This is a genomic window from Pseudomonas sp. SC11 (assembly GCF_047039205.1).
Lineage (GTDB): Bacteria > Pseudomonadota > Gammaproteobacteria > Pseudomonadales > Pseudomonadaceae > Aquipseudomonas > Aquipseudomonas boreofloridensis.
On record NZ_CP178183.1, the window covers coordinates 2,618,899 to 2,849,584 of the forward strand.

General features: G+C 59.1%; 189 protein-coding genes, 9 pseudogenes and 1 riboswitch (2 of these 199 running past the window's edge). Of the genes and pseudogenes, 88 read left to right on the forward strand and 110 right to left on the reverse strand.

Annotation, left to right across the window (positions count from 1 at the left end; genetic code table 11):
- Nucleotides 1-369, reverse strand: partial view of an efflux transporter outer membrane subunit gene (locus ACK2SD_RS11655; protein WP_412462201.1) — the 5' end (the start) only. It extends 1,050 nt beyond the left edge of the window; only the first 369 of its 1,419 coding nucleotides appear in the window; the start codon lies at nucleotides 367-369; its stop codon lies beyond the left edge, outside the window.
- A gap of 17 nt (nucleotides 370-386) precedes the next feature.
- Nucleotides 387-1,151, reverse strand: a complete 765-nt coding sequence (locus ACK2SD_RS11660; protein ID WP_412462202.1) for a helix-turn-helix transcriptional regulator — start codon at nucleotides 1,149-1,151, stop codon at nucleotides 387-389.
- Between the two features lie 412 nt (nucleotides 1,152-1,563).
- Between ACK2SD_RS11660 and ACK2SD_RS11665 the strand changes: the two genes are divergently transcribed.
- Nucleotides 1,564-7,917 (forward strand): amino acid adenylation domain-containing protein, encoded by a 6,354-nt coding sequence (locus ACK2SD_RS11665; protein ID WP_412462203.1) that lies wholly within the window; start codon nucleotides 1,564-1,566, stop codon nucleotides 7,915-7,917.
- A 105-nt stretch (nucleotides 7,918-8,022) separates the two neighbouring features.
- Nucleotides 8,023-8,649: a LysE family translocator gene (locus tag ACK2SD_RS11670; protein WP_412462204.1), complete on the forward strand. Its 627-nt coding sequence runs from the start codon at nucleotides 8,023-8,025 to the stop codon at nucleotides 8,647-8,649.
- Between the two features lie 21 nt (nucleotides 8,650-8,670).
- Here ACK2SD_RS11670 and ACK2SD_RS11675 read toward each other — a convergent pair whose 3' ends face one another.
- The 10 genes from ACK2SD_RS11675 to ACK2SD_RS11720 form a co-directional block, all read right to left on the reverse strand.
- Nucleotides 8,671-8,946, reverse strand: coding sequence for a peptidylprolyl isomerase (locus ACK2SD_RS11675; RefSeq protein WP_039577991.1), 276 nt, complete (start codon nucleotides 8,944-8,946; stop codon nucleotides 8,671-8,673).
- A gap of 85 nt (nucleotides 8,947-9,031) precedes the next feature.
- Complete coding sequence (gene hbdH / locus ACK2SD_RS11680) at nucleotides 9,032-9,799, reverse strand: 3-hydroxybutyrate dehydrogenase (RefSeq protein WP_412462205.1); 768 nt, start codon at nucleotides 9,797-9,799, stop codon at nucleotides 9,032-9,034.
- 39 nt (nucleotides 9,800-9,838) lie between these two features.
- Complete coding sequence (locus ACK2SD_RS11685; protein WP_412462206.1) at nucleotides 9,839-10,855, reverse strand: ABC transporter permease; 1,017 nt, start codon at nucleotides 10,853-10,855, stop codon at nucleotides 9,839-9,841.
- A complete protein-coding gene (locus ACK2SD_RS11690; RefSeq protein ID WP_412462207.1) occupies nucleotides 10,855-11,913 on the reverse strand; it encodes a microcin C ABC transporter permease YejB in 1,059 nt (352 codons plus the stop codon). Before ACK2SD_RS11690 ends, ACK2SD_RS11685 begins: the two co-directional genes overlap by 1 nt.
- Nucleotides 11,910-13,736 (reverse strand): extracellular solute-binding protein, encoded by a 1,827-nt coding sequence (locus ACK2SD_RS11695; RefSeq protein ID WP_412462306.1) that lies wholly within the window; start codon nucleotides 13,734-13,736, stop codon nucleotides 11,910-11,912. The genes ACK2SD_RS11690 and ACK2SD_RS11695 overlap by 4 nt, the downstream gene beginning before the upstream one ends.
- A 61-nt stretch (nucleotides 13,737-13,797) precedes the next feature.
- Nucleotides 13,798-14,079, reverse strand: a complete 282-nt coding sequence (locus ACK2SD_RS11700) for a peptidylprolyl isomerase (RefSeq protein WP_029615238.1) — start codon at nucleotides 14,077-14,079, stop codon at nucleotides 13,798-13,800.
- Nucleotides 14,080-14,191: 112 nt separating this feature from the next.
- Nucleotides 14,192-15,256 carry a 3-deoxy-7-phosphoheptulonate synthase gene (locus ACK2SD_RS11705; RefSeq protein WP_412462208.1) on the reverse strand — a complete coding sequence of 355 codons (1,065 nt, stop codon included), beginning with the start codon at nucleotides 15,254-15,256 and terminating at the stop codon, nucleotides 14,192-14,194.
- A 587-nt stretch (nucleotides 15,257-15,843) separates the two neighbouring features.
- Nucleotides 15,844-16,995 carry an acyl-CoA dehydrogenase family protein gene (locus tag ACK2SD_RS11710; protein ID WP_412462209.1) on the reverse strand — a complete coding sequence of 384 codons (1,152 nt, stop codon included), beginning with the start codon at nucleotides 16,993-16,995 and terminating at the stop codon, nucleotides 15,844-15,846.
- A 15-nt stretch (nucleotides 16,996-17,010) separates the two neighbouring features.
- The gene (locus ACK2SD_RS11715; RefSeq protein ID WP_412462210.1) at nucleotides 17,011-18,081 is read right to left on the reverse strand and encodes an enoyl-CoA hydratase/isomerase family protein; all 1,071 of its coding nucleotides are present in this window, start codon (nucleotides 18,079-18,081) and stop codon (nucleotides 17,011-17,013) included.
- 258 nt (nucleotides 18,082-18,339) lie between these two features.
- Entirely contained in the window at nucleotides 18,340-19,725 is a 1,386-nt protein-coding gene (locus tag ACK2SD_RS11720) for an aldehyde dehydrogenase family protein (RefSeq protein ID WP_412462211.1), read from the reverse strand.
- Between the two features lie 117 nt (nucleotides 19,726-19,842).
- Between ACK2SD_RS11720 and ptrR the strand changes: the two genes are divergently transcribed.
- Together ptrR and ACK2SD_RS11730 are read left to right on the forward strand one after the other, a co-directional pair.
- A complete protein-coding gene (gene ptrR / locus ACK2SD_RS11725; RefSeq protein ID WP_116888351.1) occupies nucleotides 19,843-20,709 on the forward strand; it encodes a putrescine utilization regulator PtrR in 867 nt (288 codons plus the stop codon).
- A 221-nt stretch (nucleotides 20,710-20,930) separates the two neighbouring features.
- The gene (locus tag ACK2SD_RS11730; protein WP_029614246.1) at nucleotides 20,931-21,452 is read left to right on the forward strand and encodes an acyloxyacyl hydrolase; all 522 of its coding nucleotides are present in this window, start codon (nucleotides 20,931-20,933) and stop codon (nucleotides 21,450-21,452) included.
- A gap of 76 nt (nucleotides 21,453-21,528) precedes the next feature.
- On the opposite strand, the gene ACK2SD_RS11735 is transcribed toward ACK2SD_RS11730, so the two are convergent.
- From ACK2SD_RS11735 to ACK2SD_RS11745, 3 genes are read right to left on the reverse strand one after another with little or no spacing between them, the layout of a single operon-like run.
- Entirely contained in the window at nucleotides 21,529-22,551 is a 1,023-nt protein-coding gene (locus ACK2SD_RS11735; protein WP_039577950.1) for a FecCD family ABC transporter permease, read from the reverse strand.
- A complete protein-coding gene (locus ACK2SD_RS11740) occupies nucleotides 22,551-23,519 on the reverse strand; it encodes an ABC transporter substrate-binding protein (RefSeq protein WP_317871134.1) in 969 nt (322 codons plus the stop codon). Before ACK2SD_RS11740 ends, ACK2SD_RS11735 begins: the two co-directional genes overlap by 1 nt.
- On the reverse strand, nucleotides 23,516-24,292 hold the full coding sequence (locus ACK2SD_RS11745) for an ABC transporter ATP-binding protein (RefSeq protein WP_412462212.1): 777 nt from the start codon (nucleotides 24,290-24,292) through the stop codon (nucleotides 23,516-23,518). The genes ACK2SD_RS11740 and ACK2SD_RS11745 overlap by 4 nt, the downstream gene beginning before the upstream one ends.
- Before the next feature lie 108 nt (nucleotides 24,293-24,400).
- A riboswitch (cobalamin riboswitch) is annotated at nucleotides 24,401-24,608 on the reverse strand.
- 111 nt (nucleotides 24,609-24,719) lie between these two features.
- On the opposite strand from ACK2SD_RS11745, the gene ACK2SD_RS11750 reads away from it, so the two are divergent.
- The 3 genes from ACK2SD_RS11750 to ACK2SD_RS11760 all read left to right on the forward strand — a co-directional run bounded on the left by ACK2SD_RS11750 (nucleotide 24,720) and on the right by ACK2SD_RS11760 (nucleotide 27,168).
- The gene (locus ACK2SD_RS11750; RefSeq protein ID WP_295481984.1) at nucleotides 24,720-25,124 is read left to right on the forward strand and encodes a DUF2251 domain-containing protein; all 405 of its coding nucleotides are present in this window, start codon (nucleotides 24,720-24,722) and stop codon (nucleotides 25,122-25,124) included.
- Between the two features lie 33 nt (nucleotides 25,125-25,157).
- Nucleotides 25,158-25,763, forward strand: a complete 606-nt coding sequence (locus ACK2SD_RS11755) for a DJ-1/PfpI family protein (protein WP_412462213.1) — start codon at nucleotides 25,158-25,160, stop codon at nucleotides 25,761-25,763.
- 112 nt (nucleotides 25,764-25,875) lie between these two features.
- Nucleotides 25,876-27,168: an MFS transporter gene (locus ACK2SD_RS11760; RefSeq protein WP_412462214.1), complete on the forward strand. Its 1,293-nt coding sequence runs from the start codon at nucleotides 25,876-25,878 to the stop codon at nucleotides 27,166-27,168.
- Nucleotides 27,169-27,190: 22 nt separating this feature from the next.
- On the opposite strand, the gene ACK2SD_RS11765 is transcribed toward ACK2SD_RS11760, so the two are convergent.
- Both ACK2SD_RS11765 and ACK2SD_RS11770 read right to left on the reverse strand, forming a co-directional pair.
- Nucleotides 27,191-28,459 (reverse strand): DUF2254 domain-containing protein, encoded by a 1,269-nt coding sequence (locus ACK2SD_RS11765; protein ID WP_412462215.1) that lies wholly within the window; start codon nucleotides 28,457-28,459, stop codon nucleotides 27,191-27,193.
- Nucleotides 28,460-28,586: 127 nt separating this feature from the next.
- Nucleotides 28,587-29,477 carry a LysR family transcriptional regulator gene (locus ACK2SD_RS11770; protein ID WP_412462216.1) on the reverse strand — a complete coding sequence of 297 codons (891 nt, stop codon included), beginning with the start codon at nucleotides 29,475-29,477 and terminating at the stop codon, nucleotides 28,587-28,589.
- An 89-nt stretch (nucleotides 29,478-29,566) separates the two neighbouring features.
- Between ACK2SD_RS11770 and ACK2SD_RS11775 the strand changes: the two genes are divergently transcribed.
- Nucleotides 29,567-30,313, forward strand: coding sequence for a sulfite exporter TauE/SafE family protein (locus ACK2SD_RS11775; RefSeq protein ID WP_412462217.1), 747 nt, complete (start codon nucleotides 29,567-29,569; stop codon nucleotides 30,311-30,313).
- A 21-nt stretch (nucleotides 30,314-30,334) separates the two neighbouring features.
- Here the strand turns inward: ACK2SD_RS11775 and ACK2SD_RS11780 are convergent, their stop codons facing one another.
- Entirely contained in the window at nucleotides 30,335-31,393 is a 1,059-nt protein-coding gene (locus tag ACK2SD_RS11780; protein ID WP_412462218.1) for a DUF1176 domain-containing protein, read from the reverse strand.
- Nucleotides 31,394-31,616: 223 nt separating this feature from the next.
- Here ACK2SD_RS11780 and arfB point away from each other — a divergent pair, with 223 nt between their 5' ends.
- On the forward strand, nucleotides 31,617-32,030 hold the full coding sequence (gene arfB / locus ACK2SD_RS11785) for an alternative ribosome rescue aminoacyl-tRNA hydrolase ArfB (RefSeq protein ID WP_412462219.1): 414 nt from the start codon (nucleotides 31,617-31,619) through the stop codon (nucleotides 32,028-32,030).
- Nucleotides 32,031-32,141: 111 nt separating this feature from the next.
- Here the strand turns inward: arfB and ACK2SD_RS11790 are convergent, their stop codons facing one another.
- From ACK2SD_RS11790 to ACK2SD_RS11805, 4 genes are read right to left on the reverse strand one after another with little or no spacing between them, the layout of a single operon-like run.
- Complete coding sequence (locus tag ACK2SD_RS11790; protein ID WP_412462220.1) at nucleotides 32,142-33,425, reverse strand: NAD(P)/FAD-dependent oxidoreductase; 1,284 nt, start codon at nucleotides 33,423-33,425, stop codon at nucleotides 32,142-32,144.
- Nucleotides 33,422-34,165 (reverse strand): amino acid ABC transporter ATP-binding protein, encoded by a 744-nt coding sequence (locus tag ACK2SD_RS11795; RefSeq protein WP_039577929.1) that lies wholly within the window; start codon nucleotides 34,163-34,165, stop codon nucleotides 33,422-33,424. Before ACK2SD_RS11795 ends, ACK2SD_RS11790 begins: the two co-directional genes overlap by 4 nt.
- Nucleotides 34,162-34,818: an ectoine/hydroxyectoine ABC transporter permease subunit EhuD gene (ehuD, locus tag ACK2SD_RS11800; RefSeq protein ID WP_029614807.1), complete on the reverse strand. Its 657-nt coding sequence runs from the start codon at nucleotides 34,816-34,818 to the stop codon at nucleotides 34,162-34,164. Before ehuD ends, ACK2SD_RS11795 begins: the two co-directional genes overlap by 4 nt.
- 45 nt (nucleotides 34,819-34,863) lie before the next feature.
- On the reverse strand, nucleotides 34,864-35,622 hold the full coding sequence (locus tag ACK2SD_RS11805; protein WP_029614806.1) for an ABC transporter substrate-binding protein: 759 nt from the start codon (nucleotides 35,620-35,622) through the stop codon (nucleotides 34,864-34,866).
- Nucleotides 35,623-35,774: 152 nt separating this feature from the next.
- Between ACK2SD_RS11805 and ACK2SD_RS11810 the strand changes: the two genes are divergently transcribed.
- Entirely contained in the window at nucleotides 35,775-36,557 is a 783-nt protein-coding gene (locus ACK2SD_RS11810) for an IclR family transcriptional regulator (RefSeq protein ID WP_039577928.1), read from the forward strand.
- Nucleotides 36,558-36,593: 36 nt separating this feature from the next.
- Here ACK2SD_RS11810 and ACK2SD_RS11815 read toward each other — a convergent pair whose 3' ends face one another.
- Nucleotides 36,594-37,511: a LysR family transcriptional regulator gene (locus tag ACK2SD_RS11815; RefSeq protein ID WP_412462221.1), complete on the reverse strand. Its 918-nt coding sequence runs from the start codon at nucleotides 37,509-37,511 to the stop codon at nucleotides 36,594-36,596.
- 94 nt (nucleotides 37,512-37,605) lie between these two features.
- Here ACK2SD_RS11815 and ACK2SD_RS11820 point away from each other — a divergent pair, with 94 nt between their 5' ends.
- The 9 genes and pseudogenes from ACK2SD_RS11820 to aepX all read left to right on the forward strand — a co-directional run bounded on the left by ACK2SD_RS11820 (nucleotide 37,606) and on the right by aepX (nucleotide 46,445).
- The gene (locus tag ACK2SD_RS11820) at nucleotides 37,606-38,793 is read left to right on the forward strand and encodes an MFS transporter (RefSeq protein ID WP_412462222.1); all 1,188 of its coding nucleotides are present in this window, start codon (nucleotides 37,606-37,608) and stop codon (nucleotides 38,791-38,793) included.
- A gap of 34 nt (nucleotides 38,794-38,827) precedes the next feature.
- Nucleotides 38,828-39,652: a hypothetical protein gene (locus tag ACK2SD_RS11825; protein ID WP_412462223.1), complete on the forward strand. Its 825-nt coding sequence runs from the start codon at nucleotides 38,828-38,830 to the stop codon at nucleotides 39,650-39,652.
- A 102-nt stretch (nucleotides 39,653-39,754) separates the two neighbouring features.
- Entirely contained in the window at nucleotides 39,755-40,975 is a 1,221-nt protein-coding gene (locus ACK2SD_RS11830) for an MFS transporter (RefSeq protein WP_412462224.1), read from the forward strand.
- A 228-nt stretch (nucleotides 40,976-41,203) separates the two neighbouring features.
- Nucleotides 41,204-42,433 carry a pyridoxal phosphate-dependent aminotransferase gene (locus tag ACK2SD_RS11835; RefSeq protein WP_412462225.1) on the forward strand — a complete coding sequence of 410 codons (1,230 nt, stop codon included), beginning with the start codon at nucleotides 41,204-41,206 and terminating at the stop codon, nucleotides 42,431-42,433.
- Nucleotides 42,434-42,552: 119 nt separating this feature from the next.
- Nucleotides 42,553-43,407: a hypothetical protein gene (locus ACK2SD_RS11840; protein WP_412462226.1), complete on the forward strand. Its 855-nt coding sequence runs from the start codon at nucleotides 42,553-42,555 to the stop codon at nucleotides 43,405-43,407.
- A 30-nt stretch (nucleotides 43,408-43,437) separates the two neighbouring features.
- A complete protein-coding gene (gene fumC, locus ACK2SD_RS11845) occupies nucleotides 43,438-44,823 on the forward strand; it encodes a class II fumarate hydratase (RefSeq protein WP_412462227.1) in 1,386 nt (461 codons plus the stop codon).
- 42 nt (nucleotides 44,824-44,865) lie between these two features.
- A pseudogene (locus ACK2SD_RS11850) lies at nucleotides 44,866-45,303 on the forward strand (isocitrate lyase/phosphoenolpyruvate mutase family protein); the annotation flags it as partial.
- On the forward strand, nucleotides 45,240-45,512 hold the full coding sequence (locus tag ACK2SD_RS11855) for a hypothetical protein (protein ID WP_412462307.1): 273 nt from the start codon (nucleotides 45,240-45,242) through the stop codon (nucleotides 45,510-45,512). The pseudogene ACK2SD_RS11850 and the gene ACK2SD_RS11855, both read left to right, overlap by 64 nt.
- Before the next feature lie 42 nt (nucleotides 45,513-45,554).
- Nucleotides 45,555-46,445, forward strand: a complete 891-nt coding sequence (aepX, locus tag ACK2SD_RS11860) for a phosphoenolpyruvate mutase (protein WP_342651444.1) — start codon at nucleotides 45,555-45,557, stop codon at nucleotides 46,443-46,445.
- 84 nt (nucleotides 46,446-46,529) lie between these two features.
- On the opposite strand, the gene ACK2SD_RS11865 is transcribed toward aepX, so the two are convergent.
- The 4 genes and pseudogenes from ACK2SD_RS11865 to ACK2SD_RS11880 form a co-directional block, all read right to left on the reverse strand.
- Nucleotides 46,530-47,165, reverse strand: a complete 636-nt coding sequence (locus tag ACK2SD_RS11865; protein ID WP_412462228.1) for a hypothetical protein — start codon at nucleotides 47,163-47,165, stop codon at nucleotides 46,530-46,532.
- A 452-nt stretch (nucleotides 47,166-47,617) separates the two neighbouring features.
- Nucleotides 47,618-47,959: pseudogene (locus ACK2SD_RS11870) on the reverse strand (transposase); the annotation flags it as partial.
- 124 nt (nucleotides 47,960-48,083) lie between these two features.
- Nucleotides 48,084-48,815: pseudogene (locus ACK2SD_RS11875) on the reverse strand (class I SAM-dependent methyltransferase).
- Nucleotides 48,816-48,901: 86 nt separating this feature from the next.
- Nucleotides 48,902-51,061, reverse strand: coding sequence for a TonB-dependent receptor family protein (locus tag ACK2SD_RS11880; RefSeq protein ID WP_412462229.1), 2,160 nt, complete (start codon nucleotides 51,059-51,061; stop codon nucleotides 48,902-48,904).
- A gap of 520 nt (nucleotides 51,062-51,581) precedes the next feature.
- On the opposite strand from ACK2SD_RS11880, the gene ACK2SD_RS11885 reads away from it, so the two are divergent.
- From ACK2SD_RS11885 to ACK2SD_RS11965, 17 genes and pseudogenes are all read left to right on the forward strand, one after another.
- Nucleotides 51,582-53,285, forward strand: a complete 1,704-nt coding sequence (locus ACK2SD_RS11885; RefSeq protein ID WP_304484190.1) for an ABC transporter substrate-binding protein — start codon at nucleotides 51,582-51,584, stop codon at nucleotides 53,283-53,285.
- Nucleotides 53,282-54,214: an ABC transporter permease gene (locus ACK2SD_RS11890; RefSeq protein ID WP_116888338.1), complete on the forward strand. Its 933-nt coding sequence runs from the start codon at nucleotides 53,282-53,284 to the stop codon at nucleotides 54,212-54,214. Before ACK2SD_RS11885 ends, ACK2SD_RS11890 begins: the two co-directional genes overlap by 4 nt.
- Nucleotides 54,215-54,254: 40 nt before the next feature.
- Nucleotides 54,255-55,529, forward strand: coding sequence for an acyl-CoA dehydrogenase family protein (locus ACK2SD_RS11895; RefSeq protein WP_116888337.1), 1,275 nt, complete (start codon nucleotides 54,255-54,257; stop codon nucleotides 55,527-55,529).
- On the forward strand, nucleotides 55,526-56,878 hold the full coding sequence (locus tag ACK2SD_RS11900) for an LLM class flavin-dependent oxidoreductase (protein WP_412462230.1): 1,353 nt from the start codon (nucleotides 55,526-55,528) through the stop codon (nucleotides 56,876-56,878). The genes ACK2SD_RS11895 and ACK2SD_RS11900 overlap by 4 nt, the downstream gene beginning before the upstream one ends.
- A gap of 37 nt (nucleotides 56,879-56,915) precedes the next feature.
- A complete protein-coding gene (locus ACK2SD_RS11905) occupies nucleotides 56,916-57,968 on the forward strand; it encodes an NADP(H)-dependent aldo-keto reductase (protein WP_116888335.1) in 1,053 nt (350 codons plus the stop codon).
- Nucleotides 57,969-58,155: 187 nt separating this feature from the next.
- Nucleotides 58,156-59,043 (forward strand): ABC transporter permease, encoded by an 888-nt coding sequence (locus ACK2SD_RS11910; RefSeq protein ID WP_412462231.1) that lies wholly within the window; start codon nucleotides 58,156-58,158, stop codon nucleotides 59,041-59,043.
- Complete coding sequence (locus tag ACK2SD_RS11915) at nucleotides 59,040-60,704, forward strand: dipeptide ABC transporter ATP-binding protein (RefSeq protein ID WP_412462232.1); 1,665 nt, start codon at nucleotides 59,040-59,042, stop codon at nucleotides 60,702-60,704. The genes ACK2SD_RS11910 and ACK2SD_RS11915 overlap by 4 nt, the downstream gene beginning before the upstream one ends.
- Nucleotides 60,705-60,737: 33 nt before the next feature.
- On the forward strand, nucleotides 60,738-62,141 hold the full coding sequence (locus ACK2SD_RS11920) for an LLM class flavin-dependent oxidoreductase (protein ID WP_205419323.1): 1,404 nt from the start codon (nucleotides 60,738-60,740) through the stop codon (nucleotides 62,139-62,141).
- Between the two features lie 40 nt (nucleotides 62,142-62,181).
- Nucleotides 62,182-62,721, forward strand: a complete 540-nt coding sequence (locus ACK2SD_RS11925) for a GNAT family N-acetyltransferase (RefSeq protein WP_037027336.1) — start codon at nucleotides 62,182-62,184, stop codon at nucleotides 62,719-62,721.
- A 427-nt stretch (nucleotides 62,722-63,148) separates the two neighbouring features.
- Nucleotides 63,149-64,783, forward strand: coding sequence for an ABC transporter substrate-binding protein (locus ACK2SD_RS11930; RefSeq protein WP_412462233.1), 1,635 nt, complete (start codon nucleotides 63,149-63,151; stop codon nucleotides 64,781-64,783).
- Nucleotides 64,780-65,772 carry an ABC transporter permease gene (locus tag ACK2SD_RS11935; protein WP_412462234.1) on the forward strand — a complete coding sequence of 331 codons (993 nt, stop codon included), beginning with the start codon at nucleotides 64,780-64,782 and terminating at the stop codon, nucleotides 65,770-65,772. Before ACK2SD_RS11930 ends, ACK2SD_RS11935 begins: the two co-directional genes overlap by 4 nt.
- Nucleotides 65,769-66,632, forward strand: coding sequence for an ABC transporter permease (locus ACK2SD_RS11940; RefSeq protein WP_412462235.1), 864 nt, complete (start codon nucleotides 65,769-65,771; stop codon nucleotides 66,630-66,632). Before ACK2SD_RS11935 ends, ACK2SD_RS11940 begins: the two co-directional genes overlap by 4 nt.
- Nucleotides 66,629-68,345, forward strand: a pseudogene (locus ACK2SD_RS11945) (dipeptide ABC transporter ATP-binding protein). Before ACK2SD_RS11940 ends, ACK2SD_RS11945 begins: the two are co-directional and overlap by 4 nt.
- 26 nt (nucleotides 68,346-68,371) lie before the next feature.
- The gene (locus tag ACK2SD_RS11950) at nucleotides 68,372-69,580 is read left to right on the forward strand and encodes an acyl-CoA dehydrogenase family protein (RefSeq protein WP_116888326.1); all 1,209 of its coding nucleotides are present in this window, start codon (nucleotides 68,372-68,374) and stop codon (nucleotides 69,578-69,580) included.
- 121 nt (nucleotides 69,581-69,701) lie between these two features.
- Complete coding sequence (locus ACK2SD_RS11955; RefSeq protein ID WP_412462308.1) at nucleotides 69,702-71,066, forward strand: MFS transporter; 1,365 nt, start codon at nucleotides 69,702-69,704, stop codon at nucleotides 71,064-71,066.
- A 151-nt stretch (nucleotides 71,067-71,217) separates the two neighbouring features.
- Nucleotides 71,218-71,730 (forward strand): GNAT family N-acetyltransferase, encoded by a 513-nt coding sequence (locus ACK2SD_RS11960; protein WP_029612008.1) that lies wholly within the window; start codon nucleotides 71,218-71,220, stop codon nucleotides 71,728-71,730.
- A gap of 83 nt (nucleotides 71,731-71,813) precedes the next feature.
- Nucleotides 71,814-73,637: an ATP-binding cassette domain-containing protein gene (locus tag ACK2SD_RS11965; protein WP_029612009.1), complete on the forward strand. Its 1,824-nt coding sequence runs from the start codon at nucleotides 71,814-71,816 to the stop codon at nucleotides 73,635-73,637.
- A 53-nt stretch (nucleotides 73,638-73,690) separates the two neighbouring features.
- Here ACK2SD_RS11965 and ACK2SD_RS11970 read toward each other — a convergent pair whose 3' ends face one another.
- The 5 genes from ACK2SD_RS11970 to ACK2SD_RS11990 all read right to left on the reverse strand — a co-directional run bounded on the left by ACK2SD_RS11970 (nucleotide 73,691) and on the right by ACK2SD_RS11990 (nucleotide 78,168).
- Nucleotides 73,691-74,791 (reverse strand): sigma-54 interaction domain-containing protein, encoded by a 1,101-nt coding sequence (locus ACK2SD_RS11970; protein ID WP_412462236.1) that lies wholly within the window; start codon nucleotides 74,789-74,791, stop codon nucleotides 73,691-73,693.
- An 8-nt stretch (nucleotides 74,792-74,799) separates the two neighbouring features.
- A complete protein-coding gene (locus ACK2SD_RS11975; RefSeq protein WP_116888323.1) occupies nucleotides 74,800-75,987 on the reverse strand; it encodes an acyl-CoA dehydrogenase family protein in 1,188 nt (395 codons plus the stop codon).
- Between the two features lie 152 nt (nucleotides 75,988-76,139).
- Nucleotides 76,140-76,541, reverse strand: a complete 402-nt coding sequence (locus ACK2SD_RS11980) for an ExbD/TolR family protein (protein ID WP_412462237.1) — start codon at nucleotides 76,539-76,541, stop codon at nucleotides 76,140-76,142.
- Between the two features lies 1 nt (nucleotide 76,542).
- Complete coding sequence (locus tag ACK2SD_RS11985; RefSeq protein WP_412462238.1) at nucleotides 76,543-77,265, reverse strand: MotA/TolQ/ExbB proton channel family protein; 723 nt, start codon at nucleotides 77,263-77,265, stop codon at nucleotides 76,543-76,545.
- Between the two features lie 87 nt (nucleotides 77,266-77,352).
- Entirely contained in the window at nucleotides 77,353-78,168 is an 816-nt protein-coding gene (locus ACK2SD_RS11990) for an energy transducer TonB (RefSeq protein ID WP_412462239.1), read from the reverse strand.
- Nucleotides 78,169-78,735: 567 nt separating this feature from the next.
- Between ACK2SD_RS11990 and ACK2SD_RS11995 the strand changes: the two genes are divergently transcribed.
- From ACK2SD_RS11995 to ACK2SD_RS12005, 3 genes are all read left to right on the forward strand, one after another.
- A complete protein-coding gene (locus ACK2SD_RS11995; protein WP_412462240.1) occupies nucleotides 78,736-80,859 on the forward strand; it encodes a TonB-dependent receptor family protein in 2,124 nt (707 codons plus the stop codon).
- A gap of 75 nt (nucleotides 80,860-80,934) precedes the next feature.
- Entirely contained in the window at nucleotides 80,935-81,303 is a 369-nt protein-coding gene (locus ACK2SD_RS12000; protein WP_412462241.1) for a histidine phosphatase family protein, read from the forward strand.
- Nucleotides 81,304-81,494: 191 nt separating this feature from the next.
- Nucleotides 81,495-82,043, forward strand: a complete 549-nt coding sequence (locus tag ACK2SD_RS12005; RefSeq protein WP_412462242.1) for a hypothetical protein — start codon at nucleotides 81,495-81,497, stop codon at nucleotides 82,041-82,043.
- Between the two features lie 367 nt (nucleotides 82,044-82,410).
- On the opposite strand, the gene ACK2SD_RS12010 is transcribed toward ACK2SD_RS12005, so the two are convergent.
- The gene (locus tag ACK2SD_RS12010) at nucleotides 82,411-82,563 is read right to left on the reverse strand and encodes a hypothetical protein (protein ID WP_412462243.1); all 153 of its coding nucleotides are present in this window, start codon (nucleotides 82,561-82,563) and stop codon (nucleotides 82,411-82,413) included.
- Between the two features lie 91 nt (nucleotides 82,564-82,654).
- Between ACK2SD_RS12010 and ACK2SD_RS12015 the strand changes: the two genes are divergently transcribed.
- A complete protein-coding gene (locus ACK2SD_RS12015) occupies nucleotides 82,655-84,232 on the forward strand; it encodes a hypothetical protein (RefSeq protein ID WP_412462244.1) in 1,578 nt (525 codons plus the stop codon).
- Nucleotides 84,233-85,471: 1,239 nt separating this feature from the next.
- On the opposite strand, the gene ACK2SD_RS12020 is transcribed toward ACK2SD_RS12015, so the two are convergent.
- A complete protein-coding gene (locus ACK2SD_RS12020) occupies nucleotides 85,472-86,632 on the reverse strand; it encodes a hypothetical protein (protein WP_412462245.1) in 1,161 nt (386 codons plus the stop codon).
- 1,069 nt (nucleotides 86,633-87,701) lie between these two features.
- Nucleotides 87,702-88,523: an NADPH-dependent oxidoreductase gene (locus ACK2SD_RS12025; RefSeq protein ID WP_412462246.1), complete on the reverse strand. Its 822-nt coding sequence runs from the start codon at nucleotides 88,521-88,523 to the stop codon at nucleotides 87,702-87,704.
- 137 nt (nucleotides 88,524-88,660) lie between these two features.
- On the opposite strand from ACK2SD_RS12025, the gene ACK2SD_RS12030 reads away from it, so the two are divergent.
- Complete coding sequence (locus ACK2SD_RS12030; protein ID WP_412462247.1) at nucleotides 88,661-88,975, forward strand: hypothetical protein; 315 nt, start codon at nucleotides 88,661-88,663, stop codon at nucleotides 88,973-88,975.
- Nucleotides 88,976-89,108: 133 nt separating this feature from the next.
- Here the strand turns inward: ACK2SD_RS12030 and ACK2SD_RS12035 are convergent, their stop codons facing one another.
- Complete coding sequence (locus tag ACK2SD_RS12035; RefSeq protein WP_412462248.1) at nucleotides 89,109-89,327, reverse strand: antitoxin Xre/MbcA/ParS toxin-binding domain-containing protein; 219 nt, start codon at nucleotides 89,325-89,327, stop codon at nucleotides 89,109-89,111.
- Between the two features lie 261 nt (nucleotides 89,328-89,588).
- Between ACK2SD_RS12035 and ACK2SD_RS12040 the strand changes: the two genes are divergently transcribed.
- The 4 genes from ACK2SD_RS12040 (at nucleotide 89,589) to ACK2SD_RS12055 (ending at nucleotide 95,874) form a co-directional block, all read left to right on the forward strand.
- A complete protein-coding gene (locus ACK2SD_RS12040) occupies nucleotides 89,589-91,595 on the forward strand; it encodes an ABC-three component system protein (protein WP_412462249.1) in 2,007 nt (668 codons plus the stop codon).
- Between the two features lie 2 nt (nucleotides 91,596-91,597).
- Nucleotides 91,598-92,185 carry an ABC-three component system middle component 1 gene (locus tag ACK2SD_RS12045; protein WP_412462309.1) on the forward strand — a complete coding sequence of 196 codons (588 nt, stop codon included), beginning with the start codon at nucleotides 91,598-91,600 and terminating at the stop codon, nucleotides 92,183-92,185.
- Entirely contained in the window at nucleotides 92,182-95,196 is a 3,015-nt protein-coding gene (locus ACK2SD_RS12050; protein WP_412462250.1) for an AAA family ATPase, read from the forward strand. Before ACK2SD_RS12045 ends, ACK2SD_RS12050 begins: the two co-directional genes overlap by 4 nt.
- Nucleotides 95,197-95,505: 309 nt before the next feature.
- Nucleotides 95,506-95,874, forward strand: coding sequence for a histone-like nucleoid-structuring protein, MvaT/MvaU family (locus ACK2SD_RS12055; RefSeq protein ID WP_053256026.1), 369 nt, complete (start codon nucleotides 95,506-95,508; stop codon nucleotides 95,872-95,874).
- Nucleotides 95,875-96,006: 132 nt separating this feature from the next.
- On the opposite strand, the gene ACK2SD_RS12060 is transcribed toward ACK2SD_RS12055, so the two are convergent.
- The 4 genes from ACK2SD_RS12060 to ACK2SD_RS12075 form a co-directional block, all read right to left on the reverse strand.
- Nucleotides 96,007-96,699 carry an ImmA/IrrE family metallo-endopeptidase gene (locus ACK2SD_RS12060; RefSeq protein WP_258693537.1) on the reverse strand — a complete coding sequence of 231 codons (693 nt, stop codon included), beginning with the start codon at nucleotides 96,697-96,699 and terminating at the stop codon, nucleotides 96,007-96,009.
- A gap of 181 nt (nucleotides 96,700-96,880) precedes the next feature.
- Nucleotides 96,881-98,227, reverse strand: a complete 1,347-nt coding sequence (locus ACK2SD_RS12065) for an RES domain-containing protein (protein WP_412462251.1) — start codon at nucleotides 98,225-98,227, stop codon at nucleotides 96,881-96,883.
- Nucleotides 98,228-98,354: 127 nt separating this feature from the next.
- Nucleotides 98,355-99,287, reverse strand: coding sequence for a hypothetical protein (locus ACK2SD_RS12070; protein WP_392504562.1), 933 nt, complete (start codon nucleotides 99,285-99,287; stop codon nucleotides 98,355-98,357).
- A 205-nt stretch (nucleotides 99,288-99,492) separates the two neighbouring features.
- Entirely contained in the window at nucleotides 99,493-101,418 is a 1,926-nt protein-coding gene (locus ACK2SD_RS12075; RefSeq protein ID WP_412462252.1) for a DUF4209 domain-containing protein, read from the reverse strand.
- Nucleotides 101,419-101,710: 292 nt separating this feature from the next.
- Here ACK2SD_RS12075 and ACK2SD_RS12080 point away from each other — a divergent pair.
- Together ACK2SD_RS12080 and ACK2SD_RS12085 are read left to right on the forward strand one after the other, a co-directional pair.
- Nucleotides 101,711-102,356, forward strand: a pseudogene (locus ACK2SD_RS12080) (Sir2 family NAD-dependent protein deacetylase).
- A gap of 86 nt (nucleotides 102,357-102,442) precedes the next feature.
- Complete coding sequence (locus tag ACK2SD_RS12085) at nucleotides 102,443-102,628, forward strand: hypothetical protein (protein WP_412462253.1); 186 nt, start codon at nucleotides 102,443-102,445, stop codon at nucleotides 102,626-102,628.
- Between the two features lie 192 nt (nucleotides 102,629-102,820).
- Here the strand turns inward: ACK2SD_RS12085 and ACK2SD_RS12090 are convergent, their stop codons facing one another.
- The 8 genes and pseudogenes from ACK2SD_RS12090 to ACK2SD_RS12125 form a co-directional block, all read right to left on the reverse strand.
- Complete coding sequence (locus tag ACK2SD_RS12090; RefSeq protein ID WP_230957551.1) at nucleotides 102,821-103,042, reverse strand: hypothetical protein; 222 nt, start codon at nucleotides 103,040-103,042, stop codon at nucleotides 102,821-102,823.
- Between the two features lie 148 nt (nucleotides 103,043-103,190).
- Nucleotides 103,191-103,319, reverse strand: a pseudogene (locus ACK2SD_RS12095) (IS66 family transposase); the annotation flags it as partial.
- A gap of 255 nt (nucleotides 103,320-103,574) precedes the next feature.
- Nucleotides 103,575-105,491 (reverse strand): methyl-accepting chemotaxis protein, encoded by a 1,917-nt coding sequence (locus ACK2SD_RS12100; RefSeq protein ID WP_043205934.1) that lies wholly within the window; start codon nucleotides 105,489-105,491, stop codon nucleotides 103,575-103,577.
- Between the two features lie 235 nt (nucleotides 105,492-105,726).
- Nucleotides 105,727-106,545: pseudogene (gene tnpC / locus ACK2SD_RS12105) on the reverse strand (IS66 family transposase); the annotation flags it as partial.
- Nucleotides 106,546-106,595: 50 nt separating this feature from the next.
- Nucleotides 106,596-106,931: an IS66 family insertion sequence element accessory protein TnpB gene (tnpB, locus tag ACK2SD_RS12110; RefSeq protein WP_015885960.1), complete on the reverse strand. Its 336-nt coding sequence runs from the start codon at nucleotides 106,929-106,931 to the stop codon at nucleotides 106,596-106,598.
- On the reverse strand, nucleotides 106,928-107,245 hold the full coding sequence (gene tnpA / locus ACK2SD_RS12115) for an IS66-like element accessory protein TnpA (protein ID WP_015885959.1): 318 nt from the start codon (nucleotides 107,243-107,245) through the stop codon (nucleotides 106,928-106,930). Before tnpA ends, tnpB begins: the two co-directional genes overlap by 4 nt.
- Before the next feature lie 219 nt (nucleotides 107,246-107,464).
- Nucleotides 107,465-108,535 carry a UvrD-helicase domain-containing protein gene (locus ACK2SD_RS12120; protein WP_412462254.1) on the reverse strand — a complete coding sequence of 357 codons (1,071 nt, stop codon included), beginning with the start codon at nucleotides 108,533-108,535 and terminating at the stop codon, nucleotides 107,465-107,467.
- Complete coding sequence (locus ACK2SD_RS12125) at nucleotides 108,528-110,126, reverse strand: ATP-dependent nuclease (protein WP_236171801.1); 1,599 nt, start codon at nucleotides 110,124-110,126, stop codon at nucleotides 108,528-108,530. The genes ACK2SD_RS12120 and ACK2SD_RS12125 overlap by 8 nt, the downstream gene beginning before the upstream one ends.
- Nucleotides 110,127-110,895: 769 nt before the next feature.
- Here ACK2SD_RS12125 and ACK2SD_RS12130 point away from each other — a divergent pair.
- Complete coding sequence (locus ACK2SD_RS12130) at nucleotides 110,896-111,297, forward strand: helix-turn-helix domain-containing protein (protein ID WP_412462255.1); 402 nt, start codon at nucleotides 110,896-110,898, stop codon at nucleotides 111,295-111,297.
- Between the two features lie 28 nt (nucleotides 111,298-111,325).
- On the opposite strand, the gene ACK2SD_RS12135 is transcribed toward ACK2SD_RS12130, so the two are convergent.
- On the reverse strand, nucleotides 111,326-111,733 hold the full coding sequence (locus ACK2SD_RS12135; protein WP_274138608.1) for a hypothetical protein: 408 nt from the start codon (nucleotides 111,731-111,733) through the stop codon (nucleotides 111,326-111,328).
- Nucleotides 111,734-111,769: 36 nt separating this feature from the next.
- On the opposite strand from ACK2SD_RS12135, the gene ACK2SD_RS12140 reads away from it, so the two are divergent.
- From ACK2SD_RS12140 to ACK2SD_RS12170, 7 genes are all read left to right on the forward strand, one after another.
- A complete protein-coding gene (locus ACK2SD_RS12140; RefSeq protein ID WP_274138610.1) occupies nucleotides 111,770-111,937 on the forward strand; it encodes a hypothetical protein in 168 nt (55 codons plus the stop codon).
- A 195-nt stretch (nucleotides 111,938-112,132) separates the two neighbouring features.
- Nucleotides 112,133-113,164 (forward strand): hypothetical protein, encoded by a 1,032-nt coding sequence (locus ACK2SD_RS12145; protein WP_412462256.1) that lies wholly within the window; start codon nucleotides 112,133-112,135, stop codon nucleotides 113,162-113,164.
- Nucleotides 113,142-116,216 carry a hypothetical protein gene (locus ACK2SD_RS12150; RefSeq protein ID WP_412462257.1) on the forward strand — a complete coding sequence of 1,025 codons (3,075 nt, stop codon included), beginning with the start codon at nucleotides 113,142-113,144 and terminating at the stop codon, nucleotides 116,214-116,216. Before ACK2SD_RS12145 ends, ACK2SD_RS12150 begins: the two co-directional genes overlap by 23 nt.
- 15 nt (nucleotides 116,217-116,231) lie before the next feature.
- Nucleotides 116,232-118,574, forward strand: a complete 2,343-nt coding sequence (locus tag ACK2SD_RS12155) for an RNaseH domain-containing protein (RefSeq protein ID WP_412462258.1) — start codon at nucleotides 116,232-116,234, stop codon at nucleotides 118,572-118,574.
- A 244-nt stretch (nucleotides 118,575-118,818) separates the two neighbouring features.
- Nucleotides 118,819-121,233 (forward strand): TerB N-terminal domain-containing protein, encoded by a 2,415-nt coding sequence (locus ACK2SD_RS12160; RefSeq protein ID WP_412462259.1) that lies wholly within the window; start codon nucleotides 118,819-118,821, stop codon nucleotides 121,231-121,233.
- Nucleotides 121,230-122,525 (forward strand): ATP-binding protein, encoded by a 1,296-nt coding sequence (locus ACK2SD_RS12165; RefSeq protein WP_412462260.1) that lies wholly within the window; start codon nucleotides 121,230-121,232, stop codon nucleotides 122,523-122,525. Before ACK2SD_RS12160 ends, ACK2SD_RS12165 begins: the two co-directional genes overlap by 4 nt.
- A complete protein-coding gene (locus ACK2SD_RS12170) occupies nucleotides 122,500-124,740 on the forward strand; it encodes a DEAD/DEAH box helicase (RefSeq protein WP_412459805.1) in 2,241 nt (746 codons plus the stop codon). The genes ACK2SD_RS12165 and ACK2SD_RS12170 overlap by 26 nt, the downstream gene beginning before the upstream one ends.
- 28 nt (nucleotides 124,741-124,768) lie before the next feature.
- Here ACK2SD_RS12170 and ACK2SD_RS12175 read toward each other — a convergent pair whose 3' ends face one another.
- Nucleotides 124,769-125,740, reverse strand: a complete 972-nt coding sequence (locus tag ACK2SD_RS12175) for a DNA-binding protein (RefSeq protein ID WP_412459806.1) — start codon at nucleotides 125,738-125,740, stop codon at nucleotides 124,769-124,771.
- A 205-nt stretch (nucleotides 125,741-125,945) separates the two neighbouring features.
- On the opposite strand from ACK2SD_RS12175, the gene ACK2SD_RS12180 reads away from it, so the two are divergent.
- Nucleotides 125,946-126,890, forward strand: coding sequence for a tyrosine-type recombinase/integrase (locus ACK2SD_RS12180; protein WP_412459807.1), 945 nt, complete (start codon nucleotides 125,946-125,948; stop codon nucleotides 126,888-126,890).
- Between the two features lie 819 nt (nucleotides 126,891-127,709).
- On the opposite strand, the pseudogene ACK2SD_RS12185 reads toward ACK2SD_RS12180, so the two are convergent.
- Nucleotides 127,710-128,472 (reverse strand): annotated as a pseudogene (locus ACK2SD_RS12185) (IS3 family transposase).
- A gap of 287 nt (nucleotides 128,473-128,759) precedes the next feature.
- Here ACK2SD_RS12185 and ACK2SD_RS12190 point away from each other — a divergent pair.
- Nucleotides 128,760-129,557, forward strand: a complete 798-nt coding sequence (locus ACK2SD_RS12190; RefSeq protein ID WP_412459808.1) for an HNH endonuclease — start codon at nucleotides 128,760-128,762, stop codon at nucleotides 129,555-129,557.
- A 261-nt stretch (nucleotides 129,558-129,818) separates the two neighbouring features.
- Here ACK2SD_RS12190 and ACK2SD_RS12195 read toward each other — a convergent pair whose 3' ends face one another.
- From ACK2SD_RS12195 to ACK2SD_RS12230, 8 genes are all read right to left on the reverse strand, one after another.
- Nucleotides 129,819-131,027 (reverse strand): hypothetical protein, encoded by a 1,209-nt coding sequence (locus ACK2SD_RS12195; RefSeq protein ID WP_412459809.1) that lies wholly within the window; start codon nucleotides 131,025-131,027, stop codon nucleotides 129,819-129,821.
- 139 nt (nucleotides 131,028-131,166) lie between these two features.
- Complete coding sequence (locus tag ACK2SD_RS12200) at nucleotides 131,167-132,315, reverse strand: hypothetical protein (RefSeq protein WP_412459810.1); 1,149 nt, start codon at nucleotides 132,313-132,315, stop codon at nucleotides 131,167-131,169.
- 109 nt (nucleotides 132,316-132,424) lie between these two features.
- Nucleotides 132,425-132,895: a hypothetical protein gene (locus tag ACK2SD_RS12205; protein ID WP_412459811.1), complete on the reverse strand. Its 471-nt coding sequence runs from the start codon at nucleotides 132,893-132,895 to the stop codon at nucleotides 132,425-132,427.
- A gap of 525 nt (nucleotides 132,896-133,420) precedes the next feature.
- Complete coding sequence (locus ACK2SD_RS12210; RefSeq protein WP_412459812.1) at nucleotides 133,421-133,831, reverse strand: hypothetical protein; 411 nt, start codon at nucleotides 133,829-133,831, stop codon at nucleotides 133,421-133,423.
- A gap of 234 nt (nucleotides 133,832-134,065) precedes the next feature.
- Complete coding sequence (locus ACK2SD_RS12215) at nucleotides 134,066-134,701, reverse strand: HAD family hydrolase (protein ID WP_392504429.1); 636 nt, start codon at nucleotides 134,699-134,701, stop codon at nucleotides 134,066-134,068.
- A 39-nt stretch (nucleotides 134,702-134,740) separates the two neighbouring features.
- Complete coding sequence (locus tag ACK2SD_RS12220; protein ID WP_412459813.1) at nucleotides 134,741-135,238, reverse strand: hypothetical protein; 498 nt, start codon at nucleotides 135,236-135,238, stop codon at nucleotides 134,741-134,743.
- 159 nt (nucleotides 135,239-135,397) lie between these two features.
- Nucleotides 135,398-135,721, reverse strand: a complete 324-nt coding sequence (locus tag ACK2SD_RS12225) for a hypothetical protein (RefSeq protein WP_392504426.1) — start codon at nucleotides 135,719-135,721, stop codon at nucleotides 135,398-135,400.
- Nucleotides 135,721-136,455, reverse strand: a complete 735-nt coding sequence (locus ACK2SD_RS12230; RefSeq protein WP_412459814.1) for a metallophosphoesterase family protein — start codon at nucleotides 136,453-136,455, stop codon at nucleotides 135,721-135,723. Before ACK2SD_RS12230 ends, ACK2SD_RS12225 begins: the two co-directional genes overlap by 1 nt.
- A gap of 292 nt (nucleotides 136,456-136,747) precedes the next feature.
- Between ACK2SD_RS12230 and ACK2SD_RS12235 the strand changes: the two genes are divergently transcribed.
- Complete coding sequence (locus tag ACK2SD_RS12235; protein WP_236171788.1) at nucleotides 136,748-137,122, forward strand: helix-turn-helix domain-containing protein; 375 nt, start codon at nucleotides 136,748-136,750, stop codon at nucleotides 137,120-137,122.
- Nucleotides 137,123-137,169: 47 nt separating this feature from the next.
- Here the strand turns inward: ACK2SD_RS12235 and qatD are convergent, their stop codons facing one another.
- From qatD to ACK2SD_RS12280, 9 genes are all read right to left on the reverse strand, one after another.
- Nucleotides 137,170-137,937 (reverse strand): Qat anti-phage system TatD family nuclease QatD, encoded by a 768-nt coding sequence (qatD, locus tag ACK2SD_RS12240; RefSeq protein ID WP_412459815.1) that lies wholly within the window; start codon nucleotides 137,935-137,937, stop codon nucleotides 137,170-137,172.
- Nucleotides 137,934-139,310 carry a Qat anti-phage system QueC-like protein QatC gene (gene qatC, locus ACK2SD_RS12245; RefSeq protein ID WP_412459816.1) on the reverse strand — a complete coding sequence of 459 codons (1,377 nt, stop codon included), beginning with the start codon at nucleotides 139,308-139,310 and terminating at the stop codon, nucleotides 137,934-137,936. The genes qatD and qatC overlap by 4 nt, the downstream gene beginning before the upstream one ends.
- Entirely contained in the window at nucleotides 139,307-139,852 is a 546-nt protein-coding gene (gene qatB / locus ACK2SD_RS12250; protein WP_122881088.1) for a Qat anti-phage system associated protein QatB, read from the reverse strand. Before qatB ends, qatC begins: the two co-directional genes overlap by 4 nt.
- A gap of 346 nt (nucleotides 139,853-140,198) precedes the next feature.
- Nucleotides 140,199-142,157, reverse strand: coding sequence for a Qat anti-phage system ATPase QatA (gene qatA, locus ACK2SD_RS12255; RefSeq protein WP_236171780.1), 1,959 nt, complete (start codon nucleotides 142,155-142,157; stop codon nucleotides 140,199-140,201).
- Between the two features lie 142 nt (nucleotides 142,158-142,299).
- Nucleotides 142,300-142,710: a hypothetical protein gene (locus ACK2SD_RS12260; protein ID WP_412459817.1), complete on the reverse strand. Its 411-nt coding sequence runs from the start codon at nucleotides 142,708-142,710 to the stop codon at nucleotides 142,300-142,302.
- An 18-nt stretch (nucleotides 142,711-142,728) separates the two neighbouring features.
- The gene (locus ACK2SD_RS12265) at nucleotides 142,729-143,715 is read right to left on the reverse strand and encodes a hypothetical protein (RefSeq protein ID WP_412459818.1); all 987 of its coding nucleotides are present in this window, start codon (nucleotides 143,713-143,715) and stop codon (nucleotides 142,729-142,731) included.
- A gap of 16 nt (nucleotides 143,716-143,731) precedes the next feature.
- Nucleotides 143,732-144,415 (reverse strand): hypothetical protein, encoded by a 684-nt coding sequence (locus ACK2SD_RS12270; protein WP_412459819.1) that lies wholly within the window; start codon nucleotides 144,413-144,415, stop codon nucleotides 143,732-143,734.
- Nucleotides 144,400-145,332 (reverse strand): TniB family NTP-binding protein, encoded by a 933-nt coding sequence (locus tag ACK2SD_RS12275; protein ID WP_412459820.1) that lies wholly within the window; start codon nucleotides 145,330-145,332, stop codon nucleotides 144,400-144,402. The genes ACK2SD_RS12270 and ACK2SD_RS12275 overlap by 16 nt, the downstream gene beginning before the upstream one ends.
- Entirely contained in the window at nucleotides 145,329-147,122 is a 1,794-nt protein-coding gene (locus ACK2SD_RS12280) for a transposase (protein WP_412459821.1), read from the reverse strand. The genes ACK2SD_RS12275 and ACK2SD_RS12280 overlap by 4 nt, the downstream gene beginning before the upstream one ends.
- Before the next feature lie 999 nt (nucleotides 147,123-148,121).
- Between ACK2SD_RS12280 and ACK2SD_RS12285 the strand changes: the two are divergent.
- Both ACK2SD_RS12285 and ACK2SD_RS12290 read left to right on the forward strand, forming a co-directional pair.
- Nucleotides 148,122-148,813: pseudogene (locus tag ACK2SD_RS12285) on the forward strand (tyrosine-type recombinase/integrase); the annotation flags it as partial.
- Nucleotides 148,814-149,096: 283 nt separating this feature from the next.
- On the forward strand, nucleotides 149,097-149,660 hold the full coding sequence (locus ACK2SD_RS12290; protein WP_412459822.1) for a hypothetical protein: 564 nt from the start codon (nucleotides 149,097-149,099) through the stop codon (nucleotides 149,658-149,660).
- A gap of 212 nt (nucleotides 149,661-149,872) precedes the next feature.
- Here ACK2SD_RS12290 and ACK2SD_RS12295 read toward each other — a convergent pair whose 3' ends face one another.
- The 8 genes from ACK2SD_RS12295 to ACK2SD_RS12330 all read right to left on the reverse strand — a co-directional run bounded on the left by ACK2SD_RS12295 (nucleotide 149,873) and on the right by ACK2SD_RS12330 (nucleotide 170,783).
- Nucleotides 149,873-150,304 carry a hypothetical protein gene (locus ACK2SD_RS12295; RefSeq protein ID WP_412459823.1) on the reverse strand — a complete coding sequence of 144 codons (432 nt, stop codon included), beginning with the start codon at nucleotides 150,302-150,304 and terminating at the stop codon, nucleotides 149,873-149,875.
- Between the two features lie 104 nt (nucleotides 150,305-150,408).
- Nucleotides 150,409-163,434, reverse strand: coding sequence for a LysM peptidoglycan-binding domain-containing protein (locus ACK2SD_RS12300; protein ID WP_412459824.1), 13,026 nt, complete (start codon nucleotides 163,432-163,434; stop codon nucleotides 150,409-150,411).
- A complete protein-coding gene (locus ACK2SD_RS12305; protein WP_412459825.1) occupies nucleotides 163,431-166,979 on the reverse strand; it encodes a hemagglutinin in 3,549 nt (1,182 codons plus the stop codon). The genes ACK2SD_RS12300 and ACK2SD_RS12305 overlap by 4 nt, the downstream gene beginning before the upstream one ends.
- 98 nt (nucleotides 166,980-167,077) lie before the next feature.
- On the reverse strand, nucleotides 167,078-167,713 hold the full coding sequence (locus ACK2SD_RS12310) for a hypothetical protein (RefSeq protein ID WP_412459826.1): 636 nt from the start codon (nucleotides 167,711-167,713) through the stop codon (nucleotides 167,078-167,080).
- Complete coding sequence (locus ACK2SD_RS12315) at nucleotides 167,710-168,576, reverse strand: deoxyribonuclease (RefSeq protein ID WP_412459827.1); 867 nt, start codon at nucleotides 168,574-168,576, stop codon at nucleotides 167,710-167,712. Before ACK2SD_RS12315 ends, ACK2SD_RS12310 begins: the two co-directional genes overlap by 4 nt.
- A gap of 12 nt (nucleotides 168,577-168,588) precedes the next feature.
- A complete protein-coding gene (locus tag ACK2SD_RS12320) occupies nucleotides 168,589-169,887 on the reverse strand; it encodes a hypothetical protein (protein WP_412459828.1) in 1,299 nt (432 codons plus the stop codon).
- A gap of 18 nt (nucleotides 169,888-169,905) precedes the next feature.
- Complete coding sequence (locus tag ACK2SD_RS12325) at nucleotides 169,906-170,304, reverse strand: hypothetical protein (RefSeq protein WP_260955655.1); 399 nt, start codon at nucleotides 170,302-170,304, stop codon at nucleotides 169,906-169,908.
- Between the two features lie 68 nt (nucleotides 170,305-170,372).
- Nucleotides 170,373-170,783: a hypothetical protein gene (locus tag ACK2SD_RS12330; RefSeq protein WP_412459829.1), complete on the reverse strand. Its 411-nt coding sequence runs from the start codon at nucleotides 170,781-170,783 to the stop codon at nucleotides 170,373-170,375.
- Nucleotides 170,784-171,702: 919 nt separating this feature from the next.
- Here ACK2SD_RS12330 and ACK2SD_RS12335 point away from each other — a divergent pair.
- The gene (locus tag ACK2SD_RS12335; RefSeq protein ID WP_412459830.1) at nucleotides 171,703-172,920 is read left to right on the forward strand and encodes a hypothetical protein; all 1,218 of its coding nucleotides are present in this window, start codon (nucleotides 171,703-171,705) and stop codon (nucleotides 172,918-172,920) included.
- 320 nt (nucleotides 172,921-173,240) lie between these two features.
- Complete coding sequence (locus tag ACK2SD_RS12340; protein ID WP_412459831.1) at nucleotides 173,241-173,576, forward strand: hypothetical protein; 336 nt, start codon at nucleotides 173,241-173,243, stop codon at nucleotides 173,574-173,576.
- On the opposite strand, the gene ACK2SD_RS12345 is transcribed toward ACK2SD_RS12340, so the two are convergent.
- The gene (locus ACK2SD_RS12345; RefSeq protein ID WP_412459832.1) at nucleotides 173,573-174,796 is read right to left on the reverse strand and encodes a Bcr/CflA family multidrug efflux MFS transporter; all 1,224 of its coding nucleotides are present in this window, start codon (nucleotides 174,794-174,796) and stop codon (nucleotides 173,573-173,575) included. The genes ACK2SD_RS12340 and ACK2SD_RS12345 overlap by 4 nt on opposite strands.
- Between ACK2SD_RS12345 and ACK2SD_RS12350 the strand changes: the two genes are divergently transcribed.
- Nucleotides 174,795-175,910 carry an MsnO8 family LLM class oxidoreductase gene (locus tag ACK2SD_RS12350; RefSeq protein ID WP_412459833.1) on the forward strand — a complete coding sequence of 372 codons (1,116 nt, stop codon included), beginning with the start codon at nucleotides 174,795-174,797 and terminating at the stop codon, nucleotides 175,908-175,910. The two genes, ACK2SD_RS12345 and ACK2SD_RS12350, sit on opposite strands and share 2 nt — an antisense overlap.
- Nucleotides 175,911-175,929: 19 nt before the next feature.
- On the opposite strand, the gene hpaR (ACK2SD_RS12355) is transcribed toward ACK2SD_RS12350, so the two are convergent.
- Complete coding sequence (hpaR, locus tag ACK2SD_RS12355; RefSeq protein WP_412459834.1) at nucleotides 175,930-176,352, reverse strand: homoprotocatechuate degradation operon regulator HpaR; 423 nt, start codon at nucleotides 176,350-176,352, stop codon at nucleotides 175,930-175,932.
- 182 nt (nucleotides 176,353-176,534) lie between these two features.
- Nucleotides 176,535-177,440: a 4-hydroxyphenylacetate catabolism regulatory protein HpaA gene (hpaA, locus tag ACK2SD_RS12360; RefSeq protein WP_412459835.1), complete on the reverse strand. Its 906-nt coding sequence runs from the start codon at nucleotides 177,438-177,440 to the stop codon at nucleotides 176,535-176,537.
- 169 nt (nucleotides 177,441-177,609) lie between these two features.
- On the opposite strand from hpaA, the gene ACK2SD_RS12365 reads away from it, so the two are divergent.
- The 8 genes from ACK2SD_RS12365 to hpaI all read left to right on the forward strand — a co-directional run bounded on the left by ACK2SD_RS12365 (nucleotide 177,610) and on the right by hpaI (nucleotide 184,965).
- Nucleotides 177,610-178,281 (forward strand): fumarylacetoacetate hydrolase family protein, encoded by a 672-nt coding sequence (locus tag ACK2SD_RS12365; RefSeq protein WP_412459836.1) that lies wholly within the window; start codon nucleotides 177,610-177,612, stop codon nucleotides 178,279-178,281.
- Nucleotides 178,278-179,045: a fumarylacetoacetate hydrolase family protein gene (locus ACK2SD_RS12370; RefSeq protein ID WP_412459837.1), complete on the forward strand. Its 768-nt coding sequence runs from the start codon at nucleotides 178,278-178,280 to the stop codon at nucleotides 179,043-179,045. Before ACK2SD_RS12365 ends, ACK2SD_RS12370 begins: the two co-directional genes overlap by 4 nt.
- Nucleotides 179,046-179,050: 5 nt before the next feature.
- On the forward strand, nucleotides 179,051-180,511 hold the full coding sequence (hpaE, locus tag ACK2SD_RS12375) for a 5-carboxymethyl-2-hydroxymuconate semialdehyde dehydrogenase (protein ID WP_412462310.1): 1,461 nt from the start codon (nucleotides 179,051-179,053) through the stop codon (nucleotides 180,509-180,511).
- 56 nt (nucleotides 180,512-180,567) lie between these two features.
- Nucleotides 180,568-181,491, forward strand: a complete 924-nt coding sequence (gene hpaD / locus ACK2SD_RS12380) for a 3,4-dihydroxyphenylacetate 2,3-dioxygenase (RefSeq protein ID WP_412459838.1) — start codon at nucleotides 180,568-180,570, stop codon at nucleotides 181,489-181,491.
- A gap of 56 nt (nucleotides 181,492-181,547) precedes the next feature.
- Nucleotides 181,548-181,958, forward strand: coding sequence for a 5-carboxymethyl-2-hydroxymuconate isomerase (locus ACK2SD_RS12385; RefSeq protein ID WP_412459839.1), 411 nt, complete (start codon nucleotides 181,548-181,550; stop codon nucleotides 181,956-181,958).
- A gap of 70 nt (nucleotides 181,959-182,028) precedes the next feature.
- Nucleotides 182,029-183,330, forward strand: a complete 1,302-nt coding sequence (locus tag ACK2SD_RS12390; RefSeq protein ID WP_412459840.1) for an MFS transporter — start codon at nucleotides 182,029-182,031, stop codon at nucleotides 183,328-183,330.
- A 17-nt stretch (nucleotides 183,331-183,347) separates the two neighbouring features.
- Nucleotides 183,348-184,151, forward strand: a complete 804-nt coding sequence (gene hpaH, locus ACK2SD_RS12395) for a 2-oxo-hept-4-ene-1,7-dioate hydratase (protein ID WP_412459841.1) — start codon at nucleotides 183,348-183,350, stop codon at nucleotides 184,149-184,151.
- Between the two features lie 10 nt (nucleotides 184,152-184,161).
- Nucleotides 184,162-184,965 carry a 4-hydroxy-2-oxoheptanedioate aldolase gene (hpaI, locus tag ACK2SD_RS12400; RefSeq protein ID WP_412459842.1) on the forward strand — a complete coding sequence of 268 codons (804 nt, stop codon included), beginning with the start codon at nucleotides 184,162-184,164 and terminating at the stop codon, nucleotides 184,963-184,965.
- Between the two features lie 64 nt (nucleotides 184,966-185,029).
- Here the strand turns inward: hpaI and ACK2SD_RS12405 are convergent, their stop codons facing one another.
- Nucleotides 185,030-185,971: a p-hydroxyphenylacetate 3-hydroxylase reductase component gene (locus ACK2SD_RS12405; protein ID WP_412459843.1), complete on the reverse strand. Its 942-nt coding sequence runs from the start codon at nucleotides 185,969-185,971 to the stop codon at nucleotides 185,030-185,032.
- 76 nt (nucleotides 185,972-186,047) lie between these two features.
- Nucleotides 186,048-187,217 (reverse strand): p-hydroxyphenylacetate 3-hydroxylase oxygenase component, encoded by a 1,170-nt coding sequence (locus ACK2SD_RS12410; RefSeq protein WP_412459844.1) that lies wholly within the window; start codon nucleotides 187,215-187,217, stop codon nucleotides 186,048-186,050.
- Between the two features lie 252 nt (nucleotides 187,218-187,469).
- Between ACK2SD_RS12410 and ACK2SD_RS12415 the strand changes: the two genes are divergently transcribed.
- A complete protein-coding gene (locus ACK2SD_RS12415) occupies nucleotides 187,470-188,063 on the forward strand; it encodes a TetR/AcrR family transcriptional regulator (protein ID WP_412459845.1) in 594 nt (197 codons plus the stop codon).
- Between the two features lie 14 nt (nucleotides 188,064-188,077).
- Here ACK2SD_RS12415 and hpaR (ACK2SD_RS12420) read toward each other — a convergent pair whose 3' ends face one another.
- Nucleotides 188,078-188,500 carry a homoprotocatechuate degradation operon regulator HpaR gene (hpaR, locus tag ACK2SD_RS12420; RefSeq protein WP_412462311.1) on the reverse strand — a complete coding sequence of 141 codons (423 nt, stop codon included), beginning with the start codon at nucleotides 188,498-188,500 and terminating at the stop codon, nucleotides 188,078-188,080.
- Between the two features lie 345 nt (nucleotides 188,501-188,845).
- Here hpaR (ACK2SD_RS12420) and ACK2SD_RS12425 point away from each other — a divergent pair, with 345 nt between their 5' ends.
- Nucleotides 188,846-190,144, forward strand: coding sequence for an NAD(P)/FAD-dependent oxidoreductase (locus ACK2SD_RS12425; protein WP_412459846.1), 1,299 nt, complete (start codon nucleotides 188,846-188,848; stop codon nucleotides 190,142-190,144).
- A gap of 30 nt (nucleotides 190,145-190,174) precedes the next feature.
- Nucleotides 190,175-190,540, forward strand: a complete 366-nt coding sequence (locus ACK2SD_RS12430) for a cupin domain-containing protein (protein ID WP_412459847.1) — start codon at nucleotides 190,175-190,177, stop codon at nucleotides 190,538-190,540.
- A gap of 64 nt (nucleotides 190,541-190,604) precedes the next feature.
- On the opposite strand, the gene feaR is transcribed toward ACK2SD_RS12430, so the two are convergent.
- From feaR to ACK2SD_RS12445, 3 genes are all read right to left on the reverse strand, one after another.
- A complete protein-coding gene (feaR, locus tag ACK2SD_RS12435) occupies nucleotides 190,605-191,558 on the reverse strand; it encodes a transcriptional regulator FeaR (RefSeq protein WP_412459848.1) in 954 nt (317 codons plus the stop codon).
- A 110-nt stretch (nucleotides 191,559-191,668) separates the two neighbouring features.
- Nucleotides 191,669-192,253 carry a DUF3156 family protein gene (locus tag ACK2SD_RS12440; RefSeq protein ID WP_412459849.1) on the reverse strand — a complete coding sequence of 195 codons (585 nt, stop codon included), beginning with the start codon at nucleotides 192,251-192,253 and terminating at the stop codon, nucleotides 191,669-191,671.
- Nucleotides 192,234-193,730 (reverse strand): APC family permease, encoded by a 1,497-nt coding sequence (locus ACK2SD_RS12445; RefSeq protein ID WP_412459850.1) that lies wholly within the window; start codon nucleotides 193,728-193,730, stop codon nucleotides 192,234-192,236. The genes ACK2SD_RS12440 and ACK2SD_RS12445 overlap by 20 nt, the downstream gene beginning before the upstream one ends.
- Nucleotides 193,731-194,010: 280 nt before the next feature.
- Between ACK2SD_RS12445 and ACK2SD_RS12450 the strand changes: the two genes are divergently transcribed.
- The 9 genes from ACK2SD_RS12450 to ACK2SD_RS12490 all read left to right on the forward strand — a co-directional run bounded on the left by ACK2SD_RS12450 (nucleotide 194,011) and on the right by ACK2SD_RS12490 (nucleotide 202,634).
- Entirely contained in the window at nucleotides 194,011-195,498 is a 1,488-nt protein-coding gene (locus ACK2SD_RS12450) for an aldehyde dehydrogenase family protein (RefSeq protein ID WP_412459851.1), read from the forward strand.
- A 2-nt stretch (nucleotides 195,499-195,500) separates the two neighbouring features.
- Entirely contained in the window at nucleotides 195,501-195,962 is a 462-nt protein-coding gene (locus tag ACK2SD_RS12455; protein WP_412459852.1) for a GlcG/HbpS family heme-binding protein, read from the forward strand.
- A gap of 176 nt (nucleotides 195,963-196,138) precedes the next feature.
- Entirely contained in the window at nucleotides 196,139-197,449 is a 1,311-nt protein-coding gene (locus ACK2SD_RS12460) for a hypothetical protein (protein WP_412459853.1), read from the forward strand.
- A gap of 240 nt (nucleotides 197,450-197,689) precedes the next feature.
- Entirely contained in the window at nucleotides 197,690-198,907 is a 1,218-nt protein-coding gene (locus tag ACK2SD_RS12465; protein WP_412459854.1) for a multidrug effflux MFS transporter, read from the forward strand.
- A gap of 318 nt (nucleotides 198,908-199,225) precedes the next feature.
- A complete protein-coding gene (locus ACK2SD_RS12470; protein ID WP_412459855.1) occupies nucleotides 199,226-200,365 on the forward strand; it encodes a tyramine oxidase subunit B in 1,140 nt (379 codons plus the stop codon).
- Nucleotides 200,366-200,396: 31 nt separating this feature from the next.
- Complete coding sequence (locus tag ACK2SD_RS12475; RefSeq protein ID WP_412459856.1) at nucleotides 200,397-200,819, forward strand: RidA family protein; 423 nt, start codon at nucleotides 200,397-200,399, stop codon at nucleotides 200,817-200,819.
- Between the two features lie 51 nt (nucleotides 200,820-200,870).
- Entirely contained in the window at nucleotides 200,871-202,166 is a 1,296-nt protein-coding gene (locus ACK2SD_RS12480; protein ID WP_412459857.1) for an NAD(P)/FAD-dependent oxidoreductase, read from the forward strand.
- 68 nt (nucleotides 202,167-202,234) lie between these two features.
- Entirely contained in the window at nucleotides 202,235-202,378 is a 144-nt protein-coding gene (locus ACK2SD_RS12485) for a hypothetical protein (RefSeq protein WP_412459858.1), read from the forward strand.
- A gap of 16 nt (nucleotides 202,379-202,394) precedes the next feature.
- Nucleotides 202,395-202,634: a co-regulatory protein PtrA N-terminal domain-containing protein gene (locus ACK2SD_RS12490; protein WP_412459859.1), complete on the forward strand. Its 240-nt coding sequence runs from the start codon at nucleotides 202,395-202,397 to the stop codon at nucleotides 202,632-202,634.
- Between the two features lie 486 nt (nucleotides 202,635-203,120).
- On the opposite strand, the gene ACK2SD_RS12495 is transcribed toward ACK2SD_RS12490, so the two are convergent.
- Nucleotides 203,121-203,483, reverse strand: coding sequence for a winged helix-turn-helix transcriptional regulator (locus ACK2SD_RS12495; protein WP_412459860.1), 363 nt, complete (start codon nucleotides 203,481-203,483; stop codon nucleotides 203,121-203,123).
- A 141-nt stretch (nucleotides 203,484-203,624) separates the two neighbouring features.
- Between ACK2SD_RS12495 and ACK2SD_RS12500 the strand changes: the two genes are divergently transcribed.
- The 3 genes from ACK2SD_RS12500 (at nucleotide 203,625) to ACK2SD_RS12510 (ending at nucleotide 205,147) form a co-directional block, all read left to right on the forward strand.
- Nucleotides 203,625-204,236, forward strand: a complete 612-nt coding sequence (locus tag ACK2SD_RS12500) for an NAD(P)-dependent oxidoreductase (RefSeq protein ID WP_412459861.1) — start codon at nucleotides 203,625-203,627, stop codon at nucleotides 204,234-204,236.
- A gap of 11 nt (nucleotides 204,237-204,247) precedes the next feature.
- Nucleotides 204,248-204,715, forward strand: a complete 468-nt coding sequence (locus ACK2SD_RS12505; protein ID WP_412459862.1) for an ester cyclase — start codon at nucleotides 204,248-204,250, stop codon at nucleotides 204,713-204,715.
- Nucleotides 204,716-204,847: 132 nt separating this feature from the next.
- A complete protein-coding gene (locus ACK2SD_RS12510) occupies nucleotides 204,848-205,147 on the forward strand; it encodes a DUF2218 domain-containing protein (protein ID WP_412459863.1) in 300 nt (99 codons plus the stop codon).
- A gap of 113 nt (nucleotides 205,148-205,260) precedes the next feature.
- Here ACK2SD_RS12510 and ACK2SD_RS12515 read toward each other — a convergent pair whose 3' ends face one another.
- From ACK2SD_RS12515 to ACK2SD_RS12625, 23 genes are all read right to left on the reverse strand, one after another.
- Complete coding sequence (locus ACK2SD_RS12515; RefSeq protein ID WP_412459864.1) at nucleotides 205,261-206,382, reverse strand: ABC transporter substrate-binding protein; 1,122 nt, start codon at nucleotides 206,380-206,382, stop codon at nucleotides 205,261-205,263.
- Nucleotides 206,383-206,449: 67 nt separating this feature from the next.
- Nucleotides 206,450-208,405 (reverse strand): methyl-accepting chemotaxis protein, encoded by a 1,956-nt coding sequence (locus ACK2SD_RS12520; protein WP_412459865.1) that lies wholly within the window; start codon nucleotides 208,403-208,405, stop codon nucleotides 206,450-206,452.
- Nucleotides 208,406-208,459: 54 nt separating this feature from the next.
- Nucleotides 208,460-209,740, reverse strand: a complete 1,281-nt coding sequence (locus ACK2SD_RS12525; protein WP_412459866.1) for a hypothetical protein — start codon at nucleotides 209,738-209,740, stop codon at nucleotides 208,460-208,462.
- A gap of 341 nt (nucleotides 209,741-210,081) precedes the next feature.
- Nucleotides 210,082-210,654 carry a flavin reductase family protein gene (locus tag ACK2SD_RS12530; protein ID WP_412459867.1) on the reverse strand — a complete coding sequence of 191 codons (573 nt, stop codon included), beginning with the start codon at nucleotides 210,652-210,654 and terminating at the stop codon, nucleotides 210,082-210,084.
- Nucleotides 210,651-212,117 (reverse strand): 4-hydroxyphenylacetate 3-hydroxylase family protein, encoded by a 1,467-nt coding sequence (locus ACK2SD_RS12535; protein WP_412459868.1) that lies wholly within the window; start codon nucleotides 212,115-212,117, stop codon nucleotides 210,651-210,653. Before ACK2SD_RS12535 ends, ACK2SD_RS12530 begins: the two co-directional genes overlap by 4 nt.
- A 48-nt stretch (nucleotides 212,118-212,165) precedes the next feature.
- A complete protein-coding gene (locus ACK2SD_RS12540; protein WP_412459869.1) occupies nucleotides 212,166-212,561 on the reverse strand; it encodes a nuclear transport factor 2 family protein in 396 nt (131 codons plus the stop codon).
- 30 nt (nucleotides 212,562-212,591) lie between these two features.
- The gene (locus tag ACK2SD_RS12545; RefSeq protein WP_412459870.1) at nucleotides 212,592-213,002 is read right to left on the reverse strand and encodes a cupin domain-containing protein; all 411 of its coding nucleotides are present in this window, start codon (nucleotides 213,000-213,002) and stop codon (nucleotides 212,592-212,594) included.
- Between the two features lie 131 nt (nucleotides 213,003-213,133).
- Complete coding sequence (locus tag ACK2SD_RS12550) at nucleotides 213,134-214,126, reverse strand: LysR substrate-binding domain-containing protein (protein ID WP_412459871.1); 993 nt, start codon at nucleotides 214,124-214,126, stop codon at nucleotides 213,134-213,136.
- A 30-nt stretch (nucleotides 214,127-214,156) separates the two neighbouring features.
- On the reverse strand, nucleotides 214,157-215,557 hold the full coding sequence (locus tag ACK2SD_RS12555) for a GMC oxidoreductase (RefSeq protein ID WP_412459872.1): 1,401 nt from the start codon (nucleotides 215,555-215,557) through the stop codon (nucleotides 214,157-214,159).
- 28 nt (nucleotides 215,558-215,585) lie between these two features.
- Nucleotides 215,586-215,966, reverse strand: a complete 381-nt coding sequence (locus tag ACK2SD_RS12560) for a hypothetical protein (protein WP_412459873.1) — start codon at nucleotides 215,964-215,966, stop codon at nucleotides 215,586-215,588.
- A 26-nt stretch (nucleotides 215,967-215,992) separates the two neighbouring features.
- The gene (locus ACK2SD_RS12565) at nucleotides 215,993-216,379 is read right to left on the reverse strand and encodes an ester cyclase (protein ID WP_412459874.1); all 387 of its coding nucleotides are present in this window, start codon (nucleotides 216,377-216,379) and stop codon (nucleotides 215,993-215,995) included.
- 11 nt (nucleotides 216,380-216,390) lie between these two features.
- Nucleotides 216,391-217,413, reverse strand: coding sequence for an ABC transporter permease (locus tag ACK2SD_RS12570; RefSeq protein WP_412459875.1), 1,023 nt, complete (start codon nucleotides 217,411-217,413; stop codon nucleotides 216,391-216,393).
- Nucleotides 217,406-218,998 carry a sugar ABC transporter ATP-binding protein gene (locus ACK2SD_RS12575; RefSeq protein WP_412459876.1) on the reverse strand — a complete coding sequence of 531 codons (1,593 nt, stop codon included), beginning with the start codon at nucleotides 218,996-218,998 and terminating at the stop codon, nucleotides 217,406-217,408. The genes ACK2SD_RS12570 and ACK2SD_RS12575 overlap by 8 nt, the downstream gene beginning before the upstream one ends.
- Before the next feature lie 67 nt (nucleotides 218,999-219,065).
- Nucleotides 219,066-219,650, reverse strand: coding sequence for a carboxymuconolactone decarboxylase family protein (locus tag ACK2SD_RS12580; RefSeq protein ID WP_412459877.1), 585 nt, complete (start codon nucleotides 219,648-219,650; stop codon nucleotides 219,066-219,068).
- A 43-nt stretch (nucleotides 219,651-219,693) separates the two neighbouring features.
- Nucleotides 219,694-220,779: a TMAO reductase system periplasmic protein TorT gene (torT, locus tag ACK2SD_RS12585; RefSeq protein WP_412459878.1), complete on the reverse strand. Its 1,086-nt coding sequence runs from the start codon at nucleotides 220,777-220,779 to the stop codon at nucleotides 219,694-219,696.
- Nucleotides 220,780-220,850: 71 nt separating this feature from the next.
- Nucleotides 220,851-221,135 carry a DUF1330 domain-containing protein gene (locus ACK2SD_RS12590; RefSeq protein WP_412459879.1) on the reverse strand — a complete coding sequence of 95 codons (285 nt, stop codon included), beginning with the start codon at nucleotides 221,133-221,135 and terminating at the stop codon, nucleotides 220,851-220,853.
- 25 nt (nucleotides 221,136-221,160) lie between these two features.
- Nucleotides 221,161-222,690, reverse strand: a complete 1,530-nt coding sequence (locus tag ACK2SD_RS12595) for an aldehyde dehydrogenase family protein (RefSeq protein ID WP_412459880.1) — start codon at nucleotides 222,688-222,690, stop codon at nucleotides 221,161-221,163.
- 3 nt (nucleotides 222,691-222,693) lie between these two features.
- Nucleotides 222,694-223,593 (reverse strand): fumarylacetoacetate hydrolase family protein, encoded by a 900-nt coding sequence (locus ACK2SD_RS12600; RefSeq protein WP_412459881.1) that lies wholly within the window; start codon nucleotides 223,591-223,593, stop codon nucleotides 222,694-222,696.
- 1 nt (nucleotide 223,594) lies between these two features.
- Nucleotides 223,595-223,993, reverse strand: coding sequence for a RidA family protein (locus ACK2SD_RS12605; protein WP_412459882.1), 399 nt, complete (start codon nucleotides 223,991-223,993; stop codon nucleotides 223,595-223,597).
- Between the two features lie 40 nt (nucleotides 223,994-224,033).
- Nucleotides 224,034-224,999 carry a VOC family protein gene (locus ACK2SD_RS12610; RefSeq protein WP_412459883.1) on the reverse strand — a complete coding sequence of 322 codons (966 nt, stop codon included), beginning with the start codon at nucleotides 224,997-224,999 and terminating at the stop codon, nucleotides 224,034-224,036.
- A 460-nt stretch (nucleotides 225,000-225,459) separates the two neighbouring features.
- Nucleotides 225,460-226,005, reverse strand: coding sequence for a flavin reductase family protein (locus tag ACK2SD_RS12615; protein ID WP_412459884.1), 546 nt, complete (start codon nucleotides 226,003-226,005; stop codon nucleotides 225,460-225,462).
- A gap of 19 nt (nucleotides 226,006-226,024) precedes the next feature.
- The gene (locus ACK2SD_RS12620; RefSeq protein WP_412459885.1) at nucleotides 226,025-226,801 is read right to left on the reverse strand and encodes a ribonuclease activity regulator RraA; all 777 of its coding nucleotides are present in this window, start codon (nucleotides 226,799-226,801) and stop codon (nucleotides 226,025-226,027) included.
- Between the two features lie 401 nt (nucleotides 226,802-227,202).
- Entirely contained in the window at nucleotides 227,203-227,487 is a 285-nt protein-coding gene (locus ACK2SD_RS12625; protein WP_412459886.1) for a hypothetical protein, read from the reverse strand.
- A 249-nt stretch (nucleotides 227,488-227,736) separates the two neighbouring features.
- Between ACK2SD_RS12625 and ACK2SD_RS12630 the strand changes: the two genes are divergently transcribed.
- Nucleotides 227,737-228,123, forward strand: a complete 387-nt coding sequence (locus tag ACK2SD_RS12630; protein WP_412459887.1) for a MoaF-related domain-containing protein — start codon at nucleotides 227,737-227,739, stop codon at nucleotides 228,121-228,123.
- A gap of 57 nt (nucleotides 228,124-228,180) precedes the next feature.
- On the opposite strand, the gene ACK2SD_RS12635 is transcribed toward ACK2SD_RS12630, so the two are convergent.
- Nucleotides 228,181-229,614 (reverse strand): NAD-dependent succinate-semialdehyde dehydrogenase, encoded by a 1,434-nt coding sequence (locus ACK2SD_RS12635; RefSeq protein WP_412459888.1) that lies wholly within the window; start codon nucleotides 229,612-229,614, stop codon nucleotides 228,181-228,183.
- Between the two features lie 153 nt (nucleotides 229,615-229,767).
- Between ACK2SD_RS12635 and ACK2SD_RS12640 the strand changes: the two genes are divergently transcribed.
- A protein-coding gene (locus ACK2SD_RS12640; protein WP_412459889.1) for a hydroxymethylglutaryl-CoA lyase crosses the window boundary here: on the forward strand, nucleotides 229,768-230,686 show its 5' portion. It continues 5 nt past the right edge of the window; only the first 919 of its 924 coding nucleotides appear in the window; the start codon lies at nucleotides 229,768-229,770; the stop codon falls past the right edge of the window.

The window sequence follows — 230,686 nt, forward strand, 5'->3', positions numbered from 1 at the left end:
GATGGCGCCGTCATCGCTGCCGGTCATCCGCCGTGGCAGGTACTGGCGCTGGCCTTGGGCATCGGCGGAGAGGTGCGGCAACTGCTCGGCGCGCTGGAGGCGAAATTGCGCGCGGTAGGCCTGGACGTTGAGCGCCGCCACGCGCAGGTCGCGGTTGTCGCGCAGGGCGCGTTCGATCAGTTCGCGCAGCAGCGGGTCGCGAAAGATCGTCTGGCCGCGCAGGCGGTCATCAGAAACGCCAGGCTCGACCGGGGCCGCCTCGGTCTGGGCGAAGCGCGCTGGCACGGGCGAGGGTGGCCGCTGGTAATCGGGCGTGAGGGTACAGCCGCTGAGCAGCAACACGAGCAGGGCGGCAGGGTATCTAAGCATGGTGTTCTCTGTCTGGCTCAAGCGCCGGCCATCCATCGGGCCAGGCCGTGGCGTCCACTGACGCCGAGCTTGGCGGTGGCGCGCTTGAGGTAGGTTTCCACCGAACTGTTCTTCACGTTCAGCCGCTGCGCCATTTCCGGCACGGTGCCTCCGGTCAGCACGCCCAGGCACACCTGCTGTTCGCGGCTGGAGAGCTGCACCGCTTCCTGCGCCAAACGCTCGTCGAAGCCCTGGCGCAATAGGTCGGCACTGTCCGAGTCCTCGTCGGCGCCGGGTGTCAGGCGCTGCGCGTGATACTCCAGCAAGGGCAGCAGTGTGTCGGCCAGACGCTTGAGCAGCGACAGCTCAGTGAGCGAAAAGGCGCGTTGGCTGGGCGATCGATGAAAGCCGATCACCCAGCGCCGGTCACCGCTGCGCGACACCAGCTTGCACTGATGCAGGTGCTGGTGTGCGCTGCCCTTGCGCTGTGAACGCTTGTGCTGGATCAGCAGCGGGTCCTTCATCTGCACGATGTCCTGCAGCAAGGCAAGGCCGGTGGGGGGTGTCGAGGAGAGCGCGTCGCTCGCCCCGGCACTGCCCAGCATCCTGGTCCGCTCGACGCAGCCCTGGCGGCTGTCGATCGTCCACTCACTCAGGTCGAGCCGGTGCACCGGCACCAGCCCGTCGACGAATCGCAGCATGTGGCCGGCGAAGTCAGGCTCGCTGGCACTGGCGATCAGTTCACCCAGTTGCAGATAGAGGCGCGCATCGTGCGGCCTCAGGCGGCGGGGGTCGAGCTTCATGTCTGTTCATCCTTGATTCGTGTACCACACCGAGAGGGCAGCGACCGGCGCAGAAGCTGCCCGAGCGAAGGCGGCGCTATTCAAGACCGCCGGTGCAGGTCGCGTCTGTAGTGGAAAACGGGGACAGAAAATGGCACCGATAAGCGGCGAATTGGCGAGCGGTTTCAGGTGGAGTAAAACGTTTGCGCGGTAATGGTCAGCAAATTGGCGTCAAAATGCCGATGATCGCAACACGTTTCCAGGCTAAGCGTTGACGGGTAAGTGATCTCGGCGGCGAACAAATAGCCAATGTCCTACAGAAGAATCCGCAAACTGCGCTTATCCCGCTGGTGTCCGGGTTTAATGGGCCATACGTCGCCGGGGCAGGGTGCTTGAATCGACCGATGAACAACGGAGAAGGACCTCCCAGCCCATGCCTGCCGCCGATACTTACCCTCTGACCAGTGCTCAACGCGACATCTGGCTCGACCAGTTGAGTCGAGGTGACTCGCCGCTCTACACCATCGGTGGGTACATCGACCTGCGCGGTGGCTTGCAACCGCACCAGCTGCACCAGGCCTTGCGGGCATTATTGGCAGCCCATCCGGTACTGCGTACCGAGTTGCTGCTCGACGCCGGTGCCGAGGGTTTGCCGCTACAGCGCTTCGCGCCCGCCGATGAAGCTCAAGCCATCGAGTTGCCAATGCTGGATCTGTCCGCAGAAACCGATCCCGACGCTGCTGCGGCCACGTGGGTACAGGCGCACATGCAGCACACTTATCGCTTCGATGGCAGCCCGCTGTTGACGTTCACCCTGTTGCGTCTGGCGCCCAACCGCCACTGGCTGGCCTGCCATGCACACCATTTGCTCGTCGATGGATGGGGCTTCGCGCAGTTGATCAAGACGCTGGGCGAACATTACACAGCGCTGGTCGAAGGCACCTCTCCGCCGGTCGCGCACACCTGTTACTCGGCGTTCATCGACGAGGATCACCACTATTGCCATTCGCCCCGCCTGGCACGCGACCGCGACTATTGGCTGGCCCGCTTCGCACAGGTGCCCGAACCCTTGCTGGCCGCGCGTCATCATCACCGCCGCGCCACCGACCAGGCCCCGGCACGCACCTGCGTGCAGGCGTTTCCCGCGAGCCTGCACGCACGCATGCAACAACTGGCGCAGACCCACAAGGCCTCGGCGTTTCATGTGTTGCTGGCGGCGCTGCATGTGCTGTTCACGCGCAGCGCCCAGCGCGAGGACTGGGTGGTGGGGCTGCCGATACTCAATCGGGGTGGGGCGCGGTTCAAGACCACTCTGGGCACCTTCGTTCAGGTCAGCGCGGTGCCGATGGCCTTTTCCGCGAGCCTGTCCTTCGCCGAGCTGATCGCGGCCATCCGCGATACCCTGCGCCAGGATTTCCGCCATCAGCGTCTGCCGGTCAGCGAACTGAATCGGGCGCTGGGTCTGCTGGGCGAAGAGCGCCGCCAGTTGTTCGAAGTGTCGGTGTCCTACGAACAGGACGACCATGATTACCGCTTTGGCGCCGCCAGCGGCCACACGGTCAAGGTGTCCAATAACCACGAATCCACGCCGCTGGCCATCCATCTGCGCAGCAATCGGCACACCGACAAAGCCTGGTTGCACCTGGTGCATCACCGTGCCTGGCTTTCGGCCGATGAGGCCCACGCCTTGGGCGAGCGCTTGATGCATGTGCTCGATCAAGGCCTGCGAACGCCCACGCTGACGGTTGCCGATTTCGACCTGCTCACCGCCCATGAACATGATCGGCTACGTCACTGGAACGCGACGCAGCAGCCGATAGGCGAACCCTGTGTCCATCGACGGATCGAAGTCCAGGCCGCACAGCGGCCGCACGCGTTGGCTGCGGTACATCAGGGGCAATCGCTGAGCTACGGCGAACTGAACCAGCGGGCCAACGCCCTGGCCTGGCGCTTGATCGCCCAAGGCGTGCAGCCCGAGCAGCGGGTGGCCGTGCTGGCGCGGCGCGGACTCGACACGCTGGTGGGGCTGTTGGCCGTGCTCAAGGCCGGAGCAGCCTACGTGCCGATCGATCCGGCGCATCCTCGCGAGCGCCTGGCTTATCTGCTCGAAGACAGCGCGCCGGTGGCGCTGCTGACCCAACGCCGACTGCTCGACCATCTGCCACGCCACGACGTACCGGTGATCGAGCTGGACGACTGCCCGCCGCCTGAGGGCGTACTGGATAACCCTAGCGTCGCCGGCCTTGATCCCCACAGCTTGGTCTATGTGATCTACACCTCCGGCTCGACCGGGCAGCCCAAGGGGGTGATGGTCGAACACCAGATGCTTGCCAATCTGGTCGATTGGCATTGCGGCGCCTTCGATGTGACGGTCGATACGCACACCTCGAGCTTGGCAGGCTTCGGCTTCGATGCGATGGCCTGGGAAGTCTGGCCCGCCCTGTGCGCGGGCGCCACCCTGCACTTGGCACCGGTCGGTGAAGCAGGCGAGGATCTCGACGCGCTGCTGCGCTGGTGGCGTGCCCAGCCGCTGCAGGTGAGCTTCCTGCCGACCCCCGTGGCCGAATACGCCTTCACGCAGCCAGATCATCCGACCCTGCGCACCCTGCTGATCGGCGGCGACCGCCTGCGCACGCTGTCGTGTGAGCGAACTTATGCAGTGATCAACAACTACGGACCCACCGAAGCAACGGTGGTCGCCAGTTCCGGGCGAGTCACCGCGGGGGCGGCGCTGCACATCGGCGGCCCGATCGCCAATACCCAGTTGTACGTCCTGGATGCTCAGCGACGGTTGCTGCCGATTGGCGTACCCGGAGAGCTGTACGTCGGCGGACTGGGTGTTGCTCGCGGCTATCTGGGACGCGAGCAGATGAGCGCCGAGCGTTTCCTGGTCGATCCGTTCAGCTCTCGAGCCGGAGCGCGAATGTACCGCACGGGGGACCTGGTGCGCTGGCGTGACGACGGCGCCCTGGAATACCTGGGACGCAACGACGATCAGGTGAAGATCCGTGGAGTGCGCGTGGAGCTTGGCGAGATCGAGGCCGCGCTGGCCAGCCATGAGCAGGTGCACGAAGCGGTGGTGCTGCTGCGCGACGAGCAGTTGCAGGCCTGGTTCATCGGCGATGCGCCAACCCCGGGCGACTTGCACGAGCACCTGCGCGCCATGCTGCCACCGGCCTTGCTACCCGCGGGTTATCAGCGTGTGGAGCAGTGGCCACTGACCGCCAATGGCAAGCTCGACCGTCGCGCGCTGCCGGCGTTGGGCCAGGACGCTTGGGTGCGCCGCGTCCACGAAGCGCCGCGCGGCGATGTGGAGGAGCGTCTGGCGGCGCTGTGGAGCGAACTGCTTGGCGTACCCGCTATCGGCCGACACGATCACTTCTTCGAGCTTGGCGGCCACTCGCTGCTGGCGGTGCAACTGGTCGAGCGCATGCGTCAGCAGGGCCTGCGCGCCGATGTCCAGGTGCTGTTCGGGCAGCCGACCTTGGCGAGCCTTGCAGCCGCCAGTCAGGCAGGTGTGATCGAGGTGGCCGGGAACCGCGTACCCCGCGGCTGCACCCGCATAACCCCGCAGTTGTTGAGCCTTGCCCGCCTGGATCAGGCCCAGATCGACCTGATCGTCGCCACCGTACCGGGAGGCGCCGCCAACGTTCAGGAGATCTACCCGCTGGCACCGCTGCAACAAGGCTTGCTCTATCACCACCTGCGTGGCGGCGACGATCCCTACCAGCAGCAGGCCTTGTTCACCTTCGCCGACCGCGCCGGCTTCGACGCGTTCGCCCAGGCGTTGCAGCATGTGGTCGACCGCCACGACATTCTGCGTACCAGCCTGTACTGGGACGGGTTGGAGCAGCCGCAGCAGGTGGTGTGGCGTGAGGCTCGCCTGCCCGTGGAAGTCCTGCAGATCGCCTCCCACGACGCGGCTGGGCAGTTGCGCGCGCATTTCGCCACCGCGCAACGTTCCCTGGACCTGCGCCACGCCCCGATGATGGCGCTGGCCGGCACCGAGGACGTCGAGCACGGCCGCTGGCTGGGCTTGCTGCGCTTCCACCATCTGGTCAACGACGCCGTCTCGGTACAGGTGCTGCTGGGCGAGTTGCGCGCCGTGCTGAGCGGCACACAACAGGCTTTGGCAACGCCCGTACCCTACCGCAACTACGTCGCGCTCAGCGGCGCCGAGGCGCGCCAGGCGCAGCACGAGGTGTTTCTGCGCGCGCTGCTGGCAGGGGTCGAGGCGCCGCCATCCTTGCCAGGCATGCCGACGCACGATGTGTCGCCGCAAACGTTGGAAAGCCTCGAACAGCCGCTGTCCGGCAGGCTGAACGAGAGCCTGCGACGCTTGGCCAGGCAGCACGACGTCGGGTTGCCCAGCCTGTTGCACCTGGCCTGGGCCCAGGTCCTCGGTGCGCTGGCCGGGCGTGACGAGGTGGTGACCGGCACGGTGCTGCTGGGCCGGATGATGGCCGGCGAGGGCGCCGATCGCGCGCTGGGTATGTTCGTCAACAGCTTGCCGCTGCGCCTGCACCTGGCCGGACGCAGCGTGGCCCAGGCGCTGGGTGACACTCAAGGTGCATTGGCTGCCTTGTTGGAGCACGAGGACGCACCGCTTTCGCTGGCCCAGCAGTGCAGTGGTCTGCCTGCGGGTGTGCCGCTGTTCAACAGCCTGATCAATTTCCGCCATGGACTGACCCGCGGACAGTCGACGCTGCCCGGTGCGCAACTCCTGGAGGCCAGCGAGGTGCACAGTCACGCCCTGGCGCTGTCGGTGGACGATCAGGGCGACAGCCTGCGTCTGGGCGTGCGTGCGCCCCAGGCGCTGGGCGCCAGCCGGGTGCTGACGTATGTGCAGCATGCCTTGGAGGTGCTGTGCGAGGCGCTCGACCAGGACAGTTCGCAACCCCTGGAGCGGCTGTGCTGCGTACCGCCGGGCGAACGGCGGGAGCTGCTGGAGGGCTTCAACGATACTGCGCAAGCCCACGCACTGCGGGGTCGAACCTTGCCGTCGCTGTTCGAGGCGCAAGTGCAGCGTACGCCTGAGGCAATCGCCTTGCAGACCGACGAGGCCACGCTGACTTACCGCGCGCTCGACGAGCAGGCCAACCAGTTGGCCCATCATCTGATTGGCCTCGGGGTGAAGCCCGACAGCCGTGTCGGTGTATGCCTGGAGCGCGGCCTGCCGTTGCTGGTAGGGCTGCTGGGCGTGCTCAAGGCTGGGGCGGCCTACGTGCCGCTCGATCCTGAATACCCGGACGAGCGCCTGCGCTATCTGGTGCAGGACAGTTCGCCTGTGGCCGTCCTGGTCCAGGCCGCGACCCGTGGCTTGTTCGAGGCGCAGGCGGTGGCGCTGGTCGATCTCGACCTGCCGGCCTGGCAGGCGCAGTCGAAGCAGGCGCCTGAGGTGGCCTTGAGCGCGTCGAATCTGGCCTATGTGATGTACACCTCAGGCTCCACCGGAACGCCAAAGGGGGTGATGGTCGAGCACCGCGGCCTGGGCAACCTGATGCACTGGAGCTCCACGCTGTGTCCGCCACGGCCAGGCGACGCGCTGCTGCAGCGGGCGCCGTTCAGCTTCGACGGCTCGGTCTGGGAGCTGTTCTGGCCGCTGTGCGCCGGGCTGCGCCTGGTGCTGCCGCGCCCGGACGGGCACCGCGACCCGCACTACCTGATGCAATTGATCCAGGACCGCCAGGTAACCACGGTCAAGTTCGTACCGGCGCTGCTGCATGTCTTCCTCGAACAAGCGGGCGTGGAGCGATGCACCAGCCTGAGGGACATCTTCTGCGGCGGCGGCGAGCTGACCCTGGCCTTGGCCACGCTGCTGCGCGAGCGCCTGCCCCAGGTGCGCCTGCACAACGTCTATGGCCCTACCGAGGCCACGGTGGACAGCACCGCCTGGACCTTGGAACCTGATCAACCCTTGCCGTCGGTGGCACCGCCCATTGGCCGTGCGATCGCCAATATCCGCCTCTACGTGGTCGATACCCATGGCCGGCCGGTGCCCAAGGGTGTTGTGGGAGAGCTGTTGATCGGGGGTATTGGGGTGGCCCGCGGCTACCTTGGGCTGCCAACGCTGGAAGCCGACCGCTTCATCGCCAGTCCTTTTGTCCAAGGCGACCGCCTGTACCGCACGGGCGACCTGGCGCGCTGGCGTGAAGACGGCGAGCTGGAGTTCATCGGTCGCAACGATTTTCAGGTCAAGCTGCGCGGATTGCGTGTGGAATTGGGCGAAATCGAGGCCCTGCTGGCGGCGCATCCGGCGCTGGGTCAAAGTGCGGTACGGGTGCGCGATGAGCGCCTGGTGGCCTACTTTACCTGCCGCGAAGGGCAGTGTGCGCCGTCGCTCGAAGTGCTGCGCAATCATTTGCTGGCACGGCTGCCGGCGTACATGGTGCCTGCGGCTTTCGTCGCGCTAGACGAAATGCCGTTGAGCCCCAACGGCAAGATCGACCGCAAGGCGCTGCCCGAACCCGGCCCGCAAGCCCTGATCACGCGTGCTTTCGAGGCACCACGCGGGGAGTTGGAGTGCACCCTGGCGCACATCTGGAGCGAGGTACTCAAGGTCGAACAGGTGGGCCGCGACGACAATTTCTTCGAGCTGGGCGGTCATTCCCTGTTGGCGGTGAATGTGGTGGCGCGGATGCGTCAAGCCGGGCTGCAGGCCGATGCCCGCCTGTTGTTCCGTCAGCCGACCTTGGCCGCACTGGCGGCCAGTGCCGGCCAGCCGCGTGCCGAGGTGCAGATCGCCGCCACCACGATCCCCGGCCTCAAGGCCAGGCGCAGGCTCTGATCGCCCCAGGTTAGCGCTACTGTGCCGGCCAAATGACGCGCCACTGTGCTTGACCGTGCGGGGGCTGCGGCGCGACGCTGCGGCCGTCCGCTACGGAGAACAACAATGGACGCGTCGAACCTGCTGCTATTCGTCCCCGCCTGTTTTGCCCTGAACATGGCGCCGGGCCCGAACAACCTGCTGTCGCTGCACAATGCCAGCCGTTATGGCCTGCGCACCGCCTGCCTGGCCGGAGGCGGGCGGCTGCTGGCCTTCGCCGCAATGATCGCCCTGGCGGCGATGGGGCTGACCGTGGTGTTGCACACCAGCGAGTACCTGTTCCTGGGCATCAAGCTGGCGGGGGCGGCGTATCTGTTCTACATCGCCTGGCAGCTGTGGCGCGCCCCGGTCGCAACCGGGCCGGTCGACGATAGCCCGCGCAGGGGGCTCTGGCGCCTGGCACGGCAAGAGTTCTGGGTGGCGGCGGGCAATCCCAAGGCGATCCTGTTGTTCACTGCGTTTCTGCCGCAGTTCGTGACGGTGGACAGCCGCACGCCGTTCGCTGAGCAGTTCCTTTGGCTGGGGTTGTGGTTCCTGCTGCTGGAGTGGATCGCTATTGCCGTCTACGCCGGACTGGGCGTGTTCCTGCAGCGTTGGTTCAACCATCCACGCGCGCGGCGACTGTTCAACCGGGTCAGTGCTTCGCTATTGGGGTGTGCCGGGATCGGCTTGCTGGTCGCGCGGCCGCGCTGAACCGCGCGTCGGTGAAGCCCCTCAATCGCGGTAGAACACCTGCACCAGGTGATAGCCGAACTTGCTCTTGATCGGGCCGTGCACCACCCGCAGCGGTTTCTTGAAAATCACCTGGTCGATGGCGCCCACCATCTGCCCTGGGCGCACTTCGCCCAGGTCGCCGCCGCGCTTGCCGGAAGGGCAGGTGGAGAACTTCTTGGCCAGCACGTCGAACGCCTCGCCCTTGGCCAGGCGCTGCTTGAGTTGCTCGGCTTCTTCGGCGGTCTTGACCAGGATGTGGCGGGCTTGTGCTTTCATGGCGTACCTGTAACTGCGGCGAAAAAAGGGGGGCATTATGCCTGATGACGTCGCTTCGGATCTGCCCAATACGCAGCGCTCCCTGTCACTGCGCCAACCACCCACCATCGACGTTCCAGGCCGCGCCACGCACCTGGCTGCCAGCCTCGCTGCACAGGAACAGGGCCAATTCGCCCAACTGCTGCGGGGTCACGAAGGCCAGTGAAGGCTGCTTCTCGGCCAGCAGTTCATGCTCGGCCTGCTGTGGATCGCCATCCCCAGCACGCGCGTCGATCTGTTGCTGCACCAGCGGGGTCAGCACGAAGCCTGGGCACAGGGCATTGCAGGTGATCGAGGTGGTCGCCGTCTCCAGCGCCACTACCTTGGTCAGCCCGACCACGCCGTGCTTGGCGGCGACGTAGGCGCTTTTGCCCGTGGAGCCGACCAGCCCGTGCACCGAGGCGATGTTGATGATGCGCCCCCAGCCACGCGCGCGCATGCCCGGTAGGGCCAGGCGAATGCCATGGAACACGGCCGACAGATTGAGCGCGATGATCTGGTCCCAGCGCTGTACCGGGAACGCCTCAACCGGTGCGACGTGCTGGATTCCGGCGTTGTTGACGAGAATGTCGATGCCGCCGAACTCATGCTCGGCGAAAGCGAACAGCGCTTCGATCTGCGCCACGTCGGCAAGGTCCGCTGCGTGATGGCCGACCTTCACGCCATGGCCGCGGATCGCGTCGAGGGCCGGCTGTGGATCGCCGAAGCCGTTGAGCACAATGTTCGCGCCCGCCCGCGCCAGCACTTGGGCGATGCCCAGGCCGATACCGCTGGTGGAACCGGTGATCAATGCTGTCTTGCCTGCGAGCGTCATGTGCAACTCCTGGTAGCGAACGGATGAACAGGGACCGGGTCAGCGTCGCGGGTCGAATGCCTCGCGCAGTGCATCGCCGATGAACACCAGCAGCGAAAGGATCGTCGCCAGTGCGAAGAATGCCGTGAAGCCCAGCCATGGTGCCTCCAGGTGCTGCTTGCCCTGGGTGACCAGCTCGCCCAAGGAGGCGCTGCCGGCGGGCATGCCGAAGCCGAGGAAGTCCAGGGCGGTGAGGGTGGTGATGGCGCCGGTGAGCATGAAGGGAATATAGGTCAGCGTCGCGTTCAGGGCATTGGGCAGGATGTGCCGGAGCATCACCTGGGTGTCGCTCAGGCCCAGGGCGCGGGCGGCCTTGACGTATTCCAGGCTGCGGCCGCGGAGAAATTCGGCGCGCACCACATCCACCAGCGTGAGCCAGGAAAACAGCGCCAGGATGCCCAGCAGCCACCAGAAGTCCGGTTCGACGAACCCGGAAAGGATGATCAGCAGGTACAGCACGGGCATCCCCGACCAGACCTCCAGCAGTCGCTGGCCGAGCAGGTCGACCCAACCCCCGTGGTAGCCCTGCAAGGCCCCGGCGCTGACGCCGATCAGCACGCTGAGCAGCGTCAGCGCGAAGGCAAACAGCAGCGACACCCGGGTGCCGTACAGTACCCGGGCGAGCACGTCGCGGCCCTGGTCGTCGGTCCCCAGCCAGTTCACCGTGCTCGGTGCACTGGGCGTGGGCACCTGCAGGTCGTAGTTGGGCGTATCGGCGCTGAAGGGGATGGGGGCGAACAGCATCCATCCGCCTTGGGCTTCGATCAGCCGGCGCACGTAGGTGCTGCGGTAATCGGGCTGGAAGGGCAGTTCACCGCCGAACTGCTGCTCGGTGTAGCGTTTGAGTGCCGGACTGTAGAGCTCGCCCTGGTAGCTGAGCAGCAGTGGTTTGTCGTTGGCGACCAGTTCGGCGCCCAGGCTCAGCAGCAGGATCGCGCCGAACAGCCACAGCGACGCCCAGCCCAGGCGGTTACGGCGAAAACGTTGCAGGCGACGTCGGGCGATAGGCGACAGCATCAGTGCGCCCTCGCGTCGAAGTCAATCCGCGGGTCGAGCAGCGTGTAGCAGAGGTCGCCGATCAGGCGAATCAGCAGGCCACCCAAGGTGAAGATGAACAAAGTGCCGAACACCACCGGATAATCCCGGGACACTGCCGCGTCGTAACTCAGGCGCCCGAGGCCGTCGAGGGAGAAGATCACTTCGATCAGCAGGGAGCCGGCGAAGAACACGCTGATCAAGGCCTGCGGCACGCCGGCCACCACCAGCAGCAGGGCGTTGCGCAGCACATGGCCGTACAGCACCCGGCGCTCGCTCACGCCCTTGGCCCTGGCAGTGACCACGTAGTGCCGGGAAATTTCCTCGAGAAACGCATTCTTGGTCAGCAGCGTCAGGGTGGCGAAACCGCCGATCACCAGGGCGCCGACCGGCAGTACCAGATGCCAGAAATAATCGGCGACTTTGCCCAGCAGGCTCAGTTGCTCGAAATCTTCGGAGACCAGCCCGCGCACGGGAAACCAGTTCAGCGAGGTGCCGCCGGCGAACAGGACGATCAGCAGCAGGGCGAACAGAAACGAGGGCAGGGCGTAGCCGACCACGATCAGCACACTGCTCCAGGCGTCGAAGCGGCTGCCATGGCGCACGGCCTTGGCAATGCCCAGTGGGATCGACACCAGGTAGGTAATGAGCGTGGCCCACAGGCCCAGCGACAGGGTGACTGGCAGCTTGTCGAGGATCAGGTCGGTGACCTTGGCGCCGCGAAAGAAGCTGTGGCCGAAGTCGAGCCTGGCGTACTGGCCGAGCATCAGCCAGAGCCGCTCGGGGGCACTCTTGTCGAAGCCGTACTGGTGTTTGATCTGCTCGATCATCTTCGGGTCCAGGCCCCGGCTGGCGCGAGACTGGCCTTGAAGCGCTTCGACCCGTGCCCCCGGCGCGCCGCCACCGATGCCCTGCAGGCGGGCCACGGCCTGTTCCACAGGCCCGCCGGGGGCGGCCTGGACGATGGCGAAATTCACCAGCAGTATCGCCAGCAGCGTGGGCACGATCAGCAGCAGACGCCGCAGCAGATAGCCGGTCATGGTGCCGCCTTCAAGCGCTCGGCCATCTGCGCTTCGGTCAGCGCAGTCGGGCTGACCTCCCACCAGGTGTCCAGCCCCTCGTCATACCTGGCCTGCACCTTGGGCAGCCCGAAGCGATTCCACCAGACGGTGGAGCTTCCCGGCGGGTAGTAGTTGGGGATCCAGTAATAATTCCATTGCAGCACCCGATCCAGCGCATGGGCGTAGCGCTGCATGTCGGCCTGGGTCGAGGCGTGGACCAGGCCGTCGAGTAGCCGGTCCACGGCAGGATCCTGGAGCACCATGAGGTTGTTCGAGCCGGGGTCGTGGGCGGCGGCGGAGCCGAAGTAGTTGTACTGCTCGGCCCCAGGCGACAGGGTGACGGGATAGCCGGTGATGACCATGTCGTAGTCGCGCGCCATGAGCCGGTTGATGTACTGGGCCGAGTCCACGTTGCGGATGTTCAGCTCGATGCCGATCTGCGCCAGGTTGCGCTTCCAGGGCAGCAGCAGGCGCTCCAGGCCGGCCTGGCCGTTGAGGAAGGTGAAACTCAACGGCGTGCCCTCGGCATCGACCAGGCGATCACCCTCGGGGCGCCAGCCAGCGGCTTGCAGCAGTTGCAGCGCGTGCAACTGTTGCGGGCGGATGATGCCCGAGCCATCGGTCACCGGTGCCTTGAACACCTGGGTGAACACGTGGTCGGGGATCTGCCCGCGCAAGGGTTCGAGGATCTTCAGTTCTTCGACATCGGGCAGTTCGCGGGCGGCCAAGGGCGTATTGGAGAACAGGCTCTGCTGGCGGATGTAGAGGTTGCGCATCATCTGCCGGTTGCTCCACTCGAAATCCCAGAGCAGGGCCAGGGCCTGGCGCACACGGCGGTCGGCGAACATCGGCCTGGACAGGTTGAACACGAAGCCTTGGGCGCTTTGCGGTTTGTCCGGCCCTAATTGCGCGCGCTGCAGGCGACCGTCGGCCAGCGGGGCACCGTTGTAGCCTTGGGTATACCCGGTGGCGGAAAACTCGCGGTTGTAGTCGTAACCGCCGCCTTTGAGCACTTGGCGGGCCACCTCGGTGTCGCCGAAGTACTCCACGCGAATGCGCTGGAAGTTGTAGTGTCCGCGGTTGACGGGCAGATCGCGGGCCCACCAGTTGGGATCGCGCTCGAAGGTGATGCTGCGGCCATTGTCCAGGCGCGCGATGCGGTAGGGGCCGCTGCCCAGCGGTGTATCGAAACCGCCACCGTGGGCGAAGTCGCGGGCCTTCCAGTCATGTTCAGGCAGCACCGGCAGGCTGGCCAGGTCCAGTGCCAGGGTTCGACCGTGAGGTTGGCGAAAATCGAAACGCACGCTGCGCGGACCTTCGACGCTGACGGCGGCCACGTCGGCGAACTGGGTGCGGTACTTGAGGCTGCCTTTGCTCATCAGCAGCTCGAAGGTGAAGCGCACGTCTTCGGCGCGTACCGGCTTACCGTCGGCAAAAGTCGCGCGGGGATCGATCTCCACCCGTAGCCAGGCATCGTCAGGGCCGCGCTCCAGGCGTCGGGCGATCAGTCCATAGACGGTGTACGGCTCATCCAGCGAGCGCACGGCCAAGGGCGCATAGAGCCAGCCATCGACTTGACTGACCCCGGTTCCTTCATCGATGAAGGGCAAGACATGGTCGTACTGGCCGATTTCGAGCGCCGAGCGGCGCAGACTGCCGCCCTTGGGCGCGTCCGGGTCAACGTAATCGAAGTGTGGGAAGTCGGCGCGGTAGCGAGGCGGTTCGCCGTAGACGGTCAACGCGTGCGAGGGTGCGGCGAGGCTGGCGGTGCTCAGCCACGCCCCGACCAGCAACACGGCCAGACGGGGGCAGGCGGTGCCCGCTCCCACAAGGGCACTGCAGGGGCGGGCGAACAAGAGCGGGTCAGTCCTGGCGGCTGGTCACTTCCAGCAGGTGATAGCCGAACTGGGTTTTCACCGGACCTTGCACGGTGTTGACCGGCGCGCTGAACACCACGGTATCGAATTCCTTGACCATCTGGCCTGGGCCGAACGAGCCCAGGTCGCCGCCCTGGCGGCTGGAGGGGCAGCTGGAGTTGGCCTTGGCAATTTCGCCGAAGTCGGCACCGGCTTCGATCTGGGCTTTGAGTTCGTTGCACTTGTCTTCGGTGCTGACGAGGATGTGACGGGCGGTGGCACGTGCCATGACAGGGATTCCTTGGATGAATGAAGATGCAAGCCTACAGCAAAGCTTGGGCATGTGTCTGCGCCCGCCGAGTCTAGCGATAACTGCTCCGGCGTGCGTGCGTTAGGCTATCTCAAGCCAGTCGCCGGGCAGCGTCGCGCAGTAGTTCGGCGGTGCTGTCCCAGCCCAGGCAGCCATCGGTGATCGACACCCCATACTTCAAAGCGCCCTTGCCCAATGCCTGGCAACCCTCGAACAGATGCCCCTCGATCATCACGCCGATGATCGAGGTGTCGCCGGCCAGGCGTTGATCCAGCACGTCCTCGAACACCGCCGGCTGCCGCGCAGGGTCCTTGCCGCTGTTGGCGTGGCTGCAATCGACCATGATCCGAGCCTGCACACCGGCTTTGGCCAGGCCTTGTCGGGCCAGTGCAAGGCTGTCGGCGTCGTAGTTCGGGCCTTGGTGCCCACCACGCAGTACCAGGTGCGTATCCGGATTGCCGAAGGTCTCGATGATCGCGGGATGACCCTGCGCGTCCATGCCGAAATGACGATGACCCGCGACGGCACTGCGCATGGCGTCGGTGGCGACGGCTATGCCGCCATCGGTGCCGTTCTTGAAACCGACTGGCAGTTCCAGGCCACTGACCATCTCCCGGTGAATCTGCGACTCAGTGGTGCGCGCGCCGATGGCCGCCCAGCTCAGCAGATCGTCGAAGTAGCCGGCAGCCATGGGCTGCAACAGTTCAGTGGCAATCGGCAGACCGCGTTCGAGCATGCCCAGCATCAAGCCCCGCGACAGGGCGATGCCGGCGTGCATGTCGTCGCTGCCGTCCAGGTGCGGATCGTAGGCCAGGCCTTTCCAGCCGACGGTGGTCCGTGGTTTCTCGACGTAGGCGCGCATCACCAGCAGCAACTGGTCGCTCACTTCACGGCTCAGGGCGGCTAGGCGGTCGGCGTACTCAAGGGCTGAGCGCGGGTCGTGGATCGAGCAGGGGCCGACTACCACCAGCAGACGTGAGTCGCGGCCGTCGAGAATGGCGCGCACGGCCTGGCGATGGTCATGGACCTGTTGCGCGAGTTCGCTGGAGAGCGGCATCTGCTGCTTGAGCAGGTGCGGGCTGGGTAAGCGTTGGCTGACGGCGGCGTTGGCCGCAACGGGTTGGGTCAGGGGCAGGGCGAGGTTCGAAGAATGCATGGCGAGGTTTTCCTTGGGCGGACGGCGGGTGTGGGCCCGCGCCGTCGGCCCTATCGAGGTGTTCGACAGGTTGTCGGATGAGCGTTGCGTGCAGCATTGCCACCGGTCAGGGTCCGTACGGAGGCGGCAGGCTGGCCCGAACGGGAATGGCTAAATCGCCAGGCGTGGGGAAAGGCGTAGGGATAGCTGACGTAGTTCATGGTGTTGTCCTCAGAAGTGCTGAACGAATGTAGAAGCCGTTAAACGCAAAACCCCCGGTCGGGAGGCCGACCGGGGGTTTGAGTAGTCTCATGTTCGGCGGCCCCTCGAAGGTGGGCGCCGGGTGGGTATCGGCGCCTAGTGGCTAAACCAATACCCAAAGTAGGAGCAGGCTGCGACGTCACGACCGGCAACGGCCAGCACAGGGCGCACGAGGCGTCCGGCGGTGATGGCGTGATTGCAGGTGTGTTTCGACATGTTGCTCTCCAATGAATGAAACCGAGCTTACTGCAGCGTCGCGCGGTGTTCAATCGGTAAATGCTATCGGGGTGATTGCACGTGGCGTTCAGGCACCCGCGTGTGCAACGGGTGCCGGAGATGAAGGGCTGTCAGACCGCATAGTGCTTGAGTTCCCGCGCGATCAGCATGCGCTGGATCTCGCTCGATCCTTCGTAGATCTGGGTGATTCGCGCATCCCGGTAGTACTTCTCGACCGGATAGTCCTCCAGATACCCGTACCCGCCATGCACCTGAATCGCCATTGAGCACACCCGTTCGGCCATTTCCGAGGCGAACAGCTTGGCTTGCGAAGCCTCCGACAGGCAGGGTTTGCCCGCACTGCGCAGGCGCGCTGCATGCAGGATCAGCAGCCGCGCGGCGTTGAGCTGCACCTGCATGTCGGCCAACAGGTTGGCGATGCTCTGGTGCTCGTTGATCGGCTTGCCGAACTGGATACGCTCGCGCGAATAGGTGAGCGCGGCTTCGAAGGCCGCGCGGGCGATGCCCAGGGCCTGGGCGGCGATGCCGATGCGTCCGCCTTCGAGGTTGGACAAGGCGATGGCCAGGCCCTTGCCGCGCTCGCCCAGCAGGTTGGCCTCGGGGATACGGCAGGCGTCGAGGGTCACGGCGCAGGTGTCGGAGGCGCGGATGCCCATCTTGTGTTCGCTGCGGTCGACCTTGAAGCCGGGGTTGTCGGTCTCCACCAGGAAGGCCGACAGGCCCTTCTTGCCCAACTGCGGGTCGGTGACGGCGAACACGATGGCCAGTCCGGCGCGCTTGGCGTTGCTGACGAACTGCTTGGCCCCGTCGATGACCCAGTGGCCGTCGACCAACTCGGCGCGGGTACGCAGGTTATGGGCTTCGGAGCCGGCCTGGGGCTCGGTCAGGCAGAAGCAGCCGATCACTTCGCCGCTGGCCAGGCGTGGCAGCCACTGCTGCTGTTGTTCGGGCGTGCCGTAGGCCAGCAGCGGACCGCAGCCCACCGAGTTGTGGATGCTCATCAGCGCGCCGATGGCGCCGTCGCCGGCAGAGATTTCCTCGACAGCCAGGGCGTAGGCCACGTAGTCGGTGTAGCTGCCGCCGAAGGTGTCGGGCACCACCATGCCCAGCAGGCCCAGCTCGCCCATGGCGCGTACCACGGCGTCATCGATCCAGCCGGCCTTCTCCCAGGCCTGTGCATGGGGTGCGATCTCGCCGCGCGCGAAGTCGCGGGCCATGTCGCGGATCATGATCTGCTCTTCGCTCAGTTCCAGGTCTTGCATGCTACGACTCCCGGCTCACAGGCCTTCGAAGAATTGATCGACCCGCTGGCTGGACAGCGCGGCGAGGGTCGGTGGGTTCCAGCGCGGCTGCTTGTCCTTGTCGACGATCAAGGCGCGCACCCCTTCAACGATGTCGCCGTGGGCGAACCACTGGCGGTCCAGGTGCAGCTCCATGGCGAAGCAGTCTTCCAGGCTGCGGTGGCGACCACGACGCAGCATCTCCAGCGTCACCGCCATGGCCAGTGGCGAGCGAGTTTCCAGCAGGTCGGCGGTGGCGTGCGCCCACTGCTGGCTATCACCGATGCGCACGCTGCGCAGTTGTTCCAGGATGCTGGGCAGGTCGGGCTGGCCGAAGTAGTGATCGATCACCGGGCGCAGGCGTGCCAGTGGCGCATCCTCAAGGGTTTGGGTGCCCAGTTTGGCCAGCAGACCTTGCAGGTCCTTGAGCGGATGACTGCCGAAATTCAACGCGTCCAGGCCCTGGTCCAGGGTGCTGAGCCGGTCGCTGGCCAGATACCAGTCCGCCAACCCGCAATACAGGGCATCAGCGGCCTGAACCTGCGTGCCGCTGACCCCCAGGTAGGTACCCAGCTCACCCGGAATGCGCGACAGGAAGTAGCTGCCGCCGACATCCGGGAAGTAACCGATACCGACTTCTGGCATGCCCAGCCGGCTGCGCTCGGTGACGATGCGCAGGTCGGCGCCTTGGGCCAGGCCCATGCCACCACCGAGGGTGAAACCGTCCATGATCACCAGGACCGGCTTGCGGTAGTGGTGAATGCACAGGTCGAGTGCGTATTCCTCGACGAAGAAGCGCTCGTGCAGGTCGCTGCCGGCCTTGTAGCTGTCATGCAGCGAGCGGATGTCGCCGCCGGCACAGAAGCCTTTCGGGCCTTCGCCGCGTAGCACCACCGCCTTGATCTGTGGGTCTTGCGCCCAGGTCTGGAGTTGCTGGTGGAGGCTGCGCACCATCTCCAAGGTCAGGGCGTTGAGGCCGCTGGGACGGTTGAGGGTGAGGTGGCCGATATGGTTGCGGACATCGGCCAGCACATGATCGGTGGACGGAAGTGGAGCGTGGACGGTCATCGCGTTCTCCCTGCTTTGTTATTGATTTTCCATGTGAAGTCTGGAAATACGCTGGAGGATCGAGGGATCCTGCCATGCATATTTACCCGGCACAATCGACAAATGTGCAGCAGTCGGGTGCATTTTTGCGTCAGGGGCGGGTTCTGGATAGGACCGCAAGGGCAGGGCAATGGTTTGCTTGAAAGGTACGCGCTAGTGAAGATGATGTGACGTCGCAGCGGCATTGCACCGGTGCGACGTCGCTCGCTCGAACAGGAATTAGTTACGGTCCAGCCACACGGTTTGTACGTTGCAGAACTCACGCACGCCGAAGTGCGACAGTTCACGGCCGAACCCGCTTTTCTTGACACCGCCGAACGCCACGCGGGGGTCGGAGGCGCAATAGCCGTTGATGAACACCGCGCCGGTGTCCAGCGCAGGAATCATGCGCTCGGCCAGGGCCAGATCAGCGGTGTAGATCGTCGAAGCCAGACCGAAATCGCTGTCGTTGGCCAGTTCTACCGCATGCTGCGCATCGCGAGCACGGATGATCGCGGCCACCGGGCCGAACAATTCCTGCCTGAAGGCCGTCATGTCCGGGGTGACGTCGCCGAGCACCGTGGGGGCGTAGAAGTTTGCCGCACCGTCGAGCTTGTGGCCGCCGAGCAGCAGTGTAGCGCCTTCGGCCAAGGTGGCCTGGACTTGCCCGTCGAGTTCGTCGCGCAGGTCGAAGCGCGCCATCGGGCCGATGTAGGTGTCGTCGTCCAGCGGATTGCCGAGCTGCAGCGCGCGGGTGGCGGCGACGAACTTCTCGCTGAACGCCTCGACGATGCTGTCTTCGATGATGAAGCGCTTGGCCGCCGCGCAGACTTGCCCGGTGTTCTGGTAGCGACCGATCACTGCGGCTTTGACCGCTTCGTCCAGGTCGGCATCGGCCAGCACGATGAAGGGGTCCGACCCACCGAGTTCCAGCACGCACTTCTTCAACGCGGCGCCGGCCTGGGCGCCGATGGCCATGCCGGCGCGCACGCTGCCGGTGAGGGTCACGGCGGCGATACGGGGGTCGTTGATCGCACGGGTCACGCCGTCGGGGGTGACGTTGATCACCTCGAACACGCCCTGCGGCAGACCCGCCAGATTGAACAGTTCAGCCAGCAGATAGGCGCTGCCCATGACGTTCGGTGCATGCTTGAGCACATAGGTGTTGCCCGCCAGCAAGGCCGGCACGGCGCCGCGCAAGACCTGCCAGATCGGGAAGTTCCAGGGCATCACCGCCAGAATCGGGCCCAACGGACGGTACTCGATGCGCGCCTTCTCCACTTGCGTGGCCTCAGGGGCGAGCATGGCCGGACCGTGCTCGGCATACCACAGGCACAGTCCGACGCACTTGCTCACTTCACCCCGCGCCTGGACGATCGGCTTGCCGATTTCGCGGGCAATCATCTGGGCGAAGGCTTCGTGACGGCTCTGCAAGGCCTCAGCCAGAGCACGCAGGTAAGCGCTGCGTTGCGCCAGCGATACTTGGCGCCAGTGAGTGTATCCGTGCCTGGCCCGCTGCAAGGCCGCGTCCAGTGCGGCCTCGTTGTCGTACGGGTAGACGCCGATCTGCTCACCGGTGAAGGGATCGACGGAAATGGCATGGGTCAGGCTACTAATGGCACTCATGGCTGTTCCTCTTGTTGTCCTGGACGGTGTCGTTTCGATTGAGGCCAGACTAAAAGCGTATCGATTTGATGAAAACTGAATAATACTGAGCGAATCATTCACGAATGGAGAAAGCCCGTGGACCTGGTGCAACTGGAAATGTTCAAGGCAGTCGCCGAGCACGGCAGCATCAGCGCCGCGGCTCAACAGATTCATCGAGTACCGTCGAACCTGACCACCCGCATCAAGCAATTGGAAGAAGACTTGGGCGTGGCGTTGTTCATCCGCGAGAAAAGCCGATTGCGGCTGTCACCGGCGGGCTGGAATTTTCTCGACTACACCCGGCGTATCCTGGATTTGGTACAGGAGGCCCGCGCCACGGTCGCCGGGGAGGATCCGCAGGGCACCTTCGCCCTCGGTTCTCTGGAAAGCACGGCGGCGGTGCGGATTCCGGCACTGCTGGCGGCCTACAACCAGCGCTATCCGAAGGTCGACCTGGACCTGTCCACCGGGCCGTCGGGGACCATGCTCGAAGGGGTATTGTCCGGACGCCTGGTGGCGGCCTTCGTCGATGGCCCGGTATTGCACCCGACGTTGGAAGGCATTGCGGTCTTCGAAGAGGAAATGATGGTCATCGCGCCGTTGAACCACGCGCCGATCGGTCGTGCTCAGGATGTCAACGGCCAGAACATCTATGCCTTTCGTGCCAACTGCTCCTATCGCCATCACTTCGAAAGCTGGTTCGTCAAAGACCACGCGGTGCCAGGCAAGATCCATGAGATGGAGTCCTACCACGGCATGCTCGCCTGCGTCAGTGCCGGGGCCGGTCTGGCGTTGATGCCGCGCAGCATGCTCGACAGCATGCCAGGGGCGAGCACCGTCAGCGCCTGGCCGTTGTGCGAGGATTTTCGCTACCTCAAGACCTGGCTGGTGTGGCGTCGCGGTACCGTATCGCGAAGCTTGAGCATGTTCATCCGGCTGTTGGAAGAGCAGACGAACAGGTGAAATTGGCCAAAATCGATGTCTTGCTAACATTTTTTTCACAAAATACTGGCAAATGACTTTCATCTTGGCGTCGGCGTGCTAATAATCGCCGATGTATTACTTCTTGTGTCCCAGATGGGATGTTGTGGGCACAGGCGCGAAATAGAGGGGCACAACCCCAATTGTTGCAGGCCGCCCACCATCGACTGCCTGCCCGTGAAGTCCACCTGGAGTAGTCATTGATGAAGAACCGTCTCGCCACCTCGTTGGCCGTGGCAGTGCTGGCGCTGGCCGGTACGCAATTGGCACAGGCCGCCCAAGTGTCGGGCGCCGTGGGCGTCACCAGTCAGGGCGACATGACCTATCGCCTGGGCATGTCCTTCGATTGGGACAAGAAATGGCTGCAAAGCAGCGTCGGCCACGTCAGCGGTTACTGGGACGCCGGCTACACCTACTGGGAAGGCGGTGACTACAGCGGCGCGCACTCGCTGTCGTTCAGCCCGGTGTTCACCTATGAATTCGGCGACTCGGGCTACGTGCCGTTCATCGAAGCCGGTGTCGGTGTCGCCGTGTTCTCCAAAACCGATGTGGGCGATCAGAAGCTGGGTTCAGCGTTCAACTTCGAAGACCGTATCGGCTTCGGCGTGAAGCTGCCGGGTCAGCAGAAGGTTGGCATCCGTGCTACGCACTACTCCAACGCCGGTATCAAGCAGCCTAACGACGGTATCGAGTCGTATGCGCTGTTCTACAGCGCCGCGTTCTAAGCGCTGAGCGCTGCACCGCCGGCGTCAAGTTGGCGGTGCAGTTCGGGCACGCGGCCTGTTTCTTCCTCACGCAGGCTCAGTGCTTGCGCCGCAACAGCAGGATGAAGAACACGCCACCGATGGCCGCTGTGGCGATGCCGATCGGCAAGTCCTGCGGGGCGATCAGCGTCCGCGCGCCCACATCCACCCAGATCATGAACAGCGCGCCGAGCAGGGCGCAGGCGGGCAGTAGCCGCCGATGTTCTGCCCCTACCAGACGCCGCGCCATGTGCGGCAGCATCAGGCCGACGAAGCCAATGGCGCCGGACAGCGACACTAGTACTCCGGTCAGCAGCGCCGTGCCGACGAACACCCGAGCACGCACCGCGCGGGTATCGAAACCCAGGCTCACGGCGGTTTGCTCGCCGCTCATCAGCGCATTGAGCGCCCGCGCCTGGCTCATCAGCAGCGCGAACCCGGCCAGCACGCAGAGCGCCGGCAGCCACAGCAACGACCACTGCGCCAAGCCCAGCCCGCCGAGCATCCAGAACATCACCGACGCTGCGGCATGCGGATCACCGGTGTACAGCAGCAAGTTGGCCGTGGCCATCACGACGAACGACACCGCGACCCCCGCCAACAGTAGGCGATCACTTTCCAGTCGGCCGCCCCGGCTGGCTACCCCGAGCACCAGCAGCATGCTGCCCAGTGCGCCAATGAACGCTGCCAGCGGCAAGCTGAAGACCCCGGCAAAAGGGCCGAGAAACAGCACCACCAGGACCGCGCCGAACACCGCGCCGGCACTCACGCCCAGCAGGTGCGGGTCGGCCAGCGGATTGCGGGTCACCGCCTGCAGTGCGCCGCCCACCAGCGCCAGGCCTGCGCCGACCAACGCGCCCAACAGCACGCGTGGCGCGCGAATCTGCCAGACGATCTGCGCCTGGCCACGGCTCCAGTCTCCCGACTCGGCCAAGCCGACGTGGTGCAGGACGATACCCAGCACCTTGCCCAGTGCCACCTGGGCCGAGCCAAAGCCCAGCGACAGCAGACACGACAGCAGCAGCATGGCCAGCAGCGCCAGCATCAGCAGGCGATAGCGTGCGCTGTTGCGAATCGGCATCACCGCTGGGCCTCGGCGAACAACTCAGGATGCAGGGCCTTGGCCAAGATCTCGATCGCCTCGGCGTTTTGAACCGACGGCGTGACCTGCAGGTAGGAGAGCACGACGAAGCGCTGTTTGCGGATCGCCTCGACGCTGGCCAGCGCTGGCTGGGCGAGCAGGAAGTCGCGTTTCTGCTGCCAGGTCGTCGGGCCATAGTCGACGATGACGATCACCTGAGGGTCGCGCTCTACCACACTCTCCCAATTCACATGGGTCCAACTGGCGGCCAGATCGTCCATGACGTTGTCCCCTCCCGCGGCATCGATCAGCGCCTGCGGCATTCCCAGGCGACCGGACGTCATCGGCCGGTCCTCGCCGCTGTCATAGAGGAACACCCGCGCACGCTGAGGTGCGTGGGCGGTACGTTGCGCCACCTGCTCAATGCGCTGGCGCATGTGCTGCACCAGGGCAGCGGCGCGCTCGCGGACATCGAAAATCCGTCCCAGGTTGTCCAGGTCACGGTAAAGGTCATCGAGACTGGCGTGACGCTGAGGCATGATCCAGGAGCAGGACTCGCTCAGCTCGTACACCGGTATATCGAAAGGCGCCAGGGTCTGTGGCGTGACCGGACCGCCGATGCGCATGCCGTAGGCCCAGCCGGCGAAGAAGAAGTCGGTATCGGCATCGAGCAGGTTTTCGACCGAGACATAGCGCGGGGCAAGTTCCGGCAGGCCGTCGAGCGCCTGGCGCAGGCTCGGATCCAGCGTCTTCCAGCCGCTGATGCCGCTGTAGCCGGCCATGTGGTCGCGCAGTCCCAGTGCCAGCAGCATGCCGGTGAGGTTGATGTCATGGCTGACCGCGCGTTGCGGTGCGTGATCGAAGGTCACGTCGCGGTCGCAACTGCGAACGGTCACCGGGTAAGGCGCCGCCTGAGCGGCGAGGGGCAGGGCGGCCAGCAGGGCCAGGCAGGCGAACAACGCTTTCATGCGGGACTGATCCAAGTGATGCGTGGATGGGGCGCCAAGGGGTGGCAGTCGACCAGCGCGCGCACACCGAAGACCTCGGCCAGGCACTGCTCGGTGAGCACCTGCTGCGGCGTGCCGTGGGCCACTACGCGACCGGCGTCGAGCACGTACAACCGATCGCAGAAGGCGGCAGCCAGATTCAGGTCGTGGAAACTGGCCAGCAGGCTCAGGCCGGTGCCGCGCAGTTGTTGCAGCAGGGCCAGTTGGAAGCGGGGATCCAGGTGATTGGTGGGCTCGTCGAGGATCAGCAGCCTCGGCTGCTGCACCAGTGCGCGGGCCAGCAATACCCGTTGTTTTTCACCACCGGACAGGCACGTGAAGGCGTCCAATGCGCGGGGCAGCAGGCCCAGGCGCTCCAGCGTGGTGTCGATCAGCGCGGTATCGGCGTCGCCATCGAACCAGCCCTGGTGCGGTGTTCGGCCCATGGCCACCACGTCGCGCACGCTAAGCCCAAAGTCTTCGGGAAATTCCTGCAGCATCACGGCGATGCGCTGGGCAGCCCAGCGCGGCGTGCGCTGCCAGATGTCTTCACCTTCGAGTCGTACCTGGCCGGCATCGGGTCGGCTGAAGCGGTAGGCACACCGCAGCAGGCTGGTCTTACCGCTGCCGTTGGGGCCGATCAGGCCGACGAACTCGCCAGGACCAACGTGCAGATCGATGTTGTCCAGCAATGGCCGTGGCGCGCCGTGAGGCGACCAGTGCAGCGCGTGGAGATGCAGGGTAGGGCAGGACATGCACGAGCCGACCATCGCGGAATTGAAGATTCCCCTACGGCGCAGATGCACGCGGGTGACGCGCGCAGATGCTCGCGAAAACCGGCCAGTGCCCGCCCGCCGCGGGAGTTGCCAATAGCTGCAGCAGGCCGGTCTCCGGGCTTGCGAGGAACCTGAGACATTCACCTTCCCATGCCCTGGGCACAGTGGTGTATCGAATGTCTCGCTCGCCTACCGTTGCGGGGGCAGCGCCGGACTGCTCGCCAAGGGCGAGGCACCGGCTTCCCGTTTAATCCCCGACGCGGCGGCCGGGGACACCTGAAACAAGGGGCGCATCTGAGCATTTATGTCGGCCATGCGTCAACCGATCCGGCGCGCCTGGCCGCTTGCAGTGATTGGCGAACCTGAACCATGATCGAGGTCTTTATCGACAGCAAGGATGGGACTGATGCCAATCTATCTAGCAGCAGACAGCGAATTGTTTCCCGGCACCGAGTTGGTCGCTGAAGCCCCCGCGCAGCAGGGCGCCTATGTCGTGGTCTTTGAAGATGATGGCGAGACGGGTTATTTCTACGCCCTGGACACGTCGTGCGCTGAAAACCCGATTCAGGACGCGCTGCACATCTATAACGTCGAGCAGATTTCCGACCGCGACAAAGCCTCGCAGGTCAAGATCGGCTGGTCCGAGGATCACCTCAAAGCCGTGCTGCTGATCAACGACTTCCCCCACGCCATTTTCGACTTCCAGGCCAAACGGGGTTACTGCCGCACCGGCTTCCCGCCTGCCGTCGGCAAAGGTTGGTCCGAGCAAGGGCATGAGTGGACGGACGACGCCTTGCAACTGTTCGCCTGAGCCTTTGTCCGCCGTGTAGTGGAGTGATCTTGAATGTCGCTGAATATCGGTATCTACGTCTTCGATGACGTCGAAGTGCTGGACTTTGCAGGACCGTACGAAGTCTTCACCACGGCTACACGCATGCACGAACGCAGCGCTGCCTGCGAGCAGCCGCTGTTCTGCGTCTTCACCCTCGGCCGCACGCGGACGGCCGTTCATGCCCGGGCAGGTTTGAAGATCGATCCCGACTACAGCATCAACGACCACCCGGCGCTGGATTGCCTGATCGTGCCGGGCGGTGTGGTCACTGCTGAGCTGGCCAAAGCCGAGGTGATCGACTGGATCCGTGAACAGTGCCGACCTGATCGCACGGTGGCGTCGGTGTGCACCGGCGCGTTCCTGCTGGCCCGCACCGGCAAGCTCGATGGCCTGCAGGCGACCACTCACTGGGAAGACATCGCTGATCTGAAGGCCATGTTCCCGGCATTGGACGTGCTCGAGGGCGTGCGCTGGGTCGACCAAGGCGCCTTGGTCACCTCGGCCGGCATCAGCGCCGGTATCGACATGAGCCTGCACTTGGTCGAGCGTCTTCACAGCCGAGCCTTGGCCGAGCGCACGGCCCGGCAGATGGCGTTCGACTGGACCGAGAACCCCTGAACAGCGCCAGGGGTGGCATGAACAGATTTCATTAATCGTTTCAGGATGTGTCCGGCATACTCCAGACGGTGAAGTGCACAACACCAAGAAGATTTACGCTGGAGAACCGTCTATGCCTGCGTCACCTCACGCCGCTCGGTCCAAAGCCGCTGCGGTGTTTCGCGTCACCTCGGGTAACTTCCTCGAACAATTCGACTTTTTCCTGTTCGGCTTCTATGCCACCCAGATCGCGGGGGCCTTCTTCCCGGCCTCCAGTGAGTTTGCGTCCTTGATGATGACCTTCGCCGTCTTCGGTGCAGGCTTTCTCATGCGCCCGCTGGGCGCCATCGTCCTGGGGGCCTACATCGACGACGTCGGTCGGCGCAAAGGCCTGATCGTGACGCTGTCGATCATGGCCAGTGGCACGCTGCTGATCGTGCTGGTGCCCGGCTTTGCCACCATTGGCTACTGGGCGCCGCTGCTGGTGCTGATCGGGCGGTTGCTGCAAGGCTTCTCCGCCGGGGCTGAGCTGGGCGGTGTCTCGGTTTATCTCGCCGAAATGGCCACACCTGGCAAAAAGGGCTTCTACACCAGCTGGCAGTCTGGCAGTCAGCAGGTGGCAATCATCGTTGCCGCCGCCTTGGGTTATGCCTTGAACCAGTCGCTGCAGCCCTTGCAGATCAGCGAGTGGGGCTGGCGCATACCGTTCGCCGTGGCGTGCCTGATCATTCCGTTCATCTTTTTCCTGCGCCGCAACCTGCAAGAAACGCAAGCCTTCGAAAACCGCAGCCATCGCCCGACCATGAAGCAGGTGATCGCTACACTCGGCCAGAACTGGGGCGTGGTGGTGGGCGGCATGCTGATGGTGGCGATGACCACCAGCGCGTTCTACCTCATCACGGTGTATGCGCCGACCTTCGGCAAGACCGTCCTCAACCTGAGCACCACCGATGCCTTGTTGGTGACGCTGCTGGTCGGGGTGTCGAACTTCTTCTGGCTGCCGATCGGCGGCACGCTCAGCGACCGCTTCGGACGCAAGCCGATGCTCATCGCCATGACCGTACTGACCGTGTTCACGGCTTATCCGGCGCTTTCCTACCTGGCGCAAGCGGCGAGCTTCGCGCACATGCTGGAAGTGCTGCTGTGGTTCTCGTTCCTGTACGCGATGTACAACGGCGCGATGATCCCCGCGCTGACCGAGCTCATGCCGGCAGATGTCAAGGTCGCGGGGTTCTCGCTAGCCTACAGCCTGGCGACGGCATTGTTCGGCGGCTTCACTCCGGTGATGTCAACCTGGCTGATTCATGAGACCGGCGACAAGGCCGCGCCCGCGTACTGGGTGACCTTCGCCGCGCTGTGCGCGTTGAGCGCAACGCTGGTGCTGTACCGCAAGATGGCGGTGCGCGGCCGGGTCGCCGCGCCGTAAGTGCCGATGCTGGCTGAGCCGGTCACTCAGTCAGCAAGGGGGCGGCCACGGCCCTGAGCCGTGTCTTCTCCTCCTCCAAGACCAGCGCTGTCTCGGCGCGTTTGACCAGCAGTGCCGCGTGCAACCGGCACTGCGTGCCAAACCGGGCGGAGTCGATTTCGGTCAAGCTGATCAAGGCCTTGACCATGCGGATGTCGATTTCCAGCAGGCCCGCGCCGTCACGAGCGATCAAGGTGAAGAAGTCGTCGAACAGGTCGTGTACCTCAACGCAGCGTACATGCACGCGCCGGCAGTGTTCGTCGATATCATCGGTGTCGGCGGGCTGACGTGCCCATTTAGAGAAACAGCGCACCCCGCGCCCCATCACATCGATGACCGTACCGGAGTCATTGGTGGCCGGGGACAGGGCGCGCGAGGCGATCTCTGCCAGCACCGACAGGCCGAAACGCGGGTCTTGATCGAAGGTGCGGCGCAGCCCCACGGTGATCGCGTGGCGCAGTTCAGTTTCCAGGTCGCTGCTGGCTGAGGACGTGTTGAGCAGGCGTGCCAGGGGCGCACCCAGGTGGACAAAGCTGCCAGGCAGTACCTCAAGGTAGATCTCGACGTCATGCCGCTTGGCAACCACCGCGAGCGCGCTCACATCGATGTGCTGGACATAGCCGGTGTCCACGCTGACGATCGTCATTGCCTGCGCGGGGAGGGCGACGTCGACGGGGTAAGGGGCGGCCCCCATGAACGGCCAGCGGGCACGCTGCTCAAGGGCTGCGAGGGTCGCGCTCTCGACCCGGTCGATGGTTTCACCGACTCTGCCGAGCGTGGACAAGTGGTCGATCCAGCGCAGCAGGGTGTAGATGATCAACACGATCATGACCAGGGTCACGGCGAACAACACGACCCGGCCTTGCGCGCCGTAAGCACCGGTACTCAGCGCGATGATGCCGACCAGACTGAACAGGAACGATCCAATGAACGTCGCAAGGGCGTTCTGGGTGGTGGAGTCCTCCATCACCAGGGTGGTCGCCCGGGGTGTGACGCCGTTGCTGGCGGCGCCGTAGGCGGAGACCACGGTGCTCAGTGAAAAGGTGGTGACCGCCAGCATGCTCGAAGCGATGATGCCCAGGATCTTGTCGACCGAATCGGCGCCGATTTTCGCCGGTAGCGTGGGGGGTACGAAATCGCGCAAGGTGATGGCGAGCAGCGCGGTGATCACGCCGGTCAACGAGAACAACGTGGCACGGAACCACAGTCGCTTGGTCATTTGACCCAAGGCCCAGCGCCATCGAGCGATCATCGTTTTTTCCTACGCAGTTGAAGAATGGCGCGCCCTGTACAGAGATTGGCGCAGTGCCTGGTTGAGTGGTGCGGGAGGCTGAAAGTTTTATTGGGGATGGGCTGTTCTTCATGCTGAAACGATGGGGTCAATCGGCACAGGCACCCAAGTGCTCCAGCAAGCTTTGCATGGCTGGCGACAATGTCATCCACTCTCGATAGACCACACACAATTGGCGGCGTGCCCACTCATCCTCGATAGCCAAGGTCGAGTATGAGTGGCGTCGTCGATGTCGGGCAGCGATGCACTGAGGCAAGATTGCCACTCCGATCCCCCGGTTGACCATCGTGCACAGTCCATCGAAGGTCTTCATCTGGATGCGCAGCGTCAATCGACGGCCAAGGGCCTTGGCTTGATCCTCAAGGTGATCCTGCAGGGCATTACCCGAAGCCAAGCCGACAAATATCTCATTGACCACTTCAAAAAAATGCACTGCTTTGCGCGTGGCGAGCGGGTGAGTGGCGGGCACGATGAGCACGAGGTGGTCCCGTGCAATTGGGCGAACACACAGGTCCGCAGCGTTGGATGAATCAGACACGATGCCCGCTTCGATCAACCCAGCGGCGACCCCTTGCACGATCTCTGCGCTGGTTCGCTCGCGCAAGTCCATATGCAGGTGTGGCCGGGCAGCCAGCCAATCGGCAAGTCTCGAGGGAAGGAAATGGGTCAGTGCTGCCGTGTTCGCGTACAAGGCCAGTGTGCCGTGAGCACCCGATGCAAACCCCCTGAGTTCACCTTTCAGAACGGCTTGTTGTTGCAGTATGAGCCGAGCATGGTGGGCAACCGCTTCGCCCGCCTGGGTTGCGGTGACGCCGCGTGAATGCCGCTCTAGGAGAGCAACCCCTGCATCGGCCTCCATGCTACGCAGTCGCTCACTGGCCGATGCCAAGGCCAGGTTGGCCGACAGCGCGCCTTGCGTGATGCTGCCGGCGTCGAGCACACAGAGAAAAAGACGTAGGTCGGCTAGATCGAATCGCATCAACGTCTCCTCAACCCTTCGGACTGCCCGAAGGGTAGCGGAAAAAGTCCTGATTGTGCGCACCGGGTGCGATGGCCTTCAATCGAGGGATGAACGAGACCTATTTTTTAGTGGTGATGCTGACGTTGACGTTCATCGCCGCAGGGGCAGTGAAAGGCGTCACAGGTATGGGGTTGCCCACTGTCGCGATGGCATTGCTCGGCACCGCGATGCCACCGTCCGCCGCTGCCGCACTGTTGATCATTCCGTCATTGGTGACCAATGTCTGGCAGTGCGTATCCGGGCCAGGCACCTACCACTTGATACGTCGCTTATGGCCCATGCAGGCTGCCATTGCCGTGGCAACGCTGCCGGCAGCGGCATTGCTTGTCTCCGTCAATCCGGCATGGTCTGGGTTTGCCTTGGGTATTGCGCTGCTCGTCTACGCGCTTTATGCCCTGTTCGCCACACCCTTCGTTGTTTCCCAGCCTGCCGAACGCTATCTCTCGCCGGTCATAGGACTGGTAACGGGCGCCATCACCGGCGCTACTGGTGTGTTCGTAATGCCGGCGGTTCCGTATTTGCAGTCGTTGCGGTTGGAAAGGGACGAGTTGGTGCAGGCGCTGGGGTTGTCCTTTACAACCTCGACGGTGGCATTGGCTGCAGGGTTGCTGCTGCATGGCGGTCTGAAATTCGAACAGGTGGGGCTTTCGACGCTGGCTGTCATTCCTGCGATGGTGGGCATGTTCGTTGGGCACTCCATTAGAACGCGGATCAGTCCGAAGCGTTTCAAGCAGTGCTTTTTGCTTTTTCTGGCAGTGCTGGGTCTGGAGTTGGCCTCGCGGCCTTTTTTGTGATGCCAACGAGGCCGGTCGCGATCACGGCTGTACGGCGGTCTCCCACAGCACCGGCCAATCGGCATCGTTCAGGCCCATGCAGGCACTCATCTGCGCGGCATGACTGAGCACGAAACGTTCACCGTCATAGCGCCAGCGTGTCGTTACGCCGCAGCCACCCATGCCGTTGGCCAACTGCAGACTGGTCAACTCGCCCGTTGCCCTATCGAATTGGACGCTGCCGTCGGGAGCCAGGTCAGGCAACTGGGCGATCGTCTGGAAGGGGGCTGGACGAACCTGTTCCGGGTGCGCCAGGGGCATCAGGTACAGCCGATAATCGCAGTTGTAGGCGCTGCAGCCGGTCTGCACGATCAATAGCGCTTGTTCGTCCGTCAGCGCATAAACCTTCCCGGTGGGCTCGTCGCCTTCGATGACATCTTGCTGCCAGTCGGCGCGGCTCGCAGCCATGGCAGTGTCCAGTAGCTGCTGCGTCTGCGTGGCACTCAGGGAGGACGGAGCGGTCCAGGCCGGCAACGTGGGCGTGGGCGGGGCCGGCGGCACGTCGCTGGCCGGCGCGTCTCCCGGCCGCGCGAGCGCGGTGACCGTACCGATCCGGCCCTGCACCTCATCCATCAACAACAGCGCAGCGGTCATGCCGATCAGTGAGGCGCTCGAGGGGCCATCCGAGGTGCTGAAGGCCAACTGCTTGGCGTTGCGCAGTGCGTGGATGAAGGTCAGGGCTTCCGCACCGCTCGCACTGCGCAGTTCAGGTACCTCGGTCACGTCGAAGTCTGCGCGCTTGCGCTCGACCAGCGGCATGCGCAGCGATTCGTAGTCGATCAGCGGATCGCCATGCAGGTCGTTGTAGCTGAAGACGCTGATGTGCAACGCGTCATCAGGCCCGGCCTTGCGCACGATGCGCAGTGGAAAATACAACTCACCGAGCTCGGCGCTGGCAGGCCGGGTGGAGACGGCGGTGCAGGTGCGCACGTTGTCGCAGGTGACGTTCCAGTCCTTGATGTCTCGAGACAGCGGCGGCGAGTCGGCAGCATGGCCGGTAGAGGCGATCAGGCAGGTCAGCAGGGCGAGAAGACGGCGCATGGTCGGGGCGTGCGAATGGAGTGGGGAGCAGGGATTAACGCATGAACCGGTGTGGCAAGCAGCCTGGGTGAGCGATTGGCACAAGAATGAGGGGAGGGGTCACAGTCAAAATAGTCGCAGCCCGTCGACCGGATGGGTCTCGGTGTTTTCACGCCCTCGGCTCTCCAGGCTATGGGCTAGCCCCGGAGGCTGTGATAATGGTGGCAATCACGAGGACTCTGCGATGCTGACCATTTCGAATACCGTGCATCTGCCCGATGCCGACATCGAACTCACTTATATTCGTGCACAAGGCGCCGGTGGGCAGAACGTCAACAAGGTGTCCAGTGCCGTACACCTGCGTTTCGACATCCGCGCCTCGTCCTTGCCCGAATTCTACAAGGAGCGCCTGCTGGCACTGCGTGACAGTCGCATCACCGGCGAGGGCGTGTTGATCATCAAGGCCCAGCAGTACCGAACCCAAGAGCAGAACCGTGCGGATGCATTGACGCGTCTTGCCGAGCTGATCGTGTCTGCGGGCAAGACCGAGAAGAAACGCCGTCCCACCAAGCCGACGCTGGGTTCCAAGACCCGTCGCCTGGATGGCAAGGCCAGACGCAGTACGGTCAAGGCGGGTCGGGGCAAAGTGGATTTCTAACCCTGCGCACGGCAGATCGGGTTTCAGTGCGCGCTCGGGATCGCCCGGCACGCGATACAGGCAACGCCCGCGCAAGCCCTGCTTTTCACCGCCACACGGATGCCCGCCTCATCAAGCGATGGCATCCAGCATCCGATACCAGGCTATCCCCGCGCCCAGGTACAAACGCTGGAGGTTGTGGAAGGGGATCGGATCCACATGGGTAATGGGAAACGGTAAAGCTTGGGTCGTGCCGAGAATGCGTTGCGACAGGTGCTTGGCCAGCGTGGTGGACATGGCGATCCCCCGGCCGTTGTAACCCAGCAGAATGCTCAAACCCGGCTCGGGTTCATGCACGTGCGGGAGGAAGTCCCGGGTCAGGCCCACCCTTCCACTCCAGTGATGCTCGAACCCAACACCCTGGAGCTGAGGGAATATCGAGGTCACCGCACGCTTGAGCGGGTTGAAATCGTTGGGGGATTTCGGTTCTGAGAAAGGCCCGCGCCCGCCAAGCAGGAAACGTCCTGCCGCATCCTTCTTGTAGTACAGCAGGAGCCTGCGTGAATCCGAGCAGACCTCGCCTTGCGGCAGAATCTGCTGGGCGATGTCCTCGGGCAGCGGCGGGGTAGACACGATGAAGCTGTTGGCCGCGATCACGGTTTGCTTGAGACCCGGCCATAGATCGTCGGAGTAGCCATCCGTCGCAAGCACGACGCGCTGCGCAGTGACGCGATTGCCCCGAGCCGTGGTCAGCGTCCAGCGCTCGCCTTCGCGCTTGAGCCCGACCACGCGGGTCTGGCCATGGATCTGCGCACCGTGCTGGAGGGCGGCGCGGGTCAGGCCTCTGATGAAATTCAACGGATGAACGCTGCCAGCCCGAGGATCGACCCACGCGCCCAGGTAGGCTTGGCTACCAATCCTCTTCGCAGTGGCCGGTGCATCGAGGATCTCCACCGGCACACCGCGTCGCTGCCACTGTCGCGCGCGGTTTTCGATCGCACGCATGGCCGTGGGGGTGAACGCGGGTTGTATCCAGCCGTTGCGCACGGCATCGCACTCGATACCGTAGTGATCGATCAAGCGAAACACCTCATCTGCCGCATGCCCGGCCACCTCGATGATGGCTTCGGCACGCGCACCGAACATTTTGGCCAGGTCGTCGGGATCGTATTTGAGGCCGGGAATCACTTGGCCACCGTTACGTCCGGACGCCCCCCATCCAGGCTCCCCCGCATCGAGCACGCACACCGTCGTGCCCGCCGCAGCCAGGTGCAGCGCGGTGGTGATACCGGTATAGCCGGCACCCACGATCGCGACATCCACGCGGGTGTCGCTGGCGAGCGCAGGAGTGGCCGGTGCAGGCGCGCCTGTGGCGGCCCACAGGGACTTCGGCATTGCAAGAGTGTTCGCACTCATCCCGTCGACTCCCCGGTGTTCAGAATCCGGCGCAGGAACTCCTGGGTGCGCGGGTGAGAGGGCCTGCCGAACACGTCCTGCGGCGCACCGGATTCCACGATGTTGCCGCCGTACAGGAAGCACACTTTGTCGGACACCTCTTTGGCGAACGCCATCTCATGGGTTACGACCACCATGGTCATACCCTCCTTGGCCAGTGCCCGCATGACGCTCAACACTTCACCCACCAGTTCCGGATCGAGGGCGGAGGTCGGTTCATCGAACAAAATGGCTTGGGGTCGCATGGCCAGTGCTCGTGCGATCGCCACGCGCTGTTGCTGGCCCCCCGAAAGCTGATCCGGATACGCATCGACACGGTGTGACAGGCCCACTTTCTCAAGGAGCGCCAAGGCATGCTCGCGCGCTGCACTGACGCTTTCCTTCTTCACGTACACCGGGCCTTCCATGACATTTTCCAGCGCCGTGCGGTGCGGGAACAGGTTGAAGCGCTGGAACACCATGCCCACTTCGGTGCGGATGGTGTGGATGGCCTTGCCGTGCCTGTCCACGCGCGCTCCGGAAACGAAGATATCGCCACCTTCATAGGTTTCCAGGCCGTTGATGCAGCGCAGCAACGTTGACTTCCCGGAGCCCGAAGGCCCGATCAGGCAGACGACTTCGCCGTTGTCGACCTCCAGATCGATGCCTTCCAGCACCCGAGTCGAGCCGTAGCTCTTGTGCAGCGACTTGATGCTGATCATGCGTTCTTCCTCGTTCCCAAGCGGGCTTCCAGGCGGCGCAGTCCGTAAGACAGCGGCAAGCTGAAGGCCAGGTAGAGCACGGCCACCAGGGTATAAACCGTCATGTTTTCGAAGGTCGAGGAGGCGATCAGCTGACCCGCACGGGTCATTTCCGCGACCGTGATGGTTGACACCAGCGAGGAGTCCTTGAGCATCATCACCAGCGTATTGCCGTAGGGGGGCAGGGCGATCCTGAACGCCTGCGGGAGCACCACTCGGCGCATGATCATCGCGCCGCGCATGCCGATCGATTCGGCTGCTTCGATCTGTCCTTGCTGAACGGCCTGGATGCCCGCCCTGAAGTTTTCAGCCTGGTAGGCCGAGTAGGCGATACCGAGGCCCAGGACACCGGCCTGGAAGGCGCTGAGTTGCACGCCAAAATCGGGCAGTACGAAGTAGATGTAGAACAGCTGCACGATGATGGGCAGCCCGCGGATGATATTGACGACTGTGTAGCCCGTCCGAGAGATCGCCTTGCTTTGAGACACCATCATCAAGGCGAAGACAAGCCCGATCACCGAACTGAGCACGAAGGAAAGCACCGTGACCTTGAGCGTGACGACCGCCCCTTCCAGGAGAATGGGGAGGAAGTCCAGAACGTTCTGCAGAAGCATGGGAATACCTGCCGTTTCTAGAGGCGCCTGGGGAGGGTCATCGCGTCAGTTGATGTGCCATTTGGCGATGATCGAATCCAGCGTGCCATCAGCCTTGATGGCATCGATACCGCGGTTGACCTGCTCCAGCAGTTGCTCATCGCCTTTGCGCACGATCAAGCACACCTCGCCTTTGAGGCTCGGCTGATAACTGTCGACCAGGCGAACGTTCTTCAGCACGCCTTGGGAGGCCTGATACGTGAGAATGGGTTTGTCGGCGAAGGCCGCCTTGATGCGTCCGAGTGCCAGGTCACGCAACAGGTCGGAAATCGAGTCGTAACCCCGGACTTCCTTGTAGAGGCCGCGACGCTTGAGTTCGTCGATGAACACCGTGCCGACCTGCGCCCCAACGACTTCGTCCTTGAAATCATCCATGCTGGTGTAGCGCGTCGTGTCATCAGCGCGTACGACCAATGCTTCACCGTATTCATAGACGGGCTTGGAGTACTGGACGACCTTTTCCCGTTCTGGGGTCTTGAGCATCGCCGCGGAAATGATGTCGATCTTCTTGGCTGTCAGGGAGGGGATCAGTGCCGAGAAGTTGGTTTGCAAGACACTGACGTCGAAACCACCCGCCTTGGCGACGGCCTGTGCCGAGTCGATCATCATGCCTTGGATCGTGTTGGTCTTCACATCGAGGAACGTGAACGGGACGCCTGTTGCTGTTGCACCCACTTTATACGCGTCGGCGCTGTGGGCATTGCTTGCAAGAACAGTGGCCGCGACGGCCATGGCGCAACTGAAAGCACGAAGGGATGAACGCATGGACTGCACTCCTGACTGAATGATTTTTATCGTTATTGGTGGAAAGGGGCCTCGGGATCAGGGCAGGGGCCTTGGTCGCACTATAAGCGATTTACAAAAATCGTAAAGAGATTTATAAGTATCGAATATCGATATGCAAAGGGTGAAAAATAATGAGTGAAGACGAAAATATTCTTTTCAATCACTCGCTTGGAAAAGGGCTCGCTGTGCTGAAGGCGTTCAACGCCCGGCGCCGGACGATGAATCTGAGTGAGGTTGCCCAGGCGGCCGGTATCAACAAGAGTTCGGCCCAGCGCATGATCCACACCCTCGAAGCGCTCGGTTACGTGAGAAAGAACGCCGTCACCAAGCGATTCCAGCTCACTGCCGAGATCATGGAGATCGGTTACAACTACCTCGCCTCCAACACCCTGGTGGATGTCGCCAATCCCTTCCTCGCAGAGTTGGCCCAGGTCACCGGTGAAACCACCAACCTCACGGAGCCGGTCGGGCAGGACATGATCTACGTGGCGCGCTTCGTGGGCCCGAAGTTCATTCCTATCCATCTGCCGCTGGGCAGCCGCATCCCGATGTACTGCACGGCCTCGGGCAGGGCTTACCTGAGCGCGCTCGACCAGGCGCAGATGCTCGAGCGCCTCGAGGGCTGCGAGCTTGTCCAGCACACCCACCAGACCTTGACCACCCTTGAGCAGATCTTCGAGCGGATCGAGCAAGCCCGCAGAAATGGTTTCGCCACCAACTGTGAGGAGCTGTTCCTCGGGGACATGGCGCTGGCGGCGCCAGTGCGCAACAGCGACGGTATTCCGGTGGCAGCCGTGCACGTGGTAGCGCCCACCAGCCGCTGGACGGTGGAGGACGCCGAGCGGCGCCTGGCACCGGCCGTGCTGGAGTGCGCGCGCGCGATCACCACGTCGATTCGAGCGTTGCAGCTTTGAGCAGGCATCAGCTTGTTTAGCGCCCCACTGCTCAGCCTATAACCCGACTGCTGGGGCTCTAGCCTTCAGCAGTTCGTCGAGCACGCCCATGAAGGCGTCCACGAGCTGGCTGCGGCCCTGCTTGCGCGTCAGTACCAGCAACGGCGCGGTGGCGGAGGGGTCGGCGAGCGGGCGATAAGTGACGCCTTGTTTCGCCAAGGCCTGGGCACAGCGTGGCACCAGGGCAACGCCCTGGCCGGCGGCGACCAAGGCGATGATCGAGGTGATTTGCCGGCCGCTGGGCCCCGGGCGCACGGGTAGGCGGTCGCGTCGGTAGAGTTGCTCGATGGCTTCGTTGAGCCCTGAGCCGTAGTCGGCGGGAAACAGAATCAGCGGATGCTCACTGAGCTCGGCCAACGTCACCTGTGCCTGCGCGGCCAGCGGGCTGTCGCTGGAGATCGCCGCCACCAGCGGTTCGTCCCCCAACGAAAGGGACTGGATATCGCTCTGCTCGCACGGCGGCTGCATGCGGCTCATGCCGATGTCGATGCGTCCGTCGGCGATCTGCGACCACTGGCTGACCGAAGCACCTTCCACCAAGGTCAATTGCACGTCCGCAAAGCGCTGGGCAAAGGCCTGAAGTGCCTGGCTGAACAGGTCCGAGAGTGCAATGGAACTGGCGTAGCCCAAGGCCAGTTGCCCGGCACGCCCTGCCGCCAGCTTGTCGGCCATGACCTGGGCCAGCTCCACCTGCTCCAGCACGGCCCGGGCATACGGCAGGAAAGACCGGCCCTGAGGGGTGAGGGTCACGGTGCGGCTGGTGCGGTCGAACAAGCGGAACCCCAGTTCGGCCTCCATGGCCGAAATCTGCCGGGTCAGCGGCGGTTGCGCCAGGTGCAGGCGCAGTGCGGCACGACCGAAATGCAACTCTTCGGCGACCGTCAGAAAATAACGCAACTTGCGTAGATCGAGCATCCTGTTCCCTAGGTATTGATCGGTCCGAATTCGGTATTGGTCCTGGTCTGTCGACATATCTTATAAAGCCCGCTGGCCATGAACGAGATGTTGCATGAATTCGCGTCAACAGTGTGCGCGCCTCGCCTTGTTTCTGTGTGGCTGTGCGGCATTTCTCAACCTGTATGCAACCCAGGGCATTCTCCATGAATTGGCCCAGAGTTTTCACGTGAGCGTCCGGCACGCCGGCTGGAGCATCACCGTCACCACCCTGGCGGTGGCGGTCACCGCGCCCTTTGTCAGCCGTTTTACCAAGCGTTTCGATCAGCGCCAGGTGATTGCGCTGGCCGCGCTGGCGCTGGCGTTGCCGGCTGGCATGGCGGCCTACGCCGGCAGCTTTTCCCAACTGCTGGTCTGGCGACTGCTGGAGGGCGTGCTGATTCCAGTGGTGTTCGCCACCAGCGTGGCCTACATCGGCGACCGTTGGCGAGGTGGCAGCGTGACCGAAGTGACCAGCCTGTATGTGGCCGGCACCGTGCTGGGCGGCTTCGCCGGACGCTTCATCACCGGACTTATGACCGAATACGTAGGCTGGCGCGAAGCCTTTGCCTTGCTCGCGGGCCTGAGTCTGCTGATCGGGGTGGCCATTCATCTGCTGCTGCCGGCCAATCCGCCCCTCGCAGCCCCCCGCGCCACCGCAGGCCTCAGCGCCTTGCGCGAGCTGTGCCGGCGCCCTTTGCTGGCGGCTTATGGTGTGGGTTTCTGTGTGCTGTTCTCGCAAGTGGCGACGTTTACCTATGCCGGTCTGTACCTGAGCCAGCCGCCGTTCGAACTGGGCGCCGCGGCGCTGGGTGCGATCTACAGCGTGTTCCTGGTGGCCTTGGTGGTGACACCGATCGCCGGACGCCTGAGCAAGTCGCGGCCACAGGCCGAGTTGCTGGTGGTTGCTGCGCTGCTCGGGGTCTGCGGTTCAGCCCTGACCCTGCTGCCGTCGTTATGGCTGATCGTGCTGGGCCTGGCCTTGAGTTCCACTGGGGTGTTCCTGGCCCAGGCCGCCGCCAACGCGTTCACCACCGCCACGGCCCGCCACAACAAGGCCGGCGCCGTGGGCCTGTACCTGACCTGCTACTACCTGGGCGGCAGCTTCGGTGCCGTGGTTCCGGCGTTGCTCTGGAGCCGTTGGGGCTGGCAGGGCTGTGTCGTGCTGATCGTGGTGTTCCAACTGCTGTCGCTGCTGATCGCCTGGACCGGCTGGAAGCCGCTGGTGCCGCAAACCCCGCCCCCCGAACCGTCGACCCCCTAGATTCATCATCCAACAATAAATGCGCGAGGTGACCATGAATAACGTACTGACCCGGCAGAGCCAGTTGCTGAAGATCGTCGAACCCGTTTTGAACGACATGCCGGCCGGTGTCTTGAAGCATGCGCTGTTCGAAGCGTTTTGGAGCGAAGAGGGCGCCCTGGTGGACATCGAGCAGGCCTTCGAGGCGCTCACCTCGCGTCGCCACCCGCCGGCGGTGCTGCGCATGTTCTTCGCCAGTTGGTCGAAGACCAACAACTCCGCCACCAGCGTGTCAGGGCTGGCCAACCGCATCACCTTGCTGGCCCGCTCCGATCAGGGCTCGCAAGCCGCCGACGGCCTGTACCGGGCCTGCGGCAGCCTTCAGCGCATCACCGATGAAGACCTGGGCGCTCTGGGCAATACCCTGCATTCTGACCTGTTCTACAACATGGCCACGCCGATCTGCGGGGATGACCAGTGGCTGCTCAAGGAAAACTGCCTGCCCTCGGCCCAGCACTTCAAGGACTGGACGGATTTTCGCCGCCTACGTGATCGCGACCTCCTGCAGGGCTTGCTGACGACACTGATCCACGAGGTCTATACCCACGGCGAAGTGGAGTTCATCCACCCACTGTACAAACAGTGGTTCGTCCGCGACATGGGAGTGCCAGCTGAGAAAGCGCGCGCCACCGTGGCCTGGGTCACGGTGCATACCGGCGGCACGGAGAGCAATCACTTCGCCCATGCGGTGGCGGCAGTCAACGAGTTCGTCGAGGCCATGCAGGTGCAGGTCGATCCGCAGGCCGCGCGGCACATATTCGCCGAATACCTGCAGCACAAGGCTCAAGTCATGCGCGACTGTGCCCAGCTGTTGCATTGATGGCTACGGCCGGGCCCTGGCAACGGGGCTTCTGGCAGAGCCCGGCTCGCCTATCCTGTCGGTGATTGGTTCTTCCTTTTCCTTTTGCAGTCTGTCTTGACCATGAATGAGCTGAAATCTATTGCCTCCCCCGAGGCATTGCCTGCGGCCGATGTGTCGGTGCGCCGCCGTTCCCTGGTGGCAGGGTGCGGTGCCCACGCTGTGCATGACGGCCTGACTGACGTGATCTATGTGCTGCTGCCGATCTGGCAGTCGCAGTTCGCTTTGAGCTACGCCCAGATCGGCCTGCTGCGCGGTGCCTATTCCGGGATGATGGCCGGCTTCCAGTTGCTGGCCAGCCGCGGCGCCAAGCGTTGGGGGCGCGAGCGCCTGCTGGTGGGCGGCACTGCCCTGGCCGGGCTGGCGTACGTGCTGGCGGGACAGGCCGGGGGGCTAGGCGTGCTGCTCTTGGCGCTGCTGCTGGGTGGCCTGGGGGCCAGCACCCAGCACCCGCTGGCGTCCTCGATCATCACCGACACCCACGAGGCTGGCGGCGGTGTCAAGCAAGCGCTGTCCCAGTACAACTTCGCCGGAGACATCGGCAAAACCCTGATTCCTGGGTTGGTGGGTCTGCTGCTGACCGTGATCAGCTGGCGTACCAGCGTGACGCTGATCGGCCTTCTGGGGCTGGCCGCTGCGCTGGCGCTGTGGTGGCTGATTCCATCGCGCGCGGTGACCCTGGCCATGCAGCAAAAGGCGCCCAAGACGGTCAAGGGCCAGGGCTCGGTCGGCGGCCTGCGCGCACTGATCCTCACCGGCACCCTCGACAGTGCGGTACGCATGGGTTTCCTGACGTTCCTGCCGTTCCTGCTCAAGACCAAGGGTGCTGGCACCGCCGGTATCGGCCTGGCACTGACCCTGCTGTTCGTCGGTGGCGCTTTCGGCAAGCTGCTGTGCGGTTACCTCGGGGCGCGCATCGGCATGATGAAAACCGTATGGATCACCGAATTCACCACCGCCAGCCTGATCGTGCTGGCGGTATTCCTGCCCTACGTGGGGTTGATGGTGATGCTGCCGCTGCTGGGATTGGCGCTGAACGGTACCTCGTCGGTGCTCTATGGCGCGGTGCCGGACCTGGCGGGGGCGGGCAAGCGCGAGCAGGCATTCTCGTTGTTCTACACCGGCACAATCGGCGGCGGTGCACTGGCCCCTATGCTGTTCGGCAGCCTTGGCGACGTCACCGGAATTCCTTTGGCAGTGATGGCCCTGGCCGCGACCCTGCTGCTGACTTTACCGCTGTCCTGGTACGTGCAGCGGGGCCTGGACGCCGACGCGCGGTCTTAGGCTGAGGTTCGGCCAATGGACCGACGTGCAGGCTCGGCACTGGCGTGGTCGGGCCTGCTGCAGGGTGTGTTTTTCCAGTATCAATCACGACACAAACGGTATTGGCGCTTTTTGCGGCTGTCATCAGACTGTAAGACGACCAGCCTGGACCCGCTTTTCAGGTTGCCGGGGTCGCAGGGGTACAGGCTTGGGTCACTCTGTCTTCCGATTGATTTCGCAGGTACAAAAATGACAAGCAGCGAAGCCACGGTCAGCCGTTTTTCCTTGTCCCAGCGTGCGCTGGGCCTCAGTGCTCCAGGCACCTCGAGCATGCGCAGCAAAGCCAACGCCTTGAAGGAGAGTGGCATCAAGGTGATCAATTTCGCCGCCGGCGAATTGTCCTTCGATGCCTGCGAAGACATGCGCGCCGGGGCCACCGAAGCCATCGCCAATGCGCGCAACCGCTACACCCCGCCCATCGGTCTGCCGGCCCTGCGCGAGAAGCTCGCACAACGGGTCAGCCAGCGCACAGGCGTGACGTTCACGGCTCATGAAGTGGCGGTCACGGCTGGAGCCAAGCAGGCGCTCTATAACGCCTGCATGGTGCTGCTCAACCCCGGCGACGAAGTCATAGTGCCGACGCCATACTGGGAAACCTTTCCCACGCAGATCCGTCTGGCCGGCGCCACCCCGGTGTGCGTACAGACCCGCGCCGACCACTACCGACTGACGCTGGACGCGGTGCGTGGCGCGCTCACCGAGCGCACCCGGATGATCGTCATCAACACCCCCAACAACCCCACCGGCACCGTCTATGAACGCGAGCAACTACTGGCCATCGCCCAGTTGGCTCGGGAGCGACAACTGTGGGTGATGTTCGATGAGTGCTATCGCGGCCTGGTACGCGAAGGCCATGAGCACTCCAACATCCTGGCGCTGTGTCCGGCCTTGAAAGGGCAGACGGTGCTGGTCGATTCCTTCTCCAAGAGCCAGGCGGTGACCGGCTGGCGCGTCGGCTATGCCTGCGCCCCGGCGCCAGTGATCGCGGCCATGCACAACCTGCAGGGGCACACCACCTCCAACCCGAGCAGCCTGTCGCAATACGCAGCGCTCAATACCCTGAATGCCGATTCGTCGCACTTCGCCGACCTGGTCAACCCTTTCCTGCAGCGCCAACTGCAAGCCGCACGTACCTTTCTGGACCGCCTGGAAGGGGTGAGCTATGTGCCGCCGGAGGGCGCGTTCTACCTGTACATCGATGTCTCCTCCAAGCTCGGCGGTTACTACCACGGCGAACCGGTGCGCGATGTGGATCACCTGGCGGATCTGTTGCTGACTGAGGCGCATATCGCCGTGGTACCCGGCTCCGGTTGTGGTGACCCCCACTGCATCCGTATTTCCTACGCCGTGGACTATGAGGAATTGATCGAAGGCCTGGGCCGTTTCGCCCAGTTTATTTCGATGATCGTCATCGACTGAAGCGATTGGCGCCAACCCGTTCCCAGTGGGACCGAACCCGCTCCCGAGCCACCAAGACCCGGGCTGGTGTCGTGCATCTTGTTGTCCGTGAAGTGAAAACAATGACAGGAGAGAACAACATGGAGAGTTCCCGCAAAGCGTTCATCGGCTATGTGCACCAGGCTCTGGTGGATGTCGAGGACCGCAACTTGGTGGAGGCCCTGCTGACGGGCTTTGAAAACCATCCCGACGAGCTGGACGGCTACTGCTTGACCTACCAGCACATGACCTCGCGCACGTGGTCCGAGGACTCGCTATGCACCTTCTTCTGTGGCTGGCGCAGCCCGGATGGCGCAGCCCACGCGGTGTCCAGCATCATCGTGCGGCTACTGCAGGCGGGCGAGGAGCTGTCTGGGGAGGACAACAAACTCAAGCTGCTGGAGGCGGCCCGCCACTGCGGCGAGATCATCGTCGAAGACGTGGGACTGGGTGAGATGCATGGCCATCCCCATCATTCCAAGCTCTACCACCGCATGGCCTCGGCGATCTGCGGCTCGGACAACTGGCGCTTGCAGGACAAGTACCTGAACCCCATCACCAAGGAGTTCTCCACTTGGGTTGGCGAAAAGCGCCCGCTGGCTCCCAACCTGGTGGAGGCCCTGGAGATGATGGCCCTGACCGAGCTCTTCAACACCGGCGAATACAACCTGATGACGCCGCTGTGGAAGAACTGGCTGCGCGAGTGCCGCGGTTACCCTGCCGGGGAGGCCAACCGCATCGCCAGTTTCCTCAGCGTTCACTGCGGCCCCGTCGAAGCCCGGCATTTCCGCCACGCCACCGAGGCCCTGAAGCTGTACACCCAGGCCATCGGCCAGCAGATCGACTACCGGCGTATCGCAGCCCTGTCCGATGAGTACGTGCTGCGTGCTTGTCAGCACCTGGAGAAGATGGCCAGCGTACTCAGGGAACAAGCGCCGGCCGAGCAGGGCGCCTGATCTTCAATCATCTATTGGAGTACCACCCACATGCGCGTTGAATCCGATTCCATGGGTTCCATTTCGGTACCGTCCAACAGGTACTGGGGAGCCCAGACCGAGCGCTCCATCCACAACTTCCCCATTGGCCGTGCACGCTTCCAATGGAGCGCACCGATGATCCGCAGCCTGGGCATCCTGAAGAAGGCCGCAGCCCTGGCCAATCTCAAGCTCGGCGAGTTGCCGCAGGCCATTGCGCTGCCCATCGTCCAGGCGGCCGATGAAGTCATCAGCGGGCGATTGGACGCGCATTTCCCACTGGTAGTGTTCCAGACCGGCTCCGGCACCCAGTCCAACATGAACGCCAACGAAGTGATCGCCAACCGGGCCATCGAGCTGCTCGGCGGCGAGCTGGGCAGCAAGCAGCCGATCCACCCCAACGACCACGTCAACCGTGGCCAGTCGTCCAACGACACCTTCCCCACGGCGATGTACATGGTGGTGGTGACGGAGGTCTTCGAAACCCTGCTGCCAGGTGTGTCGGTGCTGCGCGACACGCTGTCCGAGAAGGCCGAGCAGTATCGCGATGTGGTCAAGGTCGGGCGCACTCACCTGCAGGATGCCACCCCCATCACCCTAGGCCAGGAGATCGGTGGTTGGGTCGAGCAGATCGACTATGCCCTGGCGGCCATCGAGCGCAACCTCACCGGACTCTACGATCTGGCCATCGGCGGCACGGCAGTGGGGACCGGGCTCAACGCTCATCCGCAGTTCGGCGAGGAATGCGCCCAGGCCATCGCCGAGCTCACCGGCTACCCCTTCAGGTCCTGTGCCAACAAGTTTTTCGCTTTGTCGGCACACGATGCCCTCGTCAACACCTCGGCGGCGATCCGCACCTTGTCCATGGCCCTGATGAAGATCGCCAACGATGTGCGCTGGCTGGCCAGTGGGCCGCGCTGCGGCATCGGCGAAATCGACATTCCGGAGAACGAGCCGGGCTCCTCGATCATGCCGGGCAAGGTCAATCCGACCCAGTGCGAGGCGTTGACCATGGTCTGCACGCAAGTGTTCGGCAACGATGCCACCGTGGCCTTCGCCGGCAGCCAGGGCAATTTCCAGCTCAACGTCTACAAGCCGGTGATGGTGCACAACGTGTTGGAAAGCATCACCTTGCTGGCCGAGTCATGCCGGGCTTTCAACGACCACTGCGCAGTAGGCATCGAGCCGAACCGCGCGCGCATCGAGGCCAACATCGAGAAGAACCTGATGCTGGTGACAGCCCTCAACCGGCACATCGGCTATGACAAGGCCGCGATCATCGCCAAGACCGCTCATCACGAGGGCAAGTCGCTGCGGGAAGTGGCCCAGCAGTTGGGCTATGTCTGTGCGGCGGATTTCGACCGCTACGTGGTGGCCCTGGACATGACCCACCCCTGAGCGAAGCCGGTGTTCCCCAACCACAAGAGGCGTGTGAATCCCATGCAGGAAGCTGATAATCGCCGAACCCTCCTGAGCCAGCTGCTGCGCCGCAAGCGCTGCCTTCGTGTGCTCGAGGCCCACAGCCCCATTTCCGCCTTGCTGGCAGAACAATCCAGGCTGGAGCAGGGCAGCGGACCGAGTCTGGTCTACGACGCCATCTGGTCGAGTTCCCTCACCGACTCGACCCACAAAGGCCTGCCGGACATCGAGATCCTCTCGCCGAGCAACCGCTTGCACGGCATCCGCGAAATTTTCGATGTGTGCTCGCTGCCGATGATTTTCGACGGCGATACCGGGGGCAAGGCCGAGCATTTCGCCATCCACGTGAAGATGCTGGATCGGGCCGGGGTATCGGCGGTGGTGATCGAGGACAAGTGCGGATTGAAGAAGAACTCGCTGTTCGGCAACGCGGTGAGCCAGTCGCAGGACTCCATCGACGAGTTCTGCGAAAAGATCCGCGTAGGCTGCGCCAATCGCAGCCACGAGGATCTACTGATCATCACATCGGCTATGACAAGGCCGCGATCATCGCCAAGACCGCTCATCACGAGGGCAAGTCGCTGCGGGAAGTGGCCCAGCAGTTGGGCTATGTCTGTGCGGCGGATTTCGACCGCTACGTGGTGGCCCTGGACATGACCCACCCCTGAGCGAAGCCGGTGTTCCCCAACCACAAGAGGCGTGTGAATCCCATGCAGGAAGCTGATAATCGCCGAACCCTCCTGAGCCAGCTGCTGCGCCGCAAGCGCTGCCTTCGTGTGCTCGAGGCCCACAGCCCCATTTCCGCCTTGCTGGCAGAACAATCCAGGCTGGAGCAGGGCAGCGGACCGAGTCTGGTCTACGACGCCATCTGGTCGAGTTCCCTCACCGACTCGACCCACAAAGGCCTGCCGGACATCGAGATCCTCTCGCCGAGCAACCGCTTGCACGGCATCCGCGAAATTTTCGATGTGTGCTCGCTGCCGATGATTTTCGACGGCGATACCGGGGGCAAGGCCGAGCATTTCGCCATCCACGTGAAGATGCTGGATCGGGCCGGGGTATCGGCGGTGGTGATCGAGGACAAGTGCGGATTGAAGAAGAACTCGCTGTTCGGCAACGCGGTGAGCCAGTCGCAGGACTCCATCGACGAGTTCTGCGAAAAGATCCGCGTAGGCTGCGCCAATCGCAGCCACGAGGATCTACTGATCATCGCCCGTTGTGAAAGTCTGATCCTCGACAAGGGCATGGACGACGCCATCGAGCGCAGCCTCGCCTATGTCGCGGCCGGCGCCGACGGCATCATGATTCACAGCCGCAAGCAGGACGGCCTGGAGGTCCTCGAGTTCGCCCGACTGTTCCGCCGCCAGTGCCCACGAGTACCGCTGATTTGTGTGCCCACCAGCTACGCGCACTTGAGCTTCGACCAACTGGAGGAGGCTGGCTTCAACGCGGTGATCTACGCCAACCACATGCTGCGCAGTGCCTACATGGCCATGCGTGATGTGGCGGCAGGGATTCTCGAACATGGGCGGACGCTGGAAGTGGAACCGCGGTGCCTGGGGATCGACGAGATTCTTGATTTGGTGCCGGGGACGCGTTAGGTCGTGTGGGCGTAGTGATGTTGCAGGAAGTGGGGAAGGGCGACGCCCCCTATAGGGGGGCGTCGCAGCCTGCACTGACGCCCGTTACTCGCGGAACAGCCGCTCGTGAATCCAGCCATTGTTCGTCAATACGAAGGCGCGCTTTTCGCGGATGGGTTTTTCCTGGCTGGCAACCATGCGTTTGACGTCGCTATTGACGTCCATCAACGCCGGGGTGGAGGCCCACTTGGGCAGATCGTCGACCTTGTAGGTGTAGGTCACCTCAGAAATCCGGTGGCCCATCATGTCCCCAGGCTCGCTGAACTGCTCAATCTTGTCGACCTTTGCGCGGCCGATGCACAGGCCTGGGATGACGGTGCCATCAGGCTTCGTACGCGCGTCATCTTTGAGGTACTTGCGGCCTTCGTCAGTGAGTTCGTACCGATATTTGATTTCGGTACGGGCTTTCTGAAAGATGTTTTCGGGATAGTCTTTGCGAGACGTCTCCACGGCTGTCAGCACGCCGACCTCGGCCAAGGCATTCAAGGTCTTGTTAGTGCCGTAGACGTCGAACTCCTGGGTGTTCATCGGGAACGTCGATGTGACCAGGCACTCTGGATAGGCCTTGTCGAGCCAGGCCTGCGCGGCTTTTTCGAAGTTTTCTTCGGAGGCTTTCTTGGGGTCCGAGCAGCCGACGAGTGCGGTGGTGAGGATGGCTAAAGGGAGTAGCATGGTGCGCATTGCGGAGCGTCCTTGTCAGTTGGGGTGGACCGGCATCCTGCCAGTGACTGGAATACCGGATGCGGGGTTGGAGAGATTTGGGCGGTGATGGTTCCGTGGGGACGGGAAAGATCTGGTTCTAGGCACAGTTGAGCGGAAACTTGTTTACTTCGTGCCGCCGCGCTTGGTTGACGCTGGTAGATAACTAAACTAAATGAATATTTAGTGTAGTTATTCAATTTTTCTCATTTTATAGGGGTAGGGTAGCTCAGGACTTATGGAGAGTTTTGATGCAGCAGCCCCTTACGCCTTTGATGATCGAAAGCACTTACTGCTATTTATTGGGAGGCCGCCAAATATTTACTAACCAGGCACGACATGAGGGCTGTCGCCTAGGAAAATGCCGCAATTGGAGAGTGTCAGATTTTTTGTGTGCGGGCCGATAACGGCCTGCCGTCAGGCTGGCCATGCTTTTACCAGGTCGGCCTGATAAATCGATCTCCGTACAGCATCGCGAATTGATTCATCGCATTTTTCCAGTCATGGGCCGCTGAGCCCCAGTTTGCCGTGATGTTCCGCAGCCCCAGCCAGATCAGCTTGGTGGCGGCCTCATCCGTTGGGAAGTGACCACGCGTTTTGATGATCTTGCGTAGCTGGGCGTTGATGCTTTCGATCGCATTGGTCGTATAGATCACTTTTCGAATGCCTGACGGGAAGACAAAGAATGGAATCACTCGATCCCAGGCTCTTCTCCATGCCGCAACTACCGTTGGGTACTGTTTGCCCCAAGGGCCGTTTTCAAACGCATCCAGTGCGTTGGCCAACTGTTCGCCCAAGGTGCTTTTGCCTGCCGCGCTGGTGCCCACGACGAGGATGCGCGAGTGTTGATGCAAAGAAGGATTCATGGTGTGTCTGTTCAGTGAGGTCAGTAAAAGAGCGTCAGCCGCGGCCGGCGGCGACGATCAGCATCATCGGTCGGTGGACTTCATCGACCAGGGCCGGATGCGCGGTCAGGTCTTGTGGTGAGGGGCCCCACTCGTTGAGGTGGTCAAGACGAAAGCCGCTGGCGATCAGCAGGTTGACCAGTGTTCCAAGGGTGCGGTGCTGTTTGATCACGCCATCGGCGAGCCAGTTCGTCTCGCGTGGACCTTCCACCTGATAGTGATCCACCGGCCAGTGCCTACGGCCTTCGCCGTCGACGATCCAGTCCGGGTGCAGCGACGCCATGTAGATCGGGTGCTCGAGGGTGAACACCAGTTTGCCGCCCGGTCGCAGCGCGTCGTGAATGCGCTGCAACAAACCGCTGAGGTCGCTCACGTAATGCAGCGCTAACGAGCTGTAGGCAAGCGTGAACGCTGCCGTGGGCAATGCCACGTTCTCCAGGTCGCCACGTCGATAGTCGATGCGCGCGTCGGCATTGATCGAGGCCGCGCGGGCAAGCATCTTTTCCGAGACGTCCAGCGCCAGTACGCTATCGGCGCCTTGCTCGATGGCTCAGCGGCTGAACCAGCCGTAGCCACAGCCCAGGTCCAGCACCGTTTGCCCTGAGAAGTCGGGCAGCAGCGCACGCACGCTTGGCCACTCCGGCGCACCCGCCAGGCCTTCGCGGGAGCGGGGTAACTGGCTGTAGCCGTCGAAGAAAGCCTGGGTGTCGTAAATGTTCTGGGTCATGGTGAATTCCTTGTAAGGCCAGGGCCTGAACGACAAACAGGGCCAACTGCCGAAAGCAGAGGCCCTGTCGTCAAACGTGCAGATCCTCAGTAGCGCATTTCCACCGCCACGTAAGCGCCGATGCCGTCACCCGGATACAACGACGCGGTGTCCTGACCGTTGGCGTTGTAGATCGGTTGCACAGCGGTCACGTACTTCTTGTTCGCCAGGTTTTTCAAGTCCAGCGAGACTTTCCAGTTTTTATTCGGCGTTTCGTAGCCCACGTTTGCACCGAATATGGTGTAGGACGGGGCGTAGAAGGTGTTGGCGTAGTCAACGGCCGTGCGTGAGGCCGATTGTACGTTCACGCCGGTGTAAAAGCCCGCCGGGTGCTGATACTGCAGCTCGCCCTGATAGATGTGTTTGGGAATGCCCGGCAACTGGTTGTCACCGAAAGTCGGGTCATGCCGGTAGTAGAAGTCGTTGTAGGTGTAAACCTGACGCCAGTTGATCTGCTCGCCGGACGCGTTCTCCCACAAGCGAGTGTTCAATCCGGCTTCGATGCCCTGGTGGATGGTCGGGGTCGCGTTGAATGCACCCGTCACTGCGGCGGTGGTCGCGGTCGGGGCAACGATCTGCACGTTGAGCAGTTCATCACGCACCCAAGAGCGATACAGCGCCAGGCTGCCATCGAAAATGCCTGAAGCGCCTTTCACGCCGATCTCGACGGTGTTGGCTTTTTGTTCCACCAACGGACGCACATACGGCGTGGTCGGGCCCGAGCCTGAGTATTCCCACGACGCTGGCGGGTCGATGGAGCGGCTGATGTTGGCAAAGACCTGCAACTGCGGGGTGAACTCGTAGCGCACACCGATTCGCGGCGCCAGGCTCCAATTGTCGTAAGTCACGTCGGTCGGGTAGGTGGTGGTGTTGGCTTGCAGCGCTTGTTTGACGTCGGCGTGACGGCGCACGTTGATCGCTGACAGGCCGCTGGTCAGCCACAGGTTGTCGACCAGTTCCAGGTCGTTTCCAAAGGAAAACACGTGGTCGAACGATGAGCCGTAATCGACGAACTTGCGCGTCTGCTTGTTGGCGAACGTGGAGTTGACTTCACCCTTGAGGTGTTCGGTGGAGGTGAATGCCAGGTTGGTCCGGCTTTCATGGCCAAACAGCTTGTCGGTGCGGTCGTAACCCAGAACGAACGACAGGTCATGCCAGTCCCAGTAGCTGGGGTTGGCCGGGCTGTTCGGGCTGTTGTTGTGGGCGTACTCGTAGTAGGAGGCGCCGAAGGTCAGCTTCGAGTCGTCGTCGAAGGTGTAGGTGGTCTTGCTGCCCACCCACACGCTGCCGGGACGACGGCTGCCCGCGCCGCTGGTGGCCGCCGTGGCGCTGGCATCCCGGGTGTGGTGTTTGACTGCGTCCAGCGTCGTAGCGCTCGGGTCGTTGTGGTACTCGTCGCGGTAGCGCAGCAGCAACTGGGTTTCCAGTTTGGGGCTGAACTTGTAGCCGAAGTTGGCCACGATGCCCTGGCTCTTCGACAGGCTGTAGTCCCGGTAACCGTCGTTGCGGTAGTTGTCGGCGTTGAGGTAGTAGTCGAAATTGCCTTCGACCCCACCAATGCTCACGCTTTGTTTCTGGTAGCCGTAGCTGCCCGCTTCGGCACGCAGGCGCAGGCCGGGGGCGGTGTAACCGGTCTGGTTGACGAAGTTGATCGCACCGCCCAAGGTCAGGGCGCCGTACTGAAACGCGTTGGCGCCGCGCAGGATTTCGGTGTAATTGACCCCGGAGGCGTTGAGAAACTCGTAGGGGGTGCCCCCCGGCCCGGTGATCGGCAAGCCGTCGAAGAGGAATTTGATCCCCTCGCGGAAATACCCTGGCGAGGTGTTGGCTCCCGAGCCGCGAATGGAAATCTTCGCCGCGTCGTTGCCGCCGGTGGACTGCACGAACACCCCCGGCTGGTAGGCCAGAGTGTCTTGCAGGGTAGCGGTTCGCCCCTTGGCGACCTGTTCGCTGTCCACCACGCTGGTGCCGCCGGGCACTTCGGCGAGTTGGCTTTTCGCCGCTTCCACCTCGGTGATCTTCTGCGCCTGCACGGTCACGGTGTTGAGCCTGGGCGTGGTGGTCTGCTGGGCATCACTGGCAGGCTGCGCAGTGTCGTCGGCGTACACACCGGGTGATAGCAGCAACGCCGATCCCAGTGTCAGCCAACTGGCCCTGCGAATGGCCAGTGATAATGTCTGTAACTCTCTCCGGAAAGCTGAATGCATCTAAGGTGTTCCTTATGAATAGATAAAAGAGTTTCAGCTTTCTATTCGTATAGTCATGCCTGTGAGGGGTTCAGCAGTTTCTATGCCAAGGTTTGTGCCGTGAGATTTCGTGTGTTTGAAGTACCTGTTCGGCTGTAAGACCTGCTGAGTGCCGCGCTTTGTTTTGAAGGGGTGTTTAAAACTCAACAGTTCAGGTGTTTTTAATGAAGTGTCGAAAAAGCAACAGAAGATAAACACTCTGTAAGTTGCGCAGCAGGGCGTTAATCGATTTGCTTCTATGCATAGAATCAGTCTGCAGGCCCTTTAGTAAAAGGGGCTTGGTGCGACCGACTTTTTAATCGCTTTGCCAATCGACGCGAACAAGCCTGGCGCCATTTGTTGTGCGGGCTAACAAGCGGGTGTGGGCAGTTGGCAATAATCTCCTTCTAACAAGTTGCCCGTGGCATGGCATGTTCCCTGCATAGCAAGTGAACTTATCGATGCTGGATGTCGATGAGCTTGTTTATTTAAGGAATGCACTTTGTCTGCTCTCTATAAACTGACCGCTGTGATGTCGTTATCGCTGGCCATCAGTGCGTGCTCGCCAGCAACCCCCCCGGTATCGGGGGCTGTCCATGCGGATGGCACACTGACTAATGGTGTGGTCACTTACCCGGCATCGGACTTTCATGAGCAATCACCGGGGCGTAGCGGCGGCACCCTTCGTGTGTCAGCGGCGTCGGACGCGGGCAGTTTCGACATTCACGCGTTGTCCAACGGCAACATGCAGTGGATGGGGCGCATTCTGTTCGACTGCCTGGTGGCGCAGGACGAGCAGGGCAACATTTCACCCTGGCTGGCAAAGTCGTGGGACATTTCCGACGACGGCAAGACCTACACCTTTCACCTGCGCGACGACGTGACCTTCAGCGACGGCGAAAAATTCAACGCCGCCGCGTTGCAGGTCAATCTTGACCATATGCGCGATCCAGCCACCAAATCGCCGCTGGCAGCCGCCTATATCGCGCCGTACACCGGAGGTCGGATCATTGACGAGTACACCTTCGAAGCACATTTGCGTGAACCATACACGCCGTTTCTGGACGTGCTGGCACAGTCCTGGTTGGGCATGATTTCGCCGAAGCAGATTCGCGAGGCACCGAAAAGCATTGCCGAGCACCCTGTCGGCAGCGGCCCGTTCACACTCTTGAGCTACACCCGCGATCAGGGTGCGGTGTTCGTCAAGCGCAAGGGCTACCACTGGGCACCGCCGGTGACTCGTCATCAGGGCGAGGCCTATCTGGACCGGATCGAGTTGAGCTACGTGCCCGAGGCCATGATTCGCTTCACGTCGCTGGAGTCCGGTCAATCGGACTTCGCACTGGACGCACCGCCGCAGAACGCCGCCGCGATTCGGGCCAACCCGGATCTGGTGTTGCGCAGTCGTATCCGCAAGGGCAACCCCAGCCGCAGCATGACCTTCAACGTCGAGCAGCCGCCGTTTGACGATGTGCTGATTCGACGCGCAGTGGCCAAGGCCATTGACCGTGAAGGGCTGGCGTGGATTTCCGGCTTCGGCGAATTCATCGCCAAGGCGGATTTTCTGGCCGCCAACACCCGTTTTTATCAGCCCAACAACGATGCCCTGGCATACGACGTCAACGCGGCCAACGCCTTGCTCGATCAGGCAGGCTGGACCGGGCGCGATGCCCAGGGCTACCGGACCAAAAACGGCCAGCGCTTGAAAGCCACTTTGCTGACCTACGACAACCCGGCCTTCCCGGCCAGCGTGTCGGTGGCCATTCAAGCGGACCTGAAAAAGGTCGGCTTCGACATGCCCATCGAAATGCTGCCGCTGACCCGCGTCACCGAGCGGCGCTATGCAGGCAAGTTTCAGGCGCTGGCGGCGGGTTACTGGCACACCAATACGCCAGACGGGCTCTTCGTGCTTTACCACAGTCAGTCCATCAGCACGGCCAAACTGATCGGGCAGAACGCGGGCAAATTCCGCGATGCCGAGCTGGACCGCGTGCTCAGTGCCGCACGCCAGTCCCGAGATCCCGTTGAGCTGCAGCACCTGTACAGCATCGCCCAGCAACGCCTGACTGAGACCGTACCGGCGGTGCCGTCGGTGGAAAGCCAGGTACTCGCCGCTTACCGACGCGATGTCAAAGGCGTGATCTTCGACACCTCGCATAACGTGCCGTACTTCACCAGCGTCTGGCTAGACCGGGGACAACCATGAGCCTGTTCAAACAAATTGGCCAGCGCCTGCTGGCGGGGCTTGGAGTGTTGTGGGGCGCGGCCACGCTGACGTTCCTGGCAGTCAGCCTCAGTGGTGGCGACACCGCGCTGGCGATTCTCGGCGGCCCGGAAGCGCTGCCAACGCCGGAATTGCTGGCACGGGTGCGCGCTGAATACGGTCTGGATCAGCCGCTGATTGTCCAGTACGGGCATTATCTCGGCCGCTTGTTGCAAGGGGATCTGGGCGAGTCCTATCGTTTGCGAATCCCGGTGGCTCAGGCCATCGGCGAGCAGATTGGCGCCACCGTGCAGCTGTCGATCAGTGCCGCGATCGTGGCGATCGTTCTGGCGCTGACCTGCGCGATTCTCACCGCCAATCGTGCGTCGTGGGTCCGTTCACTGGCCTCAGGCAGCGAACTGGTGATTTCGTCGTCGCCTTCGTTCGTGATCGGCATCGTGCTGTTGCTGGTGTTCTCCTTTCACTGGCACTGGCTGCCGCCTTCGGGTTCGGTGGGCTGGCGCTCGCTGATTCTGCCGACCGTCGCGTTGGCACTGCCCCTGGCAGCGGTCTTGACCCAACTGTTGCGCCAGTCGCTGGAAGACACCCTCGAACACTCCTTCATCGCCATGGCCCGTGCACGCGGGCTGTCCGAGACCGCCGTGCGTCTGCGCCATGCCTTGCGCCATGCGCTGGTGCCGCTGGTGACCCTGGCCGGGTTCATTTTCGCCAGTCTGCTGGGCGGCGCGGTGGTCATCGAGCTGCTGTTCGCCCGCCAGGGCCTGGGCCGCCTGATGCTCGACGCCACCAGCAACAAGGACGTGCCCATGGTGCTGGGGGTGACCCTGCTGGCCGCTGCGGTGTACGTGGTGGTGAACCTGGCCGTCGACCTGATCAACCGCTGGATCGACCCGCGAGGCGCTCACGAATGAGTCGCCGGGCGGGCGCAATGTCCCTGAACAAGGAAAAATCATGAGTGCTCCGACTGTCCCCGAAGTGACCTACGAAGACCTGCACCGGCGTTTCGCCGAGGTGTTCGCGCGAATCACCGACACCGCCGTGGCCCGCGAGCAAGAGCGCGAGCTGGCCTTTGAGGCCGTGCAATGGCTGCGCGATGCGGGGTTTGGCGCGTTGCGCGTCCCCCAGGCCCTTGGCGGGCTGGGCGCCAGCCTGCCGCAACTGTTCCGTCTGCTGATCGATCTGGGTGAAGCCGATTCGAATTTGCCGCAGATCGTGCGTGCGCATTTCGGTTTCGTGGAAGGGCGACTGTCCAGCCGCGATGAGGCGTCGCAGGACTACTGGCTGCCCAAGGTGGTGGCGGGCCAGTTGTGGGGAGCGGCCATGGCCGAGCGCACGGACACCACCCGTAACTCCGTGACCCTAGACCCGCTGGAACCGGGCAACGCCGATGCCGGCTGGACGCTCAATGGCGAAAAGTATTACTGCACCGGCACCCTGTACGCCGACTGGATCGCCGCCGTGGCACTGGACGGTGAGGATTTCGTCAGCCTGGCGGTGCCCACCGATGCCGACGGGGTGTCGGTGGAGGATGACTGGGACGGTTTCGGCCAGCGCCTGACCGGCAGCGGCACCACGCGTTTTTCAGCGGTGAAGGTGCCCCAGGAACACATCGTGCGGCGTTTCAAGAAGGACGAACTGCGCGCTGAATCCTACCTGAGTGCGTTCTACCAACTGTTCCATCTGGCGACTTTGGCGGGCATCGCCAACGCCGTGTTGCGCGATGCAACCACCTTCGTCAAAGCCCGTACGCGGGGGTTCGGCATTCCGGGGCAGTCCAGCCCTAAAGATGATCCGCTGGTGCAGCGCGTCATCGGGCGACTGTCGAGTCTGGCCTATGCCGCCCGCACGCAAGTGCTGGCGGTGGCGCAGGTGCTGCAGGAGGTGCATGAGGCGGAGCAGGGCGGGTATGCCCAGGAGTCGCATTACACCGAGGCGGAAATCCGCGCCTACCAGGCCCAGCAGATTGTGCTGGAACAGGTGCTGGAAGCCACCACGCTGCTGTTCGAAGTGGGCGGGGCATCCGCCACCAGCGTCACCCGGCGCTTCGACCGCCACTGGCGCAATGCCCGGACCCTGGCCTCGCACAACCCGGCGATCTACCGCGAGCGGGCGCTGGGTAACTACTACCTCAACGACATCACCCCCAACGCGGCGTGGCGCAGTCTGCAGGCAGCCGATGCCGAGAAGCAGGCCGCAGGCGCCCGTGACGAAGCGAGCGCAGCATGAGCACGAGCCAACACAGCAACCTGCGTGACGGGCAGATGAGCCTGGGCATGAACATCCTCGGTTTTGGCGCGCATTCCGGGGCCTGGCGGCAGGCTGAAGTCCACGCCAACGCCTATCTGGATGTGGACTATTACCGCAACATCGCGCGCATTTCCGAGCGGGGCTGTCTGGACGCGATTTTCCTCGCCGACGGCCCGGCGCTGGCAGGGGATGTATCGAAACACCCAGGTGGCCGGCTGGAACCCACCGTGCTGCTCACCGCTGTTGCGCTGGCGACGCAGCGCATCGGGGTGATTGCCACGGCATCCAGCACCTACAACGACCCCTTCAACATCGCCCGCCGGTTCGCCTCGTTGGATCACATCAGCGGTGGACGGGCTGCGTGGAACGTGGTGACCAACGCCGGTGACGCCGCCGCGCAGAACTTCGGTCTGGCCGGAGCACCGCTGCATGTTGACCGCTATGCCCGCGCCGACGAATTTCTCGACGTGGCCCTCAAGCTGTGGGACAGCTGGGAAGACGACGCCATCATCGGCGATGCCCGCAGTGGCCATTTCGCCGACCCGCGCAAGGTGCACAGCATCGATTTCGTCGGTCAGCACTTTTCGGTCAAGGGTCCGCTGAACGTGCCGCGCTCGCCCCAAGGGCGACCGGTGCTGGTTCAGGCGGGCTCTTCGGAAGGCGGCAAGGCACTGGGTTCACGCTACGCCGATGCGATCTTCACCACCCAGACCACGCTTGAGGACGGGCAGCAGTTCTATCGCGAAATGAAGGCGCGTGCAGCGGGATGGGGGCGCAACCCCGAGTACCTGAAGATCATGCCGGGGCTATCCACCGTGATCGGCAGCACCGAAGCCGAAGCCCATGCCCGCTTCGACGCGCTCAATGCCTGGCACGGTGAACATGGCCTGCTGGAACAAGTGGCAGGGCGCATTGGCATTCCAGCGAAAGAGCTAGACTCGGATGCGCCGCTGCCATGGGAACGCATCGGCGCAGTGGCGGAGTTTGAGCGCGGTTCGCAGGGTTTTCTCGAAGCCCAGCTGAACCTCGCTCGCCGGGAAAACCTGAGCATTCGTCAGTTGTCGCGGCGCATTCTGGTTGGCCACCGTCTGCTGGTCGGCACGCCCGAGCAAGTGGCCGACACCTTGAGCCACTGGTACCTGGCTCATGCCGCCGACGGCTTCAACATCATGCCGGACATGTTCCCGTCCGGCGTCGAGATCTTCGTTGACGAGGTGGTGCCGTTGCTGCAGCGGCGCGGCCTGTTCCGCCATGAGTACACCGGCAGCACGCTGCGCGAACACCTGGGGCTGCCATTCCCGACCAATCAATACGCGCTGCGGGCTTGAGCCACGGCGTTCATTTTTGCCACTGCAAGGAATCACCATGCGTTATCGCCAATTGGGCAACACCGACATCAAGGTCAGCGTGCTGGGTCTGGGCACCATGACCTGGGGCCACCAGAACAGCGAAAGCGATGCTCATCAGCAAATTGACCTGGCGCTGGCCGAAGGCGTCAACCTGATCGACACCGCCGAGATGTACCCCACACCCACCAAGGCCGAGACATGGCGCACCACTGAGCGCTACATCGGCACCTGGCTGGCCGCCAGCGGACGCCGCGCCGACGTGGTGCTGGCAAGCAAAGTCGTGGGGCCAGCGCGGGATGCCAACAGCCAGCGGCACATCCGCGACGGGTTGAGCCGCCACGACCGGCGCAACATCGTCGAAGCACTGGACGGCAGCCTCAAGCGCCTGCAAACGGATTATCTGGACCTTTACCAACTGCACTGGCCAGACCGCACCACCAATATTTTTGGCCAGCGCGAGTACCCGTATCAGGACGACACCGGCAGCGTAGCCATCGAGGAGACCCTGTCGGTGCTGGCCGATCAGGTCAAGGCAGGCAAGGTTCGCCACATTGGCGTGTCCAATGAAACGCCGTGGGGTGTCGCGGAATTTCTCAAGCAGAGCGAACGCCTGGGGTTGCCGCGCATTGTCAGCATTCAGAATCCGTACAGCCTGCTCAACCGGCTGTACGAGGGCGGGCTGTCGGAATTCAGCCACCGCGAAGGCGTGGGCCTGCTGGCCTATTCGCCACTGGCGTTCGGCGCGCTGACCGGCAAATACCTCAATGGCGCCCGCCCGGAAGGGTCGCGGCTGTCGGCGGTGTATCGCACCTTCAATCGCTACGATAGCCCCTCGGCTCAGGAGGCCATTGCCGGTTACGTCGAAATCGCACGCCAGCACGGTCTGACCCCGGCGCAGTTGGCGTTGGCGTACCTCATCGACAAACCCTTCGTCACCAGCGCTCTGACCGGGCAAACCACGCTGGCGCAACTGCGGGACAACCTCAGCGCGCTGAACGTCGAACTTAGCGAAGACATCAAGGCGCAGGTTCAGGCTGTTCATCAGCGTGTTCCCAACCCGGCGCCTTAGACACCCATCCGGTGGGCGCCATGGATTCATGACCGACACACCCCCTGTAGCAGCACGGCTTGCCGGCGGTGGCGGTTGTGAAATGGCTACCGTCGGCAAGCCGGACTGCTACAGGCGTTGGCGCCCTCAAGACCGCCTCCGCCGGCAAGCCGTGCTGCTACAGAGGTGTATGGAGAGGACGACACAAATGTCTCAAACCGTTGAAACCGTGATCACCGGTCCGGCCATCGGCACCGGTGGCACCCGTCCGCTGAGGCTCGGCAATTGGGCGCACGTGCGACCCGGCTTGTGGCTCGCAGGGTTGTTCGTGCTGATGCTGCTGCTGGCTGCCGCCGTGCCGCATTGGCTGGCGCCATTCGACCCGCTGGACGCCACGGCGCGACAGGCGTTTCAACCGCCGAACACGCTGCATTGGCTGGGCACCGACGAGAACGGGCGGGACGTGCTGAGCCGCTTGATCTTCGGCGTGCGCTCTTCGTTGTTCATGGGCCTGGCCGCAATGGCGCTGGGCCTGGCCTGGGGCACGCTGGTGGGGCTGCTGTCCGGGCTAGGCCCGCGCTGGCTGGACGCCTCCCTGATGCGCGGAATCGATGTGCTGCTGGCGTTCCCGGACCTGTTGCTGGCGCTGGTGATCATCACCTTCTTCGGCCAGGGCACCGCCAACCTGATTCTCGCAGTGGGCATCGCTGGGGTTCCACGCTACGCCCGGCTGGTGCGTGCCCAGACCCTCAACGTGCGCCAGGCCGGTTACGTCGAAGCCGCCGTGACCCTCGGTCAGCCGCAATGGGGCGTGGTGCTGCGACACATCTTGCCCAATGCCATCAAACCGGTGCTGATCCTCGCCACCATCGGTATCGGCGGCACCATCACCGCAGGCGCCGCGTTGAGCTTTCTTGGCTTTGGCGCGCCACCACCGGCGCCAGAGTGGGGCGGGATGATGGCCATCGGTCGCAGTTTTCTGGCCAACGCGCCCTGGCTGGTGGCCTGGCCTGCGCTGATCATCACCCTGACTGTCGTTTCCATCAGTGCCATTGGCCGTGAATTGCTGCGTCGCAGCGAAGGAAAACCGCTATGAATACGAATGTTCATGCCCTTGGGCCTTTGGTCGATATCCGTGACTTGAGCGTACGCTTCGGCCATGCCCAACCGGTGCTGCATGGCGTGAGCCTGCGCATCGAACACGGCGAATGCCTGGCGATCGTCGGCGAGTCCGGTTCAGGCAAGAGCGTTACCGCACGCACCCTGGCCGGTCTGGCGGGCAAAGGTGCGCAGATCGACGCCGCGAAACTGGCGTTTCAGGGCATCGATCTGCGCTCATTGAACGAGCGCTCGTGGCAGCGTCTGCGCGGGGCCAGCATCGGTTTTGTCATGCAGGACGCCTTGGGCGCGTTGGACCCCTTGCGTCGGGTCGGCTCGGAAGTCGAAGAGCCGCTGCATCTGCATACTCGGCTCGGCGCAGAAGCCCGCCGCTTACGGGTGCTGGAGCTGCTGCGTGCAGTCGGCATTCCCGAGCCTGAACTGCGTGCCAGCCAGTATCCGTGGCAATTGTCCGGGGGGCTGCGTCAGCGGGCGCTGATTGCCTCGGCGATTGCTTGCAACCCGCAATTGATCATCGCGGACGAACCGACCACCGCCCTCGACGCCACCGTGCAGGCGCAAGTGATCGCGCTGCTGGAAAGCCTGCGCGGAGAAAACAATGCGCTGTTGATGGTCAGCCATGACCTGTCAGTGGTGTCGCGGCTCGCTGACCGGGTGGCGGTGATGCGTCACGGGGTGATCGTCGAGCAAGGCAGCACCGAGCAAATCCTCCACGACCCGCGCCATGCCTATACCCAATCGCTGCTCCGGGCAGCCCGTGCCGTGCACTTTCAGCCGACGCACAGCCCATTGACGCTGGTCGAAACACCGACAGCCGTGCCGCCGGAGGGCGACGTGCTGCTGGAAGCCCGCGATCTGACTAAATCTTTCATCGGCCCGGACGGCCATCGTCGCACGGTGCTCAAACAGGCGTCACTGCACCTGCGCCGTGGCGAAACACTGGGCGTCGTGGGTGAATCAGGTTCAGGCAAGACCACCTTGACGCGTCTGATCCTGGGCCTGGAAACCGCCGACAGCGGCGAGGTGTGGATTGCCGGACAACAATGGTCCGCGCTGGACGCCGCACAGAAACGTCAGGCCCGGCGTGCCGTACAGGTGGTGTTTCAAGACCCGCAGAATTCCTTCGATCCGCGTTATACCGTGCAGCGGGTGCTGTTCGAAGCACTGTCCGTGGCAGGCTTGCCGCGTCAGGCCTGGCGAGACCGGGCGCTGCAACTGCTGGAGCTGGTCCGGCTGACGCCATCGGTGTTGTCCCGTCGGCCCATCGAGTTGTCGGGCGGTCAGCGCCAACGCATCGCCATCGCCCGGGCGCTGGCGTCCGAACCGCAGATCCTGATTTGCGACGAACCGGTCTCCGCACTGGACGTGTCCGTGCAGGCGCAGATTCTCGAACTGCTGGACGACCTCAAGCGGCGTCTGGGATTGGCCTGTCTGTTCATCTCCCACGACCTGGGTGTCATCAACCATGTCAGCGAGCGGGTGCTGGTGATGAAGGACGGCGAGGTGGTGGAGTCCGGCCCGGTGCGCGCGGTATTTGACCGACCGGTCCACGCGTACACCCGGTCGTTGATTGCCGCCATCCCGACCCTCGACGCGGAATACCCGCCGAGCGAGTTCTACCTGCAGATCGCCATTTAAGGAGCGGCCATGAGCGTAAAAGCAGAGGCCGGAGTGCCCAAGCAACTGCACGTCAATCTGTTCGAGATGAACTGCGTCAGCCACATCGTGCATGGCCTGTGGGTGCACCCCGAGAATAACCGGCACCGCTTCAACGACCTGGATTACTGGACCGAGCTGGCGCAACTGCTGGAGTACGGCACGTTCGACGGCGTATTCCTCGCCGACGTCATCGGCACCTATGACGCCTTTCGCGGCAGTCCGGAAACCTCGCTGCGCGAAGGCATGCAGATCCCCAGCAACGACCCGCTTCTGGTGATTCCGGCGATGGCCGCAGTGACCAGGAACCTGGGCTTCGGCGCCACTTTTTCCACCACGTACGAGCCGCCGTTCGCCTTTGCCCGGCGCATGAGCACGCTGGATCACCTGACCAAGGGCCGAGTGGGCTGGAACATCGTCACCTCGTACCTGCCCAACGCGGCGCGCAACTTCGGCCATGACACGGAGGTGGTGCATGACCACCGCTACGAAATCGCCGACGAGTATCTGGACGTGCTGTACAAGCTGTGGGAAGGCTCGTGGGACGACGATGCGGTGATTCAGGACCGCGAAAAACGGGTGTACACCGACCCGGCAAAAGTGCGTTACATCGATCACATCGGCGAGCATTTCAAAGTGGCCGGTCCACACCTGTGCCAGCCTTCGCGGCAGCGCACGCCGGTGTTGTTCCAGGCCACCGGCTCACCGGCGGGTATCGAGTTCGCCGGGCGTCACGCTGAGGTGGTGTTTACGGGTGGCATCGATACCGCTGCGGTCAGGACCAATATTCAGGCGATGCGCAACAAGGCCATCGCCCATGAGCGCGATCCTGCGGGGCTTAAATTCATCGTCATGGCGGGGGTGATCGTCGGACGTACCGATGAGGAAGTCAGTCGCAAGCTGGACAGCTACCGCAAGCTGATGAGTGTCGAAGCCTCGCTGGCCCACGCTCAGGCGAAAATCGATCTCACCGCCTGGCCACGGGATACGTTGATCCGCGAGCTGATCGAGCGTCGGGTCGCAGGATGGGAAAGCCTGTCACGCTACAAGCCTGAATGGACGGTGGGCACGGTGCTCGCGCAGCTGGAAGGCTTTAACCGTGAACGTTTTTTCGTGGCGGGCACGCCGACCGTGGTGGCCGACGAAATCGAGAAATGGCTGGATGTCGATGGCATTGATGGCATCAACCTGCGCCAATACCTGAGCTTCGAAACAGCCCGTGACTTCATCGAACTGGTGATTCCTGAGCTGCGCCGTCGCGGGCGTTTCCGGGAGGGGTATCGCGACGGCGAAACCCTGCGCGAGCGCCTGTTCGGCGCCGGTCAGGCGCGCTTGCCAAACGACCACTACGGTGCCCGTTACCGCGACCCGGCTGCGTTGCATCTACCGGCGAAGCCGTTGCGCTTTCCGTCCGTGTAAGGGACGGTGTTCAGCATGAAAGGAGGCTCATCGAACCGGTATGACGGATCAACGTTTATTTGACGCTGCGCGTATACGTCCGGCGACACCGGACGATGCGCCGGCCCTGGCACAGGTTAACCTTCATACCTGGCAGGCGACGTACCGCAACCTGCTGTCGGATGGCTATCTCGATGCGTTGACCGCGCAAGTGGCAGAGCGCGCCGAAGTACTGCGTGACGCCATCGCACGCCACGCGTATTCGGTGTGGGTGGTGGAGCAGGGCGGCCGAGTGGTGGCGTGGGCGTCTTTTGGTCTCAGTCGCGATAAAGGAACGGCAGCCGATAGCGGGGAATTGCGTGCGATCAACCTGTTGCCGGAGGTCTGGGCGCAAGGGCTGGGCCGTCGTCTGTGGGAAACCGTGCGCGATCAGTTGCAGGCCGCCGGGTTCAATACAGTCACCGTGTGGGTGATTCCCGGTAACGCCCGGGCGGTCGGTTTTTATGAGGCGGTCGGGTTTGTCGAAGAGCCTGACACGGCCACCACAGTGATTGACCGGGGAGAGCCTTTGCCGTTGGTTCGTTATCGGATCGCGTTGTAACCGCCGCCCGACGGTTTTCCGCTTTCCAATCTGAGCAGGACGCTGTGGGAGCGTGGCTTGTCCCGCGATCTGCCGCGCAGCGGCAGCGAAACCAGAACATGTGGTGTGTCAGGTCAGCACAGTCGTCAGGGTTTACTGCCGCTACGCGCCAGATCGCGGGACAAGCCACGCTCCTACGCCTTCGGCAGAAGCGAATTGCGCAGCAAAGCCAGTCGCCTCGGTGTTTCGTGTTGATCACGACACTGTTGGCCACCCAACAGCAGCCTCACAGTTTGTCGCTTGCGCGCCGCACTTATCCCCCTAAAACCCCGTATCTACGGGCTGAAAAAACCGGCATGGCCTGTGCAATGGTCCTTGTCCCAGGACGAGAGGCATCAGGACCCATGCGAGAACCCGCTCTGTTTTTACGACCAGTAGCACGAGGTCGTTGTTCAAACCTTCATACCTGGCGAGCGTCGTTGCGGTGTGCAGCCTGTTGCTGGGCTGCGGACAAAACACCGCCTCGGTCACCCGCAGCGATCAACCGGTCAAAGGCGGCACCCTGGTATACGCCACTGACCGCGAACCGACTTGCCTTGACCCCCACGTAGCTGGGGACATGCCCCAAGTGTTCATCGGCCAGCAGTATCTGGACTCGCTGGTCTCGATGGATGCCGATGGACGCATTGGCCCATGGCTGGCAAAAAGCTGGGAGGTCTCGGCGGATGGTTTGTCCTACACCTTCCACTTGCGCAATGACGTCCACTTCACCGATGGCACGCCGTTCAACGCGGCGGCGGTCAAGGCCAACCTCGACCACATGGCCAACCCGAAAACCCAGTCCAGCACCGCTGGTGGTTACATTCGTCAGTACCGCAGCACCGAGGTGATCGACAACGACACCGCCGTGGTCCATCTGGCCACGCCTTACGCGGCGTTTCTCGAAGTGTTGGCCCAAGGGTTTTTGGGGATCGAATCGCCCACCGCGTTGCAGCGACCACGGGATGTCAACTGCGAAAGCCCGGTGGGCAGCGGCCCGTTCAAGGTGGTGCGCTGGGACCGGCAGAGCCAGGTCGAGCTGGTGCGCAATCCCGATTACCACTGGGCTCCACCGACCGCTAAACATCAGGGCCCGGCCTGGCTGGACCGGGTGATCTGGAAATTCATTCAAGAGCCGTCGGTGCGTTTCGCGTCACTGCAAGCCGGTGAGGTGGACGTGATCGAAGCCTTGCCGCCCGAGTCCCACGAAGCGGCCCGGCGCAACCCTGACCTGCAATTGCTTATTGCGCAGCGCCCCGGCAACCCCACCAATGGCACGCTGAACATCACCCGTGCGCCATTCAACGATATCAAGGTCCGCGAAGCGTTCGTGCGCAGCGCCGATATCGAGGGCGCGCTGAAGAGTGTCTATTTCAACGAGTTCCCCCGTGCTGGCGGTCCGCTCAGCCCGGCGACGCGCTTTTACAGCCCGGACTTCCAGCATGCGCAAGATTACGACCCTGCCAAGGCTGCACAGCTGCTCGACGAAGCCGGCTGGACCCAGCGCGACAGCGAGGGCTATCGGACCAAGGATGGCAAACGCCTGCGTGTCTACGTGGTCATGGGCAACCGCACACCGCCTTCGGAATACACGCTGTGGGAGCAAGTGCAGGCCACCACGCGGCAGGCGGGGTTCGAGTTGATCATCGATCAGATGAGCGACGTGTTGGCCACCAAGCGTCAGGCGGACTGGGATTACGACATTCGCTTGGGTTACTGGAACACCAACACCGCCGACGTGCTGCGCATCATCTTCGGCGCCGACTTCATCCAGCCCGCAGGCGTCGGTGGCTATCACCAGAACACCGCAGGTTACACCGACCCGGTATTCGAGGCGGCCGTGCAGCAGGCGCTGGTCACTCAAGATCCCGAGCAGCGCAAGGCCTTGTACTACAAGGTGCAGCAGATCGCCTCGAGCCAGTACCTGCAGTTGACGACGTACCCGCAAAGCACCCGATTGGGCATCTACAAGACCACTCAGGGGGTGCGCCTTGAACCGTCGCTGGCGGTGACTTACCTCTATGACGCATGGGTGAACAAATGAGCAGTGCTGCGTTGATCGATACGGCGGCCAATCCGCGCCGCGAGCGTTTACAGCAATTGGGACGCCGCGCCCTGTGGCGCCTGGGGGGCGGCATCCTGGTGCTGTGGGCAGTGGCAACACTGACCTTCTTTGCCTTGCGCCTGATGCCGGGCGATCCGGTGCAGGCCATTCTCGGCGGCCCCAGCGGGAACCCGACGCCAGAAACCATCGCCGAGGCAACCCGTGAATACGGTCTGGACAAACAGCTGGCGGTGCAATACGCGCTGTATCTGGGGCGCTTGTTGCAGGGAGATTTGGGGGTGTCCTATTCCCAACACCTGCCGGTCACCCGCGTGCTGGCCGAGCAGTCATGGCCGACGCTGGAATTGACGTTCTCGGCGCTGGCGCTGTCGTGGCTGTTGGTGCTGGCGTTGACCGTGCTCACGGCTGGCCGTCGTCGGCGCTTGAGCAGCCTGGCGTCGCTGGCCGAGACGGTGTCCGCTGCGTTGCCGCATTTCTGGCTGGGCATTCTGCTTCTGGCGGTGTTTGCGTTTGGCCTGCGCTGGTTCCCGCCCGCGGGCAGCGATGGCTGGCGCACGCTGGTGCTGCCATCGTTTGCCTTGGCGATCCCGCTGGCGGGATTCATCGCGCAGGTCACCCGTGAATCGCTGGACCTCACCCTGGAGCAACCGTTTGTGCTGACCGCGCGGACACGGGGACTGTCTGACGTCGCCGTGCGTTTCAAGCACGCGTTGCGCCACGCCGTGCTCCCCGGCATTTCGTTGTCGGGCTGGGCCATTGGCGCGCTGATCAGCGGCGCGGTGGTCATCGAAGTGATCTTTTCCCGCAAAGGGTTGGGCCGTCAGTTGTTCCAGGCCGTGCAGGCTCAGGATCTGCCACTGACCATCGGCATCAGTCTGGTGGTCGCCGCCGGGTATGTGCTGGCCAACATCGTCGTCGACCTGCTGTACCACTGGGTCGACCCTCGCCAACAGGGGAATGCGGCATGAGTGATTTGACCTTGAACACCCCGTTGCCCGCGCTGCGCGTGCAACGGACATCGCGTCGCCTGCGTGTGGGGCCGTTGCTGGCGGTGATCTTATTGTTGCTGGTGATCGTGGCCGCCATTGCGCCGCAGTGGTTCGCCCACAGCGACCCGCTGGCGATCGTCCCCCGCGATGCCTTCCACCCGCCGGGTTGGGCGCATTGGTTCGGCACCGACCAGTCGGGGCGTGACATCTTTTCGAGGGTGATTTACGGCACGCGACAGTCGCTGTTCATCGGTCTGGCGGCCACGGCCATCGCGATGAGCATCGCCATCGTGCTCGGCCTGCTCAGTGGCCTGGGCGGAGCCCGGATTGACCGCGCCGTGGGCTGGCTGCTGGAAGTGCTGTTCGCCTTTCCCAGCCTGATTCTGGCGCTGCTGTTCGTGGCGGTGTTCGGCAGCGGCATCGGCCCGTTGATCGTTGCGACCGGGCTGGGTGGCGCCCCCGGTTATGCACGCATGGTGCGTGGCCAGGTGCTGGCCGTGCGCAACGCCGGTTACATCGAGTCGGCGCGGGCGCTGGGCCATCCGCCGCTGCGCATCATTGCCCGGCAACTGCTGCCCAACGCCATGCGTCCGCTGATCGTGACCCTGACCATGGGCGTCGGCCAGGCGATCGTCTGGGCTTCGGCGTTGAGCTTTCTGGGGTTGGGTGCGCGGCCACCGGCGCCGGAGTGGGGAACCATGTTGTCCATGGGGCGTGACTTCATCGCCAACGCCTGGTGGCTGACGTTCTTCCCCGGCCTGTTCATCGTGCTGACCACGCTGTCGACCACCGTCGTCGGCCGTTACCTGCAACAACGCCTGGAGGGTCGCCTGTCATGAGTGCGGCGAAGCAATTGATCGTTGAAGGCTTGTCCATCGAATTCGCCGGGCAGTCAGTGGTGCGCAACCTGTCGTTCACCCTGGAACCGGGCAAGACGCTGGCGTTGGTCGGCGAGTCCGGTTCGGGCAAAAGTGTGACCGCCCGCAGTCTGATCGGGCTGGCTGGGGAGGGCGCCCGCGTCACGGCGCGCCGCTTGAGTTACGCGGGGCAGGACTTGCTGAGTTTGTCCGAACGTGGCTGGCGCGACCTGCGCGGCAAGGACATCGGTTTTGTGTTGCAGGATGCGCTGGTGTCGCTGGATCCGTTGCGTCCGGTGGGCAAAGAAATTCTGGAGGTGCTGGAAACCCACCGCTGGGGGGGATCGCGTCAGCTGCGCCGAACGCGTGATCGAGCTGCTGGAAACCGTGGGCGTCCCCGAACCACAACTGCGTGCCCGGCAACGCCCGGACCAGTTGTCGGGTGGTTTACGTCAGCGTGCCCTGATCGCCAGCGCGCTGGCGCTGAACCCGGGGCTGGTGATCGCCGACGAGCCCACCACTGCGCTGGATGCCACTGTGCAGGCACAGATTCTGGAGGTGCTGCAACAGATCAAGGCGCGTGGCGATTCGCTGCTGATCATCAGCCATGACCTGGCAGTGGTCGCGCAACTGGCCGATGAAGTGCTGGTGCTGCGCCACGGCGATGTGGTCGAACAAGGGCCGACAGATCAGGTCCTGCGCCATCCTCGTCATGCCTACACCCGGTCCCTGCTGGACGCCGTGCCCGCCGAACACGCGAGGGGCACGCGGCTTTCGCCGGACAGCGGGAGTGAGCCACTGACGCGGCTGTCACATCCCGATGCGCCCGTACTGCTGAAGGCGTCCGGGCTGGGCAAACGTTATATCGGTCCGGATCAGCAGGTTCGCCAAGTGGTCAATGGCGTCAGCTTCGAACTGCGCGCCGGACGCACGCTGGGCATTGTCGGCGAGTCTGGCTCCGGGAAAACCACTGTGGCACGCATTGCCTTGGGCCTGTTGGAGCCGGATGCCGGTGCCGTGCAGTTTCTCGACATCCCGTGGTCAGTGGCGGGCAAAGGGCGCATCGAGGAGCGAACCCGCCGTCTGCATCGTCGGGACATCAGCGTGATTTATCAGGACCCGCTCAGTTCATTCGATCCGCGCTGGAGCGTGGGACAGATTCTGGCGGATGCACTGGATGTCGCGGGCGTGCCGTTCGATCAGCAGCGGCCCCGTATCGCGCAACTGCTGCACCAGGTGCGCTTGCCGGTAGAGGTGTCGACACGTCGCCCGTTGCAATTGTCCGGCGGTCAGCGGCAGCGCGTGGCCATTGCCCGCGCCATCGCCAGTAACCCGAAAGTGATCATCTGCGACGAGCCGGTGTCGGCTTTGGACGTGTCGGTTCAGGCGCAAGTGCTGGACCTGCTGGCAGACCTGCAAGCCTCACTGGGCCTGGCCTATCTGTTCATCTCCCACGATCTGGGGGTGATTCGTCACGTCAGCGATGACGTGCTGGTGATGCGCCACGGTCAGGTGGTGGAGAGCGCTCCGGTCGACACGCTGTTCGATCACCCACAACACGAATACACCCGTCGCCTGCTTGGTGCGGTGCCACGGCTGCCGGGCGCGGGCAACGCACTGGTGGTGCCGCCGCTGGAACCGGAAAACCCGGCCTGGCTGTTCGACGAATCCCGTCTCTGGAAAATCGCTATCTAGCGCTGAATGCTGATGAAGGACTTCTCATGACTACGCTGTCTGCTGTCGCCAAACCCGCCGTGATCTCGGTGGAAGAACTCAACGCACGGCTCGATCGCCTGTTGCCGCAGATCGCGGCAGGCGCTGCGCAACGTGAGCGCGAGCGCCAATTGCCCTACGAAGCCGTGGCGCAACTGGCCAAGGCCGGGATATTCACCACGCGCATACCCACCCGTTACGGCGGAGCGGGTGGTGCGGTCAAGGACGTGATCGGGCTGCTGATTCGCATCGCCTCAGCGGACTCCAACGTCGCGCAGGCGCTGCGTCCCGGGTTTGGTTTTGTCGAAGGACTGCTGGCCTCTCGTGCCGAAGGCGCCGAGGCCGAGCGCGAGCGCTGGTTTGCCCGTTATCTGCAAGGTGCGGTGGTGGGCAATGCCGGTTGGGAGATTGGGGGTGCCAACGGTTCGGTCAGTGCGCGCATCGTACGCGACGGCGAAAACTATCGGGCCACAGGCAGCAAGTATTACAGCACCGGCTCGCTGTACGCCGACTGGGTCAGCGCGGTGGCGCTGGACGAAAATGAGCAACCGGTATCGTTCATTCTGCCCCGCGACCGTCAAGGGCTGGAGTTGCTGGACGATTTCGATGCCATGGGACAGCGCTTGACCGCCAGTGGCACCACGCACCTGCGCGATGTGCTGGTCAAACCCGAGGAAATCCGCACCCGCACCGTGGAGGAAGGCAAGCGCACCATCGTTACGCCGTTTCTGCAGGTGTTCCTGGCGGCCGTCGAGGCCGGGATTGCCCGCAATGCGTTGAACGACGCCGTGGACTTTGCCAACCACCATGCGCGACCGATCAAACACAGCACGGCCAGCCGTTCGGTGGATGATCCCTATGTGGAGCTGAGCGTGGGCGATGTCTCGGCCCGTGCATTCACCGCCGAAGCCGTGGTGCTGCGGGCTGCGGAATCCATTGACCGCGCCTGGGCGGCGGATCTGGATGCACAGGCGGTGGATCAAGCCGCCGTTGATGTGGCGCAAGCCCAGTACATCGCGGCCGAGTCGGCGTTGAAAGCGGCCGAGCTGGTGTTTGACGTGGGCGGTGCATCCACGACCGGTCGCAGCCATAACCTGGATCGCCACTGGCGCAATGCCCGCACCGTGGCCAACCACAACCCGCGTCAATGGAAGGCCGCTGCGGTAGGCGCCTGGCAGTTGAAAGGCACGCCACCGCCGACCTCCGGATTGTTCTGACGAGAGAGGCGGCATGGGCATCAATCAAAGGCTCGACACACGGGCCGACAATAACAGTGCCAACAGTGCCGAAGCGCTGCACGATCGGACTCAGAACGGCGCCCACCTGCGGCGGATTCCGATGATCATCGGGTGTGCGCTGTTCATGGAGCTGATCGACGCGACAGCGGTGCTCACAGCACTGCCACAGATGGCCCATGAGTTTGGCGAACCTAGCGTGCGCATGAACCTGGTGGTGTCGCTGTACCTGCTGGCGGCAGCGTTGTTCGTGCCGGTCAGCGGTTGGGCGGCAGACCGCTTCGGCCCGCGCCGGGTCTTCGTCAGCGCGATTGCGTTGTTCACCGCGGCGTCGGTGGCCTGTGCGTGTGCCGGGTCGCTGTTGCAGTTGTCACTGGCACGGCTGGTTCAAGGCGCGGCGGGCGCGATGATGGTGCCGGTGGGGCAGGTGATTTTGTTGCGCTGGTCATCGCGGGACAACCTGTTGCGGGCGATGTCTTACCTGACGATTCCGGCCCTGATCGGCCCGGTGCTCGGCCCGCCGCTGGGCGGGTTACTGGTGACGCTGCTGTCATGGCAATGGATCTTCCTGATCAATGTGCCGATTGGCGTGCTGGGTGTCTGGCTGGTGCGGCGTCACATCCCGGATTACCCCGGGGTGCGTGGTCAGCCGCTGGACGCTCCGGGCCTGTTGCTCAGCGGTCTGGGACTGGCAGGACTGGTATTCGGCTGTGAAGCCTTTGGCCACGGCCTGATGCCGCGTCCTTGGGCACTGTGCTTGGTTGCACTGGGCGGTATAAGTGCGGTCGGCTATGTTCTGCATGCCCGGCGCAGCGCGCACCCGTTGATCGATCTTTCACTGCTACGCATTCCCACATTCGGCATCACCTTCTGGGGCGGCAATCTGATGCGCATCGGCAGTGCGGCGCAACCCTTCTTGCTGGTGCTGCTGTTTCAACTGTGTTTCGGGCTCAACCCGCTGCAAGCGGGGCTGTTGAGCTTCGTCGGCGGCGCCGGGGCGTTCGTGATGAAACTGCTGGCGGTGCGCATCGTCAGCCGGTTCGGCTTCAAGCGCACCTTGATCGGCAATGCCTTGCTGACGGGGCTGACCCTCGCCGCCACGGGCCAGTTCGACGTCTCGACGCCGTATTGGGTCATCGTACTGGTGCTGTTCGTCAGCGGGGTCATTCGCTCGTTGCAGTTCAGCACCCTCGGCGCGCTGACCTACGCTGACGTTCCACCCGAACAGTCCAGCGGCGCCAGCAGCCTGTCGGCCATGAGCATTCAGCTGACCATGAGCGTTTCAGTGGGGCTGGCAGCCGCCTTGCTCAGCCTGATCATGGCGCTGCGTGGACATGCCACTGTCGTGCAAAGCGATGTGGCCTGGGTCATGGCGCTGGCAGGCGCGTTGTGCGTCGCGTCAGCCTTGGTCTATCAGCGCTTGTCGACCAGTGCGGGCAGTGCTGTGGTCGCCCGACGCCCGCGCTGAACTGTCGGCGTGACGACAGTGGTTGCACAGCCACTGTCCAGATTCCAGCTTTTCCGCGCCGTATTGGTGGGAAAACCCCGGAATACGGCCTTCTCAGGCTGGCACGATTCCTGATAACTGACAGTCTCTATCCCGTTCAGGAGCTTGTCCGATGATCCGTCCCGCCGTTCCGGAGGACGCTGCGGCGATTGCCCGTGTGCACATCCGCAGCTGGCAGCAGGCTTACCACGCCCTCATGCCCGAGGATTACCTGCGATCGCTGGACGACACGCTGGTACGGCGTACCGGCTACTGGCGCAGCACCCTCGACGAGGGTCGCGAGCAAGTGCTGGTCGCCATCGTCGAGGGACAAGTGGTGGGCTGGATCGCTTACGGCGCGAGTCGAGATGAGGATGCGATACCAGGCCACACCGGCGAAATCACCGCCGTGTACCTGCTGGCCGAACATTGGGGCACGGGAGTGGGTCGCGCGCTATGGATCGACGCTCGGGCCGCATTGATTGCCCGGGAATTTTCCACGCTGACCCTCTGGGTGCTCGCAGCCAACACGCGCGCCATCACGTTCTATCGCAAGGTCGGCCTGACTGCGGAGCCTGAATCGGCACGCAAGCTGAGCCGAGGCGGCCGCACACTGGAGGAAGTGCGCTACCACACGCCGCTCTGAGACCGCTTTACCACCGGGCAAGCCTGTCCATTCCTGCCTGAAAGCTGCGCGGCCACAGGCGTCATTCAGGAACGTTTACCGTCATGAGTTCGTCCTTTTCTTCCTTCGCGCCTCGAGACGTTCGGCTGCGCAACTGGAACGTCCGACAGTTGCCGGCAACCCCCGGCGCGTTCGTGCGCTTTTTTATCAACAACTTCAAAGCCTGGTATTTGGCGATTCTGGTGTTCCAGACCGCGGCGGTGGTCTGCGCGATTCTCATCCCCTACGGCTTGGGACAAATCACTCGCACCGTCAGCAACGGCCTGGATGCCGAGCAGGCATTCGCGGTCCTGCAATGGCCCCTGACCCTGTTCGGCGCCTTGCTGGTGTGCGAAGTGCTGTTCACCCGGGCGGCGGCAGGCTGTCATATTCACGTGCTGCCGTTGCAGCGGCGCACCGTGACCCATGTGGTGTACGCCTACCTGCAGCAACATTCCCACCGCTTCATCAGCAACGAATTCGCCGGTGCGTTGGCCCATCGGGTCTCCGAAGTCGCGCTAGGGGTGAACCAGACCCTGAGCATCTTGCTGTTCGACCTGATTCCGTTGTTGGTGACGTTGAGCCTGGCCACCGTGTTGCTGTGGACCGCGTCGCCTTTGATGGCGGCGTTCATGGCGGGCTGGTCAGCGCTGTTCATCATCGTGTGCTACCTGCTGGCCCGACGCAGCCATCCGTTGGCGCAGCAGTATTCGGCGGCGCGCAGCACCAGCTCGGGCAAGGTGGTGGACGCGGTATCGAACCTGGCCAACATCCGTCTCTTCGCCCGTCATGCGTTCGAACACAGTTATCTGGGCAGCTTTCTCGACAAGGAGGTCGCTGCGGCCTATCGATCGCTGGGCTACATGGAAAAGATCCGCTGGTTCCAGACCGGCTGCGGCGTACTGCTCAAGTTGGGCCTGCTGTTGCTGGCCCTGTACCTGTGGCGCACCCAGCGCATCGATATCGCCGCGTTTGTGATGTCCACCACCCTGTCGCTGCTGATCATCAGCGACGTCGGCAACCTGTCGCGGCGTTTTCTGGAGTTTTTCGAGGCCACCGGCAACATCTCCAACGGGGTGCGTACGCTGATCCGGCCTCATGAAGTGATCGACCGCCCCGGTGCCAAGCTGCTGCAGGTCAAGCACGGCGCCATTGAGTTTCGTGATGTGGGCTTCAGCTACGGCGGGGACCAGGCAATTTTCGAGCACTTGAACATCGTCATCCCGGTGGGGCAAAAAGTCGGTCTGGTCGGCTCATCCGGCTCAGGCAAATCGACGCTGCTCAGCCTGTTACTGCGTTTGTACGACGTGCAGAAAGGTGAAGTGCTGATCGACGGCGTGGACGTGCGCAGCGTCACTCAGCATTCGCTGCATCAACAGATTGGCCTCATTCCACAAGAACCGGGGCTGTTTCACCGCAGCATCCGCGAGAACATTCATTACGGCCGTCTGGACGCGAGCATGGATGAAGTCGCCGAAGCGATCCACCGCGCCGGTGCCAGCGAGTTCATCGAGGGCATGGAACAGGGCTATGAGTCGCTGGTGGGCGAGCGAGGCGTCAAGCTCTCGGGCGGCCAGCGGCAGCGGATCGCCATTGCTCGCGTGCTGCTGAAGAACGCGCCAATTCTGGTGATGGACGAGGCCACGTCGAGCCTCGACTCGATCACTGAGCGCTTCATTCAAGACAAGCTGGACGAAATCATGGAGGACAAAACCGTGCTGGTGGTGGCCCATCGGCTGTCGACGGTCGCGCACCTGGATCGGATTCTGGTCTTCGACAAGGGGCGTGTGGTGGAGGACGGCAGCCACGCGCAGCTGTTACGACAGGGCGGGCACTACGCACGGTTGTGGAATCAGCAGTTCAGTGACGAGTTGGGCGAAGCGGTGTGAAGAAAGCGTGGCCTTGAGTCGATGTCGAGACTCAAGGCCACGCGATGAGGCGTTCAGATCGACAGGTGCAAAGGGCGCTCGTCGAGCAGGGCCTTGGACGGACGGCGTTTGTTGACCTTCAGCTCGCCCAGGTTGATCAGCAAAGTGCGGGTCACATTGCGGCTCAGGCCCAGCAGTTCGGCGGTGTGCACCTGATTGTGGTGGCATAAACGGTAGGCCGCGCCGAGCAGAGTGCGTTCGACCTGCTCATGCAAATTGTCCACTTGCTCTTCGAACAGCCGTTGCATGGCCTGCTCCAGCAGATCCAGTGCCGACAGGTCCTGACTGGTCGGATCGTCTTGCCGTTCGATGCGCAGGTTGGACATGCGTAGATCGTCGCTGCGAATCACTCCATCCTTGCAGATCAGCAGGGTGTGATGGATCACGTTTTCCAGCTCGCGAATGTTGCCGGGCCAGCTGTAGCCGACCAGTTTGCGCTCGGCATCGGGGCTCAGCACGATTTCGCCGTAGTTCAGGCGCCGGCTGTAGCTATCGATGAAGTGACGCACCAGCGGGATGATGTCGCCGGGCCGTTCCCGCAGTGGGCTGAGGTCGAGATTGACCACGTTCAAGCGATAGAACAGGTCTTCACGAAAATGCCCGGCATTGATGGCCTTTTCCAGCTGCACGTTGGTGGCCGCCAGCACCCTGACGTTGATCGGGATGCTCTTGCGCGAGCCGAGCCTGACCACCTCTCGCTCCTGCAGCACGCGCAGCAGCTTGACCTGGATTTGCATCGGGAGGTCACCGATTTCATCGAGAAACAGGGTGCCGCCGTTCGCCTCTTCGAACCAGCCGGCCTTGGCACTCAGTGCGCCGGTAAAGGCGCCTTTTTCATGGCCAAACAGTTCGGCCTCGACCAGCGATTCGGAAAAGGCGCCGCAGTTCACCGCCACGAACGGCTGGCTTTTGCGGGCGCTGAGGTTATGGATATGGCGGGCGACCAATTCCTTGCCGGTACCGGTTTCGCCAATGATCAACACCCTGGCTTCGCTGGGCGCAACCTGCTGCAGGTGCTTGAGCAGCGCTTTGGACTTGGGGTCTTCAAAGACTTGCGCGGTGGCGCGGATCGACGTCGCCAGCGCGGGGGAGGGGGGGAGTGTCAGAAGATGCATGATGATCCCTATGAATAAAAGGTCGGGATGGGTGGGGTGCCGTTCAGTGCCCAGTCACCCAGCTCATGGAGTTTGTAATCCAGCGGGTCGTGCAGGCTCTGGGTGCGCAGGTTGCGCCAGTGCCTGTCCAGCGCCACTGAGGCGTGGGTGGCCCGGGCGCCGGTAACCTCGAAAACCTTGCTACAGAGTTCCAGGCCATTGCGGCTGGCGGCGACCTTGGCCGTGGCAATGGCGATGGCCACGGCGCCACGTTCTTCGCTGGTCAGCGCCGGACCTTTGGCCCAGGCATCGTCCAGCACCTGACCGGCACGTTCGACGAGCATGCGAGTGCTTTCCAGCCCGACCCAGAAGTCACCGTAATGGCTGAGCACGTAAGGGTCCTGCGTGTTGTTCTCCACGCCAGAGCGAAACCAGGGCCGGGTTTCCTTGAGCGTGTACTGGCGAGCTTCTTCAAAAGCGCCTTCGGCGATGCCGAGGAAAATGTTGGCGAAGTGCAGTTGAGCGATCAATGGACGCAAACAGGCGAAGGGCGTGCTCAGCGGGCCGGGATCGAGCAACAGATCGGACTCTTCAACGCGCACTCGCTTGAAGGTCACGCTGCCGCTGTCGGTCTGGCGCTGGCCCATGTTATGCCAGTCGTTGTGCAGGGTGATGCCCGTGCGGCCGCTGGGAATGGCCGCGATCAGCAGCTTGCCATCTGCCGCTTCATCGACTGCCGAAGCGATCAGCATTTCAGAATCATTGGCACCGGAGCAGAAGCTTTTCTGCCCGGAAAACTCGCGCCAGCCGTTGCGTCCTTTTGAGACGGTCCGGGTGTCCAGCGGGTTCAGGGTGTTGCCCCAGAACCAGTTGTGACTGGCGGTGAGCTTGAACCACGTCTGCCATTGTTCTGGCCGCGCGAACAGACGCACCGTGGCCAGCATCAAGTGATGGAAACCGAACACGTGACCGATGGAGCTGTCGACCCTGGCAAATTCCCGCACAACTTCGAACGTCTCCGACCATGACGCGCCCAGCCCACCCAGCGCAGCGGGAATGCTCAAGGCCAGAAGGCCACTTTGGCGCAGCCGGTCGCGTTCGGCCTTGGGCGTCCCCCCTTGGGCATCGCGGTCGACCGCGGTGCGGGCAAATTCACTCGCCAGTTCCCGAGCAATGTCCAATGGCGCTTTGCGAGCGTTTAAATAAGTGACAGTCACAGGGGATACCTCTTCCTTGGAGGCTAATGCAGATGCTTGATCAAGCGCATCCCTGTAGAAGCGCGCTTGCCGGTGTCAGGCGCCGCAGCAGCGTCTGATTGAACGCAATCGCGGGCAAGCGCGCTCCTACAATGGGAATACCCAGTGGCGCGCTACTTCGCCGTAATCACCGACAGCTTGGTAATCCCGGCCTTTTCAATCGAAGCCATGGCCCGCGCCACCTCGCCGTAATTCACGCCGTTGTCCGCCTGCAACTGCACGCGCACGTCAGCGTTTTTGTCCTTAGCGGCCTTGAGGTTGGTTTCCAGCAGGTCCGGCTGGACCTCGTCCTTGTTGATGAACAGCTTGCCCTTGTCGTCGATGCTCACCACCAGCGGGTCTTTCTGCTCGACCGGGGCGACGGATTCTGTCTTGGGCAGGTTGATCGGGATCGAGTTGGTCAGCAGCGGCGCGGTGACGATGAACACCACCAGCAGCACGAGCATCACGTCCACCAGCGGCGTGACGTTGATTTCGCTGAGCACCTCATCGCTGTCTTGGGTCGAGAAGGCCATATCAGGACGCCTCCTTCACTTTCTGACCGGCTGCGGTGGCGCCGGATTTGAGCACCGGATGCAGCAGCACGCGGAAGGCGTTTTTCTGCGCCAGGCTGTAGAAGTCATGGGCGAAGTCGTCGAGGTCGGCAGCGGTCAGTTTCAGGCGACGCAGAAAGTAGTTGTAAACCAGCACCGCAGGCACCGCGACGGCGATCCCGACGCCCGTTGCCACTAGCGCTGCACCAATGGGACCGGCCACGGTTTCCAGGCTCGCCGAGCCCGCCGCGCTGATGCCCTTGAGCGCCGACATGATGCCCCAGACCGTACCGAACAGGCCGATGAAAGGGGAAGTGCTGCCGATACTGGCGAGGATCGCGAGACCGGCTTCTAGCGATCGACGTTCGCGCACGATCTGCTGGCGCAGCGCGCGCTCCAGACGGTCCTGATGGTTGATCGAATGCGCCAGGTCGGTGGCTTGAGCACCTTCCGGCACCTGAATGGCGGCATAGCCTGCCAGCGCTACCCGCGCTGCGGCGCCGGGCCGGGTCTGTGCCAGTTCAGCGGCGGAATCAAGGCTTGAAGCCGCCCAGAATTGCTTGTGAAACTTTTTATCCTGCCCTTTGAGGCGGGCGAACTGTACGCCTTTGAGCAGGGCCAGGCCCCAGGTGGCGACGGAAAATACGATCAGCAACCAAATGACCGCGTGTTCAATGGATTCGAAAGGCGAAGCGATAAGGTTCATGTGAGGCACTCCAACAAGGCATGAAAATCGGTGTAGCGATGCGCCTTTTGTCAGGTAGCCCGCGGTGTAGCGAATCGGGTAAAGCGTTTAGTTCAGTTTGAAATCGATGGGTACGCTGACCCAGCCATCAATCGGGTCATTGCCCTGTTTGGCCGGGACGAAGCTCCAGCGCTTGACCGCTGCCAGCGCGGCGTCGTCGAGCTGATCGCGGCCGCTGCTTTTCTGGATCTGGATTTCACCCGGCTTACCGGTGGCCAGCACGTGAACCCGCAGTAACACGCTGCCTTCCCAGTTGCGGCGCATGGCCAGGGCCGGGTATTCCGGTGCCGGGTTGTGCAGGTAACCGGCGTTGGCCGAAGCGGGCGTCACCGGAGCAGGCGCGGGCGGTGCGGCCGGTGCCGGTGCCGGTGCGGCGACAGGTTGTGGCGGCGGTGGGGCCGGGGGCTGCGGCACAGGCTTGGCCACGGGTTTAGGTGGCGGTTTGATCACCGGTTTGGGCTTGGGAATCGGCTTGGGCGGCGGCGGCTTGGTGGCCAGTTCGTCCTCCACGGGAGGTGGTGGCTCCTCCGGTTGCACCACGGGTTCTGGCGGAGGAGGGGGTGGTTCCACCACGGGCGGCGCAGGCTGGGAAAACTCGATCGTCATCGGTGGGATTTCCGGCGGTACGACCGGCAAAACAGGCGTGTGCGAACTGTTGATCCAATAGATCACTGCGCCGTGCAATACCAGCGCGAAAATCCCCAGCAATGTCGCTTCACGACGACTAAGGACCCGCCCCGGTGAGGTGTGCAACTTCGACAGCGCCAAAGGGCCTCGATAGACCCGGCCCAGGTCGAGCAACTCGCCGCCCGGCGCCTGGCGCCAGAGCACATCCAGTGCGCTCGCTGTTTGGGCATTGGCCATTGATTAACTCCTGGCTGTTTAAAGAAACGAAAAAGCGGCGCTTTCCGTCATTCATGTTCATGCAGTGACATAAACGCAATTCACACTGCAACGGTGTACGTGAGTGTGAGAGCAAGAGCCGTACCACAATCAACATACCCGTAAAAAGTGGATGTTTCAGTAGTCCACGCAGCCGGACTGTTGTGTCAGTGCCACTTTTTGTCGAATAACTGTTGTGCTGGATACAGTGTGCGTTATGAATGAATGCTTTTCTGGAATAAGGCGGCATGGCGTCTAGCGCAGTAGCTGCGCTGCATCGCTATGCCATTGTCTAATAAGTATATTCCCGATTGTTTCGTTCCGATTACGGTCGAGACTGATGATGAGCAGATAACAACATTAAAAGCACCGCGCTGACTGTTGGCAATCGAACACTGCGCAAACAAAGTGTCGAACCGACGGGTGTCTATGGCTGCATGCCCCCAGCAATATCGTTATAAAACACGTGGCATGAACCCTGCAAAGTTGCCCGAGAGCCAGAAAAACAATAAGTCACGCTCACACTTATTATTTGATCGGGGAGTAGGGATGTTTAGGTTGCAACGCTTTAATAAAAACACACGTCGTCTGGACCCGTTGGCCACCGCTTCAAGCCTGGGCCTGTTATTGATGGCGGTACATGGCGCGTCTTTGGCTGCGGAACCGGACACCGCGCAAGATCCTCGTCTGGCCACCGTCACGGTCACCGGTGCTCAGGCGACCGAGGCTCAGAAGGCTGAAAAACAATTGGCCAAGGTGCCTGGCAAGACCGCCGTGATCGACAACCGGGAAATTGAAAAAGGTCGCGCTTCCAACGCCGAGGACGTGCTGGCGCTGCAACCGGGCGTATTTGCTCAAGCCACCAGCGGCTCGGCGGCGAACAAGATTTCGATTCGTGGTTCCGGTTTGAATACCTTCTATCAAGGGTATGTATTGGGTATCAAATTCCTGTTCGACGGTTTGCCGCTGACAGGACCTGGCGGTACGCAGGAAGATATGCTCGACATGGCTGGCGTGGATCACACTGAAGTCTTGTACGGCGCCAATGCCTTTAACTATTCGGCATTGTCGCTAGGCGGTGCGATCAACTTCGTCAGCAAGACAGGCCGCACCGATCCGGGCAACTACGCTCGCTTCGAGGCCGGTAGCTACGGTTACCGCAAGCAGGTGCTGAGTACCGGTGGGGTGGTCGACAATGCCGATTACTACGTGAGCGTTCAGCACAACGAACGTGACGGTTATCAGCACGACACTTCCAACGAAGGGCAGGGGATCGTGGCCAATTTCGGCTACGTGTTTAACCCGAAACTGGAAACCCGGTTCTTCCTGCGTTATCGCGAAGAAACCCTGACCCAAGGCAACACCCTGACCAAGTACCAGCTCAAACACGACCCGCGTAGCAACAACGTGCCGTTCGGCCGCAAGAAAGATGGCTCGACATTGGTGGGCAGCAAAACCACGTACACCTTCGATGACAACGCCAAGCTGGAAGTCGGGCTGGGCTACAACGACTACCCGTTGTTGAACGGCTGGCGATACTCGGCAACACCTCAGGACTGGCGTTCCAAGGACCTCAACCTGACCCTGCGCTACCTGCGCACCGGCGACACATTCCTGGGCCTGAACAGCGACAGCACAGTGACGTTCAGCAACACCCGCGCAGACCTGGCTGACGTGAAGTCCCACTTCAGGGCCACGCGACTCAAACAGCAGGAAACTAACTACACCGGCTCGCGGGACACCGTGTTCTCGTTGGGCAACGAACTGCAACTGAGCGACAACGTATGGCTGTCCAGCGGCCTGTCGTTCATTGACGTCAAGCGCAAAGCAGAAATCGAATACACCAGTGGCACCAACACCACAGCGTTTCCCAACGGTGTGGAATATGAAGAACACGACATCGCGCCGCGCATAGGACTGCGCTACAAACTGACCCCGGAATTCGAAGTGTTCGGCAACGTCAGCCGCTCCATCGACCCGCCGGTCACCTGGCAGTTGGGCAGCACGGGCACACCCTACATTCGCGATGTGCGTCCGCAAAAAGCCAATACGGTCGAGTTCGGCATTCGCGGTGGGCACGGCATCTTCGACGGCAGCCTGACACTGTACCGTTCGTGGGTGCAGAAAGAGCTGTTGTCGGTGGTGGTGCGTCAGGCCACGGCCACACAGGATCAGTTGGTGGCGACGTCCAATGGCAGTCCAACCATCCACCAGGGCGTCGAGGCGGGCCTGAATGCCTTGCTGTGGGAAGGTGCGTCGGGCGATACGGTGACCTTGCGTCAGGCCTACACCCTCAACGACTTCCATTACCGTCATGACGCGACCTTTGGTGACAACGAACTGCCGGGGCTGCCGCGACAGGTCTACCAAGCAGAACTTGAGTACCGTCAGACAGGAGGCTTCTATGCCCAGCTCAACGCTCGGGCAGCTTCCAGTTACTACGTCGATTTTGCGAACAGTTGGAGTGCGCCTTCTTACACCCTCTGGGGCGCCAAGTTTGGCTACGAAGCGCCAAGCAAGAAGTGGGAAGTGTTCGTCGACGCACGCAACCTGACCAACGAACGTTATGCCACCGCCACCAATACCGCCTACGACGCGAATGGCCAGGACTCGGCCAACTTCTATCCGGGCGATCCGATCAACGTCACCACGGGTGTTGCGTTTCGCTTTTAAGCCCGACGGTTGCCCGCGCCAAAGGCAGGCAACCGTACCGTTGTCTGCCGCAATGACCTGAAAAGGAGAACAGGAATGCAACTGTATGTCGTGCGCCATGGCCAGACCCAAGCCAATCTCGAACATCGCTATCTGGGGGCTCTGGACCCTGGATTGACGGACACCGGTCGTGAGCAGGCCGTCAACTTGCGCATGGAGCTTCCTTCAGCGATAGACAGCATCGTGGTCTCGCCGTCGCTGACGTCGCGTGTGTTCTCGGGTTTTGGGAAGACGGTTGCGTTGGGAGGTGTCTATTCGGACGCTGACAGCATCGTTGTGCGCAGCGTGCCGTTCTTTGGACAGATCCCGGGTTTGAAGTGGTTGTTCAACAGCACGTCGACGGTGAAGACGCAGACCGAGCTGGTTTTGTTCCTGACGCCGCGGCTGGTCGATGCCGATATATAACTATTCTAAATATTCATTTAGTTTAGTTATTCCTTTCAGTCATATTGCGAGGGTAGGGTAGCTCATCTGGTGAGCTAGGCGTAGCTCATCCATGATCGCTAACGTTCATGCATGCACGCTAGCGTTCAAGAATGAGCTAGGGGTAGCTCAAATGACGGAGAATTTTTATACAGCAGCACCTTACGCCTTGGATGATCGAAAGCGCTTACCGCTATTGCGAAGCCGCCAAACACCTGCTTACTGGGCACGATATGATGGCTGTTGCGCAGGTAAATGCTGCGATCGGCATGGAGATTTTGCTGAAAAGCTTCGTTGCCGTGCCCAATGGCAACCACGGCCAGGTCGATGAAACCTACGACCTTGACGCCGATTTGATTAAGAACGCGCATCGCGAGTTGCAGTACGCAGGCAAGATTGCGGCTGACAAGCGCGTCGACAAGCACGATTTGCTCACGCTTTTCCATGCAGTGCCTGCTGATATCCGGTCGCGACTTCGATTCGACCAGGAGGAAGAATGGATTGAGCGTTATCGCAATGTTTTCACAAACGCTCGCTATCCATATGAGGCCAACTCGCCGAAAGGCTACAGCGACACGCTGGTTTACGTGCTTGGTCAGATGATCGAGAAAGTCGTGAAGTGGTACCGCGAGCAAGGGTGCCGTGACCCGTTCATTGTTTACTACGGAATGACGCCGGCTGAATTCCAGCCTGAGGCGGCCAAGCAGGCCGATCCGTCATGAGCCTGACGCCCAATTTGGCCAACCCACGCCCCGGCAGCTCCATATGAAGATACGCATAATGTATATTATGTTAAATTAGATTAGTATTTTCTGAACGCCCGATTGTCACCGGCCCCCGAAAATCAGACTTTGCCTGAATTGTGACCCCCACTGGTTAATCGGAAACGTGGACGACTTAATCGGAAAACATTCCACGCCAACCAGTTAGGTTGCACAACTGACGTATTATCTCAACCCGGTTACGCCTTTTCTGTCAGTACTAAATTGGAAAAAACCGCTCTGTAGCCCCTGATTTTTGGTGCCCGCCGTCTGCGACCAAATCTCTCCCTGGCGTGCCGCGTGGCGAAAGTAAATTGGAAAATGGAACTCAGCCATACCGGCCCCAGCGCAAATCCTTGTTCTCAATAAACTTATTTTCGTGAAAATGCCCAAGCTGCTCCTGTACTCTGGGCGATTGACGAAAGTTAATCGGACAAAAATTCGCCTGCACGGCTGGTGCCGGCCAGATGTTTGCTTTCATAGCACCTGCTGTATAGATTCAGATGCTGAGATCTTTAAGGCTCAAGGCTGTTAGCCTTCGCAATTGCCGGCCTGCATTTGGGATGCATATTATGGTTCTGAGGTTTCATGGACTGCTGACGCAGCCTGACTCGCCTGCCGAGGGCGCCAGCGAACGGTCTTGTGCAGAAAAAGAGCTGGTACGTGATTATCTCCAAAGTCTTTCGTCGGCTTTGCGTGCTCAGGAAAGCTATGCGTTGATGACTGATTATGCGCTGGCTACCAGGGCTACGCCCGCTCAGGCGCGCTGGGATCAATCAGTTTTAGAAAAGTTTTTGCTTTGGAGCTTCATTGTTAAAACTAGGCCCCTGGCGGAACTAAACAATAGCGATGTGCAGGATTTTTTGAGTTTCTGCAATACACCTCCTGAGTCATGGATATCGAAGAGCAACCACAGATTTGTAAAAGAATTTGGGCTTCTAAAAGCGAACCCAGAATGGCGTCCATTTCACTCCCCCTTACGCTCGCATGGGGTCAGGCGCGTTATTAATCGATTTTTTGGTTTTAACTCTGAAACCATCGGTCTTGTCCTATGCCCTCCTAGTCGACCCGGAACTCCTCATGTGAATACATGCAGTTGCACTGATGCAGAGTCGTTGTGCTGCGAATACCTGGGTGCGCTAAAAGAAATCACGAAAGGAAAGAAGGGGCTAGAGCTCGGCTTGTTTATGTTCGCCACCTCGTTCTATCTCAAAATACCATTGAGAGATTGCCTTAACTATCTCTCTTTCGATTGCTTTGATTTTTCGGACGAAACCAATGGAAGATTCAAAGTCAACACAGGCACGGGATCGATTTCCGGTAGAGTTCCTGAACATTATATGGAGTATTTTTTTCGATGGAGGCAGATTTCTCAACTATTACCCTACCCTACGCCTGATGAAATGCAACTATTGTTTCACCGGCGAGCAAAAAATTACCCGACAGCTTATCTTCCAAAACTTGATGTAAACTGTGTGCTTCCCACGAAAATTTTAAGAGCTTTTAATGAGGGTTGTGCACGGTGTCGTAAGTTGGAAGGTCAACTCCTGAGCAGTTTTGATAGAAGCAGAAAATACAGAAATAAAGTCATTAATAAGCAAGAGGCTTTTTCTACTATCGAACGGCTCTACCAAGAGTCTAATAACGTCAATCATGATATCTCTGCTACGGCAGTCCCTTTGTATCTCATAAAAGAAGGAGTCACGGCGCAATTGCCTGAAAAAGTAATAACTTACTTTTTGACCTCATTTAATCCATCAGGTAGTAAGGAGGCTTACTCGGCTGGAGCGTCACTGTTTTGTTTATTTGTTCAAATGGAGCCGAACTATCTGAATCTTCGCGCGTTTGAAAAGCTTACTCTCTGGTCGATCCTAGTAGCTGGTAAGAGCCCGGCAGATCTAGATGTGTCAGATGCTAAATCGTTCTATCTATTCTGCTTGAATCCTCCAGTGCAGTGGGTCAGCACGAGGATATATTCCCGATCAAGCATATTGTGGCGGCCGTTTCTTAAGCTTCGGCCGGGCAAAGCTAACAACGTGCCCCGCGCCGGCATGATCGTGAGATGGTGCAATGCTTGCTACATCCAGCTGGTGCAGGCTGGTATTTTGCGCTCAAACCCATTTCAGCGATTAAACAAATATATTAACTAAAAAGCCAATGGGTATGGAATGTTGTGCGGCTGTCGTGAACCAAGCCTAGTTTGATATCAGACTACCCTGCCCCCTGGTTTGGTTGGTACGGAACAACGAGCGATTGCCAAGCAGTTTGTGAACGACGATGCACACAATTTTTGGCCTGACAGGCAATTCTGTAGTCCTGGTTGGGACGAGTATGTTCAAGCGAGGATCGTAGCCATCAACGCAGGCGAGACGAAGCCCTCTCAGTTTGATATCGTCAGTTTTGTTGGTCAGCCTGCCCGTGACCGCCTCGATTTTGCGCAGTAGCAAGTAATGCCAGTGATCTTGCTGGCATGTCGCCCCTCTTGATAATGGGCAGCCGTTCTGACTGCCCTCCCTGGCGTCGTTAAGCTAACGTAGCTGGTCGCGCACAGAGCAATTCCCTGTCCTAGCCACTTCACCACAGCTGCTGCCTACCCAGCTCAACTCAAGTTGTTCATCAATCATTCGTACAACTCGATCTGCTGGGGAAAACCAGCCGTTGGGATTCCCTAAAACGACAAAAGCCCCGAGAGGGGCTTTTGTGTACGTGCAAAAAATCATCCGTATTAATGCACGAGTCTGAGAAGGCGCATCGTGAGAGTTAGTACCACACCTATTGATGAGAGCACTGCCCAGATGTGATTACTGTATATAAATACAGCATGGAAGTCAACCCCCGATACCAGTCATCTTCGACCCTAGTCACGAGTCGGCTCCATGAACGTGGCATTTACCTACCGCGCCGGCTCTCGCATGAACGTCATGATGCGAACGCAGCGCGTGGCATATTTCACCATGCGGTCGACCAGGTCGGAGGAATGACAAGCCAACAGCATCCCGACACACACAGGTACCTTTCTTTTGGCAGCAAAACCACTAACAGCCTGCGAGGCCTATCAGATCCTGCGGAAGATCGCCTTGGTGCAGCTGGGAAAAAACTAAGCCATAGCTTAGATTCTCTAGCCAACCGTCACAAAAACCGCAAAAACTAAGGTAAACCTTAGTTTTTAGATCCCGATCTTAGGCAGTGGGTTGCCCTGCCGATTGCGTACGATGCTCTCCAAGAACTCAACATTTGCTCCGTGGTGGGGAGTCCTTGAAGACCGCAGTTGTAGTCCAGGGCCCAATTCGACGCATTCCCCGCCTACCCTCGCTTGCGAAGGATGGGCTTTACTGTCCGCATACAGCAACCCAGGACTTACGGAAAATGTGAGTCCTGGGAGTAGGCTGCTATCTTGCTTGAAACGTTATGTCATGATCCGCAAGTACATACCCGAACCGTTCAATAATATCACCTCTTGGATGAGATACAGTCATTTTCACATGCGCAGGCAACCGCTCGCGCATACTGAGGAAAAAACCGAAGCATCCGCTTCCGTTTGGACTTTTCCCCACCGTGAGAACTACTTCTTTCACCCCGGCAGGAATCACCAATGAGTGTGCGTATTGCTCAGATGCCCGCCTACTGAAAATCTCATGCAGCTCCACTTGGATATCAATTATTTCGGATGGCGGCAGCAGGTGCACTTCACTGCTTAATGACATGGAAACTTTATTTTTCCATATGCCGTCTTTTTTTATCCTTTCATAGGTTATGCTAATCTCCCCCTGGTAATCAGTTTGAAAGGCCGAGAATATAAGAGAGCCGAGATGGCTTCGTGCGGAAGCCTTATCTGGATCCAGTTGTGTAAGAGGATTGAACTCTACCCCATCATCCTCAATTGTAAAAACGTTTCCGGATAGAGTGAGATTTACGTGCCTTGCCCTTCCGTGAGTGAACGCATTGTCACTCAGCTCGTACGACACCTGCGAAATAGAATCTTTAATTCTCTCTCCAAGAAAATCATGAAATGCAGGGCGGGAGAAAAAAGCCCTGAATTGATCTTTCGGAGAGCTTATAGCAATGGTGGTACTTTGGTGCCCGTCTAGCTCATGGTAATTTGGTAGTCCACTGTAAAAGCTCTTGAGGAGGCTTGGGCGAGCTAAAATTTCTGCCGCAATATCATCCCAAGACCAAACATGAACATCAAATGGATAGGTGTTGTTCGCATTCAACACCCTAGCGTGCTCTTGTATTGATTTGTCTCTGGCGGCAGTCGTCGCTACAGAAAAACTTTTAAGTTTGGGCTCAAATGATGCGGCCTTATTGCACTCGATGCTGAGCTCCGATGGTTTTAATTTGCTTCCTAGATTAGCGTCCTTATCCTTACACTGAACCCCCGCCCAGATCTCTGTGTATATCGGCTTGCCATAAACATCAACGCCGCTTTGAGGCTGCCCAGCTCGGCCGTTCAGCTGAGTATTAGCATCGCACCAAATTTCTTTCCAAAGTCTTTGGCATATCTGCTCAAAGTCTTGCCAGTTGTCCGGGGCTGGAAGTCTTACTTTCACGTGCCTTGGTCTCTATTTGCTGATGTGAAGGAATGTCGAGCTTTTATAGCTAGGTTATCCATGAATTTGCATCTTATTGATGATCGCCTCGCGCACGTATTCATGACTGACCATCGATCCGTTCCTTTCCTTGTTTTCAAGAGTCATCGTATCGCCAGCGTTGCGTGCCTGATGCGGTGCGCTTTTCCATAACGATATCAAATGGCTATGCCCAGGGGTAGATCTTGGGCATCATGCCTTCTTGTTACTTTGGGGGCCCGCAAGTGTGAGTAAGTAGGGATACCAAGTCCGCGTTGATGAAAGGCCCCCATTCCTGCAAAGCTCAGTCTTGCCTAGTCAACCACGCACTGCCAGCCGTATCTTGAAGCGGCACGGTGCAACCTCTTAACCTCTGTAAAGTCAACCCCTGGTTCAAATCAGTGTCGACCTTGATTACGGGGCGGATCAATTAACGCGACAGTCTCCTTCTGAACACGCTCCGGCTTTCGCGTGAATGTCAAGATGCGAGGGCAATACGACAAGGGCGGCATCTTTCATTGACCATGCGGTCTACCAAGCCTGGGAAATGACTACCCGACATCATCTCAGCACACAGAGGTACCTTTCGTTTGGCAGCAAAACCACTAACAGCCCGCAAGGCCTATCAAATGCTGCGGGAGATCGCCTTGGTGCAGCCGGGGAAAAACTAAGCCATAGCTTATATTCTCTAGCCAACCGTCACAAAAACCGCAAAAACTAAGGTAAACCTTAGTTTTTAGATCCCGATCTTAGGCAGTGGGTTGCCCAGCCGGCTGCGTGCGAGGCTCTCCCAGAACTCAACATTTGCTCCGTGGTGGGGAGTCCTTCAACACATTACCCACCTACCCTCGCTTGCGGATGCCGCCAGGCTCGGATCGCGAGCTACGAATCCTCGGAGGAGTACAAAAGTATTCAATGCTGCACTACTGGTTGAAGGTTCTCAGCGCTACGCCTCTGAGGCATCCACCTCGCTCGATGCACGCAACGGTATGAGTTCTGCTTCTGCGCTGACGAGCTTGTGTGCCATACCCTCCTCCCTCAGACTCGCGCATCAGCGAAGCCCAAAGCCCATTCGCGCCAGCTCACCCAGAAGCTCCTCACGCCCATGCAGACTCGACACATTCCGGAGTCTGCTGATCACTTGCTCCGACCAGCCGGAAGCATTCATTCCTTCGCGCTGATAGAACGCACTCAGGCGCGCATCGTATTCCGAGAGGACGCCCTCCTCGCCAGCGATCGTATAGGTTTCGTGATGCAGTACGGCTTGCTGCGGTAGCCGCGGTTTTACCTTTGCAGGTCGGTCAGGTGATGGATAACCGACGCATAGGCCGAAGACGGGATAGACCTCGGGAGGCAGACCCAGCTCATTTGCAACCCCTTCGATATCGTTACGGATGCCACCGATGTATACGCTGCCAAGCCCCAACGACTCCAGAGCGACAACAGCGTTCTGAGCGGCCAACGCTGCATCGATCGTGCCTAGCAGCAAGCTTTCCAGGTACGGTAGTGCTTCCAGCTCTACCCCCGCCTGCTCCGCTATGCGCGAAATCCGGGACAGGTCTGCGAGCCAGACCAGGAACAGTGGGGCTTGATGGATATAGGCCTGATTACCGGCCAGGCCGGACAGGCGCTTCTTGCGATCGACATCTTGAACTGCGACGACACTCCAGACCTGGAGATTGGAAGATGTCGATGCGGACTGGGCAGCTGCGACCAGGGTCTCGATCGTGCCGTCAGGCAAGGGTTGATCAGTGAACGCCCGGACACTCCGATGATCAAGGAGTTGCTCGATGACCTCATTCCATTGCGTGGGCGATGAGATGTTGGTCGCGCCGTAGCGGGCACTGAGCTTGGACTGTGCGTTGGCTGTCATCGATGTGCTCCAAAAGGGCCGAAGGCTACCAAATTGATGCCCGCGTAACACGCCCGCCATGCCAAGTTTCATTTACCATGCGGTCAGCCGAGCTCGGACACGGACAGTTCGACAACATCCAGATATAGGTACTTCTTTTGGAAGCAAAACCGCTCACGGCCCGCGAGGCTTATCAGATCCTGCGGGACATCGCTCTCGGGGTTCGTAGCATGCGCCGTCTAGGTGAGCAGTCTTGGGCTGAGATCTACTGCGGTTTGATGACGGTGGAGGCCGATGGCTGGGTGCTCACGTTCTACAACGACTGTGACACGCTCGACTATTGCGACAGCTGCTACAGCCCGGAGGGACGTGCCTACATTTTCGACTCGCTGCAGTCGTACAGTACTGACCCCGTAGAGCTGCTGAGCACTTGGGAGCATGCGCAGCTGGAAAAGCTGTTGGGTATCGCGTAGCCGGCCACCGGGGAGCGGCAGGGGTTTGGTTTGGTAGACGGTCGGCTTACGTTTGGGGTTCGAAGCGAGCCCTTTCTGGCGCCGCCCCGGCTCAATGTCCAAACTTCCACCTAAAGACCATCGTCTAGGCAACTCACGCAACAAACCCATGCTCCAAGCGCCTGATAAAATCGATCACGGTGTCCGTTTCCTGCCTAGTTGTGACCATGGCTGCAGGAGCTTTGCGCCCAAATGCTGCGACTGGGCGTGACATCCATTGCAAGGTCGCATCAAGATCGCCGCCGAATAAGCTCATAGCTGCCTTGAGCACCTCCGAATAGCGGGCGTGTCGATCAGGAGGCAAAGTGCTCATGTGTAGGTTTTTTCCTGCGGCTACTGTGGTTAAACGACAGGTTAGCATTTACTAGCCCGCGGCGGGCCCCGCCGATCAAGCTACTGCTGCGACCTCGTCTTCATACCTTAACGTCCAGGTGTGCCAAGTATCCCGGTGAAATCAAGCACGTAAGGTATCAATTTATAGAAAAACCCACAGTTCCTTGAGCGAAGCCGTCTCGCTACTATATGGCCTACTGCCAGTGGTGCCCCATGCACCTACCGCTTGAAGGGATTCTCTATGATAAAAAGGTTCCGGCTTGAGCAAAAGGGCCGCTACGAAAAGCTGGTAATTGCCCGGCGTCTATCCGATATGCTGGACAAGTACCTGGACGGACGTCCTGCCCCCATGTTCATAGGTGCCGAACAGGGTGGGATCCCTCAGTGGGACGACGTAGTTGTTCAGCACACGGAGGAACATTGGGAACACCTACAAATCAAGCGGCAGACGACTTGCTTCAGCGACAAGCACGTCGACAAAGAAGCCTTCCTGAAATCCCGCGAGAAAAGCGCAAAGGGCGATAAAGCTGGAAAGGGCTCACAGGCGTCTGATCCAGTCGTTGAAGCCGAGAAGGCTGGCGATACTGACGCAGCCAAGGATCCTGCTGACGACGACTTCGATTCGGAGCTCGAAAAGGTAATGAAGAGCTTAGCGTCCTGGCAGGCACCAGCGAGTGGCGCAAAACCTTCGAAACGTACCTTCACCCTGCACCTCCCCGGCCTTGACGTAGCGATCAAAGGGCATAGCAAGGCACATGTCACAACCATTAACCATTTGCGTGAGTTTTGGGACTCATGCAACAAAGACGGGCTTAGCGTCGGTGATTTATCCCAGCGTGATGACAACCCAACCCAGAGGGTCTACACATGGCTTACTACTTGGTGCGGATTCAGGGACTGGTCGCACGTCGTAGAAAAAATGCAGATACTCAGCATCGAATCTCTCGGGGATGAGACCGAGCTGGAAAGGGCTGCACTTGCTTCTCTTGACAGGCATTTTCTAGATTCGCGCACGACCCTAAGCCTTCTTATCGACTACATCTCTGATAACACCACTGACACCAACGTAATTAGCTGCTACTCAGCTGCGAAGCAGCTACAGAAAATGCTTCGTCCCAGCTTTCAAACCTGGACTCAATACCTACTGAATCCCGACGGTCAAGATTGGACAGTGATGGGCACGCACGACCTCAACGGCCCAGATACAGAAGGTTCTGTAAATCCTGCAAGCCAGGTCGTGGGTCATCATTGGAAGGAGGGTACATCCAACAGGCAGTTTCGGTTGCATGCCGGCTACAGCTCTCCCTCCCCCGGGGTCAACGCCCTACCCTCTGCCATCCTCCGGTTGGCTCTGCACCTAAAAGCCGGCAGCCACGGCCTGCTGCTCGGTGAGCCTGTATGGCGTCACGGCGTAGGCCAAGAGCTAGGCAGTACACTCGGAATCGGGGAGACCGACCTCGATGACCTGCCGTGGCTCCAGAATACTGAATCACTCTCCTGCGGGCTCGGTCGTTCCATTACATCGCAATTAGACAATCGCCGAGAATCAGCGGCACTCCACGACGCGATGAACGATATGGTATGGCAGCAGTTGCAGAACCGTGTCGATAAAAAAATGGCCAAGATCAGTGACCTGGATTTACTCGCTGCCATGGAAGCTATGTGGCGGGAATGGAAGGTCGAGCTATCGGCAGACCAAACGGCCCGGCAATCGCTTTTCGAGCAACTGATGTATCCACAAACAGAGGGGTTGGACGCAAAACATGCATTGCGCATCGGCCCTCGTACGCTGGAACTCATTGAAGTAGCCATCCTGATGCTGTTGCTGACATGCGTCGGGCTTGGTGGCGCTGATGCGCACTGGCGCGCAATCCCACCGATAGGAGAAATTCTTAGCATCGCTTTGCGCCATTGGTCTGGCGGCGCTACAGACCGTGGCGCCCCGCGACTATTAAGTGAGGACAGCTTGCGAGTGGTGCTAGGTCAGTCTCCCGCTCCCGTGGTCATTCTGTCTGGAGTGGAGGCTTCTGCAACCTGTTTACGCGATTCAGGAATGGCTGACGATAGAGCAGCAGAAAGTAGTATGGCAGCGGAGCGTCAGCCCCGCCTGCTGATTACGCGTTTCCAGGTCTATAACCAACTACAAAGAGGCACGCTGGCGTCGTTGCAGGACTATTTCAAAAAACAATGGAATGAATGGCGTATTGAGCGCGATGCGGCAATTAACGCTTGTGGGAAGGGGCAGTGATTATGATGACGCTTGAAGATTTGACGGCGGCGATAAGCCAGCGCGCTGAAAACAGATATCAGGTGCAGGTTGCTGAGGCATTTGAACTGCCGGAGGTCGACTATCCTTCAACAATTTTACGGCTTAGGCGCCAACGAAGTACGACCGCCGGCTGGCGTACCGTTTTGTTGATTGAGGTACCTTCAAGCTCGCTTCAAGCGGCCTATCAATGGTCTGCTGATGTCCGGGATGTTTTACCAGAACCTGAGACATCCGATCTTTATATGTTCATGTTGATCGGCGACATCTCTGACAACGAAGCGGCTCGTATTGAAACCGATGATCGTTTCTGTCGCAAAGTAGTGCCGCGCCAGTCAGAGGGCGCTCCGGATTTCCTTGATCGAACCTTCTTGGCCGCGCTAGATCCGCCTGGCAATGTGGAAACCTTGAGTGATCCTCTGATTTCAGCATTTAAGGCAATGGTCAAATCCCACCCTTGGACAGGTCGCCACATGGTTGCTTGGAAGGCAGAGCTACTGTCTACAGCCAACGGAGTTGATGTGGTGCAAATCATGAGCGATTCAGTGGTCAGCAGCGAGAATCCGCAATGAGCAAACTTGAATCCATTACCCTAACGAACCTGCGCAAATTTGGCCCCAACGTCACCATCGAATTGAGTCCTGGAGCAACCATTCTGCTCGCCCCCAACGGCACCGGGAAAACTACCGTTTTCGAAGCTATAGAATTGGGGCTCACTGGCAACATCTCTCGACTGGGAGACAATATTCTCCATGCCGTGCGTGATAGCGCGTCGTGTGCCGACGTTAGTTTGAATTTCGCTGGGCTGACGGTGAGTTCTAGCATCAGTGAGTCGGGTGAGGTCAGCCAGGATGGTGACCTCAGCGCCCTATTTCCTAACATTCCGCCTACTGATATACCTTTTCTCCTACGGCTAACTCACCTGCTAGACCAGCGAGAAAACGGTTGGATTGTACAGGCAGAAGAAAAGGAAGCAGGCTCGCAGCTGGCTCGTCTGCCACTTGGCCGGGACGGCGCGTTAGCTCGTTCCTCCCTTCCGGCGGTACGACGGTCACTAACAGAGCAGAAAAACCGTGAAGAGGAAAATCTGCGTGTCTTTGAACAAAAGCAAATCGAATGGAATGCCGTTATCCAGGAGCGTAATGTCGCCACAGTTGGCGCAGTGGGCGCCTTACGACCTCGCGATGATCTGGCAAAAGCCATTTCTCAAGTCGCGGTAAAAACTGAGAGTCATGATCAGCTCCCTTCAGGTTTACTAGTCCTGCCGGCGAATCAGGACAATCTGGCAGTCGCTCACTCCGCGCTCATCGAGGTTCTGCGTCAAAAGGTAGAGCGTACGCAAGAACAGATCGCCGGCTTAGCAGAGACGGGTAATCTAGTCGAAAGCTTTGGCTTGCTGCAGGCCCGCTTGGCAGCACTAAATGAAGAGCTCAAATCTTCCGATCTGACCTTGGAGGCACACTCTAAACTCCGCTCTGATAATGCCACCCTTCTCCACGAACATCAGGCTGGAATGCTGGTTGCACAACAGGAGCGAATCAGAGTTGAGCAAGCTCTGGAGCGCCTGGTCAATGAAGCAAGCGCACGCCAACAGATAGAGCATCGCAATGGAGCGTTGACCCAGGCCGGTATTGCCGTAACTGCGGCGGAACAGCAATGTCGGACATTGCGTGAGCGCCACGAAAGCAACCAATTGGTTCGCAACCAACATAGCCAATTCGATAACCAGCTTGTATCGCTTGATCAGGCAGAGCGACGCCTCCGTGACGGTGAACGACTGGTTGTCGAGTGGGAGCTGTCGGAACAGCGTTTGAGGGCAAATCGCAACGAGGCAGACCAACTGGAAGAAGACTTGGAGCGTTTGAGCGCGGAGCTGGCTGAGCAACGTGCTGCGCTGGAAAGGTTCAAGGTAATCGAGGTGACCGCCAGGGCGGAGTATCAAGCCTTGAGTTCTTCTGCCGACACGATTCGTCAGGCAGTGGCCTCGATTGCCCAGCATCTGCCGCCCGACCTACAAGATTGTCCGCTTTGCTTGGAGCATCATGGGGCCGCGAAGCTGCAAGATCAGGTTGCCAAAGCGTTGAAGGCTATCGATCCTAGTCTGAAGGTCGCCGAACAGAAGTTACGGGCCGCCGCGCAGGATGTAAATTCCAACGAATCCGTGGTAACAACTGCGCTTGAGGCATTTCAGGCCTGCCAAACTGCACTTGCCCACGTGGAAGAAAGCCGCCAAGAGTTTGAGAAGGAAATTCAAGCGTTCCGTATTGATCCGATTCTGGCCAGCGATTCGATTCCCTTGGCCAAAGAGTCTCTGAGGGTGCAGTTGGAAGGTGTCTCTGCGAGTCGACGTAGCCTCGTGGAGCGCCGCGCCGACCTTGCGCTTTTGATCCCGCAAGAAGAGTTTGACCAGGCCCGCGCCGAATTCGAAGGTTCAGTCCTTGCGCTTGATGAGGCACGCATCCAGTACAGCGACGCCTTGACCCGACGCGACCAGGCAGTCGCCACGCTTTCTAATCTGACAGCAGGTGCCCCTCTCGCTCGTACGCTAGAGGAGCTCACCATTGAAAAGAACCAGCTAGATCTCCGTATTAGCGATCTCAACGGCAAAGTGGGCACACTTCAATCAATACTCGACACCCAGCAAAGCCAGTTGCTTGAATTAAGTAGCGTGGTTCGACTGAATGAGGAAGCCATACGGCAAGTCCAGAGTCAGATCACGTCGGTGCGCGCCAGCTGGAACGCACTGGCACTTGTAGGCGATCCTCTGGTTGAGGCCGCTCAAGCCAGGGAGGACAGATTGCGATCCGCGATCAGTGAGCTTCACGGTCACGTCGCCGAGCTGGAAATCGTCGGCGTTGAAATAGCATCATGGGCCAAATTAAATGACTCGCAGATGGCGCAGCGTTTTATCGATGGCCTACGTCTGGATCGCACGGAAGAGGCATACGAGGCCTATCTCAAAGGGGCTATCGAAAACGCTCAGGGAGCCTTCAACCGGTTGTCCAAGCTCGCAGATGCCATGGACACCCTTGATGGTTCTCTGAAAAAAGAGATCGCCAATGTGCAAAAACATGTCAGGAAAGTCGAACCAAGATGGCGGGCCCTGCTAAAGCGTGTCGTCCGTGAGTCCAGATTCCATGACGCGAGCCTAAAATTCGTAAACACCTATAACCGAGATCGAGCTGGCGTATCGGTGCCATTGGGTAGGATGTCGGCGCCAGTGCCCAACATTGCAAGCGAAGCTCAGCTTACGGATCTCCAGCTGACGTTCCTCCTTTCGATGGCCATGAGTCATCAGTGGTCGCCATGGAAAGCACTATTGCTCGATGACCCAACACAGCACCACGACTTGGTGCATGCATCCGCAGTCTTCGACCTATTGCGTGATTATATTGTTGACCACGGTTTCCAAGTCGTCATTGCGACCCACGACGCTTTGCAAGCTCGCTACTTCCTGCGCAAGCTCCAGAACGACGGAATCGAAGCAAAGATCTGGTCGCTTGTGCCTACGGACAGCGGCGTGATTGCTGAGGAGGGACAGCGCAGGCAGTCGGTGGGCGTAGCTCCGCCTACGGCGGGTTAGCTTGCGCTAGCTGGTCAAAACCAGGTTAAGAAGTTCGGCCTAGGAACGGACTGACAATGAGAGCGTCACTGGATTGCGTTTATCGCTGGTAATGCCAACTGCTCAGCTAATCGAAGCAAAGATATTGTCGCCCCCACGCCGGTCACCGGCGAGTGGGCGGCTATTGCACCCTATCGCCGGTATTAGACCGTTTTCGGAGCTTATGCTTGGTGTCGTTGCTCTATCGGTCTAAAACGCCGGCGTGAACCTACGCATTGATGGCCTGTAGCCCCACCCCTATACTCGACGCACCATATAGAGGAGCATCAAATGTCCAGACTCGCCGAATTCCGTAAGTTGGAGCAACAACTGGCTGCTCAGCTTGCCGAACTTGAGACCCTCAAAAACGATGATGGCCTGAAGCGCGAAATCGAATTTGAACAAAAGCTCCGTAGCCTGCTCTCGGAGTACGGCTACAGCCTGCGGGATATCATAGCCATTCTTGACCCACAATCTGTCAGTCGACGTGCACCAGCCGCTGTGGCTGAAAAGTCCACCCGCAAGCCCCGTCAGCTTAAGGTCTACAAGAACCCACATACAGGCGAGCGCGTCGAGACCAAGGGTGGTAACCACAAGACCTTGAAAGAGTGGAAAAGCCAGCATGGTGCCGACGAAGTCGAGAGCTGGTTAGCTAAGTAACCCTTCAGAAGCATAGATTAGGGGCCTCGTGAAGGCCCCTTTTTATTTCCCCAGAACAGTGTGCCTCTCTGGGCGATCCAACAACTCCCGCCGACTGCGCGCTCCAGGTATAGTCAGAACGCCCTGCCCGCTCTAAGGCCACCGCACCAACTCCAGCTCCTTGAGCCGGATGGCCATCGCCGAGTCCGAGACCCCGAATTGCTGGGCCAGTGATACTAGGTGCTGGTTGTTAAATCGGGTGCATCGCGCCAGTGCCAGCTCGCGCTCTCCCGACTCTTTCGGGGAGTAGAGAAGCCGATCCGGATTGTTGGGGTCGAGGTGATAGGCAATCACGTCGCTGAAGCGCAATTGGCCCTTGCAGCAGAACATGAACTCGAACCGTTCCCTCACCAGTTTTTGAGGCATGAGGAAGCAGGCGGCGAAGCGATCGGCTTGTCGCTCTGCAGGTGCACGTGGTGCTTGCAGAGGACTGCCGTCAAAAGCGCGGTCGCGGTGCATGACAGTGTCTTCGTGGAGCACAAGATGGCCTATCTCATGCGCGCCGGTGAAGAGCTGGACTTTGTCACCAAATTCAGTCGCGACGGCGATCTTGTTCGATTGACGGTCAATCAGGCCCGCGATACGAGTACCGGTGTTGTGCCGATTGAACTGGGTGTCTCCCAGGGTGGGATGCTCATGGTAGTCGTAGCCGCAGACCATGGCAGCGATCCGGGGGCTGCGCATCATCATCGGCGGAATATCTTGATCTGGCCACAGGTAACGGCGATCACGGTAAATCTGCATGAGCAGATCGGTCGCTGCTTTCTCGATATGGGCTTCGTTCATGGCAAAACACCAGATGTAGGCTCTCAAGCACAATCTAGCCCAATATGTAGTGCTTTCAATATGTGCCTAACCCAATATATAGGTTTTGCCGATGAACGGTACGGCTGGTAATAGCCCGCCAAACTCCGATGGGTTTAGAGATCTCTTACAAGATCCGAGCTTTCGTTAGAAAGCAGCCAGGCTATCGAAACCCATGGTATTTCCTATCCTTCGACCAAGGAACGTAGCGGACTGGGTCGATCTCGGTGCTGAACCGAACTCCCTGGATTTTGTGGATCACGATGCCGTCTCGAGCTAGACGCAGGCTTGGCTCCGGCGGCGGTACCAGAGGGACGTACTGGGAGGACTGATCTGAGTCTTTAGGTTCCGCTTCCCAGAACTCTGGGTAATACACCCACCTATCCTCATCCGGCTCCCAGAGACTCACATACTCAGCCTTTTGTGTGTCCTCGAGCCTTTCTACCCCGCTGGCCTTGTGGAAAAGAATGACGTTCTGCCCTGGTGACGTATCCTGTTGCACCTGCGCAGAGGGGAATAAGATACCGTCAAGATTCAGCTTTTCATGGGTTGCTAGGAAATCGGCAATGGCTTGCGTGATCAGATACCCGCTTTCCGCCGAGTCCGGCATGACTGGCATTGTCAGCTGGCGCTGTAAGTCTTTCAGAAACGCGCAGCGTTCGGTAAGGCTCCTGCGAATCGGATTGAAATAGCTCAACCCCCGGTGCGGACGCATTGAAGCCAGGTCGTTCAGGTTGAGAAGCCTCAGAGGCCGGATTACGTCGAACCGCGCAGTAACCACCGTGCTGCCAACGGGTGGGCGCACCTCCGCAATTGCCGTGTGGTCATCTGTTGCGCCGTAAAAAACCGAAATTCCCTTGGCGTTCATTCGGCCAGGAGATCCCTTGCCTCCTGGTACCGGGCCGAGATGCTTTTCAGGGTGACTCAGCGCTTCCTCCATGCTTTGCTCATCCTGGAACACCCTACCCCGTTGGAATGATGATATTTGATGCCCTTGGCCTGCGATCACAATGGCTGACCTGTCATCCTTCGAGCGCAAATCTTCTATGCCGTCGAAGACCATAGTCAGAATTGACCCCACTAAGGGATTTGCTAGGCGGGATTCAAACTGCAGGCTGTGCTCCATTTTTCGCCAGCCTACCGTCAGCTTCGACGATGCCTCCGTCTCTTCGACAAAATAGGGGTCGTCATCGCCCCCCGTGTAGCTCCAGGAGTCGAGCAGGCGTTCATGGATATCAGAAATTAGGGCCTGATCGGCACCTAGCATGAGCTCCAGAATGTCATACAAACTGACACCGACTGGAGGATAGCCGTGATGTATCACTGAACCGGGTTGTTGGATAGCCCGGAACGAGGCATGGATTGCTGTTTCGCAGAGTTCTACCAGCTCTTCCATGTCCATGACAGGGAGCTCTCGGTCGCAGTAGTCACACTCGCTGATATCGTTCTCCGAAGCATGATCCTGCAGGAAGGTTTCGGTAAGGCAATCGGTACACACTACTTGACGCATCACTTGCTCCTTGGCTGCATTACCTGGCACCTATCTACGTCTAGGCGAAGGCCTCTCGCTGATTTAAGCATTTACCCACCAGGTGCCGCCCTTGCCAATGGTTAGGAGCTGCCATCTCTACTGAAGCTCAGCTCCTCAACGGGCCCAAGTCAATCGCCAGGCAGCGAAGGTCAGTAACCTGTGCAACCATGGTGTCGCTGGCCTCGTCATAGGTGAAGGTGCCCAGGAAATAGAGCGTGAAGTACCTTACCAGTCGTGCCTGATCGAGAAGTTCATTCACATAGCGCCTTGATCGGTGCTGAGTCATGACCTCATCAGAGACCTGGAGAGAGGCATCTTTGTCCGAAACCTTGTCATAGAAGTTGAATACGAAGCCGGCCCCTACCCGCGGCTCAATCCGCCCACCGCCGTTGTAGACGTATCCTGCAGTGTCAGGCCTGGCCCAAGCCACCTTCTTGAAGTACGAACGCAACGGTATCTCACCACGCCCTGTCACGTTGATCGTTACCTCGGGAAAGAGGTCTTTCAAGGCTTCGCGTGTGTCGTGGTAGTAATCCACTAGTTCACGCAGGTCACCGCTTCGATGCTTCCGATCGGATCGGGTGCCTTCTGCGCCGCCACCGCCCCGTCGACGAATAGCTCCCACCTCGTCCTCGTCGCCTGGTGCTGCTCGAGGTGGACGTAACACGGGTTGCTCTGGCTGTGTCGGGGGAACAAAGATATCGATTACCGAAGTGAGTTGGCGTTTTGCCAAGCGTGTGCGCGTCTGTACTTCCGTCTCTCCGGGCAACGGCGCATCGCTACCTTCGTCCTCATCGGGCAGCATCCACTCGCAGTCCACATGATGGTCATAGTGCTCGTTGTCTTTGTAATGCGGAGATTTGACGCGCGCTTTTTCGGTCGGGTGGATGTAGTAATTGACGGCTGTGATTTTTGGCACCACCTTGAGCGCCCTGCATTCCGGCGATGAGCACTGGAACAGAAAACGGCTACGTGGCTGGTTTTGGTTGAAATAGGCCTGATGTGCACCGCCTATGGTTAACTCCTGGCCCAACTCCACACAGTACGCCCGGGTAATCCTTCGCTTCGTTCGCATCTCCAGCCTCAACGCAAAAGCTCGAGACTAACTCGCTCGGGTTAGAGCGCCAAGGCCCGAGCTAGAGCTGTCAGCTAATACCTTGGTCGAAGACGGTGTCATCGAAAAGGTGGCGTTGGTCGAGGGTTTGGTCTGTTTGCTGACCAAACCCTCGCCTAGGGTTCGCAGATTAAGAAGCGTCTGTTTCAGGTTCGCCTGTCACTGCCGGCGCGCCTTTTACCGTAGAGACTAGATCCTCGGCAACGGCTTGACGGTTTGAGGCTGACTGGGCCCAGTACACCAAAGCCACCCATTTCAACATGAACCACCAGGCGTAAACCGCATCCGCCGAGTAGAAATCATCGTCGTCCATCAGGCCATGAGCAAACGCGTTGCGCAGGTTCGGCCCGAATGCGCTGCAGAACAGGGCTTTCATCTCGAACACGATGTCGGCGCCGAAGACAGCATCGACCCCCTCGACGTCCAGAAGCGTGCTCAGGCCATTCTCATTCTCGATACCCTCTGGATCAGTGTTGGAGGTTTTCAGTTCCGCGCCTTTCATGTGGAACCGAACGATGTTCTCCAGCTGTGGGATGAGGAAATGCACTGCCATGCCAAAATCACCCACCATCCCCCAATACAGACCTTTGCCGACCATGAGCGCCCGCTCGGGCGGAACCAGAGCCGACGCCTTGGCAAGTTCAACCAGATCCTGCTCTTTGTAGCAGTGTTCCCTCTGCATAACGCCCAATGCTGGAATCACTCCGCCTTGCACGGTGAGATTGCGTGTAAAGGCGTGGTTTTTGACCATCTCTGCCCAAATGCGCTCCTCGTTATCTTGCGAGGGCTCAGCGCCTAATGACATAGGTTTGGTCTTGGCGATCACACGCCCACCCTTGTCGAGGTACGTCGCGCCACTAAGCGCCCCGATCAAGCCTACACGCAGCGTGTTCAAAGCTGCCTGCCGAGCGCCCTCTTTCTTGGCAAATGGATACAGCGTGGCTAACGCATGGAGTGCTTCAACCGGGGACTTGCCCGAAACCTTTTCCAAGGCATCATTGACCAGGTCTGATATATCCGTAGGCGGCGATGAGAGCATGCGCATCATCCCCACCGAACGATTGCCCGCATCTGCGATGCGTTGAGGCAAGCGAATCAGTAGCTCGGTCACGCCAAGCTGATCCCTCAGTCTCTGCGGTACCTTTCTGTAGATCTGCAACGCCTTCTCGAGGTTGTTCAAGGCGATCAGCGGCTGCGCCCCTTCTCCATCACCAAGCACCTCCGCTTCTGCCACCCACGTATTAGCGAGGGCTGCTGTCATGCGAGCCGATGAAACAAGGTCTTTAGCCGCACGATACGCGTCCATGCTCAACTCATAGCAACGTCGAGCCCGTAAAATATTACCGGTGCGCTCTGAGTTCCGGCCGGCCTCCTCCAACCTGGACGGCAGATCAGCTGCTTGGCTGTGCACCACGCGATTCTCGAGTACCAAGGCCGCTATTGGCGCCAGCATGGGGGACGGAGCTTCAAATTCTTTGTCGAGTGCCTCGAACAAACGATTCGATAGTTGATCGGCGATGTCCTTGCCGGCCTTCCCTAGCCTTGGCGCCAGCATTAGTGCACGGCCCCAGCAATCTTCCCCACCTCGCCACCAGGTGTCTTCATTCAAGGGGACTGTCTGATACCCTGCCAAAGCCGCCTGGGCCTGCTTGATATGACGTCGTCCTTGGGTGATCCATAGGACTTCTGCAACGCGGGCATTCACGAGACCAGTACTGAGCTCATCCATTGCGGATTCGAGGAAATCGAACTCGTCTTCCGTTACATCGGTGATGGCCAGTGACCGCTTGTCTTCCAGGATGGCGAAGGGCCTGAAGAGCTCGTTCGGATCAGAGGGGTTAAGCATCATGGAGCAAAGGTCGGACAGGAGCCAAAGTACCCGGGCTTGGGCGAATTCTTCGATGGCTAGCTTTGCTCGCGCTGCGTCAGCCAGAGCGCGCCAAATGTCCTCGTAGCTAGCTGACACACCGTTGAGCGCAGTGGCTAGATCAATGGCGTTTAGTGCATCTAGAGTCAGTGGCGTAGTTTCAGGGTAACGGTAGAACTCTTTTGACACAGCGAATCCTCATGAGGCGGCGACTTAGAGCGGCTCACGCGCTCGGACGTCATCATAGTCGCTATTCTTGGATGCTGTGGCTAACAAACGCAGGCTAGACAGTGATCGCCATATGCAGTCACGGGCGGAGACATCGCCTCGCTCATTTAGCCTCTAGGTATACGACTTCAAGGAGGCCACACCAATGCCCATTAGCTCCATAGTGGATAGGCTGCGCCAGTCAAACCATGTGACTGTTTTCACCGGCGCCGGCGTATCAGCGGAGAGTGGCATCCCTACATTCCGTGATGCACTGACTGGGTTATGGGAGCGATTTAATCCTGCCCAGTTGGCGACAGCGGATGCCTTCCGAGCGGATCCAGGCCTATGCTGGGGGCTGGTATGAATGGCGCAGGTCGAAGGTGCTTCAGGCCGCACCGAATGCGGCGCACCAGGCAATCGTTCAGCTTGCGAGTCTCGTCCCGAAGCTGACGGTCGTAACGCAGAATGTCGACGACTTACATGAGCGCGCTGGCAGTAAGGGTGTGATTCATTTGCATGGTAGCCTGCACTCACCGCGATGTATCGACTGTGGTGTTGCATATCAATCACCACTGGCGATCCTCGATCTGCCTCAAGGTGGTCAGCGAATCGAGCCGCCGCATTGCGGTGCGTGCAACGGCCTTATTCGGCCTGGCGTAGTGTGGTTCGGCGAGATGCTTCCAGAGATCGCCTGGAGCGCTGGGCTTGCAGCAGCGGAAAACTGCGACGTGTTCTTATCAATAGGGACATCTGGCATAGTCTACCCCGCCGCGGAACTGCCGTTGCGCGCCTTGGGTAGGGGTTCGACGGTAGTGCACATCAATCCAGTACCGTTTGAGGTCAGCGAGGATGAACATTTTCTGCAAGGGCCAGCCACTCAAGTGATGGACGAGCTGATTGCTGCAGCTTTTAGTTGATCTGGGCTGCGTGAAGCCTTCGCGCCTGAGGTAGAGGGTCGGAGTCTACTCAGCTATCTCTCCATGCTTCATGGAGTCTAAGAGCAATGAAGTCTTTCATCGATAGAAACCCGAAGGAAAAAGCTGTGGAGGAGGCATTCAATTCTCTAGCACGCAATGGCTATAGGAGTGAGCGCGCTGATCCCGCAGATAGGGTGTTCTCAGTCGTTGAGCGCTTGAAGCGTCAGCGAGCTGAAGAAAAAGCATCGCCGAGCGAGCCTGAAGTGCCCTGAAGGTGATCAAGGTTCGCGATGCGTCGGTGGTACCGCGACTCAGGCGTGTCTGCCTGAGGGCCACTGTTAGACTCAAGCGCAGTAGCCGCTACGGTGAGTTGCTCAGCAAGCGCATTGGCCTGAGCTCGTAGCTCGGTGAGTTCCATAGGATGAGGCCTGTGCACCTTTAGCAGGCCTCAGGTCGGGATTGAGCTACTCACCAATATGTTGAAGCACTATCTCGATTTTTTCCTGCGCCCAGAGCATCACCCTGCCATTTTCTCTTGAAGCGTTGAGTATCTGCCCAGAGTTCATGTGCTTTACCCGGCGCATGACGCTTGCAACCGTGGCTTGGTGCACCTTGGTTGCGATATCAAGGTCGTGAGCCTTGAGCTGCTCGCTGGTGAAAAAGTGAAGATCAAGGTTGTGTGTCATTGCAGGCCCTCCTCTGTCATCACAGATGGGAATGCCGTTTACTCTACTCCGCCTGCTTCGACCTTCAACGTAAGCGTCCGGCCATCACGCCTTAGGTGATTGAGCCGGTTGCCACTTATGCGGCAGCAACTGGTCGATTTCACACGCCCGCTGAACCGGCAACTTCCTGCAGGCCTCCAACCGAGTGTAGGACTGGTTCGGCCAACTGACTTTTATTCGCGACGTGTAGATCAAAAAACTTTCGGCGGGCATGGGCCATGCAGCCAATTTCGGTAATGGCCGAGCCTGACCGGTGTAAATCAACCCGAAGCTGCCGTTCACGAAGGACAGAAATCGGTATAAGCAGTCCTTCAGAAAGCCGTAGGACGGCTGATAATCCATGGCCTGACCTCATCCGGCGTCATGAAAAGCCTCGTTTATCGCGTTGAGCAAAGTAGCCCTTATAGGCGCGTCACCCTCTCACCTACCAATCCTCAAATACCCGAAAGTCGTTCTCTCGGGCATTTGAGCATCCGGTAAAAAAACTTGTAACTCAGTTCACCTTGAACCGTCCCACCAGCCCCTGCTGTTGCTCGGCCAAGCGGGCTAACTCGCGGCTGGTGACGGCGGTTTGTTCAGCACCGGCGCTGACCTGGATAACCAGAGTGTTGATGTCGTTTACGTTGCGGTGGATCTCCTCGGCAACCTGACTCTGTTGTTCTGCCGCCGAGGCGACCTGTATGTTGCTGTCGCTGATGGTCGCGATGCCCTCGGCTATTTCTTCTAGCAACTCCCCTGCGCGCACTACGTTGCTCGCGCCTTCTTGAGCCTTCCCTAGAGTTTCCTGCATGGAAGTGGCGGCACGGTCGGAGCCGGATTGCAGATTGGCGATCATCTTCTGGATACTGACGGTGGAATCCTGAGTCTTTTTGGCCAGATTCCGCACCTCATCGGCGACCACGGCAAATCCACGACCCTGCTCACCGGCACGGGCAGCCTCAATGGCAGCGTTCAAAGCTAGCAGATTGGTTTGCTCTGCTACACCACGAATCACATCCAAAACCGAGGAGATGGAATAGCTTTCACCCTTGAGCTCCTCAATGATTCGGGATGTTTGTTCGGCCTGAACCTCAAGCCCTTTGATCAAGCTGATGGTGTTCTCGATTTCAGCCTTGCCCTGCATAGTGCTGGCATTAACGCGCTGCGACATCTCTGCGGCGTCGGTAGTGCTGCGCGCCACGTCTTTGACCGTGGCGCTCATCTCGCTGATGGCAGTGACCACCTGATCGGTGCCTTGACGCTGCTGGACGACGTTATTGCTAGTTTGCAGGGCCACAGCCGAAGACTGCTCGGCGGCGGTCGCGACCTGCGCCGTGGCACTCCCGATCTCACGGATCACTTCACCGATCTGTATGGCCATGTTATCCAGGTTACGCGAGATCTCGCCAAACTCGTCTCTGCCGGTGTAACGGGTTCTGGCAGTTAGGTCACGCGTGGATAGCGAAATAAGGGTGCGGTTCACGTCGACCACAGCGATTTTGATATTGCGAATAATCACCGAAGCGAGCCACAGCACCGCAATCAACATCAGAATGACGGTGGCTATTGCGACATACAGACTGCGCTGGGCATCGGTACGCGCGACATTGGCTAGGCTCACGACCGTCTGGCCCAGTTCAGCCTCGACCTGAGCCATCATGTCGATACGGCTGGTGGAAAGGTTGAACCAGTCTTCGGGTTTGATATTAAGCGGATCGCCTAGAGGCGTATCAAATCCGAGTTTTTGCAGGCGAGCTACATCGACGGATGCGGGCTGTTGTAGAACCGCATCCAGCTTATTTTTGAACACGGCAGGAGCCCAGCGTTGAAAGGCCTCGAAATAGCCGGAGAACTCGCCCATGTTGCGGCTGAAACGTGACAACAGCGGCGCATCAAAACGGTTTTGGTTGAATGCCAGGCCAAGCAGTACACGCTCTCGACCAGAGCGCTCTTTCATGTCTACGAACTGATTGAGTGAACTCAGCCCACGCAGGATTTCCGGATCCTCAATGCTGGTTTCCAGTGAGTAAGAGAAGCCGATCAAATTTTTGATAAGATCGGTGAATCGGGTGCCGGACTCGCCGTTATTGATTGCGAGCGTGTCCACCTGCTGACGCAGTCCGGCCAAACCATCAATTGCGCGCAGCATCTTGTCAGGCGCGATAAGACCCTCGGTCGATTGCGCATGCATCGCGCTCACCGCACGGTCGGTTTCTTGGCGTAAGACTTTCAACTTGTCCTGCATCGTCTTACCACCGCTGCCCAGAAACACGCCGCTTGCGCCGCGCTCACGCTGGATAGTGGTTACTACGTCACTGAGTTTCTGCGCGGTGCCGGTAGCGGTGACCGCTCGGTTCATCTCGCTCAGTGTCTCTCGTTTGTCAGCTACAAAAATCCCGGCGAAGACCAGAAAGCCCAACAGGGGAAACATCAAAATAAGCAGTAGCTTTGTACTCAAAGGAGCATTTCTAAGCATGGCAGGCCTCAGGGCTTGAAGATGTTGTTTAAAGCTATCCAAGGCGAACGTTCTATGAAGTCGACGTCTGATAGAGCCCAGGATGGTTCAGTAGTAGCCTGCCGTAGCCAGTTTTTTCTCCGTTCGGAATGTTTCGGCTGAAACCAGCAAAGCTTTACCTGTACCCGTGTATCGATAGGGGCCTAGGTACCGAGTAGGCCCAGACGTAAGCGCGGTGGGTTTTCTTCTCTCCTGGAGCCAGCATTTGTACCGGTGTTTCATCGGCGTGGACTACGCGCTGGGCCAGCACTGCTTCGCGCAGCGCATCGACCAGCGGCTGAAGCTGCACGCCGGTTTGACCCATCCACTGCGCTAGTGTCGAGCGCGGGATGGCAAGGCCGGCACGGCCGAAGATCTTTTCCTGTCGATAGAGCGGCAGGTGGTCGGCGAATTTGGCCACCATCACTTGCGCCAGCAGGCCGGCAGTGGGGATGCCCTTGTCGATCACCTGCGGCGGCACCGGGGCCTGGGTCAGTGTTTCGCACTGCCGGCAGGCCCATTTCCCACGAACGTGCTGTTCGACGGTGAACACGCCCGGCGTGTAGTCCAGCTTCTCGCTGACGTCTTCACCGATGCGCTGAAGCTGACAGCCGCAAGCGCACTGAGTGTTGTCCGGCTCGTGATGGATCACAGTGCGCGGGAACTGCGGCGGCAACGGCGCACGCTTGGGTTGCTGGCGTGGTTCTATCTGCGCGGGTGCGGGATGAAGTGCTTTTAAGTCGGCCTCGATGGCTTCGAGGTCGGTATTAAGCAGGTCATCGAGCAAGCTGCCTTACGCCGGGCTGATCTGCTCGCTGCGCTTAGCAAACTTGTGTCGCTTGAGAATGGCGATTTCGTGGGTGAGCTGCTCGATGATCGTCTCATCACGATGGATCTTTCTGCCCATGGTGTCGACCTTGGACATCAGCTGCGCAGCCAGCGCGCGCAGTTGTTCAGGGGGCATTTGATCGAGATCGGGCAAAGAAGTCATGCCGTGGATTTTACCAAAGCAGTCCTCCGGTCACAGCTATAAGCCAGGTATTAGAGCAATGTAATTGCGCCGCCTGCACCTACTCGCTGCCAAGGCAATCCAAGTACCAGCGCCTGGAGTTGTTCGGGGTCGAGTTCGACCTCCGCGCCAAGATGGATGCCCGGCCAATGAAACTTGCCCTGATTCAAGCGTCGCGCCGCTAGCCAAATACCAACGCCGTCATGCACCAGCACCTTTATGCGGTTGGCCCGGCGGTTGGCAAAGAGGTAGGCGCAGTGCGGCTTCGCCGCACCGAACACGGCAACCACCCGGGCCAGTGCAGTGTCAGTGCCGGCCCGCATGTCCATGGGCTGGGTGGCGAGCCAGATGGAGTCGATACGAATCATTGGGCCAGGCCACGGATAAAACACGCGCAGCCGTCCGGATCTGAGGCTGGCCATTTTACGGTGACGGATTTATCGCCCAGAACCAGTGAGATGATCACCGTCTCTTCTGTTGCGCGCTTGGGTGCAGCTTGTACGGGGATGAAGGCCGGCAGAGTTGCGGGTGATTGATCCCGGTAAATCGGTAGCCACTTGCGGATCACGTTGGCGTTGATGCCGTGATGGATGGCTACGCTGGAAATCGTCGCTCCAGGTTGCAAGCATTCCTGGACGACCTGGGCTTTAAATGGTTTGGGGTAAGAGCTGCGTTGGCGCATGGAAATCCTGGCGATAAGGGTGATCGCGTCCGCTTAAAATACGCGGACACCATCGCCCTAAATACTGGAGTTCGGTAGGTGTGTTCGCCATCCGCTTACCCTTCAACGCTCTGGCTACCAGGTGGCACGCAAACGGACAGGTGGTCGACAAGGTTGAGGTATGGATTCATAGGCATTCCACGCGACCACCACTCTCTCCCCTTGGCTGCCTCTATTGCCTCACTGTTCCCAGTATGGAATGAGGGATTGCCCTGGACGATCCAGCACAATAGCTACGCTTTGCTGCGCCCGGGTAACGGCTACGTAGAAACTCGCTGCGGGGCCAGGATCAAGCGACTTGCCTCGCTGCAGAAAGGTTGAGATTGGGCCAGTTGCGATGATCAGGACGCGCTCGTACGTTGCACCTTTGGCGACCTTGAAGTTGATGTAATTCAGGTCGAATGCGGTGCCTGACCTTACGTTCACGCGCAGGCACTGGGGTCGAAATCTCTCCACATATGCAAGAACATTACGGTTGGCGAGCAGGAATACACCGTCGTGATCAGTCGTAACCTCGTTGAGCGACTCCGTTTCAGGGAAACCCCATGCTGGGTTGAAGATGGTGTCAGAGAATCTCGCAATACCTGGGGAGCAGCGCCAGGTCGTGTTTCTGTATTCAATCTCGAGTTCGCCTCGCCTCTGCTTGGTTTGGAACCACGCCAGGGCCTTTGCGTAGGCATATTGCTTGTTCTTCCTGCTTCGCGGGCTTGTCGAAAGCACTGATTGCCGAATGTCACCAACCATCCTGATGTCGATACGGGACGCAAACAGCTTCTCCAACAGCTCCCAGTCCCAGCCACTGAGATCCTGAGCCTCATCCACCAGGATTTCGTCATACAGACTCTCCAGTCTGTAGAGCAGCGCTCCTTGGCTTTGCTCCACCAGAAGGTTGGCTAGTTTGCCGAGCTCAGCTGCATACAACGCACCAGCAGGGTTGAAAAAACGTTCTTCGTTCGTTGCAAAGCGGTTGGGGAGCCCGTCATAGTCGAAGCCCTGGACGCGCCGCCCAGGGAAGACAAAGGGCAGGAAAGGCCGGGCAAAATGCCGGATGAGTAGCGTGTACCACCCCATGACCTCCACATTGGTCTGCAGGCCAATTGCTTTCGCCAGGCGCTCTGAAAGCTCGTGTTGATTCCGCTGAGTGAACGTCACAACCAATACCCGATGAGTAGGCGCCAATGCGGCGCAATGCTCGACCAAGCCTTGAGTTTTGCGAGATCCCGCGACAGCGAGGGTCAGATGGTTAGCCATGGATAAAGGCTGCCGCGGCTGCCATGTACGCCGGCGCGACGATGCGTTGCCTACTCTCAGCGATTCGAATGGCGGCTTCAGTTTTCTCTCTGGTCATCCATACATCGACACGAGCATCAGCACGAATGCCCAGAATGTCCCGCAGTGCGGCCTCGCCATTGTGATGGATCAGTTGAGGCTCCAATGTGTGCCCATGATCCACATCGCCGATGAAGAGTTCTCTGTGCTCTCCATCTAGCCAATCCTCAAGTGATTCTCGAAGAGATGCGGGATCCTGACCGTCATTGTCCCTCAAAACTGCAACCCTCTTGCCAAGCCGGGCACAAAGCTCCAGGCATCGGGCCAGGGAGAGGCTGCGCATGCTGAGGACATCAATGCCACAAGCCATCGGTGTCATCTGATAGCGATCATGGAAGATCCGCTCAAAAATGATTTCGTCGGACGGCCCCTCGACGAGAACCAGCCTGTCCGCGAGCGCCATTCGAAGCGTATCGTAGCCCGGAAGCTTCTTGTAATACCCTACAGTTTCCGGAGTTAGCCCAGTGATCGTTGTGACTGCATCACGATTGATCAGCATCAGCGAATCCAGCCCCAGCCTATTGAGCACGTAAGTACTGTGAGTGCTGATGAACAACTGTTGTTCTTCGCCGGCCAGCCGCTCAATGCGGTTTAGAAGTATGACCATACTGGTGTGGGAAAGGTGGTTCTCCGGTTCCTCAATCATAACCACACTAGTGCGATCGGCATGCCGGCCCATTGCCAGGGAGATTTTGATGGTGGCCTGCTGGCCTTGCCCGGCCATAGAGAACGGCACATTGTCTATGTGCGGTGCGACGGCCGAGTCCCAAGATGTCCTGGACGTCTGATCCATGGCCACTTTAAGGGGTTGTTGGTCGAGCGATGCTTCCACCTGCCCCAGTCGCTGGTTGAGCGCGGCCAATGCTCCATCTGACATAGATGATTTTGCCTGCCTGTACTCCAAGGAGATCAAGGCCTTCTCGGAAGGCTCCAAGTGGTCATTCAATATCTGTCTAAGGTGGTAATCGACACCACCAAACGTCCTGATCGTGCGCGAGTCGATGATTGCAATGGAGAGATCCCGCGGACGGCGGGTGAGCTCTGAATCGCCGAAATGGCGCCACTCGATCTTGTAATACTCCACAGGGAGCAGCATCGACGGGTTTTCAGTCCACGCTTGAAGCTCTGCATCGTACTCAGGATTGGGTATGACGCGGAACACCACGCCAGGGCAAGCATGTGCAGGAATCGCGCTGTTATGCACGCCGCACAAAGCTTGCAGGTCAGGTCGGTTTTGCAGGAACAGCTCGATTTCGATTGTGGGCCAAACCGCCTCTCCAATCAGGAGACTGTCCAAAAATTCCGAGACTACCGCGGTGTTGAACCAGTAGGGATTGAGCTCTTCCGCTGCAGGTCTTCCCCCGATGCGTCCCGTCATCGCCAGAGCGATAGCCTCCATCAAGGAAGATTTACCTGCGTCGTTTCCACCAACAAGCAGATTGATCCTTGGGTTGGGCTCAAGCTCGAAGTCCCGATGGATTCTGTACCCTTTCACCTTGATCTTCGTGATCATTGTCTTTCCTTGCTAGAGGAATCCCGCTCAAGTGGCCGGGTGGTTGTGAGGAGTGTACAGCGGCTTGTGGATGGCGCCACCTTGGGTACTACGAGTGATCAGGTTCATGAATTTCCCGCGCCAGCGATCGGGGCGAGTGGCTTTTTCGTCTGTACTTAAGGCAACCAGCAACAGCCAAGAGAACCCGCGGCTATGTGTTTCCGAGAACGGCGAGCCCTAGCGGAAAACCAATTTTCTCAAAAATTGGCTTGGTTGTTTGTATTCAAAGCATAAGCGCAGCCTTCGGCTGCGAAGAAGGCGAATCCCCCTCAGCCCCTGCGGGGCTATGCAGGTGCAAGCCAGACAACAAAGGACAAATCTAGAAACCATCAAGAGCGAAAAACGAACCGGCAAAACCGTGTGTGATCCTTGCAGATCACCGGCGCCTGAACATCACTCGCTTTTTTCTTGTCCTCAAATATAGAACTCCGTCTCGCGAAAAAAATTCCAAGGGTGCATGCAGGAAAATAATTAGAATACAGTGAAAAACACCATAACAATTAGCCTAATCAGTGAAAAGCACTGCATTTGTGAGTCGCTGGACATGGGCGCATTGCCTGCAAAAGGGGGGGCAGGATGTCAGGGACAAGCATCTGCTGTACCCAGAATGATCCCCTCAGGTTAGTAGGCGAGCTGAGTGCCTGTGGTACTCTCTGGCGCTCTAGGTCGGGTCTTTCCGCTGCAACAGATGTGCGTGGGCCCCTCCAACTCTCCTTGGCCAGGAGCATCAATGTCGCTTAAAACAGGATTCGCCACTGTACTGAAAGCCATCCGGACTAGCCGCGGGCTTACCCATAAGAACATGTCGGGTGCTAGCAGCCGTGGCTACATGCTGAAGCTCGAGCATGGGCGTTCAAGCCCAACTGTCGACAAGCTGATAGCCATCAGTGATGCGATGGGGGTGAGTCCTCTGACACTGTTCACATTGACGTTGAGCGTCGATAGCGGTCAGCCCATTGATGCCCTCGTGCAGCGACTCAAAGCTGACATTGCAGACCTCGAAACCAACGATGCGCTCAAAAGCCTGGGCGTTTCATCGCTTCCACATGAACGCCCGATATGGCCTGCTTCATCCCGCCGGCGCAAAGTTGCCAGCTGCTCCACTCAGGCTGAACTGTGTTTCGCTGAGTAGCGGAAGGAACCAACCGTCGCTTCGAAGGTTAAATCCCAAGATCAATCGAGAACAGGGTGTCCCTGAGCTCAGTGGGCACGGCTTGGTCACGTACAAGGCGTTTGAGTACGTGATAGCTCACATGAGACCGTAATCGCTGCCGGACAGGGATGTAACTGGTATCCGTGCACGGCACATTCGCGCTAGGGAGCACGCGCTCTAGCACTGCGAAGGCTATGGCGCCAACGTCTTGCTTGTAGATGCGAGTCAAGCTGTCCAGGCCAGGGCTTCTGCGGTAGCTGATCACTGCATCAGTCACTATCGACGTGAGAGAATCGTGGTAATACGCCGCGGCGCAAGTCCACACCTGCGCTTCCTGTTCAACCTTCAATGCCCTGCTCTCATGGCTTTCATTCGGCGCGCAATATTCTGCTAAAGCGTGCTTGAGCGCCAGCATGCCAGTTGCACCTCAACCATCCCGGAACCCTCGAACATGCACATTCAACTGGATCTGAACCACAACGATCGCGACGCGTTGCTGCACCACTGCCAGGAGTTTGTTCCTGCGAGCGGGGACGCCCGCGAGGATGCCCGGCTGGCCGATGCCTTGGAAGCGCTAGCCGTTGCGCTGGAAGAAGCCCTGCTCATGAAGGATGAGTGAAATCCTGAAGCACTGAATCAGGAGGCTCAATCTGACGGGCTACTGGCGTGGGCTCATCACGCTCCACGGTCAGTCAATATCTGGCAAAAACGAATGAATGAGCCAGTATTGAACGACGGGCTCCAATCGTCGCGTGTAAAAAGGCAGCGATTAGCGGGGCGCTAGCGACTCCTGGGATTACAGGAGCATCACCACTTGGATAAAGAAGCATACCGGAGAAATCTCCTGTGGCGGCTTGCCGACGCAGCGTCCAAGTGTGCGCGCAATCGTGTTGAGGGATTCGAGCTGCTCAGGCAGGCCAGCGCCCACTTACACCGACTGCACCCTGACCATGTAGTGATGACGGCACAAGAGTTGGAAGCCAATTTTCGTCGTCCACTGGAGACCTGGCTGCCAGATGAGATTCGCGGGGAACTCACCGGTGTGCTCCTCGCCCCCTCCAATGCCCCTACCCGCACGTGCACAGAGCTGTTGTTGGAGTTCAACGCCCGGGAGCAGTACGAGCAGACCCAGCAGCTGATTCGTCGCGTGAGGGACATTTGTAAGGCAATCCCTGAGGGCGATGAGCTGTACCGAAGCTTCCGGGAGTTCCTGGTACTGAATGGCAAGACAACCCGCCACCCACTTCGTGTGTTGTTTCAACCTCTCGACCTTTCCGTGGAAGACCTCTACAGGCAGCCGGAACGCCATGAGATTCTCGCTGGCAAGATGTACCTGTGCCCTTCGTGCCGCTGGCCAATGACGATCACTCAGTCCCACATAGCGTGCCCCTCCCAGTGGTGCGAGCACGCCGGGAGCATTTTCGACCTTCATCGTCGCCAGGTCATCAACCGGCTGGATGGCAATAGCCTGAAGGGCCAAGTGGTCGACGATGAGACCTTGGTGCTGCAAGACGCCTACTGGAAGTTCACCTTGCTGCCCGGATTGCTGGAGATCCAGCTTGCTAGAGGCCTACGCGTGATGGGCTTTCTTCCAACGCTGTGGCCGGATGTCGATGAGGCGGACGTGCGCATCGACGTCGCTGGCATGCCCCTCGATCTGGACGCCAAAGTGTGGCGCTACCCTGAAGCCCTTGAGGCACACCTTCAGCCCGCCAGCCGTGGGCCAAATCGTTGGATTGTCATTCCCGACTACCAGGCTCGATCCCTGCCTAACCTGAGAGAACGTTTGGGGCCATACATCCACACCTACAGTAGCTGTCTCAATGAACTCAAGCGCCGAGCGTGATCGTGTCGAGGCCGGCTGCATCCTCTTTTTGGCCATCGCATGCCGTGATGCGGGCAATACACCGACCATTGGGGATGCGGCGGCGCTGGCTTCTGGCCAATTGGCTCACTGGGGGGGACTTCATGGTCTGACGAGGGAGGAGCTGGCGTCCCTCGGCATTGCGCTGCGCTTCGTACATCCAGAAATTACGGAGCCTCGGGTGTTTCTGTACACCGCCCAGAGCGTGATGCTGCTGCCTCACAGCTACTTCATGCTTGTCGACGAGCCAGACTTCGTCAGACTCACATTTGGCCATCGCTACCAGCTGACTCAGGTCTTAGACGCTAGGGATCTGATTCAGGATTACCTGCAAATTGTCTGTCGGCACCACCCCCCAACTCGCAAGAAGATTCCTGTCGACAGGGGGTTTGACCTGCGAGCTAAGTTTGGTGAGCGCTACCAATACTATTCGTTTGATGAAAGTGATCTCTCAGCATTACCCCCACCGGATCAAACACTGCCGATTCCCGTCCGGCCGGAAGCTCACGAGGCTCGCTGGAGCTACTCGGCGCTCAAGGCCATCGCTGAGCAACTGGATGATGCGCCTCGCTTACATGGCAGCCATCTGAAGAGCTTGCAGAACATCTTGCGGCGCGAGCGCAGCATGGAGGCAGCCGCGGGAGTTTTTTATCGGGTTAATGCACCCACCGGCTCAGGCAAAACAGTGCTGGTGGTCATGATGGCCATCGATGCTGCCCGCCGGGGTGAGTCCGTCGTGCTCGTGGTGCCAGGGCTGCTAGAGGTCGAAGGATTGACGGCCGAGTTGAGAAACTCGCTCAGTATCGTCGCCCCACACCTGACAGCGGCTCCTCTGCACGGCGAACGTCGCCTAGCTGAGATTGCCGCGCGGCAATTCGATATAGGTGGCCAATCTCCACCGTACGAACACATTTGCCTGCTTCAGGCGCATGCCAGTGATGGCGTACCGATCCCCTCTTCCAGGGAGCCTTGTTTTGGACTTCGATTAGTGGAATCGACAGGCCAGGGCAATGAGCGAATCTCAAAAATTGCGCACTGCCCATTCCTCTTCAAATGCGGGAAGACATCGATGCTGGCCGGCGCACTAAAAGCAGACATCGTGGTGGTGAATCACGATGCACTGCTTGCGGCCTCGACCAGCATCCCGCTAGAGGACAGCGACCGTCTTGGCACAAGGCGCAGCTATCTAGAGCTTTTGCTTCGGACTAAATCAATTTTCCTGGTGGATGAGATCGATGGGTTGCTAAGCCGCACGATCAAGAACTGCACCACGACCTTGGAGCTAGGAGGTAAACGCCACGACACGGCGCTTGCTCGCCTGCGGGCGGAGGTCGATAACCTCCCCGGCATTCAAGGGATGAAGCAGAGCAAATTCAACGTCTTGAAGTGGGCGCTGACCTTCATGGCTCAAACCCCGGATGAAATCCTGGACTTGTGCGATGAAAAGCATTTTCGGTGGCCCAGCCATGGTATGCGATGGCCTCAGTCCGAGGACAGGATGTTGCAGCATACGCTCCAGGTCGACGCCGACATGCTTGAAGCCCTTTACCGCCTGAATGATCGATCAGTGCCGATGGAGCTGCATGACTTGCATGACAATCTGACCTACTGGGCGATCAAGGAAGCCCGAGCTCCGGCAGATGTAATTCGCCAACTCACCAATATCCTCAAACGGCTTTCTGATTCAGGACACATTCACAAAGCTGGTACCAAAGCAGGAGACATGAAGGCGGCGCTGATCCTGCGCGGGTCTCTGGGCCTTATCCAGGAGCAAATAGCCATACTCCACCGCCACATGCGTGATTTGCTCTGGGCTGACATCCCTAACGCCCGCGAGGTGGAGAATGCTTTGGAGGGAACTCCCTCGTTAACACTTGTTCGTAACGGGCCGCTCCAGCACCCCATCTGCGGATTCAAATACCAGGTTGGGGATCATGGCCCTGCGACGCTGCATGTGGAAACGCTGAAGGGCGACCCGCACGCTACTTTGCAGTTTCTGCCCAACCTCACCTCCCTGGCCTTTTCAAACGCACAGCGCGTTTTCATTGGGCTTTCGGCCACCGCGCACTTTCCAGGTGCGAGCCGTTATGACCTACCTGCGACCGACCTCATCGATGTTCCTGATGCCGCAGGACAGATTTCTTTCTGCAACCTGTCAACGACAGCTCAAATTTCCGGAAGCCGACCCAGGGTACGAAAGCGCAAGGTGAGAGAACTGGCCGAAGAGCTTGCCTTGTGTTTGCCGCCAATGCTGCTGGCCCAATTGAAGGAAGATGCCACCCGGGGGCGATTTGTCCTGATAACCAACAGCGATTCAGATGCTGAGGTGCTCGCGATAGCGCTGCGTCATGCATTTAGCAAACTAGAGCCATCAGAGGATTTGGGGCGTCTGGGTGAGCAGGTTCTATGGGTTCGGGGTAAGAGTGCAGCGGCCCGGCCAACGGAAATGCCGGCAGATTGCGCCATGTTGCATCATGACTTGCCTACTTTGCTGACCGGGGAGCATCAGGCCAAGCGCTTTCTGGTGAGTTCGCTGTCACCGATTGCACGTGGCCACAACATTGTTCACCCCAATGGTCGTTCTGCCATCGGCGCCATCATTGTGTGCGTTCGCCCGCTTCCACCCTCTGACAATCCTACTGACACCCTGGGACATGTGGCATACGACAACAGTAAAAGCCTCGGCGTCTACAGAACGCCCGGAGAGGCCATGGTCGCGTCCAGATCATTGGCTTACCGTAACCTCAATGCGATTCGGTACGCCTTGCCCAATTTTTCCAGCCAGCCGGAGAACATCCGCCATTTCACGATCATGAACATTTTGGTCGACCTAGCGCAGCTGGCAGGTAGGGGGCGCCGTGGTGAAACGCCAATCACTTGCTATTTTGGTGATGCGGCGTTTGTCGATGGCAAAACATCCTGGGCTGATTTGCTGAGGGCTAGCATCCAGCATATGAAGAAAGATGGGGAATGGGATGACTTCTGCCGGGAGCACGCAGGCATGGCGGGTGCAATGGAGCAATACATTCTATAAGGGGAGCATGCGTCAATGAGCACAAAGCACCTTCGCACTAATCTGTTTCGGTTCGACCCTGCTCAGTTGGGGCATGTCTACCAGTCCGTGGTTGATCCGGAGTTCTATGGGGCCTGGCGAGCGATCGAAGCGGTTGTTCCGTTCAAGGAGAGAAACCTCCCGACTCGAGGCTTGCAAGAACTGCTTGCCGTGATTTCCAAGGGGCCGGTGAAGGCCAACCCCAGGCCGTCGCCCCGGGCTGATGCTGCGGCGTTGCTCATGCTCAATGAGATCCCCCTCTCCATACTCAACGAAGCATTGGAGATCTGGGGGGAGGAAGTGTTGAAGTCCTACCGCCATAGCCTTCCTGGTATCGCCAAGCGCCTAGTGGTCAAAGAGCTGATTCCGCTGGAGGCCGAGACGCTATTCACGCCAAGTGCTACCAAGGGCGGTGCCTACGCTGTCATACCATGGCTCGTAGGGCAGCGCATGGCCGCCAAGCCCATGAAGACCCAGCCAGGCGCACCGGTGAAACTGTTTGAGACTGCGGACTATCGGCACAACAGAGACGGGATGACGCTTCTGACATGGGATACCCCCATATTGGCTGCCGAGCAGGGAGAGATTGCCCACCATGCGCTCGACCTGAAGCTGTCCATGCTCCCCGGGCATCAAAAGCCCTACCTCGACCTGAGGGTGCATATCAACCGAGTGATGCCTAACTGGGTTGGGAAAAAGCTACATGCCTGGGTGAGCTCGAATAACGGGATCGTCTGCTGTAGAGTCAAAACGCCCCCAGCTGTTGATGGAAAATGGGTGACCCATTACGTGCATCCCACCAGTCGCATCTTGGGCTACCTTGGGTTTGATCCCCTGCCCGCCATCGTTGAGGGTGACATTCCCCCAGATAGCAGCATCCGTCCCATTTTTGCGACAACCCCCTCAAACGCTGCGATTGGGGCGGGCGCCGGCCCACTGTTCTTTGATGAAGCCAGTTTTCATCTTACCGAATGCGTACCTGGTACTGAGCCAATGCTGGCGCAACGAGTGATTTCCGGTTTCCGGCAAAAACGACCAGTCGGTGAATCAACTTTGCCAGCCCTACCGGTCATGGTGCTTGCCTCTTCTGCTGACCTTGTCATGCGGCTTCATGAGGCCACTCAAGATCTCGCGACTCAGGCCAAGCTGTTCAAGCGGCTTGAGACCCCAGCGTTTGAGCTCAAACGCCTCTCGGTGCCGGAGATGGCAACGCACGTACTCCAGCCTTGTGAGAGCGATGCCAATATGGAGGCCTGGTTCAAATCGGAGGCGCTTCCTGAAATTCAGCGTACTTCGGCGCAAGTGGTCATCATCGAAACCACACCAGAACTGGCGAGGAAAAAACTGAGCGATCCCAAGCACAAATTGCGTGATCTGTTCGCTCGCCACGGCGTGCGTACCCAGTTCATCTTCCATCCTCCCATCAAATCCAGGCGAGTGCGCCGGGGGAAGCTCGATGCAGATCATCCGGCGCTGAACGCATTGATCGAGTGCATTCGCCTGCATGGGCTGATTCCAATGCCTCTTCCGGAAGCACCGCGGTTGGCCCCGAATACCATGATCCTGTCCGTGTATCTGGAGCGCATTTCAGAGGAAGGCGGGTATGTTCACCTGCCGGTCATCACACGCATTGAAACCGGCAGTCAGAGAGCGGAGGTTTTCTGGGGAAGCAATGGGGATGGCTCGGTTGGCCGTTGGTATCCGTATGGCGATGCCGCTGCCCTCATCCATAGCACCAGGACGCTTCTCAGCGAGCAGGAGGTCATGCGCCTGGTCAATCAAGCTTTCCTTGCGCCAAGACGTGCTCCGGAGCAACCGTTGATTGTATGCCTCGACAAGGGGCTGGCTCGAATCTACAAAGCGCTGCAGGACGCTCCTGCCGGGGATCTTCCTCCTATACCAGCTGATGCGGCCGTCGTCAGGGTACGTTGCGATGAGAACAGCGCGCTGGTGACTGGCAACCATTCGAAATCGCCAGCTACTCCGGCGCATATCGGCAATCGCATCGGGCTCTACAGCGCAGAGGACGACCACCGCGTTCATTACTTTGTTTCGCCATCCAGGCACTACAACAAAGAATCCTCTCATCGCAATGCCAATCGATACAGTGCAGATGAAGGGCTGGATAAGCCGTGGCATCAACTCGGTGTGACTGAACTGGTTGTCCTCCATCCTGGCGCTTTCCAGAGTGAAGCCGTTGTGGCGGAAGGCATCGGTCTTCTGTGCCGTCATGCTCCGCTCTGGGACTGGTACATCCGGTTGCCGGGCCCCATGCACCTTGGGAAGAAGATCGCTGCCGACCATCCCTATGTTGAATCACAGAGGAGCTCGTTCGCTTGAAATCCCCAGGAGTACATTTGTACTCCTGGGTGATAACGCTCCGGATTATGGCCTACGAAGACCAGCACCGAGATCTCTTATGCCGTCATTGCACAACCGTCCGTAGGCTCTTAGGCAAGCGGTTCTCCACGCGATCCAGTTCAGGGATTTTGTCAGTAAGCTCCCTTCGTCTGTTCCGCTTGGCCGGCCCTGAAAAATCCGTAAGAATGTCATTTGGCCATTACCAACAGTACGGAACACTCATATGCCACGGAAGCGAAAAGGGAGCGGCGGCGGGCCGATCGCTCTGTATGCCTTGTTATTCGTCGTTGCCCTCTTGGCCCAAGTTCCCAAACAGGTGTGGATTGCCCTCGGGGTGATCCTGGGAATAGGCGTACTGGTATGGGCACTCAGACGCGCTACCCAAGCAAAGGCTGACGTTCGTGAATATGATATTCCTGCTCAGACTGTTGCATCCTCTCCACAAACACCCGCTGTAACCGCCCAGTTCAGCGCCAGCACTCACGAGCGAGACTTCCATACCGTTCAGGTTGGCTCGACCAGAGATAGTCAGACCTACGCCATCCCACAGCCAAGCGCGAAGCCCATGGGAGTCCGTTGGCTGGCAGAAAATGATTCCATCAACGTGGCTGGCTTGGCCATCCCCGGCGGACTGCTCTACATCACCGAGCGAGCGACACAATTCGGCCAATCTGAACCGTCCCTGATTGATGCCACGCTTCGTGTCGCGCGCTCACCGATGAACCTCACCGAGCGACAGATGCCCTACTGGCCAAGCTACCGGAGCATCACGCCCGAGGCGCGGCGAGCGTACCTGCAATGGTTGGCAGGAGGTCGTTGCCAGCCTGCTGATGCGGGTTACGTATTCCTGTTTTTCTATGGGCTTGAACGCCGCACGCTGATCGATGCACCAAGCGACCCTCAGGCCAAGGCTGAAATCCCGGCCATCAAGGCCGAAGTCGAGCGTTTACTTGGCCTTTACGGCGACAACAATTCCTTCCGCGGATACGCCACTCGCTTCCTCGCTCATGTCGACGCGGGTTCTGTTCAACCTCAGAGCTACATGAGTGAACCCACCGCCAGCGCCACAGATGGGTATGAGCTGCCCATGTCCCTACGCGTTGCGCTGGGCCAGATGGCAGTGGACAAACATCCGCTCAACCCGGGCTGGGCATTGGCCTGGGCGCTTGCAGAACCCAACATTTCCAGGCGTACACCCGTGACCAGGTGCCCGGAACAATTCGCAGCGCTCTTCAAAAACGAATTCGCGAAACGCTATCCCAACGGCATTGCGCTCCCCCAGAACAAGACCAAGCTCAAGATTGCCTATCGCCCCGCCTCTGCCGGATTGAACATTCCGGCAGTGGCCGTAGGTGACCTTCCTGATGTCGCGGCAACCTCAGGAACGCGTAACAAGCTGCAGGTCATTGTAGAGGACTGCACCACCGTACTCGATGCTTACAGTCGGTATCTGGGGCGCAATCCAGACGCCGGGGATAGCCTGGAAGCCATCCTCCAGTTGCCAACCGAACTCTGGCCTGCTGATGCGAAATCGGAACTCGAACAGTTGGAGCAACGCGTCGGGGGCGAAACCCTCTGCATGAGTTTCGGTGAGCTGGCAGGCCGATTCAAATCCGCCGGCGCCCTCTCTCGCGACAAAGTCGTAGCACTAGCCCGCGCTCTGGAAAGCAAGCGAATTGGACTGGAGCCCGATGTCCTTTCCGGCAGCCGTACGCCCAAGGCAGAAGACACCATCGCGCTGTTCGCCTCGGACTCTGACGAAGGCACGCTTCGCGCTACGGATGCCTACAGCGCCGCAGCAGTGACGTTAGACCTGGCCAGTGCAGTCGCAGCTGCAGACGGTGACACCTCGCTTGAGGAAATCAGCCTACTATCTGGGCACATTGACTCGTGGGATCACCTTTGCGTCGCGCATCGCAAACGCCTGAAAGCGCACCTCCAAATTCAGCTGAAGCAACCGCCCACGCTGGCCAGCCTCAAGAAGAAGCTTGAACCCTTGACCCTCGAGGCCAAACGAAAAATTGCCAGCTTCCTGGCCCATTTGGCACATGCGGATGGCGAGGTGACGCCGCAGGAAGTGAAGCTGCTTGAGCGCGTTTACAAAACGCTCGCCCTCGATCCGCAGTGCGTCTACAGGGATCTCCATAGTGCAGCCGTTCGCCCTTCCCAGGTTGTGGAGGCAATGACTTCGACCGCCACGTCGGCGACTGCGGCCGAAGCTTCAGAAGGCATGGGTTCAGGCTTCGCACTGGACATGGGCAAGGTCGCTCGTTTGCAACAAGAAACGGCAGAGGTGTCGGCGCTTCTGGCCAGCGTCTTCAATGAAGAGTCTCCCACCGAAACATCTGGCGCCTTGGAACCAGAAGCGCCCCAAGAACAGGAAGGCAGCAGCGCCGAACAGCTTGCTACCGTTCATGGTTTGGACGTCGAGCATTCTGCGCTCCTCCGCCTGTTGGTTTCTCGGACTGAATGGAGCCGCGCTGAGCTGGAAGACGCAGCCAGCGATATGGAACTGATGCTGGATGGCGCTCTGGAACGGATCAACGACACAGCGTTTGAGCTGTTCGACATGCCTGTGACTGAAGGTGATGATCCCATCGAAATCAACCCCGAAATTCTGGATGAATTAGCCCTATGAGCAAAATACGAGCAAAGGATCGCGACGCGGTCATTCAATCGCTGCGTGCGGGTGTTGTGCCCCGTGTAGGGCAGCATCTGATCCAGGTAGGTCGGGCGGGTGAACTCGACTCGCTGCTCAAGGATGTGGATCGTCTCGCGGATGGCGGCTCCGCATTCCGCGTCGTCGTTGGCGAGTATGGCGCGGGTAAAACCTTCTTCCTCAACCTGGTTCGCGGCATCGCAATGGAGCGCAAGCTCGTCACCATGCACGCCGATTTGAATCCTGATCGTCGTCTTCATGCTTCGGGCGGTCAGGCGCGCTCACTTTACTCCGAACTGGCCAAGAACATGGCCACGCGCACCAAATCCGATGGCGGCGCGCTCCAGGGTATCGTTGAGAAATTCATCTCACAGGCTAAAACAGAAGCCAAGAGTAAAGGTGTCGAAAGCGAGGTGGTCATTCGTGAGTACCTGGCGGAGCTCACCGAGATGGTCAGCGGCTATGACTTTGCCGACGTCATTGCTGCCTATTGTCGCGGTTTTGAGGAAGGCAATGAGCAGCTCAAGGCTGATGCCATCCGCTGGCTGCGCGGCGAATTTTCCACCAAGACCGATGCCCGGGCTGCGCTGGGCGTGCGTACGATCGTCGAAGATGCATCCGTCTACGACCAGTTGAAATTGCTGTCACGGTTTGTGCGCCTGGCCGGCTTCGGCGGCTTGATGGTCTGCCTGGATGAATTGGTCAACCTGTACAAACTGGCAAACACGCAAGCCCGCAACGCCAACTACGAACAGATTCTGCGGATACTCAATGATTCGCTGCAGGGTTCGGCTGAAGGCCTGGGCTTTGTCCTGGGCGGCACACCAGAGTTTCTGATGGACACGCGTAGGGGACTCTACAGCTACCCTGCCCTGCAATCGCGTCTCGCGGAAAACAGCTTTGCGAAGTCTGGCCTGGTTGACCTTTCTGGGCCTGTCATTCGGCTCAGCAGCCTGACCCCTGAAGACTTCTACGTGCTGCTGCAGAAGCTGCGCAATGTCTATGCCTTCGGCGAACCTGAGAAGTTCTTGCTGCCGGACGAAGCCATCCCAGCGTTTATGGCGCACTGCAACCAGCGCTTGGGCGAGGCCTATTTCCGGACGCCGCGCACGACCATTACGGCTTTCATCAACCTGCTCGCGGTAATCGAGCAGAACCCTACAGCGGACTGGCGCACTTTGCTCGGCGCCGTGGAGCTGGCCAAGGATGAGGCTGGGCAACAGGATCTTGAAGTTGAGGCCGACGATGAGCTCGCCAGCTTCAAGCTCTGACTCTTCTTCGTTTGAACGTCTACACCCCGAGGTTCAGCAATGGGTCTGGTCACAGGGGTGGACGTCGTTACGTGATGCTCAGGAGTGGGCGGTACCAGCATTGGTGGCCTCTGATCGCGATGTGATCATTGCAGCGTCCACCGCCGCCGGTAAAACAGAGGCCGCATTCCTACCTATCCTGACCAACCTGCTCAATAACAGTGAGCCCGCCGGCGCAGTGCTGTATATCAGCCCGCTCAAGGCACTGATCAACGATCAATGGGATAGGCTTAGCCGGCTATGTGAGAGGCTCGAGCTGCCCGTGGTTGCGTGGCATGGTGATGTGGCTGCAAGCAAGAAACAACGGTTTCTGAAATCGCCTGAGGGCATCTTGCTGATCACACCGGAGTCCCTTGAGGCTCTCTTCGTAAACAGAGGATCGGGTTTACCTGGGGCTTTTCAGAACCTGCGCTACATCGTCGTCGATGAGCTTCATGCCTTCATTGGCAGTGAGCGCGGCAAGCAACTGCAATCGCTCATGCAGCGGGTTGAGATTGTTGTAGGCAGAGACCTGCCTCGTGTAGGGCTATCTGCAACGCTTGGTGAGATGTCACTGGCCCGAAAATTCCTGAGGCCCGCTCGCCCCGATGACATCACCGTCATCGAGTCGAAATCCTCTGGCCAGGAGCTCCAGGTGCAGGTACGCGGCTACATTGAACAGCCGATGCAGCAGCTGGTGGCTCAACACCCCGGGAGTGCTTCAACAGATGAAGGCGCCGAGGAGGAAGACACCTCAGGTACCAAGGTGGCAATCGCAGGTCATCTGTATAAGGTACTAAGGGGGCATAACAACCTGATCTTCCCCAATAGGCGCCAAGACGTTGAATGGTTTGCAGACCGGCTGCGTTCCCTGTGCGAGAACGATGGAGTGCCAAACGAGTTCTGGCCACACCACGGGAGCTTGTCCAAGGAATTGCGCCAGGATGCCGAGCGGGCGTTGAAAGCGGGTGATCCTCCAGCGTCTGCCGTATGCACTACCACCCTGGAGCTGGGTATCGACATCGGGAACATCAGGACAGTCGCTCAGATCGGCTGTCCGCCCTCCGTAGCAAGTCTGAGGCAACGGCTGGGCCGCTCAGGTCGTCGCTCCGGTGAGCCCGCCATGCTCCGAGCGTACTGCCGAGAGCGCCCCCTAACGGATCAGTCTGATCTCTCCGATCAATTACGTGAGGGACTTGTTCAAACCGTCGCCATGATCCGCTTGCTGATCAGTGGCTGGTTTGAACCGCCTCGGTCGGGAGGCCTGCACGCCTCTACACTGGTGCAGCAGTGCTTGTCCTCGATTGCACAGCTCGGCGGTGCCTCGGCGGCGCAATTATGGGGAAATCTCATAGCAAGCGGCAGTTTTGCGAGCGTCACCAAGCCTGATTTTCTGTCTTTGCTCAAAGGTATGGGTGAGAAGGAGTTGATCGTCCAGGACAGTTCAGGGCTACTGCTGCCAGGCGAGCTCGGGGAGCGCTTGATCAACCACTATGAGTTCTACTCCGCATTCACGAGCGATGAAGAGTTTCGTTTGCTCCGGGATGGCAAACCACTTGGCTCGCTACCCATCAGCAAACCCCTAACCAAGGGGCAGCGCATCATTTTCGGCGGCAGACGCTGGCAGGTTCAGGATGTCGACCTTGAAGCGAAGGTAATCGTGGTCACGCCGGCGCTGGGCGGTGAACCCCCTCAGTTTGATGGGTTAGGCGCGCAGGTGGATGATCGCGTCAGGCTTGAAATGCGGAATGTGCTGAGCGAAACCACCCCCTGTCCGTTCCTGGACAAACACGCTCAAGCTCTACTGGAAGAGGCTCGGAGTAACTTCCGTGCCCTCGGCTTAAGTGGCACGGCGATTGTTGGCTCTGCCAGCGTAAGTCACGTGGCGACTTGGCGGGGGGACTACACCAACGATGCGCTAGCATTGCTGCTTAGGCATGTGGGCATTCAGTGCGAAAACAACGGGCTCTTCCTGGAGGTTGCTTTCGGTGAGGAAGACACGTTGCGAGCGTTGCGCGTGGTCGGTCAAATGGACGTTTCGGATGTGGAGCCCATCCTGGAAAACGTTGAAAACATGATCCGAGAAAAATGGGATTGGGCCCTTCCCCGCTCACTGCTAATGAAGTCGTTTGCCTCAAGCCATCTTGATCTCAAAGCCGCGGTCGCCACCGCTCGACTTCTTGCTCTGGAATCGTAGAGAGAGGAATGCCCATAGCACGACTCTTCTACGATCCGTCGCTCATTTTTTCGAGGTCGGCTTCTAAATTGGCAAGCTTTTGGATCAATGCAGCTTCTCTCAACTTCCCTGCGGCGGCCTCGGACAGGGCTTCACTAGCCTCTTTAGCCTTTGCTTCCAATTGCTGAGAAAGTAGTTCCTTAGCTCCTTCTGCTCGAGCAGCCGCAGCATTGGCAATCCCGAGCTCGCCACGCATGGCCTCTAAGTCCTCACGACGTTGCGAGGCTTCCCTGGCATGCTGGCGATTCTCGGCAATGAAGCGCTCGTTATCCCTGATCAGACGGGAGATCTCTTCCTGCTTGACCATCAATGTCTGCTGCAGGACGGTCACCTCTTGCTGCATCTGGTAGACCTGGGATTCATGGCGGCTCAGATCTTGGTCTCGCTGTTCCTTGACAGAGGCACGATAGTGTTCGAGGGCCTCCCGGGCGTGCGTATGCTTTTGCTCCAGCGACTGAATCTGCCCATCCTTCTCTTGCACCCGAACCTCAAGATCAGTGCAGCTCTGGCTGAGCCTGGCATTCCTCGTGATCTCGGTCTGCAGCGTGGAATGAGTAGTTTTGAGCTCTTCATCCTGGGTTTGCAGGGCTGATTGCAGTTTTGCAGTCTCTTCTTTCGCTTGGTCTAGCTGACTTTGAAGTGTACTGACCTCCTGGTTCATCGCCCTGCGCTCTAGGTCAAAAGCTGCGCGTTCATGTGCCAGGGCCTCGTTCCCCTCCTCCAGCAAACGCTCCAACATTTTGCCCACCAGCTCAGTCAGCTCATCGCTTAGTCTCGCAGGGGAAGCTGATGGGCGAGGGTCGTGAGCATCTATTTCCTTCAAATAGCGCTGAATTGTCGTCTTTGAGCCGGTATTTCCAAGCTCTATCCGAATCGCGTCAATGCTTGGATTTAGGCCTCGGGCAACCAGCGCTTCACGAGCTTTGCGCACAAGCGCCAGGTTAATACCGCCTCTAGCCATGATCTCTCCTACGATTTCGTACTGTTTTACGTTTCATGTAATAACGTGCCACTTTAGCACGTAGAAAATAATTTTCTACCCAGAATTATGGAAAGACATAATCAAGAGTTATGGCTTGCCAGGTACTCGAAGGGGGGTAAAATGGGCTGTAAGGCGGTACAAATGGCCAAGGCTAGCCACCGAAGGCTGATATCGGGGAAATGACGTGGTTGATGGGGTCAGCAAGGCAGACAGGTATTTGGAGGCGAGTGTTCGTCAGAACACGTCGAAGAGCTATGCTGCCGCCCTCTCCCATTTTGAAGTAGCCTGGGGCGGCTTCCTGCCCACCACCACTGAATCTGTTGTGCGCTATATCGCGGAATACGCTGACCAGCTGGCGCTGAGCACGCTGAAGCAACGCCTGGCTGCCCTTGCGAATTGGCACCAAAGCAACGGCTTCCCCGACCCCACCAAAGCCCCCAAGGTCAGGCAGTTGTTGAAAGGCATCCGGGCAGTACATCCCGCGCAGCAGAAGCAAGCAGCTCCTCTAGCGTTACTGCACCTCGAAAAAGCAGTGGCGCACCTGGAGGATGAGGTTGCTCAGGCAAGAGCCGCCGGCAACATGATCGCTCTTCTCAGGGCGACCCGCGACATTGCTTTGCTCACAATCGGCTTTTGGAGGGGATTCCGCGGGGACGAACTGGCTAGGCTTACGATCGAGAACACGCACGCGGAGCGATACGTCGGGATCAGGTTCTATCTGGGGTCTTCCAAGGGAGACAGGCACAACACTGGCCGTGAGTACAAGACACCATCACTCAGCAAGCTGTGCCCGGTCGAGGCGTACCTGAACTGGATCGAAGCTGCTGGCCTCACTCGTGGCGGGGTATTCAGGGGGATTGATCGCTGGGGCAACATCAGCGATCGCCCGCTTGCGGCCCACAGTCTGATTCCCCTGCTTCGCGATACCCTGAATCGGTGTGGCTTGCCGTCCGAGATCTACAGCGCCCACTCGATCCGGCGGGGATTTGCCACATGGGCAGCAAGCTCAGGCTGGGACATCAAGACACTAATGGAGTACGTCGGCTGGAGCGATATGAAGTCCGCACTACGCTATGTTGAGCCTGCACAGCAATTTGGCGGGCTAATTAGGAAGCTTGAAGGCCGATAGAGAGAGGCCACGCAATCCCCCTCATGCCATTGCGCAGCTCCATATCGATCTAATGCTCGCCTTAGGAGGTTGCATGGTAAAGCTCGCGCCTGAAAAGCGTAAAATGCTTCGTGAGTTTCTGAAAACTTACGATCAACGGATGTGGTTTCTAGTTTCGTATGCTCGAGAGTCCGAACTACTGAAATATGATCCATAGTACGCGACTACCAATGAAAGCATTCGGCAGCTTGGAGCCAAAGCACTGAGAGAGCTTCAGGCTCAGATATTAGCCAACGATCTAGAAATCCCAGTCTTTGGGAAAGCAATAGCGATGGGCGAGTTGAATCTCAAAAAGATAATCGCCCACCAACCTCGGGATAATGTCCGGTGGCATCTCAACAACGCGCGCCACGGAGTGTTGAGTGAGATGAGGAAGGATTGGGCAAATGTGCGAATCACCATCCAATACATCCATCCAGATGCATGAGCAAGTGTTCGTATGCTGGCATGCGAAATGGCCAGCGATGAACAAACCGTACCCGTCGCTTGTGGCTTAACCCGCGAAACGTCTGCCTTTTCAGGATCAGCGAAAGAGCTATTGCAACTCGGTCAGGCAAAACCTTAAGCCTGCGCGGATTGATCTCTCAAGGGAGGGGGTATTTCGTCGACGCATTCAGATTGCCTAACGCCGAATCTCGAATCTCACGGTTATAGCCTGAAAAAACCTTTTTATCAAAGACTTAAAGAATTCAACCCCCGTGACGATAAACCCTTAGAATCATCACGTGGAGAGAAATGATATGGCCGGAAAGCTTACCCCTGGGGATTACCTTGTAGTGGTTAACAATTCCCGGACACAGAATTGAGTTTGTCTTCCGCAACCGCCGGCGGTACGAAACCGTTGTGCTGATGCGGCCTAGTCCAGTTGTACCGCTGCATGAGGTAGCGGCCGATGTCCTGCTCGGCCAACGCTGTCGTCTGTAACCCGCCGCCGGCACCCACTCCGTTTCCAAGCTATGAAACAGCCGCTCCATGGAGGCGTTGTCGTAACAATTTCCTCGTCGGGTCATGCTTTGGGTCATCCGATAGCGCCAGAGCCGCTGGCGGAAACTGCGGCTGCCATATTGACTACCTTGGTCGATATGAAACAGGACGCCCCGTGGCCTGCCACGCATCTCGTAAGCCCTATCGAGTGCTTTGATAACCAGCTCGGCATCAGGCTTGGTGGACATCGCCCAGCCCACCACTCTGCGGCTGTACAAGTCCAGGACGACAGCCAGGTAACTCCATCGACCCTGTGCCCACATATATGTGATGTCACCGCACCAGACCGTGTTCAGCGCTGCTGCGTTGAACTGCCGATCAAGGACATTGGGAGTTCCTCGGCCATCAAGAGTGCAGTGGCCTCCTCTAAGATTTTCTTCTAAAGCTCCAGCCGGTTGATGCGGGCCTGAAGCTCCTGGATATTCTGCTGCTCCGGCGTGAGCGCCTTGGCAGTCGGCGTAACGCCTCCGCGCTGGGCGACCCAGTGGCGCAATAAACTCTCACCCACGTCGAGGGATCTGGCGGCCTCGGGGCAACTGTCGCCTTGATCGAGCACCAAGCTGGCAGCCTCACGCTTGAAGGTGGTGGTGAAGGTACGTCGTTGCTACTCATCGAACACCTCTGTATGGCGATCATTCTCGCCTAAAAAAGTGTCCGGGGTTAGCAGACCACTACAAGGATGAAATTTGATGTGCCAGGATTTGAGATAATCGCGGGCTTTCCAAAACAAACTCAGTGATTACATAGCGCGCTTCGCCATGCCATTCCTCAAGCCTATAATTGCAGTCTTAGCTCGCATGTCCCGCCGAGGCCAGCGCATTAACGATCTGCAAAGAGGTTCTGAAATTGGCATTCACCCAACCCCACTCCAACGAAGCGCTAAGCACCGCTGACGCAATACGCTGCCGCATAACTGGAGCCTACGACGAGAAATATGGCCCTGATGGCTACTATTTTGAAGACCTGCTAGGCGTAGACAGAGACCTCTTCGAAATTGCTTACAAGCCAGGAAAGTGGACGCTGCTTCATCGGTTCACCTTGAGTCATCTGTGGGAGCAGTGGAACTACTATCGGAAGAAGTCGGATGAGGAATTTATCAAGGACGCCTACCGACTGATATTTCACTACAGAACTCCAGTTAGCATTCGGGCTCATCCTGACCTGTCGGCTCACAAGGATTACCTCTTCGAGCAGCTCCTGCAGCCCATGAAGCAGATTGCTCACGAGGTCTTCTGCATACTCTTCAGCGACAAAGAACTGATGCGCGCTTTTTCGATCAAGGTGTCTGAGGCCATCGCTGACGCCTGTCCATCAGAATACCCAGATTACCTGGAGGCCACCGGAATAATGAAGCGCGCCAGCTTCTGGCCAACGTGGCTTAGAGAGGCGCTTTTCTACAGAGAGAATGGTCGCTGCGCCAAGTGCTCATCGAGCTTGACAGGGGTGTTTGACTCAACGCTGAAGCCACAGGTTGACCACATTGTGCCCATCAGCAATGGAGGCACTACTGACCCGACCAACCTCCAGTACCTCTGCGAGCCTTGCAACAAGAAAAAAGGCAATCGCAGCAACGAAGCTGGCGGGTTCATCTATGTTCCCTGGGAATACAGCCACAGCAAGCTTTCAAGAATCAGAATCGATTAGGGGCAAATGCAGTACGAAGGATGCTACGCTGGGGAGCTCTTGATAGGGCAGCCTGGACGCCACTTCGAGCGCCAGGTCAACCAGCTTGCCTTACTAAAAACCGCCTGGCCCGAAAGGCATGACAGCTCCGATTCAACAGCGATCGCGCTACCCATTACGGGGATGTGCGACCTAAGTCGCGCTATTTGCCGGCTTTGTCGGCCCAGCCCCCCGTGATCGGTCTGGGAGCATGACTGAGGTGACGAGCGTCCCTGTCCCGGGTCACGTATACGCCACTCGCTTGAATATCGCTCCAACCCCATCACGGCTTTGGAGTATCACCTGGTCACTGGATGTCATTTTTCCGTCTCCGGAGCTCGTCGCATTGTCAGGCGATTGGTTCAGTATCGGCGGAGTTTCAGCAACTGCCGGGGCATTATCTGTGAGGAGGTTTTCAAAGGCGTCCTCCAGTATGTCGAGCCTACAGAACGGCTGCATTGTCCACGCACCTTGACCGCCCAAATCTACAATTCGGCGTCCGCCCGCGTACACGGCGCCAAAATCATCGATGTTTACTGCACTTAGACGAGCATCATCCATCTCGGCTCTCGCCAGCCCCGGAGGCCCGCCAATGAAGTGGCTTGCCATTGAGTTCAACCCTAAGAGGTAGAAAGCATTGGTGAAATTGATTTTCTGAACAGCCTTTATCGCTTTGCTGGTGGTGCTCACTCGGGTCGAACCCCCAGTACTGGACGGAAGTGTGGAGCCTGGAAATCGTCCGTGGGCGGTTACTAGGCCGACACCATTCGGATTTGCCAGCGAGGCCGCGATAATACGCCCCTCGGTAGCCATGCCCCCGCCAGCTAGCTTGACCAGTCTGTTTGAGTAGATTTGGCGCTTCCACTCATTCTTGGCGATGAGCCGGACTTCCTTCATCGTTCGAGCAGACCCCTTAGCATCGACTAAACATACGTTGCTCGAAGAAGCAAACACAAAGTCAGGTGCAGGGGCTTTAGCTGGGGCTGAGCCAGAAGCTTTAGGCATCGACGCTGAAGTGCTTGTGGTCGAAACTCCGGGAGACGTGCAGTCTTCCCAATGACCGCACCACGCATAGCCAAGATCTTGCATTTCCAAGTAAGCTAAAGATGCACCGATTGTTCCTTTGATGCTTGAACCAATGAAGTCTTTCGCATGAGCAAAGTTATGATGAAGGAAAATATTATTAATGGGCTTCACACTCGCACTGTGAAAGCTCGGTGTAAGGTAGCATAGAGCAGCTGCGCCCAACCCTTGCCCTGCTAACTGCCCTCTTAGCCCAATTTTTTGCCCGAGAATTGAAGATCGGGTGGACGCATAAATAAAACGCAGAGGATCAACGGCTAATGGTGGCCCAGGAGGAACAACTGGCTTATCCCATGAAGCTTTCTTTCGAACTTTTTTCAATCTATGAAGTTCGTAACGTGGAATATCCTTGATTCCGTGGAACCACATTGGGCCATCTCCAGTCGTCTGTACATGGTTATGTAATGAATACGGATGATATCATAGCGCCATCCCGCAGTATTCCGAGACAGAAGCCGTGTCGTCATTTCGTTGTAATACAGCCCCCGTTTGGACGGCCAGCCGAGGTTCAGCTGGGCAACCCTGCACGCCTCTTCATTTCGGCAACCTCAAATGCGATTTCCTCTTTGACGCCCATTAAAGGGATCTGTATTGCAGGCAGCTCTTGGAAGCTTTTGAGCATGGCCCATGCCGCGAAGTCATGGAAAGGGTTAAGCCCCATCACATTGCCTAACGTTTCATCCGGCTGCAGCTTACTGGAGACAATTTGCGCAAAGCGGCTGACCGCAGCGTCCAGGTGCCAGTCGGAAATGAACAATAGCAACGCCGAAAACGCCAACAGCGGTTTGACATTTTTCAGCCCATTCAAGGGGTAGTGAGCTTTCGACAATCGTCTCAACGGGCTATGGTTTGAGCACATGAATGCTGCAAGCCGGTTAGTAAGCTGGAAGTGGTTTTGCAGAACGGTAGGGTCATAGACCGATTTTCCATGATAGTCAGTGGCCAGCTTTTCGAGGCGCTCAACCATTGCACCTGGGTACAGGCGTTTCTCTCGGATGATGTCTAGCGTGGCGCGATGGCGCTGAGAAACCTCTCGCGTTGCTGCTGCCTCGAAATTAAAACCGGGAATGCCCAGCACCTCTGTCGTCAGCTCAATAGGCACAGCATCCAAATCTTGTGGCCATGAGGCACTACGATGCAGTCCATCCAGCCATCCAGGCAGTTTGGGATCCAGCGTAATGGTGAACTGCGACTGTAGCTTGGTCTGGAAGAACCACTCGCGCATCCGCCGAATATCCCACTGCGTGAATACCTCTAGCTGAATGCCTTTGCATACGAGCTCCCGCACAACCCTGGAGACGCCATCCTTCGCGGACGAAAACTGGACAAGGTTTTCCGGGATGAACGCAGCTGAGACATTGCCCGAAAAGTCACAGAATGGATGGTGTCCTGCTGAGCTATCGCTTTGAGGGAACCGGAAGTAGGCCTGCCGCACATCGTGACCATCGACCTTGGACTTGCTCGCCCTTACCACCTCCGCACCTGTGCAGAAGCACGAGGGGCACTCGAGATCCGTCGAACAATGCACCTTCCAGCTTTCCGGAATGGGCGTACTCTTCGACGGCATGACATAACCAGTCTCAGCCCCTAGCTGTGTTAATAGCTGCTGAACGTCCAATTCCATCCGGCGGGATGCGGAAAAAACGGTTAAGGGCATGGCGACTCCATTCACGCGAGGGTTGATCCATCATGCTCGAGCTTAACCACATTTCGCCTACTACGCTAAGGGGCGAGCTGGCTCACTCGCTACTGTTGATGATCACAAGTCAATAAAACCTTTCGTAGTCGCCTCGGAAATCACCGAGCACCACCAAATCCTCCAGCACAGCTGCACTCAATGTGAGGAGAGACTGCGTACGCTGAGGGCTATCCCAGCCCGCGGCGCCATGCTTGCCACCATGGAATAGATTGTTGCGAACTGTTTTCACCGTTCGGACAACCTTTGCTAGGTCAGATCTACAGTTTTGAAATTCAACTGGTGCCCACTCCAAAACCAATCCGACCCCGACCACTTGCCGATCAGGTGGAGCAGCAAGCAGCTCTGCCGCTTCAGCTGTCAGCACATAGGTTTCGGCATGGCGCTCTACAAATTTGTACCAACCTGGTTCAGCTTTCTGCCCAGGGGTTTCGGATTTTAGGTAACCGTTCTCTTTGAGACAGAACTCAAATCGTGAAAACCAGTAGAAGAAGTCAAACGCGAGCAATGAGAGCTCGGTCGGTATCTCACCTTTACGCATAGCACCCTCTCGAACGGCCTGAACACAAGGGTGAAGAATAACTCTACGAGCGCGGTAGCGCAGTCACTGGCCGAGCACCTAGGAACAAACCACGCGCCACTTCAGCCTTCTAACCCTTTGGAGGTCAAGGCAGCGAATCCGCCCGAGGGGCGAAACACCGAACTCCTTGATGGAATACTCCAAGGTCGCAGGTCAGCGAGCCAGGTGGAGCCCTCTGCTGCAGAGTAGAGCGCCCCCACCAAGTCAGTGGGGGCACGCTATCAGTGCTTGAACAGTCCGAGGATCAAGTTGGCCAGGCCAATCACGATTTTCAGGATGTCCAGCAATCGGGTGACCCACTTCCGCTCAGGCGTCTGGGGCGTCTGGGGCTCCTGAGGCTTCTCAGGAGCGGGATTCGAAGGCGACACGGGTACCGGACGCCCCTGTTTGCCCGTGTGCGGGCATTCGGAGCAGGCATAGCGTTTTTTTTCAGGCACAAGCAAATCTCCCAATCGAACAAGGAAAATGAACAATTCGAAGGAAGAGTTAGCGAAGGCGGTGCTTGTAGCCGTTGAGCTCAGGGCCGTCAGCGAACAGCGGAAGCTTCAGGAAGGAGCACCGAGAATACGCAAAAAGGATAAGGAGCTTCGCCACAGTGGCCCGGGCGAACGCCAAGACTTCGAGCCAGTACTTGACCTCCCGTTCAAGAGAGGGTGTGAGTTCGATAAATCGACAGTACGAGGCAATGAAATCCAATGCCTTGCGCGCTTGCTCAGCCTCATCCAATGCTTTGGATAAAGCATTCATCCAGACAGAGCCCAAAATCGTTTTCCCCGACCCACAGCCAACATAGATTGGGGTTCCGCTATCTACGGGCAGGCTATTTGCGATGCCATGCTCAGCATCGTCTCTGAAGTCAGAGTCCCGCACGATGCTCTGCAGCTCAGCCGTGAACAAGCTGAGCAGGCTTTCAGCAATCTACACCTTCATCCTGATCGTCAGGTTTGTGTGCTTCGTTGAAGATTGATCGTCCATATGGATTCTCGTATTTGCCACCCAACCAACATAGCCACGTTGCTGAATACCAGCAACCCCCTAAGTACCGCTGTGAGGGTCGGGCGCCTGAATTGACGCACCCTAGAGAGTGTCAATACTCTTCAAAGGCCGAACGCGAAAGGCTGGCTGTGGGCATCAGCCTCTGCTGGTGTTGATGCCTGTGACAAACTCAAGCAGGTCACAAAAGCGACCCGCCCCACTACGATCCAAATGGTAACCTTCGATGCCGACTACTCGGGGGCCATCAGCATCACATCGCCGGGAGTCTCCGATCATCAAAACGTGAGGCGCGTTCGATCCTGGGAGTTTGCTGGGTGCTACCTCGAGCTGGGTGCAGATGTGTTGGTAAATGGCGACATCAGGCTTCATCAGCCCAACCTCGGCACTGAGCGCATAGCCATCGAGCCCCGGCAGCAAATTCCGGGCTACCGAACAGTACGGGCCACCCAAGTTCGAGCACACGCCAATTCTTATTGGGTGGTGTCGCAGCAGAGCGAGCGCCGGCAGCGCATCCTCAAAGAGTGTGATCGATTCAAGCTCGAGCTCTAGGCAGCTCTGAAGCTCCGCGAGCTGAGGTGGTGAGAGTTTGATTCCAAATTCAGCCGCGGCGCCCTCGATCCCGTGGTCATGAGTCATGATCCAGCGAATGTCATCTGTTGACGCGGCACGCCCCTGCTGTGAGCCCAGGTGGAGAAGCCGTCGATAGGGATTCTGCCGGTTCCGAATTTCCAAGAGCGTACCGAAGAGATCAAAAATTACCGCTACTGTCATTCGTTGCTCCTCATCGGTACGCAGCCTCGCAGCTGCTCGCTACCGCACAACCACTCCATGCGCTGCGAGATCGTTTACCAACGTGTCGCGACGCAGCATCCGGGGGATTTTAAAGAGACTTCTGTATGCATAGAAGAGGCACACAGGCGTAAACAGTAGCCCGATACCAAACGTCGCTGTTGCGATGATCAAGCCCGCAGGAATTGCCGCCACAGCGAAAACGATCCCTTTGAGAATGCTGGATTTAGCAACCTGCCGCAGGTGATCAAGGTCATATTCAATCTTTCCATCTGCTTTTTGGAACGCCACTAGAACGATGGTTTTTTTGTTCAAATGCTTGTAGTACCACGTACGTGGCTTGTCAGTAAGAATCGCCCCGTGCCTTTTCAAGTAGTCGAGCATGCAAACTTCTTTGAAATAGAAGGTTTTCCCTTCACCGTCTTCACACCGAACTTGGCTGTAGAGCGTATCAATGTCAGCAGAGTTTTTAACATTGTAGTTCTTGACGGTAAGCTCAATTCTTTTCAGATCAGACATGCATTTTCCTTAGTGCACTTAAAGGCCACGTGAATACGAGCGCACACGAAGCCGTCCAGCGGGATACGTAAAGCTTTAAATTCAAGACGCTCGCCGCCTTGCCAGGTACTGCAGCTTGAAAGCGGCCGTCAGGCTGGGTCAGCCACCCCAAGTGGGTGCTCACCGCGGTTCGCTGAGCTCGCTAGCGATAACGTAGTGGTCTTTGCCGCTTAGGCTGCGCATTAGCTTGAACCCCGCCCTTGTCTCAACCAGCTGAAGTGGAGGTGTAGCAACCGTCATCCCATTCGAGCTCACGTTTGACTGATCGTTGTAAACGAGCGCCGCATAGCTCTGCCCTGCCCTCGCTGCGTTGACAAGGTAAGCATCGACCCTCACACCCCAGGAAATACCCTGTGCCTGAATGACTTCTGAGGGGAGATCCCGCTCGAGCTCTATCGGCTCGACGGCGTGATCAAAAAGGTGCTTCATCGCCGAAGTGGCCATTAGATTTGGATCTCAAAATAAGGGTCAAAACCAGTGCTCTCTCCCGGGTAGCCACCAGGGTTTGAGACCACTCTGCAGCCGTCAAGCTCAACATCTGTAGCTTCATGCGTGTGACCAAACACCCACACATGGGCCTTCTCGAGCAAATGCGGCCAGTCGTTGGTGTACGCTGCCGTAAGATGCCCATCATGCTGCTCACCAATCACCATGGGAGATGGTGAGTGATGGGTTACCACTACCGTTTTGCCGTCAAACGGTTGAGCAAGCTCTTGGGTGAGCCAGTCCTTGGCGATGCGGTTCCGGTTAATCAGGTCGTCCGTTCGAAGTCGTCTGTAGTTGGAATCACACCGAATGTACTTAAAGTCGTTCATGCACTGCCTAGCGGCACTGCTAGCCGCGACCCAATTCCCTGTTGACGTGAAGTCAGTCCACGCTGTGCTGCCGAGGATTCTGACATTCCCCAGAATCAGCGATTCGTTTTCCAGCACATGCACGTGGCCGGCCGCAGCGTCCTTCATCTTCTGCAAGGTACGATCGAGGTGCCCGTCGTAATATTCGTGGTTTCCTGTGACGTACACGACCTGGCTGGCGAACGTCTCATTGGCCCATTGGACGCCCCTCGCCTTTTTGTTGATGTCGCCGGCGAGGATTACCAAGTCAACCCCAGGGTCGAGGGGCGGCGGGTCGAAACGGCGGAACTCGGCATGGAGGTCTGAGTAAATTCTGATTCGCAAACGCTGGCCTTGAGGATTTAGCGGTAAATTGACGGAGGCCGGATCTATAAGCGCGGCAAGCGCTAGCGCGCTCCAGCGTGATGGAGCGAGCCCAGCAAGAAATAGTGAGGCACCATCAGTTGCTTTTCACGCACTATATTGCATGGAGAACAACTGCGCAATATGGCTTTATCCTCGGCTTTGGGTGCTCCAAATGTCGCTGAGAGAACCGTTGGCCGCAGTATTGAGGCTGTCACGCGCAGCTCGGAACCTGTCCCAAGAAGATTTCCATGGTCGAGTCGAGGCTCGGCAAATGAGTAACATTGAGCACGCCAAGAGCAATCCCACCCTGTCAACGATGGAGGAATTTTCCTCAGTACTCGATATTGATCTTGTCGCCCTACTGGCGGTGGCTTCGTCCTATACGCGTCACCAAACACCCAAGGAGTTCTTGAAAGGCGTGGCTGCTGAGATCGCGAAGCTCGAAAAGCTGGGTGTGCTCGACAAGCTCCATCATGAATTCGAGGACGGCAAGCTTCACTCAGTCCATCCCCGTATCAGATCTGGAGAGGCCAATCGGCAGGCAGTGCTCAAGTGCAAGGCTGAAGGAAAAAGCCAGAAAGAGACGGCGGAACTGTTGGGGCTCGACAAGTCTAGGGTTAGCAGGCTTTGGAAAGACGACCATTAAACGTCGGTACACGCTTGGAATAGGTACGCGTGATCATCTGGGCAGCACTAGCAACCACGCAGGAGGCTACCCAGGTTGCTGACAATCTGATTCGCGACCATTTCCTGATCGAGCTCCTTGAGCGAAGCGATCGCCTGAATCACATCGCTCACATCTCGAGGCGCTAATGGCCTTCCACCCGCCAGCACGAATGGCCCATCGGTTTCGGTGAGCATACGATCAAGTGGCAGCGATGCTACAAGCGCCCGGTGCTTCGTGGACTTCAACATCTCGATGTTGATCGAGAAGTAGCATCCGAGATCCAAAGCCCGCCTAGCCTCTGCCGCACTGCCAGTGAACCAGTGCAGCACGACCCTACCGCGATCAGGTGGAAGGATGCGCTCGATATGTCCCAGTACCTTTGCAGCAGTGCGGACGCTGTGCACCGTGAGGATCTTGCCACCCTGCTCAGAACAAGCTGACAGGATCCGGGAAAAGATCCGCTCTTGCGCCTCGAAGCTGGAGTAGAACCGAGGGCCAGCATCGAGACCAATCTCTCCGACGTATCGCGTCCCGTCCAGCAAGCGCTCGAACAGCGCGAGCTCCCCTTCACGCTCCGCCACGAGCTGCGGGTGCAAACCCAAGGCGACCCGCACGTGCTTAGAAGTACTAGCCAGCTCCTGATTTCGAGCCCAGGCCTTTGGCGTGGTGGTAACAGCGAGCGTGGCTACCCCTTCCCTATCGCACTCACGAATCAAGGCTTCGTGGTTGGGATAGAGATCCAGGTGGCAGTGAAAATCCACCCATTTCGGACGCTCGCGCACTGTTTGGTTCATAGGGGCTGCGCCCTGACTCCACTCAAATATCGATGGACTTCATTGAGGCCGTCCACATACACCTGCTCGTACGCCTGATGGTCGTCCGGATGGTCGATCAAGGGGCCAGGGATGTGGATGTCGAACCTCGGACTGTTCGGCGCCCGCTGCAGTCGGCGGATGGCCATCTGGAATGATCGCACATGTGCCCCGTCAGCCTTGTTCGTGTTCAAGACATTCGCGTGCAAATCGGGAATCACATACGGGGTTATATCATCGCCGCATCCATGAGCAATGGAGGCTCGCCGGATAATACAAGGAACGCAGAAGCCGCAGTGCTTGGGTTGCCGGTTGGTCGGATCCTTTTGGTATCGTGCCTTGCCCGGTGAGGAGCACGACATGGTTTTGTGGACGTTCGCACGGAGAAACTCACCATCAGCGCACTGCTTGGCCATCTGCCCTTTAGTGCGATGTCCATACATGTTGTGCAACCGCATCCGAAGCCCAAGGCCAGCAAAGAGCTCATTCACACGAGCCATGTAGTAGGGGTGTGTTGTCCGTGTGCTCAGAGCGCCCAACCGCAGCGGATCCAGAGGGACATTCAGGGAGATCAGGCCGTTCTCAGGAACATGGATCACCATCTCCTCGCCCGTGGCATCGGCCGCCAACGCCGCCAACGCGAAGAACAAGAATGAGCGCCCCCGCAGCGTATGTTCACCCTTTGTATTGGCCACCAGCCCTTGCGGGAAGCCCACCCTGGCCTGTACCTGGTGGATCGGAGTATCAGGGTATCGCTCCTGGAGAGCCTCAAAGCATTGATCCTGATATTTGCTGGTGCTATTGGAGTCCCAGTAGTGGCTCACCAGCAGCGGAGACTCCCCTTGGGCCAGTAGGTCGATCGCACCAATGAAGCTGTCCATACCTCCCGAGAAAAGACACACGCTTGTGGGAGTAGCGCTCCGAAAGAGCTCCACGATGGGAGCCAGCTCCTCCAAGCCTTCAGGCCTGGCGCGGAAGATGACCCTCCATCGATCGCCGGTTAAGAAATGCAAGGTCGAGTCAAGCAGCGCTGACATCGAAGTCCACAACGCAGGATCTGCCACAGGCACGTAAATGTCGATCTCACGCGTCCAGGCATTCTGGGATTCGGTCTTCCGGGATATCCGGGTATCAGCCGCCGTGAGCGCTCCGGCTACGAGGGCCAGGTCGATTGAGGTCTCGCTGGGGCGCATGCCCTTATTCGCAAGCTGATCGATCGCTTGCCCAATACCAAAGCTCAGACGCTGGTAACCATCCAGGAATGATATTGCGGTTTCACGGCTCCCAGGGTGCTTAATCTCGATCGGGTCAATATCACTGGCGCCGAGCCTGCAGATGATGCTGTGGTGTCTCATTGTGCTGCCTCCCCTGCGACGGCAATGATCTCAAAGGCCGACTCGTAAATTCGGCTGATCACACCCTGGATGTCCTGGTCAGTCAGCCCTGGCAATCCCTCCAGTCTATCGGATAGCCGTCCGCGCGTGGCGCCGGTAATGAAGTCGTGAAGCTCCGTCTGCATACGCTCGACCGCGTCAACGTCATCGGGAATGGTCACACCTCGCTGACCAAGGTCGGCCATCACCATTCCCTCGATCGACTGCGACACGAAATCCAGGAAGAATTCGTTCATCTGCTCGGGCGTCATTTCATCGAACGTGGTTTCGCCGGACTCGGCGAGCGCGATGACATTCTCGAGCATGGCCTGACGTGCCACCGCCTCGTCGATCGCTCCGCCGGCGGGACATACAAACTCAACGAGGGCCATGAATACTTCAGAAGATGGGCGGCCTGCCAGGCCATTCAGATTCAGCCGACGCAATACCTCGGCCGCACCGAAGCGCTGCACATCCCTGATGACGCCAAGCAGGCGCCCCGCTGCTGCACGGGACGCCCCCATGCGCCGAGCAGCACGCCCAGCCCCGCCTGTCCCGCTTCGCACGTAGCCGGAGAGAGCTCTACCCAGCGCGCTGCGGCTTCCTGTTCTGGCAAAACGTGTGAACTGTGTTCGAGCTGGCTGCAGCTTGGCCGTGCCATGGTTGTCTACAGGACGCTGCCCTGACTGACCTCCCTGCCCTGGCTGATTAGGATTGTTCGGACTGTTTGGATCGCTGGAAGGATTTGAGGGCTGCCCTGCTTCACCGGATTGACCCTGTGTAGTTGCAGGCGCCACATCATCCACCCAAGACGGAACCAGTCCAGAAACAGATCCCCCGTAACCTTTTGATGTTCCCATGCTGCATTCCTTAGCGTTTCGGGCCGAGATCCAACAATTGCTCAGCGGCTACTTTGAGTTTTTTGTTCTCGACCTGTGCGGCCCACTGTTCTTGAACGACCTGGAGCGCTGATTTTGCGGCTGGCTCAACCAAGCACTCGCTGAAAGAGGACGCCGCCCAGCCACCCAATCGCTCGACAGGTAGTCCCCGTATGAATTCGAGCAGTCGGTTTTGAAGCCGTGGCTGTTCTTTGACCAGGCCAACCAGACCGTCGATGCCCTGAGGGCGCTTATCGAAGATGTCTCCCTGGAGGATACGATCCCGGATCGCATCGAAGACCTCTTCAGAATCAGGAGCGGACAGCTCTCGCATGCTGTTGAGCACAGGCGCGCTTTTCAACTTCATACGTGGGCCCATCAGGGTCTCTACCAATGTTTCAAGCTGACTAGTAGCTACGAAGCCTGCGAGGGAACTCCGCTTGTCCCTGGTAACAAAGACGTAAGGCCTCAGATCAACACCGACGAGTGTCGGGTCGATCCGTGCCCAGTTGAGCGCCCAGTCACTTTTAAGCCATTGCTGAAGCTCAGCACCGATGGCCACGGCCACCTTGGGTTTAGCCTTTCGCTCACCCGTATCCTGCTGGTCATCCTCGACTTCCTGAGGCGCGGCCCTCGCCCGCTTCTCAAGCCCGGCGAGAGCTTCTGGTGCGCCGTCCTGCGCCAAGGATGCGAGCCTTGCGATCTGCTCGTAGAAATCGCTGTAGAAGCGCTCTGCCAACATGATCTTCGCCAGGATTGGCCGACTGATCTCATTGCCAAACCCACGCGCTTCAGCAATCGCCTGGCGGAGCATCATAGAGTTCAGGAATCGCTTGATCTGGCGTGGGTTACCCCGTGTGCCTTCACTCAGGATCTTGGTGACATGGGCGCTGATGGTGATCGCTTGGCTAACCTCCTCGGTCAGCGTTCCACCCATGGCCGTCTGCACGACACTGCGCTCGAGCCCCTTGCTCTTCCACGGCCGCTTCATGTCCTCTCGGGCGATGTCCAGCAACGCTTGAAACTTGGAGTTATCAGCACCCAGGGCATTCTCAAGCTGCAGCAAGGTGATGTAGACACGCGTCTCGGCCAATCCAAGCGCCGGGATGCGGAACGGTACCTGGATCAGCTTTTCGAGGTAATTGCGTGCGTAGTTCGACGGGCCTGAGCTTTGCGGGAGGTCAGGGAAATGCTCACGCACTGCATATTCGATCATGGCTTCGTCTGCACCGATGACGAAGGCGGTGCGCTCAACGAACAAGAACAACCGGATCGCTTCCAACGTTTCGATTGCCGTTTTCGGCAAGCACCTGTCGAGGTCGTCCACGATAACAACGAGCTGGTCGATGTCGGCGGCGTCCAGCAGCTCTTTAAATTCTTCTCGGAATTTATGGATGTGTTCAGGGAGCTTTTCGGAGTCGTCACCGCCCTCCTTGAGGAAGTCACCAATCTTTTCGGCCGCGCCCTTCAGATCATCCTTGCTGACATGATCGGCTGGGTTGGTGACCACGGAGGTGACCAGGTCATACACCCCCTTCAACTGATCCATGGTGGGGATGCCGGTCATGGCAGTGAACGCGAAGCCACCGGCTTTGCGCGCGACCTTCAGCCAATCGACACGCTTGAGCACCTTGGCAGCAGCGGCTTTCACTTTTACCGAGTTTGGCCTGGCTCGCTTCAGCTCATCGACGATCGTCTCGATGACTACCGTTTTGGCGTCTTCAAACCCTTCGAACGTCCAGCCGTTAAACCAGATGCAGCAGACACGATCGTTGGCTTTGAGCTCTTCCTGCGTCATGCGCAGGACGCTGGACTTACCGGCACCCCAGTCCCCGTGCACACCAATGGTGATGGGGGTGTCAGGCGTATCCTTGATGAGTTTCACAACCGTTTTGGAGATCGCGCTGTAGTACAGCAAGTCCGTTGCGGTTTCCTGGTCGTTCAAAAACACTGCGCTTTCCCTCGCCTGCAATTTTCTGATGGGATGCAGTTATACAGGCAATGGGCCATCAAACGCCAATGTCAGCTGCGCTTGAATCGGCACATGGAGAGTTAGCTCACGTGCCCTGATAAGCCGAAGTTTGAGGTAGGCTCTACATGAGATATCGATTGTAACGAGCCACTGCATTGTTAAAGAGGGAGTCAAAGACAGGCCTGGCGATGTACCGCACTACTGCCTGGGTTCCATACACTGAAACGGGATAGTCGTAGAAAAACTCCATCAAAGCGTCGACCACATCAGCGGTACGCTGCGTTTCGGTCAGACCATGAGCATTGATCCACCGAAGATTGGTCAAGCATGAAGGTAACGGCCCAGGCAGCATGAGCCTAACAGTGCCTACCTTGCTCCTAAGCCGGTCTGACGCATGAAACCAGGCCAGTATTTTTCTCGACGGGAATGAAACGAACATCCCAACATCCGCTTGCGGCCCGAAAGCTGCGCCATCCTCGGTGACGGCAATTGGGATGCAGAACCGAATCTGCGTAACGAACTGCAGCAGCATATTTCCTCCAGATGATAACTATCGCCCCCTGCCACCAAACCCTGCAATAAACTCTGTCAGGTAAGGGCTGACAATTTTGGTTGAGAGCTGAGTCAATTGGGCGAGGAGCTGGCTCCCATGCTCTGGAGTAAATACATTGGACGATCGACCTAGCCCGGCGGCGCTGTCGAAAAAGTAATGACGTCGGTCAAATGATTGAAGATACTCCTCCACCTCTAGACGCTCATCCTCTCCCAAAACATCCAACATCAAGCCAGCCAGAAGTATTGCCAGCTGCCTACGCACTACCGAGCTCACTAATGGCCCTAAATTTAGGTTATATCGAAAAAGCCGAGCATCTGTGCCAATCGATTGCCTAGGGAACAAAGAATGAATAATTCCGTAGCGGGGATAAAGAAGTATACGAACTATAGTCTGAATCAGGCGCCACTCAGAATCATTCCCGCCACTCGAGGCACTAATCTCAACACTGGACATAAATGCCTGTACTGACAGCAACGCGCCTACCACTTTTGGAGTCAGAGAACGACGGTGAAATTCCACCGGACTTGACTGGGTATGGTAGTAGGAAAAAATCTTCACCGCCATATTAAGTTTGTAGCTTTGCTTTCCGGGCGTATCGAGTAGCGGAACTGCGTGCACAGGGCACACAGTTTGAATAACTGAACACCACTCAGTAAGCATTGTGGGAAGCCTGAATGCTCGAATGTGATCACAGAAGCATTCGTAGCAGAACGCCCCTCGATAATAGCGGGGTATTAGCCACGCACTCTTTGGTGCAAACATAGAAAGATCAGAGCCTGTCTTTCCAAGCCGTTCAAGCGCGACGCAGCTAAACTTGCTCGGCAAACAAAAATCAGGATCGAAGTCCGCATGCTGCATTGAAGCTTGATAGATCTCCAACAGATCATCAATAGGTCGACCCGCATCAGTTGGGATGGCTCCTTGGCGGTACAACCAGGATGTAAAAAGTTCGTTTGAGACTGAGAGGATGGCTCCATTCATTTGATATGCCCATTCCTTAATTCCACTTGCATTTCAAAAAGGGGTGACAAAGATGCTGCATGGTTGAGGCGAGATTTCCGTCAGTAATTTCATATAGCCGCGTTAGTGCCAGGTTCGATACATCATGCAATCCAAGCGATGCGGCGACGCCTTGAAAGTGATCAATGTACTGCGCCAGACCTGAAAAGCTGCGCAAATAACACTCAAGACGCGTCTGAGGCCCCTCAATATCATGGTGACGGATACTACGATCGCGATCCCACCTCGACAATGTCTGAGAAATGATTAGACTCATACCCGGCAATGCTGAGGCAATTTTGCTCAAATGCCCTATAGTCATCTTTCTCATCGGGATAGTTATAGCGAAGTCATCGATATCTTCAATAAGCACTCCGGTGATCGGCTGCAGCTCTATGAGAGGTGAAATAAAAGCCGGAATAGGTGCCCGGTGCGAGATACCCTCACCCCCTAGCCCCAAATGATAATAAAATGCTTCAAGCAGATTGCGTCCACTTATGGCCGGCCTCGATGCTAGAGGAATACATGCTGCCCCTATAGTGTTCGTGATCTTTTCCATCAATGTCGAAAGACCTGAACCTGGCTCAGCATTTAGCATTATTATAGTTGGCTCAGGCAACTTCAACTGATCCGATACCAAGTTATAAATTTCTTGCTGACATGGAGTCATGCAGGGAGCCATGGCTGCTCCTGCTTCGAGATGTCAGCATTACGGTCGACCTTAGGAATATGCAAGTTAAATCCGAATCGCATCGCGATGTCACGCAACCGAGGGAACTGCTCAAGCGTAATGCGCTCGACTCCCGAGTCAATAGCATCCATGGCGAGGCACTTCATGATCTTTACAACGTTATCCATGATCTTATATGACTCAGCATGGATTAGCGTTCTAATCTCAGGACATGCGAGGTCGGATTTGAGCTTAAGTGGCAGGTGGGCCTCATACGTCGCAAGGAAATCAACGAAATCTTGCCCCAGCTCCCAATCCTTGATTGCAAACTGCACAAAGCGCCGATCAATGATACGATCCAGCATGAGGATGCTACACGCCTCTGTATTTCCAAACGCGATTACGCATAATTTCAGAGTGCCCGAGAGATTACGAAGCAGTGAAAGCAGTGTACGTTTCTGTGCGTACGGCTGTAGAAGTGCATCATTTAACTCATCTATGACTATGGCACAAATATTGTTTGCTCTGATGTATTTTAAGATTAGATCTTCTTTGTCAGCAGTGCTACGGCGACCGACCTCAATGCCAAATGCTTCCAAGAGACGATCATGTAGCTTGAAGCGATTAGTATTTTCGGTTAGTTCGATAAAAACCATTTTCCTGTCAGAGTTTGCGCTGAGAAATTTCAGCCGATGCCACGCAGCTGATTTTCCATCACCGCCTGCTCCGTGGATAAAAATGCAAGACGATTGAATCTGGTTGTGGGTGTACAGCATGTGGCTAATGCATTCAAACATCAAAGCGAATTTTGGGGTATCGATCCAAAAATCATGCCTGCAGATTTCAATACGCTCAGCGGCAGAGAGCTCAAGATTCAGGCGAAGTTCTGGTAAGACGTGGTTGTACGAGAAGGAAGCGTCCATAGTCATTTTTTGAACCTATCAACTATTATTGTGGGCTGCAAAATTTCGGGCGAACCCCGGCTACTGTCGATAATACGTGGCGCGCCAATTACGGCCTGGACTGCTGGATGAGCGGGTAGCCGCTCTGACTGCGCTGTAATATCTCTGGGTAGCCTTGGCGTTTTTTTTGACTGTGTCTCAACCGCAATTGCTTGTTCGCGCTGCCGTTGCTGGGCTGCAAATGCATACTCATCATCAATAAGCCCGGCAGGCGCGCTATGACCGACGTGCCTAGCGCTAGACAAGGCTTTATGGCTGCTATAAGACTCCCAGTTTCTGGATAGACGATCCTTGGTATACGTGCACGGAACATTTATGAATCTCCCGGGAACCATAACCCAGATCGAATCTAAGTCATAAGGCTGAAACCTTACCTCAACATTTTTCGCTCCAATATACGGATCTATCTCGGGACTATAATACCTCCTGCCCGAGAAATTTATTCCATAGGGTTGAATCGTGTGATTGTAAGACGGCGCCAGAAAATCAATCTCAAAGCGTTCCTTTCGATCCGGACTAATCACCCTGTCATGATCTAACAGCCCTTGGGAGTCGTAATAAAACCAGGCCTGACGCGGAGTGCTTTGTAAGCCCTCATGCACCGTACCATGGTAAATAATCGCTTGTTCAAGCAGCCATTTACCACATTCCACTATGTTATATCTAGCGTCTCGTTCTGGATTTAAGCCTGCTCGTTGAATCACATTACTACCTGTGGTTCCGGGAAGGAAGTGAACTTCCCCCATGAAAGTTCCTATTACGCGCTCGATCAACCCGCCGTACCACTTTTTATCGACTGGACGATGATCCCAATCCATCCCCCATCTCCTACAGGTTGCCATGAATCGAGGACTTGTGAACTCAGCAGCATTGTCCGTGTATATCAAAAAGGGGATGCCGTAAAACGGATATTCCCTGGGATCGATCCCGTAGAGTTCTAAAAACCTAGACTTGTCCTGGACTGCAAAAGCTAGAGCGCTTGCTACAGATATTAAGTTCGGGGGGCGGAAGCTCAGATACATCCCAAGTATCACCCTTGTGAGGGCACACATGATCATTGTCAACCAAGGGCGCCCTACCAAAACCTTGCGATCAAACTCGTCGACTAAAAGCATGTCAACCATAGTGTGATCCATCTGCACTTGCTGAAGCACACGCTCCATGATTTTTTTCTTGGGCTTCGGCTTGTATTTGTTGTCGCCCGCTTCCTTACCATACTTCCTGTAATACTTTTCTTTTTCCGGCTTTGCAGCCACAAATCTCCTACATTGATCCCTGCTGGGCGGCAACTCATCTTCAGGCACCAGTCCTTGTGCTCCCTTCCAAACTTTCGCCGATGATGCTTTTGGCCCCTTGTAATTCTCTTGATATGAAAGTTCGAGGGCGCTGAGCTGGCCCGGCGTTAACTTATGGTTTCCGGGCTTGGTTCCGCGCTTTTTTCTAGTTAGCTCAAGATAGCTAGTTGACTGTAAAAATGCCCTATAGAGATTGTAGAACTGGCTTTTTTTGACCTCCAAAAGCTCCATCGCTTTGGCTTGACCTATCAACCCTAATCTCAGTTGCTTGAATATCGCATCGCGCTTCCGCGCAAGCCGTAACTCTGTATCGCTCACATCGAGAGCTTCATAAGGCACAGCGGATTGAGTGACTGTAGCGTTAGCTGGCTTCCAAGGCCGTGGAATTTTCAGGGGTGGAACCTTAACTCGAACCGGTTTGGAAGCATGAATAGTTATGGCCGTGCGAATTTCCTTACTCACCTTTGTTATCACCTGTCAAGTCGAACTGATAGTAGGAGCAATCAACCCTCCGAGATCCATTGATCTCTTACATGCTGGTGATTAACACCCTCACTTTACTTCACTAGAATGGTGAAGCGACCTCGAGTAACCATGACTCTGCGCCACCGTCAGAATGATTTTGGTCGAGACAATCACTACCGCAGAAGACTAGATGTCAGCTGCTAACGACAGACGCTAGCTTGTAACGCCGATGACCACAACAACTTTTATTAACGCAGCCCCGTCAACAAACTGGCAGTTCAAATAATGCTTAAATTGAAACTTGATCACAGGGATTTATTCAGCAAATTTTGTCGATTTATTTTTCGTGTCTGCACAATAAGTTGCGAGCGAGCAATTTAATTAACTATAAATTGAAAATTGCAATACATAAATAAGGCGATGATCCGATTACCCCCGAATCTGGTTATAACACCGGGGAGAACAAGAATTTTTTTGTCTATTAAATCGTGACTTTTATACCAACTGAATCCCTGGCGGTATGGCCTGAAGCTTGTTCCAGAACTGAATGCACTTCCGCCTGGACGCATTCTTGGCATGCAACCAGTGGCTCCCTAGGCTACCTAGGCTCGTTGGGTAGGATCTAATCGAGCCATGTAGGCGCCTAGAGGAGCGAACGCGCTGAATTCAACCTATTGCGCACTGCCAGTCTGTTTCCCAGCGATGACTAACCGCCGTTGACAGCGGAGTTCGCAGCGAGGCCGCGACAAAGCCCCTTATATACATTCGCGCTTGGTCTGTGGCTGAGTACAGGATGAGGCTAGAAGTTGTCGTACAACTGCTCGTCTTAGCACCTGTTCAGTGGAGTCGTTGCGTGGAAAATGGCTGGAAATGCAGCTTTTTATCGGAAAACAGAAATCTGTTTTCCAATCTAGTGTTAGCGGTGTCCATTTTGGTCAATACAATCAACGACCTACGCCATTCCGATAAAGCGGTGCCCGTCACATCAGCGGCGCCGTTGCCGACGTCATTGAGCGGCGCTTTGACAGCCATATCACCAATGTGCGTCCCGACCATGCCCGTTATCGCAGCCTGACCGATCCCCAACTCCAGATCGTTCGCACACTGATTCGTCCGGGTGCTGTGGGAAATCCGTTTCCCAAGCGATTGCAAAGGGTTCTCAGCACGCCTATGTCACCATCAATGACCGCGAACATGACCCCGCCGACCCACGTGCTGAAGAGCCTGCGCTGAAAACCCACGGACGAACCGTAGGTATTTCTGCACAGTTGTATGAGGTCTACGAGCACTACATCCAGAGCGAACGGCGCCCTCTACGTGACGGCAAACCGATGAAATTGCTGCACCGCTATCTGTTCATCTCTGACAGAGGCCGCCCGCTGTCGATTCGCGCATTGTCTAACGTCCTCGATCGGCTGTTTCTGACCATTGAACTGGCACATCCGGGGTTGTTGCCTACTCTTTCTGCGCATGACTTTCGCCACACCTTCGCCGACCGTTTCTTGGCTTACCTGGTCGAGCAGCGTGGGCACGACCTGGAGCGCGCCACGGACGAGCTTCGGCGAGTCTGCGGTTGGGCTGAGACTTCGGCGATGCCACGTCGTTATGCAAGTCGTTATCTAGCCGAGTCGGCCAACCGCCATAACGCGCAGCGTGCCTCAGCAGCTTGGGGCCGACTCGACAGTTAAGGAGGTTCGCCGTGACCAAATCAGCCGATCAAGAACACGCGTCACCGCCCTCCTCTTTGCCAGCTTACGTGTTCAGGGGGCCCGCTCACGTTGCGATTCGAACTCGCACTAATGACCAACCACGCTACGTCGATACCCGGCTAAAGGTGTGGACATGGTACGACGGTGGAGTCGCGCTGAAAATTGATTGGGTCGAGCTAGCCTTAGGCTTTGTTTGAAAAGTCTTGAGACGAAGGTCAGGCAAGGCGAAAACCGCCGAGGAAGCGGAGTTTACAGGTTGTAAATGAGCATTCCGAGGCGGTTTTCAACGCAGCATCACCGAGTATCAAGGCTTTTCAGACAAAGCCTAGCTGCAGAGCTTACTGAAATAGCCAAAGGCTTTATGGCTTATTCGTTAGAGAAGTATGCTCCCCAAACAGCATTTATGTTTGCTAGGTTTCTTGTCTACTTATCAAGCACCAACCTCGCCCAAATCTTTCCTTGGGGTCAGCAAAACTTTATTGCCAAATTAGAAGACTTCAAACAAATTAGGCCCAACCTAATTGGGCTTCGCAGATTTTATCGCTGGGCAATGGATAGAGGAATTAATGGATTCGATCCGATCACATATTTAAAAATCAAGGAGGTAAAATCAGATCGGGCTGACCCCTATGCTCGAATTTTTCTCTCGCAGTCTGGGTTAGAACTTGACGAGGAAGTTCGACTGCTCAAACGCATTGAACGAGAACCTAAATCTGACTCTTGGGGGGATGTTCAGCTTAATATAGTGCTTCACTTGGGTTTCGAACTCGCACCTCGATTGAAATCGGTACAAGCCTCAAATATGAGTTGCGTGAAGCTGGGATAGATAGGCCGAATCAGGTATCCATGTTGTTGCGTCATCACCTCGGGCAAGGCTTGGCGGATCAGGGTACTCCAGCAGACATGATTGCTGAACTGCTCGGTCACAACAGCACGGTTGCAGCGCGTGCTTACGTAACGGCCACCCCTAACATTGCCCGGATCAAAGAGAAAGCATTGGGTAAGAGCCCGGCTTATCAACGCATTATGCGTAGCTTATTAACTGGGAAAATAGTCCAACGCCGCGATACAGCTCCTGAAGCAGCAGTCCGCGGCGTCATTGATACGCAATACATAGGCGATATGGGTGCATGCGCCCTGCCCGTTCATACCCACTGTCCCTACAACCCTATATACGCGTGCTACCAGGAAGCCGATGTGCGCAGCTCCATACGTCCCGTTCCAGCCACGTGTTGCGCCCCAATCATAGAGGCGAACCAAGTTGAAACCGAAGCTGCCGATCACGCCGATATCGTTCCGGTAGGCGTTGCTGCTTGTGTCCTGCCCGGTGTTCCAAAGCGCCTCGAAACTGTCGTTAAAGAAGTCGGAATCAGAGAACTGGGCTTGTGGCCCGGAGTTGGAATACGGCGGAGACCATGTCGTCCATGTCGGGCTGTATACCATTCCAAATACGGTGTCCGAAGTCGCCATTTTCTATCCTTCCTTTCAGGTGAGATGCCTGCGAGGGAAACACTCCTCCAGGACATCGGTCCGTGAACTTGCAAGCCATTGCTCTGTTCTGAACGCCACTCCACTCAGGCAGGGTAGATCTGATTTTGAATATCCAGAATCCCGGTGAGTTTATCGGCACCCTCAACGTAGCTGTAGACCAGCACATCGAGTACCCACTGCCCCGGCGCTGCGGCCGTAATGCCCATTTGCTCCGCGCTGTTTGTCATGGCCGAAGCCAGTGTTCCCACAAGACCCGAGGCTTTCCAGTCAGTGTCGACGTTGAACTGGACGGTCGGTGCCAATACCAAAGGATTACGGATAGAAAGACTGCCCGGCGTTGTCGGATCGGTCTTGCCATCCACCGACTGCCAATAGGCGGCGCCGATGCGCATCTGGCGTATCGTTCCCGGCAAGGCCTGGGTTTGCGAGGCGACGAGCGTCTCGAAAAAGTTGCTGAGTGCCGAGGTCAAGTCTGGCCCCGTCATAGACACTGTTTCGACATGACTGAGCAGCGGCGTGATCCGTGTCGGAAATTTCACCACCGGTGTCTTGTAGATGAACAGCGGATTTATCTGGGCACCGGCAATCAAGTTGGCGTTGCGCGATATCGACGTTCCGCCGCTGGCGTTCTGCAGCAACAGTAGATTGAGCCGGTAGAAGTCGTAATCGAGTTCCAACTGGTCTGAGATCAGCGCTTGCTGTTCCTCCAGCGCAAAGGCCAAACGGGTCCCTGCCTGAGAGGCATTCAGCCAAGTCCCCTGTCCATCAGCCCCATTGCCGGGAGGTACGTACTTCAGGCCCGGCCACAGTATCTGGCGGTATACCTTGATCACCGCTGATGTCCCCGTACCCGACAACGTCAACCTATAGGTCTGCGGTGCAGTAAATACCTGGGAATTGTGTTGCCCGTCGACCACTGTTTGCGTGCCCGCCGGATCGACGACCAGCCAGTCTGTATTACCGCCCCCGGCAACCGCAGGCTTGATCGTCTGCTGGCCGCTCAGCTTGAAGCCATATCCATCGAACTCGACCGCTAGCGCAGCCGGAACGACCCCGTTGTTTAGATCGGTCTGATAGCCTGCATTGGTCACAAACAGGAAATCGTCAGGGTCTACCGAAAAATCCGTCATCTGACCGATGCGATCCAGCGTGACGCCGCTGATCTGGGCGGGTATCCCGCGGATCAACGTCGACATCAAGTAATTGAACGTCTTTTCAGGCAGGCCTGCGAACAGCCTCATGGCCTGCACGCCGCTCCACGCATTCTGGAGCCTGTCCGCCAAGTCGGCGAGCGCCGCTACCGCGTTGGCTGCGGCCGGGCTGACGGTATCTGCCACCGTATCCGGCAGTTGCGCCAGGTTAGCCGATATAGCGGGCCAGACCGCCGAGAAAGCGGCCAACACCTCAATGACACTCTCGTATTTTGGCGCATTCGCGTAGCTCAGGGCGTCCGCACTGTCGTCACTGGTCTGGTTGAAGCGGACTTCCAGCGTCATTTGGTCCTGAGCCGCATACTGCCGCTTCGTAGTGAAGCCGTAGTCCCACTGGGCCAGCACTTTGGCCGGCTCCGGGGTCGGCGTCGCGTTGCTCGCAGACTGATCCGAGATGATCGCCGGCCCCGGGTAACCCCGTAGCGGTACCGGTACCTGAATCTGGCCGACATGCCCATCGGTGTCCACACCGTTGACGATGGGAATGATGAAGTTGAGCCAGGACGAGCTCTTGTATCCCTGGATACCGTCCACCGAATGAAGATCGAACTCCATCTGGCTGACCTGATAGTCGAGATTGAGTACGACCGACTTCTGGATGGCCGGGTCCTTGACCCCGAATAGCGTGGTAATTCGCGATCCGCTGGTGGCAAGCGCACCCTTTGCCGTGGCGATGCTCATTTGCGGTACGTTCTGAATGCCACGCGCAGGTGCCAGACTGTTCAGCGTGTAGCTGCCAGGCAATGTCCCGGCATCAATATCGGCCAGTTTGTCCGAGAACTGATCTTGGCCACCGAAATGGACGGCGATCATTTCCAGCGTATCTGTCGTGCTCGGCGTATACGCGGTGCCGTCGATGGTCACCGTACTGCCCACGGCGAAGAACCCCGTGCGCTCGGAATTGGCGTTGACCACATCCGAAATCTCGACGCTCATCCATGCGGCCACGTCCGTGATCGTGGCAAGCGAGGCAGGCACCACATAGGACGTCACGTTGATCGCCGTGGAGCCCAGGAACAGCGGTTCATCGGTGGCGGCCAGCGTCATCCCGGAAGGTAGATTCCCGGGCAATTCGACGTTGAAGAACGCGGCAATCGTACTGAGCGAATCGGAGCCCGTGGTCGTGTAGGTATCAGGGACGCCGGCATAGCTCACCGTCAACCCCGAACGAATAATGTTCGGGACATAAAAAATGGTCTCCGCGAGGAAACTCTGGGAAACCTGTGTCTGGGCGGCCAGCGGTGCGAACGGTTGGTTCGGATCGGTGACCGCGACCGTGTCATCCGGCGTCCGGATGACCCCGGCCACCAGATTGCCGGAGAGCTGTGGCGCCGTGGTTGGATCATTGCCCGCCCCTGCGCCTTGGACATCGAGATCGATCTGGACCAGCGTCTGTACCGAGTACGCAGAGCTCAAGGTTGTCAGCAACTGTTGCTTCAGCGTGGTCTGCGCTTCATCGAGCCCCGTGCTGTCGGTCCCGATAATGGGCGCGACGATCCTGGACATACCGCTGGCGATACCACCTTTAGCGGCAATCACGCTGGCAATGTCGGCGGCAACCTTACTGTCCGAGGATCCCGGTACGGCATATGACGGCGATAGAAGCAGATCGATGGCGGCCAGGAACTGCTGGTTCCATTGATCCGGATCCGCCGCACGGAAAGCCTGCTGTTTACCGGTCCAGAGCAACCCCTTATCGGCGGAATAGGTCGGTACTTCGACGGTGTTGTTCCAGGCGACGGTCGAGAGCGGCGTCACGCCAAAATAGCGAACCCCGGATGGGTTGACCTCGTAGGTGATGCCTACGCCGGAGTCCGAGAAGTTGACCACCCACAGCGTCTTTCCACCTGTCGATGACGCGGGGTTTGCACTGGCTGCCAGCTTCAACGAAGGTTTCTTGATCTGTGTGATGCCCTGGGTCTGGGTCGATGCAGGGCCGGTTGCAATCTTCAGCCCTGGGAACGCGGTCTCGAAATCAATCGCGAACTGCTGGAGCGAGCCCTGGTCCGCCGCCGTCAAGCCGGCAAACGGCTGGGCCGGTATATCGGTCCGGGCTGAAACGACATGGGGCGCCCCGGCGAAGGCCGGCGCCAGCAGGGCCGGATCGCGGCTCATCGTCAGGGTCACGCCGAGACTAAGGATCGCCTTGGTTTTGGCCGGGGTAACCGCCGCCAATACCGAACCGGTCAGCGGCGGCGCCAACAGTGTACGGGCACTGACCGAAACACCGGAAGCCGCAGCGGCGACATCGGCCACACTGAGCTGTGTCAAGTTCTGGGCCACTCGATCGGCGTTGACACGTGCCGTCAGCAGGCCAAAGGTGTCATTGGCATACGTCTGGAAGCGAGTGCCTTCAATGACAATCGTCTGGTTGGCGGGCAGCAAACCTGGCAACGAAGCACACGCCGAAGCAAGGCTGCCCTCATCGAGGTTGTAGCGCGACGCCACGTCATGGAGGGTGTCGCCGCTGAGCGAAGTCATGGCCGGAGCGACAATGGCGGCCCCAGCCGCGATGATACCGGCGAGTGCGCTGACTTGGGCCATGAAGTCGTTGACGCTGAGACCGAATGCCGTTGCAAGCTCGTTGATCGTCGATGTCACGGTCGGCGTGATCGTTCGACCATTGAGGTTAATCGCCACCGCGGCGAACAGACCGGGCACGTCACCGTTGTATTGAGCGACCCCGTTCAGGCTCCAGCCCGGGTACTTGGCGACAATCCCGGAAAACGTCTCGGCGCCCGTTGCGCCGTAGACGCTGGCGCGGATGCCGGTGTTGTTCGCCAGGTATGGGATGGCAAGCAGGGCCGAGTCCAGGAATGGCACCGTGCGGTTCTGATCAAGTATGGAACCCACATCGCTGGCGTACATGCCGGCGATATCCGCCAGCGTCTCGCCCTCGGCAATGGAGACCGGCACCGTCTCGATGAACAGGGCGGTGTTAACCGCCCAAATGCCGGGTACCTCAGCGTTGCCCGCAAGAAACTGGGCTTCAGGTGTGCCCGTTGCGCCGCTTGGCGCGCCGAAGTCGGTGACCAACGAGGTCAAGGTATCGTTTGAGTTGGCAAGCACGCTAGAGATCGTGAGCACCGTGCCGATCGGCCAGATGTCATCCAGAAACTCATTGGCCCCGGCGACTTCAAGCACGGTGACGACGGCCTCCTGATCACCGCTGTTCTCGCGGACCTGCTTGGTGAAACTGGCCGCGGCATCCTCCAGCGTCACGCTGGCCGTTGTCTGGTAGCTGTACTGACCCGTTGTGTCGGAATAGATCAGCGTAAGGTTTGCGTTAAGTGGTACCGCCGCGTTTGGCGTCACCACCCCTGGGACGTTACCCGGGCCATCGACCACCAGCGTTCCGACCTGAAGCCCGATCGCACTGAGAGACAACCCGGCCGAACCGACCGTGGCAGACCGTACGGCCGTGTGAACCATTGCATCCTGGGCCACTTTTACTGCAGCGTTGTTGTTCGCCAGCGTAGCCAGGTCGATGGCGCCGTCCAGGCGGGTGACGATGGCTTGAGGCGTATCACCGGACAGCACCAGATAATTGTCCGGAACCGCGAGTTGGGTCCCCTGCCCCCACAGCAGATCGGCCCGGGCAACCGCGTTGTATTGTCCCAGATTGGTGGCTGACACCGCGTAGCCGGTGGAGCTCTGCGACAGTGCGAAGTTCAACAACGCGCCAATGTCCTTGTAGCCATTGGGTCCCAGCGTAACCGGATCGACGACCAGGTCCTGTGCACCGGTCAAGAAGACATAGGCGGAGTTCGCCAGGCCAAGGAGACGAATGCGCGCCGTTTCGCCAACGTTTTGCGGATCGTCGAGCGTGCCAAGCGTCGTGCTCAGCCAACCGGTCACATCGGGCTGCTGCAATTGGTACGAAACGGTTTGATAGGTGGCCAAGGCACCGCTGGCGCGAACAGCCGGTGCTGTTGATAGCGCGGCACTTGGCGCGCCCCCCACCATCTGCAGCGGAGCGTTGTCCGGCAGGAACTGCGTTGGCGAAATCGAAACGGTGACCGCCAGATTGTTGTCCCCCGATGCCGGGGAAGAAAAGCGATAAGCCGCCGTCGCCGAGGGCCATGCCCCGACCGGAATCATCTGGTCGGTGTAGCCCAGTGGCTGATCGATGGGGCTCATCACCGAGCCGTTGGTGCGGTTGCCGAGTACGTCCTGGAACGCAAGAGCGACCTCGGACATCGCATTAGCGCTGATACCGGCATAGGGGTTCAACGCCGGTGGCGGCAATGGAGCGCTATCGATGGCATGGTTGACCTTCGCAAAAGCCAGTACCGACATGACCTGCTGGTAGTCCCACGGATCATCATCATTTTGCGTCGTGGGACCGGCCGGCAGCCCCTCGTTGCTGGCTTTGAGGGCCGCCGTTTCCGTGATCTGGAAACCGAGCAGGTTGAAAAGCGTGTTCAGCGCCTGTTGATCGGTTTCATCCGCAGGATCGACGGGCTGTGGGTTCGCCCGGGTAACGTCTAAACCGATATGCCCTTGCGGCAAGGTGGCGGTGAGGTTAAGCGTACCGCCCCCGACAATGATGGGTTGGCCGGCCGTCAGGATCTGCCCATCTTGGTTCGCATCGGCAATCAGGGACAGATCGGTGGCCTGGGCAGACGCGATGCTGCCAAACGTGTCACCGGCCTGAATGACGTAGTCCGCCTTCGCCGGGATCGTGAGTGTCGCCCCGACCAAGAGCAGGTCAAGCGTGTTGAGATTGAGCGCGGCCAGCGCCTCCGGATCAAGGAAGTCATATTCCTGCGAGATGGATGCCAGTGTCTCGCCGGGCGCGACGAGCTGGACCGGGTTACCGGAGAACTGAAGCTCACTGCCGGGCTGAAGCCAGCCAGTCACCTGAGCTTTCTGCGTGGCAATCGCGGCAACCGTCACGCCAGCACGCTGCGCCAGACTGAGGAAACTATCGGTCGCCAGCACGGTGACTTGTCCCAACGCCCCCGTAACGGTGGTACCCGGCACCATGGTTCCGACAATGGTCTGGTTCAGTTCAGCCAACGAGACGGCATCGAGGCTGACATAAGAGGCATAGAGTTGCGCCACGCTGGCAAGGGTGTCTGAGCTCGTGACCTCATGGGTCAGCGCCTCGAAGAAGATGTTATGCGTGCCGGTATCGACGTTGTCACCGATCAGCGCCACGTTGTTAAAGGAGTACGCCACCGGGCTGCCCGCTGCTTGATTGTCGGCGACTACAACGATCTGAATGGTCGCCTGGGTTCCGCCGGTAAAGAGGGTTGGAGGCAGCCCCACCGTTCCATCCGTCGTGACATAGCGCAAATAGTAGCCACCGGATTTGACCACACTGCATTCCCACAGCATCTGCAGGAAATTGAGCGAATTATCGGGTTCGAGATCGGCCAGCGGCGTTTCCAGCAGACCGGTATTGAGTATGCGGATCGGCGTTTTGCGCAGCGTGAGTTGCGGTGCGCCATGGCTTTCTGTACTGAGGTTCGTTTTCAGCATGAAGCTGTCGATCCTGCTCAGCGCGTCAGAGACCAGAACACCGCTCGTGCTGGACGAGCTCTGATCCGGATAGGCGATATAGAGGGTTGCGGTCTCGCCGTTGCTGGTCAGGAATTCCCACAGCGCCAACAGCCGTTGCATCCCCGCCTGATCGGCGCCGACGACCATATAGATACCGTCGGGCGCGTTGGGGATCGTCTGGATATCGATGCTGATCGAGGTCGCGTAGCAGGTGTTTTCGAGGACAACGCTCTGGATGCTGCCATCGGACGTCGTGGTGCCGGATTTTGGCTGGTACAGCAGCGTACCCGTGGGGCTGGCGGCAAGCGCCGATATCATGGCATCGGGCAGCGTCCACATTGACGGCTGCACCACTTTCTGACCACTGGGGATGATCTGCGCCGGCACTTGCGGGGTCACCCAGAGGTTGATCGTCCCCACGGACTGGCAATCGGCCGCGTAGGTAAACTGCGGCAACGCAATGGTCTGGGAGACGCTGGGTTGGAGCGTCAGCGTCCTGAAGCTGTTGATCTGGTCGATTTCTGGCTGGACCAGCGGCATGACCGCGGCGCTGGCGTCGACGGACACCCACGACGCACCTGAGCTGCCGATGTCGATGTCGTAGCCAGTGGCAACCGCGCCCAGCGGGTATTCCTGACCAACCAGGGCATAGAGCGGATACGCCAATGTTGCCGAGGGGGCTGGCTGCCCAGGGAACTTCGGCGCCGGGGCTCTCAGGCCGCTCATCATGAAACGGCTGGTCATGTTCAGCGCATCGGTGAACATCCCCATGGACGCCAGGGTATCGGTAAGTACCGACAGGCGCATGCCGGGGATCGCAACGACAGACAAGGTCAATATCTTCGACGTGGCATCGACCTGAAAGAGGCCGGAGACCAAGGCAATGCAATCTGTCAGTTGTTCGAGGGACAGATCATAGGCTGCAGAGATGCTACTCAGCGTGTCAGTGGCCGCTATCGAATGGCTCACATTTGGCGCTGTCAGCGATGCCCGGGCGGCCAGGAGCGATGCCATTCCTGAGGCCGTGCTATCGGCGATCCGCTTCGCGGAGACTTTATACTGGCGCTGGATGTTCCCGAAGCTGCTGGCATACGGGATGTTGATGATCTGACCGACAGCCAACGGGGCCGTTGTGACCTGGGTGCCATTCCACTGCTGCAGGCTCTGGATCGCCGCCGCCTGGGTTCGCTCGTCGGCCGCGAAGAACGCTTCGGCAATGGAGACCAGTGTGTCGCCCGTCGTGGCTGCATAGGGCAGTATGAAACTGCTGCTGGTCGGGACAGCGACGGCCGGCAGGCTAACGGTTTGGCCGATATCAAGGCCGATTGCGGCGTTGTTGCCAAGCAGTTGGGAGAGCGTGAGGCCTGGGTAGGCCGCCGCCACTTTGGCAAAGGTGTCTCCACTCTGGACCGTGTAGATCGTGTCGTGAGTGGTGGTCTGTGGGATCGAGAGCTTCTGACCGGCTGTTAAAGTCAGGGCCGGGTTGGCCGTGGTCAGCGTCGTTGGATCGAAATCAACGATACGGTCGTACCAGTAGCCAATGATTGAGTTGTAGCTCTCCCCTGCTCGGGTAACTGTGGTCAGATCGCCGAGCGAAATTGACTGGCCCGGGTTTATCACGGTCAGGCTCTCGGCGTTTGTTGTCACCAATTGCTCGGCGGTGACGCCGAATTGCGCCGCCAGCGAGGTGATGCTGTCCGTGGATTTGGCCGTGAAGGTGATGTCACCGAGGGCCAGCGTCACCGTGGTGTTGAGGACGTTCTGTGCGGACTGATTACTGGTCGCGACCATGTAAGGAGTCACCTGAAGGGGTATCAACAACTCTGTCCCGGCGGCCAGTGGATTGAAATTGACGCCTGGGTTGGCAGCCTTCAGCGTGCCGAGGTCGATGCCGAAATCCGCGGCGACCGATGCCCCGCTTTCGTCGGCAATGACCGTGTGCAGGATGCGCATCGCCGGAATCGTGAGTGCGGTTCCGGCCTGTAGATTATTGAAATCCACACCAGGATTGGCGGCCTGAAGATCGGCCTCGGAGACGCCAAAGCATGCCGCGAGCCCGGCCAGCGTATCGCCGGTCTGACTGGTGTACGTGACCGTAGTCGTCGGGATGAACACGGTCTGGCCGACAGTCGGCTCAGCGTTCTGGTAGTCCGGGTTGGCCGCCCTGAGATCCGCTCCGCTCACGCCAAACAGGTTGCCTATCGAGGCCAGCGTATCGCCGGGACGTACCGTGTAGTTGTTGGTAAAGCGGTTGGCGATCGATGTCAGCGAGGCGGCTGCAGTCTGGGACTCGTCGAGTTTCAGGTCAAAATCGGCCAGCAGACTCTTGGCCTGCTGCATCAGGCCCTTGGTCAGCATCTGGAAGTAGTAGCGGAATATGATGGTCGCCATGGAGTCCGGCGTTTCCATCAACTCCGCGGCTCGCAGGGTTGAGCCTGTATCACGGGCCGCGAACTGAGCGGCCAGGTCGGCAAAATACTGTTGGATCGTCTGTTCGTAGTCGCCTTCCGGCACTCGGTCAGACAAGAAGTTGATGGAGAAATCAGGGGTCGACATCGTCAGTTCGGGAATCATGGCCATCAAGGCCATGGGGATCTCTGTGCCGGGGTCCGTGGTCGGCCGGGCCGCGATCAAAAACTGGATGTTGTTGCTGGTGAACAACGTCTCCAATGCGCTGTAGGTAAAGATCGTGGACGCCACATCGTTCAGGGACAGAGCATCCAGAATTTCATCGATCAGCGCAGCCGAAAGGGTCTCATGAGTGTGACCGATCGAATCAGTGATCCATTCGGTGACGAATGTCAGGAACTGGTTGGTACCCGAACGGGGATCCGTCGACGTCTCCATGCCCAGCAACAGGGCTAGGACCGGGTTCATGCTGGTGCCAGGAAAGGTCGGCGCGCCCGGGAAACTGAAGTCGCTGGGCAACGCCTGGGAAATCAACGGGATCGCCGTCACGTTGACTGTCGTTGTCGCCATCAGGTTGAGTGCGGAGCGGCGCAGCAACATCCCGCGCTTTTGGAGCCTGCGTGCGGGTCGGCTGCGAAGCTTCGCGTAGGGCCGCAGGCGCGGCACAAGCGCCTGGGGCCGGTAGGAACCACGCAGGACGTTCTGAGGATTTGAGTTCGAGGCGATAAGCCAGGGAGTGCTGGAGTCTGAGCCTAGGGTGAAGCTCTCGGTGATTGTCGCCGAGAAGGAAAAACGAATGCGGATAAAGACGATCTTGATCGAGACACTGACGCGTACACCCGCACTGATCTCAAGCAGGATGGCCTTGTAGCTTTCCATGTTCAGAGAAACAGAGGCATAGACGGTCAGGTTGACACTGGCCTGGATGATTCCGAAGTCGACGGTCGCATAGACAATACCGACCACCGCCACTGTTCCGCGCAGATGGAGGTAACGCTCCGGCGACAGACTGGGCGAGGTGGGATTGAACCAGGCAAGTACCCCCTGCAGCTGACCACCGACGGTAATGCTGATGCCACCTGACAGAATGCCCAGTGAGATGGTTTTTCCGACACCGATCTGGAGTGCCAGGCCGAATTCGAGCACCGGCGAGAAATTGCCGTTCGAGATAACCGGCACATTGGTCGAGGTCGTCCCGTTGAGCACGGCAAAGTAAAAGCCGCCGTAGCCGATGAACGGGAAAACCTGGACCGAGCCGGATCTGGAAAAATCAGTGAGGCTTGGCGGAAAACCAACGTCGACACGGAAATTTCCGTTGGTATAGATATCCAGGGTGACGATGGGCAATGTAATCGAGACTTCGCCCATCTCGATGTGTCGCATGGCATCGGGCAGCGTCAGTTCGATGTGGTAAACACCAATGGTGTCGCTGATCTTGCGGTACAGGATTTCGAAGCGAAGGCCAGCCAATGAACCCGCCCGGCTTCCGGAAAGTTGGATCAGCAGGCCGTAGAGATTGGGGTCGTTGAAGACGACGCTGAGTTGTACCGTCGACATCGCGGTAAAGCGGGTTCCGATCAGCCAGTTGGAGCCCGCGTCATACGACAGCCCCGGTAACTGTGTGGCCGGATTTTGCTGTGGGTTGCCCGTGGGAACCAACGCTTTCTCAAGGGCCTTGATGACGCCATCCATGGTTGCCGGTGGTGTCCCGCGCAGCGCCATGCGCTGACCAAGGCCAAGGTATTCCAGATCGAAGCTTTGGGTGCCGGTGCCGGGCACAACCGGCGGTGCCTGGTTCAGGGGGTCCCAACTGAGTGGTGCGGCACCGTTCTGGCCGTAATCCTGCCCCAGGAAGTTTCCGCTGAGCTGGAGGTCGAACTTCGACTTGCCATACTGCTTGGTGTACTTCAGGACAAATTTAGTGAGTTTCATGAAGCCCAGATCAACGCTGAGATCCATGTCGACTTCAATGTTCTTGGTCTGGAGATAGACCTTGACCGTCAGGTTCGGCAAGCCGATCTTTTCCAGCACGTTCCAAGGCGAAGAGAGTGAGATGTTCCGACCGGGGTCGGCGAACTCCAACAGGAAGCTGAACAGGTCGCCGACAGTGCTGTTATTCAAACTGACTGCAACGTAGGTGTTGGCGGCGACGTTGTTGTCTTTGTGATAAGTGACCGACAGGCTCTTGTAGCTGAAGATGATGTCAGTGGTGGTGGGATCGAAGACGTATGCCACGCCCAGGAGCATGCCATTGATATCGACGATGCCCCGCACATAACCGGAATACTGTGCCGGATCAGTGGAGGTCACGCGGCTGGATCGCAGCATGAATTCAGCCGTGATGGACACTGGCAAAATGTCCAGTTTCCACATCACCTGGACGTTGACCGTGTAGGTGTTGTTGCTGGTGTCGAACTGGCATTGCAGGTAATTGATGGCGATGTCCGGTACGGCGTCGGCGATCCAGGGCAGGAGCTGACGAGCGACATCGGCGATCTTCATCGGTGTGTCTGGCGACATCGTACCGGTTAGCACCCACCCTGCCGAACCGGAGCTGTTATAGGCCGTTGCGTAAAACTCAGAGCCCAGGAACACAAATGAAGTCGAGAGCTGAGCGGTTGTTTTCGCCGCCGACTTGTCGATCGCCAGGCCAAGACTGTCAATCTCGATCAGTGTCAGCCCGCTACCCAGATTGATTGACCAATCAGCCCCGGTAAAGAGCGCTTGACCATTGAACGCGTAGTAGCCGTTGTTGACATCCACCGCAGCGCTGAGCGTCTCGAACACACAGCCGCTTTGCGGGATGCCCGTTATACCGACAACCGAAAGCAGGTCGGAAACGTCAATAACGTTGTTGTTGTAGAACCGGCCGATCAATGAGGGGACGGATACACCTGCGTAGAAGCTAAGGGCCTCGTTACCGAAGAAATGGAAATTGCCTCCGACGCCAATGCTCAAGCTCAATACATTGGAGAGCACCATGGAGAACGAGAACTCGATGCTATCGAGGTTCGCCGCGTTGAGGGGCAATAGCGAGACAGACGTGTCCTCGACCACTTTCGTCGTCATGACCGACGATGTGGCTCCGCCATAGGTCAGCGACAACGAAATGCGGGTAACGTTGAGTGCGCTTCCGAGGGGAAAACGTGGCGGGACATAAGCGGCGAGCTGTGTACCGACGAACAGCGCCGCAAGGCTCGAAAGATCCGGAATACTGAGTTTCCAGCCATCCGAGGTGCCGAAAACCGGACCGGTCCCATCGTTGACAGGCAAGACGCTCGACATCGGTACGGCACTCACTGCCAATTGCCCGGCAGGGATCTCACCCACCAATTGGCCCGCGCCACCGGAAGACGAACTCGTCAACGAGATTTGCGCCTTGAAAGTGAGCAGCCCGGCCTGCGCGGAGGTGGTGGCCAGCTTGTTTGAGAGCGAGAAAACGGGACATGCCGTGCTGGGGTCCGCCCAGCTTGTGATGGAGCCGGTCACCGGGGAAATGGCACCGCTCCAGAGTTTGGCATAGGTCTTTGGAGGAACCGGCACGCCTGAAAAAGTCAGCGTGCTGCCCGATGCGGCTGACGCCGCAGTCAGGCCGGCCCCAGTGAAATCATATTGGCCCGGAACATCATTGGCGATCTTGGGGAATGTGATACCCAGCACCTGCCCGTCACCCAACGTGACCGCAAGGGATAGCTGCGCCACGCCATTGCTGTCGACACTGAACACTGCGGTGGCAGCCGGCATCGCGAATCCCATGAAGGTTCCGGCCAGCGTGCCAGCCAGTGTGATGACCTCGCCCGGCGGCGCTGCACTTGAGAGCGCCATCTCGAGACTGGCGCCTGGAAACAGCGTGGTATCACTGAGCAGCGCTGTGACCGGTGCCGATCCCAGCTCATTGTTGGCCGGAAGTGCCAGTCTCGTATTTGAAGCGTTCAGGTAGTCATTGGTGTGGAGGCTGGTCCAAAGATCCTGGATGTTCATTGCTTGGCTCCCTGCCTTTTGATCTCGTGTTGCGGCGCGATCAGCACCGCATTTCCGTGCCTGGTGGCCTTGAGACGGCTGGCAGCATTGTTGCCTGTGCCAGCGTTACCACCCGCGCTGTTTTTCAGGTACGCGGCGTACCAGCCCAGGGCGCCGCTGGTCGGGGCGTCCGGATTGCCGAACATCAGCATGTTGATCTGCCCGTTCGGCGGGAAACTGAGACTCAAGAACTTCAACGCGATGTCTTTGAGCTGAAGAATGTAGGTCGGTGGCTGGACCAGGAACGAAACATCACCGAACGCCAACTTGAGCACACCTTGCAGCGAGATAGCCCGATCACCGCCGCTGACGCCAGGCATGCTGAGGCCTACATAGTTGCTAACGCCGTTCACATTGGGCGCCCATCCCAGCATCAGCGATGCGGTAAAGCCCGCCTGCGCAGCGAGAGCGCCTAGAGAACCGAGATCCAGCTCGAACTCCAGACCGAACCATGGAGCCGTGAGCACGCTTCCCTGAATCGGAGAGTCAACAGGCATGAAGCCCATCGAGTCCGGCGTCGCCTGCTCTGTCCCCTGTACCAACCCAGTGAGTCTCATCGGAAAATGGGCGGCCAAACTGAGCACTCGAACTTCGCTGGCGCCCTGGTCGAGCAAGATTTTTGTCGCATCGAACACAAACGTTCGATAAGTCGGCGACGCTTGATCGAAGGTCATGTCTATCGACAACGCCGAATAGACCAGGCCGCCCCCTACTCCGCCGAGATCGATGACAGCCTGCTCTGGACCATAGGAAAAAAGATCGAACCCGGTCTGCGGCAGGAACGAAACCGACCCGCTTAGCTGGAAAAGAGAGTTGACCGTGGTGTCGCCTGGATCATCGTCATCACTGGTAACGGTGATGAAGGACGCGGTCTGAATGTTGACCATGTAGAGCGTGCTGCTCGACATGCTGTAGGACGTGGGACCATTGCTGGTGAAGGAGTAGGTCCCTACCCCACCGCTCTTCTGGTAAGTACCGTACAAGACCAGATTGTTATCGGACGCGTTTTCCTGGGTCGATTGTTCGCCGAAGAGTTCATTGATCATCAGCTCGATCGAACTGGAAAACGAAATGATTTCTGAATTGGCGATCCCGACCGTCAGTGACAGCACCTTGTAGTCATAGGCCTGGGTGCTGGTCAAAGGCTCAAGCGAGTTATAGTCGATAAGGCCGAACGCTGAGCTCGCTGTCGTCACGTACTCCGCGGCACCGGTGACGACCGGAGTGACGGTGATGCCTAAATGGTGGGCCTGGAACTTTGACGCGTCGATGCCTGCGGCAAGTCCTTCCAACTGCGGCGGCAGTCCGGAAAGAGGAACCTCTCCGTTCAACACAAGTATGCCGTTCCAGTTGGCGCTCAGCATCACCGTATTGACGAAGTAGCTGAGGTCGGTATCACCTGCTTCCAGCCGGGTTATCGCCTCATCGAAAATGTCTGAGATGATCTTTTGGGTCGCCGCCGTCGACGTATTGAAGGCGTCGCCCTCAGTCCATTGGGCGGTATCTGCAACGATTTGTACCAACTGCTTATCGCAGAACTTAAAAATGACGATGGAGTTGTGATCCGCCCAGCGCCATGGGGACAAGTCAAACTCCCAATCCGCGACGAAGAGGCTTAAATCGCCGGCATAGGAACGGATTGTCTGGGCCCAGGTGTCGTACTGAGCGGCCGTCAGGACACCTTGCAGCGAAATGTTCAGCGCGGCTTCATCCGGCCACATGCCAGAACCGGGGCTGACGCCCACCACCAAAGGGGCGATCGCCGTCGTCACTGCCGAATCCGTGATGACATTTGTCAGGGTCAGATAGCGTTCCTGCGTCAGGACATAGGGGAAGCTGCCACAGGCCGCGAAGCGATCACCCGCGGACATGATGAGCGCCAACTGGTTTGTTTGCAGCGCGTCCTTCAACGGTCCATCGACGGAACTGAGCACGACGGTGTTACTGCGATACATCGGCACGACTGAAGGAGAGTTACCGAGCGTCAGGTGCGCCCAACCCAATTCGCTCCCGGCCTGGTTGAACTCGAGCAGCAGACCTTGGGGGGGCGTACCGAACGGGGGTGAGGGCAGCGTTGCCGTGGATGCGGTGAAGCCGCTCGTGCTGAGATTGATCATCTGCTGGATCAGCGCCTTGCGCTTGGGCGCCCAGGCTTGCATTTCGAACTGTGAGAGGTCTTCGGTGGTCAAGCCGACACCGACCGTCACACCGGCGTAAGGCAATAGCGGATAACTACCCTGCTCATCTTCAAGCGCGTTGGCGCGGAGCGCTGAAGGTGCAAGGGCCCCGAGTTCCACTGGCAGATAGTTCAAGAACGGAGAGGACGCGTCCCCCGGTCCATTGTGCAACACCGAGCTGTCGGGTTGCGCGAAGTAGGTCGAGCCATCGTCTACGGACAGGTAGGCCCATGAAGTCCGGCCTGCTCCAGTGAGTGGCCCAAAGACGCGCCTCGTGTAACTGGCTCCGGTGCCGGTGGCGGCTCTGAGCGTCGCTGCGAACGCCGGTTGATTCGGAACGAAATTCAGCGTCGCTGACGCGTTGACACCCAAGTACTCCACCGCCGATAAGCCACACATCAGTGTTGCGCTGAGATCGGGTGCGGAACCGGGCAGCGACGCCTTCCCGGTCGCAGACAGCGATACCGTGAAATCCCCGCAGGGCGTCATGGCGACGGTCTTTTTGCCTGCCAGAACGACAGGGTTGCCGCTGGCATCAACCGCAAGGAGGCGATCTGTGAATACCAACGAGGCATTGGCTGCGGGTGCAAGGTTGACCGTTTCGCCAACGGCTGTGCGGTAGGTTGAGGCCAGTGGCGACTGATTGGCGGTAAACCCTGCGAAACTGCGCAGATGGTCGAGCGGTGCCAATGGATCGAGCGTCATGTCCAGTGAGAGGCCAGAGGTGCCGAAAACCAGAAACCTGTGGCTCGCGCTTTGAGCGTAACCGCCGCCAACCGGCGCGGTGTAGGAACGCAGACCGATATCCAACTGTTCGGCTGCGGCCTCTGTGACGGACACCGAGAACCGAAAGCAACCCGAGGTGGAACTTGGACCAAGCACATTGATAGCGCCGCCGCTCAGCCAAGGCAATTGATAAGGCTGGCGAGAGCCGAATGGCGTTACCGACCAGCTATTGCCGTTTCCAGAGATGGACAAGCTCAATCCATCTTCGGAAACGGCAAAAATGGAACCACTGTCGATATTGATGGATAAATTCGCACCCTGGATCTGCGCCGACCGGATTACGACAGCCTGCGCGCTGGAGCGGGTCGCATAGACCACCATTCCACTTAGCCCGACCGCAGGATTTTCAATGTTTTGAAACCACGCGGCAAACGCACCCGCTCTGGCGCTGTTGGCAAAATAGACTTGAGCGGCTGCAACAAAACTGTCTATTTGAGCCGGTACCAGTCCAGGGACAACGATGAACCAGCCCCCTGAGGAGATGGCATCGGACAAGCTCAACGTTTGCGGCCCCGTCAAACCCGCCGGCAGCAGGTACGCCATCCACACGCTATCACCTGGCGATAAGGTGTCTGGCACATATAAGCTGGTCTGCGACGGATATTGACAAAGGGCTGACATTTTCTTGCCTCGTAATAGGACTATTGCTGTGACTGCTCCCAACGGATAGAGCCGTCGCTTTGTATAATTCCAGTGCCATAAAACTCGTGATCTTTGTCGTAAACCGTTACGGCCTGACCGCCGAAAACTTCTTGATAGCAATACACCGTGATGTCGCCGTCAGCGTCTACCTGCATGGTAAATGGATCATCCGCGACAACGTCTGGTGCAAATTCGATAAAAGCGCTGCCCAAAGTGCTTCCGAGTTTTATATTGTAATACTCCCAGATACGACTCAGCGCATTGCCTACAGGCAGAGCAAGGGCGACCTTGCCAGACGCCCCCTGATAATAAGAAGCCGACTGATAAGTGGTTAAGAACGGGGTGTATGATGTTTTGATGGCATAAGCGTCATATTGCGGGGCGTTGAATTCAACGTACCAGTTCTTACTGCCGTCTGCGTATACATTGGTTATCGTCGCGTATTTGTCTGGAGTTGTCGTGAACAACCTGTAAACTTCCACGATCGGCTGGTCCCCTCCTGTTGCCAAATCGTTGGAAGCTGCTCCAGTTGCGCCCTGAATACATTGTTCCGGAATAATGAAGTCTGTGTCCGCGTACAGTCGAGGTGACATAAATATAAAAAAAATGGTTAATAATGCAAGGCAGCGGTTCATTTGAATGTCACTCCCCAATATATCGCCATATGATCGGATACATTTTGCCGCCAACCGAGCCCGGACAGGCTATTGGTGGTGAAGTAGCAAGAGGGATCACCCGTCAGGGAGACGCCGGTGATTATGAGGTGATCATAAGGACTGGACGGAGCCCCCTTGGTGGTCAGGCTGGTCGGATCATTATCCGGGCAAGCCTGCGGAGCGGTTGTTGGATTCGCGACTGGGTCAACCCATTTAAAGCCTGTCTGAAAGACGTTTTTCTTATTGGTCACCGCGAGGTTCCAGTCGCCGCCGATGATCACTGGAAAGCCTTTGGGCGGAACCTTTATTGTTCCGTAGGTCGTCGTGGTGAGGCTCTTGAAAAACGCACCCGCTGCCGTGGCTTCGTCCTGACGTGGTTTCACCGTTTTACCGAAAACAGAATGGATATTGGCAAACCATGCATATTTATCTGCCTTACCCGTTACCTTTATTTTTGTGAGTATCGCGTAGGGAGGGCGACTGAACGAAGCGCTTGGCGCGTTGATATAGGCTACTACTGTTATTTTGTTGGATTTGTAAACGTAGCAATAAGCCTCCTTATAAGAGCTGGCCCCCTTCATCCCAGAGCAATCTTTCTGAATTCCGGTACCCAGCCCAGTACAGGGTACGGATGTCTGCATTGTCTCTTGTAAAAACAATATATCCACTGTAGCCATTAGCACTTTTATTTGATCGCATTTGCTCTTTGTGGTTGCCGTCGTTCCCCATCCAAGATGCAGCGCATTCAAAGAGCCTACCGTCAGATCAGCTGCATGTGCGTTGGCGATCAGAAACAGCGCAACAACCCAGGCCGAGAGGGAAACGCTCAACTGCCGAAGCATAATTCCACCCCTTCAGGTGATATTTATAGAGTCGCCCTTGAGAAGTGGCGAGTCATACTGATCCCCGGCTTTGCCCAAGTAGACCGGAGGCTGTGCCGAATTAGACGGAAGAAAGATAAAGTTGGCTTGATAATACTTGGTGGTCGCCGCCGCGCTCGGCGCCCCGGTATTCTGCAGTCGCCGGTTCATTCCAAGATTCAAGTCGGAATTGATGTTGTTGCTGTTCCGGTACTGGGCCGATGTCGGGTCTGCATATTCTGCAACCAGGTTTTTTATCGTGGTCCCCAATGGTACGGACATCGGATTGCCGTTCAGCAGCACGGTAATCTCGGGGACCAGCATCACTCTGCTGGTGAAGCTGATGCTTACAATCGGGTTTCCGCTCGCTTGCCTGCCGCAGCCGGTCCCCCCCTTCATAATGTCGGTCGTGGCGGCTTCGAGATCGGCAAATGTGTCGGCTCCGATCAACCATGAACTGAGCTGCTGCTGCGAGCCGCTATTATCCAGTGAGGCCGAACCGGTGATTATCGTCGGGAGGATCACTCTCAGATGGCGGCGGGTATTGCCACCCAGGCACAGATCGAGCGGACCGGCCGCCAATATCGGGCAGGTCGCCGCAGGATTAGTCCCGTATCCCGGGGCGAAGGCGCCAGCAAACGCATCCAGCGAGAGAGAAAGATCGGGTCTCTGGACCACACGAAGCCGGCTCATACCGGTGTTGGCGAAGGCGTTGTATCCATAGCCAGGTCCGCCAGGTGGATCGCAGTATTGATACCCTGCCCATTCAACTCGCAAGTTCATTCCTGGGGCGAGGTCGACAAGCTGATTGACCGGATCGAAACTGTAGAGGTATGGGAGCACCTCATCGATCCTTAGAGGCATGGACAATGCCACACGATTGAGTAGCGTCACAGCTGCGCCCGGCAGAAGTCCGCCAGTTGCCGATGCAGCAGAAACTTCAAGCGCTTCAACTTGCTGGCGAAACTGTTTGAAGGCCGCCAGCATCTGGGTCCTGGTGGTTGGATCCTGGCTATATACCGACGCAGCGGTCACGCTGACCAAGGCAAGAAACGTCGTACTCGAGTAACTCGTTTGCACAAACGAGAGCGTGAACACCGAGTTCTGTGAACTGGTGATACCCGGTGTTGCCGTCGTTGTGTTCGGTGCACACACCGTGATGACGTAGATCAATAGCGGCTTGGTATAATCCGGCGTCCCCACGGTTATAGGTGGAATCAGGAACGGCCCCTCGGTCCCAGTGGATGTAGTGGGGGGCAGCGCGTTCGAAAAACTGTAAGAGCTGGTAGCCATTCGCGTACCTTTCCCTGCTCAACTACTGATATTAGTGACGAGGTATTGAGCGGTTGGGCTCAGTGTCCCGACATTGATGCTGCTACATTGCGCCGTGAGGGTATCGCTGGTGATCGATACGTTTACGGTCAAGGCAGCCCCCTGATCTCGCTCCCAAGAAACAACCAGCGATCCACCATTGGCGGGCAAGAAGGAAATACTTCCACCAACGGAGGAGAAGGCATTTACTGCCGCATTGAAGTAAGTAAGCGCGCCTGCTGGCGCGAGAATCGTGTCCGGTAGAGGTATGCCATTCCCCTCCTGAGGAACCCAGCTTCCATACGTCAGAACTCCAACGGTCAGCGTTAAAGCGGTGTCACTTGAATTTTGTATCGCAACTTGAACGACATAAACGCCGTCCGCTTGCTCAATCGGCATGATCCTGATCCTCCCACAGCGCAAGAGAGGGCCGACACTTCAGTGCCGGCCCTCCCTTTCAGAGACGATCAGAAATCGCCGCTCTTGACTGCTGCTACGATCCTGGCGGTCGTACTTGCATTGGAAATGATCACTTGCAGAGTGGGATTATTGGTCTGGGCGTTGATGATCTGATTACTGACAGCCAGATCAGTTGCCGTGTTGCTCACGCTACCGGAGACTGGGGAGCCCGACGGCCAGTTCCAGGTTGGATTGATGGTGCCCCCAGCGGCTGGAGTCAGTAAGAGCTGGCCTCCGAGAGCCGTCAGGGTGTTGGGTACACCGTTGACGTAGGATTGCTGGGTAGTTGCTTCAATCACCGTGCCGGGAACCGGCGCCGACGCCCACTCTCCGCCAGTCAGGAGGCCGTAGTTGACGGTGATGTCAGCGCCGCTTGCATTGAAGATTTCGATGGTAAGGGAACGTACGAATGTGCTCATCCTTGGCCTTCCATTGGGTTGTTTAGTGGCAACATGCCATGTGCGAATTCCAGGCTAGTAAACAGGGGTTTGTTCCGCAAGGTTGATCCGAAGAATTTTTTAGGAGGTCCGCACAATTCAGAGATTCGCCAAATCGCTAAAATATCTGTAAGCGTCCAGGTGAACAGGCCCCGCTTCCATAGAGACCTCCGAGCCTCACAATTGAGGCTCTTAGGAGGTGCCATGAGCAATCAGATCCGGGACAAATCACACCGCTCAATTCTGAGCTTGCCAGGGACTACCCGATTTCCAACCAGATCCCAAAACATGTTTTTTGAAAACCAGCATCCATCACCCTTTGGACTGCGACCGTCAGTGGTCGGGGCGGCGAGGCTAAGACGGGTAGGGAGAACTAGGTCTATGAACATCAAACGATGAACAGTCGCATTCAGTTCGAGAGCTTGAGTCAGTAAATCTCAGGTCCGTGAGCTGCTTATGAACATCTGACATCGCCCACTTGTTAAATCACATAATCGAGCACCTAGTAAACACGACTTTTCTGATGGGCGTGACTGATCTAAGAAAATGAGAAGCGTCGACGCAAAAAAAGATACTGAGTTATCAAGCACGTAGGCGTTTCCCTCGAAATTCGCCGGGACCGTGCGTAACCGATTAGTGAGATTTTGCACCCATACACGCACCACAGCCCTGACACAATAATAAATAACAGTTTTAAGTGCTCAATAAAATTCGTTGAGTACCAAGGCATTACAAGCCTGCCCTGACAAAGTAAATGATAGGTTTTTATAGACAAATAAAATGATAAATCTCGATGGCATAGTTGATGAGATTCGGACCAAGGCGCTTAACTCGTGACTTGATAATTTTTCTGATCGCAGGTTAAATTTCCGATTAGTGCGATCGAGTCGAGACGTAGCCGATGCGACCTATACCTATTTTTGCGAGCGCAAGCGAAATCGCCTTGGATGCTCATACATATTTTTATCGTCATCCAGACGTTAAAACCTACCTAGAAAGTTTCGAGGTACGCTTGCTCGCTTCGCGCTTCGCTGAATTGGCGCGAGAATTTGTTGCTAGCTACGTAACTGCTGATATTACCAATGAAGTGCTCGCTGGTTTTGGGTCGGTTAGATCAATTGTGGAACGCCTGCTGCTATGGAGCTGGGAAGTGAAGAATTCGCCACTGAACCTGATCGATGCCTTAGGGTTTAGATCATTTCTAGAGTTCACGTCTTCTCCTCCGACAGAATGGATAAGTTCTTTTCCGCACCGCCGATTCATCCGGCATCATAATGGTGAATACATTGTAAACCCTGGTTGGCGACCATTTTGCCGAAAGCAAGGTGAGTCCGAAATGTTAAAGAAGAATATGTTGATTGTAGTATGCTCGGCATGTTCAAGGTTTTTTGATTTTTTGATCTCTAAACAGGTTCTCTCCCACAACCCCGCTAGGCATGTGGAGCCGCTGTTTTTGGCTGGAATATCAAACGAAAGCGTCACAGTTGACCGGGGCGTCCGAACGCTTCACTTGAATCATCTGATTTTAGCTGCGTCTGAGCTATGCAAGCGAAATGGCAATTACGAAAGAGCCCTTTTCATCCTGGCGATGACTAAGTACCTGCTAACACCTATCCGTTTCCTGGCAAACTCTAAAGGATGGGTGCCGTCGTTGAGCTTTTTTGTCGAGAAAAAGTCTTGGTTTTACGAGCCGAATTACAGGGGCGTAATCTTTCGATCAAAGATACCACGAGACTTTTTGCCTTTTCTCGAGCGCTATCTAGTAAGTCGAGGCTTGCGCATGAAACCTGGGGACTTTGAAGGACTGCCTCTTTTCCTTACGCAGTATGGGCGCCCAGGGCTTTCCCAGCGTCAGATTAGGAATGTTGTTAGAGAGGTTACCCTTAAGGCCGCGAGCATGATGCGTGACTCGGGCTGTTCGCCTCAATCGTATAGTCCAATTGAGGCTGCAACTCTAGATGCGCTAAGGGATGCAAGTATAAGATTGTGCTTAGTCGAACATGGGATCTTTGAGACGCAGCGCAGGCTAGGCAATGAACAAATAACATCCGTTATGCAACGTTCATTCGCGCTGGCAGAATCACTCAGCCAGGACAGAGATTATTTTGATGACGCTTGAAGGTTCTAGCGGTACGCATACGCCTGGGTATGACACCCATAAAAAACGTGTGCATGCCCTCCTCTCACCAAATTTCCGCCTATGTGAATTGGCGGAAATTGGGAGGCCGTCACTGACGTGACCTGCGACGTATGCAGTTGTTCTACGCTCAGGGCCGCGGGTGGTTACCAGTATGGAACTCTACAGGCCCACTGGGGGTATGGCAGTGAGCACGACGGTCAGCGATTTGAGGTGCACCTCTGTGAGCACTGCTTTTTTTTCTTCCCGCGCCGATAATGCTAGCTGATTGGCTTCAGGGTCGTGGCGATAATACAGAGGCCATGAAGACCCTGGATGACGCGATTGCAGCGCATCCCGATGAAGCACAGCTGCACTATGCGTCGGGGCTGTTGCGGGTAAGGCTCGGCATGCCAACAAAGGCATACGTTGCCTTGCAGGCTGCCGTAAAGTGTGCACCGCTCGATGCACGTTATGCTTTTACCCTGGCGGTGGCGAAAATCGAACGAAACGACGCAGCAGGCGCAAGGCAACTATTAATGAACCACCGCGGCTACAAGCCTGCCCAAGACCTGCTTGAACGCCTGAATGCAGAAGGTATATGGCGAATGCCGACGTCAGCCCCTTTTGCCTTTTCGAGGCTCTCAGGTGCTTGCTAATTCTGTTGTGAGGCAATATCGGCGCTGCCTGCAGGTTCGTCTGCCGCGCAACGCATTCTGAGCCAGAGATAGCAGGAAACCGATCCCGCCCCGGCCACTGCGATTGCCAGGCACATCGTGCGGGGCGACCCGTCGGCGAAACTCCCCACCGCAGCACTGAACATCGCGCCAATCGCGAACTGGCTGGACACTGCCAGCCCCGCGGCGGCACCTGCGTTGGCCGGAAACAGCTTTAGCAGACTGGCCACACAGTTGGCCCCCACCAAGCCTGTGACACTGACATACACCACCACAAACAGCACGATAGCGACCAGGCCGGGCGTCTCAACACTTCCCAGTACACCAAGGCCTAGTGCCGCCGCACTGACCATGGCGGCGCCTACTCCCAGCATCGCCAAGGGACCGATTCGGCTCACCAACCGCGCATTGAGCAGCGTCACGAGGATCACACCTGCAATGTTCAGGGCGAACAGCCATCCGTAACCCTGAGGCGATACCCCGAAGTACTCGATGTATACAGAGGGCGAAGCAGTGATGAAGGCAAACATCCCGCCGAACGACAGCGCCATGCACAAGATGTATGCCAGTGCCTGGGCATTGCGCGCAATGTGCCAGTACCCAGCAAGCGCCATCCCTAGTGAGCCAGCCCGACGCTCGACAGGGTGGGTTTCAGGAATGTAGCGAGCGCTGGCGAGCAGGCAGACAGTGGCGAACACAAACAATCCGGCAAAGATGCTCCGCCAACTGTGGAGTTGCATCAGGAGGCTGCCGGCCAGTGGCGCGACCAATGTCGCCAGCATGGTCACCAAATGCATCAGAGAGAGGATCCGGGCGGCCTGGGTGAGGGAGAAAATGTCACGCACAATTGCTCTGGCAAGCACTGCAGCGGCAGCGCCGCCCAGCGCCTGCAAGAAACGCCAGGCGATCAGCGTTTCGATCTTGCTAGCCAGCAAACAACCGACCGTCGCGCCCAAATACAGCACGATCCCCCACATCAATACTGGCCGTCGACCAAAGCGGTCGGAACACGGCCCATGCATGAGCATGCCGATGCACAAGCCGGCGAGAAACGCGCCGATGGTCATTTGCACACCGCTATTCCCTGCATGCAGCTCGCTGGCAATGCTCGGCAGGCTTGGCAGGTAGGTGTCGATTGAAAGAGGAGCAAACGCTACCAGGGCGGCGAGCAATACGATCAGGCGGTTTGGATTGGTCAACATGTGGGCTCCGGGCAACGAGAAGCGATTCGATAACTTCTTAACATTCTGCCTTGAACGGGGCAAAATAGTTAACAAATTAATTAAATGCCTGGCGGGAATTCTTGTGACCTTGCGCCTGAACGTGATCGATCAAACACCTGTACATCAACACCAGAGCCTAACCACTGCTCCAGCACTATCGTTGGACCTGGCCATCGAATGCGAACGGGCTGGCTATCACCGTTATTGGGTAGCGGAACATCACAACAGCATTCAGTTCGCGGGCAACGCTCCGGAAATTCTCTTGACCCGCATCGCGTCCGCTACCCAGCGCATGCGTGTGGGCGCTGGCGGCGTGATGCTCAGCCATTACAGCCCCTACAAGGTTGCCGAAACATTCGCACTGCTCGGCGGCCTGTTCCCTGGGCGGATAGACTTGGGAATTGGCCGAGCGCCCGGTGGAAATGCCTTGAGCAGTCATGCGCTGGCTGCCCCTGGCGAGTTGCCGGAATCAGACGAGTTTCCTGCCCAGGCTGCCGCGCTCTGTGCGTTTCTGCGCGCAGACTTCCCTGACGGACACGCTTACAGTTCGCTTGCCCTGGCACTGTCCGCCGATACGATGCCTTCATTGTGGATGCTGGGCTCAGGCGGGGCCAGTTCGCATCTGGCCGGTCAATTGGGCATGGGCCTAGCACTGGCGCAGTTCATCACGCCTCGCGCCTGCTCACCATCCATTTTCAAGGATCATCAATACGCTTGGCGCAAGGCTGGACGGGCCAGTGCCCCTCCCCGGCTGCTCGCCGTGGCGGCAGTCTGTGCCGAGTCGGATGAAGAGGCCAGTTTCATTGCCGGTACCGCCGTATACCGCAAGCTCAGCGCTGGCAAACGCCCGCGTGAGGCCCTTCTCAGCCCGTCCCAGGTGCAGCAGCGTTACCACCAGATGGGCTCGGCGGAACGTGCCGAATATGACGCGACCATGGCTGGCATGGTGGTCGGCTCGGCACAGACCTGTCGGCGGAGAATTGCGCAGTTGGGACGCGAATTCGGAAGCGAAGAAATTGGAATCGTCACTGTAACTCACCGCTTTGAAGACCGTTTGCGCAGTTACCAATTGCTCGCCGGCACCTGCGTGTAACGCAAGGTAGCGCGGTGAATCAAGGCTCGATGCGCTTCAGTTCGTTCAGCAAGCTCATCAGTTGATCGAGCTTGTCCTCACCAAATTGCATTTGGATCTTGCGGTAATTGGCTTCCATACCGGCGCGCATGGATTCGAAGCAAGTCTGGCCTGTATCGGTGAGCGTCACGAATACGCGGCGCTGGTCTTCGACGCCCTTGCGCCGACAGACCAGACCGTCGCGCTCCAGGCGGCTGAGCACCCCAGTCATGCTCGGTTTGAGGATACAAGCCAGGTGCGCGAGCTGATGGCTTTCCAACTCTCCTTGCTGATGCAGGATGCGAATGACACGCCACTGCTGCTCGGTCAGCTCATGCTCATTGAGCAGCGGCCTGAAAAATGCCATTGCCGCCTCGCGGGCCTGGAGCAAGCTCAGCGTCAACGACGGTTGCGTTTTGGTCATAGTTGGAACCTATAGCCCTAGTTCGAGAAGGCAGAGTAGGGATATCCAAAGGCTGCGACAACCATCGCCTCCATGAAAAGTACCAGCCGTTCCACGGAAAAACCATTCAAGACCCCGCGGCAAGCTGCGAGCATCACTGGCACACACCAATGGCGCTCTGCAGGTATCGTTTCGTGGTCCCATCACAGCAGACCCGCCTGCCGCTGCCGATACTCGCCCGGCGTCAGCCCAGCGTAACGGTTGAAGAAACGGCTGAAATACGCCGGGTCTTTAAACCCAAGCTGATAGCAGATTTCGTTGACCGAGCTTCCGGAAAACAGCAGCAGTCGTCTTGCCTCCTGCATCAGCCGCTCCAGCACCAGGCGCTTGGAGGGCAGGTCGGCGATGCGCCGGCAAACATCATTGAGCCGGGCTTCCGTGACCCCGATCTGCGCTGCATAGCGCACCAGTGGCCAATGTTCGAGGTAGTGCACCTCGATCAGCGCATTGAACCGATGGAAGACTTTCAGATCTTCGTGCCGGGCGGGTGTCGCCTCGCGCGAGTTGGGGCACAGGCGCAGCAGGCTGATCATGATCAGGCGCGTGAGCGACTGCAACGCCGCATCTCGCCCAGCAGACGCGTTGGCAAACTCATTGCTGAGCGCTTCCAGCCACTGCCCCAGACGCAACGCTTCGGCCTGGTCGCTCGCTGGCACCTTGGCCAGCGCGACGCATGCCGGGCGCACCTGCATGCCTGCAGGCAACAGACTCGCGTCTGCCTCGATCAATTGCCAGACCAATTGTTGACGCACCGTCAGCACGTGCCCGTCGCTGTCCGGGTCGGTCACAAAGGAATGGGCCACCGTCGGCGGCGTGAGGAAGAACATCGGCCCCGACTCGATGAATTGTTGGTCGTCGAGATACACCCTCACGGTACCGGATTTCACGTAGTGCATCTGAAAAAAACGATCATGGCGGTGCACCGGCATGTTGCGCCCAAAGAAGCCGGCCAGGTTGCCAAGGCGATCGTAGTGCACCTCGCTGTCGCTGTAGCGCTGGTCATACACCTGGCCGATATTGATGTTCGGGATGGGGCGCCGATTGCTCATTACTGCTTGTCCACCAGTGGTTATCCGCAGATTGCCGAGACTCATGTTGCACTCGCCATGCGCGAGCAACAAGGGAAGCCTTGACCATCGTTAACATATTAACTATAACATTAACACGTTAACAAATTTACGGAGCGGTTCGCTGCTCCACCACTGCCAGGAGAAAAGCATGAGCCATGCCTTGCATGACATTGCGAACGGCACCGTGTTCGGAGTAGCGCTGAACTACAACGGTTTGCTGCAGCAGCGTCTGGCCGAGTTCGAACAACCGCCCTACAAGCAGGCCCCGGTCAAGCCGGTGCTGTTCATCAAGACCCCGAACACGCGCAACGCCCACGGCGCCGACGTGATCCAGCCTGCCGGTGAACGCCTGCAACCTGGTCCTGCACTGGGCGTGGTGATCGGCAAAGATGCCAGCCGGGTGAGCGCCGCCGAGGCCCTCGAGTACGTTGCCGGCTACACCATCGTCAACGAATACAGCCTGCCGGAAGACAGCTACTACCGCCCAGCGGTCAAGGCCAAATGCCGTGACGGCTTCTGCGCCATCGGCCCGGAACTGGTGCCAGTATCGGCCATCGCCGACCCGCACCAGCTGACCCTCAAGCTCTACGTCAATGGCGTGGTGATGCAGGAAAACACCACCGCCAACCTGGTACGCAGCATCCCCCAGCTGATCGCCGAATTGAGCGAGTTCATGACCCTGCACGCTGGCGACGTATTGATCACCGGCACACCCGAAGGCCGTGTCGACGTCAAACCGGGTGACCACGTTGAAGTCGAGATCACTGGCCTTGGCCGTCTGGCCAACACCATCGTTGCCGACGCGGAGGAACAGGCATGAAACACGCACGCATCCGCCATGAAGGCAGCATTCACGCCGTCACCGTCGAAGCTGGCGACGCGGTACGCCTGGCCGATGGCCGACTGCTCAGCGCCGACCAGGTGGAGTGGCTGCCACCGGCCAACGGCAGCATGTTCGCCCTGGGCCTGAACTATGCCGACCACGCCCGTGAGCTGGCCTTCGCGCCGCCCACCGAACCGCTGGCCTTCATCAAATCGCCGGGTACCTACACCGGCCATAACCAGGTTACCTGGCGCCCGGACAACGTCGAGTACATGCACTACGAGTGCGAGCTGGTGGCGGTGATCGGCAAAGCGGCGAAAAACGTCAAGCGCGAGGACGCCCTGGACTACGTTGCCGGCTACACCGTGTGCAACGACTACGCCATCCGCGACTATCTGGAAAACTACTACCGCCCCAACCTGCGGGTGAAAAACCGTGACGCCACCACCCCGGTCGGCCCCTGGATCGTCGATGCGGCCGATGTGCCCGATGTCAGCAACCTGAAGCTGCGCACCTGGATCAACGGGGAGCTGAAGCAGGAAGGCACCACCGCGGACATGATCTTCGACATCCCGCATCTCATCGAATATTTCTCGAGCTTCATGACCCTGCAGCCGGGCGACATGATCGCTACCGGCACGCCGGAAGGCCTGGCCGATGTGGTGCCAGGCGATGAAGTGGTGGTGGAGGTAGAAGGCGTCGGTCGCCTGGTCAACCGTATCGTCAGCGAAGCTGACTTCTTCAAGAACAACAAGGCATGAGCAACATGATCAAGCACTGGATCAACGGCCGTGAGGTCGAAAGCAAAGACACGTTCGTCAACTACAACCCGGCCACTGGCGATGCCATTTGCGAAGTCGCCAGCGGCGGCGCCGAAGAGGTGGCCCAGGCCGTAGCCGCGGCCAAGGAAGCCTTCCCCAAATGGGCCAACACCCCGGCGAAGGAGCGTGCCCGGCTCATGCGCAAGCTCGGTGAACTGATCGACCAGAACGTGCCGAAACTGGCCGAGCTGGAAACCCTCGACACCGGCCTGCCGATCCACCAGACCAAGAACGTGCTGATCCCACGTGCCTCGCACAACTTCGACTTCTTCGCCGAAGTGTGCACACGCATGGATGGCCACACCTACCCAGTCGACGACCAGATGCTCAACTACACCCTGTACCAACCTGTGGGTGTGTGCGGTCTGGTGAGCCCGTGGAACGTGCCGTTCATGACGGCTACCTGGAAGACTGCGCCGTGCCTCGCACTGGGCAACACCGCCGTATTGAAGATGAGCGAGTTGTCGCCGCTGACGGCCAACGAATTGGGCCGCCTGGCTGTTGAAGCCGGCATCCCCAACGGCGTGCTGAACGTGATCCAGGGCTATGGCGCCACGGCAGGCGACGCCTTGGTGCGCCATCCCGATGTACGGGCTATTTCCTTTACCGGTGGTACTGCCACCGGCAAAAAGATCATGCAGACCGCGGGGCTGAAAAAGTATTCGATGGAGCTGGGTGGCAAGTCGCCGGTGCTGATCTTCGAGGACGCCGACCTTGAGCGCGCCCTGGACGCCGCACTGTTCACCATCTTCTCGCTCAATGGCGAACGCTGCACGGCCGGCAGCCGGATCTTCATCCAGGAAAGCGTCTACCCGCAGTTCGTCGCCGAGTTCGCCGCCCGCGCCAAGCGCCTGATCGTCGGTGACCCGACCGACCCGAAGACCCAGGTCGGCTCGATGATCACCCAGCAGCACTACGACAAGGTCACCGGCTACATCCGCATCGGTCTCGAAGAAGGCGCACGGCTGGTTGCCGGTGGCCTGGAGCGCCCGGCCAACCTGCCGGCGCACCTAGCCAAGGGGCAGTTCATCCAGCCCACCGTGTTCGCCGACGTGAACAACAAGATGCGCATTGCCCAGGAAGAAATCTTCGGCCCGGTGGTCTGCCTGATCCCGTTCAAGGACGAAGCCGAAGCACTGCAACTGGCCAACGACACCGAGTATGGCCTGGCCTCGTACATCTGGACCCAGGACATCGGCAAGGCCCACCGCCTGGCCCGCGGCATTGAAGCCGGCATGGTGTTCATCAACAGCCAGAACGTACGCGACCTGCGTCAGCCGTTCGGCGGCGTGAAAGGTTCCGGCACCGGCCGTGAAGGCGGACAATACAGCTTCGAAGTGTTCGCCGAGATCAAGAACGTGTGTATCTCGATGGGCAGCCACCACATCCCGCGCTGGGGTATGTGACCGTCTCTCCGGGGCTGCCTGCAGCCCCGGGGTCTACAAGAATAAGGAGTCTGATCATGGGTAAAGTGGCCCTCGCCGCTAAAATCACTCACGTGCCCAGCATGTACCTTTCCGAGCTGCCAGGCCCCCGCCAGGGCTTTCGCCAGGCCGCCATCGACGGGCATCACGAGATCAGCCGCCGCTGCCGTGAACTGGGGGTCGACACCATCGTCGTGTTCGACACCCACTGGCTGGTAAACGCCAACTACCATGTACTGTGTGGGCCGCACTTCCAGGGCGTGTACACCAGCAACGAGCTGCCGCACTTCATCAGCAACATGGCCTACGAGTTCCCTGGCAACACCGAACTCGGCCTGCTGCTGGCGGAAACCTGCAACCAGTTCAATGTCGAAACCATGGCCCACCACGCCACCACCCTGGGTCCGGAGTACGGTACCTTGGTGCCGATGCGCTACATGAACCAGGACCAGCACTTCAAGGTGATCTCGGTCTCGGCGCTGTGCACCTCGCACTATCTGGCCGACAGCGCCCGCCTCGGCTGGGCGATGCGCAAGGCAGTGGAAGACCACTATGACGGTACCGTCGCGTTCCTCGCCAGCGGCTCGCTGTCGCACCGTTTTGCCCAGAATGGCCAGGCGCCGGACTTTGCCACCAAGGTGTGGAGCCCGTTCCTGGAGACCCTCGATCACCGTGTCGTGAGCATGTGGGAAAACGCCGAGTGGGAGGCCTTCTGCGGGATGCTCCCAGAGTACGCCGCCAAGGGCCACGGTGAAGGCTTCATGCACGATACCGCGATGTTGCTGGGCGTACTGGGCTGGTCCAAGTACGACGGCAAGGCAGAGGTGGTGACCCCCTACTTCGGGTCTTCCGGCACCGGCCAGATCAACGCGATCTTCCCTGTCACCCCCCAGGATGGTTCAGCAGTACCGCCGGCACAGGCCGCCAACCCGGCCGCCGTCGCTTCTACCAGCCGCTTGTGATTCATCCGCCAGGCTGCCACAGGCGGCCTGACGCTTCTGCCACGACGAGGCCTTTCATGCCACACCTGGTTCTGCTCTACACCCCCGACCTGGAAGCCGATGCCGATATCCCCGGGCTGTGCCGCGCCTTGGCCGACAGCATGCTCGAACAGCGTGACGAAACCGGCAAGGCCGTGTTCCCCACCGGTGGCACCCGTGTTCTGGCCTACCCTGCCGCGCATTGCGCCATAGCAGACGGCAAGGGTGATTATGGATTCCTGTATGCCAACCTGCGCATGGGTAGCGGCCGCAGCGCAGCCGTGCACAAAGCTGTTGGTGACAACCTGCTGCAGGTGCTCACGGGACGACTGGACGGGCTGCTGCAACAACGCCCGATCGGCATCACCCTGCAAATCGACGAGAGCGCCCAGCAGGTCTTCGACGCCAAACACAGCACCTTGCACCCGTTGTTCAACCGCCCGGTCTGAACACCAGGGGGCGCCATGCGCCCCTTGCATCCGCCCCGACCAACGCCTCATCACAAAAAGTACAACAACAATGAGCACACTCGACCACGCCTCGCACGCCGAGGCGGACCTCGCCGACAGCACCCATCGCACCGTCACCTGGCGGCTGATGCCGCTGCTGCTGGTCTGCTACCTGTTTGCCCACCTCGATCGCATCAACATCGGCTTCGCCAAGATGCAGATGAGCCACGATCTGCACCTGTCCGACACGGTCTACGGCCTAGGCGCCGGCCTGTTCTTCATTGCCTACGCGCTGTTCGGCGTGCCCAGCAACCTGATGCTCGAGCGCGTCGGCGCGCGCCGCTGGATCGCCTGCCTGATGGTGGTATGGGGCACACTGTCCGCCAGCATGCTGCTGATCGAGAACAGCAGCGCCTTCTACCTGCTGCGCTTCGCGCTCGGTGCGGCCGAGGCTGGTTTCTTTCCGGGCATCCTGGTCTACCTCAACCGCTGGTACCCCGCCGGGCGCCGGGCGCAAGTCACCGCCCTGTTCGCCATCGCCGTGCCATTGGCCGGGGTGATCGGCGGGCCGCTGTCCGGAGCGATCCTGGCGTTCATGCACGACACCGCCGGGCTGCGCGGCTGGCAGTGGATGTTCCTGCTCGAAGGCGCGCCGGTGATCTTGCTCGGCCTGGTGGTGCTGGCCGCGCTGCCGGAACACTTCGAGCAGGTGCACTGGCTCGACGAACAGCAGAAGGCCGCGTTGCGCGCCCGCTTCGCCGGCGAAGAGCAACGCAAGCAGGTGACCTCACTGGGCGGAATCCTCGCAAGCCCGGCCATCTGGCTGCTGGTGGCGGTCTACTGCGCGGTGATGCTGGCGGTCAACACCCTGGCATTCTGGATGCCCAGCCTCATTCATGGCGCCGGCATCGGCAGTGACGCCAGCGTCGGCCTGCTCAGCGCCCTGCCGTATCTCGCGGGTTGTGCGTTCATGCTGGCCTGCGGGCGCTCCAGCGACCGTCAGCGCGAGCGCCGCTGGCACTTGTGCGTACCGCTGCTGATGTCCGCTGCCGGCATCGCCCTCGCAGCCGTGGCGCCGCAACAACCCTGGCCAGTGCTGGTCGGCCTGGTGCTGGCCGGCATGGGCGCCAGCGCAGCGCTACCGATGTTCTGGCAGCTGCCGCCGGCGTTTCTCAATGCCCGCACCCAGGCTGCCGGCATTGCCCTGATCAGCTCCCTGGGCAGCGTCGCCTCCTTCGCCGCGCCTTACTTCATCGGCTGGGTCCGTGACACCACCCAGAGCGCCAGCCTGGCGCTGTACGCACTCGCCATGTTCATCACCCTCGGCGGTCTGCTGGTGCTGCGCACCCGGGCCGCCATCGTCAACCCTTGAATCCAGAGATCCTCACCATGCTCGACAACGCATTTATCCAGCAGGCCGCAGACCGCCTCGACCAGGCCGAACGCAGCCGCGAACAGGTCCGCCAGTTCTCCCTGGACCAGCCGGCCATCACCATCGAAGACGCCTACGCCATCCAGCGCACCTGGGTGGCGAAGAAGATCGCCGCCGGGCGCAAGCTGGTCGGCCACAAGATCGGCCTGACCTCACGCGCCATGCAGGTCTCGTCGAACATCACCGAGCCCGACTACGGCGCGCTGCTCGATGACATGCTGTTCGACGAAGGCAGCGACATCCCGTTCGAGCGCTTCATCGTGCCGCGGGTCGAGGTGGAGTTGGCGTTCATTCTCGGCAAGCCGCTCAAGGGGCCCAACGTCACTGTGTTCGATGTACTGGAAGCCACCGAGTGGGTGATCCCGGCACTGGAAATCATCGACGCCCGTATCCAGCAGGTCGATCCGCAGACCCAGGCTACCCGCAAGGTCTTCGACACCATTTCCGACAACGCAGCCAACGCCGGTGTGGTGATGGGCGGCCGCGCTGTGCGCCCCACCGAGATCGACCTGCGTAAAGTGCCGGCAGTGCTCTATCGCAACGGCGTGATCGAGGAGTCCGGCGTCAGTGCTGCGGTACTCAACCACCCTGCCAAGGGTGTTGCCTGGCTGGCCAACAAACTGGCGCCGTACGATGTCACTCTGCAGCCAGGGCAGATCATCCTCGGTGGTTCGTTCACCCGCCCGGTGGCCGCGCGCCCCGGCGATACTTTCCACGTCGACTACGACTTGCTCGGCTCGATTGCCTGCCGTTTCGTCTGAGGAGCAGCCCATGGACATGCCCATCAACAGCTTCAAACAACGCCTGAAAAGCGGCGAGCCGCAGATCGGCCTGTGGCTTGGCTTGGCCGACGCCTACTGCGCGGAGCTGGCAGCCAATGCCGGCTTCGACTGGCTGCTGATCGACGGCGAGCACGCCCCTAACGATTTGCGCGGCATGCTCGCACAGTTGCAGGCGGTAGCCCCCTACCCTAGCCAAGCAGTGATCCGCCCCGTGATCGGCGACACTGCGCTGATCAAGCAGGTGTTGGACATCGGAGCGCAAACCTTGCTGGTACCGATGGTGGAAAGCGCCGAGCAGGCCCGCCACCTGGTTCGCGCTGTGCACTACCCACCCAAGGGTGTGCGTGGTGTGGGTAGTGCACTGGCGCGGGCTTCTCGCTGGAACAGTATTGCCGGTTACCTCGACCACGCCGACGAACACATGTGCCTGCTGGTACAGATCGAGAACAAGGAAGGCTTGGCCAATCTGGACGAAATCCTCGCGGTGGAAGGTGTCGATGGCGTGTTCATCGGCCCTGCCGACCTCAGCGCGGCCATGGGCCACCGTGGCAACCCCGGCCACCCCGAGGTGCAAGCGGCGATTGAAGACGCCATCGTACGTATCGGCAAGGCTGGCAAGGCTGCGGGGATCCTGAGCGCCGACGAGAAGCTGGCGCGCCGCTACATCGCGCTCGGTGCCGCGTTTGTGGCGGTGGGCGTCGATACCACAGTGCTGATGCGCGGGCTGCGGGATCTGGCTGGCAAGTTCAAGGACACGTCGGTGTTCAGCAGTGCTGCAGGCGGTGTCTACTGACCTTTGCACAGGCTTGAAACGAAGACGGCGCCCGATGGGCGCCGTTTTCGTTCGAGGGCACACATCACATCTGGATGATGGCCTTGAGCACCGACTTAAAGGTCTCGATCTGCTCGGCGCTGAATTGCCCGAACACCTTGTCCTGCTGCTCCTGGGCAATACTCCACAGGGCTTCGGTTTGATCCACACCTTTGACCGAAAGCCGCACACGCCCCTCTTCATCGGCGATCAATTCTTTGCGCTTGAGGTTAGCCACCGCCTCCTCGATTTCCCGCGCCGGCATCGCCACCTCGCGCTGCAGGTCGTTCAGGCTCAATCCCGCATCATTCTCCAATACCATCAGCATGCGCGCTTCGCTGGTACGCAGGCCTGTGCACAGCTGTCGCGGCTGGTAGTCGGCCTGGTACGCACGCAGGGCCTGGGTCATCAAGTAGTACAGGTTGTGCTGCAGGCGGCCCTGGAAGTGACTGCTCGGTGCCTGGCCTTCAGCCCGTTGGGTCATGCGGGTGTGCGGCAGTACCATTGAGTAGGCACCCTGGTGGTACAAAAGCGGCGAGCGACCGAAATCATCGAAGGCCACCACTTTGCCAACCAGAATCCAGTGGTCACCCCCATCCAACTGTTGGAACTTTTCGCACTGGAAGCGCGCTGAGCAGTCGGGGAATAGCGGCGCACCACCGGCGCCCTGCTCGTACTCGATACCGGCAAAACGGTTTTCTTTAGGCCGTGCAAAGTTGTTGGACAGGTCAATCTGATCAGCGGCGAGTATGTTCACCGCAAAGTGCGACGCCTGCTCGAACACCTCATGGCTGGTGGAACGTTTGTCGATGCTCCAGAGGATCAGTGCAGGGTCGAGCGACACCGAGTTGAAACTGTTGGCAGTGACGCCGACCATGCGCCCGCCAGGCCCGGCAGCGGTGACCACGGTCACGCCGGTGGCGAAATTGCCCAGGGCACGACGGAAGGCACGGGTATCGAAATCGGTCACAGGGGTTGGATTGGGCATGCAAGACTCCCGGGCAGGCCGTACTGGCCTGCCGCTGTTGTTTTTGTGATTGATGCAAGGGATCCGCCGAGGGCGCTCAAACCATCGCAGGGTCAGGTTCCAGGCCCATCAGTTCACGGCCAAGGATCTGTGCACAGACGTCGTAGTCGGTGTAGGCGTGGGCGCCGGTCATGTGCGAATCACGGAACAGCCGCTGCAGCTCGTTGGTCTCGAACCAGGCACCGCCGCCGGCCGCCTCCATCAGGCGGTCGACTGCCTGAATGCACATTTTCACCGCATAGCCCTGGTTGGTGCGCCAGAATGCCAGGGTAGCTCGCGACGGGTATTCGTGGCGCTCGCTGTACTCGGCGATCTCGTCCCAGCTCTTTTCCAGCAGCGCCCGTGCGGCGGCGACCTGGTGGGTGGACTCGGCCAGGCGCATCAGCGCAGGCGTGGCGGCGCCGACTGCGGCACCGGTGTAGGCACGTACACGGTTACGTGTCTTTTCTTTGAACACTTCCAGCATGCGCTCTGCAACACCGAGGCTGACCGTCGAGAAGCCGCTGGCAAAATACGGGCGGTACGGGGCGAAGAAGATCTTGCTGTCCGGGTACAGACCGAAGCCGGCGGACTTGCCTTCCATCATGTCCTTGGCTTTCTGGATGCGGTGCTCGGGCACGAACGCTTCACGCACGATGAGCGTCTTGCTGCCACTGCCACGCATGCCGACCGCGTACCAGTCGTCACGAATTTCATAATCACTGCGGGGCAGTACGGCAAAGCAATAATCCTGAGTGCCTTCGGCATTGGGGCGTCGGAAGCCCAGGATCGCCCACTCGGCGTGGTCGCACCCGGAGCTCCAGCCCATTTCGCCGCTGAATGTCACCCCCCCCTCGACCTCTGCGGTACGTCCAAACGGCGCGATGCTGCTGCTGGCAGTGGCATCCGGATCATGGCCCCACACATCCTGTTGCAACTGAGTCGGGAACATTGCCATCTGGTGGCTGTGGGTACACAACAGGCTCATGGCCCAGGCGGTGCTGGCGCACGCACCGGCCAGCAAGGCGATGCACTGAGCGAATTGTGGCAGCGAAATTTCCAGGCCACCGTAATGCTTTGGCAGAAACGCCCGGTGCATGCCGATGCTCTTCAGCAGCGCAATGTTTTCCGCAGGAACACTTCGATCTTGCTCTGCCTTGAACGCATTGGCAGCGATGGCAGGCAACACAGCCTTGAGGTCTTCCAGCAGTGGATTTGGCTTTTTCATGAACGGTCTCTTTATTATTGGATAACCAGCTGGCAGCCCAGGTGCAGCAATGGGCAGCTCAATAGTCTTGAGGACGCGTCCAGTATGTGATGCTGGCCAAAGCCGAGAAATGCACGTTACGCGGGGAAAATTGTACTTTCCATGGTGTTGCCATTTCGGTTTGACATAAGCGATTGACCCTCGCCCCAGTCGCCACCACAATCCCCATCAAACCGCGCGCGGCCTGCCAGCGCCATTGACGGAGTGAATTTGTTGAAAGCGCTTTCCCCCTCTGCGGCACGGGTATGTGACGCCGCCGTTGGCCACTTTGCGATCTATGGCTACGACGGCTCCTCGCTGAACGAGATCGCTCAGCTGGCTGGCATGCGCAAAGCCTCGCTCTATGCGCATTTCGCCAACAAAGATGCCTTGTTCGTGGAAGCTTTCCAGCGTGCACTACAAGCCGAAGCCACGTTCGTCGCCAGCGCTTTCCGACAGGAAGCCGAGGGCGACGTGGCGCCTGGGCACTGGCTGGTGCTGCACCTTGCGCAGCGCTACGAAAGCTCGGAAAACCTTCGCTTCATATTGCGCACGGCGTTTCTGCCCCCAACCGATATCAAGGCAGTCGTCACCTCTGGGTTCGAGCGCTATCTGGACAAAGTACGCGAAGGTTTTTGTCAGGCATTGTGTGCACGTTACAGCTGGGCGCAGCGCGAGAGCACACGCCTGGAGATCTACGCCGATGCTTACCTGGGTATCATCGACAGCCTGCATGTGGAGTTGATGTACGCAGACCCGGCCGTATATGCACGACGCGCGGCCTCGCTGCTGAAGATCCTCGACGACTCGCTTTCGCTAAATCGCTGAGAAGATGACGAGTATCACGGCTTGATCTTCTTCATTTCTTCAAGCAACTGAGTCAGCTGCTGCAGCTTCGCTTCGCCGAACTGACTCAGAATCTTGTCGTAGTTGCGGCCCATCTCTTCGCTCATCGCCAGAAATGCCTGTTGCCCCTTGACGGTCAGGTTGATCAACACCCGCCGCTGGTCTTCGGACGACTTGCGCCGCGCGACCACGCCATCGCGCTCAAGGCGCTTGAGCACCCCGCTCATGCTCGGCTTCAGAATACAGGCAAGCTCCGCCAGCTGATGGCTTTCCAACTCACCTTGCTGGCGCAGGATACGAATGACTCGCCATTGCTGTTCGGTCAGATCGTGGGCATTCAATGCCGGGCGAAAGAACGCCATGGTTGCCTCACGTGCTTGGAGCAGTGTGAGCGTCAAGGAGGGTCGTGGTGTGGACATGCGTACCTGCGGCGTATTCATTTGACAAACATGTCGGCGAGTATGCCAGCACGCGCTCATTAATACATTAACCAATTGCGCCCGGACCAACGGGTAACGGCACTTCCTGCCCAGGCTCAGACGGCTTTGTTGCTGGTCGATGTGTTGATTAACATATTCACGACATGCATGATCAGTGGGTCAGTTGAAGACGCCAGGTGTGCCTGAGGGACAAGGCTTTGGCAGGCTGGTGAAACACCCTGGCAAGCCGGGACAAGACACCTAACGATCGTTAGGCGTTAATGGCTTCATGTGCAGCGCCATAGTCAATGGCCCTATCACAACTCCAATTCAGCAGGTTGCGTCATGATCAACAGCGAGACCCCGACCTACTACACCGCGACACGCAAATACAACTTGAGCTTCCCAACCCTGGAAAGCGACATCGAGGCCGATGTCGTGGTCATCGGCGGTGGGTTCTCGGGGATCAACACCGCACTGGAGCTCGCGGAAAATGGGATCACCAACGTGGTTGTGCTCGAAGCGCGCTACTTGGGTTTCGGCGGCACCGGCCGCAACGGCGGACAGATCATGGCCGGCATCGGTCATGACCTGGAAAAGATCCGCAGCAGTGTCGGTGACCAAGGTTTGAAAGAGATTTTCGAGATCAGCGAACTGGGTGCCGGCATCATCAAAGCGCGCATCGCCCGCTACAACATCGATGCCGATTTCACCCATGGTTATGGCTACATGGGATTCAACCAGCGCCAGGAAAAAACCTTGCGGCGATGGGAGAAGGACTTCAAGGCAATCAACACCCGCGACGAGATCCGATTCCTGGGCGGCTCGGACGTCAAACAGATCATCGGCAGCGATGCCTACAGCAGCGCGTTGCTGCACATGGGGGGCGGCCATGTGCATTCGCTCAACTTGCTGCTGGGCGAGGCTCAAGCCCTGGCAGGCCACGGCGCACGGATCTTCGAGAACAGCCCGGCGCTGGAAGTGACCTATGGTGAGCGTATCAGGGTTCGCACCGGCCGCGGCTCGGTGCGCGCCAGCAAACTGCTGTGGGCTTGCGACAGCTTTCTCAACAAGCTTGAACCGGAACTGCATACGCGCACCATCAACACCTATGCCTTCCAGATGATGACCGAGCCACTGTCAGACGAACTGATTCAGCGCATCAGCCCAATCCGCGGAGCCTACAGCGATATCCGTCCGGTGATCGATTACTACCGCGTGACCCGCGAAAATCGCTTGCTATTCGGCGCCGCCACCCCATTCATCGAGCATATCCCGCTGGACCTCAAGGTCTGGAACCGTGCGTTGATGCTGAAGATTTTCCCCTACCTCAAGGACGTGCGCATCGACCTTGCCTGGGGTGGCCCAATGGCCACCAGCGCCAACCTGTTCCCGCAGATCGGTACCTTGAGCAACCGACCAAATGCTTTTTATGTGCAGGGTTACTCCGGTTTCGGCGTCACGCCCAGCCACATCATTTGCAAAATCCTCGCCGAAGGCATGCACGAAGGCTCCCCGCGCTACGACCTGCTCAGCTCGGTCAAGCACGCAAGGATCCTCGGCAAGGACCACTTCCGCCCGCTGCTGCTCACCGCCGGCAAGACCGTGCACCAGCTGTCGGGCTATTTCAACGGTCGCCGCTGACCCTGTCTTTCATACACTGGAGAACTGCCCATGACCCTTACCGCCGCCAAGCAAGGCATCCAACTGTCCGAACTCGATGCCTGGGGGACCGTTGCCGACCTCGGCTCGGAAATCCTCGAAGGTGAAGTCAACTGCTTTGGCAAGATGACCCATGGCGCACCGACCGACCCGGTCAGCAGCGCCTATTTCGGCACCACCCGCGGAAAATTCCGCATGGTCTATCCGTTCGACGAGCAGGCTGTAATCGTGACTGGCGAAATCCAGTTGACCGATGAGTCCACCGGCCAGGTAACCCGCTACAAGGCCGGTGATGCGTGGTTCGTGACCAAGGGCACGCCAGTATTGTGGGAGGTGCTGAGCGAGTCATTCGTCAAGCACTACTTCGCCGTGGCGTGACCTCAGCTGCGAACAGTGTGCCGCCAGTGCCATGAGCCCTGGCGGCATTTGTTTGATGGGTGACCTAACGCACAGATGACGCCATGGCCGAAGCCCGGTAATCCTTGGGCGACTGATCGTACTGTTTCTTGAACGACCGACTGAAATGCGCGGAGTCGGTAAAACCCCATTTGTAGGCGATCGAGGTAATCGACTCAGTCTTGAAGAAAGGATTGGCAAGATCGTCTGCGCTGCGCTTGAGCCGAGCTCGCTGGATGTATCGACACACGCTGTCACCTTCCTCTTCGAACAGACGGTAGAGATGACGCACAGATATGTTGAGCCCACTGGCCAAAGCCGCAGGCGTCAAGCTCGGTTGAGACAGGGACTTTTCGATCACCTTCTGCACATAGCTGCGCATATGGCTGCCATTCAGCGCCTCTGCACTGCAAAGGTTGCCCTCTCCAAACTCGAAACCAGGCTCCAGCAACGCGGAAAAAGCCGCCTGCAATGCGGCGCCTTGAACACTGTCGTCGGTGGCATCGATATCCTTGCACATCTGATCCATCAGCACATGCAGCATGCGCCCACAGGCATTGGTGGATGAAATCTTGCCAACCAGACTGCCTCTACCCACCACCTGCTTACGCACCTGGTCGCGTGACAGGGCCAGTGAAACATGCTCGATCAGGCCCGCAGGCCTGATCTCGCAACGCCCCACTGAATCCATCAGCATGATCTCGCCGGGTGACAAATGAATGGTCTGCCCGCCCTGCTCCACAGTCGAGTGGCCCGAGCGCTGAAGTACCAGAAAACAGTGCTGATCATCATCCAGGGTAGGGTTATCACCCAATCGCCGGATGATCCCGGCATTTGTGCGCAAGCAAGCCACTGGCAAGCCAGCACGTGTATGGGAGGAGACGTCCCCAATGAACAGCGAATGGTTACAAGCCAATTCCGTTTCGAACCGGCCGCAGATCGCCTGCATGGCGGTGGTCCAGCGATCCAGCCCCTGACGGTCGGGTTGTTGAGTCTGCATATGGGCCTCGACACGAATTGTTGTTATGCGCATATTGATAACATGTTAATGATATGCGCACAACTGTCACAGTGGGTCGAATGCTGTAGCAGGGATTATGCCATGGCTGATCAGATGCCTTGCAGCACCTCACTCAAGCGGGTAAGACAACCCAGTACATGCGAACGCTGGCCAGGGCTGAGCTGGATGTAGCGACGAAATGCCGGCATGCGGTTGACCACTTCGCTTCCACCCATGTGCTCCATCGTAACCTGCCATTGGCCGCTGCGACGCTGCAGGCTCAAACGCTTGAAATCCAATGGCATCAGGTCTGCCAACAGGGCCGCATCGCTGGCCACCAGGTCGCGCACACGGGCGAAGGCGGACTCATCTCCGCCGCGATAAACGCAAGCGATACCGGTGCGACGCAGCGTACCGGTATGGCGCAGCTCCAACCGCACTTCGCCCTCTTTGGGGGCGGGCACGTTCAATCTGAACTCGCAAGTCACGATGTGCATCAGCAAATGCGCTTGCACGCACTCTCTCAGCTCGGCTCGCCAGGCCAGGTCGGCACTGCCAATCACAGTAACGCTCGGCTCCAGCCACTGCACCTGCACAGGCCCCAGGTTACGCAGCAAATGTCCAAGGGTCAGCCCGGGCCGGTACCCCGCCGGCAAGCGCCGGGCCAACAGGAAATCACGCAAACGTCTGATCATGTTGCGTACGCTCCAAAGCATGACCTGGCTCGGCGGCGAACTCTTTCCGCAACACGTCCTCGACCCGCGCAGGCTTGAGCGGGTTGACCTTCTGCACGCACAGCGTCCAGAACAGTGCATAGGCAGCGGTACCACCGAGCATGATGGCGAAGGGCACGTAGATATCAGCCGGGTTCATCCCCGGTGGCGTGATGAACGACATGCCGATGACAATACCCGTACTGGAAACGATTTGAGGCAGCGGGAACAGCGGCGAACGGTAGGCACGCGGCAAGTCCGGGCGACGGATGCGCAGAATCACCACCGACAGGGTTACCAGCAGGTACGCGGTGCTCCAGGCACACACCGCAGCCAGCACCAGGTGCAGGATGTTGCTTGGATCGCCGCCCAGGTACCAGGCATGCAGGCATGGGATCAATGCGACCACCAGAATGCAAACCAGCGGGGTTTTGAAACGTGGATGCAGGTAGGTGAAGACTTTCGGCAATGCGCCATCTACCGCCATGCCGTAAAGAATGCGCGGTACACCCGCCATCAGGGTGTTGATGGTCGCAGCGCCAGCAAACAGGAAGCCGATACCCAGCCAGAGCGGGCCCATATCGCCCATCACCTGTTCGGCGAAGCGTGGGATGGCCATCGGGGTATCCAGCAGGTGCAGGCCGCTGGCAGCATCAAGCACCACGTTTTCGACCTGGCGCTTCATCGCTGCACCGTAGATGAACATACAGCTGGCTACACCGAACAGGCCCAGCGCCATCGCCCTTGGCATCACCCAGGCCGAACGACGCAGTTCCGGGGCCAGCGGCGTGACGAATTCGCAACCGACGAACATGAACATCGCCATGCCGATCAACGAGAGAATGGTCATCAGGTCGGACCCGACCATTGAAACACCGAACGGTCCTTCCAACTGCACCGCCGGTGCAGCGATCAGGCCCAGCACGCCGAACACCATCAACGTGCTCCACATGCCGAAGGTGAGGATTACTTCAGCGCGGCTGAAGGCACTGATTCCAAAAGCGTTGAGTACGGCGAACGACAGTACGAAACAGACACCGAGCAGCCAGGAGCCACCTGCAGACTCGGCCAGCGTGTTGAGGTGCTCGAAGTTCACCAGCGCCATGACCCCGGAAAGAATGGTCTCGGCGGTACCGGCGAACACATGGACGATCAGGTAAGCCGAAAGTGTGCCGGTAATGGCAAAGAAGCGGCCTAAACCGCAATTGATGTAGTCGTAGACCGAGCCGGTGGTCGGCAGGATCGAAGCCGCCTCGGCGAACGTGGTGGACTGGGCCAGCATCATCAGCGCTGCGATGACCATGGCCATGGCGAAGGCACTACCGCCGATGCCAAAGCCCATGGTCGCGGTGAGGATGACAGGACTGGCCATGATCAGCCCGACGGTACTGGCCAGTGCGGTGGGGAAACCGACAGTGCCTTGATTGAGGTGCTCGGTGAGCTTGTTATGAAGTGACATCGTTATGCCCCGGCTTGTTGTTATGGCGTGGAACGCGGCAAGTAACCCTGCACGCACGGCTACAGCTTGCCTCTTTGCTCGCCTACTCTGCGCCGAGCAAGCCATGACGTCTTGCCCATGGCTGCCGCCCCCCTTGTTGCTGCCTGCCACAGCTTCCGAGCCCCTTTGGCAGGGAGAGTCATGCTGCTGTCACGGGGACACAAGATCACAGTACCTCATCGCACTATCCTCCAAGGCTTTGGCGGTCTGCGGGCCGACCCTCACATGCCTCGGAGTTTCCATGAGCGATATCGCCCTTCTTCCTTCCGTCAGCGCCTTCCTGGCCCGTGACCATGGCCTGTTCATCCATGGCCAGGTCGTGGCGAGCCAGGGCCGCGCCAAGCTCTCCGTAACCAACCCGGCCGACGGCCAGATAATCGCCCAGATCAGCAACGCCAATCAGGCCGATATCGACCACGCCGTGGATTCTGCGCGCCAAGGTTTTGCCAGCTGGTCGCGCACGAGCCCGGCTGCCCGAGCTGGCGTACTGTTCAAACTCGCTGACCTGCTTGAAGCCCACCGCGAAGAGCTGGCACAACTGGAGACCTTGCAATCGGGCAAGCTGATCGGCATTTCCCGTGCGTTCGAGGTGGAGCAAGCCGCCCACTTTTTGCGTTACTACGCAGGCTGGGCAACCAAGATCACCGGCCAGACGATCACCCCCTCGTTGCCATCGTTTGCCGGTGAACGTTACAGCGCATTCACCCTGCGCGAACCCATCGGTGTGGTGGTTGGCATCGTGCCATGGAACTTCGCCACCATGATCGCCATCTGGAAGCTGGCCTCTGCTTTGACGACCGGGTGCAGCATCATCATCAAGCCTAGCGAGTTCACGCCACTGACCGTGCTACGTATTGCCGAGCTGGCCACTGAAGCAGGTTTGCCAGCAGGTGCGCTGAACGTGCTGACCGGCGCAGGCCAGGTAGGCAAGGCGCTGATCGAACACCCTGGCACGGACAAGGTATCGTTCACCGGCTCTGTACCCACTGGCATCGCTGTCGGCCAAGCGGCCATGGGGGCCAAGTTGACCCGTGCGACACTCGAACTGGGGGGCAAGAATGCCGTGGCGTTCCTGCCCGATGTAGGTATCGAGAAATCGGTCGACGGCATCATCGAGGCTGGCTTCCTTCACTCGGGGCAAATCTGCGCCGCTGGCGAGCGTTTCTATGTGCACCGCTCGCGTATCGACCCACTGCTCGAAGCCCTGTCCCAACGCCTTGGCCAATTGAAGATCGGCTCACCGCTGGACGAGACCACCCAATTCGGCCCTGTTGCCAACAAACCGCACCAGCAGAAGCTGGCCGAATTGTTCGCCACTGCTCGCGCCGAGGGCAGCCAGATCATCCATGGCGGGCGTATCGGTGATGGCCCAGGTTGCTTCGTCGAGCCTACTGTGATTCTCGCCAGGTCTGCCAACGATACTCTGCTCAATCAGGAAACCTTCGGCCCCGTAGCCACCTTCCTTCCATACGACAACGAAGAAGAACTGTTGCATTTGATGAACGCATCGCCCTATGGGCTGAGCGCCAGCCTCTGGACCAACGACCTGGGCAAGGCCATGCGCCTTATCCCGGAAGTCCAGGCTGGCACGCTGTGGATCAACATGCACACCCTGCTAGACCCGGCTGTACCTTTCGGCGGCGTCAAGGCCTCTGGCATCGGGCGCGAATTCGGCTCGGCTTTCATTGACGACTTCACCGAGCTCAAGTCCGTCATGATGCGCTACTGAGCATGGAACAGATTTCACACTGGCTGCGTGAACAGCTCACCCTGACCCTACCCTTGGCAATGCGCGCGCTTCAGGCCGCGCTGGACGCTGCGACGCAGCAACGAGTCAGCGTAAGCATGGTGATCGTTGATAGCAGCGGCCTCCCGATCCATACCGCGCATATGGAGGGTGCGCCACGCCCAGCGCACGCTATAGCCTTACGCAAGGCGCTGACTGCTGTCGGCTTCGGCCTGCCAACGGCAGATTGGAGTCAACGCCTGGAACAATGTTCCGAGGCGGTGCGCCGCGGTTTGCCATTGCAACCGGAGATGGCCTTGTTCGGCGGGGGCGAACCTTTGCGCCATGCTGGACAGGTGGTCGGCGCCATTGGCGTGTCCGGTGCCAGCGAGGCCATAGACACCCTTTGCGCCAAAGCCGCCGCCGCACACATCACGGCCCTCCTGCAAGCTGGCAACACGCTGTAAACGGAGCCTGGCCAAGGCGTGCAAGCGCCTTGGCAGCCTCGAACAAGACCCCGGACTATCGCCCATCCCCTAATAGGCCATCGCCGCCAACTGCGATGGCCCCTCGCCAGAGCGAGGGTGCCCCCGAACAAAGAAGGCCCCTGTGAAGGCAGCCGAGAACAATCGAGGGATGTGAAATGGTCAAACCGCAAACGCTGTCCAGCCTGGCCCTGGCCACCTTGCTAGCCAGCCAGGCCGCAACGGCCTACGAGCTGTACGCCGACGATGACAGCCACTTGAACGCCGATATGCTGGCAGTATGGGGTATGTTCAATAGCCGCAAGAATTACGACGGCACTGCGGGTGGCTCGACCTGGCGTGAAGGCTTCATAAAATACGGTCTTAGCGGTGACCAGGGTCTGGCCGGCAACGGTGCCCTGTATGGCAGCCTGAACTGGGTAAGCTCGGCGACGTGGGGCGACGGCGATGCCGCAGGCAATACGGATGGTTCTGAACGCACCACCAAGATCGAAGATGCCTACCTGGGCTGGCGCTCGGCGGACCTGTTCCCGGTCCTGGGCAAGGATGGCGTGGATATTTCCGCCGGCCGCCAGGTGGTGCGCCTGGGCAGCGGTTTCCTGATCAACGACGACGGGCCGAACCTGGGCAAGGGAGTCGCCGATGGCACACTGAACCGCGGCGGTGCCTACTACCTGGCCGCTCGCCATGCCTTCGACCGTACGGCGGTGCTGCGCCTGGGCGGCAAGGACGGCCTGCACGGCAGCCTGCTGTGGCTCAAGTCCGATAACCGCGCCCAGGCCGAGACGGAGCTGGCCGCAGGCACCCTTGACTATACCCAGGCCTTAGGCACCTTGGGCCTGACCTGGATCCACGGTATCGATGTCGCCGATCAGTGGGCCAGCGAGTTCCAGAAGGCTCGCGAAGGCATGAACGTATACAGCGTGCGCGGCGAAGGCAGCGCCGGCATCGAAAATGCCAGTTTCGCCTTCGAGTACGCCTGGCAGGACAAGACCAACGGCCCCGAGCAAGCCTGGTACCTGCAAGCCGGTTACACCTTCGCCGACCTACCTTGGGCGCCGCAGGTCACCTATCGCTACACCCGTTATTCGGCAGGCTGGGACTCGCTGTTCAGCGGCCTGTCCAGCGGATACGGCACCTGGTTCCAGGGTGAAGTGGCCGCCAACTACGCCGGCCCGTTCAACGGCAACACGGGGATCCACCATGTTGGAGTGAAGGCAACGCCACTGGAGAACCTCACGGTCGGTGCGCTCTACTTCGACTTCAACACTGTCAGCACTCGCCAACGTCTCAATCTCGACGCCCGGGAACTGGACCTGTACGTGGAATGGGCAGTCAACGAGCATTTGATCATCAGCCCACTAGTGGGGCTGTACCAGCCGCGCAAGGACGAGAGCAATGGCGGCAATCAGGTCGGCGGCAATGGCACCAACGTTTACAGCCAGTTGACCGTAGCCATGCCATTCTGAAAAAACCGCCGGCCACTGGCCGGCGGTCAAATGCTGCGTCTATGAAGTATGAAGACTGCCCCTGGTGAGGCGGCGCCACTATCCTCCTTCCGCTCAGGCCCCGCTTGCCTGAGCCTGCCACCGTTCTTGTCCCAGCGTGACGCCCCCGCCCGAAGCATTTCAGCGTTTGACCTTGCTGACCAACGCGCATAGGATGCCGAAACCTACCGTCCGGTAGGTAGTAACCAGTTAGAGATCATCATGCAAGCTGTTCAACCTTCCTCTGTACCGTTCAGGCTGGCGCTGAGCCTTGGCCTGATCGGCGCCTTGGGGCCTTCGGCCGTCGACATGTACCTATCGAGCCTGCCGGAGATCGCCAATTACTACCAAGCCAGCTTCACCCGCGTGCAGCTGACCCTGACGTTCTTCCTTCTGGCCATGGGCGCGGGCCAGCTGATCTTCGGCCCCATCGTCGATGCCTATGGCCGGCGCAGGCCGCTGATGGCCGGCTTGCTGCTGTTCATCTTGTGCTCGCTTGGCGCGGCACTGGCGCCGAGCCTCGACACTTTGATCGCTCTGCGGTTCTTCCAGGGGTTGGGCAGCGCCCTCACCTTGGTGGTGATCATGAGCATGGTGCGTGATGTCAGCCAGGGCGTGGCCGCCACCCGGCTGTTTGCCCTGCTGATGACCGTCGAAGGCGTCGCGCCGATTCTCGCGCCAGTGCTGGGAGGCATGATCGATGCGCATTTTGGCTGGCGTGCGGTGATGCTTGCGCTGACCGGCATGGGCCTGCTGGTGTTGCTCAACAGCCTGCTGAACCTGCCTGAAACGCTCCCGACGCATCGCCGCGAGGCCCTGCGCCTGGGCAGTGTGTGGCGTACGTACATGGTCATTCTGGCCGACCGGCGCTTTCTGCGCCCGGCCCTGGCGGTGGCGGCGGTGTTTTTTTTCCTGTTCGCCTACATAGGCGGCGCAACGCTGGTGTATCAGCAGCACTTTGGCATGAGTGCGCAAAACTTCGGCCTGCTGTTCGGCGCCACCGGCGTGTCGGTCATGCTTGGAGCCTTGCTTGCCAGCCGAATGGTCAGCCGCCTCGGCTTGAGCAGGCTCAGCACTCTGGGTGTGCGTTGCATGGCCGCCGGCGCCTTATTGACCCTGGCCAGCGCCCTCGTCGGCGTAGGCCTGTACGGTATGGCTACGGGCATGGCGCTCGCGCTGTTCGGGCTGGGAATCGCCGAGTCGACACTGATGTCGCTGGTGATGTCGTCGCAGGGGACGTCCCTGGGCTCGACCGCTGCGCTACTTGGCGCCATCCAGCTGTCGGTGTCCTCGAGCGCCTCACCCGTGGCAGCCCTGGCACTGCAATACGGCCCGGTGGCGTGGACCGCACTGCTGGCCGCGAGCGCACTGCTGGTCTGCCTGCTGACCGCCCTGAGCCTGCGCGATGTGCCAGCGAACTATTCACTGGCGGGGCACTGAGGGGAGGCATTGAGCAACCACTTGCTGGGTATCCTGATCTGCACCGCCATCATCGCGTTCGGCGTGGTGTACAACGGGAGCCAATGGATACGAGCCAGGTTCTACAGGCGCCCGTCTGAAGATCCGAATAGGAACTGCCAGGGCTCTGGCATGGAGGGTCAACCGGACTGGCAGGCTCGCACAAGACGACCTACCAGTCGTTAGCGAAACTGCGCACCTGCTTTGCGACTACTCGATCGCCCCCGACTCAGGGCGAATCACAAGAATAAAACCCGAATGCAGCGGTGCCTAGGCACCGCTCGCGCAGTGAGACCCGCTATGACCTTCGACACCCGCATTGATTTCATCTACCTGTCCGAACAAGACATGATCCGCGCCGGCGTGACCGACATGCCTGCCTGCGTCGATACCATGGAGGAGATGTTCGGCCTGCTCTACCATGGCGACTACCGCATGGCCGGGCCGAACAGTGACTCCCATGGGGCGATGATTACTTTCCCTGAGCACTCGCCCTTCCCTGGCATGCCCAAGCCCACAGCAGACCGCCGCATGATGGCAATGCCGGCTTACCTGGGCGGCAATTTCCAGACTGCTGGCGCCAAGTGGTACGGCTCGAACATCGCGAACCGGGAAAAGGGTCTACCGCGTTCGATCCTGATGCTCACGCTCAACGATGCCGATACCGGCGCGCCACTGGCACACATGTCGGCCAACCTGCTGTCGGCCTACCGCACCGGCGCGATTCCTGGTGTCGGCGCCCGTCACCTGGCGCGCAAGGACTCGAAAGTCATCGGCCTGGCCGGCCCCGGCGTGATGGGCAAGACCACCGTGGCAGCATTCATGGCTGTTTGCCCACAGGTCGACACCATCAAGATCAAGGGCCGGGGCCAGAAAAACCTCGACGTCTTTGTCAGCTGGCTGAACAGCACCTTCCCGCAGGTCACGAACGTGCAGGTAGTACAGACCCTCGAAGAGGTAGTGCGCGGCTCCGACCTGGTCAGCTACTGCAGCTCCGGTGAAGTGGGCGACCCTTCCCTTTACCCACTGGTGAAGCGCGAGTGGGTCAAGCCCGGCGCTTTCCTCGCCATGCCCGCGCCTTGCAGCATCGATGCTGGCATGGAACAGGCCGACGTGCGCAAGGTGGTGGACAACACCGGCCTGTACGAGGCCTGGTTCGAGGAGTTGCCCAAGCCTGCGCACAACCATGTGCCGCTGGTGGGAGTGCGCTTCATGGACATGATCGCCGAAGGCACGCTGAAGGCCGACCAAGTCGAGGACATTGGCAAGATCATCGCCGGTGAAGCTCTAGGGCGCCAGAACGACGAGGAGATCATTCTCATGTCCGTAGGCGGCATGCCGGTAGAAGACGTCGCCTGGGGCACCGTGGTGTACCGCAACGCGATCGAAAAAGGTATCGGCGTCAAGCTCAACCTGTGGGAACAACCTGTTCTCAGCTGATTCCCCCTTACTTACCGCCAAGGCTATTCACATGACCCAGATCACCAAATTGAAAACCGGCTCCAAATTCGAAGACATGGCCAGCTACTCCCGGTTGGTTGCAGTCGACAACTGGATCCACGTCTCCAATACCGCAGGGCGCAACCCTCAGACCCAACTGATCGCCGAAGACGTCATCGAGCAGACTCACCAGGTTTTCGCCAACATCGAAACAGCATTGGCAGCCGTAGACGCCAGCCTGGCAGACGTCATCTGCTCGCGGGTGTTCATCCAGCAACCGGAAGACGTTTCAGCTGTCATGGAGGTGATCGGCCAGAAGTTCCGCGGCATCGACCCAGCCACCACGGTGACCTGCCCGCCGCTGGGTTCGACCGTGTACAAGGTCGAACTGGAAGTGACAGCCTATCGCGGCGCCTCGCGTGCCGAGGTCAAGCTGATTCGCCTCGGCCAATAACGGCTGCCTCCGCCGCTGAGCCCCCTGTCCCCATCGCCGCCGAGTAACGCCATGTCCCCTGCCATCGAGCCTGTCATCACTAGCCACCGCCAGCCGGCCGCGACCACCGTCGTGATCATCGGTGGCGGCATCATCGGCCTGACCGCCGCGCTGACCCTTGCCGAGCGCAACATCCCAGTGGTTGTGCTGGAAAAGGGCCGTATCGCTGGCGAGCAGTCTTCGCGCAACCTCGGCTGGGTGCGCAAGACCAACCGCCACGCCCATGACATACCGCTGGCCCTGGCGGCCGACCGGCTGTGGGCCGAGATGCCCCAACGGGTGGGTGGCGACGTGGGTTATCGCCAGGCAGGGATCATGTTCATCGGCCGCAATGATGCACAGATGGGTATGCATGAGGGCTGGCTCAAGAGTGTCGAACACCTGGGCCTGGACTCCCGCCTGCTGAGCAGCGACGAAATCGCCCGAATGGTTCCTGGCGGGCGCGGCGACTGGGCCGGTGGCATCTACACCGCTTCCGATGCCCGTGCAGAACCGACCCTGGCCGCCAGCGCCATCGCTCGTGCGGCGATGGCCAAGGGCGCGATCATCATCGAGCGTTGCGCAGTGCGCACCTTGCAAACCAGCGCCGGTCGCGTCAGCGGCGTGGTCACCGAGCAAGGCGAGATTCGCTGTGACCAAGTGCTGCTCGCAGGTGGCCTGTGGTCGCGCAAATTCCTCGGAAACCTCAAGATTGACCTGCCGACGCTGCCTTTAACCTGCTCGGTGCTGCGCACCGAGCCCATGAACGGTCCTACCGATATCGCCGTGGGCGCGCCGGACTTCTCGTTCCGCAAGCACAAAGACGGTGGATTCATCATTACCCAGCGCGGCAAGCTGGATGCGTTTCTCACCTGGGACCACGTGCTCTTGGGGTCGCGTTATCTGCCACAACTGCGGGCACAACGCGAATTCCTCAAGATCAGCTTTGGCAAATATTTTTTCAACGACCTCGCCTTGGCCAGGCGTTGGAAGGCGTCGGACGTCACCCCTTTTGAACGCATCCGCGTCCAGGACCCTCAAGCCAACACCAGCCTGAATGACGAGGCACTGCGCAATCTGAAAGCAGCCTGGCCAGTGTTTGAGCAGGCGCGTATCGCTTCCGCATGGGCAGGCACGATAGACGTCACGCCAGACTCCAACCCGGTGATCGGTGCCGTGCCGAGCCTCCCTGGGCTGACCCTTGCAACGGGCTTTTCCGGTCATGGCTTCGGCACCTCGCCTGCGGCGGGGCAGCTAGCAGCAGACTTGGTGGGGCAACATACGCCATTGATCGACCCTAGCCCCTATCGTTTCGAACGTTTTAACTGACCGTTTTGTGTTTAACCCATGCGTGCACTGAATGGCGGTGAGTCGCGTGCAGCTGACGGACCGCCCCCGTGAGCAAGACTAAGGGTGCGCGCACGCCTATCGAGGCAATGGCATTTTTCTATCAGGATTTTGTGACTCTTAATGTTCAGAAAATCTTGGCGACTGAAGATTGCTCTCGGCTGGATAACGCCCTGCCAGCCGCCTCATTTTAATCTCTTGGAGACTTTCATGCCCGCCCTGAAGATCGCATTAATGTCCTTGATCCTGCTTTCGTCAACCTCTGTGCTTGCTGAAGGTGGCTCTGACAGGCTGATACAGCGCAGCGAGGCGCTGGCCCAGCAGCGGCAGGAACAAACAATGCAATTGGCTACTGGCAAAGACCGACAGCCGACCGCTGAAAAGCATGACTCGCACGGTATGAACACTATCAAGGATACACCAGCAAAATCGAAGGTGAGTCAACGTTAGTTCGCCCCATTGCCGTCCCACACAGCAGTGCATTCAACACGAAAGACTGATTTTTATGCGTAGGATCAAACCTTTTATCGCTATAATCCGCTGCTGGCCGCCAGCAACAGTCGGGCGGCCGCCTCCGCCCTTCGTTGGCAACACTTATCGATTCCGGTACGACGGCTTTGCTGCGCAGGCTAGTTTCGTCTCTGCCGACACCCTGCACTTCCTGATGACCGAAGGCCAACTCAAGGGTTAGAAGGAGGGTCAAATATCAATACCGGGCAATCAGGCCTAGCGTTTACTTGATTTATTGGCAGGAACTTGCCAGCAGCTCACGTTGAATGAGACCGGGCCTCGTCGCTAGTCGCGTCGAGGCCTGTAACACTGCCCGCCGGTTTTCCAAGAGTGGCAGTACCCGCCGGAAGTACTGATTGACGTTCTGATCACTCGCATGAATCCATTGTTTCTCTTTGCATTCAGCCCTGCATTCAAAAAACTGGGCTAAGCAGGGCGGTAGGACTTGCGCGCACGGCGAATCTGGGCGTGGTTGACATCAGCCCAGCGCACCAGGGCATGCAATGGCTGGAGAAAGGAATTCCCAAGCTCAGTCAGTTGGTATTCGACACGCGGTGGGACCTCAGCAAACACACAACGCATCACAAAACCATCCATTTCCAAGCGTTTGAGGGTCCGGTATAGCATTTGTTTGGAAATGTCCTCGATTGTCCGACCTAGCTCGTTGAAACGCAGCGTACGCCCTTCCAGAGCCTCCAGTACCAGCAGGCTCCATTGATCGCCGATACGATCGAGCACATCGCGAATGGGACAAGGATGATCGAGAAGGTATTCGTTGGTATTAAGCATGCTCTTTCTCAGTTCCAGATTGGCTTGGTCAATGCCGTATGACCTGGTCACACGTGCCTGACTTCTTGTATCCCTACCATGATGAACGTAGCATCGTGGCGCATTAGTCTATAAACCATACCACCTGTCTGTGGAGTTGCCATGTCACATATTGCATTGATCGGAGCCTCCGGCGCAGCCGGATCGCGCATTCTCAAAGAGCTTTCTAATCGCGGTCATAGCATTACGGCAATCGCTCGCAATCCGGAACGGATCCCGAACCTGCCTGGAGTCACCACTGCGAGTGCAGATGCACGGGATGAAGATTCGCTGGCACGTGCCATCAGCGGTCATGATGTCGTCGTAAGTGCTGCAAAGTTTGTGTCTACCGAACCTGCAACACTCATCGAGGCAGTACGCCGTTCTGGCGTCAGTCGATACATAGTCGTAGGCGGTGCAGGTAGCCTGGAAATCGCTCCAGGTCAACGCTTGATTGACCAGCCCGGTTTTCCCGAAGCATACCGTCCCGAGGCTTCACGCGGCGCTGCCTTCCTGGACTTGCTCAAGCAAGAGGGACAATTGAACTGGACCTTCCTTTGCCCGTCGGCGGAATTTGTACCTGGGGAACGCACTGGCGTGTTTCGTATAGGGAAAGACAGCCTGCTGAGCAATGCAGAGGGTAGTCGCATCTCCTTCGAGGACTTCGCAGTCGCCTTGGTAGATGAAATAGAGCACCCCGCTCACGCTCGCCAGCGCTTTACGGTTGGTTATTGAGGGTACGAACCATGGTTCGCCAAATTCAAAAAACGCTGCTGTCGACCGCCCTTTTGTTCAGTTTTACCCAAGCCCATGCCGGTCCTGAACACCGCGACCTGACAGTGGAAGAAGCCAACCGTACGCTGGTTGTCGGCTTTTACGAACAATTCTTCAATCAGCACCAGGTCGAGCGAGCGGCCAAGGTGGTGGTTGATAATTATAAGCAGCACAATCCGGATGTCCCTGACGGTAAGACCCCCTTCGTCAATTACTTCGATGACTATTTCAAAAAAAATCCTCAGTCGCGGGCCCGCGTGGTTCGAAGTGCCACAGAGGGAGACCTGGTCTACTTGCATGTGCACTCCACCAGTGGCCCTCAAGATCGTGGTCAGGCTGTGCTTGATATTTTTCGGGTGAGGGATGGCAGGATTGTTGAGCACTGGGACGTCATTCAGGAGGTGCCTGAAAAGTCGGCCAATGACAACGGCATGTTTTAACTATTTGGCCGGTGCTTCGCGCGCCGGCCGATTGCTAAGGCCCGGTACGAACAGCGGGCATTGCCCAACCCGCATCTACCGCAGGGGGTACCATGATTTCAACGACAGTATTCTATTCGTGAGGAACTCGACATGCCGACTCTAAGTGCTACCGTACAGACCGATCAGCCAGAGCGCTACATACTCCGTCTTAGCAAGCATTGGGCCCACAAGTTTCCGGTCACGTTCGACAGTCAGCGTAGCCGAATCGATTTGGATGATTCGATATGCGAGTTAGTAGCCGAAGATGGCTCACTGCGAGTGATTCTCAAGACGCCAGAGGGTTCGGTTGACGAGTTACAGGCCGTGATTGCAGAACATTTGCAGCGATTCGCGCCACGTGACACGAAACTCATCTTTACGTGGTGTTCAACCCCAGAATCCGATGCTTAACATCACGTTTTTCAATTGAGCTGATTCATCACCGGTGGCCATTTCCACCGGCACTACCGGCGAGCCCAAGACTTGTGTCAGGGCTCGTCGGTATCTAAACACGTGAGTCAACGTTAATGTGGCAAGGCCCTTTCCGGGTGCAAGCCTGGGAAGCCCGGAGACGGGTCACCCTTGACCTCCGGCAGGTACAAGCCCACCTGTGCACGGAAGCGTTCCACTTCAGCCCGGTTAGCCAGAAATCGCCCGAAAGCCAGCGGATTCCCGTTGCTGTATTCCCAGATAGGCCTATACCCTTTCGGCGGGGCGACATCCGTGCGCACAGACCACATGTACCAGATGTTCTTCTGCGTATCGCGATCGAGCAGCCAGCTCAAATACAGCTTGGCCGCTTCTGGATGTTTGGAGCCTTTCAGTATGGCAGCCTGTTGAGGCCAGGCAACGAAGGGGTCGTGGTCTGGCAGGACAAAGCGTGAAACGCTCAATTTTGAAGGCACCAGCGCCCCGTCAGTAGAGAAGGTCACCCATGCTTCACCACTTTCCACCATGTCTGCAGGTGCCTGCGTGCCCCGGACATAAATAGGGTCTTGCTTGGCCAGCGCTGCAACATAGTCCCAACCGTATTTATCAACAGCCTGTTTCATCCAGAACAGTACAGCGTCATCGTCGGTCGGATAGGTCAATACGATCTTGCCTTTGAACTCTGGGCGCAAGTAGTCCTGTGCCTCACGCGGCCATTTTTTTGAGTCGGGCATAAGCTTGCTGTTGACCACATTTGAAAAAGCGTCAACGAAGACCCCCGTATAGGCGCCTTCGTTGTCCTTGAAGGGCTCATACACGTGGCTCCATCCCAAAGGTTTATAAGGAAGCAAGCGCCCTTCACTCTTCCAGCGCGGGAAGTTTTGTAGCGTTTGGATTTGCACCACGTCCGGTACCAAGGATTGCGTTGCTAGCTGATTGTCGATTCTGGCCTCGTGGTACTTGGAGTAATCCACTACCACGTCAAGCGTCACGCCGGGGAAGCGCGCCTCGAACGCAGATTTTATGCCATCCTGTTGCCCCGCTGTATCGCCGCCGGCATACACGATCAAACGTCCGCCCTCGTGCAGAGCAGCCTTGTAAATAGCGTCCAGGGAGCGCGACTCCTCCACAGTCGCCGATTGCGCAACGCATAGCCCGCTGATCGCAGCCAGCAAGGCGAGACTGCCCGCCTGCAGCAATGGTTTCAGTTTCATCATCAAAATGTACTCCCTGTATAAGGACACGGATTGGCTTCGTTTTGCTGCTCACCCCGCCAAGAGCGGTTCAAACTGAATCTAGATCGAATCGACGCACAAGGCCATTCAGATCGCTGGAGAAACGCTCCATCTCAGAAGATTGGACTTGGGCGACATCGGTGAGGCTCGCCAGCCGGATCCCATCATTCTGGATCTGAACAATGCTCTGATTGATCGACTCGACGGACGAATACTGTACCTCGGCCGCAGCTGCGATCTGCATGGTCATGTCTCGGATACTGTCTACCGACTCGCGGATGGCACTAAAGTGTTCACGCACCGCATTTATCTTGACCACGGACTGACGTGATACCTGAAGGCTGGCCAGCATCTGCTCTGACATCCGCATAGTGCGACTGGCAAGGCCACCGAGCATAGCATTGATCTCTTCGGTTGAGTCTGCGCTGCGTCTAGCCAGGGCGCGAACTTCGTCGGCAACCACGGCAAACCCACGCCCCTGTTCACCGGCGCGCGCGGCTTCGATTGCCGCGTTCAGCGCCAAGAGATTAGTTTGTTCGGCAATGGCGCGGATCGTGCTGAGAATTGATTGAATATTACTGCTTTCTACCTCAAGCTCGCGCATGGAATGCGTAGCTCGCTCAATCTCTTCGCTCAAATGATCGACCTCAAGCACTGCATCTTCGATATGACGCTGCCCGCTTTGTGCCTGGTTCTGACCGCGGTCGGCCGACACTGCTGCCTGACTGCACGAACTGGCCACCTCGTGAGCGGTAGCGACCATCTTATTGAACGCCGTGGAGACCATATCGACATTCTCTCGTTGCCTCAGGGCTATGCCTGCCATTTCCCTCGCACCCTGGCTTGAGACGCTAGCTGTGGTAAGAACCTGTGAAGCGGTGCCTGCAATCGTCTGGATGAGATCACGTATCGCGCCCGTGAAACGATTGAACCCTCGTGCGAGTATGGCCACTTCACTCTGTCCACTGACCTGCAGCTGCTGGCTCAGACGTCCTTCGCCCTCTGCTATCAACGTCAGTCCCGCAGCGACCTGTTCTATCGGCGATACGATGACTCTGGCAAACCATTGACCGAGCACTGCGAACAGCCCGGCCAGTAACAAAGCACCCAACAGCACAGCCCACGTGATGCGGTTGGCGTCGGCCATCACTTCATCGTATGGAATCAACCCGATGAAGCGCCAGCCGAGTTGCTCCGACGGCCAGACATTGGCCATGAAGTGCGTGCCATCCAATTCTACGTTAGCAAGTCCCTTGCCTGCAGAGAACAGTTGGGCGTACCCTGCGCCAAGGTCGGTCAATGGTTTGAGCGTGTGCTCGGGATGGCGTGGATCAGTCAGCACCTGTCCATCGTTATTGACCATGATCAGGTAGCCGTTCTCACCCAACTTGATCTTCTTCACCGTCTCGGTCATGCCGGCAAGAGAAACATCGACATTCACCACGCCAGTCGGCTCACCTTTGGCATCAGCAAATGTACTGCCCGTGCCAAGCAATGACACCTCATCGCGCTGCCAGTAGTAGGTACCCGTACGAATGACCTGTCCCGGCAAAGCCATTGCCTTGCTATACCACGGGCGCGATCGCGGATCGTAGTCAGCTAACTTGGGATCGGCGGGAGAAAACACTGCGCCGCCGTGGCGCGAGCCTAGATAGATGTAGGCGTACGCTGGATGAGAACGGCGGAAATCGTCGAAAAGCGCCTGAATGTCCTGTTCGACAGTTGACGGCGCCGTCGAAGGGGGCGTCGTGCCGGAATAGCTGATGAGGTTGTGGTCGACCCGTTTCAATAATGGATGGCCGGAGAGGTACCGAATGTTATCTTCGAAACCACTGAAGAATACCTGCAGCGTGTTATCGATCTGGCGGATCTCTCGTGAACTGTTCTCGACGAAGTCTTGTTCGGCCGCCTCGCGCAAGCCTGTTATGACCCAGCCTGAGAAGAACAGCACTGGAAGGCAGGCGATCAGGGCGAAGGCCAGCGTCAGCTTCAGCTTGATGCTCATGGTGTTCCTTTTCCTTGAACAGGCTTGCCGCAGGCAGCAAGCCTGTAGTCCTGATCAGAAGTAGAGGCCGACCATCAACTGCAAGTAGGTGTTCAAACCATCGCCGCCCAGCTGTGACCCACCCTCCCCGGCATCCTTCTTCGGTTTATAGAAGCCCACCATTGGCGCGATGTAGTAGTGTGCCGATGGCGTCCACTCTGCATACAGATCAAGCTCCCGCCCACTGAAATCATAGTTGGATGTGTCCAACGTCTTCAGGTCGAACACCTGCGCGCCCAACTTCACGGTCTCAGAGGCCTTGAGTTTGAGACCGACGTTTTGAATCGCGGCATTGGAATTGAATGCACCGGCGTAGTTGCCCGCCACTTCACCCTGAACCCAGGTGCCATAGCCGCGGTAGAAGCCACTGAACAAGGGATCGTACGTGCGCGAATACCGCGCATAGCGGTAACTGATCGTCGGCGACAGTGGCAGATCGGAGAACGTATAACCGCCTTCCGTGTAGCCCGCCGTGCCAGAATCACGTTTGTCCTGGTAGGTCAGCTCTGTGGACAGGAAGACATTGGGGTTTCCCGCGTTGGTCTTGTAGCGAACGCTGTACTGATTCAGGCCCTCGCGCTGCATCTGGCCGGGTGAAGCAATCTGATCGTTCACGTCCAGGCCATGCACGTACAGCAAACCGAGGGTACTTTGCTCGGAAACATGCTCGACATTGAGCAGCCCAAGGGATGTTTCAGCCTGGATTGGGTTCGCGGACTTGAGCCAGGCCAGGTCGGACCGCCAGCCCTGCGCACCACCCAGTCGCAGAATCGCCGTCTCACCGTAGGACTGGCGCAACCCGACGTAGTAGCCGCCCCCACGATTCAGACGCTCTCCTGCGCCCGCGCCCATGTTGAAACCGTCATTCTTGATGATGAATCCATCACCGATGACCAGCCCCTGGCGGCCGACTGAAAGGTCGATACCATCTTTGCCCAGCGCGGGGAAAAGATCGGCAGATTTCCAGCCGACGTAGGCCTCCTCCCAGTTGGTACGACGTTCACCTCCGATACTCCAGCCTGCCGGATCACCGTCGCCCCAGGTACCCGTGGTGATGCCTTTCAGGCTGCCATAGAGCAGACCCGAGTCGCCAAGCCCATAGCTGCCTTTGAAACCGTACTTGGTCGCAGCCTCCTGCCAACTCACGCGACCTGCTGTGCGATTGCCCAACGGGTTATAACTTTTTTTACTGGTGAATGCTCCCAGGTATGTGGTGATTTCAGCATTGAGCACGTCATCGCCTTGTGCATACAACTGATAGGCGTGTGCAGAATCGATGGACAAGGCTGCCATCATGGCGACGCCACCCGCGAAAGAGATCCGAATTATTCTTGTTGGACAGACTCGCACGCTCATTGTTATCTCCCCTACCGTGAATGGCAGGTAATTAATTATTGGAACGCGATACCCTGTGTCGCTCTCATCTCATGACAGCGTCACAAAACAGTCAAAGACCAGGGTGTACTCAGGGCTAACACAACCCTAGAGCGAGTATGCAAACAAGTAGAATCAATAAATAATGAATTAATCGCTGGAACCAATAACTTAATGAGTATTGTGTAATTACCGCTCACGCACAATCCCGCGCCTGATGAAACAGGCACGGGATTCTATGAAATGTCACCACTGAAAGATGGTCAACCTGAAAGTTGATCCACCGTACCAAAGACACCATCGAAATACATCAACGGCGCACGCTGATCGGCAACATGTATCTCGCGAATTTCACCGATCAGAATGGCGTGGGACGGCGTCACGAAGAACTCGGCGACCACGCAGTCGAATGAGACCAGTGCGTTTTCCAGCAACGGCGCGCCAGTATGTCCTGCCCGCCAGGTGCCTGCAGCGAAAGGGTCGTCCTGTTCACCGGAGAATTTGGCAAAAGCCTGGGCGATCTCCTGCTGGTCCCGCGCCAGAACGTTGATTGCCATACGCCGGCTATCAAGCAGCGCGCGGAAGGTACGGCCTGTCACGTTGACGCACGCCAGAATACGCGGCGGATCGGCTGACACCGAGCATACTGCCGTTGCCGTCAACCCGAAGCGCTCGCCCTGGTGCATGGTGGTGACTACATTCACCGCCCCAACCAGGCCACGCATGGCCTGGCGGAAGTGATCACGCGCGAACTCGGCGCTCAAATAATCGCTCGGCCCGTGATGTGCGGCCATTTCTGGACGCGCCACCCACGATGTGCTGCCCAGGATACTCACTTGCCAGCTCCGAGCGATGCTTCGAGCGAGATGTCCGACAGGATACCGTCAACCATCGCGGTGCTCGCATTCCAGTCATAGTTGCCAAAGCAACGCATGTGCTGAACGAAGGGTGGACCGGAGTAGAACATCTCGTATTGCGTGTGACGCGACCCGAACTCCGAGCCCAGCGCATCCCAGGCCAGTTTCATCAGTTTGACCCGGCCCAATGGGTCGGTCGCAGCCGAACGCTGGGTAGCTTCGATCATTTCAACGATTTCGGGGTTACCAAAGTCTTCGACCGATGAGGGCAACATGATCACGCCACCGCCGGCCAGGCCGCGGATGTCGTTGATGAATTGCGGGTACAGCGCCTGACCGGCCGAAGTGGCCGAGTACACCCGGGAGGCTTTAGGTACGTAGAACTCACCACGCTGGATTGGGTCAAGCATCATCGAACGGAAGTTACCCTCCACTGCCATTGCCTGACCCGCCAGACGCCCCAAGGTGTCCTGAACAGCCGGGAAGTTCACGGTGCCGGTGGTCTCGGTCAAGCGTCGCGCTACACCCAACAGGAACTGCAGCTTGACGCTGAAACGGGCCTGGCTTTGCAGGTTCATCATCTGCTCGGCCGCAGTCTGGTGGAACAGCGCGCCGCACAGTTCGGGACGGCGGTAAATGAATACCCGATCCCACGGAATCTTCACGTCTTCGAAATAGATCAGTGCGTCGTTTTCGTCGAAGCGCGTTGCCAGCGGATAATCGAACGCGGAACTGGCCGATTGTTCATAGGAACGACGCGACAGAATCTTCACGCCTTTCTGAGCGAGCGGTACGGCGAACGACAGTGCGTACATGTCGTCTTCCGGGCGCAATGGGTTTTGCACACCCACCAGGCACTCCTGGGCCAGTACGGCGGAGGTACCCAGCATCTTGGCACCGCGGACAGTGATGCCTTCGGCGTCCTCGTCCACCACGCCCAGAGAATGGTACTTGTTGCCTTGATCGCCGACATTTCGCGAGCGGTCGCCCTGCGGGTTGACGATGGTGTAAGTCAGTGCGAGATCGTTGTCCCTGGCATAGGCGTAATAATCTCGCAGCGCCTTGGCACGGGCCGGATCGTAGTTCTCCAGCAGCTCGATGCCAATCATCATGCCCACCAGTGCGGCAGGCACATGGTCGGGTGAACGCCCGACCCAACCGCCCGTGAGCCGGGCCCAGGCCTGGTGAGCCTCGCCACGACGCAGCAGATCTTCGGGGCTGCGAGGCAACTGCCAGGCGAGGTTGACCTGCTTGCCGTTGCCCGGCGAGCGGAAGGTCATGGTTTCCTGGTTTTGCGCCTGGTAGTCATACATGCCGGCAACCGTGCGGACAGCGTTATGGAACGCTGGATGATCGACATGGTTATCGATGCGCTCGCCGTTGATATAAACGGCGCGGCCGTCGCGAAGACTGGCTAGATAGTCGGAACCCGTACGGGACATGATCGCACTCCTGAATCATTGTTGTTGTTGGTGGTGTCGGACAGCCGCTCAAGCCTTGCTGGCAAATGCTTCGGCCATGGTGCCCGTATCGAAATAGTCGCGCAGACGGACGATCTTGCCGTCCTTGACGGTCCAGACCTGCACCCACTGCACAGTGAACTGCGCACCGTTGTGTTTGACGCGGGAGCGCTCCTGACCAATCACCACGACGCTGTCACCCTCCGCGATGAACTCGAGGGGTTCGAATGCCTCGACATCGAGCGAACTGCCCACGATCTCGAAGAACGCTCCCACGCCCTCAGCGCCGCGGTACTCGCCAGAGTGCGGGACCGTACTAGGCCCGTAGAAGCTGATATGCACGTCATCGGCAAACAACGCACCGGCCTGAGCGAACTGGCCACCGCCGGCATACTCATAAAAACGTTGAACGATTGCTTTGGACATACCTGATCCCTGCTGACAATCAATGACTCGTTATTGGGGTGAATCTTCGTTCGACAAGAATTCACCAATGGTTTCATCGGTATGGAATACCGGTTTCTCGTAATAATGCGGACCGTCATAGATTTCGATCAGCACTGAACGCTCATGCGCCACCGTCGGACCATGAGGGTGATCTTTCGGGTTCATGTAGAAGTGCCCAGGCTGCAGGCGGAGTTTGGAGTCGGTGTATTCGTAATCCCCCTCCAGGCAGTACATGAACTGGTTGGACGCATGGGAATGCTTTACCGGAATACGCCCGCCCTTCTCATATTCAAGGATTGCGATGCTGGCGCCGGTCGAAGGATGTTTCCAAAGAAAGTACTGGCGAAAACCGTATTCGGGAAACTCGATCCAACCTTCAGGATCCAGGTGGGCGGTGTGTATCAGTAGTTCGAGTGTCATGCTTGGCTCCAGGATAATCAACGAACGCCTAGGCCCGCGTTCATGTTTTCGAGTATCGAAGTCATGGAACTAAATAACCACTGAATAAACCAGACGCTGATATAACCGTCCGCTCATCTCGAGCCCCTTCGCTATAGCACGTGGCTGTCCTCGAACTCATCTTCAGGCTCGTCATAACACGGCACGTGCGGGCTCATGTGCGACGCCGCCGCTTCCAGACCCGTGATCAGTTGCCTGCACGCCTCATTGGGGGGACGATGCGCCAGCCAGAGCACGCCGACGGGACGTACCAGTCGAGGCAGCGACAGGCTCAAGGTGGCCAGTAGCCCTCGCTGCTCGTAATCGGAAGCGATGGAGCCGGAAAGAAATGCAATCGAATCGGTTTCGTGGATGAAGCTCTGGATGACGTTGGCAGACAATGTCTCGATATAGGTCGTTGGCAAGGGCACACCGTGCCGCCGGAACATCGCCAACAGCGGTACGTGCAGCAACGAGCCCGAAGGCGGTAATACCCAAGGAAACTCAGCCAGATCCTGCCAGGTCACCTGGCTGGCGCCAGCGAACGGGTGTTGCGGCCCGACCACGGCCACGGTGTTGTCCTCGGTCAGCACTTTTTCTTCCACATCCGCGCCCAGTCGCTTGGCGGGCAAAGTGCCGCAGATCAGATCGATGTCACCCGCGCGCAATTCCTGAAGCAAGACATCCAGCGAACCTTCGCGGATGAACACTGAAGTCGTTGGCGACTCTCGCTGCAGGATTGCCAGCGCTCTGGGGACGATCGAGCCGGCGGCGGCCGGCAGTGCACCGAGGTTGACCTTGCTGGTGCGCCCCGAGACCAGCGCCTGCAACTCTTCACCGGTGGTGCTGAGGTCGGCGAGGATCGAGCGCGCATGGCGAATCAGGCATTCCCCGTAAGGGGTTGGGCTCAAGCCCCGGCCGGTCCGTTCGAACAGCTTGAGGTCAAGGCCGTTCTGCAGCTCGTTGAGGGCCTTCGATACAGCGGGTTGAGTAACGTTGAGCAGTTCGGCGACCTTGGTCAGTTGGCCGAGATCGTCGATCGCCACAAGCAGTTGCAGATGCCGCGGCTTGAGGCCCGCACGGATGTACCAGTCCAGTTTTGCCATACGCGATTCTCTACCTGTCAGGCAGCAGTGTCAGCGCTGCGTCAAGTTCAGTATCCGATCGGCTGTGCGCAAGGCCGCAGCCACCAAGGTGAAGGTAGGGTTGGAACTGTTCGATGAACCCAACACGGCGTTACCGGCCACGAACACGTTGTCCATGTTCCACAGCTTTCCGTAGCGGTCGACCACACTGGTGCCGTCATTTTCCGGCCCCATGCGGCAAGAGCCCATCAAGTGTGCCGACCCGCCACTGCCGTAAAGCACGAAGCTGACACCGCGCAAGACATCACCTACCGCAGCCGACACCCGATAGTTCTCGGCCAGTGCCTGGCTGATTCGCAGAGTGTCGGCCGCCGAGTGGCGCAAGTCCACGCGGATCTGTGGGAGGCCAAATGCATCCTTGGCCTGGGGATCGAACCATAGGCGGTTGTCAGGGTTCTCGTCCATCGCCACGAACGTCGTGACGTCTGCCCCCTCTTCGTCTCGCGTCCCAGGTGCGGGGGTTTGCGGGAAACGGAACACTTCGGTCTGCCAGGGATGCTCTGCGGAATGCGGCACCCACACCGAGAAAATCGGGTCGCCCGCTGGCGCGCCCTGGAAGATCTCTGGCCGCAGCACCACCCGCGTAGACAGAATCGGATGGTCGAGCAAATTGCAGCCCAGAGCAGGCCCGGCATCGATACCTGAGGCATGGATGAGTTGCGCTGAAGCGAGGGTGCCGCTTGCGATCACCACGGTGTCGGCATGAATCACCACAGGCTCGCCGCCCTGGCGCGGAAACGCCACCACCCCCGACGCACGGCCGTTGACGTGCAGCACCTGACGCACTACATGGTCAGCCAGCACCTGTGGCAACACACCGTCTGCGGCCTGGGCCAGCAGATCGTCGCTGGAGGTGTACTTGAGTTTGCCGTCTACAGGCCGCGCGGCGATCGGCATCGGCTGCACTTCACGGCCTGCGGGCAATCCGCTGACGGCCGCCCGCGTCGCCGCCAGGATGCGCTCGGCGCGCACCCCGCCCTTGGCGATGTCGGGATCGACGTGCATCACCCTGCCCGCCTCGGTGAAGTAATCCATCCACTCTGCGTGGTCCATCCAGGCTGGCAGCTCAGATACATCAGGCGACGGTGCGTTCGAGCACCACAGCGAGAACGATCCCCCCACCCCATGACTGACCAGAAACCCTGGAAGACCCTCGACAGGTGTGGCGGACGAGCACGGGAAGACCCACTCGCTCATCACGGCCTTGGCGTAGTCGAGCATGCCAGCCTCGCTGACATCGAGGTTACGCGCATGCAAACCCGGCGTACCGAAACGTACCGGCCCGGCCTCAACCACCATTACCTGTTTGCCTGCCTGGCCCAGGCGGCCCGCCACCGTGGAACCGCCTGCCCCGGACCCCACCACGACGACATCGACTTGATAATTGCTCATTGTTCAATACTCCTTGGACGTGGAGGCATTACAGCCGGGCGCTGATGATCGCCAGCAGGCCACCGACCAGCGCAACGTGTTCGAAGAGGAAGATCTTATGGATCACCTGCTCCTGGGGATCGCTGTAAGTCCAATAGCGATGGAAGATGGCGTCGGCGCTGAGCACGAACACGATCAATACCCAGGCACCGATTAAAGCGGTCGATGGAATCAGCAACAGCACGCTTCCGCCCGCCAGCATGGCCAGGCCCAGCGCAATCAGCAGCGAAGCGCCTCGCTCGATGCCAACCCGTTTGAATTCTGAAAGTTGGAAGTTCCAACTCTGCGCATTGAAGACAGTGGCCCAGAGAAAGTAGGCAGCGATCGCCAGACGGCTGATCCAGTCAATGATCTCGGCTAGGTGCATCATGGAAAACTCCTGAGGGTTGGCAGATTTCAGAACATGGAATTGTTATTGGCTGATACTGCAGGCACCGCCTGGATCACATCCCAGTGCTCGACGATGCGTCCGTTCTCCAGGCGGAAGAAGTCCATCACCGCATCACCGGCAACGTCCTTGTCGGATTTCCAGTGCAAGTGCACCGCCACCTGATCCTCTTCGGCAATCATTCTTTTTATATGCAAAGAAGAGTGCGGGTACTGCTTGAAAAACCCATGGAAGAACGTGGCGAACCCGTGCACGCCGTCACCAACCTGGGGATTGTGCTGGCGGTAGTGCGTCCCGACGTAACGCGCGATCGCTCCGTCCACGTCATGCTCATTGAAGACCTGCTCAAGAAACGCTCGCACGACCTGTTTGTTGCGCTGAAGAACCACTGACATTGCCGCTCTCCTCAGCATGTCCAGCGCAGACGCAATTGGTCGGCCACCAGGGAAAGAATCAGCACGATGCCGAGTACGATCTGCTGGACATAGGACTCGACCCTGATCAGATCCATGCCATTGGTGAGGATGGTGATGAACAGAGCGCCCAGCAGCACGTCGCGCACCTTGCCGATGCCTCCGAACAGCGACACCCCGCCGATGACGCAGGCAGCGATGGCTTGAAGGCCGAAGGTCGAGCCGTTGAGGGCTTCGGCCGAGCCGGTCCGGGCGAGGAACAGCACGCCAACCACCGACGCCAGCAGCCCAGCCAGCACATAGGCGAGGAACAGTTGACGCTTGGTGGCGATACCCGACAGTTGCGCGGCCCTCAGGTTGGCGCCTACGGCATAGAAATACCGCCCGGTGGTGGTGCGGTTGAGCAGTACCCAGATGGCGACGAACAGTACCAGGGTGATCAGCACCGGTGGAGTCATGCCCAGAATCCGCCCGTAACCCAGGGCCTGCATGAATTCATCGGGAATGCCGGTGACCGGCAGGCCACTGGTCAGACTCAGCGACACCCCGACCAGGCTGGTCATGGTGCCCAGGGTCATCATGAAGGGCGACACCTTCAGCACCGAGACGCCAATGCCATTGATGGCGCCCACCAGCATGCCGGCCAGCAGGCCACCGACGACCGAAAGCGTGATGACCCAGCCAATCGAATCGGGGTACTGCTCAAGCAGGTAAAGCATCAGCGAGGCACTCACGACCCCGACGAAGCCGATGATGGAACCGACCGAAAGGTCGAGCCCAGCAGTCAGGATCACCAGCATCTGCCCCATGGCGACGATGATCAGGAAGGTGGACACGCGCATGACGTTGGACAGGTTGTCCAGCGACAGGAACCGCGGTTCGTTGACGGCAAAATAGACCAAGGTGATGCACAGCAGCAGCGGCAGGATGCCGAGGTTGACGAACAGACGCTTGGCCGCGTTGCCGATGCTGACGGCGCGCGCCGGGGTCGGGGTGTGCTGGGTAACGTTAATCATGACTCGACTCCAGGTGCGCAGGACGTTGGGTGCCGAAGAAGCCGTGCAAGGCACGCGACTCGTTGATCTCGGCTTTTTCCATGTGATCGACGATGCGGCCATCCCTGACGACATACAGGCGGTGGCTCAGGTTGAGGACTTCAGGCAGGTCTGAACTGATCACCACGATCGCGTTGCCGGCCTCGGCCAGTGCTTTGATGCAGGCATACACCTCGACGCGTGCCGAGACGTCGATGCCGACGGTGGGCTCGTCGAAGATGATGACGCGGGTATCACGCGACAACGCTTTGGCGATCAGTACCTTCTGTTGGTTGCCGCCCGAATAACGACCGACATGCCCGTCAAGCGCCAGAGGGCGCACACGCATGCGCTCGCCAAGTTCCTTGGCCGTGCGCCGCTCGCTGCCCATCCGCAGCCAGTGGCCGGCCCGCGACAACCCGCCCAGATGAAGCGCCGGCAGGGTGATGTTTTCCCGGGTCGGACGCAGGAGCATCAGCCCTTCGTTGCGTCGGTCCGAGGTGATGTACACCAGACCCCGATCGAGCATGCTGCGAGGACACGGACGCATACTCGGCTTGCCGCCGACCTGCACCTGTCCGGCGCCGATGGGCAACAGGCCGAAGACCGCGCGACCGATTTCGGACTTGCCGCAGCCCACCAGCCCGGCCAGGCCGACCACTTCGCCCGCATGCACTTGTAGATCGATGTCATGGATGCTGCCGTCGCTGCTGCTGATGCCCTCGAGCGAAAGCAGTCGGGCGCCAGGCTTGTTGGCGATTTCCGGGTAAAACGCCTCGAACTTGCGCCCGGTCATCAACTGCACCAGTTGCTCTTCGTTCACCGCCGCCGTTTCGACGGTCTCGATGAACTGGCCGTCGCGCATGACGGTGATGCGGTCGGAAATTCGATAGATCTCTTTGATGCGGTGGGTGATGTAGATGATGCTGACGCCTTGTTGGCGCAGGTTATCGACCAGTTCGAACAACGCTTCTGTTTCTTTCTCCGAGAGCGATGCAGTCGGCTCGTCAAGAATCAACAGTTTAGGCTCGGTCAGCAGCGCCTTGGCCATTTCGACCATCTGCTGCTGCGCCCGGGAAAGGCGGCTCACCGCAATGTCGAGGTCCAGGTCGAAACCGAAACGACTCAAGGCAGCACGTACGCGCTGGCGGCGCTCTGCCAGATCGATGAAGATGCCCCACCTCGGTTCAGCACCGAGCAGGATGTTCTCTTCGACGCTCAACGTCGGCGCCAGGCTGAACTCCTGGAACATCGCGGCGATGCCATGTCGGCGAGCGTCCTGAACGTCACGAAGTGTCAGCGGCTGTGCATCGAGCCACATCTCTCCACGATCAGGCTGTAACGCTCCGGCGATCATGTTGATCAGTGTCGATTTGCCTGCGCCGTTCTCGCCGAACAGCACATGCACTTCCCCACGTCGCAGGGAAAACGACATATTGTTCAGGGCCTGAACCGCACCAAAGCGTTTACTCAGCCCTTCCACACGAAAGAGCGTGGCGGATTCGGTCGCCAACGACGCAGCGTCGGACTGTGCATAGCGACCGTCATTGACAAGGGCATGGATCACAGATTGTCTCCCAGCTCTCACGCGCCCGGCGCTGGCCGGGCGGTGGATTATTGTTGTTGTCAGCTAGTCAGTGACCTGGCTTCCAGCCGACCGGCTGAATGTTTGCCTTGGCCCATTCGTGGGGGATGTCTTCCAGACGGGTGCCGATGATCTCGTTCCACTTGTTGAGAAACGCCATGTAGCAGATCAGCGTGGTGATGAAGATCACCTGCTCATCGCTGAAGAAGCGCTTCAAGTCGTTGACATCCTGGTCAGTGACCTCGCCCGGGATTCGTGCGGCATGACGACACAGGCGCAACAACGCACGCTCGCGCTCGTCGTAAAGCGGCGAAGTCTCGTAGGCGTGGATCGCCAGAATCTTCTCGAGGGGCAGACCCAGCTCTGGCGCACCGCACGCGCAGTGCGCCGCGCTGTAGTGCGACTGGGAAAACTGACTGAACGCGAAGGTGACCAGACGACGTACGGCATCTTCGACGGTGGTCGGATACCAGGCCGCTTCGCTCATGGCATCGACAGCCTTGAGCAGCAGTGGCGCACGGCCCATGGTGAAGAAACTGTTCGGTACATAGCCGATCGAATCGATCATGCCTTGGAAGGCACTTTCGAATTCCGGCAGATCTTTACGTTCAAGCGGCAGAATACGAGGTGGCATGGCGTGAGTCCTCTTGCTCTAGGTGGATGTGTCGGGCGAGCGCTCAGTCGACCTTCAGTTGCGGCTTCCAGCCACGTGGAGCGAAAGCTGCCTCGCTGAGCTGATCGACGTTGCTCTTGTCCATCATCTGTACGGCCGGGATGGCATCACGGATCTGCAGCTTGTTCTCCAGGCTGCGTACCGCCATGTCCACGGCAATTCGGTTGATCGAGACCGAGTTCTCTACCACCACGCCTTGCACGTCACCGTTGCGGATAGGACGCAGCAAATCCGCGGTGATGAAGGTGGCATACAGGCCGATCTGACCGACCTTCCCGCGCTCGCGCAGCGCATTGAGCGCCGCCTCGACCGTGGTTCCCATGCCGACGATGTATTTGATGTTCGGGTAGGTAACCAAAACGTTCTCGACCAGCGGCTGTTGGTCGAGTCGGCTGCTCTGGCCGTAGATGACCTTTTCCAGACGCACATCGGAACCTGCAATGGCGTCCTTGAAGCCGATCACGGTGTCCTCGGACCACGACACCCCTGCCGGCCCGGGCATGAGCACCACCGGGGTGGCGCCTGAGCCGGCAGGATGCTTGGCAGCCAGCGCTTTGCCGACCAGTTGGCCAACCTCCTTGTAGGTGACCACCACCCGTGCATCGGTAGGGGTATCGACGCCGGTGTTGAGGTCGACCACCTTGATGCCCTTGGCGCGGGCCTGTTCGATCTTCTGGTTCATGCCGCTGGGCGACACCGAGAACATCAGAATGGCCTGGGCGCCGAGCGTCACGCAGTTGTCGAACTGCGCCTGCTGCTTGTCGATGTTGGCGTAGCCGCCAGCATCGTAGATGGTGAGCTGGGCACCGAGTTTCTTGGCCTGGTCAACGGTGCCATAGATGTAGGCACGCAGGATGTCGTTGGTGGTATGCGGGAACAGTGCGCACAGATTCCACTTGCGCGAAACGTCGGATGGCTTGAGCAGTTCGTAGCTAGCAGGAGTGCCTTTGAAGGGCTCGGACGCTCGTTCCCTGGGAGGGTCCATGGCCAGCACCGAGATGCTGCTGACGTCTGCGGCGTGCAGCGCGGTACTGCTCAAGACGCTGAATAAAGCGCCAACGCAGAGACTGACCTTGATCTTGTTATGCATGCTGTTCCCCTGTTGTTTTGATTGGTTTGGGTACTACTGGCAGTGGCATCCCTGCTTATGCGCGCAAGCGCTCAGACATCGAGCACGATGAATACAAAATCGCCCGCTTCCTCCCGCAGCCCTTCAAGCGTCTGGTACTGCGCCGAATCGAACCAAGCCCGACACGCGGCCGAATCCGGGAAGGTGAACAGTGCTGTTCGAGGATGCGGGTGATACCCGAGCAACACCACGGTCTGTTCACCAACCCCGATGTACTTGCCACCGTGCTGCACTACCGACGGGGTCGAGCGCTCGATGTACTCGGTGAGCTTGTCCCGATTCTTGACGGTGCCAAACGCTACAAAGTATGCGGTCATGATCTATAGGGCTCCTGGGCCGGACTTAGTCGTTGAGCAGATGCTTCCATGGGGTATCGCTGCCCCAGTTGATGCAAACGCTTTGTCGACGCATGTAACCCTTCCAGGCGTCGGAGCCTGCAGTGCGACCGCCGCCGGTTTCTTTCTCACCGCCAAACGCCGCGCCGACATCCGCCCCGGTGGTGCCCATGTTGACTTTGGCGATACCGCAGTCGCTGCCGGCCGCAGAAAGGAAGCGTTCGATATTGCCCAGATTGCTGCTGTGGATGCCCGAGGCCAAGCCCTGCACCACGCCGTTGTGCAACTCGATCGCCTGCTCGAGATCGTCGTAGTCGATCACGTAGATTAGCGGGGCGAAGGTCTCTTCCTGCACGCAATGCCACTCGTTGCGTGCGTGGGTGATGATGGTCGGCTCGACGAAATAGCCGGGGCAGTCCATGCGCTTTCCACCAAAGGCGATCTGCCCGCCCTGGGACACGGCTTCGGCGACCGAGCGCTCGAAATGCTCTGCCGCAGCGCGATCGACCAGCGGCCCTACCAGATTGCCGGCCACCGCCGGGTCACCGACCTTGATGCGGCCATAAGCCTTCTTGAGCAGTTCCACCAGTTCGGCGCGAATGCTGCTGTGTGCGATGACACGCCGAGTGCTGGTGCAGCGCTGCCCCGAGGTTCCGACGGCGCCGAACGCGATCGCGGCTGCGGCTAGCTTGAGGTCAGCCGTCTCATCGACGATGCAGCCGTTGTTGCCCGAGCACTCCAGCAAGCTGCGGCGTCCCAGCGTCGAGCCGACGATCTGCGCGACTTTGCGACCCACCGTGCTGGAGCCGGTGAAGGAGATCAGCGCCACGCGAGTGTCCCGCACCAGGCGCTCGGCAATGTCGTTGTCCTGCGGAATGACCAGTGAGAACACGCCTGGTTGATCGAGCTCTTTCATCGCGATGTCGCACAGATGCTGCAAGGCCAGCGCCGTCAGCGGCACCTTCGGGCTCGGCTTCCAGATCACTGTGTTGCCACCGATCACCGAGAGGAAACCGTTCTGCGCCCACACCGCAGCCGGGAAGTTATAGGCAGAGATAATCCCTACCACTCCCAGGGGCAACCATTGGTCGTACATGCGGTGGTTTGTCCGCTGCGACTGTTGGGTAAAGCCATAGAGCATGCGTGACTGGCCAGCGGCCAGTGTCGCCATGTCGATGACCTCACGGACTTCGCCCATCGCTTCGGCCAGCGACTTGCCCGTTTCCAGGGCCACCACCGCAGCCAGTGCGCCATGGTGCTGCTTGCACAGCTCGCCGATACGCGATACCAGTTCTCCACGACGCGGTGCCGGGACCATGCGCCAGCGGCGCTGAGCGGCATGGGCCGTGGCGGTCACCCGCTCCAGGTCTTCGGCAGTGGCCGCGATGACCTGAGCAATGCGTTCTTCCGTTGCGGGGTTGGTCACATCGAAGGACTGCCCAGCTGAGGATGACCAGCCGTTTTCACTGTCATGCGCACCCGGATTGATCGACTGCAGAGACAACTCGGTGAAGACACTGTTTTGATTGATAGTCATGATTCACTCACAGCTCAACGAAACAAGGCGGTTGGAAGGGGTCGCAGCGCTCAAGCTGGCCAGCACAAGATTGCTCAGGCTGCCGATGCCCTGGATACGACTTTCGATAAGATCGCCATCGGCGAGGAACAACGCAGGCTCGCGGGCGGCACCAATACCGTCGGGCGTGCCGGTGAGGATCACGTCGCCGGGCTCCAGGGTCATGCCCCGGGACAGCTCAGCGATCAATCGCGCGACGCTGAAGATCTGATTGGCGGTCGTGTCACGCTGCATGACCTGGCCGTTGACACGGCATTCGATGGTCAGCGCCTGTGGGTCGTGCAACTGGTCAACGGTGACCAGTACCGGGCCCAGCGGGCAGGTGCCATCCAGGCTCTTGCCCTTGAACCACTGCGCACCGTGGGCACGTTGCAGGTCGCGAGCGCTGATGTCGTTGGCGACGGTGTAGCCATAAACATGGGACAGGGCATCAGCCTCATCGATGTCGCGCCCTCCCCGGCCGATGACCACCGCCAGTTCGACCTCCCAGTCCAGCTTGCTGGTCAAGCCTGCGTGCAGAGGCAGGTCATCGCTGGCAGCCGCGACCGTACCGGTGGCCTTGCTGAAGAAGGTTGGTATCTCAGGCAAGGTTTCAGGACCTTGGCCCTCGCGCTTGCCGATGCTTTCGTCGAAGTGCTTGCGGTAGTTCCAACCCACGCACATCACGTTGCGCCGCGGGTTGATGACCGGCAGAACACGTACCTGCTCAAGGCTCAGCAACGACGCTTGGGGGTCTGGTATCGCGCGCTCTGGCAGCGCAATCAGCTCCTGCAGCTCGCTCACGCCAAGCAGCGGCCGGATGCGGTCATTTTCGACCAAGCCCAAGCGGCGCCTCTGCTGGTATTCGAAGGCGATCAGCTTCATGTCACTGTCCGCTCCCGATCACTGCCACCGCTTCGATCTCGAGTTTGATCGCAGGAGTGGCCAGCGCGCTGACCTCAACCAGGCTGCAGGCTGGGAAGTCACCGCTGAAGTAGCGCTTGCGAATGTCCCAGATGAGTGTGTTGCGAGTGATGTCGGTGACGAAAATGGTCATCTTCACAACGTCGTTCATCTGGGCGCCGGCCGCGTCGAGAAGCGCTTTCATCTTTTCGAAAACGATGGTGGCCTGCTCGCTTTCATCGGAACCTTCGATGGTCTTGCCATCTTTGGCGCGAGAGGTCAGGCCCGAGACGTAGAGGGTTTCACCGACCTTGATACAGTTGCTCCACATGCCAGGAGCGGGCTCTGCAACGAGCGGAGTGGTGATAGCGATCTTTTTCATGCTTGTACTTCCAGGAAGAGACTGAGGGGAGCAGCCGATATCAGGTGAAGAAGTCGGCTGGGGGCGGCATGCCCCACTGGGTGGTTTCCTCTGCGGTCACGGCGTGATAACCAGGGCGGTGGCTGCCATCGACGACATCCCCGTCGGTGTAGTGCTCGACACGAAAACCGAATGGATCGAGCCAATAGTCGTAGATCTGGCTACCCAGCAGATGACGGCCTATGCCACAGACCAGGCGGGCGCCGCGTGCTTCCAAGTAATCGTGCGCACTGGCCAGCGCATCGAAGTCCTCGACCTCGAAGGAACAGTGGTGGACACCGGTCTCGCCTGCGCCGATTACGAACAGGCAGTGGTGATCCACCAGCTCATCGCCGCGATCGCAGCGCAAAAAGGTGGCAAGGGAGTGCGTCGAACCTTTTTCCTTGACCAGATAGTCGGAGGGAATCATGCCCAGTCGACGATCGAGCCAAGCAACCATTTGGTCATGATCCTTGACGCGCAATACAAAATGCCCAAGTCGCAAAACACTTCCAGGCTCGCGCTTGATACGCACACTGGCATTGATACGAGGTTTGCTGCCGGCCATGTTGAGCTGACGGTGTTGCGTAGAGATCGGAGTCACAGGGCTGGCCTGCTGGCCATGGAATGCGGTGATCTCGAAACCTTCGGGGGCTGCCATCCGGACCTGCACGCCCCCACCAGGGGCATCGCTGACCTCGACCGGCCCTGAGTCTGGGAGCCCCGCCAAAGCCTGCAGATCTTCCAGGCGGTCCATGCGGAAACCGGCACCCACGAACCGGCATGAATTGCCCAGTCGCGCTTCATAGAGATACGCGTCGCTGCCGGTCCCCCGCATGAATAAGCGCTCATCGTTCATCGAGACCAGCGTCAGGCCGAAATCTTCAAGAAAACGTTGCGCCGTGTGCAAGTCGGTTACTTGATAAACCACATAACTCAGGGCAGACGCCGTGGCGATACGAGTGGCTGCGAACGCGTCGTTCAACATCGTTTTAACCTACTGAAAGTTGTATTTATTCTTATGCTTTTACCCGCTGCGTTGGGCAGATCGTGGCAAGCGCTTCTTGAAGTCGAGTATTGGTGACCGTCACAGAAATTAAAAATGAAAACTTTCTCTTGAGATATAACCCAATGTTTATATCTTGGGCCACTCAACTGCAGCAGTCACTTGACGGGTTGTCTCGATCTCTACCCGCCCGGCGCCGCTCAAGCACAACGCCGATACGCGCCCTGTGAGAGAGCAGGGTGTACTACGCCACCCGGCGCGATTAGTTACTTTCACCCAGGGTTCAGCACCCCCTATGCCCTGAGGGTTGCTCGTCCTCCCTTGCGCACTTCAGAGAGGGGCGCAAAAAGGCCGCAGGGTGTTTCTCCCTGCGGCCGATGCGCGTCATGTTTAGCGCGCGCCACCCCTTTGGTCGAGGCGCAGTGCCGGCGCTGTCCAGTCGTTAGCGCGCCGCTGAGAATGTCAAAAATTCGCCGTTTTGATAGATCAGCGGGGTAGTTGGACGCTCTTGGTAAGCGATATGACGTATCTCTCCCACAATTAACGCGTGGGTTGGCATGACAAACATCTCGGCTACCGCACAATCGAATGATACCAAGGCGGCGCGCAGCACCGGCGCTCCGGTTGCCGCATGGGTCCAGTGCTCGGCATCGAACGTTTTCTCGACCCGTCCGGCAAACGCGTTAGCCAACGTCAATTGCTCTGCGTGTAGAACGTTGATTGCCAGAGACCTGCTCTTGCAGATGGCCTGGTAGGTACGTCCCGCCAGGTTGATACAGCACAGGACTCGCGGCGGATCTGCTGACAACGAACAGACTGCGGTCGCGGTCAGGCCGCACGGGCCGCTGTCGTCCTGACTGGTAACCAGGGTTACCGCGCCTGCGAGTTGACGCATCGCCAGTCGAAAGCCGTCTATACCGGGCTGTTGGTCATCTCTTCCATCCAGTGCGAGGCCACCAAACCAAGGGCGCAGAGGAACACCACTCATTTGTCTCACCTTGTTTTTGTTATTGCTCGTGCGCACCCGGCTTGCCGGATGACACCCAACGTTCATATTCGAGAAGGCTTTCGGTACTGGACGGGAACAGTCCAAAAATCGACCGGCCACGCTTGATATTCATGTCGACGAACTCTTCATAACGCGACACCCTCAACGACTCTCTCGCCACTTGCGCAACCAGGTGTGCCGGGATAGCTACCACACCATCCTCATCACCCACGATGATATCGCCCGGGTAAATAGGAACGCCCGCACAACCGACCGGGCCATTGAGCTCTGCTGGATGTAGCGCTATCGGCGTGGCCGGCGGCGCCGACTGCTGCTGAAACGCAGGCAACCCTACTTCCCGGATGGCTTTGGCATCGCGGAAACCGCCGTCGGTAATCATGCCTTTGACACCGCGTTTCTGCAGGCGGGCAGCCATGACATCGCCAGCCGAGGCGGCACGCAGGCATCGCCCACTGTCAATGATCAGCACTGCCCCGGGAGGGCATTCCTCGATGGCACGACGGTGGAGATTGTCGGCGCTGCCGTAGTTGGCCATGCTATCGATATCTTCCCGCGCGGGTATGAAACGCAGGGTATAGGCCGGGCCGATCACTTTCTCTTGCGTTCTTGACAAGGGCGACAAGCCCAAGAGGAACGTATTACTCAGTCCATGAGCCAACAGAATGTTCGCTAGCGTCGCCGTACTGCTCTGTTGCAAGGCGTCATAAACTTCTGGATCGAGCGCAGCCAGTGGTTTTTCACATGGCCGACCATTGGAATTATCAGCTTGTCCCATACCGGGATGCTCCTGAACTATCACGTCATTATTTGGCTTATAGTACGGACCGTCTCTCACAGGAGCGTCCCGGGTGTGTGCAGTATGGACAGACGCTGTACGCCGAACCAATGAAATAACGACACGCCGATATAACCATTGCGTAGGGGTCTGACAGTCGCCCCCCTGTCAAACAAACCCTGTGCGCGCACCCTTCGCCCTGCTCGGTCGGTTCAAGGTATGAAGTTGGCAGTCAGTCATTCACCTGTGTTCGCCGGTCATTGAGCGCATTCTGATCCAAAGATAGCAGAGCGCCGTGCCCGCTCCTGCCGCTGCAATCACTACACCTATTGGGCGGGGGCGATCCATCAGCCCAGTTCCCGACCCATGCGCTAAACGCTGCGCCCAACTCAAACTGAGCATCACCCGTAACACGACCCCAACCAAACGAAGTAGTCGATGTACACGTAGGGCGAGGCGGTAATAAAGACGAACATGCCGCCGAACGATAACCCCATGCACAGAATGTGAGCCAGTGCCTGGGCATTGCGCGCCATCTGCCGGTAACCAACTAACGCCAAGCCGAGCGAACCAACACGCCGTTCCACAGGATGGGTGTGCGGCATATGACGAAGGCTGGCGAGCAGGCACACGGCAGCGAAAGCGAACAAGGCGGCGAAGATGCTCCGCCTACTGTGCAACTGCATGGGTGGTCGGATCGGCGCAGACATGTCGGCGCAGGATTGCAGAGCTGTCGCGGGGATTTAAATATGGTGAAATAGGCATCGTCACGGTACCCCACCGCTTCGAAGACCGACTGCTCAGCTACCAGCTACTCGCGGGCATCCCCCCGACCCTAATGAATGATCAGACCACATTCAGACAGCCGGTCGCGCATTTGGACTGCGGGGCGTCTACGACAAGCCACCCATCAAATCACTTAAAAGACGAATTTCATGATCAAGATTAAGAGGTTAACCGCCCTCGCAGCACTGCTGGCCACCAGCATGAGTGGGGCAGCTGATACGCCACCGTTCGTGGGTAACACTTATGAATTCCAGTACAACGGCTTCACCGCACGGGATACGTTTATCTCGGCTGACACGATTCGTTTTTTGGTAACAGAGGGTCCACTCAAGGGCGCCAATGGCGAGGTGACTTATCAGTATCGAAAGATAAGGCCTGGTGTCTACATGATCTACTGGCAGGAAAAAGACGGCGGTACCGTGACACATGTCGACGACTTTGAGAACGGCATCTCCCACTCCAATTACACGGCACCGGGTCTGAAGTACTACACCATGAGCGGTAATATCCACCAGCTTGATAAACACGCTCACTGAAGACCATGGATGTGGGATCACCTGCACCACGCGGGTCGGAGAATGAGTGGGTAGCTTTCAGCAGCCGATTTGGCTAATGAACTTGGTGGTCAGATAAGCCTCCAGGCCTTCGCTCCCACCTTCGCTACCATGGCCACTGGCCTTGATCCCGCCAAACGGAGTTTCTGGAAGCGCTAAACCGAAGTGGTTGATCGATACCATGCCGCTTTGCAGGCGATTGCCCAGTTCGGTGGCGGTTTTCAGCGACGCGGTGAACGCGAAGGCGGCCAGACCATATTCAAGGCTGTTGGCCTGACGGATCACCGTGTCTAGGTCATCGAAGCGCATCAATGGCGCGACCGGACCGAATGGCTCCTCACTGAGCAAACGGGCCTTGGCCGGCGTGTTCGCCAGCACGGTTGGCGCGAAGAAATTGCCCTTCTCGCCAATTCGCTTCCCGCCGGTCAGCAAGGTCGCACCCTGGCCGGCAGCATCGGCAACCAACTCCTCGACAGCAGCGACGCGTCGGGCGTTGGCCAGCGGGCCCATCTGGCTCGACGGGTCGAAGCCGTCGCCAACCTTGAGTTGACTGGCCAGGTCTGCGAAGCGCTTGGAAAACGCATCGAACACGGCGTCGTGCACGTAGAAGCGTGATGGTGATGCGCACACCTGGCCCGCGTTCCTGAACTTCAAACCACATGCCAGGGCTGCCGCGGCATCCAGATCGGCGTCGGCACAGACGATGAATGGCGCATGCCCGCCGAGCTCCATGGTAGTCAGCTTCAGGTGCTCGGCAGCCAGCGCGCCCAGTTGACGGCCCACGGCAGTGGAACCGGTGAACGACACCTTGCGGATGATTGGCGAGCGGATGAGGTAATCGGACACTTCTGCCGGAACACCGAACACCAGGTTGAGCACGCCCTTGGGCACGCCCGCATCATGGAAGCAGCGCACCAGCTCGATCACCGAGCCCGGTGCTTCTTCCGGCGCCTTGATGATGATGCTGCAACCGGCTGCCAATGCACCGGCGATCTTGCGCACGGCCTGGTTGATCGGGAAGTTCCACGGTGTGAATGCTGCGACAGGGCCGACCGGCTCACGCACCACCAACTGACGCACCGCCGGGTTACGCGATGGCACGATTCGGCCGTAGGCGCGGCGCCCTTCTTCGGCATACCACTCGATATGGTCCGCAGCGCTCTTGGATTCGAGGGTGGATTCGCTGAGCGGCTTGCCCTGGTCGAGGGTCATGCAGCGCGCCATGTGTTCGTGGCGCTCGCGCACCAGCGCAGCGGCACGGCGCAGAATCGCCGAACGGTCGTAGGCCGAGGTCACCGACCAGGACTCGAAACCCCGGGCTGCGGCGGCCAGTGCGGCGTCCAGATCAGCGCGAGAGGCCAGTGGCAGGCGCCCGATTTCCTCGCCGGTTGCAGGGTTCACCACGGCACCCGTGCGCTCGGTCTCACCCAGTGTCCACTCGCCGTCTATGTAGAACTTCAGCTCGGTATACATCGCTCTTTTCTCCTGCTGTGAAATCGGTGGCGCCGCAAGGTTAGCCCAGCAGCCTTAGGTTAGTGGCGAACAAGGTTGACAAAGTGAACCATATATCAGTAGTTTTTGTTCACTCTGTCAACCATTTTTCTCCCGCAACCTGGAATGCCTTCGATGAAAGACGTGATTCTGTGCGAGTGCTTTGCCCGTGACGGGCTGCAACACGAACCCGACTTCCTGCCTACGGCGACCAAGCGCAGGCTGATCGAGCAGTTCGCTCGAATTGGTTTTAGCCGGGTCGAAGCCACGTCCTACTCCAACCCGGCGGTGGTTCCGCAGTTCGCCGATGCCAGTGAGCTGCTGGCGGAGCTGCAACGTGAGGACGACGTGTTTTACAAAGCCACCTGCGCCAACGTTCGCGCGGTGGAACGTGCACTCGCCGACCTCGATGCCGGACGTGGCGCCAACGAGATCAGCCTGCTGGTTTCGGCTTCGGACTCCCACTCTCAGCGCAACCTCAAGCGCAGCCGCGAGGAGCAGTGGAGCAACATCGAGCAGATGGCCCGCGCTGCGCAGGGGCGCTTCCGTTTGATCGGCACCATCTCCGTGGCTTTCGGCTGCCCCTTCGAAGGGCGAGTGGACGAAGCCAGCGTGCTGCGTGATGTGGCTGCATTCGTGGAGCGTGGTGTGAGTTTCGTCACCTTGGGCGACACCACCGGTGTTGCCACGCCGCAGAGCGTACGCAGCCTGTTCGGCAAAGTGATCGCCGAGTTCCCCGAAATCACCCCCATCGCGCACTTCCACGACACCCGCGCTACCGGCCTGGTGAACTACGTGGCCGCGCTTGATGCCGGCGTGCGCTACTACGACTGCGCCTTCGGTGGCGTCGGCGGGCACCCGGCCAAGGTCAAGTACGGCGGTGGTCACACCGGTAACGTCAGCACCGAGGACTGGGTCAACCTGCTGGAGTCCATGGGCGTGCGCACTGGCATTGACCTCGAAGGCCTGCTCGCCGTCGCCGCCGAATGCGAAGCAGCACTGGGCCGCGAACTGCACAGCCGTGTGCTACGCAGTGGGCTCAATCCGCTGCTGA

What these genes read in the sequence shown, in the direction of transcription:
- ACK2SD_RS11660 (WP_412462202.1), bottom strand. Translation starts at nt 1,151, where the DNA reads ATGAAGCTCGACCCCCGCCGCCTGAGGCCGCACGATGCGCGCCTCTAT.
- ACK2SD_RS11665 (WP_412462203.1), top strand. Translation starts at nt 1,564, where the DNA reads ATGCCTGCCGCCGATACTTACCCTCTGACCAGTGCTCAACGCGACATC.
- ACK2SD_RS11670 (WP_412462204.1), top strand. Translation starts at nt 8,023, where the DNA reads ATGGACGCGTCGAACCTGCTGCTATTCGTCCCCGCCTGTTTTGCCCTG.
- ACK2SD_RS11675 (WP_039577991.1), bottom strand. Translation starts at nt 8,946, where the DNA reads ATGAAAGCACAAGCCCGCCACATCCTGGTCAAGACCGCCGAAGAAGCC.
- hbdH (WP_412462205.1), bottom strand. Translation starts at nt 9,799, where the DNA reads ATGACGCTCGCAGGCAAGACAGCATTGATCACCGGTTCCACCAGCGGT.
- ACK2SD_RS11685 (WP_412462206.1), bottom strand. Translation starts at nt 10,855, where the DNA reads ATGCTGTCGCCTATCGCCCGACGTCGCCTGCAACGTTTTCGCCGTAAC.
- ACK2SD_RS11690 (WP_412462207.1), bottom strand. Translation starts at nt 11,913, where the DNA reads ATGACCGGCTATCTGCTGCGGCGTCTGCTGCTGATCGTGCCCACGCTG.
- ACK2SD_RS11700 (WP_029615238.1), bottom strand. Translation starts at nt 14,079, where the DNA reads ATGGCACGTGCCACCGCCCGTCACATCCTCGTCAGCACCGAAGACAAG.
- ACK2SD_RS11705 (WP_412462208.1), bottom strand. Translation starts at nt 15,256, where the DNA reads ATGCATTCTTCGAACCTCGCCCTGCCCCTGACCCAACCCGTTGCGGCC.
- ACK2SD_RS11710 (WP_412462209.1), bottom strand. Translation starts at nt 16,995, where the DNA reads ATGCAAGACCTGGAACTGAGCGAAGAGCAGATCATGATCCGCGACATG.
- ACK2SD_RS11715 (WP_412462210.1), bottom strand. Translation starts at nt 18,081, where the DNA reads ATGACCGTCCACGCTCCACTTCCGTCCACCGATCATGTGCTGGCCGAT.
- ACK2SD_RS11720 (WP_412462211.1), bottom strand. Translation starts at nt 19,725, where the DNA reads ATGAGTGCCATTAGTAGCCTGACCCATGCCATTTCCGTCGATCCCTTC.
- ACK2SD_RS11730 (WP_029614246.1), top strand. Translation starts at nt 20,931, where the DNA reads ATGAAGAACCGTCTCGCCACCTCGTTGGCCGTGGCAGTGCTGGCGCTG.
- ACK2SD_RS11735 (WP_039577950.1), bottom strand. Translation starts at nt 22,551, where the DNA reads ATGCCGATTCGCAACAGCGCACGCTATCGCCTGCTGATGCTGGCGCTG.
- ACK2SD_RS11740 (WP_317871134.1), bottom strand. Translation starts at nt 23,519, where the DNA reads ATGAAAGCGTTGTTCGCCTGCCTGGCCCTGCTGGCCGCCCTGCCCCTC.
- ACK2SD_RS11745 (WP_412462212.1), bottom strand. Translation starts at nt 24,292, where the DNA reads ATGTCCTGCCCTACCCTGCATCTCCACGCGCTGCACTGGTCGCCTCAC.
- ACK2SD_RS11750 (WP_295481984.1), top strand. Translation starts at nt 24,720, where the DNA reads ATGCCAATCTATCTAGCAGCAGACAGCGAATTGTTTCCCGGCACCGAG.
- ACK2SD_RS11755 (WP_412462213.1), top strand. Translation starts at nt 25,158, where the DNA reads ATGTCGCTGAATATCGGTATCTACGTCTTCGATGACGTCGAAGTGCTG.
- ACK2SD_RS11760 (WP_412462214.1), top strand. Translation starts at nt 25,876, where the DNA reads ATGCCTGCGTCACCTCACGCCGCTCGGTCCAAAGCCGCTGCGGTGTTT.
- ACK2SD_RS11765 (WP_412462215.1), bottom strand. Translation starts at nt 28,459, where the DNA reads ATGATCGCTCGATGGCGCTGGGCCTTGGGTCAAATGACCAAGCGACTG.
- ACK2SD_RS11770 (WP_412462216.1), bottom strand. Translation starts at nt 29,477, where the DNA reads ATGCGATTCGATCTAGCCGACCTACGTCTTTTTCTCTGTGTGCTCGAC.
- ACK2SD_RS11775 (WP_412462217.1), top strand. Translation starts at nt 29,567, where the DNA reads ATGAACGAGACCTATTTTTTAGTGGTGATGCTGACGTTGACGTTCATC.
- ACK2SD_RS11780 (WP_412462218.1), bottom strand. Translation starts at nt 31,393, where the DNA reads ATGCGCCGTCTTCTCGCCCTGCTGACCTGCCTGATCGCCTCTACCGGC.
- arfB (WP_412462219.1), top strand. Translation starts at nt 31,617, where the DNA reads ATGCTGACCATTTCGAATACCGTGCATCTGCCCGATGCCGACATCGAA.
- ACK2SD_RS11790 (WP_412462220.1), bottom strand. Translation starts at nt 33,425, where the DNA reads ATGAGTGCGAACACTCTTGCAATGCCGAAGTCCCTGTGGGCCGCCACA.
- ACK2SD_RS11795 (WP_039577929.1), bottom strand. Translation starts at nt 34,165, where the DNA reads ATGATCAGCATCAAGTCGCTGCACAAGAGCTACGGCTCGACTCGGGTG.
- ehuD (WP_029614807.1), bottom strand. Translation starts at nt 34,818, where the DNA reads ATGCTTCTGCAGAACGTTCTGGACTTCCTCCCCATTCTCCTGGAAGGG.
- ACK2SD_RS11805 (WP_029614806.1), bottom strand. Translation starts at nt 35,622, where the DNA reads ATGCGTTCATCCCTTCGTGCTTTCAGTTGCGCCATGGCCGTCGCGGCC.
- ACK2SD_RS11810 (WP_039577928.1), top strand. Translation starts at nt 35,775, where the DNA reads ATGAGTGAAGACGAAAATATTCTTTTCAATCACTCGCTTGGAAAAGGG.
- ACK2SD_RS11815 (WP_412462221.1), bottom strand. Translation starts at nt 37,511, where the DNA reads ATGCTCGATCTACGCAAGTTGCGTTATTTTCTGACGGTCGCCGAAGAG.
- ACK2SD_RS11820 (WP_412462222.1), top strand. Translation starts at nt 37,606, where the DNA reads ATGAATTCGCGTCAACAGTGTGCGCGCCTCGCCTTGTTTCTGTGTGGC.
- ACK2SD_RS11825 (WP_412462223.1), top strand. Translation starts at nt 38,828, where the DNA reads ATGAATAACGTACTGACCCGGCAGAGCCAGTTGCTGAAGATCGTCGAA.
- ACK2SD_RS11830 (WP_412462224.1), top strand. Translation starts at nt 39,755, where the DNA reads ATGAATGAGCTGAAATCTATTGCCTCCCCCGAGGCATTGCCTGCGGCC.
- ACK2SD_RS11835 (WP_412462225.1), top strand. Translation starts at nt 41,204, where the DNA reads ATGACAAGCAGCGAAGCCACGGTCAGCCGTTTTTCCTTGTCCCAGCGT.
- ACK2SD_RS11840 (WP_412462226.1), top strand. Translation starts at nt 42,553, where the DNA reads ATGGAGAGTTCCCGCAAAGCGTTCATCGGCTATGTGCACCAGGCTCTG.
- fumC (WP_412462227.1), top strand. Translation starts at nt 43,438, where the DNA reads ATGCGCGTTGAATCCGATTCCATGGGTTCCATTTCGGTACCGTCCAAC.
- aepX (WP_342651444.1), top strand. Translation starts at nt 45,555, where the DNA reads ATGCAGGAAGCTGATAATCGCCGAACCCTCCTGAGCCAGCTGCTGCGC.
- ACK2SD_RS11865 (WP_412462228.1), bottom strand. Translation starts at nt 47,165, where the DNA reads ATGCGCACCATGCTACTCCCTTTAGCCATCCTCACCACCGCACTCGTC.
- ACK2SD_RS11880 (WP_412462229.1), bottom strand. Translation starts at nt 51,061, where the DNA reads ATGCATTCAGCTTTCCGGAGAGAGTTACAGACATTATCACTGGCCATT.
- ACK2SD_RS11890 (WP_116888338.1), top strand. Translation starts at nt 53,282, where the DNA reads ATGAGCCTGTTCAAACAAATTGGCCAGCGCCTGCTGGCGGGGCTTGGA.
- ACK2SD_RS11895 (WP_116888337.1), top strand. Translation starts at nt 54,255, where the DNA reads ATGAGTGCTCCGACTGTCCCCGAAGTGACCTACGAAGACCTGCACCGG.
- ACK2SD_RS11900 (WP_412462230.1), top strand. Translation starts at nt 55,526, where the DNA reads ATGAGCACGAGCCAACACAGCAACCTGCGTGACGGGCAGATGAGCCTG.
- ACK2SD_RS11905 (WP_116888335.1), top strand. Translation starts at nt 56,916, where the DNA reads ATGCGTTATCGCCAATTGGGCAACACCGACATCAAGGTCAGCGTGCTG.
- ACK2SD_RS11910 (WP_412462231.1), top strand. Translation starts at nt 58,156, where the DNA reads ATGTCTCAAACCGTTGAAACCGTGATCACCGGTCCGGCCATCGGCACC.
- ACK2SD_RS11915 (WP_412462232.1), top strand. Translation starts at nt 59,040, where the DNA reads ATGAATACGAATGTTCATGCCCTTGGGCCTTTGGTCGATATCCGTGAC.
- ACK2SD_RS11925 (WP_037027336.1), top strand. Translation starts at nt 62,182, where the DNA reads ATGACGGATCAACGTTTATTTGACGCTGCGCGTATACGTCCGGCGACA.
- ACK2SD_RS11935 (WP_412462234.1), top strand. Translation starts at nt 64,780, where the DNA reads ATGAGCAGTGCTGCGTTGATCGATACGGCGGCCAATCCGCGCCGCGAG.
- ACK2SD_RS11940 (WP_412462235.1), top strand. Translation starts at nt 65,769, where the DNA reads ATGAGTGATTTGACCTTGAACACCCCGTTGCCCGCGCTGCGCGTGCAA.
- ACK2SD_RS11950 (WP_116888326.1), top strand. Translation starts at nt 68,372, where the DNA reads ATGACTACGCTGTCTGCTGTCGCCAAACCCGCCGTGATCTCGGTGGAA.
- ACK2SD_RS11955 (WP_412462308.1), top strand. Translation starts at nt 69,702, where the DNA reads ATGATCATCGGGTGTGCGCTGTTCATGGAGCTGATCGACGCGACAGCG.
- ACK2SD_RS11960 (WP_029612008.1), top strand. Translation starts at nt 71,218, where the DNA reads ATGATCCGTCCCGCCGTTCCGGAGGACGCTGCGGCGATTGCCCGTGTG.
- ACK2SD_RS11965 (WP_029612009.1), top strand. Translation starts at nt 71,814, where the DNA reads ATGAGTTCGTCCTTTTCTTCCTTCGCGCCTCGAGACGTTCGGCTGCGC.
- ACK2SD_RS11970 (WP_412462236.1), bottom strand. Translation starts at nt 74,791, where the DNA reads ATGCATCTTCTGACACTCCCCCCCTCCCCCGCGCTGGCGACGTCGATC.
- ACK2SD_RS11980 (WP_412462237.1), bottom strand. Translation starts at nt 76,541, where the DNA reads ATGGCCTTCTCGACCCAAGACAGCGATGAGGTGCTCAGCGAAATCAAC.
- ACK2SD_RS11985 (WP_412462238.1), bottom strand. Translation starts at nt 77,265, where the DNA reads ATGAACCTTATCGCTTCGCCTTTCGAATCCATTGAACACGCGGTCATT.
- ACK2SD_RS11990 (WP_412462239.1), bottom strand. Translation starts at nt 78,168, where the DNA reads ATGGCCAATGCCCAAACAGCGAGCGCACTGGATGTGCTCTGGCGCCAG.
- ACK2SD_RS11995 (WP_412462240.1), top strand. Translation starts at nt 78,736, where the DNA reads ATGTTTAGGTTGCAACGCTTTAATAAAAACACACGTCGTCTGGACCCG.
- ACK2SD_RS12000 (WP_412462241.1), top strand. Translation starts at nt 80,935, where the DNA reads ATGCAACTGTATGTCGTGCGCCATGGCCAGACCCAAGCCAATCTCGAA.
- ACK2SD_RS12005 (WP_412462242.1), top strand. Translation starts at nt 81,495, where the DNA reads ATGATCGAAAGCGCTTACCGCTATTGCGAAGCCGCCAAACACCTGCTT.
- ACK2SD_RS12010 (WP_412462243.1), bottom strand. Translation starts at nt 82,563, where the DNA reads ATGAAAGCAAACATCTGGCCGGCACCAGCCGTGCAGGCGAATTTTTGT.
- ACK2SD_RS12015 (WP_412462244.1), top strand. Translation starts at nt 82,655, where the DNA reads ATGGTTCTGAGGTTTCATGGACTGCTGACGCAGCCTGACTCGCCTGCC.
- ACK2SD_RS12025 (WP_412462246.1), bottom strand. Translation starts at nt 88,523, where the DNA reads ATGACAGCCAACGCACAGTCCAAGCTCAGTGCCCGCTACGGCGCGACC.
- ACK2SD_RS12035 (WP_412462248.1), bottom strand. Translation starts at nt 89,327, where the DNA reads ATGAGCACTTTGCCTCCTGATCGACACGCCCGCTATTCGGAGGTGCTC.
- ACK2SD_RS12040 (WP_412462249.1), top strand. Translation starts at nt 89,589, where the DNA reads ATGATAAAAAGGTTCCGGCTTGAGCAAAAGGGCCGCTACGAAAAGCTG.
- ACK2SD_RS12045 (WP_412462309.1), top strand. Translation starts at nt 91,598, where the DNA reads ATGATGACGCTTGAAGATTTGACGGCGGCGATAAGCCAGCGCGCTGAA.
- ACK2SD_RS12050 (WP_412462250.1), top strand. Translation starts at nt 92,182, where the DNA reads ATGAGCAAACTTGAATCCATTACCCTAACGAACCTGCGCAAATTTGGC.
- ACK2SD_RS12055 (WP_053256026.1), top strand. Translation starts at nt 95,506, where the DNA reads ATGTCCAGACTCGCCGAATTCCGTAAGTTGGAGCAACAACTGGCTGCT.
- ACK2SD_RS12060 (WP_258693537.1), bottom strand. Translation starts at nt 96,699, where the DNA reads ATGAACGAAGCCCATATCGAGAAAGCAGCGACCGATCTGCTCATGCAG.
- ACK2SD_RS12065 (WP_412462251.1), bottom strand. Translation starts at nt 98,227, where the DNA reads ATGCGTCAAGTAGTGTGTACCGATTGCCTTACCGAAACCTTCCTGCAG.
- ACK2SD_RS12085 (WP_412462253.1), top strand. Translation starts at nt 102,443, where the DNA reads ATGAAGTCTTTCATCGATAGAAACCCGAAGGAAAAAGCTGTGGAGGAG.
- ACK2SD_RS12090 (WP_230957551.1), bottom strand. Translation starts at nt 103,042, where the DNA reads ATGACACACAACCTTGATCTTCACTTTTTCACCAGCGAGCAGCTCAAG.
- ACK2SD_RS12100 (WP_043205934.1), bottom strand. Translation starts at nt 105,491, where the DNA reads ATGTTTCCCCTGTTGGGCTTTCTGGTCTTCGCCGGGATTTTTGTAGCT.
- tnpB (WP_015885960.1), bottom strand. Translation starts at nt 106,931, where the DNA reads ATGATTCGTATCGACTCCATCTGGCTCGCCACCCAGCCCATGGACATG.
- tnpA (WP_015885959.1), bottom strand. Translation starts at nt 107,245, where the DNA reads ATGCGCCAACGCAGCTCTTACCCCAAACCATTTAAAGCCCAGGTCGTC.
- ACK2SD_RS12120 (WP_412462254.1), bottom strand. Translation starts at nt 108,535, where the DNA reads ATGGCTAACCATCTGACCCTCGCTGTCGCGGGATCTCGCAAAACTCAA.
- ACK2SD_RS12125 (WP_236171801.1), bottom strand. Translation starts at nt 110,126, where the DNA reads ATGATCACGAAGATCAAGGTGAAAGGGTACAGAATCCATCGGGACTTC.
- ACK2SD_RS12130 (WP_412462255.1), top strand. Translation starts at nt 110,896, where the DNA reads ATGTCGCTTAAAACAGGATTCGCCACTGTACTGAAAGCCATCCGGACT.
- ACK2SD_RS12135 (WP_274138608.1), bottom strand. Translation starts at nt 111,733, where the DNA reads ATGCTGGCGCTCAAGCACGCTTTAGCAGAATATTGCGCGCCGAATGAA.
- ACK2SD_RS12140 (WP_274138610.1), top strand. Translation starts at nt 111,770, where the DNA reads ATGCACATTCAACTGGATCTGAACCACAACGATCGCGACGCGTTGCTG.
- ACK2SD_RS12150 (WP_412462257.1), top strand. Translation starts at nt 113,142, where the DNA reads ATGAACTCAAGCGCCGAGCGTGATCGTGTCGAGGCCGGCTGCATCCTC.
- ACK2SD_RS12155 (WP_412462258.1), top strand. Translation starts at nt 116,232, where the DNA reads ATGAGCACAAAGCACCTTCGCACTAATCTGTTTCGGTTCGACCCTGCT.
- ACK2SD_RS12160 (WP_412462259.1), top strand. Translation starts at nt 118,819, where the DNA reads ATGCCACGGAAGCGAAAAGGGAGCGGCGGCGGGCCGATCGCTCTGTAT.
- ACK2SD_RS12165 (WP_412462260.1), top strand. Translation starts at nt 121,230, where the DNA reads ATGAGCAAAATACGAGCAAAGGATCGCGACGCGGTCATTCAATCGCTG.
- ACK2SD_RS12170 (WP_412459805.1), top strand. Translation starts at nt 122,500, where the DNA reads ATGAGCTCGCCAGCTTCAAGCTCTGACTCTTCTTCGTTTGAACGTCTA.
- ACK2SD_RS12175 (WP_412459806.1), bottom strand. Translation starts at nt 125,740, where the DNA reads ATGGCTAGAGGCGGTATTAACCTGGCGCTTGTGCGCAAAGCTCGTGAA.
- ACK2SD_RS12195 (WP_412459809.1), bottom strand. Translation starts at nt 131,027, where the DNA reads ATGTGGTTCCACGGAATCAAGGATATTCCACGTTACGAACTTCATAGA.
- ACK2SD_RS12200 (WP_412459810.1), bottom strand. Translation starts at nt 132,315, where the DNA reads ATGCCCTTAACCGTTTTTTCCGCATCCCGCCGGATGGAATTGGACGTT.
- ACK2SD_RS12205 (WP_412459811.1), bottom strand. Translation starts at nt 132,895, where the DNA reads ATGCGTAAAGGTGAGATACCGACCGAGCTCTCATTGCTCGCGTTTGAC.
- ACK2SD_RS12215 (WP_392504429.1), bottom strand. Translation starts at nt 134,701, where the DNA reads ATGACAGTAGCGGTAATTTTTGATCTCTTCGGTACGCTCTTGGAAATT.
- ACK2SD_RS12220 (WP_412459813.1), bottom strand. Translation starts at nt 135,238, where the DNA reads ATGTCTGATCTGAAAAGAATTGAGCTTACCGTCAAGAACTACAATGTT.
- ACK2SD_RS12225 (WP_392504426.1), bottom strand. Translation starts at nt 135,721, where the DNA reads ATGGCCACTTCGGCGATGAAGCACCTTTTTGATCACGCCGTCGAGCCG.
- ACK2SD_RS12235 (WP_236171788.1), top strand. Translation starts at nt 136,748, where the DNA reads ATGAGTAACATTGAGCACGCCAAGAGCAATCCCACCCTGTCAACGATG.
- qatD (WP_412459815.1), bottom strand. Translation starts at nt 137,937, where the DNA reads ATGAACCAAACAGTGCGCGAGCGTCCGAAATGGGTGGATTTTCACTGC.
- qatC (WP_412459816.1), bottom strand. Translation starts at nt 139,310, where the DNA reads ATGAGACACCACAGCATCATCTGCAGGCTCGGCGCCAGTGATATTGAC.
- qatB (WP_122881088.1), bottom strand. Translation starts at nt 139,852, where the DNA reads ATGGGGGCGTCCCGTGCAGCAGCGGGGCGCCTGCTTGGCGTCATCAGG.
- ACK2SD_RS12260 (WP_412459817.1), bottom strand. Translation starts at nt 142,710, where the DNA reads ATGCTGCTGCAGTTCGTTACGCAGATTCGGTTCTGCATCCCAATTGCC.
- ACK2SD_RS12265 (WP_412459818.1), bottom strand. Translation starts at nt 143,715, where the DNA reads ATGAATGGAGCCATCCTCTCAGTCTCAAACGAACTTTTTACATCCTGG.
- ACK2SD_RS12270 (WP_412459819.1), bottom strand. Translation starts at nt 144,415, where the DNA reads ATGGCTCCCTGCATGACTCCATGTCAGCAAGAAATTTATAACTTGGTA.
- ACK2SD_RS12275 (WP_412459820.1), bottom strand. Translation starts at nt 145,332, where the DNA reads ATGACTATGGACGCTTCCTTCTCGTACAACCACGTCTTACCAGAACTT.
- ACK2SD_RS12290 (WP_412459822.1), top strand. Translation starts at nt 149,097, where the DNA reads ATGAGCATTCCGAGGCGGTTTTCAACGCAGCATCACCGAGTATCAAGG.
- ACK2SD_RS12295 (WP_412459823.1), bottom strand. Translation starts at nt 150,304, where the DNA reads ATGGCGACTTCGGACACCGTATTTGGAATGGTATACAGCCCGACATGG.
- ACK2SD_RS12300 (WP_412459824.1), bottom strand. Translation starts at nt 163,434, where the DNA reads ATGAACATCCAGGATCTTTGGACCAGCCTCCACACCAATGACTACCTG.
- ACK2SD_RS12305 (WP_412459825.1), bottom strand. Translation starts at nt 166,979, where the DNA reads ATGGCGTACCTGCTGCCGGCGGGTTTGACGGGGCCGCAAACGTTGAGC.
- ACK2SD_RS12310 (WP_412459826.1), bottom strand. Translation starts at nt 167,713, where the DNA reads ATGAACCGCTGCCTTGCATTATTAACCATTTTTTTTATATTTATGTCA.
- ACK2SD_RS12315 (WP_412459827.1), bottom strand. Translation starts at nt 168,576, where the DNA reads ATGCTTCGGCAGTTGAGCGTTTCCCTCTCGGCCTGGGTTGTTGCGCTG.
- ACK2SD_RS12320 (WP_412459828.1), bottom strand. Translation starts at nt 169,887, where the DNA reads ATGGCTACCAGCTCTTACAGTTTTTCGAACGCGCTGCCCCCCACTACA.
- ACK2SD_RS12325 (WP_260955655.1), bottom strand. Translation starts at nt 170,304, where the DNA reads ATGCCGATTGAGCAAGCGGACGGCGTTTATGTCGTTCAAGTTGCGATA.
- ACK2SD_RS12330 (WP_412459829.1), bottom strand. Translation starts at nt 170,783, where the DNA reads ATGAGCACATTCGTACGTTCCCTTACCATCGAAATCTTCAATGCAAGC.
- ACK2SD_RS12335 (WP_412459830.1), top strand. Translation starts at nt 171,703, where the DNA reads ATGCGACCTATACCTATTTTTGCGAGCGCAAGCGAAATCGCCTTGGAT.
- ACK2SD_RS12340 (WP_412459831.1), top strand. Translation starts at nt 173,241, where the DNA reads ATGAAGACCCTGGATGACGCGATTGCAGCGCATCCCGATGAAGCACAG.
- ACK2SD_RS12350 (WP_412459833.1), top strand. Translation starts at nt 174,795, where the DNA reads ATGTGGGCTCCGGGCAACGAGAAGCGATTCGATAACTTCTTAACATTC.
- ACK2SD_RS12345 (WP_412459832.1), bottom strand. Translation starts at nt 174,796, where the DNA reads ATGTTGACCAATCCAAACCGCCTGATCGTATTGCTCGCCGCCCTGGTA.
- hpaR (WP_412459834.1), bottom strand. Translation starts at nt 176,352, where the DNA reads ATGACCAAAACGCAACCGTCGTTGACGCTGAGCTTGCTCCAGGCCCGC.
- hpaA (WP_412459835.1), bottom strand. Translation starts at nt 177,440, where the DNA reads ATGAGCAATCGGCGCCCCATCCCGAACATCAATATCGGCCAGGTGTAT.
- ACK2SD_RS12365 (WP_412459836.1), top strand. Translation starts at nt 177,610, where the DNA reads ATGAGCCATGCCTTGCATGACATTGCGAACGGCACCGTGTTCGGAGTA.
- ACK2SD_RS12370 (WP_412459837.1), top strand. Translation starts at nt 178,278, where the DNA reads ATGAAACACGCACGCATCCGCCATGAAGGCAGCATTCACGCCGTCACC.
- hpaE (WP_412462310.1), top strand. Translation starts at nt 179,051, where the DNA reads ATGATCAAGCACTGGATCAACGGCCGTGAGGTCGAAAGCAAAGACACG.
- hpaD (WP_412459838.1), top strand. Translation starts at nt 180,568, where the DNA reads ATGGGTAAAGTGGCCCTCGCCGCTAAAATCACTCACGTGCCCAGCATG.
- ACK2SD_RS12385 (WP_412459839.1), top strand. Translation starts at nt 181,548, where the DNA reads ATGCCACACCTGGTTCTGCTCTACACCCCCGACCTGGAAGCCGATGCC.
- ACK2SD_RS12390 (WP_412459840.1), top strand. Translation starts at nt 182,029, where the DNA reads ATGAGCACACTCGACCACGCCTCGCACGCCGAGGCGGACCTCGCCGAC.
- hpaH (WP_412459841.1), top strand. Translation starts at nt 183,348, where the DNA reads ATGCTCGACAACGCATTTATCCAGCAGGCCGCAGACCGCCTCGACCAG.
- hpaI (WP_412459842.1), top strand. Translation starts at nt 184,162, where the DNA reads ATGGACATGCCCATCAACAGCTTCAAACAACGCCTGAAAAGCGGCGAG.
- ACK2SD_RS12405 (WP_412459843.1), bottom strand. Translation starts at nt 185,971, where the DNA reads ATGCCCAATCCAACCCCTGTGACCGATTTCGATACCCGTGCCTTCCGT.
- ACK2SD_RS12410 (WP_412459844.1), bottom strand. Translation starts at nt 187,217, where the DNA reads ATGAAAAAGCCAAATCCACTGCTGGAAGACCTCAAGGCTGTGTTGCCT.
- hpaR (WP_412462311.1), bottom strand. Translation starts at nt 188,500, where the DNA reads ATGTCCACACCACGACCCTCCTTGACGCTCACACTGCTCCAAGCACGT.
- ACK2SD_RS12425 (WP_412459846.1), top strand. Translation starts at nt 188,846, where the DNA reads ATGATCAACAGCGAGACCCCGACCTACTACACCGCGACACGCAAATAC.
- ACK2SD_RS12430 (WP_412459847.1), top strand. Translation starts at nt 190,175, where the DNA reads ATGACCCTTACCGCCGCCAAGCAAGGCATCCAACTGTCCGAACTCGAT.
- feaR (WP_412459848.1), bottom strand. Translation starts at nt 191,558, where the DNA reads ATGCAGACTCAACAACCCGACCGTCAGGGGCTGGATCGCTGGACCACC.
- ACK2SD_RS12440 (WP_412459849.1), bottom strand. Translation starts at nt 192,253, where the DNA reads ATGATCAGACGTTTGCGTGATTTCCTGTTGGCCCGGCGCTTGCCGGCG.
- ACK2SD_RS12445 (WP_412459850.1), bottom strand. Translation starts at nt 193,730, where the DNA reads ATGTCACTTCATAACAAGCTCACCGAGCACCTCAATCAAGGCACTGTC.
- ACK2SD_RS12450 (WP_412459851.1), top strand. Translation starts at nt 194,011, where the DNA reads ATGAGCGATATCGCCCTTCTTCCTTCCGTCAGCGCCTTCCTGGCCCGT.
- ACK2SD_RS12455 (WP_412459852.1), top strand. Translation starts at nt 195,501, where the DNA reads ATGGAACAGATTTCACACTGGCTGCGTGAACAGCTCACCCTGACCCTA.
- ACK2SD_RS12460 (WP_412459853.1), top strand. Translation starts at nt 196,139, where the DNA reads ATGGTCAAACCGCAAACGCTGTCCAGCCTGGCCCTGGCCACCTTGCTA.
- ACK2SD_RS12465 (WP_412459854.1), top strand. Translation starts at nt 197,690, where the DNA reads ATGCAAGCTGTTCAACCTTCCTCTGTACCGTTCAGGCTGGCGCTGAGC.
- ACK2SD_RS12470 (WP_412459855.1), top strand. Translation starts at nt 199,226, where the DNA reads ATGACCTTCGACACCCGCATTGATTTCATCTACCTGTCCGAACAAGAC.
- ACK2SD_RS12475 (WP_412459856.1), top strand. Translation starts at nt 200,397, where the DNA reads ATGACCCAGATCACCAAATTGAAAACCGGCTCCAAATTCGAAGACATG.
- ACK2SD_RS12480 (WP_412459857.1), top strand. Translation starts at nt 200,871, where the DNA reads ATGTCCCCTGCCATCGAGCCTGTCATCACTAGCCACCGCCAGCCGGCC.
- ACK2SD_RS12490 (WP_412459859.1), top strand. Translation starts at nt 202,395, where the DNA reads ATGCCCGCCCTGAAGATCGCATTAATGTCCTTGATCCTGCTTTCGTCA.
- ACK2SD_RS12495 (WP_412459860.1), bottom strand. Translation starts at nt 203,483, where the DNA reads ATGCTTAATACCAACGAATACCTTCTCGATCATCCTTGTCCCATTCGC.
- ACK2SD_RS12500 (WP_412459861.1), top strand. Translation starts at nt 203,625, where the DNA reads ATGTCACATATTGCATTGATCGGAGCCTCCGGCGCAGCCGGATCGCGC.
- ACK2SD_RS12505 (WP_412459862.1), top strand. Translation starts at nt 204,248, where the DNA reads ATGGTTCGCCAAATTCAAAAAACGCTGCTGTCGACCGCCCTTTTGTTC.
- ACK2SD_RS12510 (WP_412459863.1), top strand. Translation starts at nt 204,848, where the DNA reads ATGCCGACTCTAAGTGCTACCGTACAGACCGATCAGCCAGAGCGCTAC.
- ACK2SD_RS12515 (WP_412459864.1), bottom strand. Translation starts at nt 206,382, where the DNA reads ATGATGAAACTGAAACCATTGCTGCAGGCGGGCAGTCTCGCCTTGCTG.
- ACK2SD_RS12520 (WP_412459865.1), bottom strand. Translation starts at nt 208,405, where the DNA reads ATGAGCATCAAGCTGAAGCTGACGCTGGCCTTCGCCCTGATCGCCTGC.
- ACK2SD_RS12525 (WP_412459866.1), bottom strand. Translation starts at nt 209,740, where the DNA reads ATGATGGCAGCCTTGTCCATCGATTCTGCACACGCCTATCAGTTGTAT.
- ACK2SD_RS12535 (WP_412459868.1), bottom strand. Translation starts at nt 212,117, where the DNA reads ATGTCCCGTACGGGTTCCGACTATCTAGCCAGTCTTCGCGACGGCCGC.
- ACK2SD_RS12540 (WP_412459869.1), bottom strand. Translation starts at nt 212,561, where the DNA reads ATGTCCAAAGCAATCGTTCAACGTTTTTATGAGTATGCCGGCGGTGGC.
- ACK2SD_RS12545 (WP_412459870.1), bottom strand. Translation starts at nt 213,002, where the DNA reads ATGACACTCGAACTACTGATACACACCGCCCACCTGGATCCTGAAGGT.
- ACK2SD_RS12550 (WP_412459871.1), bottom strand. Translation starts at nt 214,126, where the DNA reads ATGGCAAAACTGGACTGGTACATCCGTGCGGGCCTCAAGCCGCGGCAT.
- ACK2SD_RS12555 (WP_412459872.1), bottom strand. Translation starts at nt 215,557, where the DNA reads ATGAGCAATTATCAAGTCGATGTCGTCGTGGTGGGGTCCGGGGCAGGC.
- ACK2SD_RS12560 (WP_412459873.1), bottom strand. Translation starts at nt 215,966, where the DNA reads ATGATGCACCTAGCCGAGATCATTGACTGGATCAGCCGTCTGGCGATC.
- ACK2SD_RS12565 (WP_412459874.1), bottom strand. Translation starts at nt 216,379, where the DNA reads ATGTCAGTGGTTCTTCAGCGCAACAAACAGGTCGTGCGAGCGTTTCTT.
- ACK2SD_RS12570 (WP_412459875.1), bottom strand. Translation starts at nt 217,413, where the DNA reads ATGATTAACGTTACCCAGCACACCCCGACCCCGGCGCGCGCCGTCAGC.
- ACK2SD_RS12580 (WP_412459877.1), bottom strand. Translation starts at nt 219,650, where the DNA reads ATGCCACCTCGTATTCTGCCGCTTGAACGTAAAGATCTGCCGGAATTC.
- torT (WP_412459878.1), bottom strand. Translation starts at nt 220,779, where the DNA reads ATGCATAACAAGATCAAGGTCAGTCTCTGCGTTGGCGCTTTATTCAGC.
- ACK2SD_RS12590 (WP_412459879.1), bottom strand. Translation starts at nt 221,135, where the DNA reads ATGACCGCATACTTTGTAGCGTTTGGCACCGTCAAGAATCGGGACAAG.
- ACK2SD_RS12595 (WP_412459880.1), bottom strand. Translation starts at nt 222,690, where the DNA reads ATGACTATCAATCAAAACAGTGTCTTCACCGAGTTGTCTCTGCAGTCG.
- ACK2SD_RS12600 (WP_412459881.1), bottom strand. Translation starts at nt 223,593, where the DNA reads ATGAAGCTGATCGCCTTCGAATACCAGCAGAGGCGCCGCTTGGGCTTG.
- ACK2SD_RS12605 (WP_412459882.1), bottom strand. Translation starts at nt 223,993, where the DNA reads ATGAAAAAGATCGCTATCACCACTCCGCTCGTTGCAGAGCCCGCTCCT.
- ACK2SD_RS12610 (WP_412459883.1), bottom strand. Translation starts at nt 224,999, where the DNA reads ATGTTGAACGACGCGTTCGCAGCCACTCGTATCGCCACGGCGTCTGCC.
- ACK2SD_RS12615 (WP_412459884.1), bottom strand. Translation starts at nt 226,005, where the DNA reads ATGAGTGGTGTTCCTCTGCGCCCTTGGTTTGGTGGCCTCGCACTGGAT.
- ACK2SD_RS12620 (WP_412459885.1), bottom strand. Translation starts at nt 226,801, where the DNA reads ATGGGACAAGCTGATAATTCCAATGGTCGGCCATGTGAAAAACCACTG.
- ACK2SD_RS12625 (WP_412459886.1), bottom strand. Translation starts at nt 227,487, where the DNA reads ATGCAGTTGCACAGTAGGCGGAGCATCTTCGCCGCCTTGTTCGCTTTC.
- ACK2SD_RS12630 (WP_412459887.1), top strand. Translation starts at nt 227,737, where the DNA reads ATGATCAAGATTAAGAGGTTAACCGCCCTCGCAGCACTGCTGGCCACC.
- ACK2SD_RS12635 (WP_412459888.1), bottom strand. Translation starts at nt 229,614, where the DNA reads ATGTATACCGAGCTGAAGTTCTACATAGACGGCGAGTGGACACTGGGT.